This is a genomic window from Mesorhizobium prunaredense (genome assembly GCF_900156895.1).
Lineage (GTDB): Bacteria > Pseudomonadota > Alphaproteobacteria > Rhizobiales > Rhizobiaceae > Mesorhizobium > Mesorhizobium prunaredense.
This window is the reverse complement of record NZ_FTPD01000045.1, coordinates 256,997-483,431: the sequence shown is the minus strand read 5'-3', so window position 1 is coordinate 483,431 and position 226,435 is coordinate 256,997. Positions and strand designations below refer to the sequence as shown.

The 226,435-nt window shown below is 62.2% G+C and carries 215 protein-coding genes, 1 tRNA gene and 7 pseudogenes (1 of these 223 only partly in view); 126 read left to right on the top strand and 97 right to left on the bottom strand.

What is annotated here, in order from left to right:
• Together BQ8794_RS26125 and BQ8794_RS26120 are read left to right on the top strand one after the other, a co-directional pair.
• Positions 1-754, top strand: partial view of a PDR/VanB family oxidoreductase gene (locus BQ8794_RS26125; protein WP_077381453.1) — the 3' portion only. The gene continues 212 nt to the left of window position 1, outside the view; 754 of the gene's 966 nt are visible here — the last part of the coding sequence; its start codon lies beyond the left edge, outside the window; the stop codon is at positions 752-754.
• A gap of 9 nt (positions 755-763) precedes the next feature.
• Positions 764-1,804: a heme-dependent oxidative N-demethylase family protein gene (locus BQ8794_RS26120; RefSeq protein ID WP_077381452.1), complete on the top strand. Its 1,041-nt coding sequence runs from the start codon at positions 764-766 to the stop codon at positions 1,802-1,804.
• Positions 1,805-1,974: 170 nt separating this feature from the next.
• Here BQ8794_RS26120 and BQ8794_RS26115 read toward each other — a convergent pair whose 3' ends face one another.
• On the bottom strand, positions 1,975-2,682 hold the full coding sequence (locus BQ8794_RS26115) for a helix-turn-helix domain-containing protein (RefSeq protein WP_077381451.1): 708 nt from the start codon (positions 2,680-2,682) through the stop codon (positions 1,975-1,977).
• 250 nt (positions 2,683-2,932) lie between these two features.
• Here BQ8794_RS26115 and BQ8794_RS26110 point away from each other — a divergent pair, with 250 nt between their 5' ends.
• On the top strand, positions 2,933-4,291 hold the full coding sequence (locus BQ8794_RS26110; RefSeq protein WP_077381450.1) for an NAD(P)-binding domain-containing protein: 1,359 nt from the start codon (positions 2,933-2,935) through the stop codon (positions 4,289-4,291).
• Between the two features lie 517 nt (positions 4,292-4,808).
• Here the strand turns inward: BQ8794_RS26110 and BQ8794_RS26105 are convergent.
• From BQ8794_RS26105 to BQ8794_RS26095, 3 genes are all read right to left on the bottom strand, one after another.
• On the bottom strand, positions 4,809-6,260 hold the full coding sequence (locus BQ8794_RS26105; RefSeq protein WP_077381449.1) for an FAD-binding oxidoreductase: 1,452 nt from the start codon (positions 6,258-6,260) through the stop codon (positions 4,809-4,811).
• Entirely contained in the window at positions 6,257-7,198 is a 942-nt protein-coding gene (locus tag BQ8794_RS26100) for an alpha/beta fold hydrolase (protein WP_077381448.1), read from the bottom strand. The genes BQ8794_RS26105 and BQ8794_RS26100 overlap by 4 nt, the downstream gene beginning before the upstream one ends.
• 136 nt (positions 7,199-7,334) lie before the next feature.
• Positions 7,335-8,996 carry a helix-turn-helix transcriptional regulator gene (locus BQ8794_RS26095; RefSeq protein WP_077381447.1) on the bottom strand — a complete coding sequence of 554 codons (1,662 nt, stop codon included), beginning with the start codon at positions 8,994-8,996 and terminating at the stop codon, positions 7,335-7,337.
• 785 nt (positions 8,997-9,781) lie between these two features.
• Here BQ8794_RS26095 and BQ8794_RS26090 point away from each other — a divergent pair.
• Entirely contained in the window at positions 9,782-10,453 is a 672-nt protein-coding gene (locus BQ8794_RS26090) for a methyltransferase (RefSeq protein ID WP_077381446.1), read from the top strand.
• Positions 10,454-11,321: 868 nt separating this feature from the next.
• On the opposite strand, the gene BQ8794_RS26085 is transcribed toward BQ8794_RS26090, so the two are convergent.
• Complete coding sequence (locus BQ8794_RS26085) at positions 11,322-12,476, bottom strand: helix-turn-helix transcriptional regulator (RefSeq protein ID WP_210189864.1); 1,155 nt, start codon at positions 12,474-12,476, stop codon at positions 11,322-11,324.
• Positions 12,477-12,715: 239 nt separating this feature from the next.
• Between BQ8794_RS26085 and BQ8794_RS37470 the strand changes: the two genes are divergently transcribed.
• From BQ8794_RS37470 to BQ8794_RS26065, 4 genes are all read left to right on the top strand, one after another.
• On the top strand, positions 12,716-13,159 hold the full coding sequence (locus BQ8794_RS37470; RefSeq protein WP_077381444.1) for a CVNH domain-containing protein: 444 nt from the start codon (positions 12,716-12,718) through the stop codon (positions 13,157-13,159).
• Between the two features lie 79 nt (positions 13,160-13,238).
• Complete coding sequence (locus BQ8794_RS26075) at positions 13,239-13,778, top strand: hypothetical protein (RefSeq protein WP_143744685.1); 540 nt, start codon at positions 13,239-13,241, stop codon at positions 13,776-13,778.
• Between the two features lie 47 nt (positions 13,779-13,825).
• Positions 13,826-19,147, top strand: a complete 5,322-nt coding sequence (locus BQ8794_RS26070) for a VWA domain-containing protein (protein WP_077381442.1) — start codon at positions 13,826-13,828, stop codon at positions 19,145-19,147.
• A gap of 87 nt (positions 19,148-19,234) precedes the next feature.
• A complete protein-coding gene (locus BQ8794_RS26065; protein ID WP_143744684.1) occupies positions 19,235-22,906 on the top strand; it encodes a transglutaminase domain-containing protein in 3,672 nt (1,223 codons plus the stop codon).
• Between the two features lie 359 nt (positions 22,907-23,265).
• On the opposite strand, the gene BQ8794_RS26060 is transcribed toward BQ8794_RS26065, so the two are convergent.
• From BQ8794_RS26060 to BQ8794_RS26020, 8 genes are all read right to left on the bottom strand, one after another.
• Positions 23,266-25,248, bottom strand: coding sequence for an ABC transporter permease (locus BQ8794_RS26060; protein WP_077381440.1), 1,983 nt, complete (start codon positions 25,246-25,248; stop codon positions 23,266-23,268).
• Complete coding sequence (locus tag BQ8794_RS26055; RefSeq protein WP_077381439.1) at positions 25,245-26,330, bottom strand: quaternary amine ABC transporter ATP-binding protein; 1,086 nt, start codon at positions 26,328-26,330, stop codon at positions 25,245-25,247. Before BQ8794_RS26055 ends, BQ8794_RS26060 begins: the two co-directional genes overlap by 4 nt.
• Before the next feature lie 75 nt (positions 26,331-26,405).
• Complete coding sequence (locus BQ8794_RS26050; protein WP_077381438.1) at positions 26,406-27,380, bottom strand: ABC transporter substrate-binding protein; 975 nt, start codon at positions 27,378-27,380, stop codon at positions 26,406-26,408.
• A 440-nt stretch (positions 27,381-27,820) separates the two neighbouring features.
• Positions 27,821-28,606, bottom strand: coding sequence for an SDR family oxidoreductase (locus BQ8794_RS26040; protein ID WP_077381436.1), 786 nt, complete (start codon positions 28,604-28,606; stop codon positions 27,821-27,823).
• A gap of 7 nt (positions 28,607-28,613) precedes the next feature.
• The gene (locus tag BQ8794_RS26035) at positions 28,614-29,378 is read right to left on the bottom strand and encodes an SDR family oxidoreductase (RefSeq protein ID WP_077381435.1); all 765 of its coding nucleotides are present in this window, start codon (positions 29,376-29,378) and stop codon (positions 28,614-28,616) included.
• A 134-nt stretch (positions 29,379-29,512) separates the two neighbouring features.
• Positions 29,513-31,021, bottom strand: coding sequence for a sugar ABC transporter ATP-binding protein (locus tag BQ8794_RS26030; RefSeq protein WP_077381701.1), 1,509 nt, complete (start codon positions 31,019-31,021; stop codon positions 29,513-29,515).
• Between the two features lie 34 nt (positions 31,022-31,055).
• Positions 31,056-31,994: a sugar ABC transporter substrate-binding protein gene (locus BQ8794_RS26025; protein ID WP_077381434.1), complete on the bottom strand. Its 939-nt coding sequence runs from the start codon at positions 31,992-31,994 to the stop codon at positions 31,056-31,058.
• Positions 31,995-32,143: 149 nt separating this feature from the next.
• A complete protein-coding gene (locus BQ8794_RS26020; RefSeq protein WP_077381433.1) occupies positions 32,144-33,154 on the bottom strand; it encodes an ABC transporter permease in 1,011 nt (336 codons plus the stop codon).
• Between the two features lie 433 nt (positions 33,155-33,587).
• Between BQ8794_RS26020 and BQ8794_RS26015 the strand changes: the two genes are divergently transcribed.
• Entirely contained in the window at positions 33,588-34,550 is a 963-nt protein-coding gene (locus BQ8794_RS26015; RefSeq protein ID WP_077381432.1) for a sugar-binding transcriptional regulator, read from the top strand.
• Here BQ8794_RS26015 and BQ8794_RS26010 read toward each other — a convergent pair.
• The 6 genes from BQ8794_RS26010 to BQ8794_RS25985 form a co-directional block, all read right to left on the bottom strand.
• Positions 34,547-36,103: a xylulokinase gene (locus BQ8794_RS26010; protein ID WP_077381431.1), complete on the bottom strand. Its 1,557-nt coding sequence runs from the start codon at positions 36,101-36,103 to the stop codon at positions 34,547-34,549. The genes BQ8794_RS26015 and BQ8794_RS26010 overlap by 4 nt on opposite strands.
• 19 nt (positions 36,104-36,122) lie before the next feature.
• Entirely contained in the window at positions 36,123-37,445 is a 1,323-nt protein-coding gene (locus tag BQ8794_RS26005) for an NAD(P)H-dependent oxidoreductase (protein WP_077381430.1), read from the bottom strand.
• 351 nt (positions 37,446-37,796) lie between these two features.
• Positions 37,797-38,903, bottom strand: a complete 1,107-nt coding sequence (locus BQ8794_RS26000; RefSeq protein ID WP_077381700.1) for a mandelate racemase/muconate lactonizing enzyme family protein — start codon at positions 38,901-38,903, stop codon at positions 37,797-37,799.
• Between the two features lie 244 nt (positions 38,904-39,147).
• Complete coding sequence (locus BQ8794_RS25995; protein ID WP_077381699.1) at positions 39,148-40,317, bottom strand: efflux RND transporter periplasmic adaptor subunit; 1,170 nt, start codon at positions 40,315-40,317, stop codon at positions 39,148-39,150.
• A 16-nt stretch (positions 40,318-40,333) separates the two neighbouring features.
• On the bottom strand, positions 40,334-43,510 hold the full coding sequence (locus tag BQ8794_RS25990) for an efflux RND transporter permease subunit (RefSeq protein ID WP_077381429.1): 3,177 nt from the start codon (positions 43,508-43,510) through the stop codon (positions 40,334-40,336).
• Positions 43,504-43,761, bottom strand: a complete 258-nt coding sequence (locus BQ8794_RS25985; protein WP_077381428.1) for a hypothetical protein — start codon at positions 43,759-43,761, stop codon at positions 43,504-43,506. The genes BQ8794_RS25990 and BQ8794_RS25985 overlap by 7 nt, the downstream gene beginning before the upstream one ends.
• A gap of 259 nt (positions 43,762-44,020) precedes the next feature.
• Here BQ8794_RS25985 and BQ8794_RS25980 point away from each other — a divergent pair, with 259 nt between their 5' ends.
• The gene (locus BQ8794_RS25980) at positions 44,021-44,602 is read left to right on the top strand and encodes a TetR/AcrR family transcriptional regulator (RefSeq protein ID WP_023799451.1); all 582 of its coding nucleotides are present in this window, start codon (positions 44,021-44,023) and stop codon (positions 44,600-44,602) included.
• 507 nt (positions 44,603-45,109) lie between these two features.
• Here the strand turns inward: BQ8794_RS25980 and BQ8794_RS25970 are convergent.
• The 6 genes from BQ8794_RS25970 to BQ8794_RS35755 all read right to left on the bottom strand — a co-directional run bounded on the left by BQ8794_RS25970 (position 45,110) and on the right by BQ8794_RS35755 (position 50,693).
• Positions 45,110-46,132, bottom strand: a complete 1,023-nt coding sequence (locus BQ8794_RS25970) for a LacI family DNA-binding transcriptional regulator (RefSeq protein ID WP_077381698.1) — start codon at positions 46,130-46,132, stop codon at positions 45,110-45,112.
• 69 nt (positions 46,133-46,201) lie between these two features.
• Positions 46,202-46,996, bottom strand: coding sequence for an ATP-binding cassette domain-containing protein (locus BQ8794_RS25965; protein WP_077381427.1), 795 nt, complete (start codon positions 46,994-46,996; stop codon positions 46,202-46,204).
• Positions 46,997-46,999: 3 nt separating this feature from the next.
• Complete coding sequence (locus tag BQ8794_RS25960; RefSeq protein WP_077381426.1) at positions 47,000-47,986, bottom strand: ABC transporter permease; 987 nt, start codon at positions 47,984-47,986, stop codon at positions 47,000-47,002.
• Positions 47,987-48,104: 118 nt separating this feature from the next.
• The gene (locus tag BQ8794_RS25955) at positions 48,105-49,037 is read right to left on the bottom strand and encodes a substrate-binding domain-containing protein (protein ID WP_077381425.1); all 933 of its coding nucleotides are present in this window, start codon (positions 49,035-49,037) and stop codon (positions 48,105-48,107) included.
• 280 nt (positions 49,038-49,317) lie between these two features.
• On the bottom strand, positions 49,318-50,475 hold the full coding sequence (locus tag BQ8794_RS25950; RefSeq protein ID WP_077381424.1) for a fumarylacetoacetate hydrolase family protein: 1,158 nt from the start codon (positions 50,473-50,475) through the stop codon (positions 49,318-49,320).
• Positions 50,472-50,693 (bottom strand): hypothetical protein, encoded by a 222-nt coding sequence (locus BQ8794_RS35755; RefSeq protein ID WP_167378840.1) that lies wholly within the window; start codon positions 50,691-50,693, stop codon positions 50,472-50,474. Before BQ8794_RS35755 ends, BQ8794_RS25950 begins: the two co-directional genes overlap by 4 nt.
• A gap of 195 nt (positions 50,694-50,888) precedes the next feature.
• Between BQ8794_RS35755 and BQ8794_RS25940 the strand changes: the two genes are divergently transcribed.
• Entirely contained in the window at positions 50,889-52,316 is a 1,428-nt protein-coding gene (locus tag BQ8794_RS25940) for an aldehyde dehydrogenase family protein (RefSeq protein WP_077381423.1), read from the top strand.
• Between the two features lie 61 nt (positions 52,317-52,377).
• Here the strand turns inward: BQ8794_RS25940 and BQ8794_RS25935 are convergent, their stop codons facing one another.
• Entirely contained in the window at positions 52,378-53,070 is a 693-nt protein-coding gene (locus BQ8794_RS25935) for a FadR/GntR family transcriptional regulator (protein ID WP_023799437.1), read from the bottom strand.
• A gap of 178 nt (positions 53,071-53,248) precedes the next feature.
• Here BQ8794_RS25935 and BQ8794_RS25930 point away from each other — a divergent pair, with 178 nt between their 5' ends.
• From BQ8794_RS25930 to BQ8794_RS25900, 7 genes are read left to right on the top strand one after another with little or no spacing between them, the layout of a single operon-like run.
• The gene (locus tag BQ8794_RS25930; protein ID WP_077381422.1) at positions 53,249-54,244 is read left to right on the top strand and encodes an ABC transporter substrate-binding protein; all 996 of its coding nucleotides are present in this window, start codon (positions 53,249-53,251) and stop codon (positions 54,242-54,244) included.
• 12 nt (positions 54,245-54,256) lie between these two features.
• The gene (locus BQ8794_RS25925) at positions 54,257-55,084 is read left to right on the top strand and encodes an ABC transporter permease (RefSeq protein WP_077381421.1); all 828 of its coding nucleotides are present in this window, start codon (positions 54,257-54,259) and stop codon (positions 55,082-55,084) included.
• 1 nt (position 55,085) lies between these two features.
• Complete coding sequence (locus tag BQ8794_RS25920; RefSeq protein WP_023799434.1) at positions 55,086-55,889, top strand: ABC transporter ATP-binding protein; 804 nt, start codon at positions 55,086-55,088, stop codon at positions 55,887-55,889.
• Positions 55,890-55,895: 6 nt separating this feature from the next.
• Positions 55,896-56,651 carry an ABC transporter permease gene (locus BQ8794_RS25915; RefSeq protein WP_077381420.1) on the top strand — a complete coding sequence of 252 codons (756 nt, stop codon included), beginning with the start codon at positions 55,896-55,898 and terminating at the stop codon, positions 56,649-56,651.
• 2 nt (positions 56,652-56,653) lie between these two features.
• On the top strand, positions 56,654-57,352 hold the full coding sequence (locus BQ8794_RS25910) for a fumarylacetoacetate hydrolase family protein (RefSeq protein ID WP_077381419.1): 699 nt from the start codon (positions 56,654-56,656) through the stop codon (positions 57,350-57,352).
• On the top strand, positions 57,345-58,910 hold the full coding sequence (locus tag BQ8794_RS25905; protein ID WP_077381418.1) for an acyl--CoA ligase: 1,566 nt from the start codon (positions 57,345-57,347) through the stop codon (positions 58,908-58,910). The genes BQ8794_RS25910 and BQ8794_RS25905 overlap by 8 nt, the downstream gene beginning before the upstream one ends.
• A gap of 2 nt (positions 58,911-58,912) precedes the next feature.
• Complete coding sequence (locus tag BQ8794_RS25900) at positions 58,913-59,896, top strand: 2-dehydropantoate 2-reductase (RefSeq protein ID WP_077381697.1); 984 nt, start codon at positions 58,913-58,915, stop codon at positions 59,894-59,896.
• 10 nt (positions 59,897-59,906) lie between these two features.
• On the opposite strand, the gene BQ8794_RS25895 is transcribed toward BQ8794_RS25900, so the two are convergent.
• The 3 genes from BQ8794_RS25895 to BQ8794_RS25885 are packed head-to-tail and all read right to left on the bottom strand — an operon-like array spanning position 59,907 to position 60,774.
• The gene (locus BQ8794_RS25895; protein ID WP_077381417.1) at positions 59,907-60,314 is read right to left on the bottom strand and encodes a type II toxin-antitoxin system VapC family toxin; all 408 of its coding nucleotides are present in this window, start codon (positions 60,312-60,314) and stop codon (positions 59,907-59,909) included.
• A complete protein-coding gene (locus tag BQ8794_RS25890) occupies positions 60,311-60,577 on the bottom strand; it encodes an AbrB/MazE/SpoVT family DNA-binding domain-containing protein (protein ID WP_077381416.1) in 267 nt (88 codons plus the stop codon). Before BQ8794_RS25890 ends, BQ8794_RS25895 begins: the two co-directional genes overlap by 4 nt.
• Complete coding sequence (locus BQ8794_RS25885; RefSeq protein ID WP_077381415.1) at positions 60,574-60,774, bottom strand: hypothetical protein; 201 nt, start codon at positions 60,772-60,774, stop codon at positions 60,574-60,576. Before BQ8794_RS25885 ends, BQ8794_RS25890 begins: the two co-directional genes overlap by 4 nt.
• Between BQ8794_RS25885 and BQ8794_RS25880 the strand changes: the two genes are divergently transcribed.
• Complete coding sequence (locus tag BQ8794_RS25880; RefSeq protein WP_077381414.1) at positions 60,761-61,117, top strand: ArsC family reductase; 357 nt, start codon at positions 60,761-60,763, stop codon at positions 61,115-61,117. The two genes, BQ8794_RS25885 and BQ8794_RS25880, sit on opposite strands and share 14 nt — an antisense overlap.
• 15 nt (positions 61,118-61,132) lie before the next feature.
• Here BQ8794_RS25880 and BQ8794_RS25875 read toward each other — a convergent pair whose 3' ends face one another.
• Positions 61,133-62,635, bottom strand: a complete 1,503-nt coding sequence (locus tag BQ8794_RS25875) for a xylulokinase (RefSeq protein WP_077381413.1) — start codon at positions 62,633-62,635, stop codon at positions 61,133-61,135.
• 45 nt (positions 62,636-62,680) lie between these two features.
• The gene (locus tag BQ8794_RS25870) at positions 62,681-63,664 is read right to left on the bottom strand and encodes a sugar-binding transcriptional regulator (protein WP_244555099.1); all 984 of its coding nucleotides are present in this window, start codon (positions 63,662-63,664) and stop codon (positions 62,681-62,683) included.
• Between the two features lie 138 nt (positions 63,665-63,802).
• Here BQ8794_RS25870 and BQ8794_RS25865 point away from each other — a divergent pair, with 138 nt between their 5' ends.
• Positions 63,803-65,131, top strand: a complete 1,329-nt coding sequence (locus BQ8794_RS25865; protein WP_077381412.1) for a sn-glycerol-1-phosphate dehydrogenase — start codon at positions 63,803-63,805, stop codon at positions 65,129-65,131.
• Between the two features lie 4 nt (positions 65,132-65,135).
• Positions 65,136-65,945: an HAD-IIB family hydrolase gene (locus BQ8794_RS25860; RefSeq protein ID WP_077381411.1), complete on the top strand. Its 810-nt coding sequence runs from the start codon at positions 65,136-65,138 to the stop codon at positions 65,943-65,945.
• 145 nt (positions 65,946-66,090) lie between these two features.
• Here the strand turns inward: BQ8794_RS25860 and BQ8794_RS25855 are convergent, their stop codons facing one another.
• Entirely contained in the window at positions 66,091-67,011 is a 921-nt protein-coding gene (locus tag BQ8794_RS25855; RefSeq protein WP_167378839.1) for a sugar-binding transcriptional regulator, read from the bottom strand.
• A gap of 155 nt (positions 67,012-67,166) precedes the next feature.
• On the opposite strand from BQ8794_RS25855, the gene BQ8794_RS25850 reads away from it, so the two are divergent.
• The 5 genes from BQ8794_RS25850 to BQ8794_RS25830 all read left to right on the top strand — a co-directional run bounded on the left by BQ8794_RS25850 (position 67,167) and on the right by BQ8794_RS25830 (position 72,389).
• Entirely contained in the window at positions 67,167-68,054 is an 888-nt protein-coding gene (locus tag BQ8794_RS25850; protein ID WP_077381409.1) for a carbohydrate ABC transporter permease, read from the top strand.
• A gap of 1 nt (position 68,055) precedes the next feature.
• Positions 68,056-68,928 (top strand): carbohydrate ABC transporter permease, encoded by an 873-nt coding sequence (locus BQ8794_RS25845; protein WP_077381408.1) that lies wholly within the window; start codon positions 68,056-68,058, stop codon positions 68,926-68,928.
• Positions 68,929-68,987: 59 nt separating this feature from the next.
• Positions 68,988-70,493: an ABC transporter substrate-binding protein gene (locus BQ8794_RS25840; RefSeq protein ID WP_077381407.1), complete on the top strand. Its 1,506-nt coding sequence runs from the start codon at positions 68,988-68,990 to the stop codon at positions 70,491-70,493.
• Between the two features lie 71 nt (positions 70,494-70,564).
• Complete coding sequence (locus tag BQ8794_RS25835; RefSeq protein ID WP_077381406.1) at positions 70,565-71,290, top strand: SDR family oxidoreductase; 726 nt, start codon at positions 70,565-70,567, stop codon at positions 71,288-71,290.
• Between the two features lie 31 nt (positions 71,291-71,321).
• On the top strand, positions 71,322-72,389 hold the full coding sequence (locus BQ8794_RS25830; RefSeq protein WP_077381405.1) for an ABC transporter ATP-binding protein: 1,068 nt from the start codon (positions 71,322-71,324) through the stop codon (positions 72,387-72,389).
• A gap of 45 nt (positions 72,390-72,434) precedes the next feature.
• Here BQ8794_RS25830 and BQ8794_RS25825 read toward each other — a convergent pair whose 3' ends face one another.
• The 3 genes from BQ8794_RS25825 to BQ8794_RS25815 all read right to left on the bottom strand — a co-directional run bounded on the left by BQ8794_RS25825 (position 72,435) and on the right by BQ8794_RS25815 (position 75,140).
• Positions 72,435-72,791: a DUF488 domain-containing protein gene (locus tag BQ8794_RS25825; RefSeq protein ID WP_077381404.1), complete on the bottom strand. Its 357-nt coding sequence runs from the start codon at positions 72,789-72,791 to the stop codon at positions 72,435-72,437.
• Positions 72,792-72,885: 94 nt separating this feature from the next.
• Positions 72,886-74,142, bottom strand: a complete 1,257-nt coding sequence (locus BQ8794_RS25820) for an aminopeptidase (RefSeq protein WP_077381403.1) — start codon at positions 74,140-74,142, stop codon at positions 72,886-72,888.
• Positions 74,143-74,225: 83 nt separating this feature from the next.
• Positions 74,226-75,140 carry a LysR substrate-binding domain-containing protein gene (locus tag BQ8794_RS25815; RefSeq protein WP_077381402.1) on the bottom strand — a complete coding sequence of 305 codons (915 nt, stop codon included), beginning with the start codon at positions 75,138-75,140 and terminating at the stop codon, positions 74,226-74,228.
• Between the two features lie 97 nt (positions 75,141-75,237).
• Between BQ8794_RS25815 and BQ8794_RS25810 the strand changes: the two genes are divergently transcribed.
• From BQ8794_RS25810 to sbmA, 3 genes are all read left to right on the top strand, one after another.
• A complete protein-coding gene (locus BQ8794_RS25810; protein WP_077381401.1) occupies positions 75,238-75,450 on the top strand; it encodes a hypothetical protein in 213 nt (70 codons plus the stop codon).
• A 362-nt stretch (positions 75,451-75,812) separates the two neighbouring features.
• On the top strand, positions 75,813-76,973 hold the full coding sequence (locus tag BQ8794_RS25805) for a YbfB/YjiJ family MFS transporter (RefSeq protein ID WP_077381400.1): 1,161 nt from the start codon (positions 75,813-75,815) through the stop codon (positions 76,971-76,973).
• Positions 76,974-77,095: 122 nt separating this feature from the next.
• On the top strand, positions 77,096-78,373 hold the full coding sequence (gene sbmA / locus BQ8794_RS25800; protein WP_077381399.1) for a peptide antibiotic transporter SbmA: 1,278 nt from the start codon (positions 77,096-77,098) through the stop codon (positions 78,371-78,373).
• A gap of 27 nt (positions 78,374-78,400) precedes the next feature.
• On the opposite strand, the gene BQ8794_RS25795 is transcribed toward sbmA, so the two are convergent.
• On the bottom strand, positions 78,401-79,402 hold the full coding sequence (locus tag BQ8794_RS25795) for a polysaccharide deacetylase family protein (protein ID WP_077381398.1): 1,002 nt from the start codon (positions 79,400-79,402) through the stop codon (positions 78,401-78,403).
• Positions 79,403-79,593: 191 nt separating this feature from the next.
• Here BQ8794_RS25795 and BQ8794_RS25790 point away from each other — a divergent pair, with 191 nt between their 5' ends.
• Together BQ8794_RS25790 and der are read left to right on the top strand one after the other, a co-directional pair.
• The gene (locus BQ8794_RS25790) at positions 79,594-80,259 is read left to right on the top strand and encodes a tetratricopeptide repeat protein (protein ID WP_077381397.1); all 666 of its coding nucleotides are present in this window, start codon (positions 79,594-79,596) and stop codon (positions 80,257-80,259) included.
• Positions 80,260-80,377: 118 nt separating this feature from the next.
• Positions 80,378-81,811 carry a ribosome biogenesis GTPase Der gene (gene der, locus BQ8794_RS25785; RefSeq protein WP_077381396.1) on the top strand — a complete coding sequence of 478 codons (1,434 nt, stop codon included), beginning with the start codon at positions 80,378-80,380 and terminating at the stop codon, positions 81,809-81,811.
• 51 nt (positions 81,812-81,862) lie between these two features.
• On the opposite strand, the gene BQ8794_RS25780 is transcribed toward der, so the two are convergent.
• Positions 81,863-82,618 carry an SDR family NAD(P)-dependent oxidoreductase gene (locus tag BQ8794_RS25780; RefSeq protein ID WP_077381395.1) on the bottom strand — a complete coding sequence of 252 codons (756 nt, stop codon included), beginning with the start codon at positions 82,616-82,618 and terminating at the stop codon, positions 81,863-81,865.
• Between the two features lie 190 nt (positions 82,619-82,808).
• Between BQ8794_RS25780 and BQ8794_RS25775 the strand changes: the two genes are divergently transcribed.
• The 12 genes from BQ8794_RS25775 to BQ8794_RS25720 all read left to right on the top strand — a co-directional run bounded on the left by BQ8794_RS25775 (position 82,809) and on the right by BQ8794_RS25720 (position 91,321).
• Entirely contained in the window at positions 82,809-83,405 is a 597-nt protein-coding gene (locus BQ8794_RS25775; protein ID WP_077381394.1) for a L,D-transpeptidase, read from the top strand.
• A 198-nt stretch (positions 83,406-83,603) separates the two neighbouring features.
• Positions 83,604-83,744 carry an ABC transporter gene (locus BQ8794_RS25770; protein ID WP_077381393.1) on the top strand — a complete coding sequence of 47 codons (141 nt, stop codon included), beginning with the start codon at positions 83,604-83,606 and terminating at the stop codon, positions 83,742-83,744.
• A 142-nt stretch (positions 83,745-83,886) separates the two neighbouring features.
• Complete coding sequence (locus BQ8794_RS25765; protein WP_077381392.1) at positions 83,887-84,471, top strand: hypothetical protein; 585 nt, start codon at positions 83,887-83,889, stop codon at positions 84,469-84,471.
• A gap of 159 nt (positions 84,472-84,630) precedes the next feature.
• Complete coding sequence (locus BQ8794_RS25760; RefSeq protein WP_077381695.1) at positions 84,631-85,218, top strand: protein-S-isoprenylcysteine O-methyltransferase; 588 nt, start codon at positions 84,631-84,633, stop codon at positions 85,216-85,218.
• A 10-nt stretch (positions 85,219-85,228) separates the two neighbouring features.
• On the top strand, positions 85,229-86,008 hold the full coding sequence (locus tag BQ8794_RS25755; protein ID WP_077381391.1) for a hypothetical protein: 780 nt from the start codon (positions 85,229-85,231) through the stop codon (positions 86,006-86,008).
• Complete coding sequence (locus BQ8794_RS25750) at positions 86,008-86,895, top strand: SDR family NAD(P)-dependent oxidoreductase (protein ID WP_425293586.1); 888 nt, start codon at positions 86,008-86,010, stop codon at positions 86,893-86,895. Before BQ8794_RS25755 ends, BQ8794_RS25750 begins: the two co-directional genes overlap by 1 nt.
• Positions 86,896-87,179: 284 nt before the next feature.
• On the top strand, positions 87,180-88,364 hold the full coding sequence (locus BQ8794_RS25745) for a cell wall hydrolase (protein WP_077381389.1): 1,185 nt from the start codon (positions 87,180-87,182) through the stop codon (positions 88,362-88,364).
• A gap of 242 nt (positions 88,365-88,606) precedes the next feature.
• Entirely contained in the window at positions 88,607-89,005 is a 399-nt protein-coding gene (locus BQ8794_RS25740) for an AtpZ/AtpI family protein (RefSeq protein WP_077381388.1), read from the top strand.
• 70 nt (positions 89,006-89,075) lie between these two features.
• Positions 89,076-89,834, top strand: a complete 759-nt coding sequence (locus tag BQ8794_RS25735) for a F0F1 ATP synthase subunit A (protein WP_077381387.1) — start codon at positions 89,076-89,078, stop codon at positions 89,832-89,834.
• Between the two features lie 83 nt (positions 89,835-89,917).
• On the top strand, positions 89,918-90,142 hold the full coding sequence (locus BQ8794_RS25730; protein ID WP_023799397.1) for a F0F1 ATP synthase subunit C: 225 nt from the start codon (positions 89,918-89,920) through the stop codon (positions 90,140-90,142).
• A gap of 77 nt (positions 90,143-90,219) precedes the next feature.
• A complete protein-coding gene (locus BQ8794_RS25725; protein ID WP_077381386.1) occupies positions 90,220-90,819 on the top strand; it encodes a F0F1 ATP synthase subunit B in 600 nt (199 codons plus the stop codon).
• A gap of 10 nt (positions 90,820-90,829) precedes the next feature.
• The gene (locus BQ8794_RS25720) at positions 90,830-91,321 is read left to right on the top strand and encodes a F0F1 ATP synthase subunit B (protein WP_077381385.1); all 492 of its coding nucleotides are present in this window, start codon (positions 90,830-90,832) and stop codon (positions 91,319-91,321) included.
• Between the two features lie 198 nt (positions 91,322-91,519).
• On the opposite strand, the gene BQ8794_RS25715 is transcribed toward BQ8794_RS25720, so the two are convergent.
• Positions 91,520-92,251: a ribonuclease HII gene (locus BQ8794_RS25715; RefSeq protein WP_077381384.1), complete on the bottom strand. Its 732-nt coding sequence runs from the start codon at positions 92,249-92,251 to the stop codon at positions 91,520-91,522.
• 153 nt (positions 92,252-92,404) lie between these two features.
• Entirely contained in the window at positions 92,405-93,559 is a 1,155-nt protein-coding gene (locus BQ8794_RS25710; protein ID WP_027152303.1) for a PA0069 family radical SAM protein, read from the bottom strand.
• A gap of 151 nt (positions 93,560-93,710) precedes the next feature.
• Here BQ8794_RS25710 and BQ8794_RS25705 point away from each other — a divergent pair, with 151 nt between their 5' ends.
• Positions 93,711-94,217: a glycosyltransferase gene (locus BQ8794_RS25705; RefSeq protein WP_077381694.1), complete on the top strand. Its 507-nt coding sequence runs from the start codon at positions 93,711-93,713 to the stop codon at positions 94,215-94,217.
• A gap of 99 nt (positions 94,218-94,316) precedes the next feature.
• On the opposite strand, the gene BQ8794_RS25700 is transcribed toward BQ8794_RS25705, so the two are convergent.
• A complete protein-coding gene (locus BQ8794_RS25700; RefSeq protein ID WP_077381382.1) occupies positions 94,317-94,559 on the bottom strand; it encodes a type II toxin-antitoxin system Phd/YefM family antitoxin in 243 nt (80 codons plus the stop codon).
• Between the two features lie 301 nt (positions 94,560-94,860).
• On the opposite strand from BQ8794_RS25700, the gene BQ8794_RS25695 reads away from it, so the two are divergent.
• Together BQ8794_RS25695 and BQ8794_RS25690 are read left to right on the top strand one after the other, a co-directional pair.
• Positions 94,861-95,796 carry a cyclase family protein gene (locus BQ8794_RS25695; RefSeq protein WP_077381381.1) on the top strand — a complete coding sequence of 312 codons (936 nt, stop codon included), beginning with the start codon at positions 94,861-94,863 and terminating at the stop codon, positions 95,794-95,796.
• 198 nt (positions 95,797-95,994) lie between these two features.
• Positions 95,995-96,822: an MBL fold metallo-hydrolase gene (locus tag BQ8794_RS25690; RefSeq protein WP_077381380.1), complete on the top strand. Its 828-nt coding sequence runs from the start codon at positions 95,995-95,997 to the stop codon at positions 96,820-96,822.
• Between the two features lie 40 nt (positions 96,823-96,862).
• Here the strand turns inward: BQ8794_RS25690 and moaB are convergent, their stop codons facing one another.
• The 6 genes from moaB to BQ8794_RS25660 all read right to left on the bottom strand — a co-directional run bounded on the left by moaB (position 96,863) and on the right by BQ8794_RS25660 (position 100,579).
• Positions 96,863-97,420, bottom strand: a complete 558-nt coding sequence (moaB, locus tag BQ8794_RS25685) for a molybdenum cofactor biosynthesis protein B (RefSeq protein ID WP_077381379.1) — start codon at positions 97,418-97,420, stop codon at positions 96,863-96,865.
• A complete protein-coding gene (locus BQ8794_RS25680; protein WP_077381378.1) occupies positions 97,407-98,309 on the bottom strand; it encodes a 4-(cytidine 5'-diphospho)-2-C-methyl-D-erythritol kinase in 903 nt (300 codons plus the stop codon). Before BQ8794_RS25680 ends, moaB begins: the two co-directional genes overlap by 14 nt.
• 25 nt (positions 98,310-98,334) lie before the next feature.
• On the bottom strand, positions 98,335-98,520 hold the full coding sequence (locus BQ8794_RS25675; RefSeq protein ID WP_077381693.1) for a hypothetical protein: 186 nt from the start codon (positions 98,518-98,520) through the stop codon (positions 98,335-98,337).
• 81 nt (positions 98,521-98,601) lie between these two features.
• Positions 98,602-99,468, bottom strand: coding sequence for a S49 family peptidase (locus BQ8794_RS25670; RefSeq protein ID WP_077381377.1), 867 nt, complete (start codon positions 99,466-99,468; stop codon positions 98,602-98,604).
• A gap of 86 nt (positions 99,469-99,554) precedes the next feature.
• Complete coding sequence (locus BQ8794_RS25665) at positions 99,555-100,355, bottom strand: tRNA1(Val) (adenine(37)-N6)-methyltransferase (RefSeq protein WP_077381376.1); 801 nt, start codon at positions 100,353-100,355, stop codon at positions 99,555-99,557.
• Complete coding sequence (locus BQ8794_RS25660; protein ID WP_023799382.1) at positions 100,355-100,579, bottom strand: putative signal transducing protein; 225 nt, start codon at positions 100,577-100,579, stop codon at positions 100,355-100,357. The genes BQ8794_RS25665 and BQ8794_RS25660 overlap by 1 nt, the downstream gene beginning before the upstream one ends.
• A 162-nt stretch (positions 100,580-100,741) precedes the next feature.
• Between BQ8794_RS25660 and BQ8794_RS25655 the strand changes: the two genes are divergently transcribed.
• From BQ8794_RS25655 to glyS, 4 genes are all read left to right on the top strand, one after another.
• A complete protein-coding gene (locus tag BQ8794_RS25655) occupies positions 100,742-101,758 on the top strand; it encodes a polyprenyl synthetase family protein (protein WP_077381375.1) in 1,017 nt (338 codons plus the stop codon).
• A gap of 460 nt (positions 101,759-102,218) precedes the next feature.
• Positions 102,219-103,994: a tetratricopeptide repeat protein gene (locus tag BQ8794_RS25650; RefSeq protein WP_077381692.1), complete on the top strand. Its 1,776-nt coding sequence runs from the start codon at positions 102,219-102,221 to the stop codon at positions 103,992-103,994.
• A 126-nt stretch (positions 103,995-104,120) separates the two neighbouring features.
• Positions 104,121-105,173 (top strand): glycine--tRNA ligase subunit alpha, encoded by a 1,053-nt coding sequence (locus BQ8794_RS25645; protein ID WP_244555117.1) that lies wholly within the window; start codon positions 104,121-104,123, stop codon positions 105,171-105,173.
• 432 nt (positions 105,174-105,605) lie between these two features.
• Positions 105,606-108,053: a glycine--tRNA ligase subunit beta gene (gene glyS / locus BQ8794_RS25635; RefSeq protein ID WP_077381372.1), complete on the top strand. Its 2,448-nt coding sequence runs from the start codon at positions 105,606-105,608 to the stop codon at positions 108,051-108,053.
• A 41-nt stretch (positions 108,054-108,094) separates the two neighbouring features.
• Here glyS and BQ8794_RS25630 read toward each other — a convergent pair whose 3' ends face one another.
• On the bottom strand, positions 108,095-108,553 hold the full coding sequence (locus tag BQ8794_RS25630; RefSeq protein ID WP_077381371.1) for a hypothetical protein: 459 nt from the start codon (positions 108,551-108,553) through the stop codon (positions 108,095-108,097).
• 191 nt (positions 108,554-108,744) lie between these two features.
• Between BQ8794_RS25630 and BQ8794_RS25625 the strand changes: the two genes are divergently transcribed.
• The 3 genes from BQ8794_RS25625 (at position 108,745) to BQ8794_RS25615 (ending at position 111,911) form a co-directional block, all read left to right on the top strand.
• Positions 108,745-109,707 (top strand): L-threonylcarbamoyladenylate synthase, encoded by a 963-nt coding sequence (locus BQ8794_RS25625; RefSeq protein ID WP_077381370.1) that lies wholly within the window; start codon positions 108,745-108,747, stop codon positions 109,705-109,707.
• 19 nt (positions 109,708-109,726) lie between these two features.
• Complete coding sequence (locus tag BQ8794_RS25620; protein ID WP_077381369.1) at positions 109,727-111,157, top strand: FAD-binding oxidoreductase; 1,431 nt, start codon at positions 109,727-109,729, stop codon at positions 111,155-111,157.
• A 184-nt stretch (positions 111,158-111,341) separates the two neighbouring features.
• Positions 111,342-111,911 (top strand): DUF6101 family protein, encoded by a 570-nt coding sequence (locus BQ8794_RS25615; protein WP_077381691.1) that lies wholly within the window; start codon positions 111,342-111,344, stop codon positions 111,909-111,911.
• A gap of 59 nt (positions 111,912-111,970) precedes the next feature.
• Here BQ8794_RS25615 and ubiA read toward each other — a convergent pair whose 3' ends face one another.
• On the bottom strand, positions 111,971-112,954 hold the full coding sequence (gene ubiA / locus BQ8794_RS25610; protein WP_077381690.1) for a 4-hydroxybenzoate octaprenyltransferase: 984 nt from the start codon (positions 112,952-112,954) through the stop codon (positions 111,971-111,973).
• Between the two features lie 207 nt (positions 112,955-113,161).
• Between ubiA and purD the strand changes: the two genes are divergently transcribed.
• Positions 113,162-114,439, top strand: a complete 1,278-nt coding sequence (gene purD / locus BQ8794_RS25605) for a phosphoribosylamine--glycine ligase (protein WP_077381368.1) — start codon at positions 113,162-113,164, stop codon at positions 114,437-114,439.
• 24 nt (positions 114,440-114,463) lie between these two features.
• On the opposite strand, the gene BQ8794_RS25600 is transcribed toward purD, so the two are convergent.
• Positions 114,464-115,567: a glycoside hydrolase family 25 protein gene (locus tag BQ8794_RS25600; RefSeq protein WP_077381367.1), complete on the bottom strand. Its 1,104-nt coding sequence runs from the start codon at positions 115,565-115,567 to the stop codon at positions 114,464-114,466.
• A 166-nt stretch (positions 115,568-115,733) separates the two neighbouring features.
• A complete protein-coding gene (locus tag BQ8794_RS25595) occupies positions 115,734-115,964 on the bottom strand; it encodes a hypothetical protein (RefSeq protein WP_077381689.1) in 231 nt (76 codons plus the stop codon).
• A gap of 204 nt (positions 115,965-116,168) precedes the next feature.
• Here BQ8794_RS25595 and BQ8794_RS25590 point away from each other — a divergent pair, with 204 nt between their 5' ends.
• Positions 116,169-117,938: an acyl-CoA dehydrogenase family protein gene (locus BQ8794_RS25590; protein WP_077381366.1), complete on the top strand. Its 1,770-nt coding sequence runs from the start codon at positions 116,169-116,171 to the stop codon at positions 117,936-117,938.
• A 44-nt stretch (positions 117,939-117,982) separates the two neighbouring features.
• Positions 117,983-118,735, top strand: coding sequence for a crotonase/enoyl-CoA hydratase family protein (locus BQ8794_RS25585; protein ID WP_077381365.1), 753 nt, complete (start codon positions 117,983-117,985; stop codon positions 118,733-118,735).
• Between the two features lie 54 nt (positions 118,736-118,789).
• Here BQ8794_RS25585 and BQ8794_RS25580 read toward each other — a convergent pair whose 3' ends face one another.
• On the bottom strand, positions 118,790-119,029 hold the full coding sequence (locus tag BQ8794_RS25580; protein WP_077381364.1) for a CopG family ribbon-helix-helix protein: 240 nt from the start codon (positions 119,027-119,029) through the stop codon (positions 118,790-118,792).
• 103 nt (positions 119,030-119,132) lie between these two features.
• Entirely contained in the window at positions 119,133-119,750 is a 618-nt protein-coding gene (pdxH, locus tag BQ8794_RS25575) for a pyridoxamine 5'-phosphate oxidase (protein WP_077381363.1), read from the bottom strand.
• 41 nt (positions 119,751-119,791) lie between these two features.
• Between pdxH and BQ8794_RS25570 the strand changes: the two genes are divergently transcribed.
• From BQ8794_RS25570 to BQ8794_RS25540, 7 genes are all read left to right on the top strand, one after another.
• Positions 119,792-120,268, top strand: a complete 477-nt coding sequence (locus BQ8794_RS25570) for an RT0821/Lpp0805 family surface protein (RefSeq protein WP_077381362.1) — start codon at positions 119,792-119,794, stop codon at positions 120,266-120,268.
• A gap of 97 nt (positions 120,269-120,365) precedes the next feature.
• Positions 120,366-121,286, top strand: coding sequence for a DnaJ C-terminal domain-containing protein (locus BQ8794_RS25565; protein WP_077381361.1), 921 nt, complete (start codon positions 120,366-120,368; stop codon positions 121,284-121,286).
• Between the two features lie 559 nt (positions 121,287-121,845).
• The gene (locus tag BQ8794_RS25560; protein WP_143744682.1) at positions 121,846-122,301 is read left to right on the top strand and encodes a hypothetical protein; all 456 of its coding nucleotides are present in this window, start codon (positions 121,846-121,848) and stop codon (positions 122,299-122,301) included.
• Between the two features lie 255 nt (positions 122,302-122,556).
• Positions 122,557-123,030, top strand: coding sequence for a DUF1194 domain-containing protein (locus BQ8794_RS25555; protein ID WP_167378838.1), 474 nt, complete (start codon positions 122,557-122,559; stop codon positions 123,028-123,030).
• Positions 123,021-123,260 (top strand): DUF1194 domain-containing protein, encoded by a 240-nt coding sequence (locus tag BQ8794_RS25550; RefSeq protein WP_077381358.1) that lies wholly within the window; start codon positions 123,021-123,023, stop codon positions 123,258-123,260. Before BQ8794_RS25555 ends, BQ8794_RS25550 begins: the two co-directional genes overlap by 10 nt.
• A 224-nt stretch (positions 123,261-123,484) precedes the next feature.
• Positions 123,485-124,303, top strand: coding sequence for an enoyl-ACP reductase FabI (gene fabI / locus BQ8794_RS25545; protein WP_077381357.1), 819 nt, complete (start codon positions 123,485-123,487; stop codon positions 124,301-124,303).
• Positions 124,304-124,357: 54 nt separating this feature from the next.
• Positions 124,358-124,945 (top strand): histidine phosphatase family protein, encoded by a 588-nt coding sequence (locus BQ8794_RS25540; RefSeq protein ID WP_077381356.1) that lies wholly within the window; start codon positions 124,358-124,360, stop codon positions 124,943-124,945.
• Between the two features lie 810 nt (positions 124,946-125,755).
• On the opposite strand, the gene BQ8794_RS25535 is transcribed toward BQ8794_RS25540, so the two are convergent.
• Positions 125,756-126,019, bottom strand: a complete 264-nt coding sequence (locus tag BQ8794_RS25535) for a DUF1344 domain-containing protein (RefSeq protein WP_077381688.1) — start codon at positions 126,017-126,019, stop codon at positions 125,756-125,758.
• A 292-nt stretch (positions 126,020-126,311) separates the two neighbouring features.
• Here BQ8794_RS25535 and aroC point away from each other — a divergent pair, with 292 nt between their 5' ends.
• Positions 126,312-127,421 carry a chorismate synthase gene (gene aroC / locus BQ8794_RS25530; protein WP_077381687.1) on the top strand — a complete coding sequence of 370 codons (1,110 nt, stop codon included), beginning with the start codon at positions 126,312-126,314 and terminating at the stop codon, positions 127,419-127,421.
• A gap of 102 nt (positions 127,422-127,523) precedes the next feature.
• Positions 127,524-128,624 carry a 3,4-dihydroxy-2-butanone-4-phosphate synthase gene (ribB, locus tag BQ8794_RS25525; RefSeq protein ID WP_077381355.1) on the top strand — a complete coding sequence of 367 codons (1,101 nt, stop codon included), beginning with the start codon at positions 127,524-127,526 and terminating at the stop codon, positions 128,622-128,624.
• A gap of 60 nt (positions 128,625-128,684) precedes the next feature.
• Here the strand turns inward: ribB and BQ8794_RS25520 are convergent, their stop codons facing one another.
• A complete protein-coding gene (locus BQ8794_RS25520) occupies positions 128,685-129,908 on the bottom strand; it encodes an MFS transporter (RefSeq protein WP_077381354.1) in 1,224 nt (407 codons plus the stop codon).
• Between the two features lie 119 nt (positions 129,909-130,027).
• On the opposite strand from BQ8794_RS25520, the gene BQ8794_RS25515 reads away from it, so the two are divergent.
• The 6 genes from BQ8794_RS25515 (at position 130,028) to dxs (ending at position 135,421) form a co-directional block, all read left to right on the top strand.
• Complete coding sequence (locus tag BQ8794_RS25515; RefSeq protein WP_077381353.1) at positions 130,028-130,672, top strand: TetR/AcrR family transcriptional regulator; 645 nt, start codon at positions 130,028-130,030, stop codon at positions 130,670-130,672.
• Between the two features lie 213 nt (positions 130,673-130,885).
• Positions 130,886-131,812 carry a histone deacetylase family protein gene (locus BQ8794_RS25510; protein ID WP_077381686.1) on the top strand — a complete coding sequence of 309 codons (927 nt, stop codon included), beginning with the start codon at positions 130,886-130,888 and terminating at the stop codon, positions 131,810-131,812.
• Between the two features lie 3 nt (positions 131,813-131,815).
• Positions 131,816-132,067: an exodeoxyribonuclease VII small subunit gene (locus BQ8794_RS25505; RefSeq protein ID WP_023799340.1), complete on the top strand. Its 252-nt coding sequence runs from the start codon at positions 131,816-131,818 to the stop codon at positions 132,065-132,067.
• A gap of 110 nt (positions 132,068-132,177) precedes the next feature.
• Complete coding sequence (locus BQ8794_RS25500) at positions 132,178-132,444, top strand: DUF2277 domain-containing protein (RefSeq protein WP_077381352.1); 267 nt, start codon at positions 132,178-132,180, stop codon at positions 132,442-132,444.
• 10 nt (positions 132,445-132,454) lie between these two features.
• Positions 132,455-133,375: a pirin family protein gene (locus tag BQ8794_RS25495; RefSeq protein ID WP_077381351.1), complete on the top strand. Its 921-nt coding sequence runs from the start codon at positions 132,455-132,457 to the stop codon at positions 133,373-133,375.
• A gap of 105 nt (positions 133,376-133,480) precedes the next feature.
• Positions 133,481-135,421, top strand: coding sequence for a 1-deoxy-D-xylulose-5-phosphate synthase (gene dxs, locus BQ8794_RS25490; protein ID WP_174654527.1), 1,941 nt, complete (start codon positions 133,481-133,483; stop codon positions 135,419-135,421).
• A gap of 106 nt (positions 135,422-135,527) precedes the next feature.
• On the opposite strand, the gene BQ8794_RS25485 is transcribed toward dxs, so the two are convergent.
• Positions 135,528-136,391, bottom strand: a complete 864-nt coding sequence (locus BQ8794_RS25485) for a LysR family transcriptional regulator (protein WP_077381349.1) — start codon at positions 136,389-136,391, stop codon at positions 135,528-135,530.
• A gap of 98 nt (positions 136,392-136,489) precedes the next feature.
• Between BQ8794_RS25485 and BQ8794_RS25480 the strand changes: the two genes are divergently transcribed.
• The gene (locus tag BQ8794_RS25480; RefSeq protein WP_077381348.1) at positions 136,490-137,152 is read left to right on the top strand and encodes an FMN-dependent NADH-azoreductase; all 663 of its coding nucleotides are present in this window, start codon (positions 136,490-136,492) and stop codon (positions 137,150-137,152) included.
• A gap of 272 nt (positions 137,153-137,424) precedes the next feature.
• On the opposite strand, the gene BQ8794_RS25475 is transcribed toward BQ8794_RS25480, so the two are convergent.
• Positions 137,425-137,826 (bottom strand): GFA family protein, encoded by a 402-nt coding sequence (locus BQ8794_RS25475; RefSeq protein WP_077381347.1) that lies wholly within the window; start codon positions 137,824-137,826, stop codon positions 137,425-137,427.
• Between the two features lie 172 nt (positions 137,827-137,998).
• On the opposite strand from BQ8794_RS25475, the gene BQ8794_RS25470 reads away from it, so the two are divergent.
• From BQ8794_RS25470 to BQ8794_RS25455, 4 genes are all read left to right on the top strand, one after another.
• On the top strand, positions 137,999-138,793 hold the full coding sequence (locus BQ8794_RS25470) for a TlyA family RNA methyltransferase (protein WP_077381346.1): 795 nt from the start codon (positions 137,999-138,001) through the stop codon (positions 138,791-138,793).
• The gene (locus BQ8794_RS25465; protein ID WP_077381345.1) at positions 138,790-140,031 is read left to right on the top strand and encodes a class I SAM-dependent RNA methyltransferase; all 1,242 of its coding nucleotides are present in this window, start codon (positions 138,790-138,792) and stop codon (positions 140,029-140,031) included. The genes BQ8794_RS25470 and BQ8794_RS25465 overlap by 4 nt, the downstream gene beginning before the upstream one ends.
• A gap of 85 nt (positions 140,032-140,116) precedes the next feature.
• Entirely contained in the window at positions 140,117-140,488 is a 372-nt protein-coding gene (locus tag BQ8794_RS25460; RefSeq protein WP_077381344.1) for an antitoxin Xre/MbcA/ParS toxin-binding domain-containing protein, read from the top strand.
• Complete coding sequence (locus BQ8794_RS25455; RefSeq protein ID WP_077381343.1) at positions 140,481-140,987, top strand: RES family NAD+ phosphorylase; 507 nt, start codon at positions 140,481-140,483, stop codon at positions 140,985-140,987. Before BQ8794_RS25460 ends, BQ8794_RS25455 begins: the two co-directional genes overlap by 8 nt.
• Here BQ8794_RS25455 and BQ8794_RS25450 read toward each other — a convergent pair.
• The 3 genes from BQ8794_RS25450 to BQ8794_RS25435 form a co-directional block, all read right to left on the bottom strand.
• The gene (locus BQ8794_RS25450; protein ID WP_077381342.1) at positions 140,984-141,265 is read right to left on the bottom strand and encodes an AbrB/MazE/SpoVT family DNA-binding domain-containing protein; all 282 of its coding nucleotides are present in this window, start codon (positions 141,263-141,265) and stop codon (positions 140,984-140,986) included. The two genes, BQ8794_RS25455 and BQ8794_RS25450, sit on opposite strands and share 4 nt — an antisense overlap.
• 43 nt (positions 141,266-141,308) lie before the next feature.
• Positions 141,309-142,721: a metalloprotease TldD gene (tldD, locus tag BQ8794_RS25445; protein WP_077381341.1), complete on the bottom strand. Its 1,413-nt coding sequence runs from the start codon at positions 142,719-142,721 to the stop codon at positions 141,309-141,311.
• 240 nt (positions 142,722-142,961) lie between these two features.
• Positions 142,962-143,567, bottom strand: a complete 606-nt coding sequence (locus BQ8794_RS25435; RefSeq protein WP_077381339.1) for an invasion associated locus B family protein — start codon at positions 143,565-143,567, stop codon at positions 142,962-142,964.
• Positions 143,568-143,941: 374 nt separating this feature from the next.
• Between BQ8794_RS25435 and coxB the strand changes: the two genes are divergently transcribed.
• The 11 genes from coxB to rnhA all read left to right on the top strand — a co-directional run bounded on the left by coxB (position 143,942) and on the right by rnhA (position 153,264).
• Positions 143,942-144,820, top strand: coding sequence for a cytochrome c oxidase subunit II (gene coxB, locus BQ8794_RS25430; RefSeq protein WP_077381338.1), 879 nt, complete (start codon positions 143,942-143,944; stop codon positions 144,818-144,820).
• A 38-nt stretch (positions 144,821-144,858) separates the two neighbouring features.
• Positions 144,859-146,508 carry a cytochrome c oxidase subunit I gene (gene ctaD, locus BQ8794_RS25425; RefSeq protein ID WP_077381337.1) on the top strand — a complete coding sequence of 550 codons (1,650 nt, stop codon included), beginning with the start codon at positions 144,859-144,861 and terminating at the stop codon, positions 146,506-146,508.
• A 77-nt stretch (positions 146,509-146,585) separates the two neighbouring features.
• A complete protein-coding gene (locus BQ8794_RS25420; protein WP_077381336.1) occupies positions 146,586-147,530 on the top strand; it encodes a heme o synthase in 945 nt (314 codons plus the stop codon).
• A gap of 2 nt (positions 147,531-147,532) precedes the next feature.
• The gene (locus BQ8794_RS25415) at positions 147,533-147,694 is read left to right on the top strand and encodes a hypothetical protein (protein ID WP_077381685.1); all 162 of its coding nucleotides are present in this window, start codon (positions 147,533-147,535) and stop codon (positions 147,692-147,694) included.
• An 8-nt stretch (positions 147,695-147,702) separates the two neighbouring features.
• Complete coding sequence (locus tag BQ8794_RS25410) at positions 147,703-148,344, top strand: cytochrome c oxidase assembly protein (RefSeq protein ID WP_077381684.1); 642 nt, start codon at positions 147,703-147,705, stop codon at positions 148,342-148,344.
• Between the two features lies 1 nt (position 148,345).
• Entirely contained in the window at positions 148,346-149,227 is an 882-nt protein-coding gene (locus BQ8794_RS25405) for a cytochrome c oxidase subunit 3 (protein WP_077381335.1), read from the top strand.
• Between the two features lie 82 nt (positions 149,228-149,309).
• Positions 149,310-149,696: a DUF983 domain-containing protein gene (locus tag BQ8794_RS25400; RefSeq protein WP_077381334.1), complete on the top strand. Its 387-nt coding sequence runs from the start codon at positions 149,310-149,312 to the stop codon at positions 149,694-149,696.
• The gene (locus BQ8794_RS25395) at positions 149,693-150,490 is read left to right on the top strand and encodes an SURF1 family protein (protein WP_167378837.1); all 798 of its coding nucleotides are present in this window, start codon (positions 149,693-149,695) and stop codon (positions 150,488-150,490) included. Before BQ8794_RS25400 ends, BQ8794_RS25395 begins: the two co-directional genes overlap by 4 nt.
• 265 nt (positions 150,491-150,755) lie before the next feature.
• Entirely contained in the window at positions 150,756-151,766 is a 1,011-nt protein-coding gene (gene ispH, locus BQ8794_RS25390) for a 4-hydroxy-3-methylbut-2-enyl diphosphate reductase (protein WP_077381333.1), read from the top strand.
• A gap of 5 nt (positions 151,767-151,771) precedes the next feature.
• Positions 151,772-152,734, top strand: coding sequence for a homoserine kinase (locus BQ8794_RS25385; protein ID WP_077381332.1), 963 nt, complete (start codon positions 151,772-151,774; stop codon positions 152,732-152,734).
• Positions 152,731-153,264, top strand: a complete 534-nt coding sequence (gene rnhA / locus BQ8794_RS25380) for a ribonuclease HI (RefSeq protein ID WP_077381331.1) — start codon at positions 152,731-152,733, stop codon at positions 153,262-153,264. The genes BQ8794_RS25385 and rnhA overlap by 4 nt, the downstream gene beginning before the upstream one ends.
• 36 nt (positions 153,265-153,300) lie before the next feature.
• On the opposite strand, the gene BQ8794_RS25375 is transcribed toward rnhA, so the two are convergent.
• The 3 genes from BQ8794_RS25375 to BQ8794_RS25365 form a co-directional block, all read right to left on the bottom strand.
• Positions 153,301-153,780 (bottom strand): DUF2938 domain-containing protein, encoded by a 480-nt coding sequence (locus tag BQ8794_RS25375; RefSeq protein ID WP_077381682.1) that lies wholly within the window; start codon positions 153,778-153,780, stop codon positions 153,301-153,303.
• Between the two features lie 105 nt (positions 153,781-153,885).
• A complete protein-coding gene (locus BQ8794_RS25370) occupies positions 153,886-154,386 on the bottom strand; it encodes a peroxiredoxin (protein WP_077381330.1) in 501 nt (166 codons plus the stop codon).
• 118 nt (positions 154,387-154,504) lie between these two features.
• Positions 154,505-155,311 carry a protein-disulfide reductase DsbD domain-containing protein gene (locus BQ8794_RS25365; RefSeq protein ID WP_077381329.1) on the bottom strand — a complete coding sequence of 269 codons (807 nt, stop codon included), beginning with the start codon at positions 155,309-155,311 and terminating at the stop codon, positions 154,505-154,507.
• A gap of 190 nt (positions 155,312-155,501) precedes the next feature.
• On the opposite strand from BQ8794_RS25365, the gene BQ8794_RS25360 reads away from it, so the two are divergent.
• Complete coding sequence (locus BQ8794_RS25360) at positions 155,502-156,110, top strand: YqgE/AlgH family protein (protein ID WP_023799312.1); 609 nt, start codon at positions 155,502-155,504, stop codon at positions 156,108-156,110.
• Between the two features lie 128 nt (positions 156,111-156,238).
• On the opposite strand, the gene BQ8794_RS25355 is transcribed toward BQ8794_RS25360, so the two are convergent.
• The 3 genes from BQ8794_RS25355 to BQ8794_RS25345 all read right to left on the bottom strand — a co-directional run bounded on the left by BQ8794_RS25355 (position 156,239) and on the right by BQ8794_RS25345 (position 158,689).
• On the bottom strand, positions 156,239-157,264 hold the full coding sequence (locus BQ8794_RS25355) for a transglycosylase SLT domain-containing protein (protein ID WP_077381328.1): 1,026 nt from the start codon (positions 157,262-157,264) through the stop codon (positions 156,239-156,241).
• A 441-nt stretch (positions 157,265-157,705) separates the two neighbouring features.
• On the bottom strand, positions 157,706-158,203 hold the full coding sequence (locus BQ8794_RS25350) for a hypothetical protein (protein WP_077381327.1): 498 nt from the start codon (positions 158,201-158,203) through the stop codon (positions 157,706-157,708).
• A gap of 174 nt (positions 158,204-158,377) precedes the next feature.
• A complete protein-coding gene (locus BQ8794_RS25345; protein WP_244555098.1) occupies positions 158,378-158,689 on the bottom strand; it encodes a hypothetical protein in 312 nt (103 codons plus the stop codon).
• Between the two features lie 217 nt (positions 158,690-158,906).
• On the opposite strand from BQ8794_RS25345, the pseudogene BQ8794_RS36775 reads away from it, so the two are divergent.
• A pseudogene (locus BQ8794_RS36775) lies at positions 158,907-159,017 on the top strand (LysR family transcriptional regulator); the annotation flags it as partial.
• A gap of 40 nt (positions 159,018-159,057) precedes the next feature.
• Here BQ8794_RS36775 and BQ8794_RS25340 read toward each other — a convergent pair.
• On the bottom strand, positions 159,058-159,936 hold the full coding sequence (locus BQ8794_RS25340) for a LysR family transcriptional regulator (protein ID WP_167378836.1): 879 nt from the start codon (positions 159,934-159,936) through the stop codon (positions 159,058-159,060).
• A 149-nt stretch (positions 159,937-160,085) separates the two neighbouring features.
• Between BQ8794_RS25340 and BQ8794_RS25335 the strand changes: the two genes are divergently transcribed.
• Both BQ8794_RS25335 and BQ8794_RS25330 read left to right on the top strand, forming a co-directional pair.
• A complete protein-coding gene (locus BQ8794_RS25335) occupies positions 160,086-160,349 on the top strand; it encodes a DUF4242 domain-containing protein (RefSeq protein WP_077381681.1) in 264 nt (87 codons plus the stop codon).
• Between the two features lie 148 nt (positions 160,350-160,497).
• Positions 160,498-161,520, top strand: coding sequence for an oxygenase MpaB family protein (locus BQ8794_RS25330; RefSeq protein WP_077381325.1), 1,023 nt, complete (start codon positions 160,498-160,500; stop codon positions 161,518-161,520).
• A 154-nt stretch (positions 161,521-161,674) separates the two neighbouring features.
• On the opposite strand, the gene BQ8794_RS25325 is transcribed toward BQ8794_RS25330, so the two are convergent.
• From BQ8794_RS25325 to thrC, 5 genes are all read right to left on the bottom strand, one after another.
• Complete coding sequence (locus BQ8794_RS25325) at positions 161,675-162,082, bottom strand: DoxX family protein (protein WP_077381324.1); 408 nt, start codon at positions 162,080-162,082, stop codon at positions 161,675-161,677.
• Positions 162,083-162,357: 275 nt separating this feature from the next.
• Positions 162,358-165,246, bottom strand: coding sequence for an EAL domain-containing protein (locus BQ8794_RS25320; protein ID WP_077381323.1), 2,889 nt, complete (start codon positions 165,244-165,246; stop codon positions 162,358-162,360).
• Between the two features lie 2 nt (positions 165,247-165,248).
• Complete coding sequence (locus BQ8794_RS25315) at positions 165,249-165,845, bottom strand: GNAT family N-acetyltransferase (RefSeq protein ID WP_023799303.1); 597 nt, start codon at positions 165,843-165,845, stop codon at positions 165,249-165,251.
• 15 nt (positions 165,846-165,860) lie between these two features.
• Positions 165,861-167,153, bottom strand: a complete 1,293-nt coding sequence (locus tag BQ8794_RS25310; protein ID WP_077381322.1) for a M16 family metallopeptidase — start codon at positions 167,151-167,153, stop codon at positions 165,861-165,863.
• 14 nt (positions 167,154-167,167) lie between these two features.
• Positions 167,168-168,565 (bottom strand): threonine synthase, encoded by a 1,398-nt coding sequence (gene thrC, locus BQ8794_RS25305; protein WP_077381680.1) that lies wholly within the window; start codon positions 168,563-168,565, stop codon positions 167,168-167,170.
• Positions 168,566-168,692: 127 nt separating this feature from the next.
• Here thrC and BQ8794_RS25300 point away from each other — a divergent pair, with 127 nt between their 5' ends.
• Complete coding sequence (locus tag BQ8794_RS25300) at positions 168,693-169,367, top strand: hypothetical protein (protein WP_077381321.1); 675 nt, start codon at positions 168,693-168,695, stop codon at positions 169,365-169,367.
• 39 nt (positions 169,368-169,406) lie between these two features.
• Here the strand turns inward: BQ8794_RS25300 and BQ8794_RS25295 are convergent, their stop codons facing one another.
• Complete coding sequence (locus BQ8794_RS25295; protein ID WP_077381320.1) at positions 169,407-170,096, bottom strand: HAD family hydrolase; 690 nt, start codon at positions 170,094-170,096, stop codon at positions 169,407-169,409.
• A 175-nt stretch (positions 170,097-170,271) separates the two neighbouring features.
• On the opposite strand from BQ8794_RS25295, the gene BQ8794_RS25290 reads away from it, so the two are divergent.
• Positions 170,272-171,405 (top strand): site-specific DNA-methyltransferase, encoded by a 1,134-nt coding sequence (locus tag BQ8794_RS25290; RefSeq protein WP_077381319.1) that lies wholly within the window; start codon positions 170,272-170,274, stop codon positions 171,403-171,405.
• A gap of 6 nt (positions 171,406-171,411) precedes the next feature.
• On the opposite strand, the gene BQ8794_RS25285 is transcribed toward BQ8794_RS25290, so the two are convergent.
• The 3 genes from BQ8794_RS25285 to mutY are packed head-to-tail and all read right to left on the bottom strand — an operon-like array spanning position 171,412 to position 173,596.
• Entirely contained in the window at positions 171,412-171,792 is a 381-nt protein-coding gene (locus BQ8794_RS25285; protein WP_143744681.1) for a hypothetical protein, read from the bottom strand.
• Between the two features lie 10 nt (positions 171,793-171,802).
• Positions 171,803-172,414, bottom strand: a complete 612-nt coding sequence (locus BQ8794_RS25280; protein ID WP_077381317.1) for an HAD family hydrolase — start codon at positions 172,412-172,414, stop codon at positions 171,803-171,805.
• 45 nt (positions 172,415-172,459) lie between these two features.
• Positions 172,460-173,596: an A/G-specific adenine glycosylase gene (mutY, locus tag BQ8794_RS25275; protein ID WP_077381316.1), complete on the bottom strand. Its 1,137-nt coding sequence runs from the start codon at positions 173,594-173,596 to the stop codon at positions 172,460-172,462.
• Between the two features lie 55 nt (positions 173,597-173,651).
• Between mutY and BQ8794_RS25270 the strand changes: the two genes are divergently transcribed.
• The 4 genes from BQ8794_RS25270 (at position 173,652) to BQ8794_RS25255 (ending at position 179,748) form a co-directional block, all read left to right on the top strand.
• A complete protein-coding gene (locus BQ8794_RS25270; RefSeq protein WP_077381315.1) occupies positions 173,652-174,152 on the top strand; it encodes a DUF721 domain-containing protein in 501 nt (166 codons plus the stop codon).
• Between the two features lie 130 nt (positions 174,153-174,282).
• The gene (locus BQ8794_RS25265) at positions 174,283-175,011 is read left to right on the top strand and encodes a DsbA family protein (protein ID WP_143744680.1); all 729 of its coding nucleotides are present in this window, start codon (positions 174,283-174,285) and stop codon (positions 175,009-175,011) included.
• Between the two features lie 117 nt (positions 175,012-175,128).
• Positions 175,129-178,587 carry a chromosome segregation protein SMC gene (gene smc / locus BQ8794_RS25260; protein WP_077381313.1) on the top strand — a complete coding sequence of 1,153 codons (3,459 nt, stop codon included), beginning with the start codon at positions 175,129-175,131 and terminating at the stop codon, positions 178,585-178,587.
• Positions 178,588-178,761: 174 nt separating this feature from the next.
• Complete coding sequence (locus BQ8794_RS25255; RefSeq protein WP_174654525.1) at positions 178,762-179,748, top strand: NAD-dependent epimerase/dehydratase family protein; 987 nt, start codon at positions 178,762-178,764, stop codon at positions 179,746-179,748.
• Here BQ8794_RS25255 and BQ8794_RS25250 read toward each other — a convergent pair.
• The 10 genes from BQ8794_RS25250 to BQ8794_RS25205 all read right to left on the bottom strand — a co-directional run bounded on the left by BQ8794_RS25250 (position 179,734) and on the right by BQ8794_RS25205 (position 188,144).
• Positions 179,734-180,414: a PIN domain-containing protein gene (locus tag BQ8794_RS25250; RefSeq protein ID WP_077381311.1), complete on the bottom strand. Its 681-nt coding sequence runs from the start codon at positions 180,412-180,414 to the stop codon at positions 179,734-179,736. The two genes, BQ8794_RS25255 and BQ8794_RS25250, sit on opposite strands and share 15 nt — an antisense overlap.
• Positions 180,411-180,776 (bottom strand): hypothetical protein, encoded by a 366-nt coding sequence (locus tag BQ8794_RS25245; RefSeq protein WP_077381310.1) that lies wholly within the window; start codon positions 180,774-180,776, stop codon positions 180,411-180,413. The genes BQ8794_RS25250 and BQ8794_RS25245 overlap by 4 nt, the downstream gene beginning before the upstream one ends.
• Positions 180,777-180,952: 176 nt before the next feature.
• Positions 180,953-181,783, bottom strand: a complete 831-nt coding sequence (locus BQ8794_RS25240) for a BtpA/SgcQ family protein (RefSeq protein WP_077381309.1) — start codon at positions 181,781-181,783, stop codon at positions 180,953-180,955.
• On the bottom strand, positions 181,780-182,688 hold the full coding sequence (locus BQ8794_RS25235; protein ID WP_077381308.1) for a PfkB family carbohydrate kinase: 909 nt from the start codon (positions 182,686-182,688) through the stop codon (positions 181,780-181,782). The genes BQ8794_RS25240 and BQ8794_RS25235 overlap by 4 nt, the downstream gene beginning before the upstream one ends.
• Before the next feature lie 3 nt (positions 182,689-182,691).
• Complete coding sequence (locus BQ8794_RS25230) at positions 182,692-183,462, bottom strand: glutamine amidotransferase (RefSeq protein WP_077381307.1); 771 nt, start codon at positions 183,460-183,462, stop codon at positions 182,692-182,694.
• A gap of 37 nt (positions 183,463-183,499) precedes the next feature.
• Positions 183,500-184,591, bottom strand: coding sequence for a phosphotriesterase family protein (locus BQ8794_RS25225; RefSeq protein ID WP_077381306.1), 1,092 nt, complete (start codon positions 184,589-184,591; stop codon positions 183,500-183,502).
• A gap of 4 nt (positions 184,592-184,595) precedes the next feature.
• On the bottom strand, positions 184,596-185,606 hold the full coding sequence (locus BQ8794_RS25220; RefSeq protein ID WP_077381305.1) for an ABC transporter permease: 1,011 nt from the start codon (positions 185,604-185,606) through the stop codon (positions 184,596-184,598).
• On the bottom strand, positions 185,603-186,400 hold the full coding sequence (locus tag BQ8794_RS25215) for an ATP-binding cassette domain-containing protein (protein ID WP_077381304.1): 798 nt from the start codon (positions 186,398-186,400) through the stop codon (positions 185,603-185,605). The genes BQ8794_RS25220 and BQ8794_RS25215 overlap by 4 nt, the downstream gene beginning before the upstream one ends.
• A gap of 73 nt (positions 186,401-186,473) precedes the next feature.
• Positions 186,474-187,412: an ABC transporter substrate-binding protein gene (locus BQ8794_RS25210; RefSeq protein ID WP_077381303.1), complete on the bottom strand. Its 939-nt coding sequence runs from the start codon at positions 187,410-187,412 to the stop codon at positions 186,474-186,476.
• A gap of 120 nt (positions 187,413-187,532) precedes the next feature.
• Complete coding sequence (locus BQ8794_RS25205) at positions 187,533-188,144, bottom strand: cupin domain-containing protein (protein WP_077381679.1); 612 nt, start codon at positions 188,142-188,144, stop codon at positions 187,533-187,535.
• 325 nt (positions 188,145-188,469) lie between these two features.
• Here BQ8794_RS25205 and BQ8794_RS25200 point away from each other — a divergent pair, with 325 nt between their 5' ends.
• The 4 genes from BQ8794_RS25200 (at position 188,470) to BQ8794_RS25185 (ending at position 191,331) form a co-directional block, all read left to right on the top strand.
• The gene (locus BQ8794_RS25200) at positions 188,470-189,402 is read left to right on the top strand and encodes a complex I NDUFA9 subunit family protein (protein ID WP_244555097.1); all 933 of its coding nucleotides are present in this window, start codon (positions 188,470-188,472) and stop codon (positions 189,400-189,402) included.
• A 114-nt stretch (positions 189,403-189,516) separates the two neighbouring features.
• Positions 189,517-189,753, top strand: coding sequence for a hypothetical protein (locus BQ8794_RS25195; RefSeq protein ID WP_077381301.1), 237 nt, complete (start codon positions 189,517-189,519; stop codon positions 189,751-189,753).
• Positions 189,754-190,057: 304 nt separating this feature from the next.
• Complete coding sequence (locus tag BQ8794_RS25190; RefSeq protein ID WP_244555096.1) at positions 190,058-190,747, top strand: hypothetical protein; 690 nt, start codon at positions 190,058-190,060, stop codon at positions 190,745-190,747.
• Complete coding sequence (locus tag BQ8794_RS25185) at positions 190,744-191,331, top strand: RES family NAD+ phosphorylase (protein ID WP_077381300.1); 588 nt, start codon at positions 190,744-190,746, stop codon at positions 191,329-191,331. Before BQ8794_RS25190 ends, BQ8794_RS25185 begins: the two co-directional genes overlap by 4 nt.
• A 283-nt stretch (positions 191,332-191,614) precedes the next feature.
• Here the strand turns inward: BQ8794_RS25185 and BQ8794_RS25180 are convergent.
• Together BQ8794_RS25180 and BQ8794_RS25175 are read right to left on the bottom strand one after the other, a co-directional pair.
• Positions 191,615-191,967 (bottom strand): annotated as a pseudogene (locus BQ8794_RS25180) (rhodanese-like domain-containing protein); the annotation flags it as partial.
• A gap of 2 nt (positions 191,968-191,969) precedes the next feature.
• Positions 191,970-192,539 carry a peroxidase-related enzyme gene (locus BQ8794_RS25175; protein ID WP_077381299.1) on the bottom strand — a complete coding sequence of 190 codons (570 nt, stop codon included), beginning with the start codon at positions 192,537-192,539 and terminating at the stop codon, positions 191,970-191,972.
• A 70-nt stretch (positions 192,540-192,609) separates the two neighbouring features.
• On the opposite strand from BQ8794_RS25175, the gene BQ8794_RS25170 reads away from it, so the two are divergent.
• The gene (locus BQ8794_RS25170) at positions 192,610-193,086 is read left to right on the top strand and encodes an FAD-binding oxidoreductase (RefSeq protein WP_077381298.1); all 477 of its coding nucleotides are present in this window, start codon (positions 192,610-192,612) and stop codon (positions 193,084-193,086) included.
• Between the two features lie 275 nt (positions 193,087-193,361).
• Positions 193,362-195,134, top strand: coding sequence for an SLC13 family permease (locus BQ8794_RS25165; protein WP_077381677.1), 1,773 nt, complete (start codon positions 193,362-193,364; stop codon positions 195,132-195,134).
• A 496-nt stretch (positions 195,135-195,630) separates the two neighbouring features.
• On the opposite strand, the gene BQ8794_RS25160 is transcribed toward BQ8794_RS25165, so the two are convergent.
• Entirely contained in the window at positions 195,631-196,770 is a 1,140-nt protein-coding gene (locus BQ8794_RS25160) for a helix-turn-helix domain-containing protein (protein ID WP_244555095.1), read from the bottom strand.
• Positions 196,771-197,225: 455 nt separating this feature from the next.
• Here BQ8794_RS25160 and BQ8794_RS25155 point away from each other — a divergent pair, with 455 nt between their 5' ends.
• The 7 genes and pseudogenes from BQ8794_RS25155 to BQ8794_RS25125 all read left to right on the top strand — a co-directional run bounded on the left by BQ8794_RS25155 (position 197,226) and on the right by BQ8794_RS25125 (position 203,616).
• Positions 197,226-198,263 carry a UDP-glucuronic acid decarboxylase family protein gene (locus BQ8794_RS25155; RefSeq protein ID WP_077381296.1) on the top strand — a complete coding sequence of 346 codons (1,038 nt, stop codon included), beginning with the start codon at positions 197,226-197,228 and terminating at the stop codon, positions 198,261-198,263.
• Positions 198,263-199,249, top strand: a complete 987-nt coding sequence (galE, locus tag BQ8794_RS25150) for a UDP-glucose 4-epimerase GalE (RefSeq protein WP_077381295.1) — start codon at positions 198,263-198,265, stop codon at positions 199,247-199,249. The genes BQ8794_RS25155 and galE overlap by 1 nt, the downstream gene beginning before the upstream one ends.
• Complete coding sequence (locus tag BQ8794_RS25145) at positions 199,246-201,090, top strand: glycosyltransferase family 2 protein (RefSeq protein WP_077381294.1); 1,845 nt, start codon at positions 199,246-199,248, stop codon at positions 201,088-201,090. The genes galE and BQ8794_RS25145 overlap by 4 nt, the downstream gene beginning before the upstream one ends.
• 14 nt (positions 201,091-201,104) lie before the next feature.
• Positions 201,105-201,248: pseudogene (locus BQ8794_RS25140) on the top strand (UDP-glucose 6-dehydrogenase); the annotation flags it as partial.
• Positions 201,249-201,453: 205 nt separating this feature from the next.
• The gene (locus BQ8794_RS25135; RefSeq protein WP_077381293.1) at positions 201,454-201,960 is read left to right on the top strand and encodes a DUF995 domain-containing protein; all 507 of its coding nucleotides are present in this window, start codon (positions 201,454-201,456) and stop codon (positions 201,958-201,960) included.
• A 15-nt stretch (positions 201,961-201,975) separates the two neighbouring features.
• Positions 201,976-202,920, top strand: coding sequence for a glycoside hydrolase family 26 protein (locus BQ8794_RS25130; RefSeq protein ID WP_077381292.1), 945 nt, complete (start codon positions 201,976-201,978; stop codon positions 202,918-202,920).
• Between the two features lie 132 nt (positions 202,921-203,052).
• Positions 203,053-203,616: a DUF995 domain-containing protein gene (locus tag BQ8794_RS25125; RefSeq protein WP_077381291.1), complete on the top strand. Its 564-nt coding sequence runs from the start codon at positions 203,053-203,055 to the stop codon at positions 203,614-203,616.
• Positions 203,617-203,680: 64 nt separating this feature from the next.
• On the opposite strand, the gene BQ8794_RS37215 is transcribed toward BQ8794_RS25125, so the two are convergent.
• Positions 203,681-203,998, bottom strand: coding sequence for a hypothetical protein (locus tag BQ8794_RS37215; protein ID WP_077381290.1), 318 nt, complete (start codon positions 203,996-203,998; stop codon positions 203,681-203,683).
• A gap of 202 nt (positions 203,999-204,200) precedes the next feature.
• Here BQ8794_RS37215 and BQ8794_RS37465 point away from each other — a divergent pair.
• Positions 204,201-204,365, top strand: a pseudogene (locus tag BQ8794_RS37465) (SLC13 family permease); the annotation flags it as partial.
• 714 nt (positions 204,366-205,079) lie between these two features.
• On the opposite strand, the gene BQ8794_RS25110 reads toward BQ8794_RS37465, so the two are convergent.
• The 3 genes and pseudogenes from BQ8794_RS25110 to BQ8794_RS25100 all read right to left on the bottom strand — a co-directional run bounded on the left by BQ8794_RS25110 (position 205,080) and on the right by BQ8794_RS25100 (position 205,669).
• Positions 205,080-205,154, bottom strand: a tRNA-Gln gene (locus BQ8794_RS25110).
• Positions 205,155-205,308: 154 nt separating this feature from the next.
• A pseudogene (locus tag BQ8794_RS25105) lies at positions 205,309-205,431 on the bottom strand (VOC family protein); the annotation flags it as partial.
• A gap of 52 nt (positions 205,432-205,483) precedes the next feature.
• Positions 205,484-205,669: a hypothetical protein gene (locus BQ8794_RS25100; protein ID WP_143744679.1), complete on the bottom strand. Its 186-nt coding sequence runs from the start codon at positions 205,667-205,669 to the stop codon at positions 205,484-205,486.
• Here BQ8794_RS25100 and ppdK point away from each other — a divergent pair.
• A complete protein-coding gene (ppdK, locus tag BQ8794_RS25095; protein ID WP_077381287.1) occupies positions 205,662-208,340 on the top strand; it encodes a pyruvate, phosphate dikinase in 2,679 nt (892 codons plus the stop codon). The two genes, BQ8794_RS25100 and ppdK, sit on opposite strands and share 8 nt — an antisense overlap.
• A 94-nt stretch (positions 208,341-208,434) precedes the next feature.
• Here ppdK and BQ8794_RS25090 read toward each other — a convergent pair whose 3' ends face one another.
• Both BQ8794_RS25090 and BQ8794_RS25085 read right to left on the bottom strand, forming a co-directional pair.
• The gene (locus tag BQ8794_RS25090; RefSeq protein WP_077381286.1) at positions 208,435-208,824 is read right to left on the bottom strand and encodes a DUF427 domain-containing protein; all 390 of its coding nucleotides are present in this window, start codon (positions 208,822-208,824) and stop codon (positions 208,435-208,437) included.
• 125 nt (positions 208,825-208,949) lie between these two features.
• Positions 208,950-209,306 (bottom strand): hypothetical protein, encoded by a 357-nt coding sequence (locus tag BQ8794_RS25085; protein ID WP_077381676.1) that lies wholly within the window; start codon positions 209,304-209,306, stop codon positions 208,950-208,952.
• Between the two features lie 196 nt (positions 209,307-209,502).
• Between BQ8794_RS25085 and BQ8794_RS25080 the strand changes: the two genes are divergently transcribed.
• Both BQ8794_RS25080 and BQ8794_RS25075 read left to right on the top strand, forming a co-directional pair.
• Entirely contained in the window at positions 209,503-211,131 is a 1,629-nt protein-coding gene (locus BQ8794_RS25080; protein ID WP_077381285.1) for a fatty-acid--CoA ligase, read from the top strand.
• Positions 211,132-211,210: 79 nt separating this feature from the next.
• A complete protein-coding gene (locus BQ8794_RS25075) occupies positions 211,211-211,993 on the top strand; it encodes a DUF1499 domain-containing protein (RefSeq protein WP_077381284.1) in 783 nt (260 codons plus the stop codon).
• Between the two features lie 106 nt (positions 211,994-212,099).
• On the opposite strand, the gene BQ8794_RS25070 is transcribed toward BQ8794_RS25075, so the two are convergent.
• Together BQ8794_RS25070 and BQ8794_RS37095 are read right to left on the bottom strand one after the other, a co-directional pair.
• Positions 212,100-212,855, bottom strand: coding sequence for a substrate-binding domain-containing protein (locus tag BQ8794_RS25070; protein ID WP_244555115.1), 756 nt, complete (start codon positions 212,853-212,855; stop codon positions 212,100-212,102).
• A gap of 111 nt (positions 212,856-212,966) precedes the next feature.
• Positions 212,967-213,098: pseudogene (locus tag BQ8794_RS37095) on the bottom strand (LacI family DNA-binding transcriptional regulator); the annotation flags it as partial.
• 198 nt (positions 213,099-213,296) lie between these two features.
• Between BQ8794_RS37095 and BQ8794_RS25065 the strand changes: the two are divergent.
• From BQ8794_RS25065 to BQ8794_RS25015, 12 genes and pseudogenes are all read left to right on the top strand, one after another.
• Positions 213,297-214,337: an ABC transporter substrate-binding protein gene (locus tag BQ8794_RS25065; protein WP_077381282.1), complete on the top strand. Its 1,041-nt coding sequence runs from the start codon at positions 213,297-213,299 to the stop codon at positions 214,335-214,337.
• Between the two features lie 28 nt (positions 214,338-214,365).
• Complete coding sequence (locus tag BQ8794_RS25060) at positions 214,366-215,403, top strand: ABC transporter ATP-binding protein (RefSeq protein WP_077381675.1); 1,038 nt, start codon at positions 214,366-214,368, stop codon at positions 215,401-215,403.
• Positions 215,400-216,287, top strand: coding sequence for an ABC transporter permease (locus tag BQ8794_RS25055; protein WP_077381281.1), 888 nt, complete (start codon positions 215,400-215,402; stop codon positions 216,285-216,287). The genes BQ8794_RS25060 and BQ8794_RS25055 overlap by 4 nt, the downstream gene beginning before the upstream one ends.
• Positions 216,280-217,071 carry an ABC transporter permease gene (locus BQ8794_RS25050; protein WP_077381280.1) on the top strand — a complete coding sequence of 264 codons (792 nt, stop codon included), beginning with the start codon at positions 216,280-216,282 and terminating at the stop codon, positions 217,069-217,071. Before BQ8794_RS25055 ends, BQ8794_RS25050 begins: the two co-directional genes overlap by 8 nt.
• 32 nt (positions 217,072-217,103) lie before the next feature.
• Entirely contained in the window at positions 217,104-218,024 is a 921-nt protein-coding gene (locus BQ8794_RS25045) for a phosphorylase family protein (RefSeq protein WP_077381279.1), read from the top strand.
• A gap of 449 nt (positions 218,025-218,473) precedes the next feature.
• Positions 218,474-218,614 (top strand): annotated as a pseudogene (locus tag BQ8794_RS25040) (transposase); the annotation flags it as partial.
• 592 nt (positions 218,615-219,206) lie between these two features.
• Positions 219,207-220,487 (top strand): tyrosine-type recombinase/integrase, encoded by a 1,281-nt coding sequence (locus BQ8794_RS25035; protein WP_077381277.1) that lies wholly within the window; start codon positions 219,207-219,209, stop codon positions 220,485-220,487.
• A gap of 575 nt (positions 220,488-221,062) precedes the next feature.
• Positions 221,063-221,344 carry a PqqD family protein gene (locus BQ8794_RS25030; protein ID WP_077381276.1) on the top strand — a complete coding sequence of 94 codons (282 nt, stop codon included), beginning with the start codon at positions 221,063-221,065 and terminating at the stop codon, positions 221,342-221,344.
• Entirely contained in the window at positions 221,325-221,768 is a 444-nt protein-coding gene (locus BQ8794_RS37460; RefSeq protein ID WP_077381275.1) for a lasso peptide biosynthesis B2 protein, read from the top strand. The genes BQ8794_RS25030 and BQ8794_RS37460 overlap by 20 nt, the downstream gene beginning before the upstream one ends.
• Positions 221,769-221,833: 65 nt before the next feature.
• Positions 221,834-222,592 carry a hypothetical protein gene (locus tag BQ8794_RS35750; protein WP_167378835.1) on the top strand — a complete coding sequence of 253 codons (759 nt, stop codon included), beginning with the start codon at positions 221,834-221,836 and terminating at the stop codon, positions 222,590-222,592.
• A 2-nt stretch (positions 222,593-222,594) separates the two neighbouring features.
• Positions 222,595-224,505, top strand: a complete 1,911-nt coding sequence (locus tag BQ8794_RS25020) for an asparagine synthetase B family protein (protein WP_167378834.1) — start codon at positions 222,595-222,597, stop codon at positions 224,503-224,505.
• Positions 224,506-225,038: 533 nt separating this feature from the next.
• On the top strand, positions 225,039-225,737 hold the full coding sequence (locus tag BQ8794_RS25015) for a class I SAM-dependent methyltransferase (RefSeq protein WP_077381273.1): 699 nt from the start codon (positions 225,039-225,041) through the stop codon (positions 225,735-225,737).
• Here the strand turns inward: BQ8794_RS25015 and BQ8794_RS25010 are convergent.
• Positions 225,707-226,435: ABC transporter ATP-binding protein (locus BQ8794_RS25010; protein ID WP_210189863.1), on the bottom strand; the 729-nt coding region annotated here is incomplete at its 5' end. The genes BQ8794_RS25015 and BQ8794_RS25010 overlap by 31 nt on opposite strands.

Genomic DNA, 226,435 nt, shown 5'->3' with positions numbered 1-226,435 from the left:
CACGATTTCGGTGCGCCGCGACGATGTCGGCCGCGGCGGCTCGCTGTTCATGCACAGGCATGTCAGGCCCGGCATCGAGATGGTGATCAGCTATCCGGTCAATCTGTTCTCGCTCGACCTGCGCGCCAGGAAGCATCTGATGCTGGCCGGTGGCATCGGCATCACGCCGTTCATGGCGCAGACCGCGCAGCTGGCGGCGGATGGCGGCAATTTCGAGTTGCATTACACCTGCCGCACCGCCTCGCTCGGCACCTATGCCGATCTGCTCAGGGAGCGCTACGACCGCCGGGTCAGGCTATATCACGACGACCGCGACGAGCGCATCGAGCTCGACCGGCTGCTGTCGTCGCAGCCGCTCGGCACGCATCTCTACGTCTGCGGCCCGTCGGGCATGATCGGTTGGGTGCGCGATCGCGCCGCTGCGCTCGGCTGGCCGACGGAAACCGTGCATTTCGAGCATTTTGCCGCCCCGCAGCCCGGCGCGCCGTTCGACGTGACGTTGGCGGTCAGCGGCAAGACGATCCGCGTCGGCGAGCAGCAGAGCCTGCTCGAGGCGATCGAGGCGGCCGGCGTTGATCCGCCCTATCTCTGCCGCGGCGGCGTCTGCGGCCAGTGCGAAACCAATGTCATCGCGCATGACGGCAACTTCATCCACAACGACCACTGGCTGAGCGAGGAAGAGCACCGTTGCGGCAAGAAGATCATGCCCTGCGTCTCGCGCTTCGAGGGCAGATCGCTGGTTCTGGAAAGATAGGAGGCGAGCCTGGGCATCACCTTTCGTAACGAAACGTTCCGTAACGACTTCAGCTTCAGGAACAGCCCGGAGCACATCAGGCGGTTTCCGTTCCCGTTCCACGAAGACAGCTACATGTATGCGGTCAACATCGAGCCGCACGTCGTCGGGCCGAAGGGCAGCGTGCTCGAAAACCTGATCGACGTCGACGAGCACTATGTCGCCGAGATGCGGGACCGCGCGCTGGTGCTGGCGGAAGACCCGCTGCGCTGCCAGTCGCTGCCGCACATGACGCTGGCCGGCTGGGACCTGCTCGAACTTCTGATGGAACAGCAGGCGCTGGGCTATCCCGAGCATTTCACGCTGACGCGCGACGGCGACAAATGGCGCTGGATAAACCGGCCGCTCGGCATCGACGACAGCTTCACCTTCGGCGATGTCTCGACGCTGCCCTATGGGCCGATGGAATACATCACGCGGCAATCACAAGGCGATTTCTGCATCCTCGACCAGCGCGACGGCAATCTGTGGATGGATGCCGGCATGGTCACCACCCAGGCCGACTGGTCGCTCGATTTCGACATCGGCATGAACTTCTTCGAGTGGCACGCGCCGGTGCCTCTGGCGCATGAGAAGGGGATTTTCACCCGGGCGCTAAAATTCCTCACCAACATCCAGCAGGGCAAGCCGGCGCGGCGGCTGAACTGGACGATGACCATCAATCCGCGCCTCGACACCAGTCCGGAAAATTATCACAAATGGGGTCCGGACCGGGCAACGGTGACGCCCGAAAACGTCGGCGACAAGGTCCATCTGCGCGTTGAGCTGCAAAGCTTCTGGCGGCTGCCGCGCTCGAACGGCATCGTCTTCCCGATCCGCTGCTACCTGATCAAGATGGACGAACTGGTGACGCAGCCGAAATGGGCGCGCCGCCTGCACCGCGTCATCCGCGACCTTCCCGAAGAACTCGCCAATTACAAAGGCTTGACGCGCTATCGCGCGACGCTGGTCGAATGGCTGTCGAAGCTCGACAACGGCAGCCCGACATCGCCGGGCTTCGGGCCGGATTAAGCAAGTCCCCCTCATCCGGCCGCTTCGCGGCCACCTTCTCCCCGCTGGGGAGAAGAGGTAGGCACCGGCGCCGCCAATCTCCTCTCCCCTTGGGGAGAGGTCGGATTGCCCCGAATTGCCCTTCGCAATTCGGTTGGCAATCCGGGTGAGGGGGGCTGCTTGCGTCCCGCTCACCCCGCGCTGCTCTGCCGATAGCAGATGATCGAAAGATAGCGCATCGGCAGGACCGTCAGCACCTCCGGCCCGTGCGGCGCATCGGCGTCGAAGAACAGGCTGTCGCCGGGCTTCATCGGATAGAGATTGCTGCCGTGCCGGTAAACGACCTCGCCTTCGAGCATGTAGAGGAACTCCATGCCTTCGTGCTGGAAGGTCGGAAACACATCGGAATCCTCGGTCAGCGTGATCAGATAGGGCTCGACGACGACGCCGCTGGTGTTGGAGCCGATATGGCCGAGCAGATTGTACTGGTGGCCGGCGCGCGTGCCGCGGCGCTCGACGTCGAGGCCTTCGCCAGCCCTAACGAAGACGGCGCTGCGCTCTTCCTCGAAGCGGCGGAAGAAGGCGGTGACCGGAACGCCGAGCGCCCGCGACAGCGCCTGCAAAGTGGTCAGCGACGGCGAGGTGATGCCGTTTTCGATCTTCGACAGCATGCCAAGCGAAATGTCGGTGGCAGCGGCAAGATCGGCAACAGTGATGCCAAGTTTCTTGCGAAACGCCCGCACCTCGCGGCCGATTGCCACCTCAAGGACCTTTTCGCGGGTGTCGCGAACGGCGTGCGGGTCCTGGGTCAGTGGCGTCCGGATCGTTGCCACGCTCTTCGGCGATGGCTTGGCCTTGGCGGCGACACCATTCCTGAAACTGGAAGCTTTCTTCGCCATGTCGCCACCCCGGGGTCTGCGGATCTATTTCACTCACGGTGAACATATTCGCTGCGGGTACATGAGCGCAACTGCCACAGCAAGCCGCTTTTGACGACCGCGCGTTCTCCGGACTTTCCGCCGTGGCCGAAAATCAGATCGGGTGAAACGCGGTTTCGGCAGAACGCCTGTTGACAGCATCGAAGGGGCAATTACTGTCCTGTCAGTGAAATTTGTTTCGTTAGGGAAATGAGAGATCGGGAGGCTCGCAATGAAAAGTCGTGTTGCCGTCATCGGAGCCGGACCGTCCGGCATGGCCCAGCTTCGAGCCTTCAAGTCGGCAGCCGACAACGGCGCGGACATTCCGGAAATCGTCTGCTTCGAAAAGCAGTCCGACTGGGGCGGCCTGTGGAATTACACCTGGCGCACCGGCCTCGACGAGCATGGCGACCCGGTGCATGGCTCGATGTACCGCTACCTCTGGTCGAACGGACCGAAGGAATGCCTCGAATTCGCCGACTACACGTTTGAGGAGCACTTTGGCCGTCCGATCGGCTCCTACCCGCCGCGCGCGGTGCTGTGGGACTATATCAAGGGCCGCGTCGAAAAATCCGACGTGCGCAAATGGGTGCGCTTCAACAGCCCGGTGCGCATGGTGACCTTCTCCGACGCGACAAAAAAATTCACCGTCACCGCGCATGACCGCACCAACGACGTCACCTATTCCGAAGAGTTCGACAACGTCGTTGTTGCCTCGGGGCATTTTTCCGTACCCAACGTTCCCTATTTCGAGGGCTTTACGAGCTTCAATGGCCGCATCTTGCACAGCCATGATTTCCGCGACGCCATGGAATTCAAGGACAAGGACATCCTGATCATCGGCCGCTCCTATTCGGCCGAGGATATCGGCTCGCAATGCTACAAATACGGCGCCAAATCGATCACCTCCAGCTACCGCTCGAAGCCGATGGGCTTCAAATGGCCTGACAACTGGAAGGAAGTGCCGCTGCTGCAGAAGGTCGTCGGCAAGACCGCGCATTTCAAGGACGGCAGCACCAGGGATGTCGACGCCATCATCCTGTGCACCGGCTACCTCCATTCCTTCCCGTTCCTCACCGAGGATCTGAAGCTCAAGACCGCCAATCGCATGTGGCCGGACGGGCTCTATGAGGGCGTCGTCTGGGAGAAGAACCCACAGCTGTCCTATATCGGCATGCAGGACCAGTTCTACACCTTCAACATGTTCGACGCGCAGGCCTGGTTCGCGCGCGACGTCATCATGGGCCGCATCGAACTGCCCTGGGCAGAAGTGATGGCGGAACATGGCAGGAGATGGCGGGCGCGCGAGGAAACGCTGGAAGACGCCGAGCAGATGATCTGGTTCCAGGGCGACTACACCAAGGAGTTGATGGAGCAGACCGATTATCCGGGATTTGACGTCGAGGCGACAAATCAGACCTTCATGGAATGGGAGCACCACAAGGCGCAAGACATCATGAGCTTCCGCGACCACGCCTACCGCTCGCTGATGACCGGCACGATGGCGCCGCTGCACCATACGCCGTGGCTGCAGGCGATGGACGATTCGATGGAATCTTATCTCGAGGTGAAGGGGGTTGCGGCGGAGTAGACCATGATCCCGAACCGAAGGACCGCGTCAGCGAAAAGTAGGAATCGGTTTTTCGGAAAAGATCGTGGTCAAACAAGAAAAGGAAAATAGAGTCTGTGGCTGAGGGTCAGAACCCAATCATTCTGAACGACCGAGTTCAGACCTTCTCGGGCATTTGACGACGCAAGTTGACCCCTTGGCGGAAGTTCGTTCGCCACCGGCCGAATTCACGCCCATGACCCCTATCGGCCGTTCAGTCGCACCACATCGAAGGTTCGGATTGGTGGTGACGAGCCGTCATTCACTCCAGCCGCTTGAGGATACGTTGTATCGTTTTGCGTTGGGAGAGGACATTCGCACAGGACTTCTGCATCCTCAATCGCCGAAGATCTCAGGAAGCGTGCGCGAACGTGGAACCGGTTGCGGAAATCGTCCATCAGCCGTGCTCCGGACATGCTCGAATGAACGCGAGCGACCAGCGGGTCCGTGCCCGCCTCAATGAAATAGACCTCGATCTTTGTTCGACGCCGTGGTTCGCTCACGCATTCCCGGCTCGGGTTCGAGGCGCGATGTTCCGGTTTGAGCGGAACACGTTGTCCGGGTCGTACTTCTTCTTGACCTCGACAAGACGGTCGAAGTTGGCGCCGTACGTCGCCCAGATGCGCTCCTCGTCCTCGTCGGCGGTCTGGAAATTGATGTAGTTGCCGCCGGTTGAGAAGGGTCGGATCCGTTTCCATGCGTCGCGGACCCATTGCGGGAACGTGTCCGCCTCGGGTTCGTCCGGCTTCCAGATGCCGATCACGCCGCAGGCATAGCGGGCGTCCCGGTTCCCGACGGCCCCGTCGTCCCCGTCGTGCTCGTTGAGGGCTCCACCGAGGTGGAGGATTCCCAGCTGCGCTTCCGGGATGGGACACGCGGCGGCCAAGTCCCGCCAGGTCGACAGGAGGCGGTCGCTCAGCTCGGCGGCATACTCGGTCTTCCAGTAGTAGTGGTTGCCCTTCGGCTCTGCCGCGTCGAGGTAGGACTGCACTTGCGTATAGGGCTGCTCCTGAAGCAGATCCACGACGGGGTCGGACAACGCCCGCATGGGTGCGAGCACCTCGTCGACGTTGCCCAGGTCGCCACTGTAACAGACGACCAGCGCGCAGGTCCGCTCCCCGTGCCACTGCTCTGGCACAAAGGGCGCCGCCGGGGCACGGAGGAGGTTCAGCCACACGGCCAGTTCCCGGGGCGCTTCGGTGGTGATCCTTCTGTAGGCTCGGAGGATCTCTTCGGCCCGGTCGAAGGGCCAGGCGATGAGTCCGCCGTAGACGGTCGGGCCGACTTCGTGCAGGTGGAAGGTGAACCGGGTGACAACGCCGAGGTTGGCACCGGCGCCACGGATCGCCCAGAACAGGTCGGCATTCTCATGGCGGTTGGCGGTGCGGATCTCGCCGTCCGCAGTGACGATCTCGACCTCCTCGAGGTTGTCGACCGTCCAACCGAACCGACGCGTCAGGTATCCCAAGCCGCCGCCGAGGGTCAAGCCGCTGACGCCAACCTCGGATATGAAGCCGAGCACTGTTGCCAGCCCGTGCTTCTGTGTCGCGCGGTCGACGTCCTTGAGCAGACACCCGGGCCCGACGTGCGCGAGCTTGGCATTGGGTATGACTGTGACGTCGCGCATGCGGGTCATATCGAGCGCCAAGCCGCGCTCGGTGATAGAAGTTCCGCCGATGTTGTGGCCTCCGCCCTTCACGCTAAGGAGCAGCCGGTGGTCACGTGCGAATCCCACGGCCGCGGCGACGTCGTGGGCCGAAGTCGGTTGGAGCACGAGCGCCGGGACCTTGGCCACCATGCCGTTCCAGATCAGTACAGCATCATCCCAGCCCTCATCGCCGGGGCGCAGCAGCGGCCCCTCGAGGCGCGCCTCCAATTCGTCGAGCTGCTTTGAGGTCAGGTTGACGCGCCCGCCCTCGAGACCAGCGATGTCGATGGCGCTCATGTTCATGTGACGTTCCCCCGTCCGGTCGAAGTTTCGAGCGCCTCGCGCAACGCCCGCAGAAAAGCTTCGGGCTGCTCGATGGGAGGATCGTCGGCGGCGTTCTCGATCACATGTAGCGGCCATCCGTAGCGGGTGCTCGCTGACTCGGCGATCGCCAGCTGCGTCGCGAGGTCGTGCCTGCCCCAGATCAGAGTCGTGGGAACCGTGATCCGCATGAGGTCCGCTGGCGGGATCGCGGGCATCCCGAACTGCGTCATGAGGCTGTGCTGCGCCGCGTGCAAGTTCGTCGCGCGGGCACGATCGAGGTTGTATGCCTTCAACCACTCCCAGCTCTCACCCATCCGATCACGCATGCGGTCCAGATCGAAGGCGCATTGGCGCCAGAGCCTGTCGTGCGTCTCCTCGGTCGGTCCCGCCATGAAGTCGGTCAAGGCGAGCCCGAACTCCGGCGTCGGCTGGAATGACCCCAGGCCGAGCGTGTCGACAAGAACGAGCCGGCTGAGTCGGTCGCTCTGGCGGCTGGCGAAGCGGGCTGCTATGGCGCCGCCAAGAATTTGCCCCACCAGCGTCGGCGGCATCGAGCAGGTTCGCTCGATCAGTTCGCCGAGCCACGCGAGTACGCGATCGGTGCTCAGCGGGCCGTCAGGTAGATCAGTCGTTCCGTGACCCGGCAAGTCGGGGGCGACCACGCGATGTGTCGTCACCAGGTCCGGGATGACCCGCATCCACTTGGCCGCGTGCTCTCCCGGTCCATGCAGCAGGACGATTGGCTGGCCGTCTCCGCCTTCCAGCACGGCGGTCGGAATGCCAGCCAGTTCCAGCCGTCGCTCGGTGACAGGCATCTCCGCCAGCAGCCGTTCACGAGCCTGCTTGCCGACAAACCGGCGACCGCGATGCCCTTCTGCTGGCTCCTGAGCGGCCATCCGCGCTTGTATCTCGGACATGGCGTCCTCCTGCTCGTATCTACGGTGTTGATCCTCAAATCGACGTTAGGACGGATCGCCACAGCGCCGCTTCGGCAAAATCACCCAATTTGCGCCAACCGCCGCATGGGTAGTTTCGCCCAGTTGGCCGATCGATTCAGATCAGCTTGTGCTCGTATGCGTAGGCCGTCGCGGCCGCCCGCGAAGGAAGGGTGAGCTTGGTGAAGATGTTGCTTACGTGCCTGTCGACTGTCCGCTGGCTCAAGAACAGCTCGGCGGCGATAACCTTATTGGTCCTGCCGGTGGCAATCAGCCGAAGGACCTGCAACTCACGCGGCGTCAGTCCGTGGGGATGAGCGGACAGTGGATCCTTTGTAAGCGATTCAAGCCGGGCGAGATCCGGCACGGCTCCCAACTGTTCGAACACGGCGCAGGCCGCATCCAGTTCCAAACTTGCTCCTTCCTCGTCCGCCAGAGCGCGGCAGGCCAGCCCCACCAGCAAACGCGTGCGTGCGGTCATGTACGGCGCCTTGACCTGTTCCCACCCCTGCAAAGCTCGGCGCAGCGAGCCCAGCGCAGCCTGAGCGTCGCCTTCGGCCAGTTCCACAGCGCCTTGGGCGTGGGCAGCGATCGCACCAAGAAGGCCCGTGTCGAAGCGATCAGTTATTTCCTTTAGTGTCTGGCAGGCAGCGTGAGCATCCTCGATTTCGCCCGCATCCAACATGATGTCGACACAGGCGGGCAAGAGCCTTGCCAGCTGCAATGGGTCGGTAGTAGCACTGACGACGCGTCGGATCGCTCCCGCCGCAATCTCAACGCGTCCTTGCGCCATCCGTAACAAGGCCAAGCCTGGCTGCGGTTCCCAGCCCCAACGGCTCGCGCTCCGGTATGCCTCCTCGGCCGCTGTAAAGTCGCCCTGGAGTCGGTGTATCTCCGCTAATTGATAGAAGGCCGAGGCGGGGCGCTGAGGATCGATGCCCTTTTCGAAACGCTCGCAGCCGCGGCGCGCCTCCACGAGCGCTTCCGGCCAGGCGCCGTGCAGCTGCATGATTTCCGCGCGATGCACCAGGCACTTGCCGGTAAAGCTGACCATCTCGGGTTGTGCCTCGCACCACCGCGCAAGGGCGGTCGTCCATTCGCGGGCACGGTCCACCGCGTATACCTGCTGACAGCCGTCGATCACGCTGCAATAGATCAAACCCGTGACCAGCGGCGACAGCTCCCCAGCTGTGACCGCGAGCATGGTCTCGTCTAGCAGCCTGAGCCCCTGCTCGACCTGCCCCTGTTGCATCAGAACCAAGCCCTGCAGGTGGCGGGCGCAGGCGATCAGGTCTGCCTCTGCGAAGCGATCGCCGATCTCGGCGGCATTGCCCGCGGCGGCATACGCGGCCTCCCATTCCCCGGCGTCGATATGCTGCTGCACCACCGGCAACAGCAGGTAGCCCGCTTCAACGCAATCGCGCTCCTCGCATTCGATAAGCCGCTTGGCACGGGCGAGCCATCCGGTCGCGCGGCCCGTCTCTCCTCTAAAGAGCAGGCGCAAACCCAGCCAGAAGGCGCAGCGAACCGCGCGCACACTTTCGCCCGCATTCAGATAGACGTGGTAGGCACGGTCAAGCGCTCTCAGATAGTCGTCATCCCGAGCGATCATATACGCCGACATCGCCAGCAGCTCGAGATCCTCGACGGCCAGCGGAACCACTTTATCGGCGAGCGAGAGTGCTTGGTAGGCATCGGCCCAGGCATGCCGTTTGTAGGACTTGCGGCCTCGTTCGAGTTCCCTCGCCACGTCCGCGACAGACCACCTCTTTTGGCGCATATCAAAACCGCCAATCTGCTTCGCTCCATTTCTGCGGGGAGTTTAGCAGATCGGCGCCGGCGACCAACCGCGCTTCGAAACGACGACGAGTTCGGCACTGGAGCAGCCAAATCGATGCACAATTGAAAGTCGGCTAAGAGTCGGTTCGCCTGGTAGTGCGCCTGGCGGAGAACGAACGACCGCTTTGCATCATCGGCACCGGGCGTTCACAGATGTCGCCTCACACAGCCGCTGTTGGCGCACCTTCTTGTTCCACAACCGGGAGAATTGACCCTTCTCTGCCCTTCGTCTGAGAAAGTCCTACGGCGAGGCCTGGCCTCAAAGCGGAAGTTGATGGGGTCTTGAGCTGTGTCCATCAGGTCTATGCGTTCCTAGCCCGGTAGAGTTCTGTTAAAATGATGAGACGCTGCAGAGGGGGCCGAATATGCGCAATCAGGAAAAGTCCGCGCCGACCGCGTCCGCGACGCCGATGACTCTGATCGACATCGCGACCGGGTACTGGCTCTCCCAGGCCCTCTTTGTCGCCGCCAAGCTTGGCATAGCGGTCTGCTTGCGAACGGCCCGCGATCGGCCCCTCAGCTCGCTGAGATCGTGGAGGTGCATCCTGACGCTCTCTACCGCATCCTTCGAGCCCTTACGGGCGTAGGGGTGTTTGCGGAGGATGGGACGGCAACTTCGAACTGACACCGATTGCCGAATGCCTTCGAAGCGACACACCCTCCACCGTGCTGCCCTACATTCTGATGTTTGGCTCGGATTAGCACTGGCGCGCCTGGGGCGAGTTGATGCATAGCGTCCGGACCGGAGAGCCGGCGTTCGAACACGTGTTCGGCAAGCGGGTCTTCCAGTATTTCGCCGAACATGACGATGATGCTCGGACTTTCGATGCGGCGATGACAAGCCGGAGCCGGCTGGAGGAACCCGCTGTAGCCTCTGCCTACGACTGGCCTGATGGTACAATCGTCGACGTGGGGGGCGGCCGCGGTTCTCAACTCGCCGCGATCCTCGGGCTGGTCACCCCTTGTCGAGGCATTTTATTCGACCTCCCGCATGTCATCCGCACCGCGACCAAACTCTTCGACGAAGCAAAACTGACGGCCCGTTGCGATATAGTGGCTGGCGACTTTTTTGAGCAGGTTCCGGCAGGCGGCGAGCTCTACTTGCTCAAGAAGGTCGTCCACGACTGGGATGATCAGCGCGCCCGTGTGATCCTTAGAAACTGCCGCGCGGCGATGCGGGAGGGGGCTCGGCTGGTTTTGGTCGAGCACGTCCTCGCGGGTCGCAATGAGCCGTCGTGGAGTAAGCTGCTCGACCTTCAGATGTTGGCGCTTACGCCCGGGGGACGCGAGCGAAGCAAGGCTGAGTATGCGGCGCTCCTGGCATCGGCCGGGCTCTCCTTGAATCGGGTCATTCCGACTGCAGCCGGGGTCAGTCTCATTGAAGCGGTGACCGCTTAGCTCGGTTGTCCCGAAAAACAAGGTCTGTCGGAGCGCTGGCGCATTGCGGTAGACGCAACTCGCAGGATCGCGCGACGTTGTCGGCATTTGCCCAAACTCGAAGCCCGCGGCGGGACCAAGCCGTTCAGGCAACTGGGCCAAACGGGTGAAAGCCACGTGCGCCCTGAGAAGGCGTTGCCTCCACCCGTTAAATCGCTATGGCTGCGCCTTGACTGGCTTCTTTTTTCGGCGCGGGAGGTCATCGATCGGCTCGGCTTCCATCGGCTTTAGCAAGAGTGATAGATCCAGCACCACGGACATCAATTCTTCAGCTCGCCACTTCTCGATAGAGGGCGTGCCTGTCGCTTTGGGGTCATCGTCCTATTCTCAAGACCACTTTTCGCCCATCGGAAAGGGTTCCCGTTCCTGCGCCAGCTGGAGGTTGTCTGCTGGTCAGCGAGAACACGAATCGGGTTGAGAGTTGCCCGCAAACCATCGTTCCTTCTCCACGCGAAAAGGTAAGGTTGGTGGTAGTTGTCCCTCGGCATTCGACCCCGGTATCGGTCTGCCCGCGAATAGTTCCGCGCCGTGTGATACTGTTGACAGCAGCCGTCCCGGAAAAGGAGAGCGTCCCATCAATAGTCTGACCGGAGACTGGTGCCGTGATGATGAGCGGATTTTGCGCCTGCGCGTAGCCGGCAGCGTAGCCGACACCCCAGGCAATCAACATTGTCGCTAAGATTCGCAGGAAAGTACGGTGCATTTGGACGGTTCCTGTTGAGACCGCTGCAGTGCAGATTGCGAGACGGTCATGCTGGGCCTTGCCTGCCAGTCAGCTTTGGGGCGGCGTGAGGGGACCCGTTTGATATGGCTGTCGGAGTCCGACGGCCTATGAATCGGAACATCGCGAAGGCGGAACCGCCTGCATTGCAAGCCGCACTAGCTCGGCCTGTCGCGAGACGCCGGTCTTCTGGAAGATGTTGCTGAGATGTGTTCTCGCGGTGGTTCGCGCAATGCCGAGATCGGCTGCAGTCTCGAATAATGTGCGCCCTGCAAGCAGGTTTGAAATCACTCGTGCTTCTGCTTCTGTAAGCCCAAAAGCGGCGGCGGTGAAATCCGCTCCAGCCTGTGTCGCCGGTGCTGCGTCGATGAACACAGCCGCAACTGCCTCGGGCTGCAACTGTGTGCGTATGTCGCCTCGGGCCAGTGGAAGGACATGCGCGTAGACCGGTCGCACGCCGATCTCGGTAAGTCGAATGGCAATCCCAGCCTCCCCGATCTTTGACTCATCTTGAGCTGCCAAAAATATGGCCTTGGAGAGTTCATTGTTGGCCGCCCGGTATTTGGCGTGGAGAGTACCGCCGAGTATCCCGATCGGACTGCCATTTCGCAACATGCGCTCTGCTGAACGGTTCGCATGGAGGACTGCCCCGCGTCCGTTTGTCAGCATCACTCCGTACCGAAGTGCGTCGAACGTTTCAGCCATCCGGGTCCGCTCGATCGTACCGATGTCGAGGACGTTACTGATAGTCACTGCGCGTCGGAGATGCGGTAGCAGCAATGCTCCCAGTTCGACTTCGCCTTCCGTCATGGCGCCATGCGGATCTTGCCAGCCAAGCACCAATTCCGAGAAATGGGTGGGCGTGGAAATCAGGAAAAAATGCGCGATATCGACTATTCCCTGGGGGCTCAAGCACTCCCGCACATAGGGAGAAACCTCCATGTAACTTGCCGGGATATGCCTAGAGGCGATGAAGGGCTCCTCAAGAGAGGCCTTACGCAGCAACCATTCGGACACTGCACTGTGAATCTCGGGAAGATGTGTCTCCCTTAGTCCAAGCCAGTACGGCTCCCAGCCAAAGCTCTTCTTGATCAGGACACGATCGTGCCCGAGATCATTCAGCGAGAGAATTGCCTTTTCGCAGCCGAGCGCGAGCGCAATATCAGCGAGTGCCTGTTCCCACCGAGAAGGATCGAGCACGCAGTCGTAAACCGATCCTATCAGCGCCGACAATGCACGTTCCGATGGTGACGCCATCGTCATCATGCTCTCCAATGCAACGCCCTGTGCTCGGCGCGGTCAAGCCACCTGGCTTTACTCTTCTCCTGAACGCAGCGGGGCCAACGCGGGCAATACCATTGGTATCATACATTCATACGATAGTAAGCGCGCGGAAAAGCAGCGAGGGTGCCTCTGAGCGGAGGCCGTGCCAAGGAGTTGGCGTTTTCCGCCACTGATTGCAACGATCAAGGGAACTCCCTCAATTCGAAGGAAAGAACCTCATGCGTACCACAATCCATCGAAACGCGGTTTTGACGCTCTGCGTTCTTACATTCGCGTTCATCGATGCCTCTGCGGCAAGTGAGAAATTCCCGCGCGGAAGCTGGTCCCAGTCCTGCTCCAATCCAAGCATGCGCGGTTCGGTGCTGCGGGCCACGTGCGGCAAGATCAACGGGACGTTCGTCAAAACCTCTCTCAATCTGGCAGACTGCCGCAAGAGGAGCACCGTCTCCAATATTGATGGCCATCTCGCTTGCGACCGGAGCGATGCTGTCCAGATGCCGAATGGGAGCTGGGCAGCGAGTTGCCGGGAATGGAGCATGAAGGGGCCGCTCCTGCGGGCGACATGCGGAAAAATCAACGGCACATGGATCGCGAGCACCCTTGACATTGGCGATTGCTCCGGAACCGTCAGCAACAGGGACGGCAGCCTGACATGCGATTAGTGTGCCATCGCCGGTTGGCAGCTGGATTGAATGTCCAGGAACAAGTTCGAAACTTCAGGAGGTGTCTCGGATGCGCCCGGTGAGCGGGAAAGCCATCGGGGCCGCGGCTGGGATTGCAGGTCTCTTTCTCAGCGGCGCTCTTTCCGCCGCAGAGATCGCCATCGACTGCCCGGCGGATGCCGGCTTGCCCGAGCTTGTCTTCGGCTTTGCCGCTGACACGCTTTCGATCAAGGACGCCTCCGGCACGGCGACCCTGCAGGCATCGTTTCACGAGCTGTCCGCGGGCATGTTCGCTATCCAAGCTTGGGGGCCGACCGAAACGCCAATGCCCAATCTTGCGGACATGGACAGATGCCTCGGCGACGGGCTGAAGAAACAGGACATGCAGGCCACCGACGCCAGCGCCGTGACTTATCTCAGCAATCTGTGCCGGCTGAAGCTCATGCCTGAGGCGACCGCTCAGAGGATTGATGCGAAATATGAGATCACGGCCCTCGATCCGAAGTCGGCAACGGTGTTCATCAGCCGGAGCTATACCGTGGCCAGCAGCGTGACCGGCGAGCCGTTGCAACTTGACGAATGGCCGATACGCCAGTGCGCCGTGATTTCGGGGCCATGAGATGGCATGCCACCTGAAGGTTCGTCGGGACGGATCGGGATGAATTGATGCGCTTACCCCGGCTGGGTTTCAGGTGCGCGTTCGCGCTGGCCTTCCTGCTCCTTCTCGGCGGTCGCGCTGCTTCGCAGGAAGCATGCACGAGCGAGATCGAGCCCAACGACCAGATCGACCAAGCCGCGTCCATCGCAGGAGCAGCCTGTTTCGAGGGGGCGATCGAACCGGCAAGGCAGGATCGTTTCGTCTGGTCGATCCCGGAGCGTGAAGGGGCGCATGGCTGGGAACTGAGCTTCGAAGGCGGTTATCGGAATTCCAGGATCATCGTGCAGGCGATAAAGCCGGCCGCCGGCGGAGAGCCCCGGTCGGAGGGCCCAGAGCTGTTTCGCCTGGACACCGAGAACGGCGCCTACCGCGGGCGCAGTCCGGAATTTCTGGCCATTCCCGGCGACTATCTGATCAGCGTGCTCAGCGAAGGCGCAAGCCCCTACCGCGTCCGGTTGGCGGCGACCGTGGCGGCTGCGCGGGAAGCGGAACCCAACGATACAGCCGAGCAGGCGTCGCCGCTGCTGACGGAGACCATCGTCTCCGGCGATCTCGACGGCGAGCCTGATTTCTTCCGCTTCGCCATTCCGGAAGCCGGCGCGCGCCGCCACTGGAACGTCGAAATCAACGGAGCGCACGGCCACTGGATCTCGACTGAGCTGATGAGGGCCGACGGACAAAGCCTCCTCACCGCCGGCGCAACCATCTACCGTCCGCTCCAGATCACGGATCTCGGCTTTGCCGCCGGCGAATATCTTCTCAAGCTGTCGCCGACCTCTGATAGCGTGACGCCCTATACAGTCAAGCTGTCTCCCGGCGGGCCGCGCGTGCCGAGCCGCGAGTCCGAGCCGAACGACACACTGGCGACCGCCGCCGCCCTGGCGCTCGGCCGAGCCGCTGTCGGCCGGCTCGGCCGGGGTGGCGACGTCGACGTGTTTGTGCTGGATGTTGGGAAGCCGCTTGAGGACAAGCTCGTCTCGATCGCGATCAAGAGCCGTGTCGACCGGAACCTTTGCCTCGCCAACGCCACGGGCGGCGAGCTCCAGTGCCGCAGCGGTGGCGAGGTCGAACTCTCGAACATCGCACTGCCCGCCGGACGCTACGGAGTCTCGATCAGCGGCGGCGCTGATCCGGACCAACCTTATTCGCTGACGGCGCGCATCGCCGGCGCGCGGCGAAAGAACACCGAGGCCGAGCCGAATGAGCGACCGGAATTCGCCAATGCGCTCGAGCCCGGCAGCGCGCTTCAAGGTCAGCTCGCCGGAGCCGACATCGACATGTTCGTCCTCCATGTCGAGGGACCGCCCCAATTGTGGACGATAAAGGCCGAGGGCCGCGGGGTCGATTCCGTCATCGTGACGAATTTCGAGCAGACCGAGATCGGCTCGGGCGAAAGCATCGAGGGCATCGCAGGCGCGAGCGCCGGCGACGTCTTCCTGCTGCCTGGCGACTACTGGATCAGGATCAGCGGCAATGGCGGCGCCTATGCGCTGACCGCCATCGCGATGGGTCCTCCCGACCTCAGCTCCGAGCGCGAACCGAACGACATCGACGCGCAGGCGCAACGGCTTGATTTCGGCGTGGTCCGCACCGGCCGGCTTTCCGACAGCACCGACCGCGACGTCTATCGATTTTCGCTGTTTGCGCCGGACCATATAAGGCTGAAGGTGGAGCCTGCGGCGGGCGATGAGATCGGCGTCGAGCTCGAATGGGGATATCCTTCGCCGAAGCGTCCGCAGGGCAGCACGTCGAGCGAGCCGTATTTCTATGACGCACTTCTGGATCCGGGAGACTACATGGTGCGGCTGCGCTCCGAACGGCGCAGTTCGTCTCCCTACCGGATCGAGATGACTCGCGCCGACCCTTTTGTCCTGCCGGACGATCTGGAGCCCAACGACACGCCGTCGCAGGCCCGCGAACTGCCGCCCTCGCTCACCGTTGAAGGCAGGGTCGTTGCCTATCTGGATGCCGATTGGTTCGCATTGCCGCTTCTGGAACGGCCGACGAAGATGACCGTCCAAGTAACGGGCAGCGTCGAGCCCAGCCTCGTCGACGGCTTGGAGCCGCTTGCCGGCACATGGCAGGCGGACACGCATCTCTTCGAGGCGGAGCTTCCAGCCGAGCACCCGATTCGTCTGGGGATCAAGGGAGACGGTCCTTATTCGCTGGGCATTTCCTTCGCCGACGGGCCGCGTCCTGCCCCGGCGGCTCCGCCACTGCCGCTGGAACTGAAGCTGAAGCTCGACCAGCCCACCGTTGCCGCCTTCTGGATCCGCGGGCAGCGGGTCAAGGGCGCCATCGAGATATCCAATAACGGACAGGCGGCGCTGGATCTGACCGTGGACGTCGTCAGTAGCCACTTCGCCTATAGGCCCGAACTTGGCGTTCGAAGCATCGCGCTGGCGCCTGGCGCCCTGGAAAGCGTGCCGTTCGACGTGGTCGTCGCCCCGGATGCCTGGGCAAATCAACGGGTGGACCTGGTAGCAAGGGCAACCGCTGCCGGCGGCAGCAGCGTGACGGCGACCGCCGGCCTTACCGCTGACCCGACCGCTGACCCCGTCGCGCAGGAGATTTCGTTTCCGTTGCCGAAAAGCCTCCTCGGCGGCTTCAACGTCGCCAGTTCCGCTCTCGGTGGCGCCGCCAACCTGCCGGAGGGCGATGCAAGTAACGAGAACCCCGCCGTCCTGCAGGACGGCCTGGTAGGCGACGCCAGGATCGGCGCCCTTGCGATTGAGGCCACCCGATTGCCATACGTCGTGACGAACCGGTTCGGGACGGATCATCCGTGGACCATCGCCGGCATCACCATCCACCCGCAAGCGGAGGGTCGGCTCTATCCGGCCGAGCAACTCAGGGATTTCGATCTTCTGCTCTCGGAAGATGGAGTAACATTCCGGCCTGCGCTTTCGGGTCAGCTCAGCATGCTGCCGGTCGAGCAGGCTTTCCTGCTCGACGCACCGGTCGCGGCGCGCGCCGCGCAGCTGCGCCTCAAGACCAATCACGCCGACAACATCGGGCTTGTCGGTCTGAGCGAGTGGAAGGTGATCGCTGTGCCGGGGGAGCCGCAGGGCCTTTCCGCCGACATCGCTGACTGGCAGCGCGGCGGCCATGTGGTCTGGAACAACATGGTGGTCGGCACCTCGCCCGAAGACGAGCGCGCCATGCTCGGGGCGAGCCGGTCGGTGCCGGTGAAGATCCCCGCCGGCAGGAGGGCCGAATGGACCGTCGGCTTCCACGAGAATCGCGCCGCCCAGATACGCTCGCTCGAATGGGTCCAGGGCGACGTGCCTGCCGACCAGCAGGCCTTCACCAAGCTCATGGTTTCGACGAGCACCGACGGGGCGCTCGGACCTTGGCAGGATCTCGGTGTCTGGACGCTCGATGCCGATGCCAGCGGCGCCGCGCACTGGACCCTGCCTCAACCGGTGTGGGCCCGCTTCGTGCGGTTCACGGCCACGCAAGCGGTCGACCAGGAGAAGGTCTGGGTCTATCCGAAGGCGCTACGGATCTTCGAGCGGCCGACGGACCCGGACTACCTGTCGATCCTCGGCGAATGGGGCCAGTACAATCGCAACGCGATCTTCGAAGCCTCAAATCCCATTCCTCCGCTCCCTGCTCTTGCGACGGCTTCCAACAGGGGCACGCGGGACAAGGCGGAGATGCTGCCCGTAGGCAAGACCGTTTCCGGGGAGGTCCGCCTGAACGAAGTCGAGGATTGGTATGCCGTCGATGTTCCGGCGGGGATGAACCGCCTAACATTGACCGCAGCCGCGGAGCCGACGGTCGATGTCGACATGGCGATAGAGGATGCGGCCGGAGGAACGGTGCCGCTCCAATTCCTCCCCTCGGCCGCCGATCGCCTGAATTTCGAGGCCGAGGTCGAGGGCGGACATCGGTATCTGGTCCGCGTGCACGAACCCCAGCGTTCCGTGGCGATAGCCTACGACACCAGCCCCAGCATCTCCCACTTTGCGCCGATGATCCGCCACGCGCTGGCGGCCTTTGCCGCCGGTGTGGTGCCGGGGCGCGAATTTGTGAACTTCATGAATTTCGAATCGCCCTTCGTACTCAAGGAGTGGAGCGACCAGCCCTGGATGCTCGAAGGCGCGATGCTGGCCCGCCCCGGCCTCGACCAGAAGGATTCGAGCGATCTCGAAGCAACGCTTGCCTCCATCCTGGGGGCCTTCAAGGCGAGGCACGGCGTTCGGGCGGCAATTGTCGTCACCGATGCCGAAACGCCGGGCTTCGACAGGCAGCCCGACGTCTGGGCCGATCTCGCAGGCCTGCGCCCGCGCATCTTCGCGGCCCATATCGGTGCCGGCAACGATCCGCGCAGGGAAAAGCAGCTGATGCAGGATATGGCCTCGGTGAATGGCGGCCACTACGCCTCGGCGCGCACCCAGGCCGAGATGGACGTCGTATCGGAACGTGCCGCGGCGTGGCTCCGGCGGCCGACCCGTTACCGGCTTGTTGCGGCCATGCGCAACGAGGCACCGCCGTTGCCTGGAACGCTTCAGGTCGTTGCGGCTTCGCAGCCGGAAGTTGAGCCGATCGCCGCGAAGAACCCGGAGACACCCGCGATGCCCAGCGGCGCCGTCGAACTCATTCTGGACGCCTCGGGCAGCATGCTGCAGCGTCTGAACGGGGAGCGGCGGATCGAGATCGCACGCCGGGTGCTGTCCGATCTGGCCACCGAGACGCTGTCGCCCGGCCAATTCGTGGCAATGCGCGTGTTCGGCGACGACCGGCCCGAGTCCTGCGAAACGAGGCTGGCGACGCCGCTTGGGCCCCACGAACCTGGGACCCTGGTCAAGCAGATCAAAAAGATCACGCCCAAGAACCTGGCGCGAACCCCGATCGGGGCATCGCTCCGTGCCGTGGCGGACGATCTTGCCGACGCCAAGGGCCTCCGGACGGTGATCCTTATCACTGACGGCGAGGAAACCTGCGGCGGTGACCCGGAAGCCGAGATCGTCAGCCTTCGCGCGCAGGGTTTCGACGTGCGGGTCAACATCGTCGGCTTCGCCGTCGACGATACCGGCCTGAAGGAAACGTTTCAGAAATGGGCGAAGACCGGCGGCGGGGAGTATTTCGACGCCGCCAACGCTGAGGAACTGGGCGACTCGTTTCGTTCGGCGATAGCGGCGCCCTACCGCGTTTTGGATGGAGCCGGCTCGGTGGTGGCGAGCGGTATCATCGGCGGGGGGGCGGTCACGCTTATGCCGGCCACCTACCGCGTCGAGGTCGGCAGCACCACCGATCCGTTCGTCATCGACGGCGTAGTCGTGGCGGCTGGCCAGTCGACGAGTGTAAGCTATACCGGGCGCTAGAAGTTCGATGCCCGACCTAATGTCCCGCGTAATGCGGATTGCGATGTCTCTCTTACCAGGTCCCGGCTGGGACGGCGGAGCGCCAAGATGCCGATCGTGAACCCCCTCCTCAGAACGATGCGCACCGCGATGGCGGGCGCCATGATGTTTGTCTGGTATCTCGGCCCGGCGATGAACGCCTCCGCGGCGACCGAGGAGGAGCGTGCCGCCGCCTTTTCCGCGCAAATTCAGGCCAGCATGCTGGCGCTGGAGGACGGCGACCGCGATGCGCCCCGCGACCGCTGGGACCCGCAATATGTCGTGGACACCGTCGGGATCGACGTTGGTGACCTGTACAACTGGGTCCGGGGCTCGGTGGTCTGGATGCCGTATCGTGGGATCCTGCGCGGTCCGGAAGGTGTCCTGATGGACAGGGTCGGCAACTCGATCGACCAGTCGCTGCTGCTCGCCGCGCTGCTCAGGATGGCCGGACATGACGTCCGGCTTGCCCATGCGACGCTGCCGGACGCCACCATCGACAAATTCTGGTCGGAATGGCGCGCGGAAAGGGCCAAAGCGGACGAGATCGCACCATCCAGTCCCGCTTCAACGACCGACGCAGTCTCTCCGGATTCCCGGAAAGAAGAGGTGCTGACCACCGCCGACCTCTACGGCATCGACCGCACCAGTGTCGCGCAAATACTGGAGTCCACGAACACGGAGGCGGCAGAGCTTGCTGTCGACATGAATGCGCGTGTGCTGGATCAGACCTGGCGACTGTCCGGGATGCTCGGTCCGGTGGACGCCGCCGCCGTCGAAGGCGCCATCTTGGCCGAAGCGCGCCGGGCGCTCGCGGACCATTGGTGGGTGCAGCTTCAGGACGGCGGAAACTGGACCGATCTCGACCTATTGGCGCCTTCCGGCGCCCCGGGTGAGGCACTGGCTCCGGCGGTCGATACATTCGACGTCGATACGCTACCCGAAGCTATAGAGCAGCGTGTCGTCATTCGCATCGTTACCGAGCAATTGAAGAACGGCGCGCTCCAGGAGAGCACCATCCTCGAACAGTCGGTCCGGCCGCGCGATTTTGTCGGCAAGACGATCGGCTTCCGTCATTTTCCGATGGCCTGGCCGTCGGAATGGCCGCAGGTCACGCCCGACGGCATCCAGATCAAGCTGCGCGCCGCGCTTTACAGCCAGACCGAATGGATGCCCGTGCTGGTCGCCGGAGACGCCGTGGTGGGGACGGCCGGAATATACGACACCGGCGAAATCGATCCCAGTCCACAGCCGGCCAATCCGTTCATGACGATGACCGTGGGCATGATGGGAATGGTCAGCAAGGCGACCGACGTGCTGGCTACTGGTGGCGATCCGGAGGCGCTGCTGCCGGAGGATCCGAGCCTGAAGGATACGCGGCCCGCGCGCGCCGAGGGCGAGTTCGTTGCCGAATGGCTGGAATACGTCATTCAGGTTCCGGGATCCGAGCCGCGCACGGTGCGGCGGCAGGTCTTCGACCTGATCGGCCCGGCCGCGCGCGCCGGCGGCGATCTTTCCGGGTTTCAGATGAACACTGAAAAAGCGCTCGACCGCTCGATGGCCATGCTCGGAGAGAGTGAAATACAGATCCTTCCTGGCCGTCTCGCGCCTGAATTCCTGGGCCATCTGGGCGCGCTGAACGCGATCAGCAACCGGCCGGTGCTGGACGAGTTGGCGCGCGATCCCTTTGGGAAAGTGCCGGCGAACTACATGGAACTGTTCTCCAAATTGAACGGGATGCCGGCTGCGCTCCTCACGCTCGCCTCGCTGCGCTTCGACCTCAATCCGTTGAGCGACTGGGTCTATGTCCACCGTCCGTCCGTCGTTGCCCAGCATACGCGGCTGTCGCGCGCCGGCGGCGGCGATTTCGTCGGCCAGATCGGCCTCGACATTATCGAGAACGGCATCGGCATCGATCCGCTCGCGGCCGGCAACGCCGTTCTCCTGCGCATCAGCCAAGGCGTCACGGACACCAACGCGGAAGCCGTGGCGCTGCGCCGGTTGGGCAAGGTCTCCGCAAACGCTGCCGACGCTTTCGCTGCGGTACCGCTTGACGGGCAGGACTGGCGGACGCTGCGCAGCGGCGACGAAGCCGTCGTCTCTACGCTCGGTTACGGCGCCGACCTCACCGCCCGCATCACCAGCGAGCTCGCCAGCGGAAATCTTGTCGTCGTCCCCGCCAGCCTGGCGCCGGGCGAAGATTTTTCCGGCTGGTGGCGGATCGATCCGGCGACCGGCGCCACGCTTGGCGTCGGCCCTTCCGGGCACGGCCAGGCGATGGTCGAATACGCCCTCATCATCATCATCCAGACGATGATGGCCGCCGCTCAATGCGCGCTGCAGGCATCTATCATCCGAGCAGCGGAAAAGACCCTGGAGGAAAAGGCCAAGGGCGCCGATTCCGGACAGGCGACCGCGGCGGGCGCGAAGGCCGGCTATGAGCAGGCGAAAAGCGACTGGACCAAGAATCGCAATCTCTGCATCGCCGCCGGCATGGCCGCCGGGTTCAATGTGATGCTGGCCGGCTTTGCCATCAATGCGGTCAAGACGTCTGGCAACAAGGGCTATGACGGCTCGAAAAAAGGGCCAAACGCCAAGCCAAGGGCACCTGGAGCGACGACATCGTCCGCAGCGCCGCAGGCTCGCGCTCCCGACTTCCCATCGCGCACTCCTACCACGCCGGGAATAGGTCCTCGGGGGCAGCCACGCACGCCGACCATACCCGGAACAGGACCCAAGGGACCGCCGGTGCCCACCATACCCGGGACCGGGCCCAAGGGACCAACGCAGACGACACAGGGTCCTAAATCGCCGCCGAGCTCTCCGGACAAATCCACCCCGAACTCAAATCGCGCACGCGAAAACGCAGACACCGTGCCGGTGCCGCAGAATCCGCGCGACCGCTTCATGGACGCCCAGAAACGGGCGCAGGACGCGCAGGACAGGATGGCGCGGCACAAGCCGGTCGATACGCCTGAGGGGAGGGCAGAAACCGACAAGCTCTGGCGCGATCTCGACCAGGCCAACCGCGACCGGATTCTCGCCTATGACAGCATGCCGCGCAATCAGCGACCTTCGTCCATCCCGCCAGTGCCCCCGCCGGCCAGTCCCGGCATCGACCCGATGGCGAACACCCAGCGACCGCCGGTCGATCCCGCGGGCGGTACACAGCCTTCCAGCGTCGGGCCGTTCGGTGGTTACAAGACTGGCGACGGTCCGCCGTCGCAAATGCCGCCGACGCAGCCCGCGCCTGGCGAATTCGGCGGCTACAAGACCGGCGAGGGACCACCCTCGCAGATCCCGCCGACGCAGGCCGCGCCCGGTCAGGGTCCCGCGACCAAGACGGGCGAGGCTCCTCCTTCTTCAATTCCGGAAATTGCTCCGGGCAATGTACCTCCTGCGCCGACGACGACCGAACTTCTCGACGGTCTGGGGGGCCGCGGCCATCCCCAGCCCGGGCGCCCATCGAAGCCCGGTGACCCGACGCCGAGCGCGGACGACCTCCTGTCCGGTCTCGGCAATCCGGGTCCTTCGATGTCGCCCAAGGGGAATCCGGTGGTCTCAGGCGTCGATCCGTTCGCCATTACGCAGACGCCGTCGCTGCCTCCGCCCCCGGTGCCGAAGACGCCTAACGGCAACACCGGCTTTGCAGGGCCTTCCAGCGTATCCCGAGCGGATGCCGCGAAAACCTCGGGGCTAGCCGGGCTGGCAGGAGCGCTGGAAACAGTGACTGAGCAATGATTTGGCCGCGTGTCGCATGGCATTTAACTGGGGTTAAGTCATGATCAGGTACTGAATCACGTCCGGAGTGCCAAGTTTGTGTGTGCGCAACGAGCGGTCATCCAGCATGTATGTCGTTCTGAGTAACTGAAGCAGACATTCGTCCTTCGATCGCGAATTACCGCTTTTGGCGCGAAGCAGACGTTTAGGCCTAGCGCGGCGAATGTCGGATTTTGGGCCGGATTCCGACTTTGCGGGGTCATTCGGCCGCGCTCGGAAAATGACGCTCTCTGCTCGTTCGCGCCGACCAATTCAAACGGCAAGGTTTCATCCATCTCGGCCATTGGCGACAGCTCTAGGGCGCGACCTTCTACTTCCAGCTACCCCAGCCTTGCCCGTGCCTTGGCCGTCCAGGCGTTGAACAGCCGGTCGGCGACGATGCCGATGAAGGCGATGGCCAGTCCGGCGACGATGCCGCGGCCGGAATCGGCCTTGGAGAGCGCGATGAACACCTCCTGGCCAAGATCGCGCGTGCCGACCATGGCGCAGATGATGATCATCGCCAGCGCCATCAGGATCGTCTGGTTGACGCCGAGCATGATCTCAGGAAGCGCCAGCGGCAGCTGCACGCGCAGGAACGTCTGGCGCTTGGTGCAGCCCGACACCTTTGCCGCCTCGATCAGTGCCGGCGGCACCTGCCTGAGGCCGTGATTGGTGTAGCGGATGGCCGGCACCACGGCGAAGGCGACGGTCGCGATCATCGCCGTCACGTCGCCGACGCGAAACAGCATCACCACCGGAATGATGAAGCAGAACGACGGCAGCACCTGCAGCGTGTCGATGATCGGGGTGACGATCTTTTCGACACGATCACTGCGTGATGCCATCAGCCCGATCGGAATGCCGATCAGGCAAGCGATGAAGGCCGAGATGCCGCAGAGGTAGACCGTCGCCATGGTCTTTTCCCAGAGGCCGGTCACCGCGCAAAAGACGGTCAGCGCCGCGACCAGGGCGGCGAGGCGCAGGCCGCCGAGCTGGTAGCCGGCAAGGCCGAGCAGGAACACCGCGCCCAGCCACGGGAAGCCCTCGCAGAAGGCGCGCACCGGGTTCAGCACATTGAGGATCAGCGCCACGCGGAACGCTTCGATCGTGTCGAAGAAGTTGATCGTAATCCAGCTCACCGCTGTCTTCCACATCGGCGCGGTGGTGAAGGTGATCGCTTTCGGCACCGCCGCGAAGGCCGGCACGAACAGGCCAAGCAGCGTCGTGGCTGCAAGGATGGTGACGGCCAGCGTCAGATTGGGGTAGCGCCGCCAGAAGCTCGGGCTGACCTCCTGATAGACATGGCCCTTTGCGTGATTGCGCGCGATCGCCTGGCTCAGCCGGTCGAGCGCGATTGCCAGCGCCACGATGGCAAGGCCGGCTTCCATCGCCTCGCCGACCTTCAGCGCCCTGAGCGCCAAAAGCACGTCGTAGCCGAGGCCGCCGGCGCCGATCATCGAAGCGATGATCACCATATTGAGCGCCAGCATGATGACCTGGTTGACGCCGACCATCAGCGCTGGACGCGCCGACGGCAGCAGCACGCGCCACAGTTTCTGGCGCGCCGTGCAGCCGGCCATCTCGCTGAAATCGTCGATTTCGGACGGCACCCGCGACAGTCCCAGCATCGTCGCGCGCACCATCGGCGGCGTCGCGAAAATGGCCGTCGCGATCATCGCCGAAACCGGGCTGTTGCCAAACAGCAGAAGCATCGGGATCAGATAGGCGAAGGTCGGGATGGTCTGCATCAGGTCGAGGGCAGGGGAGATCAGCAGCCTCTCCGCCCATGGCTTGCGCCACGCCCAGATGCCGACGAACAATCCAGTGACGATGCAGAACGGCACGGCGATGGAGATCAATCCCAGCGTCAGCATGGCGCTGGCCCACTGGCCGAACAGCGCAATGTAGAGAAAACAGCCGCCGACCAGCGCGCCGAGCTTCCAGCCACCGGCGGCCCGTCCGGCCAGGAATGCGGCGATGCAGACGCCGACCCAGGACAGGCGCGGCAGGACGAGCATGTCGGCGCCATGGCCGATCTTGAAATTCTTGGCGAGCAGACCGAGCGCAAAATCGAGCGGCACGCCGAGCGCCGCGGTGATCGAGCGCGTCAGCCAGGAAAAGTTCGACTTTATCAGGCTCATCAGCGCGCTGACCCAGTCGGCGACCGGAATGATTGCGCTGGCCGGATAATTGACCGCCCAGGGCAGTCTGTCCTGCAGCAGGAACACGGCAAGCACGGCGGCAAGGGCGCAGGCCCAGGCCACCAGCCAGAGCTGAACCGGCCGCGATCTCGCCTCGCTGGCGCTTGCCGTCACCGTCATGCGTTGGCCCCGGAACGCGCGATGCCGGCCAGAAGATCGATCACGGCTTGCGGCGTGACTTCGCCGATCGGCTTGCCGGTGCCGTTGACGACGGCGAACGGCTTGCCGGCCGAGACGATATCAGCCGAAAAACTCGATATCTTGGCATCCGGCGCGACCACGCCGCCATGCTCGGCGCCGTCGCAGGCGCGCATCAGGCTTCGCGCCGAGATCACCTTGGCGCGGTCGACGTCGCGGGTGAACTCGGCGACATAGTCGGTCGCCGGGTTGACCACCAGCTGTTCCGGGGTGCCGATCTGGATGACCTCGCCGTCTTTCATGATGGCGACGCGGTCGGCCAGCCGGATGGCCTCGTCGAAATCATGGGTGATGAAGACGATGGTCTTGTGCAGCATGGTCTGCAACCGCATCAATTCGTCCTGCATCTCGCGGCGGATCAGCGGATCGAGCGCCGAAAACGGCTCGTCAAGAAACCAGATTTCCGGCTTGGTGGCGAGGCTGCGAGCGATGCCGACACGCTGCTGCTGGCCGCCGGAAAGCTCACGCGGATAGAAATGCTCGCGGCCGCGCAGGCCGACAAGCTCGATCACTTCGCGCGCGCGCTTCTCGCGCGTCGGCCGGTCCTGCCCTTGTATGCCCAGTGGAAAGGCGATGTTCTCCAGCACATTCAGATGCGGCAGCAGGGCGAAATTCTGGAACACCATGCCCATGCGGTGGCGCCGCAGTTCGATCAGCGCGGCATCGGAGATTTTGAGGAGATCCTTGCCCTCGAACTCGACCTTGCCATGCGTCGGCTCGACCAGCCGCGACATGCAGCGCACCAGCGTCGACTTGCCCGACCCCGAAAGCCCCATGATGATGAAGATCTCGCCCTGGCGGATTTCGAGGTCGACGGCGCGCACCGCGCCGACCAGCCCGGCCGCTGCGACCTCCGCCATGCTGGCCTTGCCGTCGCGCTGGCGGATGAAATTGGCCGCGTTCGCGCCGAACAGCTTCCAAACGTTGCGGCAGGCGAGCTTTATCGGGCGGGCATCCTTGGGCATGCCTGCCGCTTGCGGCACCTGTTCAGTCGTATCGGCCATGCAGTCGTCCTTCTGGAATATGGGACAGAGACCCGGCCATGAATGACCGGACCTCGCAGTTTCCAGTTGGAACGATCACTCGGCCCAAGCTTTCCAGTCGGCTTCGTGGGCGGCGATCCAGGCGGCGGCGACGTCTTCCGGCGTCTTGCCTTCAAGATCGATCTCGCCGCTCATCTTGTTGAGCTCGTCGGTGTCGATCGTGTAGTTCTTCGCGACCTTGTAGGCGACCGGCCATTTGTCCTTCATGCCGGCCCAGGAATATTTCCAGATCTCGCCATGCGGCTTGCCGCAGTCATACTTTGCCTCGGGGTTCACGCCCCATTTCGGGTCGGTGTAGCACTCCGACGTATGGTCGGGGAATTCGACCCATTCGCCCTTGTATTTGGCCGGCGCCCAATGTGGCGAATAGACCCACAGCATGATCGGCGCCTTGCGCTGATAGGCTGAATCCAGCTCGGCGAACATCGCCGCGTCGGTGCCGGCATGGATGACGGTGAAGGGCAGCTTCAGCGCCACGGCACGCTCGTCGTCAAAACCTTCCCATGTCACCGGGCCGCCGAGATAGCGGCCGTTCGGCGCTGTTTCGGCGGTCGAGAAGGCTTCGGCGCATTTCGGGTCGTTCAGCGCCTCCCAGTTCGGCAGGCCCGGGCATTTTTCCTTCATGTATTCGGGATACCACCATTCTTCCTTGGCCTTGGGCCCGAGCGCGCCGAGGCGTTCGGTCTGCCCGGTCGCATCCGAGGCCTTCATGGCTTCGCCGGCCGTCGTGTCCCAGAATTCCATCGCGACAACGAGATCGCCATTGGTGAGGCCGGTGGTCAGGCTGGAGAGATAGTCGGCGGTCGGGTACTCGACCGTGTAGCCGAGCTTTTCAAGAATGCCGCCGAGGATCTTTGCGTTCAGGTTGACGCTGGTCCAGTCGAACAGCGCGATCTTGATCGGGTCGTTGGATTCTGGCGCCGCCGCATGGGCCGAAGGCGTCAGCACACTTGCCGCGGCAAGTGTTAAGGCTCCCATTGATAATCTCGAAATCATAGTCCGCAGTGACATGCTTGTTCTCCTGTCAAGCTCTGGTGGAAGTTATCGTCCGTTCCCTTCTTGCGTCTCTTTTTGATTGTGTTGGAAAAGCCGATCGTTGCGCAAGACCATTGGCACCACATTGCTGCCGGCGCTAAAGCCGATGCAGACGCGATGATGCCAATTCGATGAAGATGTCGTGCGGGACAGGCCCGCGTCGTGGCTGCCGTGCTGCCGAAGCAGTGATCCGCGGATCGATCGCCGGTCTTGCGGCGCCCTCAAGCTTGCGAGCCATCGAGTTCCCATGATGTCGGCTGTCGGCAGTCACCGAAGCCATTTTCATGGGATGAAATTATATATACCAACGTTCATGTCGCGCAACGACTAACGCAGCGCGGATCGCGCAATTCGGCCGCAGTTTCGCCGCCTGCCGATTATACCAGCAGATTGATGCGTCAACCTGCTCCGTTTGCTCACGACATGATCAGGCCGCCATCGACATTGATGGTCTGGCCGGTGATGTAGGCGGCGTCGTTGCTGGCCAGAAAGCTGACCAGGCCGGAAACGTCCTCGCCGCTGCCGGCGCGGCCCATCGGGATGTTCTTCACCCATTCGGCCATCAGTTCGCCGGGCTTGTAGTCGCCCATCAGTCTGCCCCACGCCGCGTCGTTATAGGCCCACATGTCGGTGTCGATGATGCCGGGGCAGATCGCGTTGACGGTGATCTTCTCTTTCGCCACTTCCTTGGCGAGGCTCTGGGTGATCCCGACGACGCCGAATTTCGAGGCGGCATAGTGCGGCGTGTAGATGAAGCCCTGCCGCGCCTGGCCGGATGCGGTGTTGATCAGCCTGCCGCCGTCACCGTGCTTGCGGATGCGCGCGATCGCCTCCTGGCAGCACAGGAACACGCCTTTTGTGTTGACCGCCATCACCTTGTCCCATTCGGCCTCGGTCATCGCCTCGATCCTGGCGATGGTGATGACGCCGGCATTCTGCACGGAGATGTCGACACGGCCGAACTGTCGTTCGGCCAGATCGTAGAGGGCGGCGACCTCGTCCTTCTTCGTCACATCCATCTGCATCGATGCGACTTTGGCGCCCTCTGCCTTCAGGCCGGCGGCGACCTCTTCGACGCGCAGGTCGATAGCGCTGACGACGACGGCCGCGCCCTCAGCCGCAAAGCGCCTGGCCATCGCTGCACCGATGCCGCCGCTGGCACCCGTGATGACCGCCGTCTTACCCTGGAATCGGTTCTGCATTTTTCTCCTACCAGCAGACGAAGCCACCATCGACGATCAGGTCGATGCCGGTGACGAAACTCGAAGCGCGGCTGGCCAGGAACACGGTCGGGCCGACCATCTCTTCCGGCGCCGCCATGCGCCCCATCGGCGTATCGCGCTCGAAAATCCTGACCTGGTCGGCGACCTCCGGCCGCTTGTTCATCGGCGTCAGCGTGTAGCCGGGGCTGACGACATTGACGCGCAGGCCGCGATCGGCCCACTCCATGGCGAGGCTCTTCGACATGTGGATGACGGCGGCCTTCGACGAGTTGTAATGCGCTTGGGTCAGGCCGCGATTGACGATCGAGCCCGACATCGAGGCGATGTTGATGATCGAGCCCTTGCGCCGCGTCAGCATGGCGCGCGCTTCGGCCTGGCACGACAGGAACACGCCGCTGACATTGACGTCGTAGAGCTTCTGCCATTTCTCCAGCGACAGGGATTCGGCCGGTTCGGCGCCGGCGATGCCGGCATTGTTGACGGCGATGGTCAGCGCGCCGAGTTCGGTTTCCGTGCGCTCGATCGCCGTCGCGAGATCGGCCTCCGAAGTCACCGTGCCGGTCAGCGCCAGCGCCTTGCGGCCGAGCGCCGAGATCCTGTGCGCGGTCTCGTCCAGCCCGCCCTTCGAGGCATGGCCGAAACAGGCGATATCGGCGCCGGCTTCGGCCAGGCCGATGGCGATCGCTTGCCCGATGCCGCTGCCGGCGCCGGTGACGAGGGCAACATCGCCATGAAGATCGAATAGTTTCATCGAAATGTTTTCCTGTTGAGCCGCCGGTGCCGCCCTGGGAAGGAAGGGGCGCCAGTCCTGACTGGCGCCCCGCGCGGTCCGGTGCCTGGGAGAATATCACCTGCTGCGCTCTATTCCGATCCTTTATGCCGCCCTCAGCTTGTGGCGAGCTCCATGACGGCGACGTTGCTCGCTTCGCTGCGGTCGAGAATGCCACGCTGGCGGCCACGGCTCAGCACCAGCACGCGATGCGACAGGCCGAGCACTTCCTCGAGGTCGGAGCTCACCACCACCACCGCCATGCCGGAGCGGGCGAGTTCGGCGATGACATCGTAGATCGCGGCGCGGGCGCCGACATCGATGCCGCGTGTCGGCTCGTCCAGGATGAACACCTTGGGCGGCCGTGAAATCCATTTGGCGATGATCACCTTCTGCTGATTGCCGCCGGAAAGCTTGCTGATCGCCTGGTTAGGCCGGCCCTTGACGCCGAGCCGGCCGATGCCGGCCTCGGCGAATTTCTGCACCGCCTTCGGAAATACCCAGCCATTCGGCGCGACATGGTCGAAATTGCCGATCGCCAGATTCTCGCCGATGGTCTGGTCGAGCACCACGCCTTGCGCCTTGCGGTCTTCCGGCACCAGCACGACGCCGGCCTTGATCGCCGCCGCCGGGCCAGTGAGGTGCACCGGTTTGCCGGCAACGCGCACCGAACCCGATGAAATCGGATCGGCGCCGGCAATCGCCCGTACCAGTTCGGTGCGGCCGGCGCCGATCAGGCCGGCGATGCCAAGGATTTCGCCGGCCCTTACCGAAAAGCTGACATTCTGAAAACTGCGTTCCGGCGAGGACAGGTTCTCGACCTCGAGCAACGCCTCGCTGCCCGGCTCCGACAGCGGCGGGAACATCCGCTCGACGCTGCGGCCGACCATCTGCTCGACTATCGCGCGCACCGGAACGTCGGCGCGCTCGTGGCGGGCGACAATGCGCCCGTCGCGCATCACCACGACGCGGTCGGCGATCGCAGCGACCTCGTCCAGCCGGTGGCTGATATAGATGAAGGACATGCCTTCCGCCTTGAGCTTGCGAATCTGCTTGAACAACAGCTCCGTTTCCTCACTGCCAAGTGCCGCTGTCGGTTCGTCGAAGATCAGAAGCTCGGCATTGAGCGTCAGCGCCTTGGCGATCTCGACCTGCTGCTGGGCGGCGATGCGCAGCGTGCCCACCTTGCGTTCCGGCGAGACATCGAGGCCGAGCCGCTTCAGTTGGGCCGATGCCCGCGCGTTCATGGCCGCGCGGTCGATGCGGCCGCCGCGCATCAGCAGGCGCCCGACATAGACGTTCTCGGCGACCGACAGGTCGGGCAGCAGCTTCAGTTCCTGGTGGATCATGCCGACCCCGGCGTCGATGGCCGCGGCGGGAGAGGCGGGGGAATACGGCTTCCCCCGCCATATCATGCTGCCGGCATCGGGTTTGGTCGACCCGGCGATGATGTTGGAAACGGTGGACTTGCCGGCGCCATTTTCTCCAAGCAGCGCCACGACCTCGCCCGGCCTCACCTCGAAGCTCGCATCGGCCAGGACCTGCACCGGTCCGTAGCTCTTGCAGAGGCCGCTGACGAAGAGCCCCAGATGCGGGGACTGCGTATGGCTGGGGTCCAAGGACATCGTTCCGCTCATCAATAATCAGGGATGCTTGGAATCAGGGATGCTTGGCGATGAACTGATCGACATTGTCCTTGGTGGTCAGCGTCGCATCCTGCAACTGTTCTGCGGGAACGGTTTCGCCGGCCACCAGCTTGATCGCCGCATCGACGGCAAGCCGGCCCATGCCTTGTGTCTGTTGCGTCGCGGTCACGTCGAAGACGCCGCCCTTCAGTGCCTTGAGCGCCGCCACGTCGCCGTCGAAGCCGGCAACCCAGACCTTGTGGCCGGGATTGGCGACCTTGACCGCCTGCGCGGCACCGAGCGCCAGCGCGTCGGCCTGGCCGATGACGATCGACACCTCGGGGTGCGACTGCAGCAGGTCCTGCGTCAGCTTGAAGCCCTCGTCCTGGTGCCAGCCTTCGCTCCACAGCTCGCCGACCACCTTGATGTCGGGATAGGCGCTGAGCGCTTCGCCGCAGCCCTTCGACCGGTCGACCTCGGGCGTCGTGCCTTTCTGGCCATGGATGATGATCAGCTCGCCCTTGCCGCCGGCCTGCTTGGCGATGTAGTCGCAAACCGCCTTGGCCGATGCCACGCTGTTGGTGGCGATGAAGGTGTCGCCGGGTGCGCCCTCGGCGTTGCGGTCGACATTGATGACCGGGATGCCGGCCGCCTTGGCCGTCTTGGTCGGCACGGTGGCGGCGGTGGCGCCGGCCGGGATGTAGATCAGCGCATCGATGTTTTGCGTGATCAGGTCCTGCACCTGGCTGACCTGGGTCGCAGAATCGCCCTTGGCGTCGACGGTGACGATCTCGATGCCCTTTTCCTTGCCATAGGCCTCGACGGACTGCTTGATCTGGTTGAAGAAATCGGCCTGCAGGTTGGCGACGGCGAGACCAAGCTTCTTGGCCTCCTTGGCCGAGGCCATCTCGGAAAGTCCGAGCAGCGGAATGACGGCCGCGGCAGCAAGCAGCAATGAACGTTTGGTCAGCATGTGTTTCCTCCGTTGATGTTCAATCTGTCCCGCCGGCGCATCACGGCGCCCGTTGGCCGAACAACTCCCAGTTTCGGATCACCGATCCGTTTTCGCCCGGACATCCGGGTGAATCTCATTGCGCCCCACTTTTCATTGAGCCCCACTCTTCATTGCGCTCTGCGCCGCCATGTATCCGTGGCCACCGCCAGCGCGATCACCACGCCGATCACCACCTGCTGGATGAAGGGCGACACGCCGAGCAGGTTCAGCCCGTTGCGCAGCACGCCGATGATGAGCACGCCGATGGCGGTGCCGCCGATCGAGCCGACGCCGCCCGACAGGCTGGCGCCGCCGATCACCACCGCCGCGATCGTATCCAGTTCGTAGCCGAAGCCGGAACTCGGCTGGACGGAATCGAGCCGTGCCGCAAGCACGATGCCGGCGAGCCCGGCCAGAACGCCGCAGACTGCATAGACCCAGTTGGTCAGCGACTTGACCGGTATGCCGGACAGCCTGGCGACCTCGGCGCTGCCGCCGATCGCGTAGAGGCTGCGACCGGTCGCGCGATAGTTCAGGAAGATCGCGAAGATGATGGCCAGAACGATCATCAAGCCGACGGTGACCGACAGAAAGCCGAAATGGCGGATGATCGACAGGCTGGTGAACCAGTCGGGGAAGCCGATGATCTGCGAGCCGTCGGTGATCATGTTGGCGACACCGCGGGCCACCGACATCATGGCCAGCGTGGCGATGAAGGGCGGCAGTCTGGTGACGGTCACGAGCAGGCCTGAAACCAGCCCGCAAAGTCCAGCAACGACAAGCGCTGTGACGATGCCGGCAGGCATGCCGAGATTGAGGTGGTCGGGATGGGCGACGAAGCCCATCACCATGGCGGCGAGCGCCAGCACGGAGCCGACGGACAGGTCGATGCCGCCGATCAGGATGACCAGCGTCATGCCGATCGCCATGATGCCGAGCACGGTGACCTGGTCGAGCACGTTGAGGATGTTGCGGACGGTGAGGAAGGTGTCGGTGGTCAGCGACAGCGCAAGGCACAGCAGCACCAGCCCGATCAGCGGTCCCATGGTTCCGGCGAACAGGGCCGAAAGCTTCGCGCCCGCCGCCGCCTGCGCATTTGGGCCGGCCTTCAACTCGCTTGCACCGTTGCTCACAGCCATTTTGTCTCCTCCATCAGCGATCCGGCGATGCGTCGTCGGCTCACTCTTGCTCACCAGGCACCTCCCTGTGAACAATTTATCTTTGATATGCAATTTTGTTCAGCTAAACTGTTCGTCGGAAAATTGTCAAGGCCCGCCGCATCATTCCACGCCGGTTTGCGCCGCCAGCCGGTTTGCCTTACGAAAGGGCATGAAATGCCGCGTTTTCAGGTCCGGTCGCATCCTGCGGATTCATGTAGGCTGCTTGAGCAGGGCAGGACGGCCAAGACGAAGTAAATGTTGACCATTTTGGCTTTCATTCACGTTGTAGAGGTATCCTGTCGATGTCCTGAATCTCGAATCCTGGGCACGCAGACCGATTTCGCGTCGCTTGGTCGGATAACGCCATTTGAATGGCATTTAAGGATTTGGACGACCGCGGGAGGGCAAAAAGATGGCGATGACAGAGAATGACAAGGCCTCGCGCTTCCCGGATGCCGAGCTGAAGGCCCGTGCCGCGTGGCACTATTATGTCGAGGGTCTGACGCAGGAGCGGATTTCGGAGATCCTCGGCATCGGCCGCATCAAGGTGCATCGCATCCTGTCGGCCGCGCGTGAGGAGGGCGTCGTCCAGTTCCGTATCCGTGACAGCGTCGTCGAATGCTTGGTGCTGGAAGAGGCTCTGAAGCAGCGTTTTGGGCTCAGCCAGGCCGTTGTGGTGCCGTCGGCCGCCGACCGAAGCAACGCGCCGCTGATGATCGGCCATGCCGCGGGCGCCTATCTGGCCGACAATGTGAATGCTGGCGATGTCATCGCGCTGGGCTGGGGGCGCACGCTGAAATTCGCCATCAATGAATTGCCGCGGCGGCCGATCGCCAGGACGACGGTGGTTTCCATGCTGGGCGGCCTCACCCATGCCCAGCCGCTCAACCCGACCGAAAGCGCCTGGGAATTTGCCGAAAAGATCGGCGCCGAGTGCTTTCTGCTGCCGGTGCCGGTCTATGCCGACAGGCCGGAGCAGCGCGAAGCCTTCATGAGCCAGCGCAGCGTTCAGGACGTCGTCTTCCGTGCGCGCCGGGCAAACATCGCCGTGCTCAGCGTCGGATCGTTTTCCAATGACAGCCCGATCGCCAATTACGGCTTCATCAAGCCCAGCGAACTCGAAGAGCTTCAGGCGGCCGGCGCAGTTGGCGATATTTTATGCCATTTCATTGACGCCGACGGCCGGCTCGTCGACCATGAGGTCAACCGCCGGGTCTGCGCCTATCCGCTGCAGGACCTGTCGGACATCCCGGCCATCATGCTGGTCTCGGGAGGGCAGGAAAAAATCGCCATCATGCGGGCGGCGCTCGCCATCACCAGGATATCGGTTCTGATCACCGACGAGGATGCCGCCAAGGGCCTGCTCAACCGCTAAATTTGCCCAACTTCACCAAGCCGCACATGGGTCTCGCGCGTCGCCTGATAGAGGTCGCGGTAGATTGCCTTGCGCGCACGGTAACCGGAGACCAGCCCGTCGACGGGGTCGACATGCCTGGTCGGCGGCGCGGCCATCGCCTCAGCCGCCGTTTCGGGCGAGGCAAACCATCCGATGGCGGAAGCCGCCAGCATGGCGGCGCCGAGCGCTGCGGCTTCGTTGACTGGCGAGACGGAGAGCGGCCGCTCGAGCACGCTTGCCATGATCCGCATCAGCAGGGCGCAGTTGGTGCCGCCGCCGGCGGTTATCATCGCCGCCGGTTTGCCGCCGGCCTGAGTTTCCGCCGCCTGAGTTTCCGCCGCCTGAGTTTCCGCCGCTTGAGTTTCCGCCGCTTGGGTTTCCATTGCCTCGCTGGCGATGGCCTGCTCGAAGGCGATGCCTTCCAGAACCGCTCGAAAAAGGTGCTTCGGCTCATGGTCGAGCGACAGGCCGACAATGGCGCCGCGCGCCGCGCCGTCCCAATAGGGGCTCATGACACCGGCCCAATACGGCAAGACGAGCAGGCCCTCGCTGCCAGCGGCAACATCGACCGCTGCTTTCTCCAGCGCTGCAGCCGACGGCGAGCCGGTGGTGCGAACGATCCAGTCGACCAGTTGCATGCCCGAGCGCAGCACGGTCTCCAGCATGAAGCCCGAGCCGGTCGGCGAGACCAGCGTTCGAAACGCGTCCGACGTCGTGATCCCATGGGAGTAACAGCCGCTGACGATGCCCGAGCCGAGCGACAGATAGTTTTTGCCTTCGCCATAGACGCCCATGCCAAGGCCCATCGCCTGGCCGTCGCCGGCGCCGGCGACAACAGGGGTGCCGGCCTTCAACCCGATCAGCCGGGCCACGCTTTCGCCAAGCCCGCCGCAGATCGCGCCGGGCGCGACCAGTCGCGGCAACTGGTCCGGGCGCAGTCCTGCGGCCGCGACGAGTTCAGGACGCCAAGTGCCATTCTTGATGTCGAGCAGCCCCAGCGGATCCGCACTTGCCGTGCTGGTGACCAGACTTCCGGTCAGCCGGTGGACGAAGAAGCCGTGCACGTCGACGAGTGCGGCTGCGTCGTCGAGCGCTTGCGGCTGGTGTTCGGCAAGCCAGGCGATCGCATAGAGCGCGGGCGTCGGGTCCGGCGGCTTGCCGCTCCAGTCGCGGATCGCCTCGCGGCCAAGTTCGGCCGACAGCCTGGCAACTTGCGGACGGGCGCGCTCGTCCAGCCACAGGATCGCCGGAATGAGCGGCTCGCCGGCATGATCGATCAGCGTAAAGGTCTCGCGCTGGTGAGCGATGGCGATCGCCGCCACCCGGGCAGCGCCAACCGCCTCGGTGACTTGCGTCAAGGCGCCGAGCAGCGCGGTCCACCAATGTTCGGCATCCTGCTCGAAATGGCCGGGCCTGGGATTTGAAAGCGGATAGGCTTCGCGCGCCTGGAACAGCTCGTTGCCGTCGCGCGTGAAGGCAATCGCTTTCACGGCCGTGGTCGAAGCGTCGATCCCGATTACGACATCGTCCATCAGGCGGAAATCCAGCGGATTAGGCGGCGTTCGTAACGAACCGTCCGTCCGACTGGTCGAGACGACGGCGGATCTGGGTTATCACCATCGAATCGTCGGGTACACAATTTTCATAGGTGAGGAAATCGCCTGTCTTGACCGGCTTGACCACCTTGGCGCGCTCGGCGAGGCCGAGCGGCAGGGCGCCGCGGGCGCGTGCGTCTTCCCAGGTCATGGCGAAGCCGCGATAGTCGTTCTCGCCGATCATGCCGAGCGACTGGCCAGGGGCAAGGTCGCTCTTGGCAACCGCCACGGCTTCGGCGACCGGATGGTCGAGCGGCTCCATGTCGGCGCGCTTGTAGACCACGGCGCGCGCCGCCGACAGCGGCACTTCCAGGCTGGTCAGATGATAGGGGCGGAAGATCGTGAAATACGGGCCCTTGCCGACCTTGAGGTCGATCATGCGCTCCAGCACGCGCGGATGCCTGGTCTCGATGATGCAGAACACGCCTGGCGCCACGCCCTTGCCGATCGAGTAGTCGACGACGCCCTTGCGGTGCAGCACGCCGCCATCCTCGCGCGGGCAAAGCACGCTGGCGAGCTCCTCCAGCGTCGCGGTCGGGCCGTGCATGCCCGGCACGTCGGGCACCAGGCCGGTGGCGTTGGCGATCGCCACCATCTCGATCGCCGTCTTCGAGCCGTCGACGAACTCGACCAGCATGCGCGCATTCATGTTGCGCTCGGCCGCCTCCTTCTCGTAGTCGGCCGGCATGGCGTCGATCTTCAGCGGATTGTTCTTGCCCTTGCCGGCGGCGATGATGTTGAAGCCGAGGCTCCTGGCAAAGCCGATGATCTCCAGCGTGCAGGCCGGTTCGTCGCCGGCCGCACCGGTATAGACGACGCCGGCCTTGCGCGCCTCTTCCTTGAGGAAGCGGCCGATGGTGATGTCGGCCTCGACGTTGAGCATGACGATATGCTTGCCGTTCTTCATCACTTCGAGCGCGAACAGCGTGCCGATGTTGGGATTGCCTGTCGCGTCGATGATGACGTCGATGCGGCCGGCGGACGCCAGCGCATGCAAATCTTCGGTCACCGCGATCTTGCCGGCCTCGATGGCGCGGTCGATCGCCGCTGCATTGCCGGCCTGCACGATGTCCGAGCGGTCGTGGCCGGCGAGCAGCGCCGCATCGATCGCCGCCTGCGGCCTGACCTCGGAAATGGCGCCGATCCGCATGCCCGGCATCAGCGCGACCTGGACGACGATGTCGGTGCCCATCTGCCCGGCGCCGGCAAGCCCGATGGTGATCGGTCCCTGCTGTTCAGCGCGCTGCAAAAGTTCCGCTGCAAATTGCGGATGGGCCATGTCGCTTCCTCCAGTTCCTGACGCGCCGCAGCGTCGAAGTCATCATTTTGAACATTCCTATTTCCAAATGAAAAATATTTCAACCTGCAATTCGGCAGCCGTCCCAGCAAACATTCTGTGATTTAATTTGTGCAAGCCTGGGCTTGCGGCTTGGCAGCGCGGTTAGCTGGGGCGCAGAAGGCGGTGATCTCTTGGGATGCAGGCGGCGACAACCGTGACATCCCTTCTTGCAAGCAAGCGAGTGCGACGAAAAACTGATTCATGGCCGCTCGGCTGCCGCTGCGCCTATCGCCAGCGACGAAGCCGCGCAACAGAGAGCGCCAGCCGGCATGCTCGGCGCATGCCAGTCTATCAGCTGCCGACCTTGAAGAAGGGCGCGCCAAGCAGGTCGGGAACAACGTCGATGCCGAGGCCCGGCCCGTCCGGGATGCCCATGCGGCTTCCCGAAACCGGCGGCTTGTTCGATGCAGTGCGCACCGTCACCCATTCGTGGAAGGCAATGGCGTGCAGCCGGCGCTCCTCCGGCGTCGACAGCGACAGATGCGCCATGGCTGATGTGTCGATCTCGGCGCCGCCGGTGTCCTCGACGGTGATCATGAAGCCCAGGTCGACGGCAAGATCGCGGATCTGGCGCGTCTTGGTCACGCCGCCGAGCCGCGAGATTTTCAGCGTCAGCCCGTCGGCCGCCCCCTTGCGGTGGATGTCGAGCATGTCGTCCAGCGAAGCGACGGATTCGTCGAGCACCATCGGCTTGTCGAGCGAGCGGCGCACCGACATGCATTCGTCGATCGTGGTGCAGGGCTGCTCGAACGTGTAGTCGATGGCGCGCGTCGCGTCAGCGAACTGGCGCGCCTGATAGGGCGTCCAGCCGGCATTGGCGTCGCAAAAGATGACGGTGCCCTTCGGCACCGAAGCGGCGACCGCGGTGACGCGCTCGATGTCGTCATGGACGTTGCCGCCGACCTTGACCTGCAGCCGGTGAAACCCGTCCCTGACGATGCGCTTGGCCAGTGCGGCCATCGCGTCGACGGTGCCATGGGTGACGACCTTGTAGAGTTCCGCCGTCTCGCTCTCGCGCCCGCCGAGCAGCGTCACCAGCGGTATGTCGGCGGCGCGTGCCGCGAGATCCGAGCAGGCCATGTCGAGCGCCGACTTGATGTAGGGATGGCCCTTGAACACCGTGTCCATCAGCCTGCCGATACTGGCCAAGGCGCGAGGATCATGGCCGAGCAGATGCGGGGCAATTTCGATGACGCCGGCGCGAGTGCCGGCCGCGAATGCCGGCGAGTAGAAATTGCCGAGCGGCGCCATCTCGCCCCAGCCGGTCAGCCCGCTGTCGGAGGCGATGGCGACGATCACCGCGTCGAACACGTCGGCGACACGCCCCTTGGACATGCGGTAGGGCCCGTCCACAAAGGGCTGCACGACATGGTAGGCCTTGATGGTTTTGATCCGCAATTTTTCTGTCCGTCCGTTGCCGCCAACCTGCATCGTCCGGCCGGCTCAACTGCCGTCAGGCCGGTTGCGCGTCAGGCCGGCGCGATCGGCCTTGACACCTCTGGAAGCACACTGTTCGAGGCTGCGCGCATAGGCAAGCAATTCTTCGAAGCTGTGCCGATGTGGCCGGCCCGGCCGAACTGCTCAGCAAAACGGCGCCCTCCGCATAGCCGGGGGCGCCGCTGGACCGGGCCTGATGGGGGTATCAGGTGGCAGGTTTCTGTGGCAGCGGCGAGACAGGCATTCCCGGGCCGATCTTCTGCAGATTGCCTGTTATCACCTGGTCGCCTTCCGCTACGCCGCCCGAGATCGCCACCAGGTCGCCGTTGGTCGGCCCCAGCGAAACAATGCGCTGGTCGACAGTATTGTCCTTGCCGACGACGTAGAGATACTTGCCGAGCTGGCTCGATCCCAACGCCGTCTGCGGCACCATCAGTGCATCTGGCTGCTGCTTGATGTGCAGCCTGACGCGAACATATTGGCCCGGCAGCAGCGTGAACTTGGCGTTGCCGATCGTCGCCCGTGCGGTGATGGTGCCGGTCGAGCGATCGACCGTGTTGTCGATGAAGGTGAGCTGACCTTTGTGGCGCGGTTCCGTATCGCCGGGAAGCAGGACGTCGACATCGATGGGTCCCGCCGCGCGGGCTTCCTCGATCTGCGCCAGATCCGTTTCACTCGGGTTGAAGGTGACATAGATCGGGTCGAGCTGCACCAGCGTGTTGAGCACCGTGCCGGCAACGCTGACCAGCGTTCCGACCGAGGCCTGGTTGCGGCCGACGCGCCCGGCGAACGGCGCCTTGATTTCCGAATAGCTCAGATTGAGCTCGGCGGTCCGCACAGCCGCCTGGTTCACCGCGAGCGAGGCCTGGGCCTCGCGCAAGCTGCTGGTGCGCTGGTCGAAGACATCCTTGGCGAGGTATCCGCTCTTGGCAAGCTCGGTGCCGCGACCAAGGCTGGAACGCGCATAGTCGAGCGTTGCTTCGTCGCGCTGGACCTGAGCCTTCGCCTGCTCGAGGGCAGCCTGGAAATCCTCTGGAGCGATCTTGTAGAGAAGGTCGCCCTTCTTGACATCGCTGCCGTCGGGCGCGACCTGCTCCTGCAGATAACCCGGCACGCGCGATTGCAGCGTGATGCTGCGGATCGGCTCGGTGCGGGCGGCATAGTCGAGATAGATCGGGATCGTCTTCTTGACGACGCTCACCACCGGCACCGGCATGACGAACGCCGCGGGTTCGGGCGCCGCGGGCTCAGGCGTTGCCGCCCCTGCCGTGCCGGCGTTGAGGCCGAAATTGCCCATGTCGAGCAAGTGAACGCTGGCCACCGAGACCGCCCCAACGGCGACGGCCGCTCCCAACGCAATTTTCCATTTACGCATGATCAATTCTCCAATCCTATTCGGCCGCTTCGGCCAATCGCGCGAAAGCGGGTTCGGCAGTTGGTTCAGTCGGTTCGGCAACGGGCTCGCCCTTGCTGCCGCGCTCGCGCAGCTGCTCGATCACCGCATAGAAGACCGGCACGAACACCAGCGACAGGATCGTCGCTGCGACCATGCCGCCAAAGACGGTGGTGCCGATCGACTGGCGGCTCGCTGCACCGGCGCCTGTGGAGAACATCAGCGGCAGCACACCGAGGATGAACGCGAAGGCGGTCATCAGGATGGGCCGCAGCCGCAGGCGCGCCGCTTCCATTGCGGCGTCGACGATGCTGAGGCCTTCCTCGCGCCGGCGCCGGGCAAACTCCACGATCAAAATGGCGTTCTTCGCCGCCAGCCCGATCAGCATGACGAAGCCGATCTGCGAATAGACATCGATCTGCATGCCGCGCATCAGCAGGGCGACAAAGGCGCCGAACAGGGCAAGCGGCACCGCGAGCAGGACCATGAACGGCATGGCCCAGCTCTCATATTGGGCGGCAAGGATCAGGAAGACGAAGACCATGGCGAGACCGAAGACAATCGAGGCGATCGATCCGGCCTTGAGCTCCTGATAGGTGATGCCCGTCCATTCATAGCCGAAATCCTTCGGCAGCGCCGTGGCGGCGGCACGTTCCATCGCAGCGACCGCCTGGCCCGAGGAGAAGCCGGGTGCGGCACCGCCATTGATCAGGGCCGACGCATTGTTGTTGTAATGCGGGACGGTTTCCGGGCCGACGACGGGCACCAGCTTGCCGAGCGTGCTCAACGGCACCATGCCGCCGGAGGCATTGCGCACATAGAGCCGCGAAATGTCGGCCGCACCCGCACGCGCATCCTTGTCGGCCTGGATCGTCACCCGGAAGGTGCGACCGAACAGGTTGAAATCGTTCACATAGAGCGAGCCGAGATAGATCTGCAGCGTGTTGAACACGTCAGGCAGGCTGAGGCCGAGCAGCTTCGCCTTGTTGCGGTCGAGGTCGTAGTTGAACTGCGGCGTCGAGGTCGAGAATGACGAGAACAATTGCTGCGGGTTGAGTTCGGGCTGTTTGCGCGCTTCAGCGAGCACCGCTTGCGTCGCGTCGTTGAGCGCAGCGCTGCCGCGACCGGTCAGGTCCTCCACCTGGAATTCAAAACCGCCGGTCGTGCCGATGCCCGGGATCGAAGGCGGATCGAAGCTCAGCGCGAACGCTTCCGGAAGTTCCATGAGCTTCGAGCGCACGTCGGCAACGAGCTTCGAGGCGCTCTGGTCAGGGCCGCGTTCGTCCCATGGTTTGAGGATGGCGAATTCCACCGCCGAGTTCGACTGGGCGGCACTGGTGAGGAAGTTCAAGCCGCTGATCGAGCCGACGATATCGACGCCGGGCGTGTTCTGCAGGATGTCGCGCGCCTTTCGGGCCACCGCGTCGGTGCGTTCAAGCGACGCCCCATCCGGCAACTGGATGACCACGAAGAAATAGCCCTGGTCCTCGACCGGAAGGAAGGTCGAGGGCAGGCGCTGCCAGACGAAATAGGTGGCGACAAGCCCGGCCGCGAACAGCCCGAGCATGATCCAGCGCAGGCGGATGAGGAAGCGCACACCATGGGCATAGGCATGCGACAGCCGATCGAAACCCGTGTTGAACCAGCGGAACAGCACGAACTGCGTTGCCGGGCGGTGACGCAGGAAGGCGGCGCTAAGCGCCGGGGTGAGCGTCAGCGAGACGAAGGCGGAGATGCCGAAGGAGATCGCCACCGTCAGGGCAAACTGGTTGTAGAGCCGGCCGGAAACGCCAGGTATGAAGGCGACCGGCACGAACACGGCCATCAGCACGGCGGTCGTGGCGATGATCGGGCCGGTGACCTCGGCCATCGCCGCGCGTGTTGCAGCCAGCGGTTTGAGGCCGGCCTCCAACTGGCGTTCGACATTCTCGACGACGACGATCGCGTCATCGACGACGAGGCCGATCGCCAGCACCATGCCAAGCAGGCTGAGCATGTTCAGCGAGAAGCCGAACATGTACATGACGACGAGCGTGGCGACCAGCGACACGGGAATCGCAATCGTCGGGATGATCGTGGTGCGCCAGCTCTGCAGGAAGATGAACACCACCGCGACAACCAGGACCAGCGCCTCGCCGAGCGTGACCAGCACGTCGTGCATCGACGCCGAAACGAAACGTGTCGTATCGTAATGCATGGCGTAGCTGACGCCCTTGGGGAAGCGGGCCGACAGTTCCTGCATCTTGTCCTTGACGCGCTGCTGCAGATCGAGGGCGTTCGAGCCTGGCATCTGGTAGACCGCGAGCACCACGGTCGGGTCCTCGCCGAAGAACGCCGACGACGAGTATTGCAGGGCGCCGAGTTCGATGCGCGCGACGTCGCGCAACCGCACCAGCGATCCGTTCGCGGCATCGGCGCGCACGATGATATCGCCGAATTCCTTGGGATCGCTCAGTCGGCCGACGGCATTGACCTGCATTTCGAAAGCGGTGCCGGCCGGCGCCGGCGACTGCCCGATCTTGCCGGCCGCGACCTGGACATTCTGCTCGGCAATGGCGTTTTGGACATCGACGGCGGTGATGCCGAGATTGGCAATCTTGTCGGGATCGAGCCATACGCGCATCGAATAACGCCGCTCGCCGAAGATCTGCACGTCGCCGACGCCGGGCAGGCGCTTCAGCGGGTCGACCACTTGCAGGTAGGCGAGGTTGCTGAGCGCGACCGGATCGACAGAGCCGTTGGGCGAGGTGAGATTGACGATCAGGACGAAGTTCGGGTTCTGCTTCTTGATCGTCACGCCGCCCTGGTTGACGATGGCAGGCAGCGAGGACGCCGCCTGTGACACGCGGTTCTGGACATCGACAGCGGCGGTGCTCAGGGGATAGCCGACCTCGAAGGTAACGGTGATCGTCGACGAGCCGTCATTGGAGCTCGACGACGACATGTAGGTCATGCCTTGAACGCCGTTGATCTGCTGTTCGAGCGGCGTCGTGACGGTGTCGGCCACAACTTGCGCACTGGCGCCCGGATAGTTGGCGCTGACCACCACCTGAGGCGGCGTGATGTCGGGAAACTGCGAGACAGGCAGCAGGAAATAGCAGATCGTCCCGGCGAGCACCATGATGATGGCGATCGACGATGCGAAGATCGGACGGTGGATGAAGAAATTTACCATGACACGCACGCCTCGCCCGATGCTCTCGCCTGGCCAAAGGCCTTGGCCAGCCTGGACATCCGCCGGCTGCGGCTTTGCCCGGGATCTTCCAGGAAACGAGGCGGCGCCTTGCGGCTGCGGCCTTGCGCATCCGCAAGGCTGCGCAGCATCGTCTCGAAAGCGTGCGGGTCGACACGGTCGGCCTGCATCAGCATCCGGATCATCGGATCCTTCACAACTTCGTCGATCGTCAAATCTTTGCGCTGCGACATCGTAGCGGCTCCTGGCTTGGCGATCTGTGGCGTACGCCGCAGATCGGGTGGTCTTCCTGTTCGCGGCCAAAGTCGCCTGGGGCGCAGTTTCATGCCTGGGCCGATTTGGCGGAGGCTGTTCACAGGCGCCTGCGAGATTGACACGAGGCAATGGGGGTGTTACCAGTAAGTAACATCTAGAAGTTACAGACCGGTAACACCCTAGTCAAGAGGTGTACCGAGGGATTTTTCGGAAACCCCGGAAACCAAGGAGGTTTTGATGGAAGACGGCACTGCGGAACGCATCCGCCCCCGGGATCGCATCCTGGAGACGGCACGGGATATGTTCCACAAGCATGGCATCAAGGGCGTCGGCGTCGACGCGATCACTGAGGCCGCCGGTACCAACAAGATGACGCTCTACCGTCATTTCGAGTCCAAGGACGATCTGGTCATCGAGTGCCTGCGGGCGACCGCATGCAGCGCCAACGCGATGTGGCAAAAGTTCGAGGCGGAGCATCCGGGCGACAAGCTTGCGCAACTGCATGCCTGGGTCCGGATGGCAGCCGATTGCCTGATGATGGACGGCCGCGGTTGCGACATGGCCAATGCCGCCATCGAGTTGAGCGAGACCGACCATCCGGCCCGTCGGGTAATCAAGGAACTCAAGCAGGCTCAGCGCGACCGTCTCGTCGGCCTGTGTCGGGATGCCGGCATCGGCCAGGCAGAGCTTCTCGCCGATACATTGTCGCTGCTGCTTGAAGGCGCCCGTGTCAGCCTTCAAAGCGTCGGAGCCGAAGGCCCCAGCGCGCAGTTTGTCCGCATGGCGGAAGGCCTGATCACCTCGTTCAGGGCCAGATAGTCTCGCAAGCGGCGAAACGATCGTTGGCGTGTTCATTGCGAACCGCGCCGCGAGTGCTCTTTTGCCTTGGGATGTGCTGTCATCTCACGTCTCCGTTGCCGGTCTGTCGCCGCGCTCTTGCGCGCGGCGGTCGCTGCTGGTTGTGAGCAGGCTAGGCCCGATGGCGAATTGGTGAGAGTGACAAGTGTGGCGGGATTCCGATGGGGCTGCGGCGCTGCCCCGAACCAGCCGATGGCGATTGCCGCCGCCTTGCCCGACACCCCAGAACAAAAAAAGCCCGCTGCCGGGAGGAGGTGGCAGCGGGCTCGATTTCGAATACGGCACGGGAGGAGGTGCGCCGCACTCAGCGTCGGCATCGCATCTGGGAGGAGTAGATGGCCGACACCTGCGAAACTATCGATTGCCCAATGATTCGGCAATAGCAAAAGATGCATAGCAGATGTGCAGATTCGCGGTATCAACCGAATTTTAACCATCGGCGCAAGTGACCGTGGCCGTTGCGCGGCATCACTGGACGGGCACGTTTTCCTTGAAGATAAGGCGCGGTTCGATGAATTTCCGCGTCAGATAAGGCGCCGAGGAAGCGATCGAGCCGAGCAGGCGAATGACCGATTGCTCGGCGATCAGCCGTGCATTCTGGTCGATGACGACATCGAGCAGATCGTCGACGAGATAGCCGCGTGTCGCTCTTGTCAGGTCGTGACAGATGAACACCGGCTTCCTTTGCGGCTTGGCTTCCAGCAGTGCTTTCGCCACGCCCGAGCGTCCGGCGCCGACGCAATAGATGCCGAGCAGTTCCGGCTCGTTGTGCAGCGCTTTCATCGTCGCCGTGTAGCTGATACCAGGCTCGTCGTTGATCTCGACGGCGCTGGTCACGGTCAAATTGCGGAACTCCTCGCTGAGCACCGAGCGAAAGCCCATTTCGCGTTCTTCATGGCCGCGATAGGAGCGTGAGCCGACGATCATCGCCAGATGGCCCGTGCGACCGCCCAGGAAACGTCCCATCAAAAGGGCTGCGGTGCGCCCGGCGACACGGTTGTCGATGCCGACATAGGCCGATCGCGGCGCGCCCGGAACGTCCGACACCAGCGTGACCAGGCGGATGCCGGCTTCGACGATCTCGCGCAGGATGTTGCGCGTTCTCGGGTGATCGATGGCGATGACGCCGACGCCGTCTGCCTTGAGCGAAAGGTTTTCGACGGCCGCCTGCAACGCGTTCGGCGAGATGCCGGCGAGCTTGTGGATCCGGCAGGAGGCGACAAGCGGCAGGCGTGCGGCATAGTCCTCGATATGATTTGCCAGATCCGTCATGAAGGCATTCGAGCCGATCGGCAGGAAGAACTCGAGATGCGCCGGCCGCGAGGGCAGTGTGACCTGATCCACGACCGGCAAATAGCCGAGCTGCTTGGCCGCCTCCATCACCCGCTGCCGGTTGGCCGCACTGGCGCCTGGCCGGTTGTTCAGCACCCGGTCGACCGTCGCGGTCGACAGCCCGCAGCTTCTGGCGATGTCCGCAACGGTGGCTTTCATAGTCGCAGTCATAGGAGCCGATGTGATCCTGTACCAGAGATACGGCCAACCCGGCTTCCAACTGGCCACTCAGCCTTGTGGTTGCTTCCCCTGCACGATGGCGTCGTGGATCTCCTTGTCGGACATGCCGGTGATGATCCGTTCGACTTCCGCGACGTTGGTGTTCTTCGGATCGATATCGTCGGCAACCACCTTGCCGCGGCGCATGACGACGATGCGGTCGACCACCTGGAAGACGTGATGGATGTTGTGGGCGATGAAGATGCAGGAATGGCCCGAATCGCGGGCGCTGCGCACGAAGCTCAGCACACCTTGCGTCTCGGCGACGCCGAGATTGTTGGTCGGCTCGTCGAGGATGATGAGGTCGCTGTCGAAATGCATGGCGCGCGCGATCGCCACTGCCTGCCGCTCGCCGCCGGAGAGCGAGCCGATTGGTGTGGTCGGCGGGATGTTCTTCGAGATGCCGACCTGCTTGAGCAGATCGCGGGCGACCACGTTCATCGCCTCCTGGTCCATACGGTTGAGGAAACGCGGCGGCTTGATCGGCTCGCGCCCGAGGAACAGGTTGCGCGCGATCGACAATTGCGTGACCAGTGCGGAGTCCTGGTAGATCGTCTCGATGCCGTGGGCGATGGCGTCGCTGGTGCTGCGCAAGTCCACCTTCTTGCCGCGGATGAAGATGTCGCCGCTGGTCAGCGGGACCGCACCCGACAAGACCTTGATCAGCGTCGACTTGCCGGCGCCATTGTCGCCGAGCAGACCGACGATCTCCCTTTCATTGACATGGAAATTGGCGTCCACCAGCGCCTGCACGCGCCCGTAGTGCTTGCGGATGTTTTCCATGCGGACAAGCGGCTCAGTCATGGTTCAAGTTCCCGCCTGATGCCGGCGTTCCAGCCATGAGTGGAGCGCCATCATGCCGAGGATGATCGCGCCGATGAAGATGTTGTAGGCAAGCCCAGGCACCCCGATCAGCACGATGCCGTTGCGCATCACGCGCAGGATCAGGATGCCGAGCACGGTACCGATGATGGTGCCACGTCCGCCGGTCAGCGCCGTGCCGCCGATCACCACCATGGCGATGACTTCGAGCTCGTAGCCGGTGCCGCTGTTCGGGTTGGCCGCCGAAGTGCGCAGCGAGCTGATGACGCCGGCAAGCGAAGCCATGATCGACGACAGGATGAACAGGCCGATCTTGACGCCGCTGACATTGACGCCGCGCGCCCTTGCCGCATTGGGGTTGCCGCCGGCCGCCTGGATCCAGTTGCCGGTCCGGCTCTGCGTCAGCACGTAGCCGAGTGCAATCGCGGCTGCGATGAACCAGAACAGCGACATGTAGATACGGAACGGTCCGATGAAGAAATCGCCGACCAGCGCCTCGGCGAGCCAGCTGCCTTCCGCGCTCCAGGTGCGTTGCGGAAATCCGCTGGTGACGAACAGAGCGGTGCCGCGCACGACCAGCAGCATGCCGAGCGTCACCAGGAAGGACGGTATCTTGAGTTGCGTCACGAACCAGCCATTGACCAGGCCGATGAAGGCGGCAACCAGCAAGGCCACGATAAAGCCGGCTTCCAGCGAGGTGAGGCCGCTGTTGAAGAGCGTCCACATCAAGACGGGCGAGAAACCGAACAGCGATCCGACCGAGAGGTCGAATTCGCCTGAAGTCATCAACAGCGTCATCGCCAGCGCGATCAGGCCGAGCTCAACCGTGAAGGCCAGTATGTTGCTGATGTTCTGCGGCGACAGGAAGTCGTGGTTGAACCCCCAGAACACGACGAGCTCGACGACGAGCAGCACGAAGGGCCCGAATTCCGGCCTGGCGATCGAGCGTTGGATGATGGAACCGTTTTCCACGTTGGACCCGCGACATGGTTGGGACTGGCCAAGCCCGAAACCGCATGAGGCGGTTCGAGGCTCAGCGGGATGATGGGGATGATCGTAGCAGCGTGCCGCGACCGTCCCGATCGCGGTTTTATTTGCCGGACAGGATGTCGTCGTAGACCTGCGCGGTGTCCTTCTCATAGAGCGCGCCGGTGATCACGTTGAAGCCGGGCGGAATGCCGCTGGCGGCCATGTTGGCGAGCGAAAGCGCCACATAGCTGGTCGCCTGCGGATCCTGCCACTGCCCGGCATTGACGTAGCCGTTCAGCACTTCCTGGGTGGTGTCGAGCGAATTGCCCCAGCCGACCACCGGGATTTCGCCCGGCTTGACGCCGACCTGGTCGAACACCCGCTTGATCGAGCCGGTCACCAGGTCGCCGAGGCCGATGATCGCCTTGACCTTGGCCTTGTTGGCGGTGAGGTAGTCGACCATGCGGTTGATCACTTCGGCCTGATCGAGCGTGGCTTCGGTGATCTCGTAGGTGATGCCGAGCGGCTCGAAGACGCTCTTGATGCCTTCTTCTTCCTGGACGCCATAGGTGGCGCCCGGGATTTCGACCGGCATCCAGACGAAATCACCCTTCTTCACCAGTCCCTTGTCGACCAGATACTGCGCCCAGTTCTTGCCGAAGGTGACGTTGTCGCCGCCGACATAGGCGTTGAAGTCCGCCTTCGGATCGGGCGTGTTGAAGTTGATGATCGGGATGTTTGCCGCGCGAGCCTCCTTGACGATCTCGACAAGGCTGCCCGGATCGGGACTGGTAGTGACGATGGCGTCGGCCTTGGCGGATATCGCTGCGCGGACGGCTTCCTGCTGGGAGGCCACGTCGTTATTGTGGAACGAGGTGTTGACGGTGTTGCCGGTGTCCGTCGCCCATTGCTTGGCGCCGGCGAGGAAATAGGTCCAGACCGGGTCGGCCGGGCCGCCATGCGAAATCCAGTAAAAAGTCTTGGCTTGTGCCGCGGCCGGAATGGCCAGCGCCACAATCAAGCCAAGTACAAGTAATCGTAGCCTCGTCAGCATTTGATTTCCTCCCATTTTGAAAATGACTACCTCCACGTCCGGCGACGATCACGGCAAAACCCTGATCGTATTTCTTGCCAGCGCCGATCCGGATGCCTCAGAGCATTCCCTTTTTCGGCCAATGGCAAGCCTCCATCGTCAATGGATGTTGGCGCAACGCGCGGCGCCATCAGCAATCCCATCAGATTGCATCAGTTTGGCTGATATTTTCCAGGCAGGCAGATCCTTAAACGTTGAATGCGAAAGACGAGGCACCTGCTGTCGCAGGCGAGGCTGGAACCTAGATGAAGTCGGCCTTGGCGAGGTCGCGCATCAGATGGCTGGCGCCGTAGGTCCAGTGCGGGCAGTCGGGCGACAGCCGCACCCGGTTGACCAGCGCGCCGAACTTCTCCGACGAGATGGTGACGATGTCGCCGACCTTGTGCGTAAACCCCTTGCCCTTCTCGCCACGGTCTTTCGACGGCACGAACATGGTGCCGAGATAGAGCGCCAGCCCGTCCGGGTACTGGTGATGCGGCCCCATCGCGGCCGCGACCAGCTCTTCCGGCGAGCGGCTGATCTCCGCCATCGAGCTGGCGCCTTCCAGCGAAAAGCCGTCCTCGCCCTCGACCTTCAGCCGCACGGTGGCCTGCTTCACGTCATCGATGGAAAAGACATCGTCGAACAGCCGGATGAACGGGCCGAGCGCGGCCGAGGCGTTGTTGTCCTTGGCCTTGCCGAGCAACAGCGCCGAGCGCCCTTCGACGTCGCGCAGATTGACGTCGTTGCCGAGCGTCGCGCCGACGATCATGCCGCTGCTGGCAGCGATCATGGCGATTTCCGGCTCCGGATTGTTCCAGGTGGAAACCGGATGCAGGCCGACATCGGCGCCGAAGCCGACCGATGCCATCGGCTGGCATTTGGTGAAGATCTCGGCATCGGGGCCGATGCCCACTTCCAGATATTGCGACCAGGCGCCGCGCTGGATGAGCTTGGCCTTGATCTCCATCGCTTCCGGCGAGCCTGGCTTGAGCTTCGACAGATCGTGGCCGATCAGCCCGGCAATGTCGGCGCGAATGGCATCCGCCTTCTCGGCCGAGCCGCGCGCCTGCTCCTCGATGACTCGTTCGAGCAGGCTGACGACGAAGGTGACGCCCGACGCCTTGACCGCCTGCAGGTCGACCGGAGAAAGCAGGTACGGTTTTTGCGGATCGCGCGCGGCCTGGAAACTGTTGGCGGCGATCGCATCGAGCGATCCGATCGGTTCGCCCGCGGCGGCGTGGACGTAGCCTGCTGGCTCCGGCATCTCGCAGACGTCGCGCACGGTTGGTGCCATGCTCGAGGTGATGTCGAAGACCGTACCGCCGCGTACCGTGACCACCAGCGGATGCGATGCTTCGCTTGTCCGGGCGCGGCCGATGAAGAGGCCCTCGTCGGGCAGGAGGGTGGCGTTCGTCATGGCTTGCGGTCCTCTGCTATCTTGTTCTGCGTCGTCGCTGCGGACCAATGGTTCAACAAAAGCCTGGCCGCGGCGGCGGCACTTTCAACAAATTCCCGCCAAAGGTCTATCCCGTTCCTCGCGGTCGCACTCACTGCTGCTTTTCGCATCGCCGGACGTCCATCTTTGGCGGCGACCGAAGCAGCAACCGGCACCGCGCCGGTGCGGGTCAGCAGCACCGTCTTTCACGGCCGCACCTTGCGCCTGCACGCCGAATTGCGGCAGGGGATACCAGTGGTGATCGATGCGCCAGGCAGGCGGAAGGTTTTCAATTCAGCGTCGGCGATGTGGCGCATATCGGCCTGCGCCGCGGCGCCAACTGCCCTATGCTGCCCATCTGAACCTATCCTTCCAGGAAACCGGAGGCACCACCCATGAGCAATCACCTGAACTTCTTCATCGACGGCAAATGGGTCGCGCCCGTGGTGCCGGCGACGCTGGATGTGATCGATCCGTCCGCCGAAGAAGCCTACACGAAAATCTCCGTCGGCTCGAAGGCCGATGTGGATCGCGCCGTGGCGGCGGCGAAGGCGGCCTTTCCGGCCTTTTCGCAGACCAGCAAGGCTGAGCGCCTGAAGCTGCTGAAGCGCATCCTCGAAGTCTACAACGAGCGCTACGAGGATATCGCCCAGGCCGTCAGCCAGGAGATGGGCGCGCCGATCACCTGGGCGCGCCAGGCGCAGGCCTGGGCTGGCAGGGCGCATATGGAAGCTGCCATCAAGGCGCTGGAGGATTACGAATTCAGCGAGAAGCGCGGCACCACCATGGTGGTCAAGGAGCCGATCGGCGTCTGCGCGCTGATCACGCCGTGGAACTGGCCGCTCAACCAGATCGTCTGCAAGGTGGCGCCGGCGATCGCCGCCGGCTGCACCGTCGTGCTGAAGCCTTCCGAGATCGCGCCGATCAGCGGCATCGTCTTTTCGGAAGTGATGGCAGCGGCCGGCACGCCGAACGGGGTCTACAACATGGTCAACGGCACCGGTCCGGATGTCGGACAGGTCATGGCCGGCCATCCGGATGTCGACATGGTTTCCTTCACCGGCTCGACCCGGGCCGGCATCATCGTCGCCAAGACGGCGGCCGAGACGGTCAAGCGCGTGGCGCAGGAACTTGGCGGCAAATCGCCCAACATCGTGCTTGCCGATGCCGACTTCGAGAAGGCCGTGCGCAAGGGCGTCAACGCCTGTTTCGGCAATAGCGGCCAGTCCTGCGATGCGCCGACGCGCATGCTGGTGCCGGCCGCCCGCCACGATGAGGCGCTGGTGATCGCCAAGAAGGCGGCCGAGGCGCACAAGGTCGGCGATCCGCGCTCGGAGGACACCAGGCTCGGCCCAGTGGTCAGCAAAATCCAGTTCGACAAGATCCAGCGGCTGATCGAGGCCGGCATCGCCGAGGGTGCTACGCTGGTCACCGGCGGTCCCGGTCGGCCGGAGCATCTTAATCGCGGTTATTACGTGCGGCCGACCGTCTTCGGCCACGTCACGCCGGGCATGACCATCGAGAAGGAGGAGATTTTTGGGCCGGTGCTTTCGGTCATCTCCTATGATGACGACGATGACGCGGTGAAGATCGCCAACGACACCGTCTATGGCCTCGCCGCCTACGTGCAATCAGGGGATATCGACCACGCGCGAAAAGTCGCCGGCCGCCTGCGCGCCGGACAGGTCTCGATCAACTATCCGGAGTGGGACACCTTCGCGCCGTTCGGCGGTTACAAGCAATCGGGCAACGGCCGCGAATATGCCGACTGGGCAATCCACGATTTCCTCGAGATCAAGGGCATCGTCGGCTACGGCGCTTAGGGCTTAACTCGCGCCTCGCATCCAAGAAGGATGCGCGGCGCTGTAGCGTGGCCAAGCCAGACTATTCGGCGGCTTCGCGGACAGGGATCAGGCGCCGCTCGACCTGCTGTAGATGCAGGCGCATCGCTGCCGCCGCGCCGCCGAGGTCACGCTCGGCGATCGCCTCGACGATCCGTTCATGGTCGGCAAAGCTGTGATGGTCTGCCGGAGGGCGGGCGCCTTCTGAACGAAGACGTCCCCAGACCACGGTGCGGCGCACCGCGTTCAGCACGTCGAACAGGCCGAGCAGCACATTGTTGCGGCTCGCCTGCGCAATCTGCCGGTGGAGCAGATTGTCGACATTCTCATATTGCCGCCATGTGACGGCTTCCCGCGTCTGCACCAGCGATTGCCGCATCGCGGCAATATCGGAAAGCGTGGCGTGCAGCGCCGCTTCGCGCGCAATCTCCGGCTCGAGGATGAGGCGCGCGCGCATCACGTCGGCCGGATTGGTGCGCCCGGCGATTTCCGAAATGCCGATTGTCTCCTCGACCGGCCCGCTGCCGACGAAGGTGCCCCTGCCGACGTGACGCCAGATGCGGCCGTCCTTCTCGAGCACCGCCAGCGCCTTGCGCAGATCGCCGCGCGATACGCCGAGGCTCTCCGACAGTTCCCGCTCGGCAGGCAGCCGGGTTTCGCCGGCATGGTCCATTTGGGCAAGATAGGCCTGCAGCTGAACCAGGGCGGCGTGGCCGCCATTACCGGGGTCGTCCATCAATTTAACCAATCCGCATATGATTTCCCTCTGCTGGTGTTAAAACGATTAGCGGAAACCGTCAACTGCCGAGTTTTCTCGGTCGTTGTGACCGATATGGCGTAGTTTTCTTCTTGACCAATCTGCTCCATAGCCTTAACCAATCAAGGAAATGGTTACAAAAACGGGAGGAATGACAATGGCCGGCGTGTCCAGACGTACCATCCTTGCCACCGCTTTCGCCGCGGTCCTGGCATGTGCAGCGCCCTTGTCGGCCGCAAATGCGGGCGACATGCGCATCGCATTCGGCGACCTTCCCGGGATCGAATCCATCCAGACGCTCGCCGCGATAGAGCGCGCCAAGGAGCGCGGCGTGAATGTCGAGCTCATTGTTCTCAATGACGAGGATCTGGCTGCCCAGGCCATTGTCGGCGGCCAGGCCGATGTCGGCATTGGCGCGCCCTATACTTTGATCCAGAAGGTGGGCGTGCCGATCCGCATTTTCGCGCAGATATCGACGCTGCGCTTCTTTCCCGTCGTCAACAGCGAATTCTACAAGGAATGGAAGGATCTCGACGGGCAGGAGGTCGCCGTCCAGGCGCGCGGCTCCGGAACCGAGGCGGTCATGCTGCTGATGGCGAAAAACCACGGCATCAAGCTCGGCAACATCAGCTATGTCCCGGGTTCCGAGGTTCGCCGCAATGCGCTGCTCCAGGGGACCATCAAGGCGTCGATCGTCGATGCCGCCAACAGGCGCGCGCTCGAGGCCGAAGCCCCCGGCAAGTTCATCGTCTTGCCAGTCGAGGATCTCGGCGCCTCTGACGAAGCGCTTTTCGCGACCGCGGACTATCTGAAGAACAGCGCCGCCGACGTCGACATCCTGGTCGAGGAACTGATGAAGACCGCGCGCGAGATCACCGCGAACCCGGCGGTCGCCGTCGAGCTGCGCAACAAGTACAAACTGCTGCCGGATCTCGGCGCTGAAGCCGACAGCGAAATCACCGAATACTACAAGGAAACCGCGGAAGCCGGCAGTCTTGCGCTGAACGGCGGCGGAGCCGATGCGGCCAAGGACGACTTTGCCTTCTTCAGCCTTGCCGGCCAGATCGAAGGCGATCCAGCCAGCCTCAGGGTCGACGACTTTTGGGATGTCTCCGCAATCGACCGCGCCGTCGCCAAGCTCGGCAAGAAATAGGCGGCCTGCCGGATGGCCGTAAGCATCAGAACCGACGGCGAGGCTGCCGGCCTCGCTCCTCTTTCCAATCGCAGCGCAACGGGGGCATCGTGGGACCAGCCGGTCCTGCTCAGGCTGGTGTCGATCGCCCTGTTCGCAGGAATTTGGGAGGTGGCTGGGCGCATTCCGGTCAGCTTCGCCTTCCCGACCTTTTCCGACACGGTCGTCGCGTTCTTCGGACTGCTCGCCGACGGCAGCCTGGCAACCGCCTACCTTTCGACGCTGCAGCCGCTGGTGCTTGGCGTTATCCTGTCGGCGTTCCTGGGTGTCGGCCTCGGCACGATCTGTGGCCTGTGGCGCACCGGCGAATGGCTGGTGATCCCCGTTTTCATCGTGCTTCAGGCAGCACCCGTCGCCGCCTTCATTCCGATGGTCACCTTCGTCTACGGAATAGGCATGACCGCCAAGACGCTCGCCGTCATGATCCTGGCGCTGCCGGTCATCGTGCTCAACACCTACAAGGCGGTGCGTAACGTCAACGAGTCGCTGCTGGTCATGTGCCGATCGTTCCTGGGCACCCGTTGGCAGACCGTCACGAAGATCATCCTTCCGGACGCCAGCCCGGTGATTTTTGCCGGCTTGCGCCTCGGAGTCGCTGCCGGCTTCGTCGGCGTGGTGCTCGCCGAACTGCTGATTACCCCGACCGGCATCGGCGACCTCATCACCTTCCACCGCTCGCGCGCAGACTACGCCGAGATGTACGCAACAATTGCCTCGATCATTGCGCTTTCCACCCTGACGCTCGTCTTTCTGCAGTGGGTGGAAGTCCGCGTTTTCAGGCCCGAGAGCAGAGGTGCTTAAGATGGGCGCGACCGCACTGCGAAATGGACCGTCGCCGGTTCCCGCACCGATCGATTCAATCGTGGAAGTGAGAGGAATTTCCAAGACCTACGGCAATGTCGAGGCGCTGCGCGGCATCGATCTCGACTTTCCCAGGGGCAAGCTGACCAGCCTTCTCGGACCCAGCGGTTGCGGAAAGACGACGCTGCTGAAGATCATAGCGGGGCTGATACGGGCCGATGGCGGCACCGTCGCGATCAACGGCAAGCACGTCACCGCACCCGGCCCCGAACGCGCTTTCGTGTTCCAGGATTTTGCGCTGATGCCGTGGGCGACCGTGATGCGCAACGTGGCCTTCGGACTTGAATTGCGCGGCACCAACAAGGCCGAGCGCGAGGCGATCGCCCGCCGCTACATCGCCGAGGTGGGGCTCGCCGGCTTCGAGGACAAATATCCGCATCAGCTCTCGGGCGGCATGCGCCAGCGTGTCGGCCTGGCGCGGGCGTTGTCGGTCGATGCCGACGTCCTGCTGCTTGATGAACCGTTTTCGGCGGTCGACGAGCAGAACCGGCGGAAGTTCCAGGAAGACCTGATCCGGCTGCGCACCAACCAGAACAAGACCTTCATCTTCGTGACGCACTCGATCGAGGAAGCGGTCTACATCTCCGACCGCATCGTCTTGCTGTCGCCGAGACCCGGCCGGGTGTCGCAGATCATCGAACCGGAAATCGATCGCTCCGGCGACCCCGAGCGCATCCATCGCGACAGGCACTATCTCGATACTGTCGAGGAGATCTGGCAGGGGCTGAAGCAGTATGTGGAGTAAGCGGCCGTGACCTTGTTTGGCTACCGTGTGCCAATGATGGCGTCCCTGCTGGTCTGGTGCGTCGTATGGGAAATCGTCGGCCGGCTCGACCTTGTCTTTCTGCTGCCGCCGTTTAGCGACGTGCTGGTTGCAGCGGTCAGTCTCGTGCAGACGCCGTCCTGGCAGAGCGCGACAGTCACGACCCTTCGCGCCTTCGCCACGGGCATGGCCCTGTCGATCGTTATCGGCGTGCCATTGGGCATCCTGATGGGACGCGTCAAGATCGCCGACGACCTGCTCGGCATGTGGGTCAACATCTTTTCAAGCGCACCGCTCTCGGCGATCGTCCCGGTGCTGATGATCCTGTTCGGCTTCGGCGAGAAGACGATCGTTGCGGCGGTGTTCCTGTTTGCGATCTGGATCATCGTTCTCGACACCCGCGCCGGGGTCCGCCATATCTCGCCGTCGCTGATCGAGATGGCGCGTTCCTATGGCGCCTCGCGCCCGGCGCTCTATAGCAAGATCATACTTTGGGCGGCACTTCCGGAAATCCTTGCCGGCATCCGTCTCGGCCTCATCCGCGGCGTCAAGGGCGTCGTCATCGGCCAGTTACTCGTCGCCATCGTCGGCTACGGTGCGCTGTTCGAAACCTTCTCGCGAAATTTCCGCATGGCCGAATTCTGGGCCTTGACCATCATCCTTTTTGCCTTCGCCCTGCTGATCGCCGAACTGATCGAACGGGCCGAAGCCAAGGTCGAATACTACGCAGGAGCAAGACAGTGAACATGCACGGCACGACTTCAAGCTACGTCATCGAACCAACCGCAATCCCGAGCATCCCGGTGGCGGGAACCGACAAGATGTTTCCGGTGCACCGGGTCTATTGCGTCGGGCGGAACTATGCCGCGCATGCCGTCGAGATGGGACATGACCCTGACAAGGAGCCGCCATTCTTCTTCCAGAAGAACCCCGACAACCTCGATACGACAGGAGAATTTCCGTACCCTCCGGCCTCCAACGATGTTCATCACGAGATCGAAATGGTCGTGGCGCTGAAGAGCGGCGGTACCGACATCCCGGTCGAAAAGGCTCTGGACTGCGTGTTCGGTTATGGCGTAGGTCTCGATATGACGCGGCGCGACCTGCAAGGGAAGGCGAAGGACATGGGCCGTCCATGGGAGGTCGGCAAGGCCTTCGAGGCATCGGCGCCATGCACGCCATTGGTTCCGGCAAGCTCGACCGGCCATCCCAGCCAGGGCGCGATCTGGCTGGACGTCAATGGCCAGCGAAAGCAGACCGGCGATCTCAACCAGATGATTTGGAAGGTTCCGGAAATGATCAGCTATCTCTCAGGTCTGTTCACGCTGATGCCGGGGGACATCATTCTTTCCGGCACGCCGGCGGGCGTCGGCGCGGTCGTTCGCGGTGACGTTCTTCGCGGTCATATCGATGGCGTCGGCGACCTAGAGATTCGCGTTGTCTGAAGCGGTGTCGATCATTGAACGGCTTGCCGCCGGAGCCGACGATGCGCCGGCGATTTCGGCACCCGACAGGATCACGCTCAGCCATGGCGGACTGCGCCAGCTGATCTCCGAGACGGCAGCGCAATTGCATGCGCTGGGGCTCGGCCGTGGCGACCGGGTGGCCATCGTGCTGCCGAACGGGCCGGAAATGGCCACCGTCTTCGTCGCGGTGGCGGCGGCGGCATCGACGGCGCCGCTCAACCCGGCCTACCGGGCCGACGAGCTCGATTTTTATCTCTCCGACATCGGCGCCAAGGCGATCCTCGTCGCCGAAGACGAAAGCGGCCCGGCGGTGACCGTGGCCGAGCGCCTCGACATAGCGGTGCTCAGGCTCACAGCACTGCGTGACGCGCCAGCCGGCAGTTTTAAGATCGAGGGCAAACCGGTTGGTCCGTCTGTTTCGCCCGGCCTGGCTGAGGACGGCGACATCGCGCTGTTGCTGCACACGTCCGGCACCACGTCACGACCCAAACTGGTGCCGCTCAGCCATGCCAATCTCGCCGCCTCGGCCGCCCATATCGGCGCGACGCTCGGTCTGACGGCCGGCGATCGCTGCCTCAACATCATGCCGCTGTTCCACATCCATGGGCTGATCGCTGCGGTGCTGTCGTCGCTCGCCGCCGGCGGCAGCGTCTTCTGCACGCCGGGCTTCAACGCGCTGCGCTTCTTCCATTGGCTGAGCGAGGCGCGGCCGAGCTGGTACACGGCCGTGCCGACCATGCATCAGGCGATACTGCCGCGCGCAACGCGCAATGCCGAGGCGCTGGCCGCAGCGTCGCTTCGCTTCATCCGCTCGTCCTCGGCATCGCTGCCGCCGCAGGTGATGGCCGAGCTCGAAGCGACCTTCGGCTGCCCGGTGATCGAATCCTACGGCATGACCGAGGCCGCGCACCAGATGGCTTCGAACCGGCTGCCGCCAGGCCTGCGCAAGCCGGGCAGCGTCGGCGCCGCCGCCGGACCGGAGGTGGCGGTGATGGCGCCGGACGGGCGATTGCTGCAGCCCGGTGACACCGGCGAGATCGTCATTCGCGGGCCAAATGTCACCGCGGGCTACGAGAACAATCCGGACGCCAATGCCACGGCTTTTGCGCATGGCTGGTTTCATACCGGCGACCAGGGCGTGCTCGACGACGACTTCTATCTGCGCGTCACCGGCCGGCTCAAGGAGATCATCAACCGCGGCGGCGAGAAGATCTCGCCGCTCGAGGTCGACGACGTGCTGATGGACCATCCGGCGGTGGCGCAGGTCGTCACCTTCGCCACGCCGCACGACAAGCTCGGTGAAGAAGTCGCGGCCGCGATCGTGCTGCGCGAGGGCATGGCCGTGACAGAAGCCGAAATCCGCAGCTTTGCCGCGACGCGGCTTGCCGACTTCAAGGTGCCGCGCATTGTCCTGATCCTGGACGAAATCCCGAAGGGAGCGACCGGCAAGCTGCAGCGCATCGGCCTCGCGACCAAACTCGGTCTTGTCAAACCCGAGCTTGCCAAACCTGGGCTGGCCAAACCCGGGCTGGGATAATGATGCGGATCAGCATTTTTGGCGCTGGCGCGATCGGCGGCTATCTCGCGGCCAAACTTGCCATGGCCGGCCGGGTCGATCTGTCGATCGTGGCGCGCGGCGCTCATCTCGACGCGATCAGGGCGAACGGGCTTCGCCTGATCGAAGACGGTCATGAATCCGTCGCCTCGGTCAGGGCCGCCGCGCAGGCGCAGGAGCTAGGCGTCCAGGACTATGTCGTGCTGGCGCTCAAGGCCCATTCGGTTGCGCCAGCGCTCGACCAGATCGCGCCGCTGCTGGGCGAGGGGACGGCCGTCGTCACCATGCAGAATGGCGTGCCGTGGTGGTATTTCCACAGGATCGGCGGGCCGCTCGAAGGCACGCGGTTGCAAGCGGTGGACCCCGGCGGGGTGATCTGGGACCGGCTTGGGCCGGATCGCGTCATCGGCTCGGTCGTCTATCCCGCGGCAGAGGTGGATGCGCCCGGCCTCATCCGCCATATCGAGGGAAAGCGCTTCTCGCTTGGCGAGCCCTCGGGCGAGAAGAGCGAGCGTGTCACGCGGCTTGCCGAGGAGATGGTTGCGGCCGGGCTGCAGGCGCCGGTTCGCGACGATATCCGCAGCGAGATCTGGGTGAAGCTCTGGGGCAATCTCTCCTTCAATCCGATTTCCGCGCTGACCGGCAGCACGCTTGCGGCAATTACTGCCGACGAGGCGACCCGCACCCTTGCTCGCACCATGATGCTGGAGGCGCAGGCGATCGGCGAAAGCCTCGGCATCCGTTTCCCGATATCGGTCGACCGCCGCATCAAGGGTGCCGGCGACGTCGGCGAGCACAAGACCTCGATGCTGCAGGATCTTGAGCGTGGCCGACCGATGGAGATCGACGCGCTGATGACGGCGGTCCAGGAACTCGGCCGGCTGACTGGCCAGCCGACGCCGACCATCGACAGCGTGCTGGCGCTGGTGCGCCGCCTCGCCATCGAGCGCGGCTGCTATCTGGTATGAGACACGTTTATCAGGCGCTCGCCTTAAGGAGGTGGGCGGAACGCCCTTGTGAAGAAAGAAGCTTCACGACCTTTTTGTCAAAGGAAACGAAGACTTCCCCGCCTAGCCAGCGACCATCATAGGCAATCACACCATCAGCAAAATCACCACCAGCATCAAGGACCGATAGGCCGGCTTCAACTGCGGGCCGATTGACCACGACATTTTCCGTGTTCAGCAGGGCACGGATCGCGGCGGAAATGTCTTCGCAGGCAGTCTTGTATTGGCGCGCCAAGACCCACGTGAATTCACAAAGGGATTGTAAGCTTACAGCCACGATTTCAGCATTTGCCAGCAACTCGACAGCGGCACTCGCCTGCTTGGCATCGTCAGCCACATAGGCGCGGAGCAGAACATTCGTATCAGCCGTGATCTTCATTCCTTGCCGGCCCCGGCGGCCGCACCAGCCTCGGCGATTGCCTCATTGATTTCCTCAATAGTGAGGACTTGGCCATTCGTCTTCCCTTTCAGGAAGCCATGAAGGTCCCGAAACGATCCCTTCGGCTGCGATGCCTTTAGCTCTGCCCGGCCATCCGGTAGCAAATCCAGTTCAATTTTTTCTCCCGGCTTGATGCCGAGGTGTTGAAGCACTTCTTTCCGAAAAGTGACCTGCCCCCGTGCCGTTACGGTCAGTGTCGTCATGGCAGAATCTCCTGATTGATAAAAACAAACGTAATGCAAAATTGCATTACGTTCAAGCGCCGGGCTTCCCCGGCCATCAGGCACCCAAGAATTGTGAGGATGCCTGCGGGGTCGCTGGCAATGTTTGAACGGTGGTTTAGGGTGCGGCAGATTCGATGAGCGACCAGCCCGAGGGCCAAAATATTGACGATCACCATGTACGGCATCACCAATTGCGACACGATCAAGAAGGCGCGTGCCTGGCTGGAAAGCCACGATGTCGCCTATCGGTTTCACGACTACAGGGTCGAGGGGCTGGAGGCGGACCGGCTGGACGGCTGGTCCAGCAAGGTCGGCTGGGAAATCCTGCTCAACAAGTCGAGCACGACGTTTCGCGGACTGTCGGACACGGACAGGCTGAGCCTCGACGAGACGAAGGCCAAGGCGCTGATGCTGGCCAAACCGACGATGATCAAGCGGCCGGTCCTCGATCTCGGCGATCGTATCCTCGTCGGCTTCAAGCCTGATGTCTATCAGCAGGCGGTGGGTGGGTTGAAGTAGCGAAACGGCCGCTTTTCACGCTTCAGTTCGCCAGGCGAATTGGGTCGCGGAAAAGACCTTGGCCTGCCTGGCCGAGAGCGCGTCCCACGCTGCGCGGCAGCTGGGGTCCGGCTCGACTGTCTCGGCGATGCTCGTCATCGCATCCGCAGCATCAGCAAAACCCTCGAACCATCCGACGCCGACCGCCGCGCTGATCGCTGCGCCAAGCGAGGAGGCTTCGGCATTGTGACCCTTATGGATCGCGATCCCGGTTGCGTCCGCGATCATCTTTGTCCAAAGCTTGCTGTTGGCGCCGCCGCCGATCGCCACCATTTGCGCCGGCGAAAGACCATGGCTGCGCATTTCTTCGAGAGCCCGGGCGGTTTGCAGCGTCATTGCCTCTAGCCCTGCACGATAAAAGTGACCGAGCGTGTGCGAGGGGTGCATGCCGATGAAGCTCGCGCGTGCGCTCGGATCCCAATGCGGGTCCATGCAACCGACCAGGGTGGTGCCGGCGAGAAGTCCATCCGAGCCGATCGGAACGGCCGCCGCTTCCCTTTCCAGGCGGTCGAAGATCGCCGGATCGGAGCGTCCGCCGGCAAAATTGTCGACGAACCAGTTGACGAAATAGACACCCGCCCGCTGCACTGCCTCGAGGAAATAGCCATCGCCTGTTGGCGAGGTCATGGTGCGCCAGAAGGCGCCGACCACCGCTTCCCTAGACCAGATTCCCGCGATGATCGCGGTTCCGAGATTGAGATAGACGACGCCGTCGCGCATGGCATTGACGCCGAGCCCGGCGCATTGCCCGTCGCCGCCGGCGGCAATCACCGGCGTTCCCTCGGCGAGGCCGGTTGCGGCGGCGGCGGCGGCATGAACGGTCCCGACCCGCGTGCCAGACCGCACCGCATTGGGAAGTTGCGACGGCTTGATGCCGAGATGATCGAGGATCGGCTGCGACCATGCCTTGCGCGAGATGTCGAAGAGACCGAACGGATCGGCGCTGGTCCAGCTCGCGCTCGGCGTTCCCGTCAGTTTCAGCGTCAGATAGCCGTGCACGTCGAGGATTTTGTTCGCCTGGTCCAACCGTTCCGGCTCGTTCTCGCGCAGCCATTTCAGGCGGTAGACGACCGGCGTCACGTCGATCGGCTTGCCGGTGATCTGGTGCAGCCGCTCACGGCCGATCTCCGCCGCGAAACGGTCGATCAGCCCGGCGGCACGTTCATCGAGCCAAAGGCTGGCGGGTCCGATCGGCTCGCCGGCGCCGTCGATGAGGGCTACGGTCTCGCGCTGGTTGGAAATCGCGATCCCGGCGATGCGTGTCGCATCGACCGCGCCGACAAGCTGTCGCAGCGCCACTGTTGCGGCCCGCCACCAGTCGGTGACCTCCTGCTCGACATAGTCCGGCCTCGGCTTCATCAGCTCGAGCGGCGCGCGGCCTTCCGCCACGGCTCGTCCGTCGCGGCTCCAGGCAATCGCCTTGCAGGATTGCGTGGAACTGTCGAGGCCGACGACAAGAGGTCCGTCGCTGCTGCCCATGATTGTCCTCCCGAGACGATGAGTTCCACCGGTGCTGGTTACCGGTTATTCCAAGAGACTGTTCGCGGTGGCCATGTCGGTGACAAAATGTGTCGCATATCCGCCGCCGAGCCCGGCCCTGATCGCCGCCATCTTGCGGGCGCCGCCGGCGGCGCAGATGCGGACCGGCACCGCTTTCAGTTCGTCGAGCGTGATGCCGACGGTGCGTCCGTCGAGCGGCGTTGCGAAAGCAGCTCCATGAGCGTCGATGAACCGCCCGATGATGACCCCGAGCGCGCCCTGCTCGATCATGGCGGCAAGTGCCTCGGCATCCGATATCCCGGCTCGGGCATAGGTGCTCTCCGGCCCGATATCGCCGATCCCGAAGATGACCTTGCCGGCGGCACGGATCATGCGGAACTGGTTGACGAGCATCGGCTCCTGCATGAGTTCGTCGTGCAGTTCATCGGTGGAGACGATCGCCGGGGCAAGCAGGTTGATGCAGCGGGCGCCGAGCCGGTTGGCCATCAGCGACGTGCAGAATTCCGGCGAGAAATCGCTCGTGCCGATAGAGCTTCCCGAGAGCTGGACCACGGTGAGGTTCCGGTCATGCCGTAGTCGTGGGATCGAGCGGGCGGCAGCGAGCACCGTTTTTCCCCAGGCAACGCCGATCGTGTCACCCGGATCGACCATCGACGCAAGCAACCGTCCTGCCGCTTCGCCGATGCGGCGGTCGGCATCGTTGGGATCGAGGTCGGGGATGACCGCCGCGCCGCGAAGCGCGTATTTTTCCATGAGACGCCGCGAGGTCAAGGTGCGGGCAAAAGCGTCGTGGTCGACCTGCACGGCGACAAGTCCGCTTTCGCGCGCCTCCTGCAGATAGTGCACCACGCTCGCCCTGGAGACGTTCATGACCTTGGCCACATCGCTCTGGTTGAGCTGGTCGACATAGTAGAGCCAGGCAGCCCACGCCACCGCGCTGTCGAATTCGGGCGGCAGTGCCGAGAGCCCAGATGGTCGCACCATTTCGATGTCGGCGTTGGCATTCATGTCCCTTTTTCCGCAGGTTTGCAGAACGAAGTCAAGCGTCGCGGGCAAATGCTTGACAAAAGACAGTGATAGGTGACTATTGTTTATAACGCCAACGCTCCTGCGTCTCGATTACAGGGTCGCCAGCATGAGGACGTCATGACGAATCCGGCAGCCGGATCCTGGACGGCATTGATCGACGACATTTTGGACGGGCGCTGGACCAACCCGGAGACCGGCAAAAAGGCCGTGGTGCCGTATGACCGGATTGTCATCGAGGAAAGCCTCCACGGGCGGGCCGCCGATCTCGTTTCGGAGCTCGATCTGGGTGAGCGGTTCACGGTCGTTGCGGATGCCGCCACCTATGAGGTGCTTGGCGAACGCGTCGCGCGCGAACTGAAGACGCTCGGCCCCGTTGATGTGGTGATCCTGGAACACCCGCATGCCGACATGGCCAATGTCGAAAGCCTGGCCATCAAACTCGCCGATGCGGATGCCGTGGTCGCGGTCGGCTCCGGCACCATCAACGATCTCTGCAAGTTCGTCACCGGAAGGAATGAGCGGCGCTATTGCGTGTTCGGGACAGCCGGTTCGATGAACGGCTACACATCGACGACTGCGTCCATCACACTGGAAAGCGGCCTGAAGGTATCGCTCCCTTCCCACGCCCCTTCAGGCTTTTTCGTCGATCTTGGCGTCTCCGCTGCCGCCCCGACCTACCTGTCGGCGGCGGGGTTCGGTGACTGCCTTTGCCGCTCGGTCGCCCAGATCGACTGGTGGATGTCGCACCGCCTGCTTGGCACGGCCTACCATCAGGTCCCTTTTCTCATCCAGGAAAAGGATGAGGCGGCGCTCAACGAGCGTGCCGGAAATCTTGCCGAACACGACATCGATGCCAATGGCTACCTCTATCGCGTGCTGACGCTCTGCGGTCTCGGCATTTCCTTCACCGGCGTCTCCAATCACGGTTCCATGGGCGAGCATCAGATATCGCACTACATCGACTGTTTCGCCGCCGAGCGTCACCCCGGCACGCTGCACGGCACCCAGGTCGGCGTTGCTTCGCTCACCATGGCGCGATTGCAGCAAGCCATGCTTGCAAGCGACACGCCGCCGGTGGTGAAGGCGACGAAGATCGATCCTGGCGACATGGTCCGCCGCATGGGCCCGGCTGTCGCCGCACAATGTCTCCACGAACTGAAGAAGAAGGCCTTCGACGAGACTGCCGCCGCGGCATTCAACGAGCGGCTGCAGGAGCTCTGGCCGACACTCAGGCAGGAGCTCAAGCAATTCATGGTGCCTGTCGACGAGATGCAGCGCCTGCTGAAATCTACCGGCGGGCCGATTTCAGCGGCCGAATTGGGCACGCCGGCCGATTTCTATCGCGAAGCCGTCGTTCATTGCCGGGAGATGCGCAATCGTTTCTCGTTCCTCGACATTGCTGCCGATGCAGGAATGCTGGAGGATTTTGCGCGCGGGGAAGCCTGACCGGATGCGCGACCTCGCCGAATTCGGACCCGAAACTGCATCGCGCATTCGCGGCGTCTTCTGCGATATCGACGACACCTTGACGACCGAGGGTCGTCTTCCGGCCGATGCCTACCGTGCGCTCGAACGCCTGCACGAGGCGGGCCTTGTCGTTGCTCCCATTACCGGGAGACCGGCAGGCTGGTGCGACATGATTGCCCGGTTCTGGCCGGTCACCGGCGTGGTCGGCGAAAATGGCGCTTTTTACTTCGCCTATGATCAGGCAACGCGAAAGATGATCCGGGTTTTCGCGGCGAGCGCTGACGAACGCCGGGAAAACAGGCGCAGACTCACCGAACTGGAAAAGCGCATTGTCGAGGAAGTGCCGGGTTCGGCGGTCTCCGCCGACCAGCAATATCGCGAAGCCGACCTGGCCATCGACTTTTGCGAGGATGTTCCGGCGCTGCCGCTGTCCGATGCCAGGCGCATCAAGCAGATTTTCGAGGAGGCCGGCGCTGTCGCCAAGATTTCGTCGATCCATGTGAATGGCTGGTTTGGCCGATACGACAAGCTGTCGATGACGCGCCGCTTTGCAAGCGAGAGGCTGGGGACCGATCTCGATGTTGAAAGGCAGGTCTATGCTTTCGTCGGCGACAGCCCCAACGACGCCCCGATGTTCGGGTTCTTTCCAAATTCGTTCGGGGTCGCGAATGTGGTGGATTTCCAGGGACAGATCGACGCCGAACCCGCTTACGTCGCCAGGTCACGGGGCGGCCGCGGCTTCGTCGAGATTGCCGATATCATCCTGGCGAACCGGAGGTCGGCGGTGGTCTAATCGGCGCGAAATGTGCCGGCTGCAAAAAGACGCAAAGGATGTTCTGCAGGCGATGGAACCGAACCAGGGACGGCTTAGGGAAGCGGGCGCGATGCACCAGGCAAAACCGCACGGCTGCTTCGGCTGCCGCCGCAATTCCGGCCGGTCACAGCGAACTGCCCGTCTCCTGGTCGGTGATGAGGCCGGTGAAGAACCCCTTTTCCAGGAGCTTGGCCATGATGCCGACCTTGTTCTTTCCGCCGGAAACGAGGATGCGTTTGGGAATGTTCAGCGTGTCGCGAGGATAGACCCCGACAATGCGCTCGTTGACGGGATGGTCGATGAGTTCGGCGTCCCGGTCGAAGAAATAGCCGAGAAAGTTCCCGATCGGCTTCATTCTCAGGATATCGTCGAATTCCTCGTCGGTCATGTAGCCGACGCTCCGCAGCGTCGAACTGGTTGTGCCGCCGACGCTCATCAGCGCAAGGTCGGCGTTCAGCGCCTTCTGGATAACCTCGCGCGCGCTCGGTTGCTGCAGGATCGTTTCACGGCTTTCACGGCTGTCGCAGATGATCGGTCCGGGGAGATAGTAGGATTCGGCCTGGGTGCGCTGGGCAAAGACGGCGGCGGCGTCGTATTTGTCGATCGACGACCGACGCGACAGCGAGCCGAGAAGCGGTACGACGGTAACGTTCCTGAGCGCCACCGGCTCGATGTTGGAAGCGAGCCATCGCATGGTTCGGCCCCACGCCATGGCGACCGTCATGTCGTCCCTGAGCAGCGTCTCGACCGTCTGCGCGGCATAGATGCCGATCACTTCGGAAAGCCCGAGCTCCGACCCGGTGTCATCAGGTGTGACGCTGCATATGTCGAGCCGGTACTTCCGTCTGAGCTGTTCTTCCATTTCGAGCGCCTGGGACGTCCCGGCGTTGATGCGGATCGAGACGATGCCGCGCTCCTTCGCCTCGGCCAGCAGCCTGTGGATCTTGGTTCGGTTGATCTGCAGCCGCTCGGCGATGGCCTGCTGCGTTTCGCCCAGCACGAAATACTGATGGGCAACCCGTGCCAGCAGACCGATCGACGTCATGAGGGTCCTCCGATGCTTGTGGCGCACCCATCCGAATGCCGCTGTAGCCGGCCAACAAGTGCTTGCCACAGACAGGGCGACGATATAGCATTTGAACAAATGCACAAGATATGAACATTTGTGCATCGCAAAACGAAGCGGTTCGGGAGGAACGCGTGCGGGTTGCCCAAGCCAGACGTTTCGTCATTTCGGATCACCCGCTGCCCTGGCTGCTGCCGCTGGTGGCGATCCTGCTTGTCTTCACCGTGTATCCTCTCATCTACAACATCTGGCTGAGCTTCCATGAGTTCGTACCGCGCCGGCGGGCGATCGAATTCGTCGGAACGGAAAACTGGGTGCAGCTGTGGAACGACACACGGTTCTGGCAGTCGCTCGTCATCACCTTCACCTATTTCGCCATCGCGCTGATCTTCGAGCTGGTGCTCGGCATGGCGATCGCGCTGCTCCTGGACAGCGACGGCTTCGGTTTCGGCTTCCTGCGCGGCGTGTTGACGATGACGCTCGTCATCCCGCCGGCCATCGTCGGCATGATGTATCTGCTTATGGAGGATCCGCAGTTCGGCGTGATCAGCTATCTCCTGCAATCGATCGGACTGCTCAATTCGAACAACCCCATCCTCGCCACCGCGTCGACCGCGCTTGCCGGCGTTCTCGTCGCGGAAATCTGGCAGTGGACGCCGTTCATGGTGCTCATCTTCCTTGCCGGTCTCAGGGCGCTGCCGCCGGAGCCTTACGAGGCCGCGATGATCGACGGCGCCTCGGCGTTCCAGATTTTCCGGCGCATCACCCTGCCGATGATGTCGAAGGTGATCGCCATCGCCGTGCTGGTCCGCGGCATCGATCTGTTCCGCGTCTTCGACTACGTCTTCGTCATGACCTCCGGCGGGCCGGGAGCCTCGACTTATTCGCTTTCCCTCTATGCATGGCAGCAGACGTTCAGCTTCGTAAAATGGGGCTATGGAGCCACGCTCAGCCTCGTCACCCTGGTGATCATCCTCGTCATTGCCAACCTTTTCATCCGTATCGCCAAGGTGAGGTGGTAGAATGAACGGCTCCTTCTCGACCCGCATGCTTCGCACCATCGCCGCCTGGGTTGTGGTCGCAATCTTCTTCTTTCCGATCTACTACTGGACGTCGGTGGCGTTCAAACACGGCAACGACATCTTCAACCGGCCGCCGAAACTGTTCGCCTTCACGCCGACCTTCGACAATTTCCAGAAGGTGTTCGGGATTTCGCTGGGCAGCGGCGGCATCACCGTGACGCCGGGCGGCGGCAATTTCTACATGGCGCCCCGCGTCTGGGATTCGATCGTGATCGCGACGCTGTCGACCGTGCTCGCTGTCGCCATCGCCACGCTTGCCGCCTATGCCCTGTCGCGCATGAACTTCCGCGGCCGGCACAGTTTCGTCGGCTGGGTGTTGTCGACGCGCATGATGCCGCCCGTCGCGGTCGCGGTGCCGATGTTCTTCATCTACAAGAATTTCGGTCTCATCGACACCTATACCGGCATGGTCCTGATCCACGCGCTGATGAACCTGCCGCTCGCCGTCCTCCTGATGAAGAGCTTCTTCGACGACATTCCTTCCGAGATCGACGAGAGCGCCATCGTCGATGGCGCCAGCCGCTTCATGATCTTCCGGCGGATCGTGCTGCCGATGGCCAAGGGCGGCATCGCCGCCACGGCGGTGCTCTGCTTCATCTTCAGCTGGACCGAATTCCTGTTTGCGCTGACCCTGACCACCACGTCGGTCAAAACCGTGCCTGTCGTCTCGTCGACCTTCGTCACCTCGATCGGCACCGCCTGGGGCAACATGGCCGCGCTTGGCGCCGCATCCATCATTCCCGCTTTCATCTTCATTCTGTTGGTTCAAAAGCACCTCGTGCGCGGTCTCACGATGGGATCGTTGAAACAATAGATGGGAGGCTCGAATTCGCAGCCTTGTGAAAATCGCGAATTAAACCGGAGGAGTAGACAATGAAAGACAGCATCAGAAAGGCGCATCTTGCCTCTGTCACTGACCGCTTCGTTCGCGGACAGATGGACCGGCGCTCGTTTCTTCGCGCAGCAAGCATTCTCGGCCTCGGCGCCGGCGCGCTCGGCATGGGCCTGGGACGACGTCCGTTCTACGGCATCAGCCAGGCATCGGCTCAGGAACAGGAACTAAAGCCCAGCGCCGAAATCACCAAGTGGCTCTCGGATGTCGGCAAGCCCTTTGCCGGAACGACGCTTCGTCTCGCCACCGAATCAACGCCGCCGTCGAATGCCATCGCTACGCAGCTCAAGCAATATTTCGAGGAGGCTACCGGCATCAAGGTCGAGATCGAAGTGCTGCCGCTCGAGCAGGTGCTGCAGAAGCTGACGCTCGACGTGGCGTCGAGCCTCGGCACTTACGATCTCTACTATATCGACCAGAGCTGGGCGGCAAGCTTCAGCCAGGACGTTTTCGATCCGCGCGAGCAGCTCAAGAACGCCGATTTGGCGATGCCAAACTACAACATCGACGACTTCCTGAAGCCGCTCGTCGACGGCATCGCCATGTACGAGGATCGCATGGTCGGCGTGCCCTACGACATCCCGATCTTCATCACGCAATACCGCAAGGACGTCTGGGACGAGCTCAAGCTGCCGCCTCCGGCCACGCTGGACGATTTGCTGCAGGCGTCTGCGGCGATCACCGACGCCAAGGGCCCGAACATGTACGGCACCAGCGGCCAGATGAAATCGGGCCATTACAGCCTCGAATGCGATTGGACGGCGTGGCTTTGGGGCCATGGCGGTTCGATTTTCGGCCCCGACGGCAAATTCACCGGCAATGACGACGCTGGCTTGGCCGCCATGGCCTACTGGGACAAGCTCAAGGCGACGATGCCGCCCGGCGTCGACGGCTGGACATGGGATGGCGAGGGCCAGTCGGTCGGCCAGGGCGTCGCGGCCTCGATGCTGTCTTGGGGCGAATTCTTCCCGTTCTTCGACGATCCCAAGGCTTCCAAGGTCTCCGGTCTGATGGAAGCGATGGTTCCGCCGAAACCTGCCGCCACGCTGCGCACGGTCGAACAGACCGGATTCGGCGAAATACCAGGCGTTGGTCACCAGGGTGGTTCTTCGCTCGCGGTGTCGAAATACTCGAAGAGCCCTGACGCTGCCTGGATCTTCATGCAATGGGCGACCTCAGCCGATACCCAGGCGCTGATAACCGTTCTGGGCGGCGGTACGGGGCCAACGCGCACCAGCGTCTATGACGATCCGCGCGTGCTGGCCAACGCCCGTGTCGGCGCCGGCACGACCCGCCATTTGCCGGTCGTGCGCGACACCATCGCCAACTACATGGGATCCGAGCCCGACCTGCCCGCCTGGGCAGAACTCTCCAGCGATATGATCCCGGTTGCGTTGGGCAAATACTTCGCCGGCCAGTCGGGCTCGGCCAAGGAGTCGCTCGACGCCCTGAAGACCCAGGTCGACGATCTCGTCGCCAAGGGCTGAATGTTCCCCCGGGCTGGCGGCCCTAAGGCCGCCAGCCCGGGGTATCGACAATTTTCGATTGAGGAAAAACAATGGCTGGAAAACAGCTCGTAGCAGTGACAGGAGCCAGTTCTGGTATCGGCGAAGCGGTCGCTAAGGTGTTTTCGCGCTCCGGCCATCCTGTTCTCATGATGGCCCGCCGTCTGGAGCGCATGGAGGCGCTGAACCTGCCTGACAGTATGGCCCGGCAGGTTGATGTCCGGGACCGCGCCGCAATTGCGGCCGCCGTGAAGGAGGCGGAAGCCGAATACGGACCGGTCGACATGCTCTTTGCCAATGCCGGCATCGCGCGCCTTGCCGACATAGGCCGCCAGCCGCCCGAGGAATGGGACGAGATGATCGACATCAACACGAAAGGCGTGCTGAACTCGGTCCACGCCGTGATGGCGGGCATGATGGAGCGCCGTCATGGGACGCTGTTCATGATGAGTTCGATCGCTGGCCGGAAGGTCTATCCGGATCATACGGTTTACTGCGGGACAAAATTCTTCGTTCACGCCGTGTCGGAATCGCTGCGCGACTATCTTTCCGATTATGACGTCCGCGTGGTCGTGCTTTCGCCCGGGGTGATCGAAACCGAAGTTCTGAGCGGCGTCCTCGATCCGCAGACGCTCGCCAACTACAAGGCTAACAAGCTCAAGATCGGCGGCGGGATTGGGCCCGAGCACGTCGCTGACCTCATGCTGCACACCTACCAGATGCCGCAGAACGCCCTCGTGCAGGAAATCGTCATCACGCCGACAAGGCAGAAATACTGACGACCCGAATCCGGGCTTCTGGAGAGAGCGAATGGCTACCGTAGAATATAGGAACATCGCCAAGAATTTCGGGCATGTCGAGGTGATGAAGGATATCTCCTTCGGCATCGCCGACCGCGAATTCGTCGTCCTTCTTGGGCCGTCGGGCTGCGGAAAGACCACGCTCCTGCGCATGACAGCAGGGCTCGAAAGCGTGACCAACGGCGATCTGTTGATCGCCGACAGGCGGGTCAATGACGTTCACCCGCGCGATCGCGACATCGCTATGGTGTTCCAGAACTACGCGCTCTATCCGACAATGAAGGTGTTCGACAATATCGGCTTCAGTCTCGAAGTGGCGAAAGTGCCAAAGGCGGAGATCAGGAAGAAGGTCGAATGGGCGGCGCAAATCCTGAATCTCACGCCCTACCTCGGGCGCTATCCCAAGGAACTGTCGGGTGGCCAGCGCCAGCGCGTCGCCATGGGCCGCGCCATGGTGCGCAATGCCGCCGTCTTCCTTTTCGACGAACCGCTCTCCAATCTCGACGCCAAGCTGCGCACGCATATGCGCGTGGAAATCCGCCAACTCCACAATCGTCTCGGCACGACCACGATCTACGTCACCCATGACCAGATCGAGGCGATGACGATGGCTGACAAGATCGTGCTGATGCACGCCGGCAGGATCATGCAGATCGGCACGCCCGACGAGGTCTATGAGCGCCCGAACTCGAAATATGTCGCTGATTTCATCGGCTCGCCGTCGATGAACTTCATCGCTGGCGCTGTCGAGACGGCGGGCGGCAGTCCTCGCTTCGTCGCCGAAGGCGTGTCGATCGGTCTCTCGCCGGAGATCAAGGCGAAGCCAGGCCAAAAGGTCATCATGGGCGTCCGGCCGCACGATCTCGGCATTTCGGATACGGGTGAGATCAAGGGCGAGGTCGTGCTGTCCGAAACAACCGGCGCGGATGTCCAGATTCATTTGCGCGTGGCGGGATACGACGCCGTCGCCGTGGTGCCGCGTGACGAGCGCCGCAACCCCGGCGCCGCGATCAATCTTTCGGTTCTGCCGGGCAAGGTGCACCTCTTCGATGCGGCCACGGAACTGCGTGTCGCCTGAGATTAGCGACGAAGGCGTCGATGTGATCCGGCAGCACGCGCTGCCTCAGCCCTTTAGGCTGAGATAATCAGCCAAAGCCACCGCGTTGTTGTGCATGTCGTCCTGGGCGCCGTAGAGCAGCGTCACCCGGCCGTTGTCGAGCAGGGCGCGCAACTGGCCGACCGCCTCGCTGTTCCTGTCGAGCTCGCCGCGATAGCGCTGCTGGAATTCCATCCAGCGCGTCGGCTCGTGGCCGAACCATTTGCGCAATTCATCGCTTGGCGCGATGGTCTTCAGCCATAGCGTCAGGGCGGCGTCTTCCTTGCGGACGCCGCGCGGCCATACGCGGTCTATGAGCACCCGCTGCCCATCGCCGGGCGAGGGCGGCTCGTAGATGCGTTTGACCCTGATATCGAGTTTCATTGCCAACTCCGGGGTTGGCCGCCATGACGGCTTGCTGGCGGCTGCTTACGCCCACTCGCCCTTACGCCCACTCGCCCTTACGCCCACTCGCCCCCTACGCCCACTCGCCCTTGCGCATGACCGGCACGCGGCCGCCGTCCTTGCCTACGCCGTCGATGTCGACCTTGTCCGAACCGATCATCCAGTCGATATGGATGAAGCTCTTGTTGCCGCCGCGCGCCGCGATCTCGTCCTGAGTGAGCGAGGCGCCGTCGACAAAGCACTTCGAATAGCACTGGCCGAGCGCGATGTGGCAGGCGGCATTCTCGTCGAACAGCGTGTTGAAGAACAGCAGGCCGCTCGCCGCGATCGGCGAGGAATGCGGCACCAGGGCGACCTCGCCGAGCCGGCGCGCGCCTTCATCGGTGTCGAGCACTTTCTTCAGCACATCCTCGCCGCGGCTGGCCTTGGCCTCGACGATGCGACCCTGCTCGAAACGCACCGCAATCTCGTCGATAAGCGTACCTTGGTACGACAGCGGCTTGGTGCTCGTAACATGGCCTTCGACGCGCCTTGCATGCGGCGTGGTGAAAACCTCCTCGGTCGGGATGTTCGGGTTGCAGGTGATGCCGTTCCTGGCGGTCGAGGCGCCGCCCATCCATTCATGGCCGCCGGCCAGACCGACGGTCAGATCGGTGCCGGGTCCGGTGAAATGCAGCGCATGGAAATTGTGGCCGTTCAGCCATTCGGTGCGGCTGCGAAGAGCCGCATTGTGTGCCTTCCAGTTGCCGATCGGGTCGTCGACATCGACCCGTGAGGCGGCAAAGATCGCGTCGGCGAGCTTCGCCACCGCGACGTCGTCGGTATCGCCCGGAAACACCGACCTGGCCCAGGCCAGGTCGGGGTAGGCGACGATGTTCCAGTTGATGTCGAAGCCGGTGATCTTTTCCAGTGCCGGCTGGTAGGCGATCGAGTTCGCCTTGTTGGCGCGCGCCACTTTCGCCGGATCCTGCGCCGACAGCAGCGACGGATCCTCGCCGCGCACGGCCAGCCGCGCCGCATTGTTGGCGAAGGCCTTGGCCATGCCCTCGTAAAGCCAGCCGGCGGCGTGGTCGAAGCTGGCATCGGCGCCATAGCGGAAGCGTGCCAGCGTCATCTCGTCGTCGTTGAAGATCGGCGTCACCAGGCCGGCGCCTGCCTTGTAGGCATGCTCGACGATCCGTCGCGTCAAAGGCAGCGCTGCGATCGACGACGTCAGCACCAGGTCCTGCCCCGGTTGCAATTGCAGCCCGACCTTGATGGCGACTTCTGCCAGCCTGTCGAGCTTCACCGGGTCGATCGTTGCGGAAACGCCGCGCGAATGTGTGGTCATTATCCTGCCTGTCGCGATGTGGGAGTCTGGTTCTTACATAGACCGGTGCCGTCGGTCTTTCCACCGTGATCGACCGGGCCTGCTCAGGCCGCGCTGCCGAGCGCGCCGAACTGCGCCATCGTTGCCTCGATCTCCTCGCGGATCCAGATCTTGAAATCGCGCAGCTTGCGGCTCTCGCTCTTGCTGGCCGATGTCACCAGCCAGTAGCCCAGCCCGCTCTCGGCGCGGACGCCGAACGGCGCGACCAGCCGGCCGTCGGCGAGAGCGTCAGCCGTCAGCAATTGCCAGCCGAGCATCACGCCGTGGCCGGCGATCGCCGATTCCAGGCAAAGCATCGGATCGGTGAAGCGCGCGCCCTTGAGGAAGGTGACCGGCTTCACCCCGGCCGCCTCGAACCAGCTTTCCCAGCTGATCATCGCTTTTTCGTCGGTGATCGCGCAGGTCAGGGCGAGATCTTCGATCGATTTCAGTTTGTCGGCGATCGCCGGGGCGCAGACCGGGAAGACTTCCTGCGCCAGCAGCAGTTGCGCGCGCACGCCCGGCCATTTGCCGTCGCCAAGCCGGATGGCGATGTCGATGTCCGAGCGATCGAGATCGGCAATCCGCACCGAGGCGTCGATGCGCAAAAGCACATTGGGATGCCGGGCGAAGTGACGTGACAGTCGAGGCAGCAGCCACTTCGAGGCAAAGGCCGGCGCCACCGAAACCACCAGCGTGCATTCGGAGGCCTCGTCGGCGAGCGCCACGGCTTGGGCGAGCTCGCGGAAACCTGCCCCGAGCCGCGCGGTGAAGACGGTGCCGAATTCGGTCGGCACCAGACCGCTTGCCGTTCGTTCGAACAGCGCCTGGCCAAGTTGCGCTTCCGTCCGCTTGACCTGCTGGCTGACGGCGCTGGCGGACACGTTGAGTTCGCTCGCCGCAGCCGAAAGCGATCCCAGGCGGGCGACGGTTTCCACGGCGCGCAGGCCGTTGAGGTGGACGCGGTTCAGCATAGCCATACAGTTTTTCTAAACTGGCACGGTTGAAATCTCAATTGAAATACAGGGTGGAACGGCAAATCTTAAGGAACGAGCAGACGTGTGGAGGAAAAATACGATGAAGATTTTGTCACTGCTCAGGGTCTTTTCCGCTGCCGGCGCGCGGCAAAGCCGGTCGCATGAAGGCGAGGCCACCCGATGGGCCACCGATCCGCTGTCGCATCCTGTGCTCGACACCATGTCGGAGCGTGAACTCGGCGACGTGCCGTTCAGGCTGACGGCCCGGCGCACTGCCTATGAGACCGGCACCGGGCAGGTCGGCTGCGGCTGAAATCCTCCGCACAGAGGATTTGACTCTTAATAAGACCCGAAAAGGACTGCGGACGGTCGCTGCCGAAACGTTGGCGGGACAGCGCCCCCCTCTGTCCTGCCGGACATCTCCCCCACGAGGGGGGAGATCGGCAGCTTCAGCGCCGGCTCTCATTCTTCAACTTCTGGAGATTGGCGCAAGCGGAGATGACGGCCAATCTCCTCCCTCGTGGGGGAGATGCCCGGCAGGGCAGAGGGGGGCGCGAAGGATCGCCGACGTTCGTTCTGTACCGCCGCGGCGCTCGGATACGGTCTTTTGCAACCCGTTCTGGCCCAACAACAAGCGGATTGTTTAACCGGCTCGTGCACCTATTGTGCACCGCAATGAAAGCCGCTTCGCCGTCCCCTTTGCGCCTCGCCTTCGCCGGCATGATTGCCCTGGCCGTCGCCATGGGCATAGGCCGCTTCGTCTACACGCCGATCCTGCCCGGCATGATGGAGGAACTTGGCCTGACGCCGGCCGATGCCGGCTGGATCGCATCCGCCAACTATCTCGGCTATCTCGTTGGCGCGCTCGCAGCCGTCGGCGGCTGGGCGCACGGACGCGAGCGCCTGCTGATGCTGACCGGTCTTGCCGCCACCGCAGTCCTAACCGGGCTGATGGGCCTGGCCGACACGATGGCGGCTTTTCTCGTCATCCGCTTTCTTGCCGGCGTGGCCAGCGCCTTCGTGCTGGTGTTCATGTCCAGCATCGTTTTCGGCCATTTGGCCGCGGTCGGCCGAAACGACCTGCAGGCGCTGCATTTCGGCGGCGTCGGCCTTGGCATAGCAGCGTCCTCGGCGCTGATGGCAATACTCGTCACCGGGCAGGCTGGCTGGCCGGCGGGCTGGTTCTGGTCCGCCGCGATCTCGGCCTGCGCCATTGCCGTCGTGATGCTGCTGCTCGGCAGCACTGCGACCGCCAACGGCGCCGATGGTCGCGGGCCAGCGCTGCCAAAGGACCGGTCACTGGTGAAGGTCATCGTCGCCTACGGGCTGTTCGGCTTCGGCTATATCGTGACGGCGACGTTCCTGGTCGCCATCGTCCGGCAGGGCGGCGGCGGCCGCGTCTTCGAGGCCGTGGTGTGGATGGTCACCGGCCTTGCCGGAATTCCCTCGGTCTGGCTTTGGCAGAAGATCGCGGCAAAGATCGGGCTCTACCGGGCTTATGCCTGGGGGTGCCTCGTCGAGGTGGTCGGGGTCAGCGCGAGCGTCACTATGGGCGGACACGTTGGGCCGCTGCTCGGCGGGTTTCTGCTTGGCGGCACCTTCATCGCCATCACCGCGCTCGGCTTGCAGAGCGGAAGGCAGCTTGCCCCGCAAGCGCCACGCCGGACCCTGGCGTTGATGACGGCGTCCTTCGGCCTCGGCCAGATCATCGGTCCGATCGTCGCCGGGCTGCTTGCGCAAGCCTCGGGCGACTTCTTCCTCGCATCGATCGTGGCCGCCGCGGTGCTGCTGGTCTCCGGCGCGGTCATCTGGTCGGCTGCGCCAAAATCGCCATGATTGTGGTCTTGCTCGGTGCCGGGCATCACGCACCGGCCATTTTCATTGCTTTCGATGTGTGACCTTATGCCCGCTGAACAGCAACGCCGCTGATTTGCGCATCGACCGAGGATTTCCCCAACGTGTTCGTATCCTTCTTCCCGCAGCCGAAGCTGTTCTTCATTTCGGCCGTCGCCTGGAGCCTTCTGCTCGTCCTCCTGTGGTTTTTCGGCGGCGAGCACCTTGGCACGATGCTCGGCATGCCGCCGGTCGACCCGCAGGCAGCACCAGTTATCAGCCCGATAAGATTCCTGACGCCGGCATTCCTCTGGTTTTACGGATATTTCTTCGCCGGTATGGGCGTATTCTACCTTTTCTGGGCGCTGTATTCCCCGCATCGCTGGCAGAACTGGTCGATCCTCGGCTCTGGTTTGATCATTTTCGTCACCAATTTCATCGTCCAGATCAGCGTGGCGCTCAATGACTGGCGCGGCATGTTTTACGACATGGTGCAGAAGGCGCTGACCACGCCGGGCTCCGTTACCCCTGCCGAGTTGTACTACGGAGTATGGCAGTTTCTGTCCTTGGCCCTGGTCTATATGAGCATTGCCGTCCTGAACGTGTTTTTCGTCAGGCACTATGTGTTTCGCTGGCGCACCGCGATGAACGATTATTTTACCGCTTACTGGCCGCGGCTGCGCCATATCGAAGGGGCATCGCAGCGCGTTCAGGACGACACGATGCGCTTCTCCGGCACAATGCAGGGGCTCGGAGTGAACTTCATCGACTCCATCATGACACTGATTGCATTCCTGCCCTTGCTGGCCTCCCTTTCTCTCCATGTCTCAACGCTCCCGATCGTCGGAGCAATCCCTTATCCTCTGGTCATTGCGGCGATCGCCTGGTCGCTGTTTGGCACCGGCTTGTTGGCAGTCGTCGGCGTCAGGCTGCCCGGGCTGGAATTTCGCAATCAGCGGGTTGAAGCCGCGCTGCGCAAGGAACTTGTCCTCGGCGAGGACGATACGGCACGAGCGCAGCCACCAACTCTGGCCGAGCTTTTCAGAAATGTTCGCAAGAACTATTTCACTCTCTATGCACACTATGTCTATTTCGACATGGTCCGCTATCTATACCTTCAAGTCGACAACGTCTTCGCCACGCTTATTCTCGTTCCAACCTTGGCAATCGGCAAGATAACATTTGGCGTTTTCCAGCAAATTGTTACCGCCTTTTCACAAGTCGCCACTTCGTTCCAATATCTCGTGAATTCCTGGCCGACCATCGTCGAGCTGATATCCATCTACAAGCGCCTGCGTGCCTTCGAGGCGACGCTTGAAGGGGCGCCGCTACCCGAAATCGACCAGGCCTATCTGGAGCGAGAGCGAGCCGGCTTGCGGCCTGAGGATCAGCCGGTAAGTTGAGAATCGCGGGGGGCGAGCGCTTTCGGCTCAGCCGTCCACCGATGCCCACTTTTGCCGGCGTTGGCGTGAAACATAGTCGCGATAGCTGATGCACTCGACATCGGGCCTGGTGCAGACCTCGCCGGCAAAGCGCTCCAGCGCCTTCCAGTAGGCGCCGTCATTCATCAGTGTGAAATGGAAGCCGAGTTCCAGCGGAATGCGTTTGCCACGAAATTGAGCGTCGAAGGCGGCGCGAAAGGCGTCATAGGTCCGGTTGGCGAATTCGTCCGCCTGGCTCGGCCGCTCGAAGCCGCCGGAATGCCTGACATAGAGATTGTAGTCCATCGCGATCACCGGCCTTGTGTCAGGACCTTCCGGAATCTGCGGCAGTGAGAAGCGTGTGATGCCGTCGCTGGTCGGTGGCCGGGCAGGGCCGCGCGACACGCCGCTCGCGTCGAACCAATAGCCCGCCTTTGGCAGCGCCTCGTAGAGCGCCTTGCTTGCCGACAGATAGGGTGCGCGAAAGCCGACCGCCTTACGTGCAATTTCGCGCCAGCCTGCGGGTTCGGGCGCAATGCCGTTGATCGAATAGGCGTTTTCCAAAATGTGCGAGAAAGAGCCGAACTCGCTCAGCCAGTCGGCCTTGCTCCAGTCCTTGCCGTCGAAATGGCCGCAAGCGTGGCTGCCGATATCGTGGCCCTCCGAGGCGGCAAGGTTTATCTGCGCGAGCCGGTCAGCGACTTCCCGTTTCGAGGCGGCAAAGCCGATATTGGACTTGCCTGATGTCTTGCCCGGCGCCGTGTATTCCTTGCGCGTCTCCGGCGAGAGCAGGAAGACGCAGGACACGAAATAGGTGAAACGGGCGCCGGTGCGCTGGGCCAGCGCCCGGCTACGCCTCCACTGCGAAATATCGCGAGCGCTGTCGAACGAGATGATGACGGCCTGCTTCGGCTTTGCCGGCGTTGGGGCCGTGGGCGGATCGGCGGCGGCAGCGCCCGCCGCAGCAAGCGACGCGATCGAAAACGCAACAACGCGGGACAAACGAGGCATCGCATCTGATCTGGATTTGAGGAGGGCTAAAGCACCGGCTATCGGCGAAATGTGGCGTGGGTGCGGTCGGCTCTTGCGGTCACGTTCCCGGCGATCAGCCGATTTTCCTGTCGAACCCCTTCCATGCCGACGAAATTTCGCTAAAACGCGGGCTCATGTACGCCCCGACGGGGCAGGAATGGTTTTGATCCATGTCGGACGACAGTTTTATCCGCGAAGTCAACGAAGAGATGCGTCGCGATCAGGCGCATGCGCTATGGGACCGTTTCGGTCCTGCCTTGCTTGCGCTCGCGGTGCTGGTGGTGGTCGGCACCGCCGCCTTCGTCGGCTATCGCTATTGGGACGAGACTCGCGCCAATCGCTCAGGCGACGCCTTCTCGCAGGCGCTGAAGCTCGCCAATGAAGGCAAGAGCGACGAAGCGCTGGCGGCCCTCGATGCGCTGGAGAAGGATGGCTATGGCGCTTATCCGCTGCTCGCCCGCATGCGGGCGGCAACCGTCAAGGCGGATAAGGGCGATGTCGCCGCCGCCGTCAAGGACTTCGACGAGGTCGCCGCCGATACGGACATTCCATCAGGCCTTCGCGATATGGCACGCCTCAGGGCAGCGCTGCTGCTCGTCGACCACGGTTCGTTCGCCGATGTCTCGAGCCGCGTCGAGACGCTCACCGCCGACACCAATCCGCTGCGCCATACGGCGCGCGAGGCGCTCGGCCTTGCCGCCTGGAAGGAAGGCAAGGCGGCGGACGCACTGAAACTGTTCGACCAGATCGCCTCGGATGACAGCGCCCCGCGCAACGCGCGCGAGCGGGCGACCTTGATGTCCGAGCTGATCCGTGGGTCGGGTGGCGTGTCGTAATGCATGTCGCCCAAAAGTGTGGTGCGGTTTTGGGACAACGACATGCATGGCAGATGCATGTCGCCCAAAAGTGTGGTGCGGTTTTGGGACAACGACATGCTGGCAGATGTAGGGCCGCATGACGTTCAAAGTCGCCATAATCGGCCGGCCTAACGTCGGCAAATCGACTCTTTTCAATCGTCTGGTGGGAAGGAAGCTGGCGCTTGTCGACGACACGCCGGGCGTCACCCGCGACCGTCGCGTCCATGCCGCCAAGCTCTATGATCTGCATTTCGATGTCATCGACACCGCCGGCTTCGAGGATGCTGCTGCTTCGACGCTGCCGGGCCGCATGCGCGCCCAGACCGAGATCGCCATCCGCGAAGCCGACCTGATCTTTTTCACCATCGATGCCAAGTCCGGGCTGATGCCTGACGACAAGACCTTCGCTGAGATCGTGCGCAAGTCCGGCAAACCGGTTGTCGTCGTCGCCAACAAGGCCGAGGCGCGCGGCGCCCAGGGCGGCATGCTGGAGGCCTGGGAACTCGGCCTTGGCGAGCCGATCCCGGTCTCGGCCGAACACGGCCAGGGCCTGCCCGATTTGCGCGATTCGGTGATATCAGCACTGGGCGAGGCGCGCGCCTTCGGCGAAGAAGAAGAGGATGCCGACGAGGAGGCCGCCGCCAGCGAGGTGCTGATCGGCGAGGACATCACCGACCCGGATGTCGAGCCGGGCTATGACGATACCAAACCGATGCGCATCGCCGTCGTCGGCCGTCCGAACGCCGGCAAGTCGACGCTGATCAACGCGCTGATCGGCGAGGAGCGGCTCTTGACCGGACCGGAAGCCGGCATCACCCGCGATTCCATCTCCGTCGACTGGGACTGGCATGGCCGCCGTCTGAAACTGTTCGACACCGCCGGCATGCGCCGCAAGGCCCGGATTCACGAAAAGCTGGAAGTCATGTCGGTGCAGGACGGCTTGCGCGCCATCCGCTTTGCCGAGATCGTCATTATCGTGCTCGACGCCACCATTCCCTTCGAGAAGCAGGATCTCCAGATCGCCGACCTGATCATCCGCGAGGGCCGCGCGCCGGTGATCGCCTTCAACAAATGGGATATGATCGACCATCCCCAGGAACTCCTGGCGGAACTGCGCGAGAAGACCGAGCGGCTGTTGCCGCAGGCGCGCGGCATGCAGGCGGTGCCGGTCTCGGCCGAGACCGGGCGCGGCCTCGACAAGCTGATGGATGCCGTCATCAAGACGCACAGAGTGTGGAACAGCCGCGTCTCGACCGGCAAGCTCAACCGCTGGCTGGAAGGCATCCTGGCGCATCATCCGCCGCCTGCCGTCGCCGGTCGCCGGCTGAAGATCAAATATGTCACCCAGGCCAAGACGCGCCCGCCGGGCTTCGTCGTGTCCTGCTCCCGGCCGGACGCGATGCCGCAATCCTATGTTCGCTATCTCTCCAACAGCCTGCGCGAAGCCTTCGACATGCCAGGCGTGCCGATCCGCATCGCCTTGCGCACCTCGGAAAATCCGTTCGCCGGCAAGGCGAAGAAGCGCCGCTGAGCTGTGCGTCTTCTGGGCGCCAGCATCAGCTACGCTCCGTGCAGCGGCGCTTTAATGGGCGGTGTAGGCTCCGTCCACCAGATGGTAGCTCCCGGTGATAAAGCTGGCCTGATCGGACAACAGGAAGCACACAAGAGCCGCTACCTCTTCCGGTTTGCCGCGTCTGCCCATCGGTTGAAGGGCTGCCATGCGCCGCGTGGCTAATGCCTCCACTTGCTCCGATAGAAGAGGCGTTTCGATCCAGCCGGGGCCGACGACATTGATGCGGATGCCCACCCTCGCATATTCAATCGCCGCAACCTTGGTGAGTCCAACAACCCCGTGTTTCGCTGCCGTGTATGCGGACGCAGTCGGCAAGCCGACGGAACCGAGAATCGAGGACATGTTCACGATGGCGCCTCCGCCTCGATCCAGCATGGCGGCGATTTCGTACTTCATGCTGTAGAAAACGCCATTTAGATTGACGTTTATCAGCTGGTGCCAGTTGTCGAGCGGATAGTCTGCCGTCGCTTTTCGAACGCCGTCGATACCTGCATTGTTTACCGCCAGATCCAGTCCGCCGCATTTCTGGACAGTGAACTCGATCAGCTTTTCGACGGCTGCCGCATCCGTGACATCGACCGCAAAGTCGTGGGCCCTGCCTCCTTGCGCGCTTATTTCGGCGGCTCTGCAGCGCGCGGCCTCGGCATCAAGGTCGGCGACAACAACCTCGGCTCCTTCTTGCGCGAGTTGCCGTGAAACAGCCGCTCCTATTCCGGAGCCTGCGCCGGTCACAATCGCGACTTTACCATGGAAGTCAGGCTTCATCGTCTCTGTCCTATGCCCATTGTGGACATAACCGAACAGAGGCGGACGGTTATCGCAAGAAGTTTCGCTCCAATTCGCTTGCCAATCCTGTGAATTCATTTTGCCACCGCACAGCGAGACTTGGCCCGCAGGCCGTGGAATGGTAGAGACGAGGGGGGCGGTAGATCGACCAGTTTCCTAGCAGGTAGAAATGAAAGAACACCACATTGCGCGCCGGGGGCTCGTGCTGGGTACTCTGGCTCTGATGGTCTCCGGATGTACGTCGACGTTTCGACAGGTGACGGAGCCGATTTCATCCGCGTTCGGACCAAGAAGTGGCCTCAGTCCTCGATTCCGACGGCAGCATGTGCGGTACGACGGAAACGAGCCGCCTGGAACGATCGTCGTCGATACTTCGCAACGTTTTCTCTATGCCGTCGAGACCGACGGGTGGGCGACGCGCTACGGCGTCGGCGTCGGCGAGCAGGGACTTTCGTTCAAGGGTACAGCGACCGTCGCCCGCAAGGCGGACTGGCCGTCGTGGACACCCACCGCCAGCATGATGAGGCGCAAGCCGCGCTTGGTGAAGTATGCAGGGGGGGTCCCTGGCGGACCAAATAACCCGCTTGGTGCGCGTGCCCTTTATCTCTATCGCAACGGGAGCGACACCCACTTCCGGATACATGGTACAAACGAGCCATGGACGATAGGCACAGCGGTATCGAACGGGTGCATCCGTTTGCTCAATGACGACATCATTGACCTCTACGACCGTACTCCTTTGGGCACGACGGTGGTGGTTGTTTGATGGTGGGCAGGTCTGATCTCCGTTGGATGGTCAACCCTGCCAGCACGTCATCGCAAGGTGCCGCCTGCAACCGGGTGCCAACTGTGTCATTTCTGCACTAGGCGTTGGTGTAGATCGCAGCTAACTTGGTGGGGCTGCATATCGTTTTATTTGTGGCGATTCTGTAGGCTATTCCGCCCCCGGGGAAAGGATTGCTTGATGAGCAAGATGTTGATTGTAATGGTTGCCACCCTCGCCGTTGCCAGCCTGAGCGGCTGCGCGAACGGCTGGATCGGTAAAGGAAAGGGGAAGGCTCCTCCGCCGGAACCCGTTGCCGTAGAAGAGCCCGTGATTAAATAAGCACTGGCTTTCGGAGATTTGGGGAAGGGCCGCCAGGCCCTTCCCCATCAATATGCAGGGGCCAAGGCCGGATTCGCAGCCTACGTGCGGTTGGCGGGCATAGGCTGGCACCAGGTCTGCGGTCCTCGGAGTTCTGGATGAGATGACGCTTGTAAGTGGCCGTTCAACCATTGTGGCCCTGCTCGCGCTTGTCGCGGCGTCATGTCAGTCGCAGGACAACAAGCCCCAGCCGACTTTTGTGTCCAATGATCGGGCACTGAGAACCGCGGCGATGCCGGCGCGCGCGGCCCAACGGCATTTCATCGAGTTCCGCTCCCGGTACGCCCTTACCTACGGCCATTCCTACGTGATTTTTGGACGATTGAACCAGGCGGGACGGATGGTCAACCCCGATGTCGCGGGGCTCGCTCCGAAGTCCGAAGATCCCAACGTCTATGTTCTCGGCCATTTGGCGCCCGTGCCAGCCTCGACCGGGTGGACGGACGGCGACCTGGAAGATGCCTACCGGTCGGCAAGCTGGCGCGTTTTACTCACCGAAGCCGAATATAGGAAAGTCGTCGCGAGCATACGAAAGCTGCAGGCCAGCTCTCCGCTTTGGCACGCCTCGCTCTACAACTGCAACGCATTCGTAGCGGACATCGCCAGATCGATGGGGTATAAGACCCCCGGTACCTGGCTCCGGCCGCAACAATTCATAACCAAGCTTCGGGAGATGAACGGGGGTTGAAATGCGATTGGCAAAACCCGCTTTCGCGTCATTCGCCCGGTCAAGTCCGAAAGGAGCGCGCTCTGAATGTCTATCGGTCGACAATTCGGACGCTGACATCGTTGCGACGGTTTATCGTGGTCCCAGATCGAGAAAAGGCTCCGGTGACCTGAAGTGACCATTTCTGTAGCTTCACTTGGCGAGATCATATGGGTGATCGGCCTCGTTGCCTGGTATGTGATCCGGTATCCCTTCGAGCGCCGGGCAAGGCGCGTGCGAATTGTAGCTGGTGGCCGCTCAACTTCCGACACCGTCGGGCTTGCATCGGCTCTCCTTGGCCTGGCGATCCTGCCTGGCTTCTATGTCGCCACCGGCGTCCCCGCAGCGGCTGACCATCCGGCCAGCGTGTGGTCGGTGGCGCTCGGAACCATCATCTTCTGCTCCGCGCTGTGGATTTTTCGCATGTCCCACAAGGAACTTGGCCGTAACTGGTCGATCACGCTCGAGATTCGCGAACGGCATGAACTGGTCAGCGCCGGGCCATACGCCTTGGTCCGTCACCCGATGTACACCTCGTTCCTGCTTATGGGGCTCGGGCAGCTCTTTCTGCTGCCGAACTGGGTTGCGGGCATATCCGGTTTGATTGGTTTCGCCGTCCTTTTCCTGCTGAGAGTGGATAAGGAAGAGCGTATGATGCTGGAGAATTTAGGCTCGCAATACCGTGCCTATATGGAAAGGACCAAGCGAATATTCCCTTATCTTTATTAGAGGTCGTTTGATGCGAGGCCGAGCCATCAAGCTTTCGGCGCCCCGGCGCCTTGTTGGCGATCTGATGCGGTTTTCGATCGGCGTGCCACGGGTCGCGGTGCAGCGTCAGATGAACCTCGGCCCGCTCGTGAGGGCTAGAATGGCGCAGCAGACCAGGCCCTCGTGGACCGCGATCTTCCTGAAAGGATATGCGCTTCTCGCCTTGGAGATGCCGGAGTTGCGGCGCGCCTATGTCAAGTTGCCTTGGCCGCAGCTTTACGAGTATCCGGCAAGCGTAGCCTCGATTGCCCACGAGCGCGAATATGATGGCGAGCCGGCCGTTCTGCTGAGCTGCATCAAGTGCCCGGAGCGCTACTCCATCACGGAACTTGAGGGGTCCATCCACGCGGCTCGATCACGGCCGATCCTCGAGGTTCCGGAGTTCCGGCGTGCCTTGCGGATGGCGGGTGCGCCCGCACCAGTCAGGTGGCTGCTTATGTGGCTAGGGTTGAACATCGCCCGGCAAAGGGCAAATTACTTCGGTACCTTCCAACTGTCCGTCTATTCTGGTCTCGGTGCGGAATCACTCAACCCGCTGACACCATTGACCACGCTTCTGAACTACGGTCCGATCGGCAACGACGGATCGGTGAATGTCCGCATCCACTACGATCACCGGGTGATGGATGGAGCGAACGTCGCACGAGCACTGGACCGATTCGAAAAGATTCTGAACGGCACTGTCGCCAATGAAGTGGTGCTGCTCGGTCAAGGTGTTGCCGCTCCTGCAAGACGGAGGAACGCGACGTGATTTCGCACGATGAATTCCGGCCAGCCGTCGTCGTGATTGGCGGCTCGGGTGGAATTGGCCGGGCAATTGCGGGCGTCGCTGCACGGGAGCGCGGTGCGGTTGTGCTGGTTGCCCGCTCGCCCGAGGGTTTGGCCGCCGCGGCGTCCGAAGTTCGGGAGGCGGGTGGCGAGGCATTCACGCTCGAGTTGGATCTCGTGGCAGGCGATGCGCCAACGCGCCTGGAGGGCTTTCTGTCCGCACACGGCCTGGTCTGTGATGTCCTGGTCAACAGCGCCGGCTATGGCCTGCGGGGCGCGACGACGGCGCTGCCTGTTGATGGTCAACTCGGCATCATCGATCTCAACATACATTCCCTCACAGAACTGACCCTTCATTTTCTGCCCGGGATGGTGGCGCGCCGACGGGGCGGGGTGCTCAATCTCAGTTCCGTGGCCGGCTTCCTTCCCGGACCTTATATGGCTCTGTACTTCGCTAGCAAAGGTTTCGTGCGCTTCTTCTCAGAGGCGCTTCACCAGGAATTGCGCCGAACCGGTGTGACGGTCACATGCGTGGCACCAGGCCCGGTGTCGACGGAGTTTCTCGCAAGGTCAGGCGCCAATCAGACGGTGCTCTTCAACGTCTTGCCCAAGGTGGATGCGGAGTATGTGGCCGAACGGGCGTGGCGTGGGTTCAAATCCGGTCGTCGCCTCGTCGTGCCGGGAATCTCGGCCAAGTTGGCTGCCCTTGCGGCATCGCTCCTGCCTTCCGCAGCGCTGCTGCCCCTGGTCGGCCGGCTGCAACGCGGCGGCAATGATCAATGTCCTTGCGGTTCAGGTATGAAGTTCAAGAAATGCTGCGGTACCCGCCAGATCCAGCTACGCCGGGGCCCTCGGGGAATTATCCCCTGACCGGACCAGCACGCCACCGAAAAACCTCATTGAAGCAAGAGACCGCTCGCCGATGGCGGGCCGTTAAGCATGTTCGTGGCATCGCCGTTAAGCATGTTCGTGGCATAGAGGAGGCTCCTTCATCTCTGAACAACGCTCTGCGGAGTGGTTAACGGGACCGTTGGAGCCGTTTCCAACAAAAGCCTTTGAAATGATTGGCGCTGTCGAGCTCCGTTAACGCCCCATCAAGGTTAATGCATCATCGTGCCTCTCCAGTGGGGTCCGTTGCGTTTCTGGAGAGTTCCGTGCATCGACGTGTTTTGAAGCGGCTTGTCGCTTTCGCCGGTGAGAAAAGACGTTCCTTTCTGTCTCCTCTGGTCATTGGACTTGGCATCTGGGTCGGCTTTCCCAATGTCATCGCCTACCAGGACATGACGAGCCTGGTTTCGGGCCTCAAGGCGCCGAACGCCCGCTGGAACGCCTATGTCGAGAAATCCGTCGCCGGCTCGGTCCATGCCGCCGAAATGCCTTTCCTCGATTCCGACACCACCGGCTCGATCTCGGGTTCCGGCGTCCGGTTGCCCGGCATCGGCGCCGTGTCGTTTCGCGGCAAGGGCAGCGTGGCCAGCACGACGCCCGACGAGGACCGCATCATGCGCGCCGACAAGAAGGGCCGCATTATCATCGTCTCGCCGGTCGCGCCGCCGAAGAACTTCAATGCCGGCTCGGTGTTTGAGCGCACCTCCTCGCTGCTTCGCCCGAGCATGGACAGTGGCCTGAAAATGGCTTTCGCCAAGCCCGAGATCAAAGGCAAGGAGATCCAGATTGCCGCCGCGTTTCATAGGCGCGTCGACAAGAAGCCGGATCCCGGCGTGCCGGCCATGCTGGCCGCGCTGGTCAACAACGACCGCCCCGACGTCCTGGCGACGGCCTACGCAGCGGCCGCGCCTGACTATGCCCAGGCTTCGCCCTTCGAGGCCTTGCTTCAGGACGAGCAGCCGAACGATGGCCGCTTCATTCCGCCGGTGGCCAAGGGCGATCATTCGTGGATGCAAACTCCGCTGCCGGCGAGCGTCTTCTCCAAAGCGGAACAGACTTGCCTCGCCAACGGCATCTATTTCGAGGCGCGCGGGGAATCGGTGCGCGGCCAGGCCGCCGTCGCCCAGGTCATCCTCAATCGCGTTCGCAATCCGGCCTATCCGAATTCGATCTGCGGCGTCGTCTATCAGAACGACAAATGGTTCAACCGTTGCCAGTTTTCCTTCGCTTGCGACGGCAGGAAGAAGCGCATCCAGAGCCCCGCCCACTACAAGACCGCGCAGGACATCGCCATGGCGGTCACTGCCGGCAAGATCTTCATCCCGGAAGTCGGATCGTCGACCCATTACTACGCCAACTACGTCAACCCGGGTTGGGCACGGACGATGAAAAAAATGACCAGGATCGGCCTGCACATCTTCTATCGCACCTATGGCGGCGGCTGGAGCTAAGCGCTCCGGCAAGGCCCCGGGCGCGGCCGATCGAAGACCCGTCGCCGCAGGGATTCGGCCGCGGCACACCAGCGGCGTTAGCGGGCACGATGTCGCACCCTGGCAAGCTCTTGATTTCCATGGGAAAAATACTTAACGCTGAAGTCCTGCCCGTGGCTTGACGGGCGGGGACCCTCTAACTATGTTGCCGGCGACTTAAGAGCGGACGGACGGTGACGATCTGACCGGGCAAGGGGGTTGCGATGGCCGACAAGAATGGGCCAGACGGAACCGGAGAAACCGGCCGCGGCAAACAGCGTCAAGCCGACATCCGCGACGACGATCTTGAGCGCCGCCGGCGCGACCTTGAAGCATCGCTTGCGACAAGACGGCCGGACCGGCTCGAGGTGAAAGACGACGCGAAAGCGGGCAGTGCGGCCGGATATGGCCAGGCGCTCAAGCTATCCAGCGAGTTCATCGCCGGGATAGTGGTTGGTGCCGGTCTTGGCTGGATCATCGACCGTGTGGCGGGGACATCGCCATGGGGTCTGATCGTTTTTTTGCTGCTCGGTTTTGGCGCCGGCGTGCTCAATGTCTTGCGCTCCGCGGGACTTATGGCGGAATTCGGACAGGGCGACAAAGCCCGCGATCCGAAAGAATGACTTGAGGCGCCGCTTGCCGGCGCAGTGAACAGGACACTAAAGCCGCGCGCGGCTTTGATGGGGAATTAAAGTGGCTGCTGACAAGGTCGATCCGATCCACCAGTTCCATATCAACAAGCTGATTCCGATCGAGATCGGCGGCTACGACCTGTCGTTCACCAATTCGGCGCTCTTCATGGTCGCGACCGTCGCCGTTGCCTCGGCGTTCCTCTATCTCAGCACCTCGAGCCGCAGCCTCGTTCCCAGCCGTCTCCAGTCGGTCTCGGAAATGGCCTACGAATTCGTCGGCAACATGCTGAGGGACGCAGCCGGAACCCAAGGCATGAAGTTCTTTCCCTTGGTATTTTCGCTGTTCATGTTTGTGCTCGTTGCCAATCTGCTCGGTCTTTTTCCATATTTCTTCACCGTCACCAGCCACATCATCGTCACCTTCGGCCTTGCCGCGCTGGTGATCGGAACCGTCGTCGTCTACGGCTTCATGAAGCATGGCCTTGGTTTCCTGAAACTGTTCGTGCCGCATGGCGTGCCGGTTTACCTGCTGCCGCTGGTGGTGCTGATCGAGGTGATTTCCTTCGTTTCGCGCCCGGTCAGCCTCTCGGTTCGTCTGTTCGCCAACATGCTGGCCGGCCACATCACGCTGAAAGTGTTCTCGGGCTTCGTGGTGAGCTTGAGCGCGCTTGGCACGCTCGGCATTGCCGGATCGGTCCTGCCGCTGGCGATGGCCGTGGCGCTGACGGCGCTGGAACTGCTGGTCGCCTTCCTGCAGGCCTACGTCTTTGCCGTGCTGACCTGCATGTATCTGAACGACGCCCTGCATCCCGGGCACTGACCCAGGTTGACCCAAGAGTTTCCGGCCCTGCTGCCGGGATAGAAATCGCAACGGAATTTTTTAGATCCAAAGGAGTTGAACACATGGAAGCAGAAGCAGCAAAGTTCATCGGCGCCGGCATCGCATGCCTCGGCATGGGTGGCGCCGGTATTGGCCTTGGCAACATCTTCGGCAGCTATCTGGCGGGCGCATTGCGTAACCCGTCGGCCGCGGATGGCCAGTTCGGCCGCCTGATCTTCGGCTTCGCCGTGACTGAAGCGCTGGGCATCTTCTCGCTGCTCATCGCGCTTTTGGCCCTGTTCGGCTGAGCCCCTGTTCGGCTAACATTGGGAATTGGAAGGGCCGGCCGCAAATCGGCGGCAGGCCTGACATCAGGGGATAGTCCATGTTCGTGACATCTGCCTTTGCGCAAGAGTCCGCGCCCACGGTCGAAGGCGGCCATACCGGCACGGAAGGCGATACGCATTCCGGCACCGGTGTGCCTGCCGAGACGCACGGCGTGTTCCCGCCATTCGATCCGGCGACATTCCCGTCGCAGCTTCTGTGGCTGGCGATCACCTTCGGGCTGTTCTACCTGTTCCTGAAGAAGGTGGTGATGCCGCGCGTTGGCGGCATCATCGATGTCCGCAACGACCGCATCACCCAGGATCTCGACCATGCCGCCAGGCTGAAGGGCGAGGCCGATGCCGCCGTTGCCGCCTATGAGCAGGAACTGGCGGAGGCCAAGACCAAAGCCAATGCGATCGGCCAGCAGGCCAACGATGCCGCCAAGGCGGAAGCCGAAGCCGCCCGCAAGAAGGTCGAGGCAGCGCTTGACCAGAAGCTTGGCGAAGCCGAGGCTCGCATTTCGACCATCAAGGCCAATGCCATGAAGGAAGTCGGCACGATCGCCGAGGACACGGCTTCGGCAATCGTCGAGGCGCTTGTCGGCGGCAAGGCCAGCAAGGCCGAGATCGCGGCAGCCGTCAAATCCGTGGCCCGGTGAGGAGCGCATCATGGACGCCACATCACTCGCGACGCTTTGGGCCACCGTTGCCCTCGTCATTTTTCTGGCCATTGCCGTCTACGTCAAGGTGCCTAAGCTGATCGCCAAGGCGCTCGACGCCCGCGCCGAAAAGATCAGCAACGAGCTTGAAGAAGCGCGCCGGCTGCGCGAGGAGGCCCAGCAACTGCTCGGCCAATACCAGCGCAAGCGCAAGGAAGCCGAGCAGGAGGCCGCGGACATCGTCGCCGCCGCCAAGCGCGAGGCCGACATGCTGGCTGCCGAGGCGCACAAGAAGACCGAGGACTATGTCGCCCGGCGCACCGCGCTTGCCGAACAGAAGATCGGTCAGGCGGAGCGCGAGGCGATCGGCGAAGTGCGCGCCAGTGCCGTCGATATCGCCGTCGAAGCCGCCCGCACGCTACTCGCCGCCAAGATTGACGCCAAGGCGGGCGCCGACCTGTTCCAGGCATCGCTTCAGGACGTCAAGTCCAGGCTGAATTAAGCGGGTAATCTCCCCCCTTGAGGGGGAGATGTCGCCGAAGGCGACAGAGGGGGTCGCCTCGGCGTCGCGACGCCCTATCGGACATTGTCGAATGGAATAGGGGCGCGGCGCTTCACGCGCGGCTACCCCCTCTGGCCTGTCGGCCATCTCCCCCTCAAGGGGGGAGATTACCCTCATCGCCGCTTTCGCCAATCTCCACTATTCAGCACGAAGCCGCGACGGTGGTTCGTCGCCCCAATCCAAACTCGAAAAACTCTCTTCGTCCGGCACCTCGGTTCCGCCGAGCCGGAACGGCGCGAAGGACGCGCGGTGCAGTCGCGCCACCGGTCCATGCACCTCGATCGCCGTGCGGTGGCGGACCGTGGCGTAGCCCATATGGAGTTCGAAACCGTAATGCGCGTGATGGCTGCCGCAGCCGCACATCATGCGATCGCGCATCACTTTGGCGACGATCGAGGCGGCGGCGATCGACTGCGAGCGCTGGTCGCCCTTGATCAGCGCTCTGCCTTCGCATGGCAGTCCGGGCGGCACGTCGCGGCCGTCGGCCAGGGCCAGCTTTGGCTGCACCGAGAGCCCGACCAAGGCGCGGCGCATCGCCTCGAGGCTGGCCTTGAGAATATTGCTGCCATCGATGCCTTCCGCGCTGACCGAGGCCATCGACACGGCAAGAGCGGAGCCGAGGATTTTCTGGAACAGCGCCTCGCGCTGCAGGTGGCTGAGGCGCTTGGAATCGTCGAGGCCGTCTGGAATGTTGGCGGGATCGAGCACTACCGCTGCCGCGACGACCGGCCCGGCAAGCGGGCCGCGCCCGGCCTCGTCCATTCCCGCCACCGGCCACAGGCCTTCGGCCATCGCCTTCGTCTCGAAGGAGAAATCGGGTCTCTCAACGATTTCGAAGAGAAGCGGAGAATCAGAACGCGCGCGAGCCATGTTGCGGCGAGGTTCGCATCGGCTCCGATTCTCCGCAAGCCCCTCCGGGTCGGGTGAGGCACCGGACCCGGAAGGCACCGTCTGCAAGCCCGGGGACAGGACAGGCCGGACGGGATTTTCATCTGCCGCCGGTAGCGGCGGCAGACGATGTCTTCAAAGCAGCATCAGTTGCTCGGTTGCCTTGGCTGCGGCGACGAACTGGTCGGTCCTGAGCGACCGCCGCTCGGCGTTGAGGCCAAGCCGTTTGGCGGCGATCTCGAAGCGCCGGCCGATCTGCCAGGCATAGGGGCCGGAGCCTTTCATGCGCTTGCCCCATTCCGAATCGTAATCCTTGCCGTCGCGCATCGAGCGGATCAGCGACATGACGTGACGGTAGCGGTCCGGATAATGACGCAGCAGCCAATCCTTGAAGATCGGCGCGACCTCCAGCGGCAGGCGCAGCAGGACGTAGCCGGCCTCGCGCGCTCCTGCCGCACGTGCCGAATCGAGGATGCGTTCCATCTCCTGATCGGTCAGGCCGGGGATGATAGGAGCGACCATGACCGAGGCCGGAATGCCGGCATCCGAAAGCTGCCTGATCGCCTCCAGCCGCTTGGTCGGCGTCGACGCGCGCGGCTCCATCGTTCTGGCCAGCATACGGTCGAGCGTCGTCACCGACAGCGCCACCTTGGCCAGCCCGCGTTCGGCCATGCGCGACAGAATGTCGATGTCGCGCGTCACCAGCGCGGATTTGGTGACGATGCCGACCGGGTGGCCGCGCGCCTCCAGCACTTCGAGGATCTCGCGCATGATCCGGTACTGCTTCTCGATCGGCTGATACGGATCGGTGTTGGTGCCGATGGCAATGGTGCGCGGCTGGTAGCCGTCCTTCGACAATTCCTTGTCGAGCAGCCGCGCCGCATCCGGCTTGGCGAACAGCTTCGATTCGAAATCCAGTCCCGGCGACAGGCCCATGAAGCTATGCGTCGGCCGCGCGAAGCAATAGACGCAGCCATGTTCGCAGCCGCGATACGGGTTGATCGAGCGGTCGAAGGAAATGTCGGGCGATTCGTTGCGGGTGACGATGGTGCGCGGCTTCTCGACCTGCACCTCGGTCTTGAACGGCGGCAGTTCCTCAAGCGAATTCCAGCCATCGTCGAACACATGCCGGCTGACCGGTTCGAACCGGCCGGACGGGTTGATGCCGGCGGACCGGCCGCGATTGCGCTCCGGACGGATACGGACGCCACTCTGCTCGATCATTGCATTGGCCATCTCGGCTCTTCCGGCCCCGAAGGCAGCAATGTCGGCACGTACGATCTGTTCCATTTTCGCCCTCTCCCAGGGACTGTCGGCTGGCTGTCGAATTGCTCTGTTCATGAAAATAATCCTATTTGGTTTGTGGGAACAAATCAAGAACATTTTTATGGAGCGACGCAAAAACTGGCGCTGCGCCCGGCTTTCCGCTATTCGGCTAACGATGCTCAGCGTTCTCATCCAGACCCTGAATGACGAGGAAAGACTTGCCCGCACGCTCGCTTCGCTGATCGGCGGCGCGGTCGAGGGCGTGGTGCGCGATGTCATCGTCTGCGACACCGGCTCGACCGACCAGACGCACCGCGTTGCCGAACATGCCGGCTGCCTTTATGTGGCGAGCGGCGGCATTGCTGCCGGCATCAGGCAGGCCAAGGGCGACTGGCTGCTGCTGCTGGAGCCGGGCGCGCGGTTGGGCGAGGGCTGGATCGACGAGGTCGTCGCCCACACCGCCAGGCAAACCATGCCGGCGCGATTCTCGCGGGCGCGCGGTAGCCGCGTGCCGTTCCTGTCGCGGGTGCTTTCGGGAAACCGCGCACTGGCCGAAGGGCTGGTGATCAGCAAGCGTCAGGCCGCGGCCTTATCGAAAAACGCCCGCAGCGCCGAAGCCATCGCCCGCGGCCTTGCGACCAAGAGGCTCGACGCCGAGATCTGGGTCGCGCCGGTCAAGTGACTGTCGTCTCTTTCCCGGTAAGCGGGCAAGGGAAGGTCGCGTCCTTTGCCCTCCGAAGGAGCCATGCGGTCGCAACGGATGCATCAAGGACGAAGATAATCAGTAGCGATGGCTGTCATGCTTCCAGGCCACAATCTCCTCGGTCGTGACGGGCTTGGCCCTGGCCCGCGCGGCACGGACTTCTTCGATCAGGGCGTCCAGGTCGTTGGTTTTGGGGATTCGGCTCAGTTTCGCGATCGGATTGTTGCCACGCGAAATGATGACTTCTTCGCCGGCTTCGACCTTGGCCAACAGATTTGACAGGTGCGTCTTGGCCTCTCCGACCTTGACGGTGATGGTCATGGTTCTCTCCTGGCGTCGCGCGACAGCGCCGTCTTCGAGCGGCGTGTGGACAGAACGGCAATCGGGAATTTTAGACGACGGTAGCGCGATTTTTCCGTGTTGGTCCGTGTTGGTCAAGGCTTGATCTTACGACAATTATCCGGAGCGATTGAAGCAAATTGAATCAGCCGACGAACTCCTGCATGCGGTGATGGCCGGACAGGATGGAATCCGCATTGGCGCGATACTCCTAGGCAGAAGCATATGCTTGTCGTCCTGCGGGAAACTCGCGATACTCGGCGAGATTTCGGGGAGATTGCAGATGAATGTATCTGAATTCGTTCGTATCGCCTTGCTGGCAGCCGCTTGCTCAGTGCCGGCGATCGCGGAGGCGCAGGAGTCGTCGCTTTGGTCGGTTTATGAGAACACGCTCAAATCGGCCAAGTACATCGATCTGACCCATGCCTTCGAGCCGGTGCAGCCGGTATGGCCGGGCTTCGCCAACGCCAAGTTCAAGCCGGCTGTCGCCGGGAAGGACATCGAGGGCTACGTTAAGGCCGGCGAAGAGTTCACTTACGACAAGCATGGGTTTGTTGCGAGCGCCTACGAGTTGGCGACGGACCAATATGGCACGCAGCTCGATCCGCCCTCCCACTGGAACCCGCTCGGCGCAACGATCAGCGACCTGCCGGCCACCTATGCCGTGCGGCCGCTCGTCGTCATCGACATCAGCGAGAAGGTGCAGACTGACGAAGGCTATCACCTCCAGGTCGCCGACATCGAGGAGTGGGAAAAGCAGCACGACCGCATACCGGAAGGTTCAGTCGTCTTCGTGCGATCGGATTGGTACAAGAAATGGTCCGATGCCGCCCGCTTCAACCAAAAACCGTTTCCAGGCGTCAGTTTGGACGCACTGAAATTCCTGCACCTGGAGCGGAAGATTCTATTTCATGGTCATGAGCCGCTCGACACCGACACCACGCCCAATCTCGAAGGCGAACACTGGCTGCTTCACAACGATTTCACGCAGGCAGAAGGCGTTGCAAATCTCGACAAGGTGCCAGAGGCCGGTGCGTTGGTCACAATCGGCTTCGCCAAGCCGCTCGGCGGGTCAGGCGGATATGCGCGTTACATCGCGATTGCACCCGCCGACTGGACCGAGGGCGTCTCGGTCACCGAAGCGCCTGGTGCGCCGCTTTCCCGGCAAACCGCGCCGCTCAAGCGCGACGAGAACGGCGTCTTCCGTCCGACGCCCTGATCTGATCACTGGCGATGTCAGTCGGAAGGCCGGGCCATGGCGCGTCCCATTCCACGCGATTTATGGCGCAGGTCGGGACAAAAGGTTCAGACGACCAGCCCCTCCGGCGCTCGCGAAAATGTGACTGTCCCGATGATAGCCATCACAATTGCTGGCGCTATCGTGGCATGAGCGCCAATCCTGCCACGGGAGACAGCCTTGCTCCGCCCGTCCGCCGCTGTTTTGCTGACCCTGGCTTTCTGGCCGTTCGCCGCTTCGGCCCAGGAAGAGCCGCCGCCGTCGAGATGCGTTGCGATCGCTGAAGCGCTGCCGTCGGCCACCTATGCCAGCTTCACAGTGCCAAAGGCGCAGACGTCTCAGCTGGCCCAGGCTTTCGTCGACGGCGACGTTACGATCACCTATGCCGGTCATTCGACCTACGTCATCGAGACACCCGCCGGCGTCAGGATCGCCACTGACTTTTCTGGCGTCTATGGCGCTGACCCGCTGCCGCGCGTCGTGACTATGAACAAGGCCCACCGCACCCACTATTCGGACCATGTCGACCCCGGCATCGAATATGTGCTGCGCGGCTGGAATCCGGACGGCGGTCCGGCGCGCCACGCGCTTGTCGTCGACGATGTCTATATCCGCAACGTGCCGACGGATATCCGCAATGGCGGCGATCTCGGCAAGGACGGCAATTCCATCTTCATTTTCGAAGTGGCTGGACTCTGCATCGGCCATCTCGGCCATCTGCACCACCGGCTGGAGGATGCGCATTACGGCGCCATCGGCCGGCTCGATATCCTTATGGTGCCGATCGACGGCGGCATGACGCTGTCGCTCGACCGGATGACTGAAATCACCGCGCGGCTCTATTCATCAATGATCCTGCCGATGCATCGCCATTCGACCCCGATCAGTGAGTTCACCGGCAGGATGGGCGACGATTTCGCGGTGGAATTCCTCTCCGGCCGATCGCTGACGGTCTCACTGAAGACGCTGCCCGACCGGCCGACGATCATCATCCTCGAAGGTGTCTGATCGCTTCGGCTTGATCCAATCCGCAATGCGTGGCCTCTTGCTAACTTGTCTTGGTGCCGCCGCGCCGCAGATGCTCGTCCAGGCGCGGCATGATCTCGACGAAGTTGCAGGGCATATGCCGGTAGTCGAACTGCGGCTTCAAGATGCCGTCCCAGGCGTCCTTGCAGGCGCCGGGCGAACCCGGCAGAACGAAGACGAAGGTCGCGTTGACGACGCCGCCAGTCGCCCGGCTCTGGATCGTCGACGTGCCGATCTTGTCGTAGGAAATGCGGTGGAACACTTCGGAAAAGCCGTCCATGCGCTTTTCGAAGATCGGCTCCAGCGCCTCCGGCGTTACGTCGCGGCCGGTAAAGCCGGTGCCGCCGGTGGTGATGACGACATCGATTGCTTCGTCCTTCGACCAGCCCAGAACCTTGTCGCGGATTTTCTCGCGGTCGTCGGTGACGATGTCGCGGCCAGCGAGAATATGGCCGGCCTCAACGATGCGGTCGGCCAGCGTCTGGCCGGATTTGTCGTCGGCAGGGCTGCGCGTATCGGAAACGGTCAGCACTGCGATGCGCACGGGAATGAAGGAACGGCTTTCGTCAATCCTGGCCATATGCGTCAGGCTCCGATGTCATGCTTCGCGTCGCGGCGACGAACCAGTCGGGATGGCGGCTGCGGATATCGACGGCGGCGCGCTTGGCGACATTGCCGGTCTCGAACAGCCCAAAACAGGTCGCACCGGAACCGGACATTCGCGCGAACCCCGCTCCGGCCTTGTTGAGCACCGAAAGCGCTTTGCTGATAACCGGTTGGATCGCGCGCGCAACGGGCTCGAGATCGTTGCGGGTGATCTCCAGCCAATTGCGGATGCTGTGGAAGTCGAGGTCGCGCGGCAGCGGCGGCAGACCCTCATTGACGCGATCGGAAAGCGCATTGAACACATCGGCCGTGGAGATGGCAGTGCCAGGATTGACGAGAACCAGCCCGAGCGCGGGAAAGCCCGGCACGGCCGACAATTCGTCACCGACGCCGCTCGCGATCAGCGGCCTTGCCATAAGGCACATCGGAACGTCGGCGCCCAGCGAGAGGCCGACCCGCGCCAGGTCGGCATCGTCGAGGTCCAGTCTCCATATCTCAACCAGCCCGCGTAGCGCCGTTGCGGCGTCGCTCGACCCGCTGCCGACGCCGGATGCGACCGGCAGGTTCTTTTCGAGCCTGATTGCGACCGGCGGCGTATGCCGCGGGCCGGCCTGCTTTCGCAGCGCATCGCGCGCTTTCACGACCAGATTGCTGTCGTCGAGCGGGACTGCGGAGGCATATCGGCCTGACACGAAAAACCCGTCGCTGTCGGCGAGCTCGATGTCAACCCGGTCGCCGAAGCGCGTGAACACCGCCAGGCTCTCGATCGTGTGATAGCCGTCGGCGCGTCTGCCGGTGACGTGCAGCGCGAGATTTATCTTGGCATGCGCATGCAATGCCCGGACCCTATTGCTGGGAGCCACTGTGTCAGTCACGAGAGGGATGATGTCAGTCCTTGGCCAGGCGGTATTCGCCGGTCTTCGGGTCCCTGACCAGCGTGCCCATTGTGCCGTTGGTAGCCTGCTTTTCGGTGCGCCGTATCTTGGCCGTCACGCGCTCGGCTTCCCTGACGAAGGAGCGATAGCCGAAATAGGCGAGCAGGCCGACTGCGATAAAGAAAATGATCTGTGGCATGTCAAACTCCTCCCGCGCAAGGCCGACTGCGGCGCCGGTCGGGCCGGTCAAGCTTTTAAGTTAAACGCTTTCGCCGGTTTTTCAAAGCCCGAAGCGCGCCCATAGCGCGCGCTCTTCCGCCGCATCGATCACGCCGCTTGCGGCAGCAGCGGCGATCTCGGGCGCCGAAAAGCCGCCCCTGCTTGAGCCGAACCAGCCGAAGCGGCCGAACAGGCCGCGCGGCGCCGTGATCAGCTTGAGCTGGGTTTTTGGCCCGAAACGGGCCCTCAGCACGCTGCGCATATCGCCGAGCGCATCGACAAGGCCGAGCTCCAGTCCCTTCTTGCCTGTCCAGAACAGGCCGGTGAACAGGTCCGCGTCGTCCTTGAGCTTGGCCCCGCGCCGGTCCTTGACGAGGTCGATGAAGGTCTCGTGGACCTCGAGCTGCAGCGCCTTCAGCCGCTCGATATCTTCCTTCTTCTCTGGCTTGAACGGATCGAGCACCGCCTTGTTCTGGCCGGCCGTGTGGACGCGGCGCTCGACGCCGATCTTCTTCAACAACTCGGGAAAGCCGAACGAGGCCGACACCACGCCGATCGAACCGACGATAGACGACGGATCGGCAAAGATCTCGTCGCCCGCGACCGCGATCATGTAGCCGCCCGACGCCGCCACGTCCTCGACGAAGACCAGAACCTTTTTGTTCTTCTCGGTCGCCAGGTCGCGGATGCGTCTGAAGATAAGCCGCGACTGCACCGGCGAGCCGCCCGGCGAATTGATGGAAATGGCGACCGCGGGCGCGTCGAAGGAAAACGCCTTCTCGATGGGGCCGGCGGTGGATGCCAGTGACAGGCTCGGCCGGAACGGGCCGCCGCCGGGCATGATGGTGCCGTGCAGCCGGATGACGGGAATGGTGACGATGTCGGAGCGCCAGGATTTCGGCAGCAGGCGGTTCAGGAAGCGTTTCACGGGGTCTCCGGTCAAAATTGGCTTGAAGGCATGTAGGGATTCGCCGGCCAACGGCAATGCCGCGACGCCGGGCCGGCCAAAAAGGGTCAGTCGCCGAACAGCGAAGCCATCCCGTTGTTGATCATCTCGGTCCGCTCCGTGGGGCCGTCACCGGATTGCGCGTGCAGCATCAGCGGCGGGCGGATCGACAGTTTTCCGCGTGCGCCGAGGATTGCCCTGACGACGATGCGGATCGCCGCTGCCTCGGGGCGGGGGTGGACGGCCAGCATCTCGGCGTCGCCGAAGCGGCCTGATAGCGCATCGAGGATAGTGCCGAGCTGATCGGGCCTGGCAATCACGGCAAGACCGCCGCGCGGCCTGACCACGGCAGCTGCGCTTCGGATCCAACTGTCGAACAGCCCGTCCTCCATCACATGCGCCGCCTTCCTGAGCGGGTCGGGCGTGGCGCGATCCTCGGCGGCGTTGAAGGGCGGGTTCATGATGACGAAATCGAAGGAATTGTCGGCAAGCCCAGTGGCGGTTCGCGCCTGGCCCGACAGCGCGACGTCGGCGGCGAGCACCGAGGCGCGGTCGTTAAGATGCGCATTACCGGGGTGGGCAAGCGTCGTTGCGGCGAAGGCCGCCATTTCCGGAGACCGTTCGATGAGCGTGGCCTCGGCATCAGGGCAGCGCGACAGCACGGCCAGGCCTGCGGCACCAGCACCCGCGCCGAAATCGGCAAGGCGCCCGGCGAAGGAGGACGGCACGGCAGCCGCCAGCATCATGGCGTCCATGCCAGCGCGATGGCCTGCCTGTTTCGGCTGCACCAGCCAGAACCGCCCGCGATGGAAAGCATCAACCGTATGGGCCGGCGTGTCCTGGACAAGGGTGGCGCGCGCCGCGGACATTACTTCTGGCGCATCTCGTTGGCGATGCCGGCATCCGTCAGGATGCGCCGCGCCGCATCGGCCTGGTCGGCTTCGACCATGATGCGCCTGGGCAGGATGCCGATCGAACCGTCGAGCACGCTCATGTTCTGGTCGGCGACGAAACAGCCGATGCCGGCATCGCGCATCAGCGATTCGACAAAGGAGATGATCACGGCGTCGTTGGTGCGGATAAGCTCTATCATAGGAAGAAACTCGCAGGTTGCAGCGTCTATGTAAACGTGGGTGGCTTCCGTCGCCACCTCGACCGCGCCAAATCGCCTCTTGCCGTGCCCGTGGGTAGCGCCCTAGAGTCTGCGGCGGTATCGGGGTGCCGTCGTGCGCGTGACATAAGACGGGAGTTTGTCGTGGGTGTCGTTCTCAACATCGAAAACGGAAAGCGGGAAGCCGCCTCCATTAAGGATCTCATCGACCTGACTTCGGCCGATATGGGGCGCGTCAACAAATTGATCCTGTCGAAGGCCGGTTCCGACGTCGAGATGATCCCGGAGATTGCCAACCACCTGATCTCTTCGGGTGGCAAGCGGCTGAGGCCGATGCTGACGCTCGCCTCAGCGCAGATGTTCGGCTATTCCGGCGAGGGCCATGTCAAGCTCGCCACATCAGTCGAGTTCATGCACACCGCCACGCTCCTCCACGACGATGTCGTCGACGAGAGCGGCATGCGGCGCGGCAAGAAGACCGCCCGCATGATCTGGGGCAACCAGGCGAGTGTGCTGGTCGGCGATTTCCTGCTCGGCCAGGCTTTCCGCATGATGGTCGATGTCGGTTCGCTGGAAGCGCTCGACATCCTGTCCAGCGCTGCCTCGATCATTGCCGAGGGCGAGGTGATGCAGCTCGCGGCCGCCAAGAACCTCGAAACCACGGAGGATGAGCATTTCGCGGTGATCAAGGCCAAGACCGCTGCCCTGTTCTCGGCCGCCGCCGAGGTCGGTCCGGTCATCGCCCAGGCGACGCGAAACGATCGCGCGGCGCTGCGCTCCTATGGCATGAATCTCGGCCTTGCCTTCCAGCTGATCGACGATGCGCTGGATTATGGCGGCACCAGCAAGGATCTGGGCAAGAATGTCGGCGACGACTTTCGCGAAGGCAAGGTGACGCTGCCGGTGATCCTCGCCTACCGGCGCGGCACCAAGGCCGAACGCAGCTTCTGGAAGCGCGCCATCGAGGACAATGTCACCGATGACGCCGGGCTGGAAAAGGCGATCGGGTTGATGACCCGCCACGGCGCTATCGCCGACACCATCGGGCGCGCCGGCCATTTCGGCGAGATCGCCCGCGACGCGCTGGCGCCGCTCGAAGCGACGCCGCAGAAATCGGCGCTGCTCGACGTCATCGATTTCTGCATCAGCCGGGTGAACTGAGGCACCCCGCCGGCGGCCGGCACGGCGCCCGCCCGTCATTTTGGTCTTCCCCGATGAACCATTGCGGCGGTGAAATCGTGCACGTTCCGCAGCAGCATGGTGAGGATGTAGGGCAGGGCTCCGTGACCGTCAGTGCGCCCGGCAAACTGTCGAGATCATGAAAATGACCACGCGCTCTTCAGCAGCGCCGCGGAAACTTTCGCCGGCCGCCGCTTACGGATAGCTTACGGCATCGCGGCGCCGGTGCTGCTGCAGGACAGGCCGGCGCGCGTCAGCCCGGCAAAAGCGCGGTCGACGGTCGCAGTTGGGCGCCTTTCCGCGTGGTTTTTAATCGCATTACCCGATTGTGAATTCGGGCCGGGTTGAAGCCTCACCGCAAAAAGGCCATGCTTTGCTTGGAAAAGATCGAGTCTACGGCGATCCCGCTGACGTGGGCATGGCTTTGACTGAAAGGGATACGATGCGGCAAGGATGTGCGCGCTGGCTGACAGGGCTGGTAATTGTGACGGGCATGGCGGTCTCCGGTCTGCCCGCCTACGCCAAAGAGACCACCGCGCCAGTCAATATCACGTCGTTCTCGGGGGCCTATCTTGCCGCGCGGGTCGCCGAAGGCGACAATGATCTCGACAGCGCCATCGCCTACTACAAGCAGGCGCTCGCCTTCGCTCCCGGTGACACCTCGTTGCAGCAAAGCCTGATGCTGTCGCTGATCGCGCAGGGACGCTTCGAAGAATCCCTGGTCTACGCCGACAAGCTCAAGACGGTTCCCGACGTCGAGCGGTTCTCGCGCCTGGCGCTGGCCGTCGGTTCCTTTCACAAGAAGGACTTTTCCAAGGCCGAGTACTGGCTCAAGCTTTCGCTCGAATCCGACCTCGACCGGCTGATCTCCGGCGTCATGACCGGCTGGGCCAAGCAGGGCGCCGGCGACCCCGGCGAGGCCATGGCCTCCATCGACAAGCTGCAGGGCCCGGACTGGTTCGGCCTCTTCAAATCCTTCCATCGCGCGCTGATCGCCGATGCGTCGGGCCTGCCCGAAAATGCGGATGCGATCTACGCCGCCACCTTGCAGGACACCGCAACCGGTAGCGCCGCGCCCGAAACCTGGATGCGCAACGCCCAGGCCTATGCCTCCTTCCTTGCCCGCAAGGGCGACAAGGACAAGGCGCTGTCCGTGCTCGATCAGGCCGAGGCATTTGCACCCGGCAAGGTCGAGATATCAGCGCTTCGCGACAGGATCACCAAGGGCGAGAAGGTCGAACCCTTCGTTGCCGGCCCGTCCGACGGCGCCTCGGAAATTCTGCTCGATCTCGCCACCGCGCTCAATCGCGGCGGCGGCGAGCCGTTCGTCCGCCTGTATCTGCAATATGCCTTGGCACTGAGGCCCGACAGCGACGCGGCCCTCGTCCAACTCGCCGCCGTTTCCGAGCAGTTGAAGGACGGCGAGGGCGCCATCGCCTTCTATCGCCGCATCCCGGCCAGTTCGCCGCTGAAGGCGCTTTCGGAACTGCAGCTCGGCCTCAACCTTGCCGATCTCGACCGCTATGACGAGGCCATCGCCCATCTGAAGGCCCTAGTCGAAGCGCATCCCGGCGACATGCGCGCCTATCAGGCGCTCGGTGGCGTCTATGCCTCGAAGGAGGATTTCCGCTCCGCAGCCGATCTCTATGACAAGGCGGTGGCGGTGCTGAAGACCCCGACCCGCGCCGACTGGAACATTTTCTACCAGCGCGGCATCGCCTATGAGCGGCTGAAGGAGTGGCCGAAGGCCGAGCCGAATTTCCGCAAGGCGCTGGAATTGTTCCCCGACCAGCCGCAGGTTCTGAACTATCTCGGCTATTCCTGGGTGGACATGAACATCAACCTCGAGGAGGGCCTTCAGATGATCCAGAAGGCCGTCGAGCTCAGGCCGAGCGACGGCTACATCGTCGATTCGCTGGGCTGGGCCTATTTCCGCATGGGCAGGTTTGAAGACGCTGTGCGCGAAATGGAGCGTGCCGTGTCGCTGAAGCCGGAGGATCCGGTGCTCAACGATCACCTCGGCGATGCCTATTGGCGCGTCGGCCGCAGGCTGGAAGCCACCTTCCAGTGGAACCAGGCCCGCGACCTGAAGCCGGATCCCGGCGTGCTCGCCGCCTTGCAGCAGAAACTGCTGAAGGGCCTGCCGCCGATCGTATCCAACACGGCGCAGGAAACCCCGAAGGTCAAGCCCGAACCGGCGCCCGCGCCGAAGGGCTGACCCTTTGCCTTGACGCTTGGCGGGCGGCGCTCTAGAGCCTGATCCCGAAAAGTTGCAGACTTTTCGGACAAGATCATGCGGCCTCATCCAGCAGGTGCCGCATTCCGCCGCTCCGTCGAGGCCGCCGTGACAGTTGATATCCCAGCCCATATGCATCCCAGCCGCTCGTTCCAGGGGCTGATCCTGACCTTGCATAACTACTGGGCGGACTATGGCTGCGTCGTTCTCCAACCCTATGACATGGAAGTCGGCGCCGGCACGTTCCACCCGGCGACGACCTTGCGCGCGCTGGGGCCAAAGCGCTGGAACGCGGCCTATGTGCAGCCTTCGCGCCGGCCCAAGGACGGGCGCTACGGCGAGAATCCGAACCGGCTGCAGCACTATTACCAGTACCAGGTGATCCTGAAGCCGAACCCGCCTAATCTGCAGGAACTTTATCTCGGCTCGCTGGCGGCCATCGGCGTCGATCCGCTTCTGCATGACATCCGCTTCGTCGAGGACGACTGGGAAAGCCCGACGCTCGGCGCCTGGGGGCTGGGCTGGGAGTGCTGGTGCGACGGCATGGAAGTGTCGCAGTTCACCTATTTCCAGCAGGTCTGCGGCATCGAATGCGCGCCGGTGGCGGGCGAGCTCACCTACGGGCTGGAGCGGCTGGCCATGTATGTGCAGGGCGTCGACAATGTCTACGACCTCAACTTCAACGGCCGCGACGGCGCCGACAAGGTGACCTATGGCGAGGTCTTCCTGCAGGCCGAGCAGGAATATTCGCGGCACAATTTCGAATTCGCCAACACCGCGATGCTGCTTCGGCACTTCGAGGACGCCGAAGCCGAGTGCAAGGCGCTGCTCGCTGCCGGCGCGCCTTTCTCCCCCCTCGAGGGGGAGATGCCCGCGGAGCGGGCAGAGGGGGTTGCCACAGAAGGCACCGCAAGTAAGGTCCCAGCGACCGCTCCCGGCCAGACTTCGTCCGGCCACCCCCTCAAGGGGGATGCGAACCACCGCCTGGTATTTCCCGCCTACGACCAATGCATCAAGGCCAGCCACGTCTTCAACCTGCTCGACGCGCGCGGCGTGATTTCGGTCACCGAGCGGCAGAGCTACATCTTGCGGGTGCGCAATCTGGCGAAAGCCTGCGGCGAGGCGTTTTTGCTGACGCAGGCGGGTGGTCTGGCGGCTTAGCTCCAGAGGTTGTTTGCGATTTCGACTGAAGCGCTGATTGGCAATACGCCTTGGCCGCTGGAGCCAGCCATTGTCCGCAGCGCTTGTCTAACGCCAGGCATCGTGAACGTGCCATGAGCCTGCGCCGCAAAACAGGCGCTGAGCGCGAGGATCTGCAGGAATGTCGATGCCGTCTTCATAGTCGTTCAGCCAATAGTTCTCTGCCTGAGCGTTGGTCGCTTCAGCGCTGCGTTCGGTTCATGGAGATCTTTGACCCAAGGACGGATGACCCCGCTTCGACCCGACAGGCAGCGGAATATTTTGGCAATCGTCGGCAGATGCGCCGATTGCATGGGGGCCGATTGCATGGGGGCCGATTGGATGGGGGAAGGGTGACAGCGGCCAGCCGAGTTGCTATGCCGCCTGGACCATTTTGCCGCGTGAGCACAATTGATGCCCGACCTGCTTTTAGAACTCCGTTCGGAAGAGATTCCCGCGCGCATGCAGCGCAAGGCGGCGGGCGACCTGAAGAAGATGATGACGGACGGTTTGGTCGAGGCCGGGCTGACCTATGAGGCGGCGCGCGAATATTGGACGCCGCGCCGGCTGGCGCTCGACATTCGCGGCGTGACCGCGCGCTCGAAGGACATAAGCGAGGAGATCAAGGGACCCTCGACCAAGGCGCCCGAACAGGCGGTCCAGGGTTTTCTGCGCAAGGCCGGTCTTTCCTCGATCGCCGAGGCGCATGTCCACGCCGATCCGAAGAAGGGCGACTTCTATGTCGCCCATATTGCGAAGCCGGGCCGGGCGGCGGAAGAAATCATCGCCGAACTGGTGCCGGGCATCATCCGCGACTTTCCTTGGCCGAAATCGATGCGCTGGGGGCCGGCCTCGGCGAAACCGGGATCGTTGCGCTGGGTGCGGCCGCTGCAGTCCATCCTCTGCACCTTCGGCCCGGAGACCGAGGAGCCGGTGGTCGTCGCTTTCGAGATCGACGGCATCCGCTCGGGCAACATCACCTACGGCCATCGTTTTCACGCGCCGGGTGCAATCAGCGTGCGCCGTTTCGACGACTATGCCGCCAAGCTGGAGGCGGCGAAGGTCGTGCTCGACGCCGACCGGCGCAAGCAGATCATCCTTTCCGACGCCAGGAATCTTGCTTTCGCCAACGGGCTCGCCCTTGTCGAGGACGAGGGGCTGCTTGAGGAAGTGTCAGGCCTGGTCGAATGGCCGGTCGTGCTGATGGGCGAGTTCGAGCAGGACTTTCTCGCCATTCCGGCCGAGGTGATCCGGCTGACCATCCGCGCCAACCAGAAGTGTTTTGTGACGCGGCCGCAGGGCGCCGGTGAGGAGCTTTCCAATCGCTTCGTCCTGACCGCCAACATCGAAGCAAGCGACGGCGGCAGGGAGATCGCCCACGGCAATGGCAAGGTGGTGCGCGCCCGCCTCTCCGACGCGCTCTATTTCTGGAAGACCGACCAGAATGACCTGCCTGATCTCGACCAGTTGCAGGCATCGGCAGAAAAGTTCGGGCTCGATCTCAAAAAGCCGCTCGACCAGCGCATGGCCCGCCTCGACCATCTCGGCGTCACCTTCCACGCCAAGCTCGGCACGCAAGGTGAGCGGGTAGAGCGGATCAAGAGGCTGGCCGAAGAACTGGCGCCGCTCGTAGCGAGCGCAATCTCCCCCCTTGAGGGGGAGATGGCCGGCATGCCAGAGGGGGTCGTTGCGCGTGAAACGCCGGCATCCTCTGTCCATAATAGGGCGTCGCGCCAGGACGTGCCGACCCCCTCTGTCGCCTTCGGCGACATCTCCCCCTCAAGGGGGGAGATTACCGCGCTGGCGCGCCGTGCCGCAGTCCTGGCCAAGGCCGATCTCACCACCGAGGTGGTCGGCGAGTTCCCGGAATTGCAGGGCGCCATGGGCCACAAATATGCGCTGCTGCAGGGAGAGCATCCCTCGGTCGCCGCAGCCCTCGAGGACCACTACAAACCGCAGGGCCCGTCCGACCGCGTGCCGACCGATACGGTATCGGTGGCCGTAGCGCTCGCCGACAAGCTCGACATGCTGGTCGGCTTTTGGGCGATCGACGAAAAGCCGACGGGGTCGAAAGACCCCTATGCGCTGAGAAGAGCGGCGCTGGGAGTGATCAGGATTTTGGTCGAGAATCGCGTCCGGCTTGCGCTGACATCTCTCTTCGACCGCGCTTGCCAGATGGCGAACTATCTCGCGTCCGGACGGCCCTTTGGCGCCGATCTCCTCGCCTTCTTCCACGACCGCCTGAAGGTCTATCTCCGCGACCAGGGCGCCCGGCACGATCTGATTGACGCGGTGTTGTCAGCGGGCTCGCGCCTGATCTCCCCCCTTGAGGGGGAGATGTCGCCGAAGGCGACAGAGGGGGTCGCCGACCCACGCGAGACGACCCCCTCTGCCCTGCCGGGCATCTCCCCCTCAAGGGGGGAGATTGGCCAATCGTCCAACGACGATCTCCTGCAAATCGTTCGTCGCGTCCTAGCCCTTGGCACCTTCCTCGACACCGAGGACGGCAGGAACCTGCTTGCCGGCACCAAGCGCGCGGCCAACATTCTGGCCGCCGAGGAGAAGAAGAAAACGACGATCGCCGAACGTGTTGAGCCGGCTCTGTTCCGGGAAGAGGCCGAGAAATCGCTGTTTGCCGCAGTGAATCAGGCCGAGAAGGAAGCCGGCCAAGCGATTCACAACGAAGACTTTTCCGCCGCCATGCTGGCGCTTAGCGCGTTGCGTGAACCGGTTGATTCATTCTTCGAACGCGTTCTTGTGAATGATGAGGACCAGGCCGTGCGCGCCAACCGCCTGGCGTTGCTGGCGCGCATCCGGGCAGCGACCGACCAGGTCGCGGATTTCTCGAAAATCGCCGGCTGAGGCTTGGCAATTTAGGCGAGCGTCGTCCTGGCCGCGAACGGCTATCTGGCCTGGTCGATCTCGGGGATGGGCATTGGTTGCGGTGTTGCGGGCTCAGGCGGGCTGTTCGTTGCGGTAATTTTTTTGTCGGATTTGGTGGCCGCCTCGGGCGCTGCGGCAGCAGTTGCCGCGGCAGGTGCGGTGCTGGGAGCCGGCTTTGCGAAGGGGTCACCGACGATGCCGCCGCGAATGATCATCGGGCTTTGCATGAAATCATGCTTGGGCTTGGGCTGGCTCGGGATCGCAGAAACTTTTTCATAGGTGACATCGGGCACTGGTTCGCCGAGCGCCACGATCGATGGCGTCGAGGAACTCCCAGCGCCCTTCACCGGTTCAGGCGCGCCGAGCCTGATGACGGACGGCGTCGAGGATGGTGCACCGGGAACAACGAAGGATGAAGCCTGTGCTGTGCCCGCCGCCAGAGTGAGGCCAAGCGCCCCCGAGATACGCACCCAGACCATGATAGTTCCCCTTGCCCAACAAGCCGGCACCATAGCGTCCGGAAATTGATGCGGGCTTGCCAGGAAAGCCAGCATTTTAGCGATTGGCAATTCGCTTCCGCCCGGACTTGCCCCGTGAACGTCACCGTACTACGCACCCACATCCGTGAGGTCCCGCATCTGTCAGGTCCCGCTTCTATAAGGTGATGAGAATGGCTGAGATACTTGCCGCCGGCGAGGCGATGGAGCGGGCGCTGGCGCTGCTCGAAGGCGGCGATGTCGTCGCCATTCCGACCGAAACCGTCTACGGGCTGGCCGCCGATGCCACCAATGGCGTTGGCGTGGCGCGCATCTTCGAGGTCAAGGGCCGGCCGCGCTTCAATCCGCTGATCGCCCATGTCGCCGATCTGGCGATGGCTGAGCGCATCGCGCTGTTCGATCCCGTGTCGAAAAGGCTGGCGCAGACATTCTGGCCGGGACCGCTGACGCTGGTGCTGCCGCAGCGGCCCGGCAACGGCATTCATCCGCTGGTCACCGCCGGGCTCGATACGATCGCGCTGCGCATGCCGAAAGGCTTTGGCGGCCAACTGATCGCCAGGCTCGGACGCCCGCTTGCAGCGCCCAGCGCCAATTCCTCAGGCAGGATCAGCGCAACGACGGCCGAGGCAGTGGCCGCCGATCTCGGTCCAAGAATCAAGCTGGTGGTCGATGGCGGCGCGACGTCGGTCGGGCTCGAATCGACAATCGTCAAGATCGAGGGCGGAAAGCTGCGGCTGCTGCGGCCAGGCGGCATTGCCGCCGAGGAGATCGAAGCGGCCGCCGGCGTGACGCTTCTGCGCGGTGCGGCGGGCATCGAGGCGCCGGGCATGCTCGCCTCGCATTACGCGCCTGGTGCTTCGGTGCGGGTCAACGCCGCAAAAGTCGCAAAGGGCGAAGCCTTGCTGGCATTCGGCCCCCGCCGCGCCGAAGGCTGGCAGGGCGCTGCCGCCTTGCGCAACCTGTCAGAGACCGGCGACCTGCGCGAGGCCGCGGCCAACCTCTTTGCTCACATGCAGGATCTCGATCGCAGCGGCGCCAAGACAATCGCCGTCGAGCCGATCCCCTACGACGGGCTGGGCGAGGCGATCAATGACCGGCTTTCGCGCGCCGCCGCCCCTCGTGACAAGATCGATTGAGCACCATAGTTTCCCATCCATGAACGACATCTCAAGGCATATCGACCCCGGCCTCATCGACCGCTTTGCGGCAATCGTCGGCGACAAATATGCGCTTCGCGACCAGCAGGATATCGCGCCTTACCTCACGGAGAGACGCGGCCTGTGGCATGGCCGGACGGCGCTGGTGCTGAGGCCCGGCAGCGTCGACGAGGTGAGCCGCATCATGCAGCTGGCGACCGAGACGGGAACGCCGGTCGTGCCGCAAAGCGGCAACACCGGGCTGGTCGGCGCGCAGGTGCCGGACACGTCCGGCCGCCAGATCGTGCTGTCGCTGTCGCGGCTGAACCGCATCCGCGAGGTCGACGTCCTGTCCAATACGGCCACCGTCGAGGCCGGGGTCATCCTGCAGACGCTGCAGGAAGCGGCCGATGCCGCCGACCGGCTGTTTCCGCTGTCGCTTGCCGCGCAAGGCTCCTGCCAGATCGGCGGCAATCTCTCTTCCAATGCCGGCGGCACCGGCGTTCTCGCTTATGGCAATGCGCGTGAGCTGTGCCTCGGCGTCGAAGTGGTGCTGCCGACCGGCGAGGTGTTCGACGATCTGCGCAAGCTGAAGAAGGACAACACCGGTTACGATCTGAAGAACCTGTTCATCGGCGCGGAAGGCACGCTCGGCGTCATCACCGCCGCCGTGCTCAAGCTTTTCCCAAAGCCCAAGGGGCGCGAGGTGGCCTTTGCCGGCCTGTCGTCACCTGAGGCGGCACTGTCCCTGCTCAGCCTGGCAATGGATCACGCCGGTGCTGCGCTCACTGCTTTCGAGCTGATCGGCCAGAGGCCCTACGATTTTACGCTTCTGCACGCGCCAGGCGTCGTGCGGCCGCTGTCCGGGGATTGGCCATGGTATGTGCTGATGCAGATCTCTTCGGGCCGCTCGGCGCAGGATGCCAGGACCCTCATCGAGGAGGTGCTCTCAGCCGGCCTCGAGCAGGAGATCGTCGGCGATGCAGTGATTGCGGCGAGCATCGCGCAGGGCGATGCCTTCTGGAATTTCCGCGAGCTGCTGCCCGAGGCGCAGAAGCCCGAAGGCGCATCGATCAAGCACGACATCTCTGTGCCGGTGGCGGCCATCCCGCGATTCATCGAAAAGGCGGCCGGCGCCGTTCAATCGGTCAGCCCCGGTGCGCGCGAGGTGTGTTTCGGCCACATGGGCGACGGCAATCTCCACTACAACATCTCGCGGCCGATCGGCGGCGATGACGAAGCGTTTCTCGGGCTCTATCACGCCATGAACAAGGCCGTGCACGATGTCGTGCGCAGCCTTCACGGCTCGATCTCGGCCGAGCACGGCATCGGCCAGTTGAAGCGGGACGAATTGATCGCGACGGCACCGCCGATGGCGATCGAACTGATGCGCAGGGTGAAGACGGCCTTCGACCCGGCCGGCATCATGAATCCCGGTAAGGTTATCTGATCCTTTCGCCGCCTTGTGAATGGTCGCATTCCGATAACCATCCCCTCGAGATCAGCAAAATTTAACCGACTTTCTTAAGCGCCGCGATAAGAAGCACGCGCTAATGTTTCCCCACAACGAGGCTGGAAAAACCGGCCCGGAGAACCGGAAGACCGGCTCTCAGGAGAGACAGGAAAGGCACGATATGAACACTGGACTGAAGCCAGTCTGGGCCGGGCGCAATATGCGCCTCGACCCATTCCGCCTGCCGCAGGTGGTGAGCTACGCGACGCGCGACGACTATGGCGACGTTACCTTCACCATCGACCACCGTGGCGCCGTCATTCGCCGCGTGCTGGAGATGAGCGGCGTGCGTGCGTTCATCGCTCTGCCCGCCAACGCGTTTCGTGGCGTGGCAGCCCGCGCAATGGAGGATCCGGACGGCAATGTCACGGTGACGCTGGAGCTTCTGCACAATGATCCGATGCTGTCGGTGCCACTGCTGGTGGCCGACGATCTCGAGGATGTCGCCGCCGACTGGCGCGCCTGGGCCGATGCCTACCGTCTGCCGATGCTTCTGATCGAATCCGACGGCATCGCCCGCACGCTGGAGGAATCGCTTGGCGCCGCCATCAAGACATTGCCCGCGCAGGACCGCCGCAAGGGTCGACTTTCGACCACGCGTCGTCCGCGCTTCCTCGCTCGCCGCAGGGCCGGCGCCCTCGGCCTCAGGCTGGTGATCGGCGGCCAGGAAATTATTTCGCGCGACGAATAGAGTGAGCGCTTTCCCTTCTCCCACAAGGGGCCCACAAGGGGAGAAGGGAAAAAGGGCGCCTACATCAGCGGCTTCAGCGCCACCCACAACGCGCCGCCGATCAGGCCGAGGAAGATCAGCCAGCCGACCTGGTTGTTCGACCTGAACAAAAGCATGCACTGGTCGGGATCGTCGATATCGAGCACTGCGATTTGCCGCGCCATATGGGCGCCGGCGGCGACCAGCCCGGCCAGCGCCGGTACCGGCGCCTGCGCCGCCGCGAAGGCGACGGCGAAGCAGACCAGCGCTCCGCCATAAAACCCGACGAGCCAGGTCTTGGTGTTGTCGCCGAACAGGCGTGCGGTCGAGCGCACGCCGACGATGGCGTCGTCTTCCTTGTCCTGATGCGCATAGATCGTGTCGTAGCCGATCACCCACAGGATCGAGCCGATACAGAGCATGACGGGCGGGCCATCGAGATCGCCGAACTCGACCGCCCATCCCATCAACGCACCCCAGGAAAAGGCAAGCCCGAGAACCAGTTGCGGCCAATTGGTGAATCGCTTCATGAACGGGTAGATGGCGACGACGGCGAGCGAGCCGATGCCGAGCAGGACGGCAAAGCTGTTGAACTGCAGAAGCACAGCGAATCCAACCAGTGCCTGGATCACGAGAAACGCCCAGGCCTGCCGGCGCGTGACCTTTCCCGCCGGCAGCGGCCGCGAGCGCGTGCGTTCCACCTGGTTGTCGATGTCCTGGTCGACCAGGTCGTTGTAGGTGCAGCCGGCGCCGCGCATGGCGACGGCGCCGATCAGGAACAGCACGAGATACCATGGCGCCGGCAGCAGCGTGAGCAGTGGATCAGCAGGGCGTGGATAGGCACTCGCGGCAAGAGCTGCCGACCACCAGCACGGCCACAGCAGCAACTGCCAGCCGATCGGCCGGTCCCACCGGGCAAGCTGCGCATAGGGCCATGTCAGGCGTGGCAGAATGCGGTAGACCCAGTGGCCGCTCGGCGCATCGGCGACGCGGCCCTGGGCTGCTTTCGACTGGATGGGTTCCATCGTGCTGAAGTGGCAGCAGCGGCGAACGCCGTCAAGCGTCAAGCCAAATGGTCAGGGTGCAAAAATATCGCAGGTGGCGAGCCGGCCTTTCCCCGTTGATGCCCGGCGTTCCCGTGCGCAATTTGTCCCAAACCATCCAAATGTCTTGACCCATCGCCCAGGGCGCAATAGCGCAGTCCTGATCGTGGAATGGCAAGGGACTTGGGCATGCGCGTATTGTTGATCGGCTCCGGCGGCCGCGAACATGCCTTGGCCTGGAAGATCGCGGCCTCGCCGCTGCTGACGAAGCTTTACGCGGCGCCCGGCAACCCGGGCATCGGCGGCGAAGCCGAACTGGTGACGCTCGACATTGCCGATCATGCGGCGGTGGCCCGGTTCTGCACGGAGAAAAAGATCGACCTCGTCGTGGTCGGGCCGGAAGGGCCGCTGGTCGCCGGCATTGCCGACGACCTTCGCGCTGAAAACATTCGCGTCTTCGGCCCGTCCAGGGCGGCGGCGCGGCTGGAAGGCTCCAAGGGTTTCACCAAGGATCTCTGCGCGAAATACGCCATCCCGACCGCCGCCTATGGCCGTTTCGGCGATCTGGCGTCGGCCAGGGCCTATGTCGAAAGGATGGGCGCGCCGATCGTCATCAAGGCCGACGGCCTCGCCGCCGGCAAGGGCGTTACCGTCGCCATTAATTTGGCCGAGGCGCTGGCAGCGCTCGATGCCTGTTTCGACGGGTCCTTCGGACAGGCCGGCGCGGAGGTGGTGGTCGAGGAATTTCTCACCGGCGAGGAGGCGAGCTTCTTTTGCCTGTGCGACGGCGTCACCGCGCTGCCATTCGGCACCGCGCAAGACCACAAGCGCCTCAGTGACGGCGACGTCGGCCCGAACACCGGCGGCATGGGCGCCTATTCGCCGGCCCCGGTGATGACGCCGGAGATGATCGACCGCACCATGCGCGAGATCGTCGAGCCGACCATGCGCGGCATGGCCGAGCTTGGCGCGCCGTTTTCGGGCGTGCTGTTTGCCGGGCTGATGATATCAGACAACGGGCCGAAGCTGATCGAATACAACACCCGTTTCGGCGACCCGGAATGCCAGGTGCTGATGATGCGGCTGAAGGACGATCTCCTGGTCCTGCTCAACGCTGCCGCCGACGGCCAGCTTGCACATACCTCAGTGCGCTGGCGCAACGAGGCGGCGCTCACCGTGGTGATGGCGGCCAAGGGTTACCCCGGCACGCCGGAAAAGGGCTCGGTCATCCGCGGCGTCGAACAGGCCGCGGGCGATGGCGTCGAGATCTTTCATGCCGGCACCGCCATCGACAGCGGCGCGCTGGTCGCCAATGGCGGCCGTGTGCTCGGTGTCACGGCGACCGGCGGCACGGTCGGCGAGGCGCAGCGACAAGCCTACGCCGCGCTCGACCGGATCGATTGGCCGCAAGGTTTTTGCCGCCGCGACATCGGCTGGCAGGCCGTGGCCCGCGAGCAGGCGCGCTGACGTACAAGATTATCCGGGGCAAGATTAGCGGGGGGTACGATCCAACTCGGTCGACGCAGTGCTGACCGGATCGGTGGGCACGGCTTCAACGGCCGATGCGGAGGGCTTTTCCTTTCGCAGCCACCCCAGATAATCGGCGATCCGGCGCGGAAGACGCAGCGCTGTCCCCACGGCAGGCATTTGCAAGCTGCCGCGGAACTTGGCCCAGCCCGCGCTGAACATGGCGACCATTTCGGTGAAGCTCGGCGGCGGCGCCACGGTCGCATAGGTAAGGGTGACATTGCCCGCAAGGCCGGCCGCCCGCGAGAGAGGCAGCGGTATCGAGGCGAGGTAATCCGGCTGCGCGTCGATCAGGCCGCCGAACGGCCATTGCGCGCGCAAGGCGGCGGCATCCATCGGTGCGACATTGACATCGATGTCGTTCGGCGTGCCTGCCACCCGATAGGGGCAGCGGAACCGGCCGCAATTGGCCTTTGCCGAAAACTGCCAGAGTGCGTAGCCTTGCCAGTTGCCCATCGGAAAATGCACGCCGATGTCGGGCTTGTAGCGCGCATACCAGAGCGGCAGCCGCGACAGCAGCCGGTATTTGTACTTGTTGTCGGCGATGTGCTTGGCGGTCTTGCCGTTGGTATAGAGCACCGGAAAACGGCCAATCCGCCGATGCACATGGCGCACGAATTCCTCTGCATCCTCGAGCGACATCCATTTCGTCGGGTCGTCTTCCTCGATGTCGAGGGCAAGCAGGTCGTCCGGACCAGGTTTCGCGAAATTGATGAAATTATTGGCCTGTCCCACCGGGTTGCCGGGTCGGGCGAGGTGATAAGCGCCCCATTTCAGGCCGAGCGCCTTGGCCACCACCTTGCGCGTCTGAAACAGTTCCTGTGCCACCGCATGGCGCTTCCACAGCGCCTTGCAGAGCCGCGTCGCGGTCTCGTCGCCGAAACAGAAATACGCTGGCGGCATCCCGTCGGACGCCTTGTTGATGAAGCCGACGATGCGCTTGTCGGTGGAAAGCTCGGTCCAATCGATGGGATTGTATTCGTAGGCGTCGATCACCAGCGCCCGGTCGGTATTCTTCCAGGGCTCGGAGAAGTCCGAGGCTTGTGCCGGCGCCAACGCCATTGTCATCGCGGTCGCGACGAGGAGTCCTGGGCGGCGAAGAGGGTGCGCCGGCGGCTTCAAACAGCAGATCCTTGCTGGCCAAAGCCTGATCCTGAACCGCCATGGTTAAGGAAATGCTTTCGGCGGCCCGCGGCGACCGCCGCAATCGTGCCGGGGATGGCTTTGCTGGTCATCAACGCAGGGCGAGAGGGTGGAACGGGTCGGGCGCCGGCGCTTGCGGCAGCGTTCCCTCAGCCTTGCGCTTGCGGTGATGGGCCAGCGAGCATTGCGGCGAACACAGAATGCCGCGATCCGACCAATAGGCGGCGCCGTCGTCGATCTTGCCCCGATGGTGCCAAAAACCTGCCGCTCGATAGGGCAGGCCGCACTCGATGCAGCGATAAGCGTCAGGTCTGGCGAGCACGGGCGGTCCAATCCAGTTGATCCGTCGCCGGTCGATCTGCCCGGCTTTTGCCGAATTTAACCTGTGCTGCAGCAATTGCAAAATCTGCGTGACAAAATTTGACGTTTACGTAAAAAGAAGGCGGGGGAGGCGACCCAAAAGCGGATGGTCTTGTGCCGGCACGGATCTTAAGTTGACATGCCGGACGGAGGAGGAGCGAGCGCCATGTACCGGGCACCAGTCGAGGACATCGCCTTCACGCTGAAGCATGTGGCCGGCTTGAAGCCGGCGCTTGACGCCGGCACCTTTGGCGACCTAGGCGAAGACCTCGTCGACGCCATTCTGGCGGAAGCCGGCCGCTTTGCCAGCGAAGAGGTCGCGCCGCTCTACAAGATCGGCGATGAACAAGGCGCGGTGCTGAGCGGCGCTGCCGTCACCATGCCGCCCGGCTGGAAGGAACTTTATCGCCGCTGGATCGACGGCGGCTGGAACGCGCTGTCAGCGCCGGAGGAGTTCGGCGGCCAGGCGCTGCCGACGATGCTGGGCGTCGCCGCGCTCGAAATGTGGAACTCCGCCGCCATGGCCTTCGGTATCGGCCCGACGCTGACAATGGGCGCGGTCGAAGCGCTCGACAAGCATGCCTCACCGGCGCTGAAAGTCAAATTCCTGGAAAAACTCGTCTCAGGCGAATGGATGGGCACGATGAACCTGACCGAACCGCAGGCGGGCTCGGATCTGAATGCCTTGCGCGCCCGCGCCGAGCCGGCCGGCGACGGCACCTACCGCATCTTCGGCCAGAAGATTTTCATCACCTATGGCGAGCACGATTTCACCGACAACATCATCCATCTGGTGCTGGCGCGGCTGCCGGACGCGCCGGCCGGCACGCGCGGCCTCTCGCTGTTTCTGGTGCCGAAATTCCTGGTCGGCGACGATGGCGCGCTTGGCGCACGCAACGACGTCTTCTGCTCCGGGCTGGAGCACAAATTGGGCATCCACGCCTCGCCGACCTGCACCATGATCTATGGCGACGGTTTCGAAGGGATCACCCCCGGCGCGAACGGCTGGCTCATCGGCGAGGAAAACAAGGGCCTCGCCTGCATGTTCACCATGATGAACAATGCCCGGCTCGCCGTCGGCATGCAGGGCGTTGCGGTCGCCGAAACGGCCACGCAGAAGGCGCTCGCCTACGCCAATGACCGCCGGCAAGGCAAGGCCGCGAGCTATAACGGCAACGGCATGGCGCCGATCGTCCATCACCCCGACGTGCAGCGCAATCTCCTGACCATGAAGGCGCTGACCCAGATTGCGCGCGCCATCAGCTATTCTTGCGCGCACGCCATTGACCACGCGCGCGTATCCGTCGGCGATGAAGCCATCCATTGGCAGGAGCGCGCCAATCTGCTGACACCGCTGGCCAAGGCCTTTTCCACCGATGTCGGCGTCGAGGTCGCCTCGCTCGGGCTGCAGGTGCATGGCGGCATGGGATACATCGAGGAGACGGGTGCGGCAGCACTTTATCGCGACGCGCGCATCGCGCCGATCTACGAAGGCACCAATGGCATCCAGGCGATAGACCTGGTGGCGCGCAAGCTGCCGCTTGGCGGCGGCGAGCATGTGCATAATTACATCGCCGAACTGAAGGCCGTCGCCAATCAAGCGCGGACCTCGAACCTTCAAGGTTTTGGCCGCACCGCCGATGGCCTCGACCAGGCGCTCGACGATCTCAGCCAGGCGACGCGATTCCTGCAAGGGCTGCTCGCCGACGGCCGCTCGGACGCGGCGCTGGCCGGCGCGACGCCTTATCTGAGGCTGATCTCGTTGGCGGCGGGCGGCGCCTATCTGGCGCGCGGCGCGCTTGCCGACCAAAGCCGCATCGCCGTTTGCCGCTTCTTCGCCGAAAACCTGCTTGGCGAGGCGGGCGCGCTGAAGGAGCGTGTCATCGGCGGCGCCGACAGCCTTGCCGCTGCCGGCCAGACACTGATTTCTGCCTGACAGCCACCAGGTCGACGTTTCACGACGTTCACAAAGGATCACCCGTGACAGACCACATCCTCGTCGAGCGCCAGGGCGCCATCCAGATCATCCGCATGAACCGACCGGACAAGAAGAACGCCTTGACGCGGGCCATGTATGCGAAAATGTCCAAAGCCCTTGCCGAGGGCGATGCCGATCCGGCGATCCGCGTCCATGTCTTCCTCGGTGTTCCAGGCGCCTTCTCGTCCGGCAACGACCTTGCCGATTTCATGGTCGTCGCCACCGGCGGCGAGGGCGGCACCGAAGTCTGGGATTTCCTGATGGCGCTGGCGAGGACGGAAAAGCCGATGATCTCCGGCGTCGACGGCATCGCGGTCGGCATCGGCACCACGCTCAACCTGCACTGCGACCTGACCTTCGCCACGCCGCGCACACTATTCCGCACGCCCTTCGTCGATCTCGGACTGGTCCCCGAGGCCGGGTCGAGCCTGCTTGCGCCGCAGATTCTCGGCCGGCAAGGCGCCTTCGCGCTGCTTGGTTTGGGCGAAGGTTTTTCGGCCGAGCGGGCGAAAGCGGCCGGACTGATCTACGCGGTGGTCGAGGAGAACGAACTCGAATCCGCCGTGCTTGCCGCCGCAAGCCAGATCGCGGCCAAGCCACCGCAGGCGCTGAAGATCGCGCGTGACCTGATGCGCGGCTCGCGTGAAGACCTCGTTGACCGCATCAGCCAGGAAAGCGAGCATTTCCGCGCGCGGCTCAAGTCCGAGGAGGCCCGCGCCGCCTTGATGGCCTTCATGACCAGGAAGAAGGGATAGCTGGGCTATTAGCTCGCGTGAAGATCTTGTCGCCCGCATCGACCAGGAAAGCGATCATTTCCGCGACTTGACGTATTTTCCGACAACAGCGGCTATATCACGGCCATTGGCAAAATCGCCGCGCTTGGCTTCGGCCAACCCGGCCTCTATCTCGGCGAGTTGCCATTCCTCACGGGCTACGAAGTCCTCAATGGCCTGCGCGGCCATATAGGAGCGCGAGCGGTCGACCTTTTCGGCAAGCTGGTCATGCCTGGTTGCAGTTTCGTCCGGGACGCGCACGGTAAAAGCCGCCATGAAAATAACCCTCATTTGCGGCTCACCATAATTATTGGTGAACCAGGGTGGTTCGGCAGGGATTGCCCAGGCTCCTTTGGTGAAGCCGCTAACGGACCACCCATCAGGGATAAAGCCTTGTTTTGTCCCAGCCGCCCTCAGCGTTGCGCGAGAAAACAATGCGGTCGTGCAGCCGGAATGGCCGGTCGTGCCAGAACTCGATGGTCTGCGGCACGATGCGGAAACCCGACCAGTGTTTGGGTCGTGGGATCTCGCCGATCGCATGGCGCGCCGTGTATTCGGCAACGGCTTTTTCCAGTGCGAAACGGCTCTCCAGCGGCCGCGACTGTTTCGACGCCCATGCCCCGATGCGGCTGCCGCGCGGACGCGTCGCGTAGTACGCGTCCGCCTCCACATCGGTTACGATCTCCACCGGGCCCCGTGCACGCACCTGCCGGCGCAGCGATTTCCAGTGAAAGCACATCGCCGCCTTCATGCTGCCAAGAATCTCGCGGCCTTTGGCGCTCTCGAAATTCGTATAGAACACAAATCCGCTTTCATCGAACCCCTTGAGCAGCACCATCCGCACATTCGGCATGCCCTCGGCATCGACGGTCGCCAGCGCCACGCTGTTGGGATCGTTGATCTCGCTCTTCGTCGCGTCGTCGAGCCATGCGGCAAACAGGCGGAATGGCTCGGCAGCCTCGGCAAAGTCACCGCTTGTTAACTCAGTTTCGCTCATAGTTTTTCCAAATTCTATTGCCGGCCGGGGGAGATTGCCGATTGTCGCGCATCGCGCAACTTTTTGACAGCAGGCAATGGAGCCTTATTGCTTCGGCCAACGCGCAGGTTGCGGTCAAGGCCGCCGCGATTGTGCTGGTCGCCTTGCTGCTTGCCGCCTGCGGTGCCGGCGGCTTCAGTTTGGAGCAGGCGGAGGTCGACCGTACGATCCTGACCAGCAGCACGCCTGCCTCTGCCTTGCCGATCGACCAGGATCGCGCCTCGGACCAGGCGACGATCCGCAACGCGGTGTCTTCAGCCGATATCCAGGAACTTGGCGGGCAGGCCGTTCCCTGGGCGAATTCCGATACCGGTTCGCGCGGCTCGATCACCGAACTGGCGGAGTCCAGGGACAACGGCCAGCTTTGCCGCCGCTTCACCGCCTCCCGCGAAAGCTTCGACGGCGTAGCCCTGTTCAAGGGCGAGGCGTGCCTGGCCGGCGCCGGCGCCTGGCGGATGCAGGACTTCAAAGCGCTCTGATTTTCCGCCATCATATGACCGCGCTACTGGAATTTCTTCCTATGCGAGCGCATATAGATGGCAATCGTGGACTCACTCCTTCTCCAGGACAGGAAGCATGCGCGACCCCTATGAGGTGCTGGGCGTTGCCAAGAACGCATCGGCCAAGGATATAAAATCGGCATACCGCAAACTCGCCAAGGAGTATCATCCGGACCAGAATCCGGATCCCAAGGCGAAGGAGCGGTTTGCCGCGGCCAACCAGGCTTACGAGATTGTCGGCGACGAGAAGAACCGTGCGGCTTTCGATCGCGGCGAGATCGATGCCGAGGGAAAGCCGCGCTTTCAAGGCTTCGAGGGCGCCGCCGGCGGCGCCGATCCGTTCGCCGGTTTTCGCCGGCAGCAAGGGCCGGGCGGCTCGCGTTTCGAGTTTCGCTCAGGCCGTCCGAGCGGCGATCCGTTCGACGGCAGCAGCGACATCTTCAGCCAGATTTTCGGCGAGACCTTCTCTCGCGGCGCCGGCATGGGCGCCGGCCGGCAGGCGCCGTCCGGAGCCGACCTGAACGTGACACTCGACATCACCATCGAAGAAGCGGCGACTGCGGAGAAGGTAACGGCGATGTTCCCCGACGGGCGCAAGGTCGCCGTCAAGCTGCCAGCCTATGTCGAGGATGGCCAGACCATCCGGCTGAAAGGCCAAGGCGAGCAAGGGCCGGGGCAACCGGGCGACGCGCTGGTCAAGATCCGCTTCCGGCGGCATCCGCGCTACCGTGTCGAAGGTCGCGACCTCCACGCCGACCTGCCGGTTGCGCTGCCGGATGCCGTGCTGGGTGCCAAGGTGGCGGTCGAAACGCCGACCGGCAAGGTTGCAGTCAATATTCCCGCCTGGTCGAGCTCGGACAAGGTTCTGCGGCTGAAGGGCAGGGGCCTGCCGGAAAAAGTCGGGGGTCATGGCGATCTCTATGCGCATGTGCGGCTGATGCTGCCTGAGGGTGGCGACAGCGATCTCGAAGCGTTGATGCGCAACCGCAAACGCTAGCTTGGCGCGTCAAAGGCGCGCTGCGCCGCAAGCGCTCCTGTCTCTCACCTGTCCGTTTTGATCGATTGCAGGGCTCAGCCGCATTCCGCGACATCGCTCGATGGCCGCCCGGAACATGGCCGGCTCGCGCCAGGCGGGCCAGTCGCTCGTCGCCGAGAACGTTTTCTTTTCTGCGGGCGGAATAAACCCGCGGCCGCACCGTTTCCAGATTGGTTGACTAACGAAATTGTCGGTCAAACGAATAGCAACGAAGGAGCGCGTCGGATTGCTGGGTCATGCGTTATCGAGTTTTGAAAGTGCGTTCGGAGAAATCCGAGCGATGTATCGAAACGACAGGCTCAGCAGGGTTTTCGCGCTGATCGTGATATGCCTGAATATCTTCGTCATCACCGTTCCATTCGCGATCGAGGCGATTCGATCTGTCGGAATTTCACGCTACGACCTGCCTGCGCGTCTCAACATCAGCAGGGATGGATCGCTGCCCGAGATGTTCAACTACGGGCAGGCCGCGCTTTGCGCCCTGTTTCTGTTCGGCGTCTGGCTTCGAACCAGGGAGCATATGTTTCTTGCCTGGTCGCTGATTTTCAGTTTTGTGACGCTCGACGACGCCGCCCGTTTCCATGAGCGCGGCGGCCTGCTGCTGGCAGCGACATTCGACTTGGTTTCGCTGCCGGGCATGCGGGCTCGCGACACCGGCGAAATCATCACCTGGTCGATGGTCGCGCTCGGCCTGCTGGCGCCGCTGTTGTGGTCATCCCACCAAAGCAGGCCGAGGCAACAAGGCCTCGGATCGGTGTTTTTGCTGCTGTTCGCGTGTCTTGTGGGCTTTGCCGTAGTGGTGGACATGCTGCATTTCCTGACGGGCTCGAAGCTCGTTGGCTACGCGGAAGACGGCGGCGAGATGCTGTCGATTGCCGTCGCCTGTTGCTGTGCGTTCATCCTCTATCGCGGGCTGGGACGTGATGCGGATCTTCAGGCATTGGATCCGAGCCTGCCGTTCTCGAAGCGGACATAACATAACCGAATTGCTGAAACGGCCGCGCGAACAGGAGGAATAAGTTTGGCTCCGAGCCGTTATCCCCCCGGGGAACAATCCTGGAGGAGCCAATGCTGTCGCTTCCGTCCGTTCCAACACGTAGGTTCTGGCGTCGTTCAGAACACCAGGCGGTGAAGCCGAAGCCTGCTATGCCGGCGAAACCTTGCCGCTGGCGCACTCGCCCCGCCACTGATGGTCTTCCTGTGCGGCGCTTCGCCAGCGGCCAACGCGGTCGTGCCGGGCACCGACGCCAATGTCGTCACAGCAATCGACGTATCGGACTCGATCGGCCGATATGAGGAATGGCTCCAGCAAACCGGGCTCGTGCGGGCGCTCGTCCACCCCGCCTTCCTGCGCGCCGCCACCGCCGGCCCGCGGCGTCGGATCGGGTTCGCCGTATTCATATGGTCAAGCGAAGGCAAGTTCGACCTGTTGGTGCCCTGGACCGTCATCGGCTCGGCCGAGGACGCCGCGCGCGTGTCTCAGGCGCTCGCTTCGGTGACGCTCATCGACCGAACCCATTACGGAGGCGGCGATATGGAGCAAGACGCCGACGCTGATCCCGCGGCGATGCACGATCGTCTGACAGACATGTCGGAGGCGATCGCCTTTGCTTCGCTCCTGTTGACCCTTGCGCCAGCGCCGCGTCTCGCGAGGATTCTGTTCCGCCCGCGAAATTGTCGGTTCCGTTGGCGCAGATGTTCATGACCGCGCGCTCTGCCGCGTGCGGCGACGACGGCTTCACGATCAACGGATTGGTCCTGGGGCAGGATGCGGAACTTGCGCAATACTTCCGCTCCAGCGTCATCGGCGGTCCCGGAGCGTTCGCCATGGACATCTCGGATGCGAAAGATGCCGGTGAATTCATGACGAGGAAACTTGTTCGCGACCTGTTGGCCTCCGCGCCGGCAGATGCGCCTCGTTTTAGGATCGAGTGACCGCTTCGATGCACAACTACGCTTGCAGAACTGCTGCATGGCATGGCGTGCCGTCTTTTCGTCAATTCTCGCTTGAGCACGCCACAAGCGCTTCGCCCAGGCAATCGATACTCCAGGTCGGAAGGTCAGCCGGGCGGGCACTGTTCGTTTTGAGCGCTTGAAGGGGCTCTGTGCCTGTGCGATAGCCACTTCACGAAGCAGCAAATCTTGCGGAGAGCGCTCACATGGCGGGTGGACAAGGCATTATGGCCGGCAAGCGCGGGCTTGTCCTGGGCGTCGCGAACAATCGGTCGATCGCCTATGGCATCGCCAAGGCCTGCGTCGACCATGGCGCCGAGATCGCGCTGACCTATCAGGGCGAGGCGTTCAAGAAGCGCGTCGAGCCGCTGGCGGCGGAACTCAACGCCCATGTCGCCGGCCATTGCGATGTGACCGATCCGACAACGCTCGATGCGGTCTTCGACGACATCGCCAAGCATTGGGGCAAGCTCGATTTCCTCGTCCACGCCATCGCCTTTTCCGACAAGGACGAGCTGACAGGCCGCTATGTCGAGACGACGCGCGACAATTTCCTGCGCACCATGGACATTTCGGTGTTTTCCTTCACCACCATCGCCAAGCGCGCCGAGGCGCTGATGACCGATGGCGGCTCGCTGCTGACGTTGACTTATTACGGTGCGGAAAAAGTGATGCCGCACTACAATGTCATGGGTGTTGCCAAGGCAGCGCTCGAAGCCAGCGTGCGCTATCTGGCCGTCGACCTCGGCGCCAAGAAAATCCGCGTCAACGCCATCTCCGCCGGTCCGATCAAGACCCTGGCAGCCTCCGGCATCGGCGATTTTCGCTACATATTGAAGTGGAACGAATACAATTCGCCGCTAAAGCAGACGGTGACGCAAGAGGAGGTCGGCGATTCAGCGGTCTATTTCCTTTCAAACCTTTCACGCGGCGTCACCGGCGAGATCCACCATGTCGATTCCGGCTACCATGTCGTCGGCATGAAGGCGGTCGACGCGCCTGATATTTCGACCGTCAAGGAATAGACCCGCCTCGAATATACCCTCCCGCCTGCTCTCGACCGCTCTCCGGATGACCTAATGTATCCGCTCGTCTACATCGCGCGCCATGGCCAGACGGTGTGGAACGCCGAGGCCCGGCTGCAAGGACAGGCCGATACCGATCTCAACCCGCTCGGCCGCGAGCAGGCGACCGGCAATGGCCGTCGACTGGCCGAATTCGTTCATAACCCCGAAGATTTCGATTTTGTCGCCAGCCCGATGCGGCGAACGCGTGAGACCATGGAACGCATTCGCATGGCGATGGGGCTCGATCCCCAAGCTTACCGCACCGATCCCCGCCTTGTCGAAATGAGTTTCGGCGACTGGCAGGGTTTCACCTTTCCCGAACTCGAGGCCCGGCAGATCGGCTCGGCCAGGGAGAGGCGCCTCGACAAGTGGAATTTCCTGCCGCCAGGCGAGGGCGCCGAAAGCTATCAAATGCTGCTCGAACGGGTAAAGCCGTGGTTCGACGCGCTGGACCGCCAGACGGTCTGCGTGACCCATGGCGGCGTCGTGCGCGCCCTGTTCCGCATGGTGCTGGGAATGCCCGAGAAAGAAGCCGCAAGGCTGCATGTGCCGCACGATCGCTTGCTCAGGCTGGAGGGCCGACGCCTGGAGTGGCTCTGAGGCGAGCGGGCTGACCCCTGCCGAGGCGAGACTGGCTTGCCGGGTTTCATCGGACACAGAGTTGAATGCCGTCGCGGATGAGTTGGGTTCACTAACGAAACTGCCAGGAATCAGCTGAAAGCCGTCTTCGCCAAATCCGAGACCCATCGCCAGCCGGAGCTGGTCGCGTTAAATAGCCAGCACCGCCCAAAATGAATGACCGCACGTCGCACTGCTAAAGCTTTGGCGTGGTGAGCACACGGGCCTGTGCAAGGCCGACGCTATGTTGAACCGCTGCGATTCCGACGTCAAACCACTTGCCGGGCAGTGCGAAAATTCAACGGCGCTCGGTTGCGCCGTCGCGTCAAGCTTTGCGCGCCCGCGGCGTCTGGCCGCCATTTCGCTAAACAGCCAATCGCGGAATCACGCCCAAGGCATTGCTGCAAATGCTGGGCGATCCCGACAAGGAGAAGGCCAAGCGGGTTCTTCAGGCAATGTACAAGATGAGGAAGATCATCATCGCGGACCTCAAGCGCGGCTACCGGGGCTGACAACCCACGCCACCTCGGCCGTCACCTGCGAGGGAGTGACCGGCATCCTGGTTCGCGAGCTCGCGCCGCGCGACGAGATCGTGCTGGCGAATGCCATCCTGATCTCAATGAACAATTCGCTGCGCCGGCTCAGCACCGATCATGTCGATCTTATCAGATTCATTGCAGGGACCGGATACGCCCGTCGAGAAGACCCTACGCGGCGAAGGCTGGCTACGCTCGCTATCTCGGCGCTTCTTCGATGTCCGCATGGCACTTTGCCAAGTCAGCCGAAGAGGCTCTATTCGGCTGAATCGCTATCCGGCAATTGCATGTCGGTGATGATGTTCTCGCCGTTTGTCTCGTCGTAGGCGATCACGATGTCCATGCCGGGTTTCAGCGCTTCGAGATCGGTTTCGGCGTTCAACTTGTAGGATTTGCCGTCGTCGAGTGTCAGCGTCAACGTCTCCTTGTCGATCTCTTTGATCAGGCCTTCGGTTTGGCCGGCAAAGGCTGCGGTGGAAATCAGCAACATGGCGGCAACGGCGCCGATCGGGATACGCATCATCGTCCTCTTATCATTGCGCCGGCTCGGTGGCGGCGGGTGTTCAACAGACGGTGTTCAACAGACGGGTCGAGGGAAGCAGAAACCAACCGAATGTGTCAAAACTAAATCCCGCCAGATCACAGTTTGACCACTGCGGAAAACGCCAATAGAACGCAGCTACAGCGCCGCGCGTCCTGACGCAGAAACGACGCTGTGGCACTTTTGATTTTGCGCATGATCCTTCCCGAAAATCGCTCCGGTTTTCGGGGTCATACGCTAACCCGGCTTTATGTCGGCAGGGCTGGTTTTCATGTCTCACAATACGTTTGGCCATCTTTTCCGCGTCACCACCTGGGGCGAAAGCCATGGCCCAGCGCTCGGCTGCGTGGTCGACGGCTGTCCGCCCGGCATCCGCTTCACGCGCGCCGAGGTCCAAGCCGAACTCGACAAGCGCCGCCCGGGTCAATCGCGTTTTGTGACGCAGCGTCGCGAACCCGACGAGGTCAAGATCCTGTCCGGCTTCATCCTGGATGACGACGGCGAGACCATGATCACCACCGGCACGCCGGTGTCGATGGTGATCGAGAACGTCGACCAGCGCTCCAAGGACTATGGCGAGATCGCCCGCCAATACCGGCCGGGTCATGCCGATTATACCTACGACACCAAATACGGCCTGCGCGATTATCGCGGTGGCGGCCGTTCTTCGGCCCGCGAGACGGCGGCGCGGGTGGCGGCCGGAGCCTTGGCCCGCAAGGTCGTGCCCGGCATGACCGTGCGCGGCGCACTGGTGTCGATGGGGGCAAAATCGATCGACCGCGCCAACTGGAACTGGAATTTCGTTGGCGACGCCGAAAATCCATTCTTTACGCCTGATCCGGCATCGGTCGCCGTCTTCACCGCGTATCTTGACGGCATCCGCAAGGCGGGTTCCTCGGTCGGCGCGGTAATTGAGATCGTCGCCGACGGCGTTCCGGCAGGCCTGGGCGCGCCGATCTACGCCAAGCTCGACCAGGACATTGCCTCGGGCTTGATGTCGATCAATGCCGTCAAGGGTGTCGAGATCGGCAACGGCTTCGAGGCCGCCCGCATCACCGGCGAAGAAAATGCCGACGAGATGCGTATCGGCAATGACGGCAAGCCGGTCTTCCTGTCCAACAATGCCGGCGGCATCCTCGGCGGCATCTCGACCGGCCAGGCGATCGTCGCGCGCTTCGCCGTCAAGCCGACCTCCTCGATCCTGACCCCGCGAAAGTCGATCGACAAGGACGGCAACGACGTCGAGATCATGACCAAGGGCCGGCACGATCCGTGCGTCGGCATCCGCGCCGTGCCGATCGGCGAGGCTATGGTTGCCTGCGCGATCGCCGATCACTATCTGCGTCATCGGGGACAGACGGGGAGGGGAGTAGGGGAGTAAGGCAGTAGGGGAGTATGTTATGCAGCTCCCGCGACCGCATTTTCCTTTTCCCTACTCCCTTACTCCCCTATTCTCCTACTCCCGCGAGCAAAGCGAGCACTTATGCCTTACGACCAGAAGAAGATCGTCGAAGCCCTGCGCGCCTTCGAACGCGGCGAGATTGTCGTCGTCATGGACGATGACGGGCGCGAGAACGAGGGCGACCTGATCGTCGCCGCCGTCCATTGCACGCCGGAAAAGATGGCGTTCATCGTCCGCAACACCTCTGGTATCGTGTGCACGCCGATGCCGCGCGACGAGGCCAAGCGCCTCAACCTGTCGCCGATGGTCGCCGACAACGACTCGGCCCACACCACCGCCTTCACCGTCAGCGTCGATTTCAAGCACGGCACCACGACCGGCATTTCGGCTGACGACCGCACATTGACCGTGCGCAATCTTGCCAACGGCAATGTCGGCGCCTCCGATTTCGTCCGCCCCGGCCACATCTTTCCGCTGATTGCGCGCGAAGGCGGTGTGCTGATGCGTTCGGGCCATACCGAAGCCGCAGTCGATTTGTGCAAGCTTGCCGGCCTGCCGCCGGTCGGTGTCATTTCCGAGCTGGTCAATGATGACGGCACCGTGATGCGCGGCCCGCAGGTGCAGGCCTTCGCCGAAAAGAACGGTTTGAAGCAGGTTTCGGTCGCCGACCTCATCGCCTATCGCCAGCGTAAGGAAACGCTGGTCGAGCGTGTCGCCTGTTCGGAGATCGACACGCCCGGCGGCAAGGCGCAGGTCTTCACCTACACGCTGCCCTGGGACTCGATGCACCATGTGGCGATCGTCTTCGGCGACATCCGCGACGGCGAGGAGGTGCCGGTGCGACTGCATTCCGAGGATGTCGTGACTGACGTCTTCGGCACCAGCCACAGGCTGGACGGCATCATGAAATCGATGGGCGAGCGCCGGCGTGGCGTCATCGTTTATCTGCGCGAAGGTTCCGTCGGCGTCGCCCATCAGGAGCGCAACCGGCCGGCCGCCGGCGACCGCGAGGACCATGAAGAGGCGCGCCGCCGCGAAAACGAATGGCGCGAGATCGGCCTGGGCGCGCAAATCTTGAAGGATCTGGGCATTTCCTCGATCAACCTGATCGCCTCGCGCGAACGCCACTATGTCGGCCTCGAAGGTTTCGGCATCCACATCGCCAACACCGAGATTCTCTAGGGCTGGCTTAGCGGATCGCCGGCACGCGTCCGGTCCGGCTTGGGACCGGACGCATGGAGACTATTCGGCAGGAACCGCGACCGCGTCGCACGTGGCGGTGCCGCAATCCGCCGTGGCGAGGCTGCGCTGGCCGGCGAGCACGGTGACCAGCGCGATTGCGCCCGCCGCCACCGACACCAGGAACCCGCTCTGGGCACCGAAGGCGTCCACCACCCATCCGGCGGCGAAGGAGCCGAGCGCCATGCCGATGCCGATGCCGGTCATGACCCAGGTGACGCCCTCGGTCAGCATCGCCTCCGGCACGCGCCGCTCGATCAGGCCGAATGCCGTGATGAAGGTCGGCGAGATCGCCACACCGCTAACCAAGACAGCCAGCGCCAGAAGCGGCACCGTGTCTGCGACAAGCACCGGCAGCGTGGTGAGCGCGAGGATGGCGACCGCGATGGCAAGCTGAATTTGCAGCGGTGTTTTCAGGTTCAGTGCGCCGAGGACGATGCCGACGACGAACGATCCGAGGGCGTAGACGCCGATAACGAGGCTGGCAGCGCCCGGCTGGCCGAGTTCCTTGGTGATCGCCACGGTGCTAACCTCCGTGGTCGCGAAGGTCGCGCCAATGAAGATCAGGGCGAAGGTGATGATTTGGACCGGCCGCAGGCGGATTGCCGATCCGCGGGAACCCTGGTCGACCGGTCGCACGCGCGGCTCGGTCGAGCGCTGCAGGATGAGGGCTGTCGAGCCGAAGGCGAGGAACAATGTGCTCGCCAACATTCCCGCTTCCGGGAAAAGCGCGACGCTCAGGCCCACCGATAGCGAAGCCCCGGCGATGTAGACCAGCTCGTCCGCCGCCGACTCGAAGGCGAACGCTGTGTTCATCTCGGGGCGATCCCGGAAGAGCTCTGTCCAGCGCGCGCGCACCATCGCTGGGATGCTGGGCATCGCGGCGGCCAGCAGCGCTGATACGAACAGTGTCCATATCGGCAAGTCCTGATTGGCCGCCGCAATCAGCACCACGAAAGCGAGCACGGAAATAACAGTGGTGGGCGCCACAATCCGCGCCTGGCCGAGGCGGTCCACCAGTCGCGATATCTGCGGCGCGACAAAAGCATTGGCCAGCGCATATGTCGCGGAGACGGCGCCGGCCAGCCAGTACTCGCCGTGCGTCTGCGACAGCATCGCGACGATTCCGATCGGAGCCATGGCCATCGGCATCCGGGCGACGAAGCCGGCTGCGGCGAAGCCTTTGGCTCCCCGTGCCTTGAAGATTTCGCGATAGGGATTGGGCATGAGAACACTCCTGGATTTTTGAGGCCGAGCGACTTATATACGTGGCGTATGCAAATCAGATAATGACATACGGCGCGTATGTCAATTAATATACGAGACGTATGTGAAGGAACGGGCGAATGGGGCACAAACCACGCAAGGAGATGATCGCCGAAACCCGCGCCAAACTGGTCGCGGCGGCGCGCCATGCCTTTGGCAGTGTTGGCTATGCCGAGGCCTCGATGGACGACTTCACCGCATCGGCCGGGCTGACGCGTGGCGCGCTTTATCATCACTTCGGCGACAAGAAGGGCCTTCTCCAGGCGGTCATCGCCGAGATCGACGCGGAAATGTTGGCCCGGTTGAAGATCGTTTCGGCCAGGGCGGACACTCTCTGGCAGGGCTTTGTCGACGAATGCACTGCCTATATCGAGATGGCGCTGGAGCCGGAGATCCAGCGTATTGTCCTTCGCGACGGACCGGCGGTGCTCGGCGATCCTTCGCAATGGCCGAGCCAGAACGAATGCATCCGCTCGATGAGCGAGAACCTTCAAAAGCTGAGGGACGAGGGGACCATCGTTGCCGTTGATCCCGAAGCCGCAGCAAGGTTGGTCAGCGGCGCCTCGCTACATGCCGCGCAGTGGATCGCAAATTCGGAAAATCCAGAAGCGACGTCGAAAAAGGCGGTGAAGGCGTTCAACATGCTTTTGGAGGGACTGCTCAGGCAAGGCCGCAGGATCGGCCGTCCACAAGCCACGGCTGAGGCGGACAAATCGCCGGCCTGAGCCTGTATCAAAAAGCACCAAAGGCAAGGCGCGACCTCGAATGGGACGGCCGAAGCGCCCTTAAAATTCGGGCAGCTCAAGGAGAAGGCGCTGGTCTCGGTCGCTGGCTGGCGCCGGATCCAATCAGCACCCAACGCCTAAACCCTGTTGAACGTCTGCCTTTGGCGGTTCCAAAACATGGTCAAAGCCGCCGCGCGCGCCTATATCGGGGGCATGGTCACAAGGCTTTATACCCACCCGATCTTTCTCGAGCATATAACGCCGCCCGGTCATCCGGAGCGGCCGGACCGCCTGCGCGCCATCGAGCGCGTGCTCGACGACGAGGCCTTTGCGGCCCTTGATCGTGCCGAGGCGCCGGAAGGCGACGAGGGCACCATCCTCTATGCACACCCGCAGGAATTCATCGAACGGATCCGCGCTATGGTACCGGACACCGGTATCGCTCGTGTCGACGCCGACACCACCGCCAGCCCGAAAAGTTGGCAGGCGGCCGTCACGGCGATCGGCGCTGCCAACGCCGCCGTCGACGATGTCTTTCGGGGCAGCGCCGCCAATGTCTTTGTCGCCGCCCGGCCGCCCGGCCACCACGCCGAAAAGACCACGTCCATGGGCTTTTGCCTGTTCAACACCGCGGCGATCGCGGCGCGCTACGCGCAAAGGCAGCACCAGGCCGAACGCGTTGCCATCGTCGACTGGGACGTCCACCACGGCAATGGCACGCAGGATATTTTCTGGGACGATCCGTCGGTGCTCTATTGCTCGACGCACCAGATGCCGCTTTACCCAGGGACCGGGGCGGTGAGCGAAACCGGCGCCGGCAACATCGTCAACGCGCCGCTGGCGCCGCAGACCGGCAGCGAGGTTTTCCGCGACGCTTTCCTGTCGCGGATCTTGCCGGCGCTCGACAATTTCGCGCCCGACCTCATCATCATTTCTGCCGGCTTCGACGCGCACCACCGCGATCCGCTGGCCGAGATCAATTTGACCGAGGACGATTTCGACTGGGCAACCGGCCAGTTGATGCAGCGCGCCGGTCGCCACAGCGAGAACCGGCTCGTCAGCCTGCTCGAGGGCGGCTACGATCTGCAGGGATTGGCATTTTCAGTCGCCGCCCATGTCGGGCGACTGATGAAAGGATAGACGATGGCTGGTGAGAGCAACGAAGACGTCAAGGCGATGAGCTTCGAGCAGGCGCTCGACGCGCTGGAGAAAATCGTAGATGATCTGGAGCGCGGCGACGTGCCGCTCGACCAGTCGATCCGCATCTATGAGCGCGGCGAGGCGCTGAAGCTCCATTGCGACCGGCTGCTCAAGGCGGCCGAGGACAAGGTCGAGAAGATCAGGCTTTCGCGCGACGGCAAGCCGGTGGGGACAGAGCCTCTGGACGCGGAGTAAGGCAGGGTCTCGAACGACAATTTCGCCGGGCGGCTTTTGGACATGATCATGATTGAAGGTAAAACTCATCCCGCTTGAAACGGCTCCAGGACGAGAGGAGATTGCGAACGATGTGCAGAAACATCAAGACACTGTTCAATTTCGATCCGCCGGCAACCGAAGACGAGGTCCGCGATGCCGCACTTCAGTTTGTCCGCAAGCTGAGCGGAACCACGCGGCCGTCGAAACAGAACCAGCATGCGTTCGACCACGCCGTCGAGGCCATAGCCGCGTCTGCGCGCGAATTGCTGGACAGCCTCGAGACGACACAGCATCCGCGCAATCGCGAAGAGGTGGCGGCCAAGGCGAAAGCCAGGTCTGCACTCCGCTTCGCCTGAGGAAGACCGCATGAGCTTCTTCCCAGGAAACGACCCTTTGCCCGGTGACGCCTTCGCCAGCGACCAGATCGAACTAATGGTTATTCCGAACGCCAAGGACATTGGCGGCTTTCAGGTGCGCCGTGCCTTGCCGACTGCCAAGCGTCGGCTGATCGGTCCCTTCATCTTCTTCGATCGCATGGGACCGGCGATTTTGCGGGCCGGCCAGGCCCTCGATGTCCGCCCGCATCCGCATATCGGCCTGTCGACGGTCACTTATCTGTTCGACGGCAAGATCAGGCATCGCGATTCGCTCGGCACCGAAATGGTCATCCAGCCCGGCGACGTGAATTTGATGACCGCCGGTCGCGGCATCGTCCATTCCGAGCGTACGCCGCAGGAGCTGCGCGGTGCGCCGATGTCGGTTTCCGGCCTGCAGACATGGCTGGCGCTGCCGGACGATAAAGAGGAGGTCGACCCGATCTTCGAGAATACGGCGGCCATGCGTCTGCCCGAAATCGACGCTGAAGGCATCAGCGGACGCGTTGTCATTGGCGCGTTTTCCGGGCTGCGGTCACCGGTCTTGACCGCTTCGGACACGCTTTATGCAGATCTCAGCCTGGCGCCCGGCGCCAGCGTGAAAATCCCTGCCGATGCCGAGGAGCGCGCCATCTATACGTTGGAAGGCGAGGTTTCGATCTCCGGTGACCGCTTTCCGGCAGAGCGGCTGCTGGTGTTCCGGCCCGGCGACGAGATCGTCGTGTCGTCGGAGCGTGGAGCGCATTTCATGCTGTTCGGCGGCGCCTCGCTCGGCTCCAAGCGCTACATCTGGTGGAATTTCGTGTCTTCGTCGAAGGAACGCATCGAACAGGCGAAAGAAGAGTGGAAGACAGGCCGTTTCGATATCGTTCCGGGGGATGAAGAAGAGTTCATTCCGCTGCCGGACAATTAGAGCGCCGCGCTCCCTTAGGACACGTAAAAGAAACCCTAACAGTTTGAATCTACGCCGCGTCACTCGCACGCATTTACATTCGCCGGCCAGCAGCCTATTTCGCAGATGAATAAAAAGCAGGCCCTAGCACCAGTGAACGCAAAGCTCCATACGCCACTTCTCGACAAGGTCCGCATCCCGGCCGACCTCAGGACGCTTGACGAACGCCATCTGCCGCAATTGGCATCGGAGCTTCGCACCGAGTTGATCGACGCTGTGTCCCACACCGGCGGACATCTTGGTGCCGGCCTTGGCGTGGTCGAACTGACGGTGGCGTTGCACTATGTCTTCAACACGCCAGACGACCGGCTGATCTGGGATGTCGGTCACCAGGCCTATCCGCACAAGATCCTGACCGGCCGCCGCGACCGTATCCGCACGCTGCGGCAAGAGGGCGGCCTGTCCGGTTTCACCCAGCGCGCCGAGAGCGAATACGATCCGTTCGGCGCCGCCCACTCCTCGACCTCTATTTCCGCCGGCCTCGGCATGGCAATGGCACGCGATCTCTCCGGGGGCCGCAACAATGTCATCGCCGTTATCGGCGACGGCGCCATGTCGGCCGGCATGGCCTATGAGGCGATGAACAATGCCGGCGCGCTCGACGCCCGGCTGATCGTCATCCTTAACGACAACGACATGTCGATCGCTCCGCCGACCGGCGCAATGAGCGCCTATCTGGCCCGCCTGGCGTCGGGCAAGACCTATCTGGGACTGCGCGATTTCGGCAAGAAGCTGACCTCCTATCTCGGCGAGCGCGCCGATCGCGCCATCAAGCGGGCGGTCGAGCATGCGCGCGGCTATGTCACCGGCGGCACGCTGTTCGAGGAAATGGGTTTTTATCACATCGGCCCGATCGACGGTCACAATCTCGAGCACCTGATCCCGGTGCTGAAGAACGTCCGCGACAATGCCGACGGTCCGGTGCTGATCCACGTCGTGACCCAGAAGGGCAAGGGCTATGGACCGGCCGAGGCGGCTGCCGACAAATATCACGGCGTCAACAAATTCGACGTCATCACCGGCGCGCAGGCCAAGGCGCCGGCCAACGCGCCGAGCTACACGAAAGTCTTTGCCGAAAGCCTGGTCCAGGAAGGCCGCGAAGATGATCGCATCGTCGCCATCACCGCCGCCATGCCGAACGGCACCGGCCTCGACCTCTTCGGCGAGGCGTTCCCGTCGAGGACCTTCGATGTCGGTATCGCCGAGCAACACGCGGTGACTTTTGCCGCCGGCCTTGCCACCGAAGGCTTCAAGCCTTTCGCGGCGATCTATTCGACATTCCTGCAGCGTGCCTACGACCAGGTCGTCCACGACGTGGCGATCCAGAAACTGCCGGTGCGCTTCCCGATCGATCGCGCCGGCTTCGTCGGGGCCGACGGGGCGACCCATTGCGGCGCTTTCGACACGACTTTTTTGGCGACGCTGCCCGGTTTTGTCGTCATGGCCGCGGCAGATGAGGCGGAACTGCGCAACATGGTGCGCACGGCGGCAAGCTACGATGAAGGCCCCATCGCCTTCCGCTACCCGCGCGGCAACGGCGTCGGCGTCGATCTGCCGGAGCGTGGCTCGGTTCTCGAAATCGGCAAGGGCCGCATCGTCAGGGAGGGCACCAAGGTTGCGCTGCTTTCTTTCGGCACGCGGCTGCAGGATTGTCTGGCTGCGGCCGAGGAGCTCGGCGCGGCCGGGCTTTCCACCACGGTCGCCGATGCTCGTTTCGCCAAGCCGCTCGACGAGGACCTGATCCGGCGGCTGGCGCGCTCGCACGAAGTGCTGGTAACAGTGGAAGAGGGCGCGGTCGGTGGCTTCGCCAGCCATGTGCTGCAATTCCTGGCCCATGAAGGGCTGCTGGAAAACGGACTGAAGGTACGCCCGCTTGTGTTGCCCGATACTTTTGTCGATCACGCCAAGCCCGAAAAGATGTATGCCGACGCCGGGCTTGATGCCGCCGGTATCGTGCGCACCGTCTTCGTGGCGCTGGGACACACCGCCAGCGCGCAAAGCGCCTGAATCAAAATCTCAACGGCTTGCATCAGTTTGCCGACCGGCGGTCGTAACTGACTGTTTGCGTTGTCATTTTGCATTCGCCTACGCAAGCGCTGGTGCGAGTTCAGGATCACTCCTCGCCAGCGTGCCTTCGAGGAACGGCGTTCATGATGGCGTCCGCCAGATCTTCGAGGACGGAAGTATCGCCTTTCGATGCGGCAAATAGCCTGAACTGCGCTTCTGGCAACTCTGGCAGGCCGTAGCTTTCGGGTACCCTGACCAGGCCGTTTCTCAGCTGACTGACGATCAACGGCGCTACAGCGAAGCCTGAGATGGCAGCCGCCCTCAGGCTGGCGTTGCTGGCGCAGATCATCACCGTGCGCTGGCTGATCCCGGCCTTGGCAAGCCGTTCAAGAGCAACTTCCCTGTAGGGGCAAGGTTCCGGCAAGACGGCCAATGGCAGCGGGTCCGGAAGATCCACGCCGGTATGATCCGCCCATGCCCAGACAAGAGGCTCGCGCCACAGGAGGCGCCCCATCTCCTCACCCTCACACTGTGATCCGAGCACCAGTTCGATATTGCCCTCCTTCATCTTCGAGAGCAGCGCACCCGGAATCCCGACTTGCACCTCAACCTGCAATCCGGGGCGATCAGCGCCGAATGCCTGCAAGGCGCGAAGAATGGGGACCTGTGCGAAGTCTTCCGAGAGGCCGACGCGAACTCTGCCGTGAAAGGGCGCCTGCGCCAGGTCGGCCAAAGCATCCCGGTTAAGGGCAAGCATCGCCCGGGCATAGGCGAGCAGGCGCTCGCCATCTTGTGTCATCTCGAACGAGCGCGTCGTCCTTTTGAGTAACGGCTTTCCGACCTGCTCTTCGAGACGGCGCAGGTGCCCACTGACTGCCGACTGCGTAAGGTTCAGTCGCGCTGCGGCCCGACTGAAGCCGCCTTCATCGAACACGGCGACGAACGTCCTGAGCAGGACCAATTCCAGCATATATTCTGATCCATGATGAATATTGCCGATAATCTCAATTTTTATATTGAATTAAAATATGACGCAATACGGTTCGTCACAATGAGCAAGGATGATCCATGACCAAGCTGCTGCATATCGTTTCTTCGCCCCGCAAAGAGCGTTCCGCCTCGCGTGAGGTCGCCGAGGCGTTTGTTCAAAGCTATCGTGCTCGGCGACCCAACCTGGAGATTTCAACGCTCGACCTATGGGATGTCGACCTCCCCGAATTCGGTGAGGACGCGATGTTGGCCAAATATGCGGGGCTCAGCGGCACGCCGCTTGCCCCTTCTCAACAGCAGGCATGGGCCACATTGCAAGAATTGGCGCAACAACTGCACTGGGCGGATATTGTCCTGCTGTCGACGCCCCTGTGGAATTTCAGCATTCCCTACAAGCTCAAGCACTTCATCGACCTGGTATCGCAGAAGGACATCCTTTTCTCGTTCGCCCCTGAACACGGGTTCGCAGGACTGCTCCGGGATAAGATCGCGGTTGTCGTCCATGCGCGAGGTCTCGACTATGCGGCGCAATCCATCACTCCGGCGCAGCGCTTCGACTTTCAAAAACCCTATGTAGAAGCGTGGTTGCGCTTCATCGGTATCGAAGATGTCCGCAGTCTAATCATCCAGAAGACCCTCTTTGGACCCGATATTGACCATGCGGCTCGCCAGGATGCACGGGAGGCCGCGTTACGGCTGGCGGAAGACATGCTGTCGCGGACAACAGAAGCGATTGCATGAATATGAAGCGCTTGCTGCGGACAAGAAGGGCGGCTCTGGAGACTCGCCGGGAGGTCGCCTTATGGTGCGACGGAGCCGGTCGGCGCAAGGGGTCGTCTTCCGTCCTTCCGCACCGCCACTGAGTGTCAGATTTTTCCGCTAAAGCGCGTCACATTTGAACGGATTCATGCGACGCGCTTTAAGTTCTTGTTTTTACGCATGTCGTTGTCGCCAAACCGCTGCGCACCCTCGGTTCAAGCCCGAGGGCATGTTTTTGCGCGACGTGCATTGCATTAGAACCACATGTCGCGCACGCAGCGACCATCGCCCGGCAGGTCCTCGAACGTGTGGAGACCATCGAAATGGTCGATTGGCAAGTCGGCGACGGTGTCAGGCGGCGCAAGCCTCACATTGACGGCGATCCGAGTGCGACCGGCGGCACTGGCGCGCAAACCACGCCAGGCCAGCACACAGGCGCATGTCGGACAGAACAGAATCTCGAGCGACGGGGCATCCTTTCCGGAGCGCGTATAAGCACTTGTCGGTCCCGCAAGACGGATGCGTTCGTCGACATAATCGTAAGCCCACAGCGCGCCATAGCGGCGGCAAAGCGTGCAGTTGCAGGCGGTGATCGAGCCGGGATCGCCTTCCAAAGTCCAGTGGGCCGCACCACAATGGCAGGTTCCGGTCAGCATTCGTCCTCCTCACGTTCTGGCAGCAAATGGCATATCGTCCCCAACATTGTGCCGGACCCGGTGCGATATTCAACAGACTGTGGGCGGCCTGATGCGCTCGCCGCTTTCGCAAGATGTTCGTTGTCTTCCCCAATATCCTTGCCTTCGTGACAGGCTTTCGCCATGAAGGCAGATGAGCACCCCTTTGCCAGCCAGCACACGCCAGCGGCTCGACGAACTCCTCGTCGCGCGGGGCCTGTTCCCCAGCCGCTCTCGCGCCCGCGACGCGATCGAGCGCGGCACCGTGACGGTCGACGGCGTCATCGCCCGCAAGCCCGGCCAGACCGTCCGGGCGGATTGCCTCATAGAAGTCGACGATCCGGCGCAGGGCTATGTGTCGCGTGCTGCGCTGAAGCTGATCGCCGGGCTCGACTATTTCGGCCTCGATCCAGCCGGCAGCGAAGCGCTCGACGTCGGCGCCTCGACCGGAGGCTTCACTCAAGTGCTGCTCGGACGCGGCGCGGCGCATGTCACGGCGATCGATGTTGGGCATGGCCAGATACATCCCGATATCGCCAGCGATCCGCGTGTGACGGTCATCGAAGGATTGAACGCCCGTGATCTCTCCGTCGCCGATGTTGCCGATCGCATTCCAGATTTTATCGTCTCCGACGTCAGCTTCATCTCGTTGAAACTGGCGCTGCCGCCGGCGCTCGCCATTGCCAGGAGCGGCGCCAAAGCAATATTTCTGGTCAAGCCGCAATTCGAGGCCGGCCGCGAGGCGATTGGCAAGGGCGGCTTGCTGAAAGACCCATACGATGCCGCGCGAATTGCCGGCCTGCTGCAGGATTGGCTGGACCGCGTCCCCGGCTGGCGCTCGGTCGGACTGCATCTGTCGCCGATCGAAGGCGGCGACGGCAACCGCGAGTTCCTGCTCGCCGGGATCAAGGACGCCGGGGTCGAGAACAGGGGGGTCGGAGGCCGATGACCGCGCGCTTCACGATCACACGGCTGGGCTCCCAGGGCGACGGCGTCGCCGAGACCGAAACCGGCGAGCTTTTCATTCCGTTCACGCTGCCCGGTGAAACCGTCACCGCTGTGCGCGAAAAGGACCGTGCTACGCTGATGTCGGTGCTGGAGGCTTCGCCGCTTCGCATCGACCCTGCCTGTCGGCATTTCACCGAATGCGGCGGCTGCGCCATCCAGCATCTCGAGGCCGAAGCCTATCATCGGTGGAAGCGCGACAAGGTTGCGCATGCGCTCAACAGCAAGGGCATCACTTGCGACATTGACGCGCTGGTGCCGTGCGCGCCGCAGACGCGTCGGCGCGTCGTGTTCACCGCCCGGCGCAGCGAGGCCGGCATGCTGCTCGGCTTCGTTCGGGCGCTGTCGTCCGAGATCATTTCCATCGAGGAATGCCCGATCTCGCTAACCGAGATCGTCGCAAAGCTCGACGCTCTGAGAGCACTTGCCGAATTGGTTTGCGCAACGACGAAATCGTTCCGCATGACGGTCACGGTGACCGGTTCCGGCCTCGATGTCGCGGTTCACGAGTCCGGCAAGCTTGGCGAGAACCAGCGCCGCGTCGCCTCCAATTTCGTCATCGCACAGGGGTTGGCCAGGCTTTCGATCGATGGCGAGATCATCATCGAGCCCAAAAAGCCGGCGGTGCTGTTCGGCAGCGTCGCCGTCGCGGTGCCGCCGGGCGCCTTCCTGCAGGCGACCGAGGCCGCCGAGCAGGCGATGGCCGACATCGTCGGCCGGCACCTCGCGCGTGCCAGGAAGATCGCCGATCTCTTCGCCGGCTGCGGCAGCTTTACGCTGCGCCTCGCCGCCAAGTCGGAGGTCCATGCGGTGGAGGGGGATGCGGCAGCGCTTTCGGCGCTCGACCGGGCATTCCGTTTCGCCAGCGGACTCAAGCGGGTGACCAGCGAACGCCGCGATCTGTTCCGGCGTCCGCTCACTTTCAAGGAACTGAATGGCTTCGACGGCATCGTCTTCGATCCTCCCCGGGCCGGCGCCGAAGACCAGTCGAAGCAGATTGCCCGTTCCGACGTGCCGCTTGTCGCCGCGGTTTCCTGCAATCCGGTGACGCTGGCGCGCGACTTGCGCATCCTCGTCGACGGCGGCTACGCCCTGAAAAGCCTGACGCCGATCGACCAGTTCCTGTGGTCGCCGCATGTCGAGGCCGTCGCGCTTCTGGAGAAGCCGAGGCGAAGGCGGTAACGGGTCCGCATTTGTTGAGCTTGAATTTCGCGTAAAATGGACATATTTTGAGCGTGTTCTGTTCAAAATGTGCTAGGAAACTGTTATGAATACCGCAGCTCTCGATATCAGAGCATCGCGCTTTGGCGACGAGCGGACGCCATTTCTTTCGGCAAGACGGGTGGCTGAACTGCTGGGCGTCAATCTGACCGAACTGGCGAGCCTGATCGGCGTCGCGCGCAACACGCTTGCCGCCAAGACCGGCGCGCGCAAGGTCGACGCCGCCTTGAGTCCGATTGTCCGTATCCTTGCGATGGCAGGCGAGATGGCCGGCGATGAACAGCGTGCGGCGATCTGGTTCAAGCATCAGCCGATCCCCGGCTGGGCGGGAAAGACCGCCTACGATCTCGTTCGAGAGGGCAAGACGGACAAGGTGCTTGCCTATCTGGAGGCAGTCCGCTCCGGCATCTATGCTTGAAAGCAGACTGAGCCTATGGCGCGCCTTCGTGCCGCGTTGGGCGCATCTGCCGCTTTCCGGCGAAGGAGCGGCCCGCTTTGGCGGTCGCTGGAATCCAGTGGGTGCCCCGACGATCTATGCCGCGGGCGAATTGTCCACTGCTTGGGCGGAGTACAGTCAGGGCTTTGTCCAGCATCCGGCGCTGATTGCGCAACTCGCACTTTCGGGCGCGCGCCTGGCAGACGTTACGGACGCTGATGAGTTGACCAAGCTCGGCGTGACGGCAGACATTAACCGATGTGAATGGCGCGATGTCATGGATCAAGGCCTGGTGCCTGAGACGCACACGCTGAGAGATCGCCTGATTGCCGATGGACAGCATGGCGTGATCTACCCCTCCTTCATGTCGCCCGGCGGCACATGCGTCGCGCTGTGGCGATGGAACGAGAGCAATGCACCCCGCCTGAAGGTTAGCGATCCCGACCATCGCTTGCCGAAAACGGCGGCTTCATGGCTTTAGGGTAGTTCGAACCGGCCGCGCCGCCGCGCTTCGGCCAGCACACCCGCGTCCATTTCTTCCAACGTCTTCGGCCTGTCTCTATGGGGCAGGGATCCAAACACGTCTTGTGGCCGTGTCTCGGCGAAGACTGGCGCAGGCTTTAGTAGCACGCCCTCCGGAGTATCTTCGACCAGAAGACGTGTGCCGGCGTCCCATTCCCTCCGCTTGCGGATCGCGCTGGGCAGGGTGACCTGCCCCTTGGTCGAGACAGTGGTTACGAGTCTTTCCGGGTTGGCCATCGCGGCGCATCCTCTGAATGTAAGACAAAAACCGCAGCTTCTATCAAACCCGCGTTCCGCCAACCGTCATCTGGTTCATCCTGAGGTGCGGCTGGCCGACGCCGACCGGCACGCCCTGGCCGGCCTTGCCGCACATGCCGATGCCGGTGTCGAGCTTCATGTCGTTGCCGATCATCGAAACCCGATGCATGGCATCCGGCCCATTGCCGATCAGCATGGCGCCCTTGATCGGCTGCGTCACCTTGCCGTCCTCGATCATGTAGGCCTCGGTGCAGCCGAACACGAATTTCCCCGAGGTGATGTCAACCTGGCCGCCGCCGAAGGAGACGGCATAGATGCCGTTCTTGACCGAGGCGATGATTTCGTCCGGCTCCATGTCGCCTGACGTCATATAGGTGTTGGTCATGCGCGGCATCGGCTGGTGCGCGTAGCCTTCGCGCCGTCCGTTGCCGGTGGAGTTCATGCCCATCAGCCGGGCGTTCTGGCGGTCCTGCATATAGCCGACAAGCTTGCCGTCGTCGATCAGCACATTGCGGGCCGACGGAGTGCCTTCGTCGTCGACGGTCAGCGAGCCGCGCCGCTCGGCCATGGTGCCGTCGTCGACGACGGTGACGCCCTTAGCGGCCACTTGCTGGCCCATCAGCCCGGCGAAGGCCGATGTCTTCTTGCGGTTGAAGTCGCCTTCCAGCCCGTGGCCGACGGCCTCGTGCAGCATGACGCCCGGCCAGCCGCTGGACAGCACGATGTCGAACGTGCCGGCCGGCGCCGGGATGGCCTCGAGGTTGACCAGCGCTTGCCGCAGCGCTTCCTTGGCGGCGTGCTTCCAGCTCTCCTCGACCAGGAATTCGCCAAACCCTTTGCGTCCGCCCATGCCGTAGGAGCCGCTCTCCTGGCGATCGCCGTCGCCGACCACCACCGACACATTGATCCTGACCAGCGGGCGGATGTCGCGCACCATCTGGCCGTCGGCACGCACGATCTCGACATGCTGCCAGGAGGCGGCGAGCGACGCCGTCACCTGTCGCACGCGCGGATCCTCGGCTCGCAGCCACGCATCGATTTCCTGAAGGAGCTTGGCCTTGGCCTCGAAGGAGGGCGAGGGGATCGGGTTGTCGTCGCCATAGAGATGGCGGTTGGTACGGGCGGGAGCCGCAGCAAGCGTGCCGGAATAGCCGCTCTTGACGGTTGACACGGCGTCGGCCGCGCGCAGCAGCGACGCTTCCGAAAGATCGCTGGAATGCGCGTAGCCACTCGCTTCGCCGGCGACCGCGCGCAGGCCAAAGCCCTGGTCTGTGTTGAAATTGGCGGTCTTCAGCCGGCCATTGTCGAACATCAGCGCTTCGCTCTCGCTGTATTCGAGGAACAACTCGCCGTCGTCGGCGCCGTTGATGGTCTCGGCGACGATCTGCTTGATGCGATCGTCGGAAATGTCGAATTGGCCGATCAGGCTGTTCATGGCAGGTCCGTCCGTGGAAAGAGATTGTCCTCACGATGTAGGCGCGAAGGTGCGTCCAGACAATCGGCAATGACCATTGTCTGTGCATGACCCCGAAAATGGGAATCGATTTTCGGAAAGGATCATGCGCAAAATCAAAGCGCTACAGCGTCCTTTGCGCGTCCTTGGACGCGCGGCGCTGTAGCCAAAGGCGGTCACAATCTCATTTTCGTCAGCAGGGTTTGGGCCTCTCGCCCCGTCTCAAGGCAGGGCGGCGAAACCGTCGGCGAAACCCTTGAGCTCAACCGGGATGCCAATGCCTTCCTCCGGCGTCTGGAAGACGATGAAGGTGGCTGACGTTCCGGTCTTCAGCGTATCGAGCAGTGGCTTTTCGAGAATGACCTCGGCGTAGCAGCCGTCCTGGAAGCAGCGCACGAAATAGGCCCGGCCGATGTCCTTGCCGTCGACATTGAGGCCGAGCCCGTTGGGCAACAGCACGCCGAGCGGCGCCAGCACGCGCAGGATTTCGGCCTTGTTGTCGGCAGTGCGCAGCACGACGACGGAAAGCCCCATCTCGGGACGGTCTTCGGCGACGACGTTTTGCATCATCACGCATTGTTCCGATGTGGCGCCAGCCGGCGTGTCGCAGATGATCGACCATGCGCCATGCGTCGTCCGCACCTTGCCGCTTGGCTGCGCGGCATTGGCCTGGCTAACGCCAAACGAGCCAACATAGGACAGGCCGATCCCAGCCAGACCAACGCTAGACACGGCAGCGAGAAGGATGACGTTCGACAAGCTTCTCGAAAGCGCAAGTTTCGAATGCCCAAGTCTCGAATGCCCAAGTCTCGAAAGCCAAGAGTTCATGACGGCTCCATTGCGAATCACGGCACTTTAAGCCGCGCCAAGGGCAAGTAAAGGATGAGACCATGCCGGCCTGCCTCGACCAAGGCAATTGTGCGCTTTTCCGTGCCAAATTCGCCCGAATTGCGACGGCCCGGCGCATTTTGCCGGGACACTCCGCCGCTCGGGCATTCGCGGGTCCGCCACCGCCGCGGCCGCCGCCACAAGGAGCAGCCGCGCTTGCGCGCAAAAATGCCGCACGGTTTCCTCCGCTCCTTTCTTGCAGAGGCAAATAGAGTATGGTTTGAACCAGCCTCGGGACTATCCGGGATTCCCGTCCCGGCGTTGTTCGATATTCTTGCGGTCCGATCGCGAGGAACTGGGAGATAATGACGGCAATGAGAAAATTCCTAGCAGGCGCCAAACTCCTGGCAAGCGCTGCCGCCACACTGTTCACCGGCGCATCCGCCCATGCGGCCCAGCCTGCGCCGTGGGAGATGAGCTTCCAGCCCGCCGCCACCGACATGATGCGGCAGATCGCCTGGTTCGAGCACTATACGCTGTGGTTCATCGTGCCGATCACCCTCTTCGTGCTCTTTCTCATCGCCTATTGCATCCTGAAGTTTCGCGCGAGCGTCAACCCGACCCCGTCGCGTACCAGCCACAACACGCTGATCGAGGTGATCTGGACGGTTGGGCCGGTCGTCGTCCTGCTCTTGCTCGCCATTCCATCGTTCCAGCTCTTGACTGCGCAATACACGCCTCCGGAGGAAGCCAAGCTGACCGTCAAGGCGACGGGAAACCAGTGGAACTGGGACTACGAATACCAGACCGAAAACACGCTTTCCTTCAACTCGGCGATCCTGGCGGATTCTGACCGCGCGGCGGCCGGCAAGGAGGACCGCGGCGCTTATCCGCGCCTGCTCGCCGTCGACAACGAGATGGTGGTGCCGGTCAACACCATGACCCGTGTGCTGGTGACGGCGGCTGACGTGATCCACGCCTTTGCCATGCCGTCCTTCGGCATCAAGACCGACGCGGTTCCGGGTCGCATCAACGAGGTCTGGTTCAAAGCGGACAAGGAAGGCCTCTATTACGGCCAGTGCTCGGAGCTCTGCGGCAAGGACCACGCCTACATGCCGATCGCGATCCGCGTCGTCTCCGACGCCCAGTACAAGACCTGGCTGGCGGCGGCCGGCACCGACCTTCCCGGCGCCAACAAGGCGCTGATGGCCGAGGTCGACGGCAAAGACAAGGTAGCGGCCGCCGGCAACTGATGCCGCGACCAGAAAAGATCAGGGAACGGAGCCGAACAATGGCAGACGCTGCAGCTCACGACCACGACCACAAGCCGTATCATGGCTGGGTCCGGTGGGTGTATTCGACCAACCACAAGGATATTGGCACGCTCTACCTGATCTTCGCGATCATGGCGGGCTGCGTCGGCGGTGCCCTTTCGGTCGTCATGCGCATGGAACTGCAGGAGCCGGAGATCCAGATTTTCACCGGCCTGGCGCAGATGGTCTACGGCTTGAACGCCGACGCCGCGCTCGACGGCGGCAAGAGCATGTACAATGCCTTCACCACCGCCCATGCGCTGATCATGATCTTCTTCATGGTCATGCCGGCGCTGATCGGCGGCTTCGCCAACTGGATGGTGCCGATCATGATCGGCGCGCCCGACATGGCGTTCCCGCGCATGAACAACGTCTCGTTCTGGCTGCTGCCACCGGCTTTCATCCTGCTGATCATCTCGGCCTTCGTGCCGAGCGCGCCTGGCGCCTACGGCGTCGGCGGCGGCTGGACGATCTATCCGCCGTTATCGACCTCGGGCCAGCCCGGACCGGCGATGGATCTTGCGATCCTGTCGCTGCACATCGCCGGCGCCTCATCGATCCTCGGCGCCATCAATTTCATCACCACCATCTTCAACATGCGCGCGCCTGGCATGACGCTGCACAAGATGCCGCTGTTCGCCTGGTCGGTGCTGATCACCGCTTTCCTGCTGCTGTTGTCGCTTCCGGTTCTCGCCGGCGGCATCACCATGCTTTTGACCGATCGCAATTTTGGCACCACCTTCTTCGCGCCCGATGGCGGCGGCGACCCGATCCTGTTCCAGCACCTGTTCTGGTTTTTCGGCCATCCGGAAGTCTACATCCTGATCCTGCCGGGCTTCGGCATCGTCAGCCACATCGTCTCGACCTTCTCCAAGAAGCCTATCTTCGGCTATCTCGGCATGGCCTATGCCATGGTCGCGATCGGTGCGGTCGGCTTCATCGTCTGGGCGCACCACATGTACACGACCGGCCTGTCGCTCGACACGCAGCGCTATTTCGTCTTCGCCACCATGGTTATCGCGGTGCCGACGGGCGTGAAGATATTCTCGTGGATCGCCACCATGTGGGGCGGGTCGATTTCGCTCAAGACCCCGATGCTGTGGGCGATTGGCTTCATCTTCCTGTTCACCGTCGGCGGCGTCACCGGCGTCCAGCTTGCCAATGCCGGTCTCGACCGCCCGCTGCACGACACCTACTACGTGGTCGCGCATTTCCACTATGTGCTGTCGCTGGGCGCGGTCTTTGCCATCTTCGCCGGCTGGTACTACTGGTTCCCGAAGATGACCGGCTACATGTACTCGCCTGTCATCGCCAACACCCACTTCTGGGTCACTTTCGTCGGCGTCAACCTTGTCTTCTTCCCGCAGCATTTCCTCGGCCTCTCCGGCATGCCGCGCCGCTACATCGATTATCCGGATGCGTTTGCCGGCTGGAACATGGTGTCGTCCTACGGCTCGTATATTTCGGCCGTCGGCGTGGTCATCTTCCTCTACGGCGTGTTCGAGGCCTTCCAGAAGAAGCGGGTTGCCGGCGCCAACCCATGGGGCGAGGGTGCAACGACGCTCGAATGGCAGCTGCCTTCGCCGCCGCCCTTCCACCAGTGGGAACAGCTGCCGAAGATCAAATAGGCTTCTGCCTGGGCGAATACTGAACCGCCGGTTCGCCCGGCGGTTTTGGCCAACGGAATGATGGACTTTAAGTACGCATGGCCCTTGTCGACGACACATTGACTGACGAACCGGGCTTTCGCATGTCGGAAGCGACGGCGGGCGATTTCTTCGCCCTGTTGAAGCCGCGCGTCATGTCGCTGGTGGTGTTCACCGCCTTTGTCGGCCTGGTCGCGGCACCTGTGACCATCAATCCGCTTCTGGCGGTGATCGCTATCCTGGCTATTGCCATTGGTGCAGGGGCCTCCGGCGCGCTCAACATGTGGTATGACGCCGATATCGATGCGGTGATGACCAGGACCGCCGGCCGTCCGGTGCCGGCCGGCCGCATCCGGCCCGGCGAGGCGCTGAGTTTCGGCCTGGTGCTGTCGGTGCTGTCGGTGATGACGCTCGGCGTGCTGGTCAACTGGCTGTCGGCGACGCTGCTGGCCTTCACCATCTTCTTTTATGCCGTCGTCTACACGATGTGGCTGAAGCGCTGGACGCCACAGAACATTGTCATCGGCGGTGCTGCAGGCGCCATTCCGCCGGTGATCGGCTGGGCCGCAGTGACCGGAACAGTTAGCCTGGAAAGTATCGTCCTGTTCCTGATCATCTTCCTGTGGACGCCGCCGCATTTCTGGGCGCTCGCTCTCTTCAAGTCCGAGGACTATGCCAGGGCCGGCATCCCGATGATGCCGAATGTCGCCGGCCAGGCTTCGACCCGACGCCAGATCTTCGCCTATGCGCTGATCCTTGCGCCGGTTGGCGTGCTGCCATGGGCGCTCGGTTTCACCACGCCCGCCTATGGCGTTTTTGCGGTGCTGCTTGGCGCCGGCTTCGTCTGGTACGCGTGGAAGGTGCTGCAGATGGCGGACGACGACCATGTGATGAAGCCGGCCAAGGCATTGTTCGGCTACTCGCTGCTCTACCTCTTTGCCATCTTCGCCGTCTACCTTGCCGACTGCGTTGTCGGGCGCGTGCTGGCCATGGGTGGAGCATGACCATGGCCGACAAGAAGCTTGAACTCGTCACGCTGACGGAGCGCCAGCAGAAGGCCCGGCGCAACCGCTCGGTAGCCATCGGCCTGGCGCTGGCGGTGCTTGTCGTCATCTTCTATATCGCGACCGTAGTGAAGTTCGGTCACAACCTCACCGGAACGATGTGAGGCTCAAGATGAACCGCCAAACGGTGACCGATCCTCAAAAGAAGAACACCAACCGCATCGTCGCCGGCGTCTGCATCGCCTTTTTCGGCGGCATGATCGGCATGGCCTATGCCGCGGTGCCGCTCTACGCGATGTTCTGCGAGGCGACCGGTTACGGCGGCACCGTGAAACGCGCAACGCAGCAATATGCCGACCGCGTGCTCGACCGCGATATCACCATCCGTTTCGACGCCAACACATCCGGCGTGCCCTGGCAGTTTGAGCCGGTCGCCCGGTCGGTCACCATCAAGATAGGCGAGACGGCCCAGGCGCATTATAGCGCCACCAACAAGTTCGTCCGCGCCACCACCGGCCGCGCGACCTTCAACGTGCAGCCGGAACTTGCGGGATCCTACTTCAACAAGGTCGAGTGTTTCTGCTTCACCGACACGACGCTGAAGCCTGGCGAGACGCTGGACATGCCGGTCGTGTTCTATGTAGATCCCGACATCGTCAACGCGCCGGAGCTGAAGGACCTGAAGACCATTACCCTGTCCTACACGATGTTCCCGGTCGAGAAGAACGAGAAGACCAAGCCGGTGGCGTCGACAGTGCCGGCCGAAGGCACAAGCAACAAAGTTTCACATACCGAAGGAAGCCTCGGGGGTTGATATGGCAGACGCGCACGCAAAACCACAACATGACTACCACCTCGTCGACCCGAGCCCGTGGCCATTCCTCGGATCGGTCGGCGCGTTGGTCACCGCGATCGGCGGCGTCTGTTACATGCAGTATCTCAAGGGCGGCGATTTCCCGATCTTCGGCTTCAACATCGCCAATCCGTGGCTGTTCTTCATCGGCCTCTTGATCGTCATCTACACCATGTACGCCTGGTGGTCGGATACCATCAAGGAAGCGCATGAAGGCCACCACACGCGTGTTGTGTCACTGCATCTGCGCTACGGCATGATCATGTTCATCGCTTCCGAGGTGATGTTCTTCGTCGCCTGGTTCTGGGCTTTCTTCGACGCCAGCCTGTTTCCCGGCGAGGCACAGCAATATGCCCGCGCCGCCTTCACCGGCGGTGTCTGGCCGCCGAAGGGCGTTGAGGTCCTCGACCCCTTCCACCTGCCGCTCTACAACACCGTCATCCTGCTTCTATCGGGCACTACGGTGACCTGGGCGCACCACGCGCTGCTTCATGGCGATCGCAAGGGGCTGATCAACGGCCTGGTGCTGACCGTCGGTCTCGGCATCCTGTTCACCATGGTGCAGGCTCACGAATACATGCACGCGCCGTTCGGCTTCAGGGATTCGATCTACGGCGCCACTTTCTTCATGGCGACCGGCTTCCACGGCTTCCACGTCATCATCGGCACCATCTTCCTGCTGGTCTGCCTGGTTCGCGCGATGAAGGGCGACTTCACGCCGAAGCACCATTTCGGCTTCGAGGCCGCCGCCTGGTACTGGCACTTCGTCGACGTGGTCTGGCTGTTCCTGTTCGCGTCGATCTATGTCTGGGCCTCGAGCGGCGCGGTCATCGAAGGCCACTGAAATCTTCCTGAGGAAATTGATGAGGCGGCTGCGGCGACGTGGCCGCCTTACCTTTTGGGGTGAAGGGCACTAAAGTATCGGAATGAGCGACGACAAGGCGATCTGGCCAGCAATCGATCCGATTTCGGCTGGCCTGCACGGCCGCTGCCCGCGCTGCGGCGAGGGACAGCTGTTTTCTGGCTTCCTCACCGTCGGCAAACGCTGCGCCAATTGCGGCCTCGACTATTCCTACGCCGATGCCGGCGACGGTCCGGCGGTGTTCGTCATCCTGATCATCGGCTTCATCGTCGTCGGGCTGGCGCTGTGGATGGAGGTGACGCTCAGCCCGCCGCTCTGGCTGCATTTCCTGCTGTGGATACCGCTGACGCTGGTGCTTTGCCTTGGCGCGCTCAGGCTGATCAAGGGTGTGCTCCTGACGCTGCAATACCGCAACAAGGCGGCAGAGGGCAGGCTGGACCTCGGCGAATGAGCACGACATCCGCTTCGATTGCAGGCCGTTCGCGGCCGAAGACGGCATTGCTGCTTGGGCTTGGCCTCATGCTGTTCTTCATCCTGCTGGCGCTCGGCACCTGGCAGGTCCAGCGCCTGTACTGGAAAGAGGGCCTTCTCCAGACCATCGACCGGCGCACGCACTCAGCGCCCGTGCCGTTCGCCGAGGTCGAAAAGCGGTTTGCCGCCAGCGGCGATGTGGATTACACGCCGGTGACGGCATCAGGCACGTTCCTGCATCAAGGCGAGCGACATTTCTTCGCGACCTGGGAAGGCCAGTCCGGTTTCGATATCTTCACGCCCTTGCATCTGGAGGACGGCTGCTTCGTTCTGATCAATCGCGGCTTCGTGCCGTACGATCTCAAGGACGCGGCCAAGCGTCCGCAAAGCCAGGGTGCGGGCCAGGTGACGGTGACGGGGCTCGCCCGCAATCCGCTGCCGGCAAAGCCCTCGATGATGCTTCCCGACAATGATCCGCAGAAAAACATCTTCTACTGGAAGGATCGCGACGCCATGGCGGCCAGCGCCGGTCTGCCGGCCGGCGCGGGGCTGATGCCATTCTTTATCGACGCGGACGCCACGCCGAACCCGGGTGGGCTGCCGGTCGGCGGCGTTACAATCATCGACCTGCCGAACAGCCATTTGCAATATGCCGTAACCTGGTACGGCCTTGCCGCTGCCCTTGCCGGCGTCCTCATCTTCAGGCTTCGCCGCCCGGCGAAAGACGCATCGGCCCGAAAATCGGAATCGATTTTCGGAAAGCACGATGCCTAGATTGAAAGTGTCAGAGCAATTCCAGGAAAAGTGTGAAACGGTTTTCCCGGGAAAAGCGCGTAGCGCTTTCCCTTGCGGAATTGCGTTGAAACAAAGAGGGAGAGCCGTTCTACGAACGGCTCTACAGCGTACTTTGTGCGTCCAAATGGACGAACGTCGCTCTAATGATCGCAACCGGTGCCCTTGACAGGGCAGGGGTGCGCACCTCATTTCGCGCCTTGAGTTCAAGACTTGAGTTCACGCTACGACCAACCGTCCGGGAATCATGCTTCACACGACCACAAAGCCACCGCTGACGATAAGGCTCTGCCAGCCGCGCGGCTTCTGCGCCGGCGTCGACCGCGCCATCCAGATCGTCGTTCTGGCGCTGAAGAAATATGGCGCGCCGGTCTATGTTCGCCACGAGATCGTGCATAATCGCTACGTCGTCGAGGGGCTGCAAAGCCTCGGTGCGGTGTTCATCGAGGAGCTCTCCGAGATACCGGCTGAGCATCGTCAGAGCCCGGTCGTCTTTTCGGCGCATGGCGTGCCGAAGTCGGTGCCGGCGGACGCCCAGGCGCGCGACCTCTTCTATCTCGACGCCACCTGCCCGCTGGTGTCGAAGGTCCACAAGCAGGCAATGCGCCATCAGCGGCTCGGCCGCCATGTGCTTCTGATCGGCCATGCCGGCCACCCGGAAGTGATCGGCACGATGGGGCAGTTGCCGGACGGCGCCGTCACCTTGATCGAGACCGAAGCCGACGCCGCGAATTTGGTGCCCGCCGACCCGCAGGCGCTCGGGTTCGTCACCCAGACGACGCTGTCGGTCGAGGACACCGCCGGCATCATTCGGGTGCTTAAGGATCGTTTTCCCGATTTGCATGCAGCGGCAGCGGAATCGATCTGCTACGCCACCACCAATCGCCAGGAAGCGGTAAAGGAGACCGCCGCGGGTGCCGATCTCTTCCTGATCGTCGGCGCTCCCAATTCCTCAAATTCGCGGCGTCTCGTCGAAGTGGCCGAACGCGCCGGCGCCTCGATGTCGCTTCTGGTGCAGCGCGCCTCCGAGATTCCATGGACCGAGATCGCCGGCATCTCGACGCTCGGTCTGTCGGCAGGTGCATCGGCGCCGGAAATCATCGTCGACGAGATCATCGACGCGTTTCGGCAGCGCTTCGACGTAACCATCGAGCTGGCGGTGACGGCGACGGAAACCGAGGATTTTCCGGTGATGCGGGTGCTGCGCGACGTCGAACTGACGGCGGCCGACATGGCTTTCGTCAACGGGGCCGCGTAAGGTTCATGGCGGTCTACACCGACGTCAACGAAGGCGAGCTCGGCGCGTTCCTCAAGGCCTATCCTGTCGGCGATCTCCTGTCCTACAAGGGCATAGCCGAAGGCACCGAGAACTCGAATTTCCTGCTGCACACGACCAGCGGCTCCTACATCCTGACGCTCTACGAAAAGCGCGTCGACAAGGCCGACCTGCCGTTCTTCCTCGGCCTCATGAGCCACCTCGCCAGGAAGGGCATTTCCTGCCCGCTTCCGGTGACCGCGCATGATGGCGACGTCATCGGAACGCTTGCCGGCCGGCCGGCGGTCATCATCACCTTCCTCGAAGGCGTTTCGCTGCGGCGGCCGACATCAGCGCATTGCGGCGAGGTCGGCAAGGCGTTGGCGGCGCTGCATCTCGCCGGCGCCGACTTTCCGATGACCCGACCGAATGCCCTTGCCATCGATGGCTGGCGCAAGCTGTGGAGCGCCTCTCGCCTTCGCGCCGACGAGGTCGAGCCGGGACTGGCGGCCGAGGTCGACGCCGACTTCGCCGATTTCGAGCGGAACCGGCCGAACGGCCTGCCGGAAGGCATCATCCATGCCGATCTTTTCCCCGACAATGTCTTCTTCCTCGGCGAGAAACTGTCGGGGCTGATCGACTTCTATTTCGCCTGCAATGATCTCTACGCCTATGATGTCGCGACCTGCCTCAATGCCTGGTGCTTCGAGAAGGACTTTTCCTTCAACCTGACCAAGGGCACGGCGCTGCTTGCCGGCTACCAAAGCGTGCGGCCCTTGAGCGGCGAAGAGAAAGCTGCGCTGCCGATGCTGGCGCGCGGCTCGGCATTGCGCTTCATGCTGACCCGGCTTTACGACTGGCTGACCATTGCCAACGGCGGGCTAGTCGTGAAACGCGACCCGACCGAATATATCAGGCGCATGCGTTTCCACCGGGCGATCAAATCTCCTTCCGAATACGGGCTGACATGACCAAGCGCGTTGAAATCTTCACCGATGGTGCCTGTTCGGGCAATCCGGGGCCTGGCGGCTGGGGGGCTGTCCTGCGCTTCAACGGCGTCACGAAGGAACTGTCGGGCGGCGAGGCTGCTACCACCAACAACCGCATGGAACTTTTGGCCGCCATCTCGGCGCTCAATGCGCTGAAAGAACCCTGTGCGGTCGATCTTTATACCGACAGCAACTATGTCAAGGACGGCATTTTCAGCTGGATCGACGGCTGGAAGCGCAACGGCTGGAAGACCGCTGCCAGGCAACCGGTGAAGAATGCCGAACTGTGGCAGGCGCTCGACGAGGCGCGCAACCGTCATCAGGTGATCTGGCACTGGGTCAAGGGCCATGCCGGCCATCCGGAGAACGAGCGTGCCGACGAGTTGGCGCGGCTCGGCATGGCGCCGTTCAAGAACAAGACGGCCAGGCCCGCGCCCGTTTCGGCTGGGGAAAGCACCCAAGCCAAGCCGCCGGTAGCCAAGAAAGTGCGCCGCTCGACCCAAAGCTACTGACCAGTCTGGGCTACTGACCAGTCTGGTTCGCGATATTCAACGGATCAGCAGCGCCGTGCCGAAAAGTCCGAGCGCGAACACACTATGCGATACGAGGTTGAGGGCGCGGATCTGCATCGGGTTGGGGCGCTTTGACGCGGCCCAGCCGGCGCCCATGCCGGGCGCCAGCAGGAACCAGCCGGCGCCTACGGTGACGATGCCGAGGACGAAGGCCGGCAGGAAGGTCGGCGCGGCCAGCCACGCCGCTCCCGCCAAAACGGCCAGAATGATGCCGTAGACGATGCCGACAAAGTAGTGGAAGGCCCAGCCTAGCGCCGATTCATGCGCATAGGGTGCTGCCTCGCCGATATCGTCATGGAAGACCTTGCCGTCCCTCAGGTGCCAGACCCACCGACCAACCAGTCCCCAGTTCGGCCGTGGCTGAGCAAACACCGTGTTCAGGAAAATCGCCCAGAGGTCCATGAGCGCCGTGGCGCCGATGCCGATCGCCACAGCGCGCCAGAACTGGTCAAACATCATTGAGGTCCCCTAAAGCAGGCAGCGTTCTTTGCACGCCCAATTGGACGCGCGGCTGTCGAAACAAGCGTGATCGTCAGGCCAAAGGACCGCGTCAACCTCGGCCTATGCTGTCGCCAAAACGGAAAGCTGTCCGAGAATGTGGGCAGCACCGGATTCATCAACGCCAGGTTTTGTCTCGACATTGAGCGCGGTGACCTTGCCGTCGTCGACGATCATCGAAAACCGCTTCGAGCGCAGCCCCATGCCACCGCCGGAAAGGTCGGCGTCGAGACCGATCGCCTTGACGAAATCGCCATTGCCGTCGGCAAGATAGAGGATCTTGCCTTCACCGCCGCTGAAGCGGGCCCAGGCGCCCATCACGTGAACATCGTTGACGGCGACGACGGCGATGGTGTCGACGCCGCGCGCCAGGATGGCGTCGTAATTGTCCAGATAGCCGGGCAGATGGTTGTTGGAGCAGGTCGGCGTGAAAGCGCCGGGAACAGCGAACAGCACCACCTTCTTTCCCGAGAAAATCTCCGCCGTCGTGATCGCTTTTGCGCCGTCGGCAGTCATCGTCTTGAAGGTCGCTTGGGGCAGCTTGTCGCCAACGGCAATCATCATCGTGGTCCTCGTTTGACACATGGAAGGGAGTGTCCTTGCGATAGCGAATTCAGCCGTTCCCCGCAACTGTCGGGAGGCTGGAGCAAAGAATGTTCGACCGAACATCCTTTGCTGGGGATCAAGGGAACGGCAGCAGGCCTTCGACGGCGCCGGCCGCAGTTGTCAGCGTGTAGTAAAGTCCGCCATCTGTCGGCGTCGTCGTCGGCCTGTCGAGGATCGGCACGGTAAACACCAGCTTGCCGTCCTTTTCGCTGCGGGCCGGCACGCCGAACATGTAGTCCCGCTCGCCGGCGACGAAGAAATCCGCTGCTTCGGGATTGCCCGGAAAGCTCGCCTCGACAATCAGTGTCTCGCGGTCGCCCGGCAGGATATTGACGCCGAAATCGGGTCCTGCGGGAGCAGGCAGCGCTGCAAGGGCCGCCTTCACCAAAGCGGCGTCTTCGACATTGTCGGGATCGGAGCCCGGGTCGATGGTCAGCCTTGTTTGCACCGGGATGCAGATCGTCTCACAAATTCCGAGAAAGATATCGGCATCGATGACGGCCGGCTCGTTCGGCGCCGACAGCGTGAACGTCACCGGCAGCGAAACCGGATGGTCGTAGCCGGCCCATTTGCCGGAGCCATCGTCGTGGCGCTGGGGTGGTGGAAACGAAAACGTCGCGCTGGCAATGTTGGTGCTGGCCGAGATATCGATTTGCGGCGGCACGCCCGCGTCGCCCGGATCGCGCCAGTAGGTTTTCCAGCCAGGCTTGAGCGAAATATCGAGGACGCCATGGATGCGTCCGGCCGTGTCGGGCTTGCCGCTGGTCACAAGGCGCACTTTGCCGCCTTCGCTATTGTACCAGGTCGACGAGGAGGCTGCGGCGGGATGGCCGGTTCCACATCCAACAGCGGCGCTGAGCAGCAGGACTTTCAAGCTTTGCATGACGGTGATTTGAACGTCCGTTCATGTCTGCGCAATGACTTCATGGCGTCGCTGTTATCATATTTGCGTGACCTCGGGCACAGCTTGCGTGACCTCGGGCACGGCTTTGCGTGCCTTAGCTGCACATCTGCGACCAAATCGCGCCCGGCGCATCTTTTCGGCGCTCCAGAAACGCGTTACGCTCTCCCTCATGGACTTGTTGCGCCACAAGAAGATGGCTGCTGGACGCGGCTTTCTCGACGACCAGTTCCTGATTGCCATGCCCGGCATGAAGGACGACCGCTTTACGCGCTCCGTCATCTATATTTGCGCGCACAGCGACGAAGGCGCGATGGGCCTGGTCATCAACCAGACACAGCAGATGCTGTTTCCGGATCTGCTCGTGCAACTCGGCATCATGAATGAACAGGAGGCGATCCGCTTGCCCGCGCAGGCCCGCGACTTCGTCGTCCGCAACGGCGGACCGGTGGACCGCAGCCGCGGCTTCGTCCTGCATTCGGGCGACTACCGCGTGGAATCGTCGCTGGCCGTCTCCGACGACATTTGCCTGACCGCGACCGTCGACATATTGCGCGCCATTTCGTCGGGCCGTGGGCCCCGGCACGCGCTGATGGCGCTCGGCTATTCGGGCTGGGGCGCAGGTCAGCTGGAAAGCGAAATCGCCGAGAACGGTTGGCTGACCTGCCCGGCAAATGCGGAGCTTCTGTTCGATACCGACATCGAGCGCAAATACGACCGGATTCTCGCTTCGATCGGTATCGACCTCGCGCATCTCAGCCTGGCCGCCGGTCACGCCTAATGCAAGTCGCGCAAAAGTGTGCAGCGGTTTTGCGATAGCGACATGCATAAAACAACAACCTAAAGCGCGTCGCGTGAGGCCGATCAAACGCGACGCGCTTTAGAGGTGAAAACCCGATACCTGGCTGATTACCGCCGCATTGCCATCGCCAGCCGTTTGCCCAGATCGTAGACGAGATTCTCGAAACCCGACGTCCAGGTCAGGTCAGCCTGTTTCACGCGCGTTTCGACATCGCTGTATTTGCCGATGCGGGCTTGCAGGAAGGAGCGCATGCGCTGGTGTAACTGGCCGACGGTGAGCTGTTTTCCCTCGGCCTTGAAGATCGCAGTATTGAAGCGTGCCGCCTTGGGGAAGATTTTGCTGGCCGTGGCATTGGGCTTCTCATCGGCATTCGACAGGAGCGCTGCTGCCCCGTTGGTGCCAAGGAAATGGGGGAGGTAGAGATCCCTTTCATCCATGGCCTTCTCAAGACGAGCTTCGATGCGTTGCTTGGCCGCGAGAAGGTTCTTGGCCGCAAGTGCCGCCGACAGATAGGGATCGCGCCTGAATTCAAGGATGCGCTGTTCTTCGGCCCTGTCCTCGACGAAATGGTATTCGCGTTTGCCCTCGGGGCGGGTCCGGATCAGTTCCGCTTCGTCGCCCAGGCCGAATTCTGGACCATACTTCTTCACCGCCTCGAGCCATGTCTGGTCGAGGAATTGCATAAGGCCAAGCGCCGACCCTTTAGACGGGCGATTGTTGATGTCGAAGGAGGATTCCTTCTCGGCGATCGCAAAAAGCGTATCGGCAGGAAATTGGGTGTCCTTGGCTGCACGAAGGATTTCGCTGGCGATGTGCTGCGACACCTTGTACTCGCCGAACTCGTGCATCGACATGCCGATGACGATCTGTTCTGCGCCTTCGGAAAGGATGGAGACGGTGCCCTTCAATGCCTGGGCCAGCGTGCGTTCTCCCTCGCGTCCCGAGGTCGATATGGTGTCTGGATCGATGATGTCGAACTCGGGCGCGGCCGAGGGGAAACTCAGAGCCGAGAACGGAACGGCAGTGGCAACCGCGGCTTCGGTCACGCCGTTGACCAGGACTCCCGAATAGACCGGCCATGGCATGGCTGCCACTGTCGCCGCCAGGCCAAGCCCCGCGATCCTTTTCGACAAAGGCCGGCCGCCCGAAAGGATTACAGCTCCGCAAGCAAAGAATTCAAATGTTCTTTGGAGTGACGCCAGGTCCCCCTCCGTTCCTTGTCTAGCCGCCCAGATACTTTGGGGCAGGTCTATTTCCAACGTTGAGCCGTCAACGTCGAAAAAGACAAGAAGAACGGTCAGTGCTTCATTTGACTAGTCATGGATAATGGCGGCACAATGGCCACAGTGCGGCAAAATAATACGAAATGTAAAACAAGCTGGTTTTAATCGAGGGCTGCGTAGCCGATGCGTTGCTTGTGAAGCCTCTCGATTGCGAGCAGAAATTTCCCTGAGGTGGTCTGCCCTCGACCGCAGCGGGGCAATCCTTTCGGTTCTCGAACGGCAGATTGTGCATGAGCAGCCATTCTCGGCATAATACTCGATCGAACGAGTTCTCCGTTGGTGAGAGATCATTTAGCCTTTGGCTGTCGCCAGATTGGTGCCGAGCTCGAAGGCCAGTCCCGACCCGATGGTGTATGGCTGCAGCACGGGCGCACTCTCGCTCACGATCGCCTCCACGACGCGCTTGCTTTCCTGATCACTCAATTCCTTGGCTAAGGAACTCATCCCGACCAGCGCCATCGTATTCAAATGCGGGAAAGGTACGCCTTCCCCGAAATGGATGGTGCGCAAAACAATCCTCGATCGGACCTCGTGGAAGCCGGCGTCTCGCAGCAGCGCCTCAAGTGGAGCCGCTTCCCCGAAGCTGTACCGTTGATCGGCGATGGCGCCCAGATGGCGCTCCGTGACGCGGCGCAGTTCGCGAAAGAACGGGATTTCGTCGTCCGGGCGCCACGTGGCGATCGCCAGCTCGGCTTTCGGGCAGTCAGGCTCGCATAGGCGAAGCGGCCGAAGAATGAGGGTCAGCGCCTCGCGTTTCGAGGATCCGCAAGGCGCGATCAGGCTCGGCAACGTGGCCCTGACTTCAGGGGTTGCTTTCAGCCGTTTTCAGCATCACGCGGCTTCGCCGCGTGCAAGGGCCGCCGCCTGCTCCAGACTCACGCCCTTGACCAGGGGGTCAGCGTGCCGATGTACCAAGCGCCATTCCGCCTCTTCGCGGCGATAGACCAAGGTAACCCGCAGCGGTCAATCCTGGGCCGGCAGACCGCCGACCTCGACGTGCGGGCGTTCAATGATCGCGAGGACCACCATGTCGGCGGAACCATAGGCTTGAAGAAGTTCGTGCTCGAAGGTGCCGTTCTTGAAAAAGCGGCCCATCGCCTCGATCCGCTCTGCAGTCAGTTCAGAAGCCCGCGTGGGCTTTCCTCCGAATGAAGACATCAGCAGGAAGTCCTCGGTATGTGGGATCATCTCGTAGTATTTCGTTATCTCCCCGCGCATCAGTGCCGAATTTGCTTCCGCAGACCGCTCGACGAGATCGGCAACCGTCTGGTCCATAGCATGCTCCTCAAGAGCCTGTGCCGAGGCTTTCGTTAATCTTGCAGTTTGTGACAATGCCACGCCAGCGCTTGCTGCGGCGAGAAGGGAACGTCGTGATACTGGCATGCGGGTGCTCCTGCATCTGTTTCCGATGCGAAGCGCGCCTTGCGCTGCTCCGCTTGCTCAGGAGATCGCACTTCAATGATGCTGAATCCAGTGATATGATTTCATCGATATGCTGAACAGAATTGACCTATCCCGCGCAGACCTCAACCTCCTCGTCCTGTTTGAGATCGTGCACGACGAGTGCCACGTGGGCCGAGCGGCCGAAAAGTTGAATCTGACGCATCTCAAATCAGCATAGCTCAAGCCTCAGCGATAAACGCCTAGCCTGGCCAATCGAACGTCTGGGCAGCTCGGACCATTGCCGCCGTCGCCGGGCTATAGGGCCGGCCCGGAACGCTAGCCAGGGACACCGTGCGTGCCACCGCGGGTTCGATCAGCGGACGCTGCAAAAGTTCAGGCGATGTCACCGAATATTCAGGCATGAAGGCGAAGCCGATCCGCGCCAGCACCATTGATTGGATCCAATCCTCGCGCTCGGAACGAAAGCGGGCATAAAGGCTGACGTTTCTTTCCCGGCACGCACCCATCACCAGGTCCCGCATTTCACAGGACAGACGATCGACGTAGGGTTCTTGAGAGAGATCGACCAACTTGATTGCATTGAGGCTCGCAAGCCGGTGATCCGGCGCGAATACGACGACGTAACGCTCACAGTAGAGATCATGGACGCGGAACGCCGCTCCCAATCCCTCCAGCGGATTGAGAACGGCAAGATCGAGATCGCCTTGCTCAAGCCTGTTTTTCAGTTCCTGAACGCTCGCCTCGCTAACTTCAAGTTCGACGCCATGATAGTCGCGCTGGAACTTTGCGAGGAACCGGGCGAGTTTCACATGGCCGATGGTCGACATGACGCCGAGGCGGATCGGCACCTGGTTGAGTAGCCTGAAATTGTCGGCAAGCGTTCTGGTTGCGTGGGCCTCCTGCATGATCTGCTGAAGATGCGGCAGAATGGAGCGCCCGAACTCACTCAGGAGGACGCGCTTTCCCTCGCGGTGGAACAAGGGCGCGCCAAGCTCATCCTCGAGCGTCTTGACCGCTTTGGTGAGCGCCGGTTGAGACACATTGCAATCGGTGGCGGCCTTGGTGAAGTTCAGCATCTTCGCGGCGGCAAGCACGTAGCGGACCTGAAACATCTCCATGGCGAGCCCTCCCGAGGCGGTTCCGAAACGACATTGTAATCGTTTCATCGATAACTGTCGGCTATCGATCGATAGAAAAAATGTCGTTCTCTTTCGCCCGCCGCTGCATTCAACTCCTGTGGTCACTGTTCACAGGAGGAGATCTGGAAATGACTGTCTACATGGTGGAACGCGATCTCAAGGGCATCAGCATGGAAGCTCTGGGAGATGCGCAGAAGGCGGCGATCAGCAAAGCCGCCGAGATGACCTCCAACGGCACCGACATCAGCTACCTGCGCTCGACCTTCGCACCGGAGGACGGGCGCTGCATGTGCCTGTTTGACGCTGCCTCCGATGTCGACGTGAAGCGACTAAACGACGATGCGGGGCTGCCCTATCACAGAATCGTGCCGGCGCTCGATCTTGCCCCATAGGGCCGGCGCGACCGGGTTCGTGACGACTATCCGGGCGGTGTTCTTGCGGAGTTATGCAGCGCGCCAGTTTGAATCTTTGGAACGACGGAAGGGCCAAGACGTTCGTGCTGCATCCGCCAGCCACACGCGTTGCCAGGAGAGTCGGAGCATGTTTGGCAATTCGGGCACCCTTCCTCTGCCTCGCCCGCTTGGGCGTCGTGTGGATACTCTTGCGCAGTCGTTCATGCGCCAGCGGCTCGGATCTCAGATGGACTTCTCGACCCCGCAGGGGGAGCCGGCGCTGTTGCCGCCCAACTCGGTGTCGTGGCGTATTTTCAAGAACCCGGTTGCGCTGTTCATCGGCGGGGTTGCGGCGGTGCTGCTCGAATTGGCAGAGCCGCGGGTTCGCGACGCCATTTGGCAGCACAGCACATTCAGCTCCGACGCTCTCCGACGATTACAGCGTACCGGCCTCGCCGCCTTGGTCACGGTCTACGGTCCCCGGACCAAGGCCAAGGCCATGATTGAAGGCGTGGTCAGGATGCATGGGCGCGTTTCAGGCCGAACCAGCGAAGGTGAGCCATACCACGCCACCGACCCGGAGTTGCTGGACTGGGTGCAAGCGACGGCCGGTTTTGGTTTCATGGAGGCCTATCAGGTCTATGTGCATCGACTGCATTTTTTCGAACGGGATGCTATGTTCGCCGAGGCTCGCCCGGTCGCGCTTCTCTATGGTGCGGTTGGCGCGCCCACGTCGCAGGCCGAGCTTTACGCGCTGTTCGACGTGATGAGGCAACGACTCGCCGCATCGCCGATCGTCCTGGAATTCCTGCAGATCATGGAAGACGTTCCCGTCTTGCCGGGAGTGGCTCAACCGCTTCAGCGGCCATTTCTGAAGGCGGCTGTCGAGATCCTACCGCGCTGGGTCCGCAAGCGGTTGGCACTCGGCGACCACTGGACGTTGAAGCCGTGGGAGCGTGCTTTTGTGAAGACGACGGCTGCAATCTGCGAGCGCATCGTGCTCCCTTCATCTCCGGCCGTCCAGTCGTGCCGTCGCCTCGGTCTTCCCGAGAACTATCTCCATCGCCGACATAAGGCACCCAGACACGAGCAGTACGGTCGCGATCATGCGGGATTTGATGCCCGCATAAGGGAAAGCGACGGGTTGAAAGTGCGGCAATGGCCGCCCTAAGAGAAGCCTGGGCGCGTATCTCGTGTTGGGGAATGTCCAGCGAAGGGCCCGAAAGCGACGATCAGCGGAGCCGAAACTTCTTATCATTTCGACCTGGCAGGCTGTCGGACATGCTCCGCTGGAAGCCGCCCAGGAAGTTCCCTCGCGATCCTATTCAGGGCGTCGCGAGGCCGCTCCCGCGACGGGCCGCATCGACGCTCCACGCGCCGCCTCCCGCGAAAAAGAAGTACAGGAAAATGAAGCAGTAGAGGATCGCCGAGTCGCCCTGGTTGACTACCGGAAAGAAGTTTTGCGGCGCATGCGCCATGAAATAGGCGACCGCCATGTTGCCGGACAGAATGAACGCGACGGGCCGGGTGAAGAGTCCGAGGGCAAGCAGCGCGCCTCCGATCAGCTCGATCAATCCCTGAATCACAAGAGGCCCCGACAGTTGCATCGGCTCGGGAGCGGGCGGAAAATTGAAGAACTTTTGAGTTCCGTGCTCCAGAAACAGCAGCGCCGACATGATCCTCACGACGCTTAACCACACCGGAGCCCAGGCAGAAATCTTGTCGAAATTCATCAGTTGGCCTCCATCGTGACCCGGTGACTCCAGCCAGCAGGCTGAATTGTCAGCGAGTCTGCTCTTCGCACCGATTTCGCGGAGAGGGTATGATGCACAGCGCGAGCCGTAAACCAATACTCCCAGTTCACAGTCGCGTGACCTCCGGTCGTACTATTGATGGAGTGCCGAGCCGCGGGAGCTGAGACCTTGCCGATGCGCTCCAGCGGGTGCCAATCGCCAGGCTCATGCCGCCCAAAATGGGCAGCGGTTTTGGGACAACGACATGAACAAGATCAAGCCCGGGTCAGCGGATACTGTTCCTTCAGCGTCCTCAGAACCTGATCACCGGGCATCGGCGCGCCGAACATGAAGCTCTGCACATATTCGCATCCCATCTGGCGCAGTTCGAGCGCATCGCTTTCGTCCGAAATGCCCTCGGCCACGACCGAAAGGCCGAGTTCATGCGCCATGTTGACCATCGATTTGAGCAGCACCGCGCGCTTCGGTGTCGTGTCGTCGACAAAACTCTTGTCGATCTTGATCGTGTCGAAGGGAAAGCGCGTCAGATAGGCCAGCGATGAATAGCCGGTGCCGAAATCGTCCAGCGACAGGCCGATGCCAAGCTTCTTCAGCTTGTTCAGCACATGGGCCGTCTGCTCGGGATTGTCCATCACCAGCGATTCGGTGAGCTCGAGCCGGAAACAGCGCGGCTTCAGATTGGCCCGCGCGATCACCGAGCGAACGTCACTGACCAGATCGCGGCGGATGAGCTGTCGGCTGGACAGGTTGACCGAAACCGACAGCGGCGCGTCGCCGATCTGCTTTTGCCATCCCGCCAGATCTTCGGCGGCCTGTTGCATGGCGAACAAGCCAAGCTGCACGATCAGGCCGCAGCTCTCGGCGACCGGGATGAAATCGCCTGGCGGGATCATGCCGCGACGCGGATGATCCCAGCGCAAAAGCGCCTCGAAGCCGGCAACACTGCCGTCTTCCAGCCGCACGATGGGCTGGTAGGCGAGTGTGAACTCGCGCCGTTCGATGGCGCGGCGCAGGTCGGACTCGAACTGCAGCCGGTCGGTGCCGACGGTGCGGAAGGCGGGTCGGAACGGCTCGATCCTGTCGCCGCCAAAACGCTTGGCCTGGTGCATGGCAAGCTCGGCGTCCTTGACCATGTCGTCGGCCGAACTCTGCGCCGAGGTCCAGGTGACCAGACCGATCGAGGCGGTCAGCACGATCTCGCGCTTGGCAAAGGTAATCGGATTGTTGATCGCATGCTTGATGGCATCGGCAACGGCTGCGATGCGGGCCGGGTCCTGCTCGGAAAGCAGCATCAGCGCGAACTGGTCGCCGGCAAAGCGCGACAGCGAATCCTTCGGCTTGAGCAGCCGGTGCAGCCGACGCGCAACAGTGAGCAGAATGGTATCGCCGGCCGAGATGCCGAGCCCGTCATTGACCTGCTTGAACCGGTCGATGTCGATGACGAAGACGGTGGGACGGACCTTCTCTTCCGTGCGCGCGATCGAGATGATCGCCTCCAGCCGGTTCATAAGCAATTCCCGGTTCGGCAGGCCGGTCAGATTGTCGTGCACGGCATCGTGCAACAGCCTCTCCTCGGACTTCTTCTGCTCCGTCACGTCGACCATGGTGCCGACGCAGCGGATGACCTCGCCGTCCGATCCGATCACCGGCCGGGCGCGCAGCGAAAACCAGTGATAGTGCCCGTCGGCGCCGCGCAGGCGGAAATTCTGCGACACCCGGCCGCGCCGGTGTTCGAGCACCACGTCGAGCGTCGTACGGAACGTGTCGCGGTCGTCGGCATGGAGTACCGGCAGCCAGTTGCGGGCAGCGCCGCCCAGGCTGTCGGGCGCAAGGCCAAGCTGGATGCTGACATCCGGCCTGGTGACGACGCGGTCGCGCATCACGTCCCAGTCCCACACCGTGTCGCCCGATCCGGCCACGGCCAGCGCCTGCCGTTCGAGATCGGAGAACAGGCCCTGATGCAGCGCACCGCCGGCAAAGGCGTGCTGCATGACGGTGAAGCCAATGAGCAGGATGATGAGGATCAGCCCGCCGCCCAGTGCCGGCTGGGCGATGTCGTTGTCGAGCATGCCGGTGATCGCCATCCACGACCCGCATAGCCACAACAGGACCATGACCCAACTGGGCACCAGCATGATGGCACGGTCGTAGCCGCGTATGCCGAGGAAGATGATCAGGCCGAGGCCGGTCAGCGCGGTGGCGGCGAAGGACAGCCTGGCGATGCCCGCGGCGACCGCCGGGTCGACGATTGCAACGCCGGCGATCAGCAGCAGTCCCAGAATCCAGACCAGCGCGCCGTAGCTGAAATGGCCGTGCCATCGGTTGAGGTTGAGATAGGCGAACAGGAACACCACGAAGGTCGCTGCAAGCGCCACCTCCGTTCCGGCCCGCCACATCTGCTCGTTGCCGGGCGATATTTCCAGGACCTTGTTGAGAAAGCCGAAATCGATGCAGATATAGGCGAGCACCGCCCAGGCGAGCGCTGCGGTTGCCGGGAACATCGAGGTCCCCTTGACGACGAAAAGGATGGTCAGGAACAGCGCCAGGAGGCCGGCGATGCCGATGACGATGCCGCGAAACAACGTGTAGGAATTGACCGAATCCTTGTAGGATTCCGGCTCCCAAAGATAGACCTGCGGCAGTTTGGGCGACGCCAGTTCGGCAATGAAGGTGATCACCGTTCCGGGGTTCAGCGTCACCCGGAACACATCAGCATCGGGGCTGCTCTGGCGGTCGAGCGCGAAGCCCTCGCTGGGCGTGATCGCGGCAATGCGGGTCGAGCCGAGATCCGGCCAGAAGATACCGGAATTCACCAGCCGGAAATGCGGTGCGACGATCAGCCTGTCGAGCTGCTGGTCGGTGGTGTTGGCAAGTGCGAACACCGCCCAGTCGCCGGTCGAACGCGCATCATTGGCCTCGACCTCGATGCGCCGCACGATGCCGTCCGGTCCCGGAGCAGTCGACACCTGAAAATTCTCGCCCTGGTTGCGGTAGATTTCGACGGCGCCCGAAAGGTCGAGCGCCACATCGTCGCGGGCAATCTTGATCGGTTCGACGGCGAGGGCCGAGGACGCCGCGCAGAGCACGACGATTGCCGTCAGCACAAAGGCGAACAACGACCCGATTCGCAGGAAATTCGTCAAAATCAGTCCTTCGTTTCCGCGCCCGGGGGATCGTCCTCGATCCGGGCGTAGAGGTAGTGGTCCTGCCAGATGCCGTTGATCCTGAGATAGGATCGGAGAAGTCCTTCGCGCCGGAATCCGGCTTTTTCAAGCACGCGGATCGACCGGGCGTTGTCGGGAATACAGGCAGCTTCGATCCGGTGCAACCTCAGCGTATCGAAGGCGAAGCGCGTCACCACCTTGACCGCGTCGGTCATCAGGCCACGGCCGCTGTAGCGCTCGCCGATCCAGTAGCCGATATGGCCGCTTTGCGCGACGCCGTGGCGGATATTGCCGAGGGTGATTCCACCGACAAGCTTGCCGTTGCTTTTGTCGAAGATGAAGAAGGCTATGGCCGTTCCCTGCGCATAGTCTTCGCGATAGCGGCTGAGGCGATGCCGCCAGGCCGTGCGGTCGAGCTCGTCGGGGTTCCAGCGCGGCTCCCAGGGTTCCAGGAAGGCGCGGCTTTCCCCGCGCAGCACCGACCATTCACGATAGTCGTTGGTCAGCGGCACGCGCAGCGTGACCCGGTCACCCTTCAGTGCCGGCAGGTCACGGCGAAAGAAAGGGAGCGCGAACATGACGCTTTGATGGACTTAGCCGGCGAGCTTTCGGGCCGTGGTCTGCGTGCCCGAAAGCGACTCGAGGACCGCCTCATAGGGAGCGAGCGTGCCCACCGGTCCGACGGCAGTCAGCGTCGGCTTGGTCGAAAACAGCCGTGACGACAGGTCCGTCAACCGCTCGACCGTCAGCGCCGACAGCCGTTCCATCAGTTCTTCCTTGGCGATCGGCCGGCCGAACAGAAGCATTTGCCGGGCGATCTGCGAGGCGCGGCTGGCTGGGCTTTCGGCAGACATGATCAGGCCTGCACGGTACTGGGCGCGTGCCCGGTCGAGTTCCTCCTGCAGGATGTTCTCGCCGACCTTCTGCAACTCGCCGATGACCACCGGCACCAATTCGGCGATGTCGCTCTGCCCGGTCGCGGCATGGACGCCGAATATGCCGGTATCGGAAAAACCCCAGTGGAAGGCATAGACCGAATAGCACAGCCCGCGCTTTTCGCGGACCTCCTGGAAAAGACGCGACGACATGCCGCCGCCAAGGATCATCGACAGGACCTGCGAGGCGTAGAAGTCGCGTACATGATAGGCGCGGCCCTCGAACCCCAGCACGATCTGCGCGTCCATCAGGTCGCGGTCCTCGCGGAAATCGCCGCCGACATATTGCGCATATTGCGGCATGGTGTTGTCGGACTTGCTGCGGAAACCGCCGAGATGCTTCTCGACCTCGCGCACGAAGTTGTCGTGCTTGATGTCGCCAGCGGCAACGATGACCATGCGCTCGGCGCCATATTGCCGTTCGATGAATTTGTGCAATTGCTTCGAGGTGAAGGATTTGACGGTTTCCGGCGTGCCGAGGATGGAGCGGCCGATCGTCTGGTGGCGGAAGGCCGTCTCGGTGAAGTGGTCGAAGACGACGTCATCGGGTGTATCGTGTGCGGCGCCGATCTCCTGCAGGATCACATGCTGCTCGCGCTCCAACTCCTGCGGGTCGAACTCGGATTCCTGCAGGATGTCGGACAGGATATCGACGGCCAGGGGCACGTCGTCGCTCAGCACCCTGGCATAATAGGAGGTGGTCTCGACACTGGTGGCGGCATTGATCTCGCCGCCGACATCCTCGATTTCGGAGGCGATCTCGAAGGCGCTGCGCCTTCTGGTTCCCTTGAACGCCATGTGTTCAAGCAGGTGGGCCATTCCGTGCTCTTCGCTACGCTCATTGCGGGCGCCTGATTTGATCCAGGCGCCAAGAGCGACGGATTCGAGGCTTGGAAGGGTTTCGGTGGCGACTGTCAGGCCGTTCGACAGACGGCTTACCTCAACACCCATATAGCTGATACTCCCTAACTTGCCGCCCGCGTGTGGCGGCTAACATAATCTTCCACCATTTTCAGGTCGGATGGAAGTACCGTGTATTTTTCCTCTGACGTCATCAACCCGCCTAGCCATGCGGGCAGGGCAGGCGACACGCCGCTGGACGCTTCGACGGCGGCCGGGAACTTTGCCGGATGGGCGGTGCCCAGCACCACCATCGGCACGGCATTGGTGGCCATTGCAACCGCAACGTGCATGGCCGCGGCCGTGTGCGGGTCGAGCAGATAGTTGCTGGCTGCGAGCGTCGAGCGGATCGTGGCGGCGACTTCGTCCATGGTCGAGCGGCCGGCGTCGAATTCGGAGCGGATCCTGGCGATCTCGCCCGCTTCGATGGTGAAGGCACCGGACTGCTTGAGGCCACTCATGTAGCGCCGCACGGTCGAGGCGTCACGGCCGGCCGCCTCGAACAGCAAACGCTCGAAATTCGAAGAGACCTGGATGTCCATCGACGGCGACGTGGTCGAAAAGACGCCTTTCGTGCGGTACTCGCCGCTCGACAGCGTGCGCGCCAGAATGTCGTTGTCGTTGGTAGCGATGATCAGCCGCTCGATCGGCAGTCCCATGTTCTTGGCGGCGTAGCCGGCGAAGATGTCGCCGAAATTGCCGGTCGGCACCGTGAACGAAATCGACCGGTCGGGCGCGCCGAGCGACAGCGCCGATGAGAAGTAGTAGACGATCTGGGCCATGATGCGGGCCCAGTTGATCGAATTGACGCCGGACAGCGATACTCGGTCGCGAAAACCGTGATCGTTGAACATGTCCTTCACCAGGCCCTGACAATCGTCGAAATTGCCTTCGACCGCCAGCGCATGGACATTTGCGGCGATGGACGTCGTCATCTGCCGCTGCTGTACCGGCGAGACCCGGCCGTACGGGAAAAGAACGAAGATGTCGGTGCGGTTGCGCCCGGCGAAGGCATCGATGGCGGCCCCGCCGGTATCGCCGGACGTGGCGCCGACAATGCTGGCGCGCTGGCCGCGTTCGGCAAGCACATGGTCCATCAGCCGGGCGAGAAGCTGCATGGCCACATCCTTGAAGGCAAGCGTCGGGCCATGGAAGAGTTCCAGAACGAACATGTTCGAGCCGGTCTGCACCAGCGGGCAGACCGCCTCGTGACGGAACGTCACATAAGCTTCGCGCACCAGGCGCTCGAACACCGGCATCGCGATCTCGCCGCCGAGAAACGGCGACAGCACGCGGATGGCTAGCTCGGGATAGGCAAGGCCGCGCATGGCGCGGATCTCAGCTGCCGAAAACTGCGGCCAGGTTTCAGGGACATAAAGTCCACCATCGCGCGCCAAACCCGCCAGCACCGCGTCGGAAAATCCAAGCACGGGCGCTTCCCCGCGGGTACTCACATATCGCATCGTCATGTTCCATTGCTGCCGGGCGGTTTTGTCCGCGGCAAAGTGGTTAATTTCCGTACATGCTCAGTCGCATTTTTGCCGCGCGGTTGATATACGTCACCCGCTTTGCGAGAGGGAAGTGCAGTTCATGGCGTTTCATACATTTAACCGTCGTTTTGTCGCGGGTCTGGCGCTCACCGGCTTTGTGCTTACTGCCGCCGGCTGCCAATCAGGCGGCAGTAGCATGCTGGGCTTCGGAAAGAAGGACACGGCACCGCCACCACCGCCGGACCCCAAGGTTCTCGCCAGCCAATTGCTGGCCTATTGTCCGAAAGTGACGCTGCGCGACGGCACCGCCTTCTTCAACACCTATGCCAAGGGCAGCCAAAAGCCCAAGAAAAAAGCCGCCGCCGAGGATGCAGAAGCTGCCGCGCTTGACGCGAGCAGCGACCAGCAGGACGATTCCGCCAAGATCGTCTATCAGGCCTCGATCACCGATGTGACCCGCGACTGCAACCGCGCCAACGGCTCGCTGACGATGAAGATCGCCGTCGCCGGCAAGGTCGTTCCGGGACCGATGTTCAGCCCTGGCACCATCACCATGCCGATCCGTATCGCTGTGATGCATGGCAAGGAGGTCCTTTACTCGCAGCTTCACCAACATCAGGTCCAGGTTACCAATCCCTCGAGTGCCACCCAGTTCGTCTTCACCGATTCGAACGTTGTCGTTCCCGAGCCCACCGCGCGGGACTATCAGGTGTTCGCCGGCTATGACGAGGGCCCGCCGAAGAAGACCGACAAGAAGGTTGCCGCGGCCGAATAGCCGCGGCTTTGGAGCTGCGCGTCCATTTGGACGCCTGCTTCACGCGTCCGCGGACCATTCCGACAGGGCGGCGATCACGCTTTTCAGCTCCGTCCAGCGGCGGATGACCGTTTCGGCGCCGGCCTCGGTCAGCGCGTCGGCATGCCCGGGATAGCTGTGCGCCGCTCCGGTGAAGCCGATCACACGCATGCCGGCTGTCCTGGCGCCGGTCACGCCATGCACGGAATCCTCGATGACGAAGGTGTTCGCCGGATCGGCCTGGAGCTTTGCCGCGGCAAAGAGAAACACGTCGGGCGCCGGCTTGGATTTCCCGCTTGGTGTTTCCAGCGAGGAAAAAATCCGGCCGCTGAAAAACGGCAGCAGATGCACCTTCTCCAGCATGAATTCGATCCGCTCGGTGCGCGAATTCGAGCAGATGCAGCGCCGCTCCGTCACTGCGGCGACCGCCTCGTGCACCCCGTCGATGGCGCGCACGTCGCTGCGCAGGCGGCGGTCGACCAGGTCTTCGGCGCGATCGATCAGCGAGGCCTGGAATGGGACGCGGGATTTTTCCTCGACCCGCATCATGATGTCCTTGAAGGTCAGCCCGGCATAGGTTTCGGAAATCTCTTCAGCCGATATCTCGTAACCGGCCGATGTCAAAAGCTCGGCTTCGATGCGAGCGGCAATGATTTCGGAATCGACGAGCACGCCGTCGCAATCGAAGATGACAAGGTCTGGCTGGGGCATTGGCGATCCGGAAAGCGGGAGGGAGGGGCTGAGACGGTTCAGGCGGCGCGGCATACACCAACACGCCGGCCTTCGCAAATTACCGGGGGTCCAGACCCTCGGCCTTCACCGAATATTTACGCTGATCGGTAACCATAACAGGGAGTAAACAGTAACGCGTGCTTTGGGTGTCACAATGTCTGCCGTGCGTCTTCTCGACGAGCTTTCCCATGCTCCCCAGCAATCCGAATGGCTGGATACGATCCTGAAGGGCGATTGCGTCGCCGCACTCGACCGGCTGCCCGAAAAATCCATCGATGTGATCTTTGCCGACCCGCCCTACAATCTGCAGCTCGACGGCGATCTGCATCGTCCAGATCAGTCCAAGGTCGATGCCGTCGACGACGACTGGGACCAGTTCGCAAGTTTTGAGGTCTACGACGCCTTCACCCGGGCCTGGCTGCTGGCGGCGCGCCGCGTGCTGAAGCCCAACGGCACCATCTGGGTCATCGGCTCCTACCACAACATTTTCAGGGTCGGCGCCAAGATGCAGGATCTGGGGTACTGGATCCTCAACGATGTCGTCTGGCGCAAGACCAATCCGATGCCGAATTTCCGTGGCCGCCGCTTCCAGAACGCCCATGAGACGATGATCTGGGCCTCACGCGATCAGAAGGGCAAGGGTTACACCTTCAACTACGAAGCGCTGAAGGCGTCGAACGACGACATCCAGATGCGGTCCGACTGGCTGTTTCCAATCTGCACCGGCGCTGAGCGCCTCAAGAACGAAAATGGCGACAAGCTGCATCCGACGCAGAAGCCCGAAGCGCTGCTCGCCCGCATCATGATGGCCTCGACGAAGCCCGGCGATATCGTGCTCGATCCCTTCTTTGGCTCCGGCACCACCGGCGCCGTGGCCAAGCGCCTCGGCCGCCATTTCGTCGGCATCGAGCGCGAGCAGGCCTATATCGACGCCGCCAACGAGCGCATCGATGCAGTCCGGCCGCTGGACGGCGCTGCTCTTACCGTGCTTACCGGCAAGCGCGCCGAGCCGCGCGTTGCTTTCGTCAGCCTCATCGACACCGGGCTGATGCTGCCGGGCGCCACGCTCTACGACGCCAGGAAGCGCTGGGCGGCCAGGGTGCGCGCCGACGGCACTGTGGCGGTCGGCGACAGCGCCGGATCGATCCACAAGATCGGCGCGCAAGTGCAGGGGCTGGACGCCTGCAACGGCTGGACCTTCTGGCACTATGAGCGCAGCGGCGGCCTGACCCCGATCGACGAACTTCGCCGCATCGCCCGCCTCGGCATGGAGCGGGCAGGGGCCTGATAGCCGTCAGCCCTTTTCTTCCAGAACAATTTCGTTCAAATCGCCTTCGGCCATCAAGGTGAGCTGATTGTGAAAACGGGACAGTCCCGAATAGTCGGTGCGAAGCTGAATACGCGCAAATTCGACTGCATCGGCTTCTTCAGCGACCTCGATTCGAAATGCCAGATGCCCAACGCTATCCGTTGGGAAAACAGAGATGTTTAACAAGCCTGGTGACTTCAGCGAAAGCATCGCTCGCTCAAGGGGGTATGCTTTCAGCGACGTCATGAATTCGCTTATTTCGTTGATTGTGAAATACACGACGCCGTGGCCACGAAAGTTACCCTGCACGATATCAACATCGAGCATTGGCCAGTACGGGTCGTAGGTTAAGACAATCCTGCCCATAACGTAGCGGTCAGAACGCGACGTCGTAACGCTTGAGGTCCGCCTCGAGCGTCTTTGCGTCGGTGAACAGCACCGACTGCCAGCCGGCCGCCTTGGCGCCGTCGACATTCTTCTGGCTGTCGTCGATGAACAGCGTGGCCGCGGGCTCGAGGCCGAACACGGCGACGTGATGGTCGTAAATGCCGCGCTCCGGCTTGATCATGCCGATCTCGCCCGAAATGGTCACACCGCGCGGGCGGTTGAGAAAGTCGAAACGCTGCCGGGCTTCGGCAAGCGTGTCGGTGGCGAAATTGGTCAGCATGGTGACGTCGTGGCCGCTCTCGATCAGCTTGTCCATGATCTGGACGCTGTCGTCGTAAGCGTGCGGCACCATCTCGTGCCAGAGGCGGCGGAAGTTGCGGATGTTTTCGGCGTGGTCCGGGTGTTCGGTGATCAGCAACGCTTCGGCCTCTTCCCAGGTGCGGCCGCGGTCCTGCTCGATGTTCCAGTCATGCGTGCAGACATTGTCGAAAAACCATTTCCGTTGTTCCGCGTCGGGGATCAAGCGGCTGAAGGGCAAATTCGGATCGTAATGGATCAGCACTCTGCCGATGTCGAAAACGATGTGGCGGATTTCGGTCATTCTTGTCCTCTTTCAACGCAATTCAATGCGGGCGATGTGGGCGATTCAATGTACGCGCTGGTTCTTCGTCGCGCCCGGTATCGCTGCTTCGATTACCTTTTTCATGACGGTGGGCAGTGCTTCGCCGGGAATTTCGTCGGCCAGCGACCAGAAATGACCCGCTGGGGCGGCGACATCGGTCATCGCTTTGAAGACGTCGAGTTCGAGCGCGAAATGGGTGAAGACATGGCCAATTTTCCCGGCTGGCCGCCAGTTGCCGGGGAAGGGCGCTGCCGCCGCTGTGGTGCCGCCGTCGATCCGCGCGGTCCAGCCGGTCGTCGGCACTTCGGTCATGCCGCCGAGCAGGCCCTTATCCCCACGTTTGCGCAACAGGATGGCGCCATCGCCACGTACGGCAACGAAGGCAGCCCCGCGCCGCAATGGTTTCTCGCCCTTCGGCAGGCGGACAGGGAAGCGTTCGGCATCGCCGGAAATAATGGCGCTGCAATCCTCGCGCAGCGGGCACAGCATGCAGCGCGGCTGCCGCGGCGTGCAGATCGTCGCGCCGAGATCCATCATCGCCTGGGCGAAATCGCCCGGTCTGGTCGCTGGAACCATGCGCTCGACATAGGTGCGTATGTCGCTCTTGGCCTCGCTCAGCGGCGTGACGATCGAAAACAGCCGGGAAACCACCCGCTCGACATTGCCGTCGACGACCGCGGCGGGCTGGTCGAAGGCGATCGCGGCGATCGCCGCCGCCGTGTAGGCGCCGATGCCGGGCAGCTCTCTCAAGCCAGCTTGCGTATCCGGAAACCTGCCGCCTTGCCGCGCAACGAGATCGGCGCAGGCCTTGAGATTGCGCGCGCGGGAATAATAGCCGAGTCCAGCCCAGGCCTTCATGACATCTTCTGTCGGTGAAGCGGCCAACGCATCGATATCAGGCCATTTCTCGACAAAGGCCCGGAAATAGGATTTTACCGCTTCGACCGTGGTCTGCTGCAGCATGACTTCGGAAAGCCAGACCCGGTAGGGATCGGGCCGTATGCCGCGTGCCAACTCGCGCGGCGCAATGCGCCACGGCAAGTCGCGGTGATGCGCGTCGTACCAGGCGAGCAGGCGGGACGCGATCTCGCCGCTTTCTCCGGATGCGGTCTTGCCGCTGTCGCCGGATGCGGTCTTGCGGGTCTGGACGTGCAGTGCCATTGATCGAGGACCGGCCTAACCGATGCATGGTGAAGGTCGTGACTGGAGAACGCACATGGCAGGGAAAAGGCCCTTCGGCAATCCCGTTCCGGTGAGTGATCTCGCAACCCAGATCCTCGATCCGGTGCTGCGCAAGCGAGCCGGCATGTCGATCGGGCTCGTCCAGTCATGGGAGGAGATTGCCGGGCCGCGGCTTGCCAGCCGTTCGCGCCCTGAAAAGATCCAGTGGCCGCGCCGCATGCATGAAGATGATCCGTTCGAGCCGGCGGTGCTGGTCATTGCCTGCGAAGGCATGGCGGCGCTTCATCTGCAGCACGAGACCGGCGAGATCATCAACCGGGTCAACGCCTTCCTCGGCTTCAACGCTATCGGCCGGATCAGAATCGTGCAAAAGCCGGTCACGGTTGACAAAGGGCGGCTTAAACCAAGCCTCCGGCCGCTGACGGCGGCCGAGAAGGTGAAGCTGTCAGGCACTGTCGGAATGATCGAGGATGATGGGCTGCGCGCCTCGCTGGAGCGGCTCGGCGCCACCATTCTCGGTCAAAAGAAAATATAATCTCGCGCTTTCGTGATCGCGTAGCCAAGATTTGGCGATTGGAATGGGGACGGCGATGCCTTAATTCGCGCCAACTCTCGCCTTTTCTAGCCTTTGCATTGCAAAATCCAACCATTGTCAGGTGATTCGTATGCCCCGTCTTTTGTCCCGCCGAAACCTCCTGTCGTCGCTGGCCGCCATTCCGGCGGTGGTTCTGCTCGCCGCCTGCAGCGACTCGGGCGAGAAAGCCGTGGCGGAGGATGTGAAGCCTGCGGCCCCCGCCGATGTGATGAAGCCGGCCGCTCCGGCCGCGGCCAAGGCGCCTGAGGCCCAGGGCACGGTGGACATGGCTGCCTTGCTGAAGCCCGGCGCACTGCCCGACATGCAACTCGGCAAGGACGACGCGAAGGTCACCATCGTCGAATATGCCTCGATGACCTGCCCGCACTGCGCGCATTTCCATGAAACCACCCTCCCGGCGCTGAAGACGAAATACATCGATACCGGCAAGGCCCGCCTTATCCTGCGCGAATTCCCCTTCGACCCCAGCGCCGAGGCCGGTTTCATGCTGGCGCGCTGCTCCAAGGACAATTATTTCCCAATGGTGGACGTTCTGTTCAAGCAGCAGGCGAACTGGGCAGGGGTCGCCAATACCAAGGATGCCCTGCTGCAAATCTCCAAGATGGCCGGTTTTACACAGGAGTCGTTCGAGGCCTGCTTGACGGACCAGAAACTTCTGGACGATGTGAGGTCGGTCCAGAAGCGCGGCGCCGATGAATTCAAGGTCGACTCGACGCCGACCTTCTTTATCAACGGGAAGACCTACAAGGGGGCGCTGTCGATTGAGGAAATCTCGGCCATTATCGACCCTCTGCTTTGACGTTTCGGCAGCGCCGAAGCGGCTGCGCTTCGGCGTGCGCGACTTTTTGTTGCGCCGTGAGTTCTTGTCGCCAAACCGCGGAACACTTTTGCAGAACCCGCTTTTGGGGCGGCGCGAATGAAGTTCTCGCGCCTTCGCCTGCTCGGTTTCAAGTCCTTCGTCGAACCCGGCGAGTTCGTCATCGAACGCGGCCTGACCGGCATCGTCGGGCCGAACGGCTGCGGCAAGTCGAACCTTGTCGAGGCGCTGCGCTGGGTGATGGGCGAAAGCTCGTACAAGAACATGCGAGCGTCCGGCATGGACGACGTCATTTTTTCCGGTTCGGGAACCCGTCCTGCCCGCAACACCGCCGAAGTCACGCTTTTCCTCGACAACAGCGACCGTAGCGCGCCCTCGGCCTTCAACGACGCGGACGAGTTGCAGGTTTCGCGTCGCATCGAGCGCGAGGCGGGTTCGCTCTACCGCATCAACGGCAAGGAAGCCCGCGCCAAGGACGTGCAGCTGCTTTTCGCCGACCAATCGACCGGCGCCCGTTCGCCCTCGATGGTCGGGCAGGGCCGCATCGGCGAGCTGATCCAGGCCAAGCCGCAGGCGCGCCGCGCTTTGTTGGAAGAGGCGGCCGGAATTTCGGGCCTGCACACACGCCGCCACGAGGCCGAACTGCGTCTGAAGGCGGCCGAACAAAATCTGGAACGGCTGGACGATGTCGTCGGCGAGCTGGAAAGCCAGATCGAAAGCCTGAAGCGCCAGGCCCGCCAGGCCTCGCGCTTCAAGAACCTGTCGGCCGACATCCGCAAGGCTGAAGCGACGCTGCTGCATCTGCGCTGGACGCTGGCCAAGACGCAGGAAGGCGAGGCGCGCTCGGCGCTGGCGATCGCCACGGCACTGGTGGGCGACCGCGCCGCCGCCCAGATGGCTGCCGCCAGGGAGCAGGGGATCGGCGCCCATCGGTTGCCGGACCTGCGCGACGCGGAAGCCGCCGCCGCTGCCGCCTTCCAGCGCCTGTCGATCGCCAAGACGCAGATCGAGGAAGAAGCGGGCCGCATCCGCGCCCGCCAACTGGAACTCGACCGCCGGCTCCAGCAGCTCGACGGCGACATCGTCCGCGAGGAGCGGATGGTCCGCGACAATGCGGATATTCTTGAACGCCTCGCCGCCGAAGAAGCCGCGCTCAACACCGAGAACGCCGGCGCCGCCGACCGCGAGGCCAGCACCCGCGCGGCGGTCGAACAGGCGGCGTCGACGCTTGCCGCCAGTGAAGCCAAACTCGCCGGGCTGACCGCCGAACGGGCAGAGGCCGCCGCCTCCCGCAACCAGATCGAACGAACGCTGCGCGACACCGCGGAGCGTCGCGACCGTTTCGCCCGCCAACTCGCCGATGTCGACCGGGAATTGTCCGATATCGCCTCCAGGGTCGCCGGCCTGGCCGATCCCGCCGAGAAGCAACTTCTGGTTGAACAGGCGCTGGCGCTGCTCGAGGAAACCGAAGCCGCGGCGATCGCCGCCGAACAGGCTGTCGCCGAGGCGCGCGCGGCGGAGAGTGCCGCGCGCCCGCCGGTTCAGGATGCAAAGGCCGAGCTGGCGCGAATCGAAACCGAGGCCCGCACGCTGGCCAAGATCCTGAATGCCGCAAGCGGCGACCTCTTCCCGTCCGTGCTGGAGCAGATCAGCGTCGAGCGCGGCTACGAGACGGCGCTGGGCGCCGCCCTTGGCGAAGATCTCGACGTGCCGCTCGACCGCAGCGCGCCGGTGCATTGGGGCCAAAGCGAGGTCCAGCCCGGCGACGCCGCTCTGCCCGAAGGCATCAAGAGCCTTGCCAGCGTCGTCCGCGCGCCGGCGCAACTCGCCCGCCGATTGGCGCAGATCGGCATCGTCGAGGCCGGCGACGGAAAGCGGTTGCAGGCGCAGCTTGCTCCCGGGCAGCGGCTGGTCAGCCGCGAAGGGGCGCTCTGGCGTTGGGATGGTTTCACCGCCAGCGCCGACGCGCCGACCGCCGCCGCGCAGCGGCTGGCCCAAAAAAACCGGCTGTCCGAGCTCGACGCCGAGGCGGTCCACGCGAACCGCATCCTGCGCCAGGCCGAAGAGGCCCTTGCCCATGCCGAGCAGGCGCTTGCCCAGGCGAGCGAGGCCGAGCGCAACGCCCGTCAGGCCGGGCGTGATGCCCAGCATGGGCTGGACGCCGCCCGCAACGTGCTGGCCGAGGCCGAGAAGGCCGGCGGCGAGCTGTCGAGCCGGCGCGCCGCGCTTGACGAGGCGCGCGCGCGCATCGTCGACAGCCATGAAGAGACGGCCGCGGCTTTCGTCGAGGCCGAGATGCTGCTGCAAAGCGCTCCCGATCTCGGTGATCTGCAGTTGCAGCTCGATCAGTCGGCCGCCAACGTCGCTCGCGACCGCGCCACCCTTGCCGATGCCCGCGCCGTCCATGAAGGCTTGAGGCGGGAAGCCGAAGCGCGCACGCGCCGCCTCGACGCCATCGGCGCGGAACGCCGCAACTGGCTGGAGCGCGCCGAAAACGCCTCGACGCAGATCGCCGCACTCGGCGAACGCAAGGCCGAGGCCGAAGCCGAACGCGAAAGGCTGGCCGACGCACCCGACGAGATCGACGCCAAGCGGCGCGCCTTGCTGTCGCAGCTTGCCGAAGCCGAAAGCCTGCGCCAGGCCGCCGGAGACCGGTTGCAGGAAGCGGAAAACAAGCAGTCCGAACTGGACAAGGCCGCGACGTCAGCGATCCAGTCGCTGGCCGAGGCGCGCGAAACCCGCGTCCGCGCCGAAGAGCGGCTGACCGCTGCCGACGAAAGACGGCTTGAGGTCGAGGCGCGCATCCAGGAAACACTGAACACGCCGCCGCATCTGGTCATCCGTCACACCGGCCTGGAGGCCGACAGCCCGATGCCGGAGATGACTGAGATCGAGCGTCAGCTCGACCGGCTGAGGATCGAGCGCGAGCGGCTAGGCGCCGTCAATCTACGCGCCGAGGAAGAGCAGAAGGAACTGTCGGATCGGCTGGAGACCATCGTTTCCGAACGCGAGGACATCATCGAGGCCATCCGCAAACTGCGGCAGGCGATCCAGAGCCTGAACCGCGAAGGCCGCGAACGGCTGCTGGCTGCCTTCGACGTGGTCAATGGCCATTTCCAGCGGCTGTTTTCGCATCTGTTCGGCGGCGGCACGGCGGAACTGCAACTGATCGAGTCCGACGATCCGCTCGAGGCCGGTCTCGAAATCCTTGCGCGGCCACCCGGCAAGAAGCCGCAGACGATGACGCTGCTTTCCGGCGGCGAGCAGGCGTTGACGGCGATGTCGCTGATTTTTGCCGTGTTCCTGACCAATCCCGCGCCGATCTGCGTGCTCGACGAAGTCGACGCACCGCTCGACGATCACAATGTCGAGCGTTTCTGCAATCTGATGGACGAAATGGCGGCCACCACCGAGACGCGCTTCGTCATCATCACGCACAACCCGATCACCATGGCCCGCATGAACCGGCTGTTCGGGGTGACCATGGCCGAGCAGGGCGTCAGCCAGCTCGTGTCGGTCGACCTGCAGGCGGCCGAGGCCCTGCGCGAGGCGAGTTGACGCGTCGACCGCACAGCTTGTCGGTGGCGCCTATTGGGGCTTTCGGCTAAAGCACGAATTGGACTAGGTCGGTTCCGTTTCATTCGGATGTAGCGTTTTGATGTTGCGCTTGATCCTTTCCGAAATCGATCTCGGTTTCGCGATCATGTGCCAGCATATGCACGGAGAACCTTGTTGCCTATACTTGTCACCGGAGCCGCGGGATTCATCGGCAGCCATGTTTGCCATCATCTCCTGAACAGGGGGGAAGCGGTCGTCGGCGTCGACAATATGAACGACTATTACGACCTGGCGCTCAAAAAGGGGCGCCTCGCCCGCTTGCAGCCTCACAAGGATTTTTCATTTCACCAGATCGACATCGCCGAACAGGGCGCTCTTGCCGACGCATTGGCCGGGCAAGGAATAGTCAGGATCGTCCATCTCGCCGCTCAGGCCGGTGTGCGCCATTCACTCGACAATCCGAGGCTCTATGTCCGTTCCAATGTCGCCGGCCATCTCGAAATGCTCGAATTCTGTCGCGCGCAGCCCGAATTCGAGCATCTGGTCTATGCCTCGTCGAGCTCGGTTTATGGCGGTAACCGCAAGGTGCCGTTCAGCGAGACCGATCAGGTCGACAAGCCCGTCTCGCTCTACGCCGCCACCAAGAAGTCCGATGAATTGATGAGCCATACCTACGCCCATCTCTTCGGGGTGCCGCAGACCGGCTTGCGATTTTTCACCGTCTACGGTCCCTGGGGCCGGCCCGACATGGCCTATTGGATTTTCACCAAGGCGATGCTCGAAGGCAAGCCGATCCGGGTATTCAACAATGGCGAGATGTGGCGGGATTTCACTTATGTCGACGATGTGGTGAGAGCTGTCGTTGCCGTGCTCGACAAGCCGCCATCGGCTGAAGTTCCGCCGAGCAGGCTCTACAATGTCGGCAACAACCGGCCGGTGCGGCTGGGCGATTTCATCGACACTCTGGAAAAACTGCTCGGTGTAAAAGCGATCCGCCACAGCGAGCCGATGCAAAGCAGCGATGTCGAGCGGACCTGTGCCGACATGACAGCGCTGGAGCGCGATTTCGGTTTCAGGCCGAGCGTTTCGACAGAAGACGGGCTGAAAAAATTTGTCGACTGGTACCGGTCGGAATGGGCTGCAGGATCAACGACAAGGTGACTGCGGCCTGCGGGTCGTCGTTCCGGCACCTTCATCATCTACGGCCCCCACGGCCGCGCTTGCCAATGCGAATTTCGCGATCTGGTTCCAGAGAGTTTCAGGCTCAAAACTCAGACGCTGCTCCAGCCAAGCCATGACATCCAGTGGATGAGCAACGATCACATCAACGTCGGATCGTTGATGTCTCAAGGCGTGCAATTGCCTCGATCTCGAGGATGCTGTCACGATGCGAGTGTCGACCCGGAGCGAGTCGTTCGTCTGGAAATCCTTCAGGTTGTCCGTCACGAGAAGGGAAGTCTTCGAGGCGAACGCGGTCGCCAGCACTCCGGCATCTTCGACGTCGGCCATCGCGAACTGCTCGCGTCCACCGAGCAACAAGTATGGATCGAGTTCGTCTGGTCCATACTTCATGATGCTCTTAATGGCTTCTGTGTAGGCTTCTGCGCTATCGGATGATGCTCCTTGGCGCTTCAGGACATGCTCAAGGGTCTCTAGCATTTCAAGGGAGACAACGAGCTGCGTTTCACGCTCTTCGTCTCCCCATCTTCCGCTCGTAACCATGGAGACGATCCTTTGGGCCGCGGTGCCTTGTCGGCCTTTGGCAGTCGCCATCAGGTTCGCCACCCAAACATTCACATCCAGCAGGATGCGCAGGGGCAAACTCATGGGTTCGGCTTCGGATGCTTTTCGGCTTCAGTCAGCCGTGTGGCCTCTTCCATAAGATCGATCTCATCTGTGCTGCTGTCCGGGCCTCCGAAAATTTTTTCGGCGGCCAAGCTTTCTGTGGCTGCTTCTAAGCGAATTCGGGAAACGGTTGCCATCATCTCGCGTGCGAGACGCTTGATACCGCTCACATCCTGGTGCGAGTGCAGTTCAAGCAGCGTGTCGCGCACGTCCTTGGGAAGGCCGGTAAACACCGTAAGGGCGCTGGAGACGACGTTCGATATGGATCGATGTTCCTTCTCAGCGACGATCCGAACCTTGCGAGCCATCTGATCGTCGACATTGGCGGAAAGCGTCACGGCCATCACTGTCATCCTATATAGAAATAATTCGTTCCTATATAATCGACCCTGCTGGAGCAATCAATGATAGCCTGAAGGGGATCAGCGACGAGTGTCATTCACCTCGTTTCAGATTCCTGCAAGAGAAAACCCCATAAGCGCGAAGCGGCAATTCGAAGCTCGCTTGTCTCAACAGCTTGTCATCGCCTCAGCCCACTCATGAAGGTCTTTACTCGGGCTGGGTCGACCTGGTTCCACCAGACGCCGTCATGCTTCAGCGCGCTGGCGATGATGACGCCGTCGACGATGCCAAGGATATCGTTGGCATTGTCGGGCGTTACGCCGCTGCCGACCAGAGTCGGCAGGCCGGCGGCCTCTTTGATCATGCTGATATAGCTCAGATCCGCAGCGTGCCCCGTGCGTTGACCGGTCGCAATGATGGCGTCGGCGTCGAAGAAGACCAGATCCTTGACCAGTTCCTCCACCGGGCGGTCGGCAACGATCGCGTGCGCGCCGTGCTTGACATGAGCATCGGCGAAAACGCGGATGCCGTTGGCGCGAAGCTTGGCGCGGTAGCGTGCTGCGCGGCCCGACTCCCCCTCGACAAAACCCTCATTGGCGACATAGGCATTCGCCCATTGATTGACGCGGATAAAGCCCGCGCCGGAGGCGCTGGCGATCGCAAGGGCAGGGATCGCGGCGTTAGCGAGCACATTGATTCCGACCGGCTTGCCGAGCTCGCGGCGAATACGGTCGGAGATAACAGCCATATAGGCCGCTGTCTCGGGTCCGATATCGTCAGGTTTGGCGAAGGGAATGTCGCCATGATTCTCGACGATCACGCCGTCGCATCCGCCATCGAGATAGGATCTCGCATCGTCCAGACCGCGCTGATAGATCGCCTCGACCGCCTCGCCGTCATAGCGCGGCGCGCCGGGAAGCGGCGACAGGTGAACGACGCCGATCACCACCTTGGTGCGGCCGAAAAGTTCTACGAGCGCGTCGCCGCCTGATTGACCGAGTTGGGTCATGAGAGCTCCGTTTGATCGATGAGCGCCGCCATTTCAGACGCGGAAGGACAGGATATCAATGTGCCCGGGCGAGTCACCGCAATTGCGGCAGCCGCGAGCGCGAACGTCAGCGCCGGGGCAACCGACATTCCCTTGGCAAACCCGCCGGCCAGACACCCGCAAAACACATCGCCGGCGCCGCTGGTGTCGAGCGCCTCGACGCGTGGCGCCGGCAAACGAAGCGATCCCCTCCGGTCAGGGTCAAGGACGAGACAACCTTCCGCGCCAAGGGTGATCACGACTGTCCCGGCGCCTTTGGCAGCCAGCGCGTCGGCAGCGGCTGACATGTCATCCTGGCCGGTCAGCGCTTTCGCCTCGGATTGATTCACCACCAACACCTCTGCCAGGCCGAAGTCAGGCAGAGCCGCCGCATCGATCGGGCTGGCATTCAGGACGGTGCGCGCGCCATTTTCCTGTGCTGCCCGCAGGCAGGCATCTATCGCGGCGCCTTGCAGGTTTCCTTGGCAGACAACGATGTCGCCAAACGCGATCCGGCGCGCAAGTGCGGTCTGCGCGATCGGATCGAACACTTCGCTGCAGGCGACGCCGCTGACGATGAAGTTCTCGCCTTCGGCCTCAATGACGATGGTCGAGCGGTCGCTTGGCAGGTCGAATTCAATCGCCTCGAGGTCAGACAACTCCCTGTCGAGGTGGCTCCTGATCCATGCGCCTGCGCGGTCCTTGCCGAGCGCCGTCCAAAACGTTACCGCAGCACCCGTGCGCGCGGCAGCAACCGCCTGGTTTGCTCCCTTCCCGCCGAGGCCATCGGCGTAGTTGCTGGCGTTCAAAGTCTCGCCGGCGGCAGGGAAGCGGCTGACGCGAAATGTCGTGTCGACGCAGGCATTGCCGACGACATGGACATGCATCGCTCAGCTCTCACCGGTCGCCCAACTCAGCATCTGCTCGAACAGGGTTTTGTAGCCTTTCCAGGCGATGAACTCCGGTGGCAGCCAATGCGGTCCGACATCGGATGTCCAGGCCACAGTGCGGCCCTTGCCGTAGCGGCCGGTGACGAGCAGCGGCAGCGAGCCATAATCCGACGACACGGTTGCCAGTACGTCCGCCCCGTCTTTCGGCGTCACCTCGTTGAAGCCGAGCAGGACTGGCCAATCCGAACCGAGCCCCTTCAGGATCGGATGGTCCGAGGAGCCTTTCAGGACAGGCGAAAACCCTTCCGGCACCTCGACGCGGTCGTCGAAGGCGAGGCAGTTCACCGGCAGCACCTCCTCGACCGGCGTCTTGCGATAGCGCGCGCCGCCATTGATGCCCTGGAAGCTATAGTAGCCGCCGAACATCAAAAGCCCGCCGCCGGCGCGCACATAATCGCGCAACAGCCGCAGGCGGTTCGGCGTCGGCTTCGAGTGGACCCAAGTGTCTGGATGCAGAAGCAGCGTGTTGGCGCCGATGTCGGAGAGCACCACCGCGTCATAGGCCGAAAGCGTATCCATAGTTTGCGGAAAGCTGCGTTGCGCCTCATGCGCCGGCATGAAGGTCACGTCGAAGTCGGTCGCCTTTAGCGCTGTCAGCAATTCGTCGGCGCCGGTGTGGTAGGTGACTGTAGGAAACTGGTCGAAGCCCTTGATATGGGTCGCGGTCGACACCCAGGATTCACCGGCAAGCAGGATTTTTTTCTTGGACATTTGAACTCCGTCGTAAGTCTCACCCGTAAGTCCGGGCTTAATTCTGCCGCGAGAACACGGCTTTCGGATTGGCGATCAGCATGCGGTCGATGGCTGGCTGCTCGACGCCATGCCGTTTCAGGCGCGGTATGAAATGCTTGAGGATGTAGCCGTAGCCGAAACCGCCGAAGCGGGTCAGCATGATCTTGAGGAACACATCCTGCGACAAGAGCAGGCGATCGCCGAAGCCGGCCTCGATAAGTGCCGCAATTGCCCGCGCATTCTCTTCATCGGAGGGCGATTGCGCGTCCTGATCGGCATAATAATAGTCCATGCCTATCATGTCGTATTCCAGGAAAGCGCCGCGCCGGGCGAGGTTTGTCTGATAGTCGAAATCATTGTGGCTGGGGTTCATGTGGCAGAGCACAGTGTGGCGAAGATCGGCGCCCTCGGCCTCCACGACATCGAGCACCTCGTGCGCCAGCCGCTCCCAGCCGGGCAGGTGGATCGACAGCGGCACGCCGGTGATGCGCGAGGCTCTTGCCGAAGCTCGCAGCGACTTTCGTTCCTCTGAAGTAAAATGCTTGCTGACGCCGATCTCGCCGATCAGGCCGGCCAGGATCGGCGGCTGCGTCTCGCCGCCGCCGACGTCGTTGACGATGAACTCGGTCACCGCGTCGACATCCATCGCCTTCAGCCATTCGGGATGGGTGTGCTCCAGATAAAAGCCGGTGCCCATGACGATCTTCAGGCCGGACATGCGGCTGATGCGGGCGAGCTTTTCCGGCTCGCGGCCGATGCCGATATTGGTCGCGTCGACGACGGTATGGCCGCCGAGTGCGCGATAGCGTTGCAGTTCAGACAGCGCCAGGTCACTGTCATCGAGCGAAACATTGTCGCGGTTGACGTAAGGGTTCATGCGCAATTCGCCGATGATCTCGATGTTCACCGGCTGCTCGGCGAGCGCCATGTCGTCGGGATGACAGGGACACTTCCAACTGCGCGCACCGTCGAGCAAAATGTGCTCGTGCATCAGCGTGACGCCCATTTCTTCGACCGGAACGGGGCCGAGCACGGTCATCACATGACCGGTTTCGACTCCGATCGCCAGCCGCTGCCTGGGAGCCGCGTCATGGAAGAGATCACTCATGGGCTCAACCGCTCCGCACGGCGCCGCGGAACAGGCGGAAGTTGAGCCAGATGGCGATCAGGATGATCGTTCCGGTCACGATCGGCGTCAGGAATGGCGACAGATGCGCCAGAATCAGGCCGTTGCCGATGACGGCCACGGTAAGCGCGCCGAGAACCGTGCCGACGATCGTTCCGCGGCCGCCGAACAGGCTCGTGCCGCCAAGCACGACGGCAGCGATGACTTCGAGCTCAAATCCTTGCCCGGCATTCGACGATCCAGATCCGAGCCGGGCCGCAATGATGATCCCCGCAAGCGCTGCCGCGGCGGCGGAAATCACGTAGACGAAAAGCGTCGTCAGCCGGGTGTTGACGCCGGCGCGCCTGACCGCTTCGGCGTTGGCGCCGATGCCGGTCACGTAGCGGCCGAACGGCGTCTCGTTGAAGGCGATATAGGCGATCGCCAGGATCGCCAGCGCGATCAGCGCCGGCGCCGGCACGCCAAACAGCCAGGCGCGGCCCAGCACCGTGAAAGGGCTTCCCGGCTCGATGGGGATCGAGTAGCCGCCGGTGATCAGCAGCGCCACGCCGCGGATCACCGAAAGCCCGGCAAGCGTGACGATGAAGGCCGGGATGCCCTCATAGGCGACGAAATAGCCCTGCACCGCGCCAAGCAAGGCGCCCAGCGCAAGCATGGCGAGGATGACCACCGGCCATGGCAAACCCAGTTGCAGCAGCGTCGCCGACAGTGTTGCCACCAGTGCCAGCACGGAGCCGACCGAAAGGTCGATGCCGCCGGTGGTGATGACGAAGGTCATCGCCGCGGCGACGATCAGCAGCGGTGCCGACTGCCGCAGGATGTTCAGCAGGTTGGGCGACGTCAGAAAGGCGTCCGTCGCCACCGAGAAGATGACGCAAACGGCCAGAAAGAACAGCGCGATCGACACGACGCTGCCGTTGGCGAGCACCGCATCTCGCCATGTGGATTCGCGGCCCCTTCGAGACCGCGCGGAGCGGGTCGAAGTCACGTCGCTCATGCTGGCGCTCCATCGCGATAGGCGTTGGCGGCCGAACGAGCGTTGAACTTGCGGCCCACGATCAGATTGACGACATCCTCGATATTGGTTTCGCCGATCAGCCGCTCGGCGACGTTGCGTCCTTCGTACATGACCTGAATGCGGTCGCATACGAGGAACAGATCCTGAAGCCGGTGGGTGATCAGGATGACACTGACGCCGCGGGCGCTGACGGTGCGGATCAGGTCCAGCACCGCCTCGACCTCGGCGACGGCAAGCGCTGCCGTCGGCTCATCCATGATCAGCACGGACGGCTCGAAGGAAGCGGCGCGGCCGATCGCGATCGACTGTCGCTGTCCGCCGGACAGGTTTTCGACCTTGAGCCGCGTGTCGGCGATAACGATGCCGAGACGGTCGAGCATCTGGCGCGTTTGCTCATGCATGCGCTTCTTGTCGAGAAAGGAAATGCCGGCGATGCGGCGGCGCGGCTCGCGGCCGAGAAAGAGATTGCCGGCGACATCGACCGTGTCGCAGAGCGACAGATCCTGATAGACCATCTCGACGCGCGCTGCACGCGCGTCCGCCGGCGAGTTGAAGGTCACCAGCGTTCCATCGATCTCGATCGTGCCGGCATCGGGAACCACGGCTCCCGACAGCACCTTGCTCAATGTCGACTTCCCCGCGCCATTGTCGCCGACCAACCCGAGGACCTCGCCCGGCCTCAGCACCAGCGACACGTCATCGAGCGTCTGAATGGCGTTGTAGCGCTTTGAGATGCCGCTCATCCGCACCCGATAGGTCTCGCCACTGCTCATCTTGGATCCCACGGGATTGCAAAGCGTCCGCGGCGTAGCCCTTCGCGGCGCCGCGGACCGTCATCGATGCAGTCTACTGGAACATCGCGCGGTATTGTTCGACATTGTCCTTGGTCACGATCGTCACCGGAATATTGATGATCGGCTCGACCGTTTCGCCCTTCTTGAGCTTGACCAATGCTTCGACAGCGGCCTTGCCTTCGCCGGCCGGGTCCTGCTGGACGACCGCCACCACCCAACCGTCGTCAATGCCCTGAATGACCTGCTTGGTCAGGTCCCAGCCGAACACCTTTACGTCGCCGGTGCGGCCTTGGCTGGTCACGGCCGAAACAGCGCCGAGCAACGCCGGCTCGCCCGTCGCATATAGCGTCGTCATGTCCGGATTGGCGGTCATCAAATTCTCCGAAGCGCTCATTGCGGTCTCCTGGACATTCTGGCCGTCGACCGTGTCGAGGAAGGTGATCGCCAGGCCGCTGTCGGTGACCGCCTTCTTGAAGCCGTCGAGCCGCTGGTTCTGGATGAACGAATTGAGCGCGCCGACAATGCCGATCTTGGCAGTGCCGCCCATCTCCGACTTGACATAATCGGCATAGAATTTGCCGATATCCTCGCCGGCCTTGGCGTTGTCGACGCCAATGAACGCAACGTCGTCGCCGTCGGGGATCTGCGCGTCGATGGCGATCACGGGGATGCCGGCCGCCTTCGCGGCGGTGATTGCAGGCTTGACCCCATTGACGTCGATGGCGACCAGAATGATGCCGTCGACTTTTTGTGTGATGTAGTTCTCGATCGCGTCATTTTGCGCGCTCGGCACGTTGTTGGCATTGAAGATGACCAGCTTGGCGCCGGCGGCGTCGGCCGCCTTCTGCGCGCCCTCGTTGATCTGGTTGAAGAACAGGGCCTGCTGGTTGATGTTTACGAGAGCGAACGTATCGGCGAACGCCGATCCCATCGCTGTCGAGCAGATGGCCAAGACGGCGGCGCAACGGAAGAGAAGTTTGAACGGACGCATTTACGGTTCCCCTTGCTTGCGGGCCAAACCTGTTCGGCTGGACCCATTGGTGCTACAGGCGCAAGGCAAGCATTCAAGAGACTTGAATACTTGTCAACGAATTTGATCTCACAGCAGCCGTCAGAAGGTCGCTGGTGTGTTGACCCAAAAAATGCTGGCTCTCTCCTTGCCGATGTTGCGGTAATGGTGCGGCAGCTCCGACCTGAATACGAACGCATCGCCGGTGGCGAGATCATGGCTCTTGCCATCGACGATCAGCTTGATCCGGCCGGCAAGCACGTAGCCGACTTCCTCGCCGACATGCTGGATGGGACCTTCGCTCTCGCCGTCTGCCTCGATATGATGGATGTTGCACTGCAACAGGTGTCCGGGCGAATATGGAATGATGCGTTCGAGCGAGATGCCCTCGCCGCGCCTCAGCGCGTCGAGCGAGATCAGTGGCCGCGCGCCTGCGCGGAACACGATCGCCTCGTCGTCGTCGACCTGTTCGAACATCCAGCCGATATTGGTCTCCAGAACTTCGACCAGGCGGTGAAGCATAGGCAGGGATGGCGAAGCCTTGCCGTTCTCGATCTTGGACAGAAGGCTTTCAGAGCAGTGCGCAGCTGTCGCCAGCGTCTTCAGCGTCATGCCCCGCGTCTGGCGGGCGAGGCGCAACCGCGTTCCAAGCCGCGCGGCATTTACGGTGGCGTCCGCTTCGGACTCCGGCCGTCGCCGATCGATTTTGTTCATCCGTTCGCCAACCATTCAACAGTCATGGACAACTGTCGCGCGAGCAAAAGACAGCCGCGACCGATTTGCAAGTGGTGATTTGTCAATTTCGACCCAGCCGGGCGTCGACCGGTTTCTGATAGCACGGATAAAGCAACCCAGCGTCAAACACTCCTTCTACAGCGACACCGGCTGTCCCTCGATCGAACCCGGCGCCGACTGGAACAAAAAGCGTTCCTGCGTTGTTCCATCCCGATGTTCGAAGGGGCTGGTTTATACGCCGGCCAGAGGCAATCCTCGCGGCAGGCGCTCGGCGGGCACGCGAAGACAAGGGATGGCGAGGCAAATGGATCCTGACGATCTCAACACAGAACGGATCGTCACCGTGTTCGGCGGGACAGGCTTTCTCGGGCGCCGGATCGTGAAGCGGCTCCTGGAAAGGGGTTTCACAGTCCGCGCCGCATCCCGCCACCCGGCTCGTGTGGGCCAGGTTTTTTCCTCGACGGCAAAGCTGCCCGAAGCGGTCGAGGCGGACATATTGGATGCGTCCTCGATCGGCTCGGCCATTGCCGGATCACAGGCGATCGTGAATGCCGTCAGTCTCTACGTCGAGCAGGGCGCCCAGACGTTTGAACGCGTGCATGTGGAAGCCGCAGCTGAACTTGCCGCCGCGTCGCGCGCTGGCGAGGTCGACCGGTTCGTCCAGATTTCGGGGATCGGCTCCGATCCTCAATCGGATTCGAATTATATTAGGGCACGTGGGCGCGGAGAAGAGGCGGTGGCGAGTGCATTTCCCGGCGCCATCATTGTGCGTCCCGCCGTCATGACGGGACCTGACGACGTTTTCCTCACGACGGTTGTGAGGCTGATACGTCTCCTGCCGGTTTATCCGCTGTTCGGCGATGGCGGCACACGGCTTCAGCCGGTCTATGTGGAAGACGTCGCAGACGCAGTCAGCCGGCTGATCGACAGGCGAAACCACAAGGGTTCATCGATATTCGAATTCGGCGGCCCGCGCATCTACACCTATAAGGAACTGCTGCGGGAGATCGCCCGACAGCTCGATACCCACATCAGGCTGATGCCGGTGCCGTTTGCGGCGTGGGACGCCTTGGCCGGCGTCGCGGAACTCCTTCCGGGAGCGCCGATAACGCGCAACCAGGTCGATCTTATGCGGCACGACAATGTGGCCGCAATCGGCGCGCCGGGCCTGAAGGAACTCGACATCGCGCCGCGGGACATCGAGGAGGTGATCCGCTTGATCGAACGGCGCGCGTGAGGCTGCTCGGGCCCGCTCCTGCTTAGCAGGACTCTACCATTCTGATGGGGAACCTATCGCCATGCGGCGGGTTGGTCGAGCTTGAACCAATAATGAAGAAGAAGGAAAAGAACTATGGCCAGATGCGATCAATGCGGGAATGACTACGACAAGGCTTTCGAAGTGAAGCTAGCTGAGGAAACCTATACGTTCGACAGCTTCGAATGCGCGATCCAGAAACTTGCGCCGCTCTGCCCGCATTGCGGGTGCCGGATCATCGGACATGGTGTCGAACAAGATGACATCATCTACTGCTGCGCACATTGCGCCGCTGAGGAAGGTGCAAGCGCGCTGACCGATCGCGCGCCTTGATGCTCTTGGCCCCGCTTCGTCAAGTTCGCTCCACCATTTGCTGCGTCCAAGCGAGATAGCCGGGGGCGATCGCGTTGATGGTGATGCGGTGACGCGCTCAGCGGCAGTGGAGCACGTCAGCCTGTGCAGGACCACATGCGGCTCGAGATGGTGCAATTTTCCCGGCAGCGAAGCGGCCATTCTAGACAGATACAACCTCGTCCTGGCGGAACAGAAGGTGCAAAGCTTGGCAAGGTTGTCCAGGTTGGCAAGGTTGACAAAGTTGCTCGCAGCGCCATATTTGTCTCATCAGGAGGCAAAACGCGTGGCAGACAAAACGCGAGTTGAGGCACCGGCCGTCACCGCGAAGACACGGGGCACGGGCGTGCTGACAATGTTCACGATGAAGGGTGACCCGATCAAGGCGCTGTCCGGGTTCAAGCTGCCGGCCGGCGCACATGTGGCGATCGTGTCCGGAAAACCGGAGTCCGTCAGTGCGATCAGGAAGTCGGTGCGCGGTCGTGTGGTTCGCATCACCGAGGTTGTCGAGCGAGCCCCGCAGCATACTCAGGTCGAGCGCAAGCCGTTAGTGGACCGGTCCGCATTCGAGCCTGACGCGCGCAGCCGCGCGATGCTTGAAGGTGTCCGTATTGCACAGCAGGATCTGCGCGACGCAGGCGGTGCCTATGACCTCGATCAGGTCCGCACCCTGTTGCACGGCGTCTCCCGGCAGGCGATCGACAAGCGAGTGCAGGACGGCTCCTTGCTTGCCGTTCCCGGCCCCAGCAACCGTCGCAGCTATCCGACGCTGCAGTTCAACCGCGAAGGCACAGTTGTACCCGGGCTTAAAGCCGTTCGTGAGGCTTTGCAGACCAGCAATTCCTGGGCGGTGCTCAACTTCCTTTCCCACCCGGATGCAAGGCTGGGCAATCGCAAGCCCATCGAGCTTCTCAAATCCGGCCAGATCGAGCTCGTGCTTGAAGCCGCGAGGCGGCACGGTGAGCAGGGGGCGTGAGCGGGCCACTCCCTCCCGCAGACCTGGACAGGCGCCTGCCCGAGCTGGTGAAGCTACCGGCAGGGCAGGAGGTTCACTGCTTCTACACGGCCAAGTGGGAGCCGATCTTCTTCGACAGGTCGACTGAAGGGCGGTTCAATGCTCCCGACGCCTCCTATGGGGTTCTCTACGCCGCAAAGGAGATCAGCGGCGCGTTCGCCGAGACGTTTCTGCGAACTCCTGGGCACACGCTCATCGACACGGATCTGCTGCAGCGGAAGGCGTACGTTCGCCTCGTCGTCCAAAGAGACCTGAAATTGATCCGGCTTGCCGGGCCCGGTCTCGCCCGCCTTGGGGCGACCGCAGAAGTCGCACATGGCGGACTGCCCTACGACGTGCCGCAGGCTTGGTCGACCGTATTGGCGGGTCATCCAACTGGCGCTGATGGCATTGCCTACCATGCCAGGCATGACGACGCCGAAGTCTGCTACGCGCTGTTCGAGCGATCGGCAGATGCAATCGCGGAGGGGGCACGCGAGATCGATCTCAACCAGGATTGGTTCTGGCGAGTCGCCGAACGCTACCGTGTCGGCCTGGCTCCATAGGGAGAGCCGATCTTGCGGTGCCGGGCAGCAGCCATCAACCTCGCAAGACAGTATCAGGCGAGCGTGATTGTCCCCTTGGATGTCAAAGAGAACGGGCAATTGGCTGCGTTCAAGGAATTTCGATGAGCACCCGGAGGCGAATGTGCTCTGGGCCGGCCGAACCGGTCAAGCGTTCCATGGCGCACCTACCGCTTCCCTCCGCAGGAAACGAAGTTACGGAGCGGCAAAAGCGATGGTGCCGGTCGTCGAGCCTAGCTGTCCTCGGTCTCTCGGCGACGATATTGCCGCGCTTCTTCCACTCCGAGAAGCCGCCGCGCAGGCTGCGCGCGTCAAGTCCCATCTCCTGCGCGATCTTGGCGGCGAGCAGCGAGCGCCAGCCGGACGCGCGTAAAAGACAAAGGTCCTGGGCTCGGCGAATTTCGGCTTGTGGTAGGGGCTTTCGGGGTCGATCCAGAATTCGAGCATGCCGCGCGGCGCATGGAACGCGCCGGGGATCATGCCCTCGCGCTCCAGTTCCCGCGGATCCCGGATATCGACCATGACAACGCCGTCGGGAATGGCCGCCATGTCCGCTGCCTCGACCGAGCGGACGACCGCATCGGCGTCGGCCAGCAGGTCCTTGTATCCCTTCGGCATGGTCAGCGCCCCATCGCGTAGAACTCGTCGTTCGGCCTCATGCTGGTGACGTTGGCCAGCCGGTTTGACATGGCGAAGAAGGCGGCGATGGCCGCGATGTCCCAGGCGTCCTCGTCGGTGAAGCCATGGATCTTGAGGTCGGCGATGTCCGCGTCGCCGACCTCGTAGGCGCGCGCGGAAACCTTCATGGCGAAATCGAGCATCGCCATCTGGCGCGGGGTGATGTCGGCCTTGCGGTAGTTGGTGGCCACCTGATCGGCGATCAGCGGGTTCTTTGCGCGAATGCGCAGGATCGCGCCATGGGCCACCACGCAGTACTGGCACTGATTGGCATTGCTCGTGGCCACGACGATCATCTCCCGCTCGGCCTTGGTGATCGGGCCGGGTTTGTCCATCAGCGCGTCGTGATAGGCGAAGAAGGCGCGGAACTCGTCCGGCCGATGCGCAAGCACGAGGAAGACGTTGGGCACGAAGCCCGACTTCTCCTGCACGGCGAGTATCCGTTCGCGGACGTCGTCGGGAAGGCCGGCGATCTCGGGAACGGGGAAGCGGCTGATGGCGGGCGCAGTCATCTGTGTCTCTCCCTTGCACGGCCGTCAATGCGACCAGCTTTAGGCCATCGAACGCTTTTCGGCGAGCCTCATGGAAGGGCTGGAAGAGGGCGTTGCCGAGGATGCGGTGGTCTCGCAGTCGCCGCGCGAGTTCCAATCGCTGTGGACGATGCGGGACTCTTGCGCCGACTATGTGCGCACGCGCGATCACATCATCGGCGGGGACGTCAGCGTACCGCTCCACCGCATCGAAGCCTTCCTGGGCGCCAGTCAGGTGGCCGTCCGGCGCATCGATCCTGAGACAGAGTTCCTCGTCTTCGGCCATCTGGGCGACGGCAATCTGCACTATGTGATCGCGACGCCGAAAGCTCGCGACGCCATGGAGACGGTATATCGCATGGTTGCGGAGGGCGGCGGGTCGATCGCGGCCGAACATGGCATCGGGATCGACAAGCCTTGGCTGCATCTGTCGCGAAGTGCGGCCGAGATCGGGACGATGCGCCGGCTGAAGGCCGCGCTCGATCCAAAGGGCATCCTGAACCGCGGCCGGATCTTCGATGGCTCATGAGGAAATTGACAACCTGAGAAGCACTCGGCGGCGCCGGAACGCGCAGCGCGCACTAGCGAGATTGACGGCTATCGATATAAAGTCGGAACGGCCAGGCGCCGGCCAGGTTGAAAGGCGCCGCCCCAGGACCATGGCTGCGAAAGTCGGGAACATTGCTCGACACGGGCTTATTGGCAAGCGCGGAACCGTGCTAGCAAACCCGTGACCAGCGAAAGCAACAAAAGGGCGGCTTGGCCGTTCTGATCAGCCGCATCAGCGGCGGGGCATCCGAAGACATGACTACGCCGCAAATTCTGTCGTTCGCCGTTATCTTCATAATGATGGCGGCGCTCGTATGGGGTCGTTATCGATATGATCTGGTTGCAGCCGCGGCACTGTTGTTCGCACTCGCGATCGGCATCGTGCCTTTTGACGAAGCCTTCAGCGGGTTCAGCGACGATATCGTGGTCATTGTCGGCAGTGCCCTGCTGGTGAGCGCAGGCATCGCCCGCTCGGGCATCATGGAAGTCGCCATCAGGCGTTTCGCTCCGAACCTGTCGGGCGTTCGCTCGCAACTGGCGCTGCTGGTCATCGTGGTGACGATCCTGTCTGCCTTTGTAAAGAATATCGGCGCGCTCGCGATCATGATCCCGATAGCCTTCCAGTTCGCGCGCCGGTCGAGCGTTTCACCGTCGATATTCCTGATGCCTATGGCGTTCGGGTCACTGCTCGGTGGACTCATGACGCAGGTGGGGACATCTCCCAATGTCGTTGTGTCGCGTGTGCGGGAGGAACTGACCGGCACCGCCTTCACAATGTTCGACTTCACACCCGTTGGAGCCGCCCTGGCCGCCGCCGGAACGATCTTCCTGGTGCTTTTCTATTGGCTGCTGCCGGTGCGCGAAAAGCTGGGCGGGTCGGTGAATGAAGCCATCGACATCAAGAATTACCTGACAGAGGCCCGAATTGTCCGCGATTCCACTGTGCTCGGCAAAACCGTCGCAGACCTCATGAAGCTCTCCGGCGGCGATGCTGTCGTGACGTCGATCCTGCGCAACCGGACCATGCGGATGACGCCACTGCCCGACGTCGTCCTCAAACTGAACGACATTCTGCTGATCGAGGGCGACCCGGCGGCGCTGGATCGCCTTGTCTCCCAGGGCAAACTCAGCGTTACGGGCAACAGGGCCAGCGGGGATGACACGACCGGCGAACTGGTCGCTATCGAAGCCGTCATCGGTGAAAACTCCCCGTTGATCGGCTGGACAGCCCAGCGCCTTGCCCTTTATCACCGCTTCAATGTCAACCTGCTGGCTGTCAGCCGGCACGGCGAGCGCCCCGACCGCAGGCTGGCCGAAATCCAGCTAAGGCTGGGCGATGTCATCGTGTTGCAGGGCAATGCAGCGACGATACCCGAGATACTGCGTGAACTCGGCTGCCTGCCGCTGGCAGAAAGGGCTATCCTGCTCGGTAGCGTCCGTAAAGGTGTTGTGCCGGTAACGATCCTTGCTCTCGCCATGGTGGCGACTGCGTTCGGGCTGCTCCCGGTCTCCGTCGCTTTCTTTACGGCCGCGGTCGGGATGGTGCTTTTCAAGGTCATCCCGGTCCGGGACGTCTACCAATCGCTGGATGGTCCAATCCTCGTCATGCTCGCCGTTCTCATTCCAGTCAGCGATACGCTACGCAGTACAGGGGCGACAGGCGTAATTGCCGGCGAGCTTGCCAGACTGGGGACCATTCTTCCGGCGTCCGGCGCTTTGATGCTCATCCTTGTCGCCGCGATGGCCGTTACGCCATTCCTCAACAATGCCGCCACCGTTCTGGTCATGGCGCCCATCGCCGCCGAGTTTGCCGGCGATCTCGGCTACAGGCCGGAAGCATTTCTGATGGCAGTCGCCATTGGCGCCGGCTGCGATTTTCTCACCCCGATAGGCCACCAGTGCAACACGCTCGTCATGGGACCGGGCGGCTACCGTTTCAGCGATTATCCACGTCTGGGACTGCCGCTATCGTTCCTCGTCGTCATTGTTGCTGTGCCGATGCTAATGATCGTATGGCCGATGAACTAACATCGATGGACGAATCAATCCGGCTCGAAGCCGGCCGGCGAAAACTGTCGCATCACTAACGTGCTCAACTGTCGCATTATTAAACGGCTGCTACACATGCGTCCGGAACGGACCCTGTGAGCGAGGGCTGGGGTTCCTGGATGCTTTTCGAACTTCTTGTCTCGCACCTCCAGCCGAGTTGCGATGAAAGAGATCAGGATACCTGAACACGCTATGGGACAAGCTTGATTGACGCATTAGCTCTCTAGATCCCCTCAGCGGTTCACGACAGAGAGGTCCACTTGGGCTGTCGCGTTTGCCAGCTCTCGGGGTTCGAGCCGGAAGACCGCTACATCGCGAGGCTTACTATGGAAGAGGCTTTCTTCTACTATCGGCGACGTGCGGCTTATTCGAGAATTTTCCAATTATAGGGATAGAAGGTTGGTCGATTGCTTAGATGTCCGAAGTCGTCATCGAACATCCTTAGTGTGCATCGTATATATGCTCCTCGCCATCCTCAAAAGAGGCCGAGCGTTTGCAGCAGGCTTTCGAATGTGACCTTTGGTTTCTTACCTGTTTGCCTATCCGGGTACATGTAGTCTTCGGACGACTGCTTGCGTATGTTGCTCGGGCTATACCCGAACTGCTGCGTGAAAGCTCGACTGAAATTCGCCGCTGAATCAAAGCCGATTGCTAGACCAACTTCGGCGACCTTTCGGGTGTCGGAAGGATCCGCTAACATTGCATGAGCTGCGGATAGACGTCGTCGACGAATGTAATTCGCAACGCCGCCGGACGTTTCGAAAAGCTCATAGAGCCGTGTCCTCGAGGTCGCCAGTTCCCGGGCGAGAGCATCCGGTGTCAGGTCGGGCGAGGCAAGATTGCTCGAAATGAAGCGTCTCGCCCGCGTCATCAATCCGATTTGTGAGATCTGATCGTTGCCGTCATCACGATCCACCAAGGGTGTAACCGCGTCGAATACCATTTTCCGCAAACGGTCCTTGATTCTAGGAAGGTCGTCTTGCGTGAAGCGATCGAGATTGGCTTCAACGCTTGACATAAGATCGATCAGCAGTTTGGCCCGGTGTCCACCCAAAACGACGTTGTTGCTCGCCGCCGGCAAGCTACCTCTATCGGCAAACAGATCGACGGGAACGATCAGGCTGATCGACTCCGTTGCCAGGGCCCGCCCGCTAAACGGATGCCCGAGCGAGCGGATTTCAATCATGCCCGGTTCATTTTGCGCGACACGTCCGTTAACTCCGGTCCAGGTGCGACCGGCGCGGAGAACGGTGATCTGCCAATGGTCAATTGGACTGAACCGCACCGCGTCTGGCGAGCGTTCGTAACTGAAGGCCGGAACGGTTTGTTGCAACAAAAGCATGCCGCCCAGATTCCACACCGCCTGCTGGACGACAAATCCATCCTCGGGATTCACATTGTTCGGCAGACGCGAATCCATCAATATCGCCATATGCTCCCGCCAGGCAGCAAACTGCTGGATTGGTGGAAGGATTTCCGTCCCAAAGCGCAACGACGTCAGGACGGCCTTCTCCACCTCGTCCTCACCGAGTGGATCCTGCGACATCCGCGGCCAGCGGCGACGTTCGACAGATGTCGGCTCCCTGTCGTTAGGTGGGACCGTCTTATCCGACATCACTGCCTCCAGCCACGACCCATCTGCAGCATGCCAACCTCACGTCACCTCCGAAGTGTATTGTTTATAAGATAAACAAAATCATTAGATATATTTAAGGATCACTGTTTGAAGAGTAGTTAATTATATCGCACCAAGTCAACAAAGCTTAGCCCTTGGCGGCTCGATCCTGAACCGACCATGAATGGGTTTCTTGGCTCGCTTCGAGATAAAGGCCTTTGGCAGCACCGATCTCGGCACAGGCAATCGAATCGCTTGAAGCCCACCGTCTCCATCAAAAAACAAATGTCTGCGGCGGGTCAGCTGCAAAAATGGACGCTGTGAAAAGTTTCCGGATTCCCTGATATCGCAACGTAGGAACCGGGGAGGTATAGGACATCATCAAATTCACTTCAGAAAGAAAACCTGAAGTCTCAGTGCATAATAGACACCTGCATGTCTTCATTTTGGTACTGATGGCTAATGAATGGGGTGTTCCAGTGAGTATAGCATTTCAGTCTGCAAAGTTGAAATCTGATCTTTCCTCGCAACGGAGGGTGCTTGTCGCAGGCGGGGCCGGCTTTCTCGGATCACATCTGTGCGAACGTCTTTTGCAAGACGGCCATTCTGTTATCTGCGTAGACAATTTTTCCACGGGGCGGCTAGAGAATTTGCGCCACCTCCTGAACTACGACACGTTCAGCTTTGTGCGCCACGATATCGTGGAACGGCTCGATCTGCCGGTCAACGAGATCTACAATCTCGCCTGCCCGGCTTCACCGCCGCACTATCAGGCCGACCCGGTCCATACGATGAAGACGAACGTGATCGGGTCGCTCAATCTTCTGGAACTGGCAGCACATTACCAGGCGCGGATTTTCCAGGCTTCCACCTCGGAAGTCTACGGCGATCCCCATGTGCATCCGCAGCCCGAAAGCTATTGGGGCAATGTCAATTCCTTCGGTCCGCGCTCTTGTTATGACGAAGGAAAGCGCTCTGCCGAGACTCTGTTCTACGATTTTCATCAGCAATACGGCGTCGACATCCGTATCGTGCGCATCTTCAACACCTATGGTCCGCGCATGCGCCCGGATGACGGCCGGGTCGTTTCAAACTTCATCGTGCAGGCGCTCAAGGGCGAGGACATCACCATTTACGGCGACGGGTCGCAGACCCGTTCCTTCTGTTACGTGGACGATCTGATCGAAGGCTTCTACCGGCTCATGTACAGCCCTCAGGCGATCCACACGCCTGTCAACATCGGCAATCCCGGCGAATTTACAGTCGGTGAGTTGGCTGAGCAGATCGTGGGAATGACCGGCTCGAGCTCCAAAGTCGTCTATCACCCGTTGCCCGTGGACGATCCGCGCCAGCGTCGGCCCGACATCACAGTGGCCCAGAGAGAACTTGGATGGGAGCCGACCGTGGCGTTGGCCGATGGGCTGAAGTCGACGATCGCTTATTTCGAACGGCAGTTGAGGAAGCCCTCCGGAAAGCTGGCGGAGGCCGCCTGATGTCCGGCAAGAACGTACTTGTCGTTGGTGGCGCCGGCTTTATCGGCAGCCATACAGCCAAGCTTTTGGCCAGGCAGAGTTATGATCCGATTGTCTACGACAATCTATCCACGGGTCACCGGTCAGCCGTCCAATGGGGCGCCTTCGTTGAAGGCAACATCCTTGACTCGGAGCGGTTGACCCACGTCATGGATGAGTATCGCCCTATCGGGGTGATCCATTTTGCTGCATCGGCCTATGTCGGCGAATCCGTAGAGCAACCGGCAAAATATTATCAGAACAACGTCAACGGGACCCAATCGCTGCTGGACGCCTGCCAGAGAAGCGGAACGCGCAATATCATCTTCTCGTCAAGCTGCGCCACTTATGGCATTCCGGATCGCTTGCCGATCCGCGAAGGCGAGAGCCAGCGCCCGATCAATCCTTATGGACGCACGAAGCTCATCGCGGAGCAAATGCTTGCCGATTATTCGGCTGCCTATGCGCTGCGCTACGTGGCGCTGCGTTATTTCAATGCGTCCGGCGCGGATATCGACGGGGAAATCGGCGAAACCCACGATCCAGAAACACATCTCATTCCGCGAGCCATGATGGCCGCTGCAGGCAGGATCGATTTTCTCGAAGTCTATGGCCAGGATTACGATACGCCCGACGGCACCTGCATTCGCGACTATATCCATGTCGCGGATCTCGCGCGCGCGCATGTTCTGGCGCTCGAACATCTGATCAACTGCGGTGGCAATCTGGCCGTCAATCTTGGCAGCGGGCGTGGTACATCCATCAAGGAAATTCTCGAAGCGATCAGCCGGCTGACAGGTCGTAACGTGCCGGTCGAGATGCGCGCTCGTCGTGCCGGCGATCCTCCGGTGCTTTATGCCGATCCGGCGCTCGCTGCCGAAAAACTTGGCTTTCAGGCGCTCTATTCCGATCTCGATACGATAATTCGCACAGCGGCTCCCTTCTTCGGGCTCGAGGTGCGCTCATGAGCACGCCGCGCATCGCGCTGTCTGTTAGCAGGGAAGAACCCCTGATGATGCCGGTCTTCACCGGCCGAAAGCGCGTCGAGTACATTTTGGGTGCGGTTTTGTGGGCGATGGCCGTCGCATTCTTCTGGCAATGGTGGGTTTTCGGAGCCACCCACACCAACATGGTCGGCTCAATTCTGGTGACGGCGCTTCTGGCGTGGATAACGCTTTTGCCAGTCTACTTCATCACCATTTTCTTCAATGCACGCCGGCCGCACGGACGGCTGCGTATTTCCGCAGGAAGTCGCGTTGCCATGGTGGTCACCAAGGCTCCATCAGAACCTTTTGAGGTGGTGGCCGAAACCTTGCGGGCCATGTTAGCCCAGAACGTGCCTCACGACACGTGGCTGGCCGATGAGGATCCATCGCCCGCAACGCTCGCATGGTGTCGCGAACATGGCGTATTCGTTTCCACCCGCAAAAGTCGCGCCGATTACCATCGCCAGTCCTGGCCTCGCCGCACACGCTGCAAGGAAGGCAACCTGGCTTTCTTCTACGATCATTATGGCTACGACCAATATGATTTTGTGTCGCAGCTCGATGCCGATCATGTTCCCGAACCGGACTACCTATATAACGTGTTGCGGCCTTTTGCCGACCCGACAATCGGTTATGTTTCCGCGCCCAGCATTTGCGATCGCAATGCACATGAAAGCTGGTCCGCGCGTGGCCGCCTCTACATCGAAGCGAGCATGCATGGTTCACTGCAAGCCGGATACAATAATGGCTTCGCGCCCGTATGCATCGGATCGCACTATGCGGTGCGCACTGCGGCATTGAAGGAAATCGGTGGGCTGGGGCCAGAACTCGCCGAGGATCATTCCACAACGCTCTTCATGAATGCCTATGGCTGGCGAGGGGCTCACGCGCTTGATGCCATCGCCCATGGCGACGGCCCACGGACGTTTGCCGATCTTGTAACGCAGGAGTTCCAGTGGTCGCGGAGCCTGGTGACGATCCTGTTGCAATACTCACCAAAACTGATCGGACACTTGCCGCTGCGTTTGAAGGTTCAATTCCTATTTTCGCAGTTCTGGTACCCGCTTTACGCCTTCTTTCTTGCTCTGACATTCCTATTGCCCGTGATCGTGCTGGTCCAGGGCGATAATTTCATCAACGTCACTTACCCAGAGTTTCTGCTCCATTTCATGCCGCAGTCGCTTGTGATCCTGCTTTTGGCATTCTGGTGGCGGTCGAGTGGCACATTTCGGCCTATCGACGGCAAGATTTTTAGTTGGGAAGCGATGCTGTTTTTGCTGGCGCGCTGGCCGTGGGTTCTGGCTGGAACCTTTGCCGCGTTCCGTGACTGGATGACCGGATCCTTTGTTGATTTTCGCGTCACGCCAAAAGGCACGTCCGAAGTGGATCCGCTACCGTTTCGCGTGCTGGCGCCGTATGCCTTCGTCGTCCTGATCTCCGTTCTGCCGGTCGTGTTCGTGCAGGATGCGTATCAAACGCGCGGATTTTTCGTCTTCGCCATCATCAATGCTTGCTTTTACTTGCTGCTGATTTTCATGATCTTGCTGCAGCATGGCAGGGAGAATGACGTGCGGATGAAAAGCCGCGCCTATCGCCCCGCGCTGGCAAGCAGTTTCATGACCCTTTTGATGGTTACCAGCTTCGCCACGGTCGAGCGTGGACGCGACGGCATCGAGGCGCTCGCCTGGGGAACCAAAAGCTTTTCCCTGTTCGACGACAGCTTCTCAATTGCCGGGGCAGGCGTCGGTGGTCGCGCTGTTCACAAAACCATCTTCAATCCACGTTGGCGCACCAATGCTCCCAGCAATTCAAATCAGCGATAGAAGGCAATCAACACATGAAGATCGCAATCATTGGAACAGGCTATGTCGGTTTGGTCAGCGGCACATGCTTCGCGGCCTGGGGCCACCAAGTTGCATGCGTGGACAAGAACGCTCAGAAAATAGATGGCCTCGTACGCGGCATCGTACCGATTTACGAGGCGTTGCGGAAAAGATTGGCTTCCGTGTTTCGGCCATCGGTCGCTCCAGCTACGACCCAGCATGACAATATCCCGGCCGCGCGGCCTCATGCGACCGGATACGCCCATCGAGGACAAACGGCGGGCGCCGCTCATCTTGAGATGGCAGGAGGTTCCGGTGGCACTTTCTAAATCTGAAAGGGCTCTATTGCTGTCAGGTTTCCGGATGCTGACAGCAGTCGCTTGGGCAGTGTCCTGCATTGCTGCACCGGCCTTTGCCTCTTCCTCACAGGTTTCCGTTCTGCCGGAAGGGGCACGTCGCATGACAGCAGGCGAAATCTACGATCTCTATAGAGACAAGAGCTGGCAGTGGGACAGCGGAGCCGGACGAATGGTGGGCGCGGACCGGCAATTTTCGGCATGGACCGACGGTGAGACGGGCAAATCCTGGGCGGAAGGCCGCTGGATCATCACCGAGACAGGTTGGATGTGTCTCAACGCGACATGGCATTCCGAACAGGGTGTATTTCCCGCCAAGACCTGCTTTTCGCATCGCATCGATAATGGAACGATCTATCAGAAGCGCGAGCCCGGTGGTGAGTGGTATGCGTTCCGTAATGCCGAGGTCCACCAAGACGACGAGGCCAGCAAGCTAGTGTCCACCGATCTGGTTTCCCGTCAACTCGATGCCATCAAAGCCGCGCTTGGTGCGGCACAGCAATCTGAACAGTAAGAAAGGGAGGGGGCCTTGAAAAGTCTCTTTAAACTATCAGCAGCCTTGTTTTGCAGCGCATGCATTTCCGGTGGTGTCTATGCAGCCAGCGGCGTGTCGGGAGCGAGTGTCGACAGCCGCAATCAGTTTCGGGACAAGCGTCCCATCATCACGGCTGACTCCGTAACCCCCGGCGCCTACGATCCGCACGCGGATTATACCAACGATTCCAACTCAAAAATCGAACACCTTTTTCTTCCCTGGGAAGATGTGGATCTGGCAACGCTCAGCGCCGCAGACGCCTATGCGCGTGAGCGTGGACGTTCCCTGTTGATCACGGTCGAGCCGTGGTCCTGGGCGCGGGACTGGCGTGTAGGTCCTGAGGATTTGCTCGCCGGGATTCTGGGCGGGCGCTACGATGCCAATATGTCAGCGGTCTGCTCTGCGGCAGCGCAGCTGAAAAGCCCCATCACTATCCGCTGGGCGCAGGAAATGGAAGATAATGACGGGCAATTCACCTGGGCTTTCTGGAATGCTGAAGGTTATGTGAACGCCTACAGGCATGTCATCGACGTATGCCGCAAGCATCTTCCGTCGGCCCAATACATGTGGTCACCGAAAGGAGAAGAAGGACTGGAAGCCTTCTATCCTGGCGACAAGTATGTCGACATTATCGGTCTGTCCGTCTTTGGCTATCAGCCCTATGATAAGTTGGAGGTCGGTCGTGATACGACTTTTGTGGAGCGCACAAAGCCGGGTTATGACCGTGTGACGGGCTTCGGCAAACCAATCGCCATTGCGGAGCTTGGCTACGAAGGTAACGACGAATATGCTCGTGACTGGGCCGCGGAAGCAAACAAGCCGCATGCCGAGTTCCCGGACATGACAGCCGTTGTCTACTTCAACGATCGTGAAGTCTATCCATGGCCGAGAAATGTCGGCCGGCCCGATTGGCGCGTGGCCGACCATCCGCTGGACTGATCCAAGTCGTTCGACGGAGTGGTTCGGCTTTCACCAGATGGCCGAACCGCTCCATCCCTTTATTTCTATGCGGTTCCAACGCAGGACTCTTACGCAGTCTTACTGGAATTGCCTTGGTGGAGAGGAAGTAAAATGTTTTCGATCCGTTCGATTATCTCAAGTGCGGTGCTGTTTGTGTTCTTGCTTGCAGGCAATGCCTACGCCGCTCCCAAACAACCGGCGGGCGACGCTATAGAAAAACGCGCCGCTGCCGCGACGCCGATGAAGGCCTCAGCGGTTGAAAAGCTCTATGCCGGCCGCACCTGGAAATGGCAAAACGGCGGTGGGTTCTATTCTGCCGAGACAACTGCTCGCGGGCTGTTCTCTGCAAATAGGAAGCCCTTCGCCGCTTGGTCGCGCAAACGGGCAGCATGGTCCTATGCGGAGGGAAACTGGTATGCGACCAATGGGGGCAAGCTCTGCATGCGCGCTCTCTGGACCAGCAAAGTAGCGAAAGGGAGTCTGGCAAGAAGCGGTGCAATCACATGTTTCCTGCACCGTGAAAAACATGGCGTCGTTTATCAGAAGCCTTTCATCGGTGGGAAATGGTATGTCTTTCGTCACAATCCCGCTCGCCGGGACGATGAGGCGCGCAAACTGGTCAAAGGTAATCGGGTAAGCAAAGAAGTTTCGCATCTTGAGGCGAATTCTCGATAACCGCGCAAAAACGGAGCCGCCGCGGCTTCAGGCGCGGCGGCTTCTGTCAAAACCAGGTCCAACATTAAACGCCTGGCTGATTCGAGACCCTCCGAGTGTAGCAACGCGCTTTCTGACCAAAGCCGCTCGGAGTGCAGACATAGGGGTTGCTGTTCAAGTACCGGGATGCTGATATTTTAACGAGCTTGCCGACGGGTTTCTTGTTGTAGCGAACATCGTTGTTAACCCGATATTTGACAAGGTAGACGGACCGTGTCTCTCCCTCTGGCTTACGCATTTCGCCTGCTTGCGCGTTTGCGCCGAGAGCCACGGAAACAGCAAGCCCGATCGCTGCAATCGCCACTCTTCTAATACGGTTCCGATGCGCAGTAGAAAACGTCATGTGCTAGCCTCCAATGTTATTGTTCTGGAGTGCGTTGTACCCACAGGACTTTAGGTTCTGGTTTGAATTATCCTGATAAATTTAGACAAAATGTTGCATTCCTCATGCCTCAAGTGGGGATTTGACCAAAATGAGGCCGGCGGCGCGTCCGCCGATGGATGCGAAATTCCACTTCGTCTTCTCGTTGCATCGCGGCGCGGGAGGCGCGGGCTGCGATTTTCTCACCCCGATCGGCCACCAGTGCAATACGCTCGTTAAGGGACCGGGCGGCTACCGTTTCGGCGACTATCCACGCCTGGGCCTGCCGCTATCGTTCCTCGTCGTCATTGTTGCCGTGCCGATGCTTATGACCGTTTGGCCAATGAACTTGATATGCGGCGGACGGATCAATCCTCGCGAAACTCGGAGCCCGATGGCAGTACGTAGGCCGCTCCCGGTCAAGCAATATGCATCGCTCGTGATAAAGGCTTTGTACCTATCGAGGCCAAGGATTTTGGCAAAGCGAGACGCCGGAGGGGTCTGACGAAGTATCAAGCAGCAGTCGATGAAGAGCTGGCCACAATGGGCGCCTGAAGATTGGACTCCGCTCCCGAATTTCTTGAAAGCCGGGCCGTCAACCACCGGCCCGCTTCGCTGCCCTGCGGCCATAGTAATTCCCGCGATATGGATTGGCTCAAGGCGGGCATCTACTGGTAACTATCCGGGTCCTTGGCCTTCCCGGCCTGGCAACTAACCTTACTCAGAACAGCCTTACGGTAAGCGCCATCAAACACGCGGACAGCCCGCTTGAATTTAGCGGGCGACTGCACGCATTCTGATCCCCCTTTGATCAACGGTAGCTTTAAACTATTAGGCGGAGCAGCACCGTTCTCTACCGTGTCGCGGACTGGAAAAGCGGCAAGGTTTGGGCGACATCACTTCGCGAATTCCATAAGCAGTTCCAGCCTCTCAATGGCGATTTTATCGAGGGCGTTCCCGCTGATCCCGGCGCGGTCGAATGACACCTAGCGGGTGACCTAGAATGCCCAACATCAGGAAATTGAAATCCATATAAGTACTTGATTTTACTATATAAAATAATTGGCTGGGGCGCCAGGATTCGAACCTGGGATTGTCGGTACCAAAAACCGATGCCTTACCGCTTGGCTACGCCCCAACAGTCGCAACATGCCCGCTGCGCGCGGCCTTATAGGACGAGCCGACGGAAAGCTCAATGCCGAGAATGGCCGAGAATGGCCAGTGCGCGGAACTGATCCACCGGTTCCCGCAGATTGGCTCGCATATCATCGTCTTCTGTCGGGCGATGGCGTCTATTCACCCCAAACGGCGATTTCATTGCCGGCCGGATTGACGAAATGGAACCGCCTGCCGGGGAATGAGAAGATCGGCTTGACGATCGTGCCGCCGGCATTTTCGACGGCGCCCAGGGCTTCGAGTTCTCCGGTCAGTCTTATGGCGTTACCCATAGTTCCTGTTTTGTTTCATTCAACTGGCCGCCGAGCCGCAAGTCTTTTTGTCATCGCTTTTTCTTAATCGATTGTAGAAGCCGGCTGGCTTGCCGACGCCTTGCCTTTCGCACTGCAGCATCATATCGCTCGTGCAGGGACGCGGCGGAACTTCGGCTTCGCCAATTTTTTCAATCTCCTGCAACCGGAGAGCAAGCATGACCAAATGGGTCTACACCTTTGGCGACGGCGCTGCGGAAGGCCGTGCCGGCGACAGGAACCTGCTAGGCGGCAAGGGCGCCAATCTGGCCGAAATGTGCAGCCTGGGCCTGCCGGTGCCGCCGGGGTTCACCATCACCACCGAGGTCTGCAACGCCTATTACGCCAACGGCCGCACCTACCCGGCCTCGCTGGAGGCGGATGTCGCGGTCGCGCTGGATCATATCGGCCGGCTGACCGGGCGCCGTTTCGGCGATCCCTCAAAACTGCTTTTGGTGTCGGTGCGTTCCGGTGCCCGCGCTTCGATGCCCGGCATGATGGACACCGTGCTCAATCTCGGCCTGAACGACGAGACGGTCGAGGCGCTGGCCGCCGATTCAGGCGACGCCCGCTTTGCCTACGACAGCTACCGGCGTTTCATCCAGATGTATTCCGATGTCGTCATGGGCCTCGACCATGAGGTGTTCGAGGAAATCCTCGAAGACCAGAAGGGCGGGCTCGGCCATGAACTCGATACCGAACTGACCGCCATCGAATGGCAGGGCGTGATCGCGCTCTACAAGGCCAAGGTCGAGGAGGAACTCGGCAAGCCGTTTCCGCAAGATCCGCACGAGCAGCTCTGGGGCGCGATCGGCGCCGTGTTTTCGAGCTGGATGAACAACCGCGCCATCACCTACCGGCGCCTGCACGACATTCCCGAAAGCTGGGGCACCGCGGTCAATGTCCAGGCCATGGTCTTCGGCAATATGGGCGAGACCTCGGCCACCGGCGTCGCCTTCACCCGCAATCCGTCGACCGGCGAAAAGATGCTCTATGGCGAGTTCCTGGTGAATGCGCAGGGCGAGGATGTCGTCGCCGGCATCCGCACGCCGCAAAACATCACCGAGGCGGCGCGCATTGCCGCCGGCTCCGACAAGCCGTCGCTGCAGAAGCTGATGCCGGAAGCCTTCCAGTCTTTCGTCACCATCTCCGACCGTCTGGAAAAGCACTACCGCGACATGCAGGATCTCGAATTCACCATCGAGCGCGGCAAATTGTGGATGCTGCAGACGAGGTCCGGCAAGCGCACCGCCAAGGCGGCGCTCAAAATCGCCGTCGAGATGGCGCGCGACAAGCTCATTTCAAAGGAGGAAGCCGTCGCCCGCATCGATCCGGCTTCGCTCGACCAGTTGCTGCATCCGACCATCGATCCGAAGGCGGCACGCGATGTCGTCGGCATCGGTCTGCCCGCATCTCCGGGGGCAGCCACCGGCGAGATCGTGTTTTCCTCCAACGATGCCGAGGAGCTCAAGACGCAAGGCCGCAAGGCGATTCTGGTGCGCATCGAGACCAGTCCCGAGGACATCCACGGCATGCATGCGGCGGAAGGCATCCTGACCACGCGTGGCGGCATGACCAGCCACGCTGCGGTGGTGGCGCGCGGCATGGGCAAGCCTTGTGTGTCGGGCGCCGGCTCGCTGCGCGTCGACTACAGGGCCGGCACGCTGATGGCGATGGGATCGACGTTCCGCAAGGGCGATATCATCACCATCGACGGCGGTAACGGCCAGGTGCTGAAAGGCGCTGTACCAATGTTGCAGCCGGAGCTCTCGGGCGATTTCGCCGCCATCATGGAATGGGCCGATGCCGTGCGCCGCATGAAGGTGCGCACCAACGCCGAAACGCCGCTCGACGCGCGCATGGCGCGTTCCTTCGGCGCCGAAGGCATCGGGCTTTGCCGTACCGAGCACATGTTCTTCGAGGGCGACCGCATCGTTGCCATGCGCGAGATGATCCTGGCCGACACGGAGAAGGGCCGGCGAACGGCGCTCGCAAAACTCTTGCCCATGCAGCGCTCGGATTTCCTCGAATTGTTCGAGATCATGGCCGGCCTGCCGGTGACGATCCGCTTGCTCGATCCGCCGCTGCACGAATTCCTGCCCAAGACCGAGGAAGAGGTGGCCGAAGTCGCAGCCGCCATGAACGTGTCGCCCGACAAGCTCAGGCAGCGCACCGAGGCCCTGCACGAATTCAACCCGATGCTTGGCCATCGCGGCTGCCGGCTTGCGGTTTCCTATCCCGAAATTGCCGAGATGCAGGCGCGCGCCATTTTCGAGGCGGCCGTCGAAGCCGGCAGGAAGGCTGGCGCGCTGGTGGTCCCGGAAATCATGGTGCCGCTGGTCGGTCTGGTGAAGGAACTCGACTACGTCAAGGTGCGGATCGATGCCGTCGCCAAGAGCGTGATGGAGGAAACCGGCGTCAAGATCACCTATCTTACCGGCACGATGATCGAACTGCCGCGCGCCGCGATCCGCGCCCACGTCATCGCCGAGGCCGCCGAATTCTTCTCTTTCGGCACCAACGATCTGACCCAGACCACCTTCGGCATCTCACGCGACGATGCGGCCTCGTTCCTGGAGACCTATCGCCAGAAGGGCATCATCGAGCAGGATCCGTTCGTGTCGCTCGACGTCGAAGGCGTCGGCGAACTGGTGCGGATGGCGGCCGAAAAAGGCAGGGCAACGCGGCCGGAGATCAAGCTCGGCATTTGCGGCGAACATGGCGGCGATCCGGCGTCGATCCATTTCTGCGAGGAGATCGGCCTCGACTACGTGTCTTGCTCGCCCTATCGCGTGCCGATCGCCAGGCTGGCTGCCGCGCAGGCGGCGGTGCAGGCTGCTAAGAACGGTCGCGGGTAAGGGGCCGACGTCGGCCTGGCCGTACACCGACTGGTCGGCAGGACAGGTCACGAGCCGTTCCTGCTCAGGCTGGCCCTGCTCAGGCTGGCCCTTCTCAGTCTGGTTTGGCTTCGACCGTCACCTTGTTGGGATAGAACGCGCCGTGATCGCGGATTTCGATCGTCTCGTCGAAAGGCCGCTCATAGGCCCACATCGCATCCTTGCCTGCTTCCGCGGCAGGCAGCACGCTCCAATAGCTCGCATCGCCCTTGTATGGGCAATGAGTCGAAAATTCCGTCTTGCGAAGCTGGTTGAAATCGATGTCTTCGAACGGAATGTAGAGAACCCCCGGGTAGGGCGGTTCGGTCAACAGCTTGGCCCTCGTGGACGAGGCAATGACAGCGTCGCCGGCGCGTACGGTCACAGTTCCGCTGTAGGGCTCAATTGTAATCACTTTATCCGGGTTGCGCTGAAAGCCGGGTGACGGATTGGCGATCTGGTCCATGCTGGTTCTCCTTGCATCGACCTAAGGTGTGTCGGGCGCGCGCGCTGTGCAAGGCCGCAGTGCTCAAGAACCATCGCCTTTGGCGTTGCCGGATCTGTCGTCAAACCGGCCTTGCAAACGACCGATCAGGCGGCAGCCTGAAAAGCGTCCATCAGCCCGGCATAGGCGGCGGCGATACCGGCGACCGGGTTGGTGCTTCGCGACGCGGTTTCGACCTTGAGCGCACCACCGCCGGTCGGCAAGGTAAGGAGCAGGAACTGGCGGTTGCCGCCATCGCCGACGCAAGCCGCGGCGACGTGCTGGCTTTCGCCTTCGTTCTGAACGCACATCTTGAACAGCAGCGTGCCGCCGACCGCCTCAAGCGCGCCGCCGACAAGATCGACGAATTCGTCCTCGGAAACGGTGTTGGCGTCCGGCGCCAGATCGGCCAGGCTTTCGGCAAGCGAATCTTCGAGAGCTTTGTCGTCGAGCTGCGCGTTCATGCGAACCTCATTCATTCGCCAATCACACCCCTACCATTAATCAAAGTTAATGTCGACAATGGCCGGATTATGGCGGTTTTTCCTGCCTTTTCGAACAATGCGCTGCTTCCGCCCGGTCATGGCTGGACAATCCGCTTGTTCGTCCCACAATGCAGCGAAAACCAGTGGGGGAACGAAAACCCATGGGAGGAGAAGAATGCTCGGACTGATGCAGGAATGGCCGCTGCTTTGCCACAAGCTCATCGACAACGCAGCCAGGCAGCACGGTGAACGCGAGATCGTGTCGCGCTCGATCGAGGGCCCGATCGTCCGGACCACTTACGCCGAAATTCATCGCCGGGCCCTGCGGGTCGCCGAGCGGCTCGAGCGTGATGGCTTTGGGCTAGGCGACCGCATCGCCACATTGGCCTGGAATACGGCGCGCCACCTCGAAGCCTGGTACGGCATCATGGGTGTCGGCGCGATCTATCACACGCTCAATCCGCGCCTGTTTCCCGAGCAGATCGCCTGGATCATGAACAATGCCGAGGACAAGGCGATCTTCGTCGATCTGACATTCATGCCGGTGCTTGAAAAGATCGCCGGCTCGGTCAAATCGCTCAGAAAGGTGATCGTGCTGACCGACAAGGCGCACATGCCGCAGACGGCGCTGCCGAATGCTGTTGCCTATGAGGAATGGCTTGACGAAGCCGACGGCGCCTTCACCTGGAAGACGTTCGATGAAAACACCGCCGCCGGCATGTGCTACACCTCGGGCACGACAGGCGATCCGAAAGGCGTCCTCTACAGCCATCGCTCGAACGTGCTGCACGCCATGATTGCAGCGATGCCCGATGCGATGGGCCTCTCCTCGCGCGACACCATACTGCCGGTTGTGCCGATGTTCCACGCCAACGCCTGGGGCCTTGGCCAGAGCGGCCCGATGATCGGCGCCAAGCTGGTCATGCCTGGCTGCAAGATGGACGGCGCCTCGATCTATGAATTGCTCGACACCGAAAAGGTGACGTTCAGCGCCGCCGTGCCGACAGTGTGGTTGATGCTGCTGCAGTACCTGGAGGAGACTGGCAAGAAACTTCCCTATCTGAACAAGGTCGTTATCGGCGGCTCATCCTGCCCGCGTGCGATCACGGCAAAGTTCCAGGGCAATTACGATGTTGAGGTCATCCATGCATGGGGCATGACCGAAATGTCGCCGCTCGGCACGCTGTGTACCATGAAGCCGGACTATGCCGGGCTTGAGGGCGAAGCCCGGCTCGACGTCCAGAGCAAGCAGGGTTATCCGCCCTTCGGCGTCGAAATGAAGGTCACCGACGACGACAACAAGGAGATGCCATGGGACGGCGAGACATTCGGGCGCTTGAAGGTCCGCGGACCGGCCGTCGCGCGTGCCTATTATGGCGGCATCGGATCCGAACAGTTCGATGAAGAAGGCTGGTTCGATACCGGTGATGTCGCCCATATCGACCCGGGCGGCTATATGCAGATCACCGATCGCGCCAAGGACGTCATCAAGTCGGGCGGCGAATGGATCTCGACGATCGAGCTCGAGAATCTCGCGGTCGGTCATCCGGATGTGGCGGAGGCGGCCGCCATCGGCATCCAACATTCGAAATGGGGCGAACGGCCGTTGCTTGTCGTCGTCCGCAAGCCGGGCCGGGAGCCGACCAAGACGGATATCCTGGCTTTCATGGACGGCAAGGTGGCGAAGTGGTGGATGCCGGATGACGTCGCCTTCGTCGGCGAAATTCCCCACACCGCTACCGGCAAGATCCAGAAGACAACCTTGCGCCGGCAGTTCAGGGACTATCGTCTGCCGACGGACTGACTGACATGACGTCGTTTGACCTCAAGCCGCCGCTAAACGGCTTCAAGCGCCGGTTCGGGGTGAAGCAGTGCTGAAAACAATGGAAATTTCCGCGCGACGGATGTCGAAGGCGGCCGGCTGGTCGCGGCGGACAGGGGCTTTTTCGGCGGTCCTGCTGCTGACCGTTCTCGTCGGCAACCGCTATCAGCTTGTTGAAACGCCGGCTTTCCTTTGGGTGCTCGGCATTGTCGCGCTGCTTGCCGCCTTTGCGCTGTTGTTCGCCGGCCTTGCCTTTTCGAGACTGTGGAATTTCGGCGACCGTGGCGGTCGCGATCTCAGCGTCGGCGCGGTGCTGGCACTGCTGGTGCTTGCTCCTTTTGGCATTGCCGCCTACTGGGCAGCGACCTCTCCGCCGCTCAGGGACATCTCGACGGATTTCGACGATCCGCCGGTGCTCGACACCAGCACCCGGACCGTGGATATGAACGCGCTTTCGCCGCCGACCCCAGGCGAGCGGCGCCTGCAGACCGAGACCTATCCGCTTGTCACCGGGCGCAGCTACAATCTGCCTTTCGACCGCGTCCTCGAAGCAGTCGAAACCTTGCTCGATCGGCGGGACTGGCAGCTTGCGGCGCCGTTTCCGCGGGCGATCGGGCAAAGCGAGGTGACGATCAACGCCCTGGCCAGGAGCTTCGTCCTCAGCCTTCCCGCCGATGTCGCCATCCGTGTCGCCGACGATGGCGATGCGGTCATCGTCGACATGCGCTCGGCCTCCCGCTACGGCCGCTACGACCTTGGCGACAACGCGGCCCGCATCGTGGATTTCCTCGCCGAGCTCGATCAGGAAGTCGCCGGCCAGGTCGGCACGGCCCCGGCCGAGTGATGTCCATAGCATTTTTACAACCAAGCGGAATCGCTTTGACGCCACGGAAATGCGGCTGATACAATCAGGGGTTGCCGGAGTCCCTGGGTCGATTGAGTCTGGGCAGCTATTCGGCCGGCTCGAATTCACCCTTGAGCAGGATTGTCTCCACCGGCCCAAGCGGATTGATGATCCGGCTCTCCAGGATTTCGACAAGCTTGCGTCCGACAGCCGCCATGTCGACGGAATGAACTTCGATCTTCGCCGGCAGGAAGCGTGCCAGCCGCGTGCTGTCACGTGTTACGATGTGGACGTCGCTCCCCGGCGCAAGACCTCTTTTGCCAAGAGCGTGTAGCGCCCCGAGAAGGCCCAGTTCGTTGGCGCATGCCAAGCCTGTCGGCGGATCTGAACAAGCCAGCAAGCGATCGAACCAGGCTGCGCTCGATTCCATGGTGAACATGCCATGACCGATCAGCGATTGGTCGATCGGAATACCGGCCTCGGCCATTGCCCTTGCATAGCCGGAAAGACGCATGGCACTCGCCTGATCCTCCGGAACCAGAAGTTGCAGTGCGATGCGTCGACAGCCCTTGTCCATGAGCCGTCGGGTTGCCTCGTAGGCAATCTGTTCATTGTCGACATCGACATAAGGATACGCGGTATCCAGGTCGGTTCTTCCAAACGCGACGAATGGCATGCGTTGATCCAGCAGCAGCTTGACGCGCGGATCACCCGACACCAAGCGCGTGATGATCAGTCCATCTGTGCTGCGCGCCTGAAGCTGCCGCCGCACACTCTCGACGGGATCGTCGTCGGGCGTGGTGGAATAAATGGACAGACTATAACCGGCTTGCCGCGCCGCCAGCGTCATGCCTTCGATCAAAGGCAGCTTCAACAGATCGGACAGATGATCTCTGGTCTCCATCGGGAGTACGGCCGTCAGCGTCAGCGTTCGACCGGTCTTGAGCGCACGACCATGATGATTTGGCAGATAGCCGACCCGCTTGGCCGCCTCCTTGACGCGGGCTATGGTCGAGGGCTGCACTTCCGGGCCATCCTTCAGAGCGCGGGACACCGTGGTCACCGAGAGGGAAAGTTCCGCCGCGATCTGCTTTAGATTGGCCATTGTTCGCCCCGACTTCATTTGCGAAAGCGCCGGCTGACTTGCTGACCGCCATAACGTTACCGGATTCGACATCCCGGTCAATCCAAATGCCCGTAGCAAGCAGCTTGACTCCTGCGTATTCAGATGCAATCGTAACGTTACGATTACAAATAAATGGCCATTTCAGGCAATATTTGATGAAGTTGGGGAGGAGAACCTATGTCCTGGCTGCGCATTTCCTTAACAGCATTCGCCATCTCGGCTGCCTTGCCCGTCCATGCGCAAACACTCACCATCACGACCGCAGGCGGCGATTATGGCAACGCCATGAAAGAGGCCATGTGGGGCCCTGCTGCAAAAGAGCTTGGCTATGATGTCCGCGAGGAGACGCAGAGCGACGGCCTGGCCTCCTTGAAGATGCAGGTCACCTCGGGGGCAATTGCCACCGACATTATCCACCTCGGCTCGCCGGAAGGCGCCCAGGCCGCCGCTCAATCGCTGCTGGAGCCGCTCGACTACAAGATCATCGATCCCAAATCCGTGCCGGAGGGTGCCGCGTCCGACTACTGCTATCCGTTCGATTCCTATGGCACCGTCCTGTCGTGGAACACCAAGACCTATGGTGAGAACCCGCCGAAGACCTGGGCTGAGTTCTGGGACGTAGCCAAATTCCCGGGCCGCCGCGCGTTGCGCGCCAATGCGCAGGACTCGATCGAGATCGCGCTTCTCTCCGATGGCGTGGCGCCGGCGGACGTCTATTCCGTGCTCAGCACGCCGGAAGGGCTGGAGCGCGCCATCAACCGGCTTGAAGCGATCAAACCAGATGTCGCCGTGTGGTGGACCTCGGGAGCCCAGTCCGCGCAGCTGCTGAAGGATGGTGAGGCGGATCTGGTCGTTACCTGGAACGGACGGGCAGAGACCGTGAAAAAAGATGGCGGCGCGGCTGACTACACGTTCAAGGGTTCGGTCATCGGCACGGACTGCCTTGGGGTGCCGAAGGGAGCGCCGAACAAGGAAGCCGCGATGAAGCTCATCGCAGCAATGACGCAACCAGCGCGTGTAGCGAAGCTGACCGATTTCATCGCCTATGGCCCGGTCAATCCTGCGGCATATGAGGGTGGCCTCATTCCCGAGGACCGTCTGAAGACGCTTGCGACCGCGCCTGAAAATGCCGGCACTTCGGTGTTTTCGAATTCAGAATGGTGGGTCAAGAACGGCGAGGCTGCCCAACAGGCTTTCGATGAGATGATGGCCCGCTGAGTCTCAGCTGTTAAGGCTGGAGCAGATGATGAAGTCGCTCCCGATCACCATCGACAGCGTCAGCAAGGCTTACGGGTCCTACGTCGCACTGGATGATGTCTCGCTCGACATTCAAGCTGGCGAGTTCCTCACGCTGCTGGGGCCCTCGGGATCGGGCAAGACCACGCTGCTCATGGCTCTGGCCGGCTTTGTCCGGCCGGATTCCGGCAAGCTCTTGTTGGGCGATCGCGACATTACTCGCCTGGCGCCGAACAAACGCGACATCGGCATCGTATTCCAGAATTACGCCTTGTTTCCCCACATGAATGTCCTGGCGAATGTCGCGTATCCGCTGGCGCTGCGCAAGACGCCGAGAGCGGAGGCGCGTCAGCGGGCGCTTGCCACCCTGGCCCGCGTGAAGCTGGATGGCCTGGCGGAGCGCAATGTTGCCGCACTGTCCGGCGGCCAGCGTCAACGGGTGGCGTTGGCGCGGGCTATCGTCTTCGAACCGCGCGTGATGCTGATGGACGAGCCGCTGTCGGCGCTCGACAAAAATCTGCGCGAAACCATGCAGTACGAGATCCGGCGCCTGCACGACGATCTGGGGATCACCACAATCTACGTGACCCATGATCAGCGCGAGGCGCTGATCATGTCTGACCGGATTGCGGTGATGAACTCCGGCCGCATCCAGCAGATCGATACGCCGCAGCGGATCTATGATCGTCCATCGACCCGCTTCGTCGCCGAGTTCATGGGCGAGGCCAACATTGTGGCGCCTGGCTCGGTGCGCAGGATCGACGGCGCCGAAGCGTCAGGCGAAACCCTGATGATTCGCGCCGAAAGCTTCCATCTTGATGCCAAGCTCGCCGGGGCAGACGCAGTGGCTCTCGAAGGCACACTGCGCGCCAAGGCGTTTCGCGGCGAGAACTGGCTTTTGACGCTGGCGCTTGACGGTGGCCAGGAGGTCCTTGTCTGCATTCCGGCAGCGCTGGCCGGCGGCTGCGCCGAGCTTGCCGCCGGTCAGCGGATGACCGCATATGCACCAGCAGCGAAGGTTCACGCGATACCGGGAGCGACGGCGTGACCGTCACCGTGGATCCAGCGCTCCTGGCGGATGCGCGCCGCGAGCGGCGGTTTTTTCTTTCGCTTTCGCTGCCGGCGCTGTTCATCGTTGGACTGGCGGCGATATTGCCCATCCTTTGGATCATCCGGCAATCTTTTTTGACCACAGGGGGTGAGTACACCATTGGCAACTACGCGAAAGTGCTTTCGAGCGGACTGACATGGTCGGCGCTCGCAACAACCCTCGAACTGTCTCTCGGCACGCTGGCGATCTGCATTCTTCTGGGCACCCCGCTGGCACTCGCCTTGGCCAGCGCCAGACCAAGGGTGGCCAATTTGCTGATGGCCTTCGTCATGCTGCCGTTGTGGACCGCCATCCTGGTGCGCACCTATGGCTGGCTCGTGCTCCTGCGGCGTGATGGCCTGATCAACGCGGCTTTGACCGGTTCGGGCCTGACGGCGGAGCATTTGCCGCTGGTCTATAACTTCACCGGAACGCTGATCGGCATGGTTCACTACATGCTGCCGCTGTTTTTGCTGCCGGTTTATGCCGCGATGCGCGATATCGACCCAAACCTCGTTCGCGCCTCAGCGAGCATGGGAGCCACGCTCGGGCAGGTCATCCGCACCGTCATCATGCCGCTTTCGGCCGGCGGCATTTTTTCGGGTTCGGTCATCGTCCTCATCTATTCCATCGGGTTTTTCATCACGCCGGCGGTGCTTGGCGGCGGCAAGGTAAATCCTCTCTCCACCCGGATCGAGCGTGCGCTATCGACCTTTCAGGATTGGGGGTCGGCAAGCGTCCTGGGCATTCTGCTCCTCGTTCTGATGGCGCTGATCGGTGTGATGCTGCTGGCGGCACGCCGCCTGCTGGCCCAGAACGCAGTGGCAGCCTCCCATGCTTGAAGCCTATCCGCAAAACAGGCTCGCCCGCATCGTCCTCTGGAGCTTTGCTGCTCTTGTCATGGCATTTCTGATGTTGCCGACGCTCGTGGTGGTGCCGCTTTCGTTTTCCGCGTCTAATCTCCTTGAGTTTCCGCCGCACGCCTACTCGTTGCGCTGGTACGAGAACTTCTTCGGCTCGGCGACGTGGATGGCAGCGCTCAGGACGAGCCTGATCCTTGGGACATTGACGGCGCTGATCGCGGTGCCTTTTGCGCTGCTCGCCTGCATTTCAATGAATCGGCTGGGCGGGAAGACCGCAGCTTCCATCCAGAGCATCCTGCTCACCCCCTCGGTCACCCCCGGAATCCTGCTTGCGATCGGCCTCTTCTTTGTGCTGGCGGCGCAACGTCTGGTCGGGACGCTGTTCGGTGTGCTGGTCGGACATGTGGTGCTGGCCGTTCCGGTGGCATGCATCGTGTTGTTGCCCGCCCTGGCTCGCTTCGACTGGAACCAGGTTCAGGCGGCGCGCAGCCTCGGCGCGGACTGGGCCAGGGCTATTGGCGGAATAATCGTTCCGCAACTTCGGCTCAGCCTGTTGTCGGCGACATTGATGGCGTTCCTGACGTCGCTCGACGAGTCGGTGATTTCGATCTTCGTCGCAAGTGGTCGCAACAGCACGATGCCGAAGCTCATGTTCGTGTCGCTGCGCGATCAGATCGATCCGACCATTGCGGCGATCTCGACATTGTGGACCGCTATTGTTGTGGTCGTCGTCGTGATCGTGGCCTTGCGCCAAAAATCCTGACCGAGCCAAAAAACCTGACCGAGACTGGAAGCATGCCCAAAAATCATCACGCGGCCGGTGCTCCGGCGGATCAATCGACTGAGATACCTCAGGTAGGCTTGGCCATCATCACCGGGTCGGCAAACTGGGGGCTTGCCTTCCCGGAAGATGTCGGATTCGAGGGCGTGCGCACGCTGCGGCGCGACATGAGTTTTGAAACGCCTTTCGGTCGTACCGACAACTGGAAGTTGCTCGAGTTCGATGCCTCGATTTCAGCCGAAGGCAGAGCAAAGCGGGCGTTGTGCATGTATTCGCACGGCAATCCCCGCGACCATATCGACCATTCCTGCCATCGCCGCGCGTTCTGGGTGTTGATGCAAGCGGGTGTGCGGCAAGTCCTCGCCTGCTCGACCGTTGGCGCCGTCAACAAGGCGATCCAGCCCGGCGACTTGGTGGTGAACGCCGATATCATCGAATTGACGCAGACCCCGTTTTCACTGCTTCCGGATCGCCAGAGTTTTGACTGTTCGGGCAAGCAGATCGTATGTCCAAGATGCGCGGCGGTTCTGGTCGAGACGGCCCGGCGCCATTGGCCAGCCGAATGCCGCGTTCATGGCATCGAACAGCAGCTGGTGGCTGCCCATTGCTATGGGCCGCGGCTGACAACCCCAGCCGAAGCCCTGGCGTATCGCGGCATGGGGGCGGATGTGCTCAACCATTCCATCGCCCCTGAGGCCACCTTGGCGCGCGAGATCGGCGCCTGCTTCGTGCCTTGTGCGTTCGTCACGGCGGGTTTTAACGACTACATGGATCGCAACCGCCAGAAATTGCTGCAGGACGACGTGCTGCCCAATCTCTCCATGACAGCCTCGCGAGTAGCGCTGGAGACCGCCGCGCGACTTCCGGCCAATCCGCAATGCTCTTGCCAGGGTCTGAAGTCGCCTCAACCGGAAGACCGTTCCAGCCGGTTCTGAGCTTTCAGGAGCGTAGTGCGCGTTCTGGCGGGATCTCAGCCAGGCAGGCTGAAAATGCCGTCTATCGCCGGGTCGCCGTCGAAGGGCTAAGCGAACCAGTCTCCGCTGTTTACAGGGAATTTACAGCGAATCTACGTGTTCTAGAGTATGACGAACGGTCGAAAAAGGTCAGTTTGATTATAAAATTCAGCTAGTTAGAGTTTCCGATGCCGGTTTTTCATAGCAGGGAATTGCAACAAGCAATTAATCGGCGAAACCCGCCGGGTTTCCCGCAAAACTGAAATTCTATCGGGAGACGAGAGTTTCAAACCTCTCTCAGCACGAGACTATCCCGTTGATTGGGAACAATATCTGATTTTCTTGGTCTTTTTGCCGCCCTGTCTGGTGCACAGGGCTGGTACACATGAGCTTAAGAATGCCCGGACCTTGGTGCATAAGAAGACTGGCGTCTGCGCGAGCATGAGGCGGGGGTGAAAGCTGGCGATCTGGCCCGCAAGCACGGGATCTCAGAGGCGACGCTGTATAACTGGAAGGCGAAGTATGGCGGCATGGACGTCTCCGACGCCAAGCGCCTGAAGGCTCTGGAAGAACGAGAACGCTTAAGAGACCGGCCGTCGCAATGATGAACTGCGCGCAGAGAGCCGGGGAGGCGCCGCATTAGCCCAAGTGCGGATTGGCACCTGGCGCGAAAATCGTCGCATCGCTCTTTTTGGTCGGCAAATCGACGGCGGGAATTTGCGAGTGTTTTTGCTGTGAAAAACAGGGTTGGAGTTCTTTACGAAACTGTCGATCACCATTTTGATAGAAAATGAAATAGCCTCCGAGTCGGGCTCCTTAATCAGGTGACCGAGAATAGTTCTTAATTACCCCATTTCCGGGAACCGAAAACAGCGGGTTAGAAAGAAAGATCGAGGTCTAGTTTTCGTGCTGGAGCAGGTTGGTCGTTGAGGCATAGTACGAGGAAAATATGAGCCGGTTCAGAGAGTTGGAGCCAAAGAGCTTTTCCGATTACCACGTTGAAGCGCCCATCCGGCTCCACCTTGCGGCCAAGATCGCGTTTCCCGATGGGTCGATCGGTGCGTCAAGTCTTCGAAAGGAGCGCGACGCAGGTCGCCTTACCACAGAGATAATCGCCAACAAGGAATATACCACCTTGGCCGCGATCGAGCGCATGAGAGAGCTATGCCGCGTCAAAGCAAAGGAGCCCGCCTTGTCTGGCGGAAGGAAAGCCGCAAACCCGACGGGAAGCTCCGGAGCAACGCAAGCTGGTACATCGAAGATAACGGAAGGCGAATTAGCACAGGATGCGGCCGAAATGACCTTGGCGAGGCTGAGAATCGCCTGCAAAGCTACCTCGCGGAAAAACACACCCCGTCGCGGCAACGGAACCGTGATCCCGATCAAGTAAAAGTCGCCGACGTTATCATCGTCTACGCGAACGAAGTCGCGCCAACTCATGCCGCGCCGGGCGAAACGCTCGCGCGGCTCTCCGCCATCAACAAGTTTTTTGGCCGCTTGATGGTGGCCGATATCAATGGTCAACTCTGCCGCGATTACGTCAAGCAATCGCCTACGGCTCCGGCGGCGCGTCGAAAGCTAGAAGACCTCCGCGCCGCCCTAAAGCACCATTATGCCGAAGGCTATGTGACTTCGATCCCGGCAATCGTCATGCCGGAGAAGTCCGTGGGGCGCCAGCGCTGGCTCACGCGGGGCGAAGCCGCGCGATTGATCCTCGCGGCATGGCGAATGCGGCAGACATGGAAAGGCAAAGCCAGCGATCGCCGGACAGGCCAACACGTCGCCCGGTTCATTCTTGTGGCGCTGTATACCGGAACGCGCTCCGGTGCGGTCTGTAACGCCGCTATTCGACCGACGGAGGGTCGGGGCTACGTCGACCTCGATCGCGGCGTGTTCTATCGTCGCGCCGACGGCGAGCGTGAGACCAAGAAGCGACAGCCGCCGGTGCGGCTCCCCGATCGCCTGCTTGCGCATTTGCGCCGGTGGGCGCGGACGCCGGTCTTCTTGAAATATGAGAGCCGCTACAAGAGCCGCAACGTCGGCCGCATGGTCGCGCACGACTTCGTCGTCGAGTGGGAGGGCGAGGCCATCGGCTCGATACGAAAAGCATTCGCCTCCGTCGTCGAGGCGGCCGGGCTTGGCTGGTACAACGAAGACGGCAAGTTCGAAACCGACGTGACGCCTCACGTTCTTCGTCACACCGCCGCGACGTGGTTGATGCAGAACGGCGCAAGCCTTTCGACGGCCGCCGACTTTCTTGGCATGACGGAGGCGGTTCTCCGCTCGACCTATTATCATCATCACCCCGACTTCCAAGCCGAGGCGGCTGAGCGGATCACGGCGAAGGCTCCGGCCCTGAAGGTGAAAAGACCCTGCGTGGGTTGCCGAGGACGTTGGTCGCTCAACGGTATTGGCACATCTATGCACGAGATGAAGACCGACTAGATTTGCACTTCCCCGATCTTCGCCACACAGCGGCGACGAAGTTCCACCTTGGCGGCTCAAAGGTGCGCGTCAAGGCCAACGCTAGGTGTCCGTTTTCGCCGCCACCGCGCGGCTGATCTCTGTCGCTTGCCCAGCGCAGCCCCAATCATAAGCCACACTAAGCCGTCATCGATTGTCTTTCCGGTGGAACGCGTCCCGAAATACCTCGGCGACTTGGATTGATCGCTCAGGAACGCGATTGCAAAGCCCATCGCCACGCGCAATGCTTCCGCCACCACCAGAAATCAGGCAATGACCCGCCTTGACCATGCCTTGATATCCCGATCGCCGGCGACGGATTGTTAACCACACCGGAAGCACAACACTGCCAGAGGTGATGCGTCTTCCAAGGTGATATTTCATGCGTCGATGGCTGGAAAAAGGAACGGCAGCAAGCTACCATTTGGTTATCGCGAGTTGTGGCTGCAGGGAAGCTGTTAGCGTTAGAAATCCGGTGCGAAATCGGAGCCATCAACGTACATCGGCCAACTGGAACTGGTGCTCAAACGTCTTCACGAAGATTTCATTGGACCGTGATGTATTATAAAATCCGTGAGCCTGTCCTATATACGGGATTGGAAAAGCAATCGGTATTGCTCAACTTGGATTCGGGCGGATATTTCTCTGCCAATTCTGTAGGAGATAGCATTTTGTCTATCTTGATGAAACGACCCAGTACGGTAGAAGAATTGACGCATGAGATCACGCTAGAATACGCGATCTCGAGAGAAATCGCTGAGCGAGATATTCAAGGATTTGTCAAGGATCTGGTCGAACAGGGACTATTGGAAACAGTAGATGGTCGAGACGGCTCGTGAGCACATTGTGCAGAAGCTAGCCCGTCTATCATGGCCTGAAAGGTTTATTGCGGCCGATGCATGGCTGAGGATGCTATGGATTGCGGGAATCCTCAGAACGCCTTATCGCAACCGTCTCTTCGTCACCAACCGCTCGACGGGAGAATCCCGGCTGTCGCAGGTCCAGGTCGAACGCCTGGCTTGGTTGGTGAATGCGATGGCAAACAGGCATGTCAAACGGATGACCTGTTTGGAGCGCGCTTTAACCTTGCAATCCCTCCTTGCGAAGCAGGGTTGCCACGCCAGCCTTCGATTCGGGGTTCGGAAAGGTGATGCAACTGTCGAGGCGCACGCTTGGCTCGAAGGTGTTCCCGGTCTGAGTGACCCATTGAGTTCTGATTTCATTCCACTCAAGAATTTCAGTGAACGGCATTGCCAAAATTGACAGCGGGCGCTCCGCCGAAATCAAAAAATTCTTGCGCATTCGTCGGCCTCCTGGCCGGCGCCCGAGTGTTCAGCAATCAGCCTGTTCCTGGTCTGGCGCAATGTGGCTACTACGACCTGGATGTGGAGATCCTTTTTTACCGCCAGGGACGCACCAACTTCGCCCCGTCAGCGGGAAAAGCAATCGGGGTTCCATTCCATCCCGCTACGGGCCTGAGGGGGAGTATTGCAGAGGATGGCCGATGGGCTGCAATCGAAGAAGGCTCGGAGCAATGGCCGGACCGCGCCGCGTGCATGCGTCGTGTTCTCCCATTTTTGGCTGCACTTCAGGGGAAAGTTACACTTCACGCTTCAGCGGTGGCGACCCCAGCGGGGGTCTATGCATTTGTCGGAGCGAGCGGCGCCGGCAAGTCCACCCTTTCCTCCTGTCTCGAGAGATTTGACCTGCGCGCGGTGGCTGATGATCTGCTGCCTTGCCGAATGCAGAGTGACATCGTGACCGTACCGCTCGGCCAAGATGACATGCTACCGCTGCGGGGATTGTATTTCCTCTCCAGGCAAGACAGTTTGGAAAGCGCCTGCCGCACACCATTAAACGGCGCGGACTGCCTGAAGCGACTGCTTGTTCACGGTTTCGGTGAGATCAGCATAAAGACAGCATGGGCGACGCAGTTCGCGGCATATACCAGCATCGCGCGTGCTGTTCCCTCTTACGATCTGGTGGTGCCAGACGCTCTGCCCCGTCTCAATGCCAGTGTAGCCGCAGTCAGGGAAATGATTGCCGAGCAAGCATTCCAAGCCGTTTCACAGCCAGCGGAAACCTGAAGATGGCCGGCATAGCAGGCATCGCCCACTGGGGTTCGAGGCCGGCACCCCGCGACTTGGTTGAAGGTATGCTGGAGGTGATCCGACACCGCGGCCCCGACGGACTCTTTGCTGGGGCACGGAAGAATATTGCTTTCGGGCATGCCCAGCTCATTCTGAGCGAACGCGAGCGCAACAAGACGCAGCCGATTTGGCTGCCGGACGGCTCCTGCGGCCTGGTGGCCGATGCGCGTTTGTACAATCATGCCGAACTTTGGCGGGCTCTCGGTTCCGTCTCCTGGTTCAGGGACACCCCGTCCGACGCCGAATTATTGCTTGCCGCCTACCAGCGCTGGGGCGAGCAGGCGGTGCTCAAGCTCCGTGGTGACTTTGCTTTCGCTGTCTGGGACGAACGAAAAGGACGGCTGTTCGCGGCGCGTGACCCTTTCGGAGTAAAGCCATTCTTCTACCACACGGATTCTGACGGAATTCGCTTTGGTTCGGAGCCTAAGCAACTGCTGCGGCTTCCTGGAGTGACCGCCGAGCCGCATGATGGGGTAATAGCGGATTATCTTTATCGCGGCGTACACCGCGCCTTCGAAGAAACATTTTTCCTTGGAGTGAATCGCTTACGAGCGGGACATTTCCTCATCGCCGCCAACGATCGCTTGTATCAGGAGCGTTTTTGGCCGGCATCTGCACCGCCTGAGGATTTTCGCGGTTCGGCTGGTGAGTGCGCCGAACAATTCTACTTCCTGTTTCGTGAGAGCGTGCGGCGACGGCTGGACATGGATGCTTTGGCGGCCATGGAACTGAGCGGCGGCTACGACTCGTCCGCGGTCGTGCTGGCTGCGGCCGACATTTTCAAGTCGCGGGCGCCGTCTTCACCACGGCCCGTCACCATCTCCCAAACCTATCCCGAATTCGCCTGCGATGAAAGCGTTTACAGTGATGCGGTTGCCGCACAGACCGGTTTCGAGCATCTCCGTGCCGTCGCGCCATGCGAAAATTTCGCGCCTGGGCTATTGAGGGAACTGCAGAAGATTGACGCTCCCACCCCAGAAATCTATTGGCAACGACGCTCGGAACTCACAGCTTTATTGCGGAATCGCAACTGCAAGGTTGTCCTAACCGGACAAGGGGGGGACGATCTCGTTTGGGATCCGGACTACGAACTGGATCTCTGGCGCTCGCGTCGCTACCTGAGCGCCATCCGATATTGCCTGTATGATCCCAGGGTGATTCGCGAAAAAGCCACGCGGTCCGGCCTCAAGCGGCTCGTCCGCCAGTCCATAAGTCCAAGCGTCATACGGATTTTGCAGCGCGGGCGCGAAAAGCCCGTCAGGGAAATCTTTGACTGGATCAACGTCGGCCTGTTGGAAAAGCATCAATCCTATCTGGACCGAACTGCGTTCGCCGGGGAGAAGCCCGTCTACGCTGATCTTGCCCGCGACTCGATCAGCAATTGGCTCGCCGAGCCGGGGTTTTTGCGCGGGATCGAGCAGGAGGAATGTCTATCAGCACACGCAGGCGTTGAATTGCGCCACCCCTTCCTCGACCAGAACCTTGCCGAATTCGTTCTGTCTGTTCCTTTCGAGACACGGCTACAACTGCCTCCTTCACTCAAGGCCATTCTTGTTGCCGCGCTTGGACATCGTTTGCCTGAAGAAGTGCGGCGTCGAGCCTCAAAAGCCGCTTTCGATGACTATTTCATAACCTTGCTGACCAAGGGCCAGCCTGCTCTGCTGAATATGGTGTCAGATACGACTTGGCTGGCTTCGGAGCGCTACGTGAAGTTGCAATGCGCAGCTAAACAATGGGATAGACCACTGGCCGCCAATTCGCGCTGGTTTGCCAACGCGCGGGGCGTGTGGCAGCCGGTTTTTCTGGAAATCTGGTTGCAAAACCTGGGCAATGCCACTAGGACATTCTGAGGGCGGGTGCACATCTTTGGAGAAGCACCTCATGAAATGCAGCGAGAAGAATGCCGATTCTATGGCTACACGCCGCAGGTGACCCAGAAATCCGAACCTACTGTGGACACATCACCGACCAATCCAAGCAGGCCTTAGATAGAACTAATCTACTCCGATTCGCGCTCAATGTGGAGTGGGTAATCGTAAATTAATGCCACTAGGACATTTTGATGGTGGTGCACATCTTTGGAGAAGCACCTTATGAAATGCAACGAAAAGGAAGCCGATTCTATGCGTACTGTTCCAGTTAAGCGCGTTTACGAGAAACCTACACTGACACCCCTGGGCCATATGGCGCAGGTGACTCAGAAATCCGGACCTACTACAGACAATTCAGCGATAAATCCAAGCAGATCTTAGTAAGCAAGCTGCTCTGATTCGCGCTCATTGTCCATCCAATGTGGTCTACTCCGATTCGCGCTCATTGTTATTCTACGTGGGACACTTGGTTTAGACGCCTGGGAGTCGGTTTCGAAGTCCTCCAACAAGGATTGTGGCTGGGTTTATTAGACAATCAGCACCTGGATGAGGTTGGGCGTGTTCAGTACGCCCGCTGGAGCAAATACGGCGACGAAGCCTACAATCTATCGGGCTTACTGCCATGGGAGGAGCGGGTAATAGCAGATTATTACCCGAGCAGTTGTTCCATTCTCGTCGGCGCAGCAGGTGGCGGGCGCGAGCCGGTCGCCTTGGCGCGCATGGGTTATCATGTGGACGCTTTTGACAGTACACCGGTCTTGGCCGAATGCTGTCGGCAACTTATGGAGCGCGAACAGCTTCCGGGCAAAGTCTTCGTTGCCGGCGCAGGTCGTGTGCCCGACGACGTAGATGGTCAGTATGACGGCGTTGTTATTGGCTGGGGCGGCTATATGCACATCCCCGGCCGTGGAAACCGGGTCGCCTTCTTGACTGCCCTGCGCAGGCGCGTTGCCGCCGGAGCCCCTCTGCTGCTATCCTTTTTCTGCCGACGCGAACGCTCGCGACGCCACGATTGGATCCACGCCTTCGCTCGTCAAGTACGCTATCTGCGGCGCAGCCGTGATCCTGTGGAGTACGGTGATACGCTCGCCAGTACGTTCGATCATTTTTTCACCGAAGCTGAAATCCGCACCGAACTGGCGGAAGCTGGGTTCGAACTCTTCGATTACCGTGAGTCTCCTTACGGGCACGCCGTCGGCCGCGCCGTCTGAGCGATCGTCTCCGAAGCACCGGGTCCAGTGACCCAGTCTGGGGACGGTGAGGCTGGAACTACCCGGCGCTTGTCATAATGCCGTCCGTCCAGCTTGAACACCCGATCAGCCAGCGCCAGGCTCGCCGGCCGGTGGGTTATCAAAAGCACCGTCCTCTGTCGCAGCACATCCACGCAAGCCTGCAGGAACTCGCGCTCCCCCTCTGGGTCGAACATAGCGGTCGCTTCATCGAGTATTAGAATCGGCGGATCTTTCAATAATGCCCGAGCCAATGCCAACCGCTGCTGTTGCCCTCCGGACAGCCGCACGCCGCGATCGCCGATCGGCGTCTGGTAACCAAGCGGCAATTGGATAATGAAATCATGCGCGCGGGCCGACCGTGCTGCCGCCTCAACGTCATCCTGTGTGGGCTCAGGCCGCCCATATGCGATGTTGTCGCGGACGCTGGCGTTGAACAGCAGCACGTGCTGAGGCACAACCCCTATCTGGCTACGCAGGCTATGCAAGGAAACCGTGGCAATATCCACGCCGTCGATGAAGATGCTTCCCTTGGCAGGCTCATGCAATCGCATAAGCAAATGCGCCACCGTGCTCTTTCCTGCGCCGTTGGGACCTATGATGGCTATTGTCTCTCCCGCGGCGATGGACAGATCGAGGCACTTCAATGCAGGCTCACGCCCCGGGTAAGCGAACGTGAC

Bases quoted from the DNA above. Each gene is read 5' to 3' on its own strand.
- mutY (WP_077381316.1), bottom strand. From the start codon at position 173,596: ATGGCACTGCACGTCCAGACCCGCAAGACCGCATCCGGCGACAGCGGC.
- BQ8794_RS25965 (WP_077381427.1), bottom strand. From the start codon at position 46,996: ATGACTGAGCCGCTTGTCCGCATGGAAAACATCCGCAAGCACTACGGG.
- BQ8794_RS37470 (WP_077381444.1), top strand. From the start codon at position 12,716: ATGCGTACCACAATCCATCGAAACGCGGTTTTGACGCTCTGCGTTCTT.
- BQ8794_RS26015 (WP_077381432.1), top strand. From the start codon at position 33,588: ATGGCGATGACAGAGAATGACAAGGCCTCGCGCTTCCCGGATGCCGAG.
- BQ8794_RS25770 (WP_077381393.1), top strand. From the start codon at position 83,604: ATGAGCAAGATGTTGATTGTAATGGTTGCCACCCTCGCCGTTGCCAGC.
- BQ8794_RS25985 (WP_077381428.1), bottom strand. From the start codon at position 43,761: ATGTCGCAGCGCAAAGATTTGACGATCGACGAAGTTGTGAAGGATCCG.
- BQ8794_RS25225 (WP_077381306.1), bottom strand. From the start codon at position 184,591: ATGAGTGATCTCTTCCATGACGCGGCTCCCAGGCAGCGGCTGGCGATC.
- der (WP_077381396.1), top strand. From the start codon at position 80,378: ATGACGTTCAAAGTCGCCATAATCGGCCGGCCTAACGTCGGCAAATCG.
- BQ8794_RS25890 (WP_077381416.1), bottom strand. From the start codon at position 60,577: ATGACGACACTGACCGTAACGGCACGGGGGCAGGTCACTTTTCGGAAA.
- BQ8794_RS25035 (WP_077381277.1), top strand. From the start codon at position 219,207: ATGCCGCGTCAAAGCAAAGGAGCCCGCCTTGTCTGGCGGAAGGAAAGC.
- BQ8794_RS26115 (WP_077381451.1), bottom strand. From the start codon at position 2,682: ATGGCGAAGAAAGCTTCCAGTTTCAGGAATGGTGTCGCCGCCAAGGCC.
- BQ8794_RS25325 (WP_077381324.1), bottom strand. From the start codon at position 162,082: ATGAATTTCGACAAGATTTCTGCCTGGGCTCCGGTGTGGTTAAGCGTC.
- BQ8794_RS25065 (WP_077381282.1), top strand. From the start codon at position 213,297: ATGTCCTGGCTGCGCATTTCCTTAACAGCATTCGCCATCTCGGCTGCC.
- BQ8794_RS25510 (WP_077381686.1), top strand. From the start codon at position 130,886: ATGGTCACAAGGCTTTATACCCACCCGATCTTTCTCGAGCATATAACG.
- BQ8794_RS25840 (WP_077381407.1), top strand. From the start codon at position 68,988: ATGAAAGACAGCATCAGAAAGGCGCATCTTGCCTCTGTCACTGACCGC.
- BQ8794_RS25550 (WP_077381358.1), top strand. From the start codon at position 123,021: ATGTTCATGACCGCGCGCTCTGCCGCGTGCGGCGACGACGGCTTCACG.
- BQ8794_RS25500 (WP_077381352.1), top strand. From the start codon at position 132,178: ATGTGCAGAAACATCAAGACACTGTTCAATTTCGATCCGCCGGCAACC.
- BQ8794_RS25295 (WP_077381320.1), bottom strand. From the start codon at position 170,096: ATGCCCCAGCCAGACCTTGTCATCTTCGATTGCGACGGCGTGCTCGTC.
- thrC (WP_077381680.1), bottom strand. From the start codon at position 168,565: ATGCGATATGTGAGTACCCGCGGGGAAGCGCCCGTGCTTGGATTTTCC.
- BQ8794_RS25580 (WP_077381364.1), bottom strand. From the start codon at position 119,029: ATGGCGGCTTTTACCGTGCGCGTCCCGGACGAAACTGCAACCAGGCAT.
- pdxH (WP_077381363.1), bottom strand. From the start codon at position 119,750: ATGAGCGAAACTGAGTTAACAAGCGGTGACTTTGCCGAGGCTGCCGAG.
- BQ8794_RS25090 (WP_077381286.1), bottom strand. From the start codon at position 208,824: ATGGACCAGATCGCCAATCCGTCACCCGGCTTTCAGCGCAACCCGGAT.
- BQ8794_RS25740 (WP_077381388.1), top strand. From the start codon at position 88,607: ATGGCCGACAAGAATGGGCCAGACGGAACCGGAGAAACCGGCCGCGGC.
- BQ8794_RS25805 (WP_077381400.1), top strand. From the start codon at position 75,813: ATGAAAGCCGCTTCGCCGTCCCCTTTGCGCCTCGCCTTCGCCGGCATG.
- BQ8794_RS25125 (WP_077381291.1), top strand. From the start codon at position 203,053: ATGTTTTCGATCCGTTCGATTATCTCAAGTGCGGTGCTGTTTGTGTTC.
- BQ8794_RS25480 (WP_077381348.1), top strand. From the start codon at position 136,490: ATGACCAAGCTGCTGCATATCGTTTCTTCGCCCCGCAAAGAGCGTTCC.
- BQ8794_RS25200 (WP_244555097.1), top strand. From the start codon at position 188,470: ATGGATCCTGACGATCTCAACACAGAACGGATCGTCACCGTGTTCGGC.
- ubiA (WP_077381690.1), bottom strand. From the start codon at position 112,954: ATGGAACCCATCCAGTCGAAAGCAGCCCAGGGCCGCGTCGCCGATGCG.
- BQ8794_RS25360 (WP_023799312.1), top strand. From the start codon at position 155,502: ATGGACTTGTTGCGCCACAAGAAGATGGCTGCTGGACGCGGCTTTCTC.
- BQ8794_RS25405 (WP_077381335.1), top strand. From the start codon at position 148,346: ATGGCAGACGCGCACGCAAAACCACAACATGACTACCACCTCGTCGAC.
- BQ8794_RS26060 (WP_077381440.1), bottom strand. From the start codon at position 25,248: ATGACGGTGACGGCAAGCGCCAGCGAGGCGAGATCGCGGCCGGTTCAG.
- BQ8794_RS25045 (WP_077381279.1), top strand. From the start codon at position 217,104: ATGCCCAAAAATCATCACGCGGCCGGTGCTCCGGCGGATCAATCGACT.
- BQ8794_RS26020 (WP_077381433.1), bottom strand. From the start codon at position 33,154: ATGGCTGTGAGCAACGGTGCAAGCGAGTTGAAGGCCGGCCCAAATGCG.
- BQ8794_RS25620 (WP_077381369.1), top strand. From the start codon at position 109,727: ATGAACGACATCTCAAGGCATATCGACCCCGGCCTCATCGACCGCTTT.
- BQ8794_RS26090 (WP_077381446.1), top strand. From the start codon at position 9,782: ATGCATAGCGTCCGGACCGGAGAGCCGGCGTTCGAACACGTGTTCGGC.
- BQ8794_RS26005 (WP_077381430.1), bottom strand. From the start codon at position 37,445: ATGGCCCATCCGCAATTTGCAGCGGAACTTTTGCAGCGCGCTGAACAG.
- BQ8794_RS25030 (WP_077381276.1), top strand. From the start codon at position 221,063: ATGTATTATAAAATCCGTGAGCCTGTCCTATATACGGGATTGGAAAAG.
- fabI (WP_077381357.1), top strand. From the start codon at position 123,485: ATGGCGGGTGGACAAGGCATTATGGCCGGCAAGCGCGGGCTTGTCCTG.
- BQ8794_RS25815 (WP_077381402.1), bottom strand. From the start codon at position 75,140: ATGGCTATGCTGAACCGCGTCCACCTCAACGGCCTGCGCGCCGTGGAA.
- BQ8794_RS25710 (WP_027152303.1), bottom strand. From the start codon at position 93,559: ATGGAACAGATCGTACGTGCCGACATTGCTGCCTTCGGGGCCGGAAGA.
- BQ8794_RS25830 (WP_077381405.1), top strand. From the start codon at position 71,322: ATGGCTACCGTAGAATATAGGAACATCGCCAAGAATTTCGGGCATGTC.
- BQ8794_RS25705 (WP_077381694.1), top strand. From the start codon at position 93,711: ATGCTCAGCGTTCTCATCCAGACCCTGAATGACGAGGAAAGACTTGCC.
- moaB (WP_077381379.1), bottom strand. From the start codon at position 97,420: ATGGCCAGGATTGACGAAAGCCGTTCCTTCATTCCCGTGCGCATCGCA.
- BQ8794_RS25310 (WP_077381322.1), bottom strand. From the start codon at position 167,153: ATGGGTGTTGAGGTAAGCCGTCTGTCGAACGGCCTGACAGTCGCCACC.
- BQ8794_RS25560 (WP_143744682.1), top strand. From the start codon at position 121,846: ATGTTTCTTGCCTGGTCGCTGATTTTCAGTTTTGTGACGCTCGACGAC.
- BQ8794_RS25135 (WP_077381293.1), top strand. From the start codon at position 201,454: ATGCTGACAGCAGTCGCTTGGGCAGTGTCCTGCATTGCTGCACCGGCC.
- BQ8794_RS25920 (WP_023799434.1), top strand. From the start codon at position 55,086: ATGGGCGCGACCGCACTGCGAAATGGACCGTCGCCGGTTCCCGCACCG.
- BQ8794_RS25865 (WP_077381412.1), top strand. From the start codon at position 63,803: ATGACGAATCCGGCAGCCGGATCCTGGACGGCATTGATCGACGACATT.
- BQ8794_RS25495 (WP_077381351.1), top strand. From the start codon at position 132,455: ATGAGCTTCTTCCCAGGAAACGACCCTTTGCCCGGTGACGCCTTCGCC.
- BQ8794_RS25730 (WP_023799397.1), top strand. From the start codon at position 89,918: ATGGAAGCAGAAGCAGCAAAGTTCATCGGCGCCGGCATCGCATGCCTC.
- BQ8794_RS25665 (WP_077381376.1), bottom strand. From the start codon at position 100,355: ATGTCCGCGGCGCGCGCCACCCTTGTCCAGGACACGCCGGCCCATACG.
- BQ8794_RS25930 (WP_077381422.1), top strand. From the start codon at position 53,249: ATGGCCGGCGTGTCCAGACGTACCATCCTTGCCACCGCTTTCGCCGCG.
- BQ8794_RS26110 (WP_077381450.1), top strand. From the start codon at position 2,933: ATGAAAAGTCGTGTTGCCGTCATCGGAGCCGGACCGTCCGGCATGGCC.
- BQ8794_RS25940 (WP_077381423.1), top strand. From the start codon at position 50,889: ATGAGCAATCACCTGAACTTCTTCATCGACGGCAAATGGGTCGCGCCC.
- BQ8794_RS25980 (WP_023799451.1), top strand. From the start codon at position 44,021: ATGGAAGACGGCACTGCGGAACGCATCCGCCCCCGGGATCGCATCCTG.
- BQ8794_RS25400 (WP_077381334.1), top strand. From the start codon at position 149,310: ATGAGCGACGACAAGGCGATCTGGCCAGCAATCGATCCGATTTCGGCT.
- BQ8794_RS26025 (WP_077381434.1), bottom strand. From the start codon at position 31,994: ATGCTGACCAAACGTTCATTGCTGCTTGCTGCCGCGGCCGTCATTCCG.
- BQ8794_RS25810 (WP_077381401.1), top strand. From the start codon at position 75,238: ATGAAGATTTTGTCACTGCTCAGGGTCTTTTCCGCTGCCGGCGCGCGG.
- BQ8794_RS26070 (WP_077381442.1), top strand. From the start codon at position 13,826: ATGCGCTTACCCCGGCTGGGTTTCAGGTGCGCGTTCGCGCTGGCCTTC.
- BQ8794_RS25825 (WP_077381404.1), bottom strand. From the start codon at position 72,791: ATGAAACTCGATATCAGGGTCAAACGCATCTACGAGCCGCCCTCGCCC.
- BQ8794_RS25520 (WP_077381354.1), bottom strand. From the start codon at position 129,908: ATGCCCAATCCCTATCGCGAAATCTTCAAGGCACGGGGAGCCAAAGGC.
- BQ8794_RS25205 (WP_077381679.1), bottom strand. From the start codon at position 188,144: ATGAACAAAATCGATCGGCGACGGCCGGAGTCCGAAGCGGACGCCACC.
- aroC (WP_077381687.1), top strand. From the start codon at position 126,312: ATGTCTCACAATACGTTTGGCCATCTTTTCCGCGTCACCACCTGGGGC.
- BQ8794_RS25270 (WP_077381315.1), top strand. From the start codon at position 173,652: ATGGCAGGGAAAAGGCCCTTCGGCAATCCCGTTCCGGTGAGTGATCTC.
- ispH (WP_077381333.1), top strand. From the start codon at position 150,756: ATGCTTCACACGACCACAAAGCCACCGCTGACGATAAGGCTCTGCCAG.
- BQ8794_RS25715 (WP_077381384.1), bottom strand. From the start codon at position 92,251: ATGGCTCGCGCGCGTTCTGATTCTCCGCTTCTCTTCGAAATCGTTGAG.
- BQ8794_RS25615 (WP_077381691.1), top strand. From the start codon at position 111,342: ATGAACACTGGACTGAAGCCAGTCTGGGCCGGGCGCAATATGCGCCTC.
- BQ8794_RS26055 (WP_077381439.1), bottom strand. From the start codon at position 26,330: ATGGCCGATACGACTGAACAGGTGCCGCAAGCGGCAGGCATGCCCAAG.
- BQ8794_RS26030 (WP_077381701.1), bottom strand. From the start codon at position 31,021: ATGTCCTTGGACCCCAGCCATACGCAGTCCCCGCATCTGGGGCTCTTC.
- BQ8794_RS25265 (WP_143744680.1), top strand. From the start codon at position 174,283: ATGCCCCGTCTTTTGTCCCGCCGAAACCTCCTGTCGTCGCTGGCCGCC.
- ppdK (WP_077381287.1), top strand. From the start codon at position 205,662: ATGACCAAATGGGTCTACACCTTTGGCGACGGCGCTGCGGAAGGCCGT.
- BQ8794_RS25875 (WP_077381413.1), bottom strand. From the start codon at position 62,635: ATGGGCAGCAGCGACGGACCTCTTGTCGTCGGCCTCGACAGTTCCACG.
- BQ8794_RS25835 (WP_077381406.1), top strand. From the start codon at position 70,565: ATGGCTGGAAAACAGCTCGTAGCAGTGACAGGAGCCAGTTCTGGTATC.
- BQ8794_RS25535 (WP_077381688.1), bottom strand. From the start codon at position 126,019: ATGCGTATCCCGATCGGCGCCGTTGCCGCCATGTTGCTGATTTCCACC.
- BQ8794_RS25455 (WP_077381343.1), top strand. From the start codon at position 140,481: ATGCTTGAAAGCAGACTGAGCCTATGGCGCGCCTTCGTGCCGCGTTGG.
- BQ8794_RS25155 (WP_077381296.1), top strand. From the start codon at position 197,226: ATGGCTAATGAATGGGGTGTTCCAGTGAGTATAGCATTTCAGTCTGCA.
- BQ8794_RS25335 (WP_077381681.1), top strand. From the start codon at position 160,086: ATGACTGTCTACATGGTGGAACGCGATCTCAAGGGCATCAGCATGGAA.
- BQ8794_RS25540 (WP_077381356.1), top strand. From the start codon at position 124,358: ATGTATCCGCTCGTCTACATCGCGCGCCATGGCCAGACGGTGTGGAAC.
- BQ8794_RS25470 (WP_077381346.1), top strand. From the start codon at position 137,999: ATGAGCACCCCTTTGCCAGCCAGCACACGCCAGCGGCTCGACGAACTC.
- coxB (WP_077381338.1), top strand. From the start codon at position 143,942: ATGAGAAAATTCCTAGCAGGCGCCAAACTCCTGGCAAGCGCTGCCGCC.
- BQ8794_RS25250 (WP_077381311.1), bottom strand. From the start codon at position 180,414: ATGAGTTTGCCCCTGCGCATCCTGCTGGATGTGAATGTTTGGGTGGCG.
- BQ8794_RS25660 (WP_023799382.1), bottom strand. From the start codon at position 100,579: ATGATAGAGCTTATCCGCACCAACGACGCCGTGATCATCTCCTTTGTC.
- BQ8794_RS25765 (WP_077381392.1), top strand. From the start codon at position 83,887: ATGACGCTTGTAAGTGGCCGTTCAACCATTGTGGCCCTGCTCGCGCTT.
- BQ8794_RS25725 (WP_077381386.1), top strand. From the start codon at position 90,220: ATGTTCGTGACATCTGCCTTTGCGCAAGAGTCCGCGCCCACGGTCGAA.
- BQ8794_RS26010 (WP_077381431.1), bottom strand. From the start codon at position 36,103: ATGGACGATGTCGTAATCGGGATCGACGCTTCGACCACGGCCGTGAAA.
- BQ8794_RS25755 (WP_077381391.1), top strand. From the start codon at position 85,229: ATGCGAGGCCGAGCCATCAAGCTTTCGGCGCCCCGGCGCCTTGTTGGC.
- BQ8794_RS25050 (WP_077381280.1), top strand. From the start codon at position 216,280: ATGCTTGAAGCCTATCCGCAAAACAGGCTCGCCCGCATCGTCCTCTGG.
- BQ8794_RS25165 (WP_077381677.1), top strand. From the start codon at position 193,362: ATGACTACGCCGCAAATTCTGTCGTTCGCCGTTATCTTCATAATGATG.
- tldD (WP_077381341.1), bottom strand. From the start codon at position 142,721: ATGAACAGCCTGATCGGCCAATTCGACATTTCCGACGATCGCATCAAG.
- BQ8794_RS25970 (WP_077381698.1), bottom strand. From the start codon at position 46,132: ATGAAAGCCACCGTTGCGGACATCGCCAGAAGCTGCGGGCTGTCGACC.
- BQ8794_RS25330 (WP_077381325.1), top strand. From the start codon at position 160,498: ATGTTTGGCAATTCGGGCACCCTTCCTCTGCCTCGCCCGCTTGGGCGT.
- BQ8794_RS25075 (WP_077381284.1), top strand. From the start codon at position 211,211: ATGGAAATTTCCGCGCGACGGATGTCGAAGGCGGCCGGCTGGTCGCGG.
- BQ8794_RS26050 (WP_077381438.1), bottom strand. From the start codon at position 27,380: ATGTCACTGCGGACTATGATTTCGAGATTATCAATGGGAGCCTTAACA.
- BQ8794_RS25855 (WP_167378839.1), bottom strand. From the start codon at position 67,011: ATGACGTCGATCGGTCTGCTGGCACGGGTTGCCCATCAGTATTTCGTG.
- BQ8794_RS25385 (WP_077381332.1), top strand. From the start codon at position 151,772: ATGGCGGTCTACACCGACGTCAACGAAGGCGAGCTCGGCGCGTTCCTC.
- BQ8794_RS25700 (WP_077381382.1), bottom strand. From the start codon at position 94,559: ATGACCATCACCGTCAAGGTCGGAGAGGCCAAGACGCACCTGTCAAAT.
- BQ8794_RS25845 (WP_077381408.1), top strand. From the start codon at position 68,056: ATGAACGGCTCCTTCTCGACCCGCATGCTTCGCACCATCGCCGCCTGG.
- BQ8794_RS25345 (WP_244555098.1), bottom strand. From the start codon at position 158,689: ATGGACCAGACGGTTGCCGATCTCGTCGAGCGGTCTGCGGAAGCAAAT.
- BQ8794_RS26035 (WP_077381435.1), bottom strand. From the start codon at position 29,378: ATGAAACTATTCGATCTTCATGGCGATGTTGCCCTCGTCACCGGCGCC.
- BQ8794_RS25720 (WP_077381385.1), top strand. From the start codon at position 90,830: ATGGACGCCACATCACTCGCGACGCTTTGGGCCACCGTTGCCCTCGTC.
- BQ8794_RS25450 (WP_077381342.1), bottom strand. From the start codon at position 141,265: ATGGCCAACCCGGAAAGACTCGTAACCACTGTCTCGACCAAGGGGCAG.
- BQ8794_RS25910 (WP_077381419.1), top strand. From the start codon at position 56,654: ATGCACGGCACGACTTCAAGCTACGTCATCGAACCAACCGCAATCCCG.
- BQ8794_RS25375 (WP_077381682.1), bottom strand. From the start codon at position 153,780: ATGTTTGACCAGTTCTGGCGCGCTGTGGCGATCGGCATCGGCGCCACG.
- BQ8794_RS25460 (WP_077381344.1), top strand. From the start codon at position 140,117: ATGAATACCGCAGCTCTCGATATCAGAGCATCGCGCTTTGGCGACGAG.
- BQ8794_RS25465 (WP_077381345.1), top strand. From the start codon at position 138,790: ATGACCGCGCGCTTCACGATCACACGGCTGGGCTCCCAGGGCGACGGC.
- BQ8794_RS25145 (WP_077381294.1), top strand. From the start codon at position 199,246: ATGAGCACGCCGCGCATCGCGCTGTCTGTTAGCAGGGAAGAACCCCTG.
- BQ8794_RS25300 (WP_077381321.1), top strand. From the start codon at position 168,693: ATGGCGTTTCATACATTTAACCGTCGTTTTGTCGCGGGTCTGGCGCTC.
- BQ8794_RS25925 (WP_077381421.1), top strand. From the start codon at position 54,257: ATGGCCGTAAGCATCAGAACCGACGGCGAGGCTGCCGGCCTCGCTCCT.
- BQ8794_RS25195 (WP_077381301.1), top strand. From the start codon at position 189,517: ATGGCCAGATGCGATCAATGCGGGAATGACTACGACAAGGCTTTCGAA.
- BQ8794_RS25860 (WP_077381411.1), top strand. From the start codon at position 65,136: ATGCGCGACCTCGCCGAATTCGGACCCGAAACTGCATCGCGCATTCGC.
- BQ8794_RS25230 (WP_077381307.1), bottom strand. From the start codon at position 183,462: ATGTCCAAGAAAAAAATCCTGCTTGCCGGTGAATCCTGGGTGTCGACC.
- BQ8794_RS25870 (WP_244555099.1), bottom strand. From the start codon at position 63,664: ATGAATGCCAACGCCGACATCGAAATGGTGCGACCATCTGGGCTCTCG.
- BQ8794_RS25175 (WP_077381299.1), bottom strand. From the start codon at position 192,539: ATGACTGCGCCCGCCATCAGCCGCTTCCCCGTTCCCGAGATCGCCGGC.
- BQ8794_RS25630 (WP_077381371.1), bottom strand. From the start codon at position 108,553: ATGGTCTGGGTGCGTATCTCGGGGGCGCTTGGCCTCACTCTGGCGGCG.
- BQ8794_RS25340 (WP_167378836.1), bottom strand. From the start codon at position 159,936: ATGGAGATGTTTCAGGTCCGCTACGTGCTTGCCGCCGCGAAGATGCTG.
- BQ8794_RS25370 (WP_077381330.1), bottom strand. From the start codon at position 154,386: ATGATGATTGCCGTTGGCGACAAGCTGCCCCAAGCGACCTTCAAGACG.
- BQ8794_RS25950 (WP_077381424.1), bottom strand. From the start codon at position 50,475: ATGACGAACGCCACCCTCCTGCCCGACGAGGGCCTCTTCATCGGCCGC.
- BQ8794_RS25020 (WP_167378834.1), top strand. From the start codon at position 222,595: ATGGCCGGCATAGCAGGCATCGCCCACTGGGGTTCGAGGCCGGCACCC.
- BQ8794_RS26100 (WP_077381448.1), bottom strand. From the start codon at position 7,198: ATGTCCGAGATACAAGCGCGGATGGCCGCTCAGGAGCCAGCAGAAGGG.
- BQ8794_RS25600 (WP_077381367.1), bottom strand. From the start codon at position 115,567: ATGACAATGGCGTTGGCGCCGGCACAAGCCTCGGACTTCTCCGAGCCC.
- BQ8794_RS25475 (WP_077381347.1), bottom strand. From the start codon at position 137,826: ATGCTGACCGGAACCTGCCATTGTGGTGCGGCCCACTGGACTTTGGAA.
- BQ8794_RS25415 (WP_077381685.1), top strand. From the start codon at position 147,533: ATGGCCGACAAGAAGCTTGAACTCGTCACGCTGACGGAGCGCCAGCAG.
- BQ8794_RS25280 (WP_077381317.1), bottom strand. From the start codon at position 172,414: ATGACCGAAATCCGCCACATCGTTTTCGACATCGGCAGAGTGCTGATC.
- BQ8794_RS25435 (WP_077381339.1), bottom strand. From the start codon at position 143,567: ATGAACTCTTGGCTTTCGAGACTTGGGCATTCGAGACTTGGGCATTCG.
- BQ8794_RS25650 (WP_077381692.1), top strand. From the start codon at position 102,219: ATGCGGCAAGGATGTGCGCGCTGGCTGACAGGGCTGGTAATTGTGACG.
- BQ8794_RS25315 (WP_023799303.1), bottom strand. From the start codon at position 165,845: ATGTTCGCGCTCCCTTTCTTTCGCCGTGACCTGCCGGCACTGAAGGGT.
- BQ8794_RS25210 (WP_077381303.1), bottom strand. From the start codon at position 187,412: ATGCGTCCGTTCAAACTTCTCTTCCGTTGCGCCGCCGTCTTGGCCATC.
- BQ8794_RS25395 (WP_167378837.1), top strand. From the start codon at position 149,693: ATGAGCACGACATCCGCTTCGATTGCAGGCCGTTCGCGGCCGAAGACG.
- BQ8794_RS25990 (WP_077381429.1), bottom strand. From the start codon at position 43,510: ATGGTAAATTTCTTCATCCACCGTCCGATCTTCGCATCGTCGATCGCC.
- BQ8794_RS25675 (WP_077381693.1), bottom strand. From the start codon at position 98,520: ATGCCACAGATCATTTTCTTTATCGCAGTCGGCCTGCTCGCCTATTTC.
- BQ8794_RS25955 (WP_077381425.1), bottom strand. From the start codon at position 49,037: ATGCTGACGAGGCTACGATTACTTGTACTTGGCTTGATTGTGGCGCTG.
- glyS (WP_077381372.1), top strand. From the start codon at position 105,606: ATGCCCGACCTGCTTTTAGAACTCCGTTCGGAAGAGATTCCCGCGCGC.
- BQ8794_RS25820 (WP_077381403.1), bottom strand. From the start codon at position 74,142: ATGACCACACATTCGCGCGGCGTTTCCGCAACGATCGACCCGGTGAAG.
- BQ8794_RS25245 (WP_077381310.1), bottom strand. From the start codon at position 180,776: ATGGCCGTGACGCTTTCCGCCAATGTCGACGATCAGATGGCTCGCAAG.
- BQ8794_RS25285 (WP_143744681.1), bottom strand. From the start codon at position 171,792: ATGGGCAGGATTGTCTTAACCTACGACCCGTACTGGCCAATGCTCGAT.
- dxs (WP_174654527.1), top strand. From the start codon at position 133,481: ATGAATAAAAAGCAGGCCCTAGCACCAGTGAACGCAAAGCTCCATACG.
- BQ8794_RS25515 (WP_077381353.1), top strand. From the start codon at position 130,028: ATGGGGCACAAACCACGCAAGGAGATGATCGCCGAAACCCGCGCCAAA.
- BQ8794_RS25565 (WP_077381361.1), top strand. From the start codon at position 120,366: ATGCGCGACCCCTATGAGGTGCTGGGCGTTGCCAAGAACGCATCGGCC.
- rnhA (WP_077381331.1), top strand. From the start codon at position 152,731: ATGACCAAGCGCGTTGAAATCTTCACCGATGGTGCCTGTTCGGGCAAT.
- BQ8794_RS25170 (WP_077381298.1), top strand. From the start codon at position 192,610: ATGGAAGGGCTGGAAGAGGGCGTTGCCGAGGATGCGGTGGTCTCGCAG.
- BQ8794_RS25290 (WP_077381319.1), top strand. From the start codon at position 170,272: ATGTCTGCCGTGCGTCTTCTCGACGAGCTTTCCCATGCTCCCCAGCAA.
- BQ8794_RS26040 (WP_077381436.1), bottom strand. From the start codon at position 28,606: ATGCAGAACCGATTCCAGGGTAAGACGGCGGTCATCACGGGTGCCAGC.
- BQ8794_RS25085 (WP_077381676.1), bottom strand. From the start codon at position 209,306: ATGAACGCGCAGCTCGACGACAAAGCTCTCGAAGATTCGCTTGCCGAA.
- BQ8794_RS26095 (WP_077381447.1), bottom strand. From the start codon at position 8,996: ATGCGCCAAAAGAGGTGGTCTGTCGCGGACGTGGCGAGGGAACTCGAA.
- ctaD (WP_077381337.1), top strand. From the start codon at position 144,859: ATGGCAGACGCTGCAGCTCACGACCACGACCACAAGCCGTATCATGGC.
- BQ8794_RS25215 (WP_077381304.1), bottom strand. From the start codon at position 186,400: ATGAGCAGTGGCGAGACCTATCGGGTGCGGATGAGCGGCATCTCAAAG.
- BQ8794_RS37460 (WP_077381275.1), top strand. From the start codon at position 221,325: ATGGTCGAGACGGCTCGTGAGCACATTGTGCAGAAGCTAGCCCGTCTA.
- BQ8794_RS37215 (WP_077381290.1), bottom strand. From the start codon at position 203,998: ATGACGTTTTCTACTGCGCATCGGAACCGTATTAGAAGAGTGGCGATT.
- BQ8794_RS25995 (WP_077381699.1), bottom strand. From the start codon at position 40,317: ATGCGTAAATGGAAAATTGCGTTGGGAGCGGCCGTCGCCGTTGGGGCG.
- BQ8794_RS25885 (WP_077381415.1), bottom strand. From the start codon at position 60,774: ATGGTGATCGTCAATATTTTGGCCCTCGGGCTGGTCGCTCATCGAATC.
- BQ8794_RS25060 (WP_077381675.1), top strand. From the start codon at position 214,366: ATGAAGTCGCTCCCGATCACCATCGACAGCGTCAGCAAGGCTTACGGG.
- BQ8794_RS25790 (WP_077381397.1), top strand. From the start codon at position 79,594: ATGTCGGACGACAGTTTTATCCGCGAAGTCAACGAAGAGATGCGTCGC.
- BQ8794_RS25485 (WP_077381349.1), bottom strand. From the start codon at position 136,391: ATGCTGGAATTGGTCCTGCTCAGGACGTTCGTCGCCGTGTTCGATGAA.
- BQ8794_RS25625 (WP_077381370.1), top strand. From the start codon at position 108,745: ATGGCTGAGATACTTGCCGCCGGCGAGGCGATGGAGCGGGCGCTGGCG.
- BQ8794_RS25220 (WP_077381305.1), bottom strand. From the start codon at position 185,606: ATGAGCGACGTGACTTCGACCCGCTCCGCGCGGTCTCGAAGGGGCCGC.
- BQ8794_RS25590 (WP_077381366.1), top strand. From the start codon at position 116,169: ATGTACCGGGCACCAGTCGAGGACATCGCCTTCACGCTGAAGCATGTG.
- BQ8794_RS25420 (WP_077381336.1), top strand. From the start codon at position 146,586: ATGGCCCTTGTCGACGACACATTGACTGACGAACCGGGCTTTCGCATG.
- BQ8794_RS25365 (WP_077381329.1), bottom strand. From the start codon at position 155,311: ATGCAAAGCTTGAAAGTCCTGCTGCTCAGCGCCGCTGTTGGATGTGGA.
- BQ8794_RS26085 (WP_210189864.1), bottom strand. From the start codon at position 12,476: ATGACGATGGCGTCACCATCGGAACGTGCATTGTCGGCGCTGATAGGA.
- galE (WP_077381295.1), top strand. From the start codon at position 198,263: ATGTCCGGCAAGAACGTACTTGTCGTTGGTGGCGCCGGCTTTATCGGC.
- BQ8794_RS25080 (WP_077381285.1), top strand. From the start codon at position 209,503: ATGCTCGGACTGATGCAGGAATGGCCGCTGCTTTGCCACAAGCTCATC.
- BQ8794_RS25780 (WP_077381395.1), bottom strand. From the start codon at position 82,618: ATGAAGCCTGACTTCCATGGTAAAGTCGCGATTGTGACCGGCGCAGGC.
- BQ8794_RS25160 (WP_244555095.1), bottom strand. From the start codon at position 196,770: ATGTCGGATAAGACGGTCCCACCTAACGACAGGGAGCCGACATCTGTC.
- BQ8794_RS25410 (WP_077381684.1), top strand. From the start codon at position 147,703: ATGAACCGCCAAACGGTGACCGATCCTCAAAAGAAGAACACCAACCGC.
- ribB (WP_077381355.1), top strand. From the start codon at position 127,524: ATGCCTTACGACCAGAAGAAGATCGTCGAAGCCCTGCGCGCCTTCGAA.
- BQ8794_RS25795 (WP_077381398.1), bottom strand. From the start codon at position 79,402: ATGCCTCGTTTGTCCCGCGTTGTTGCGTTTTCGATCGCGTCGCTTGCT.
- BQ8794_RS25935 (WP_023799437.1), bottom strand. From the start codon at position 53,070: ATGGACGACCCCGGTAATGGCGGCCACGCCGCCCTGGTTCAGCTGCAG.
- BQ8794_RS25235 (WP_077381308.1), bottom strand. From the start codon at position 182,688: ATGCATGTCCATGTCGTCGGCAATGCCTGCGTCGACACGACATTTCGC.
- BQ8794_RS25775 (WP_077381394.1), top strand. From the start codon at position 82,809: ATGAAAGAACACCACATTGCGCGCCGGGGGCTCGTGCTGGGTACTCTG.
- purD (WP_077381368.1), top strand. From the start codon at position 113,162: ATGCGCGTATTGTTGATCGGCTCCGGCGGCCGCGAACATGCCTTGGCC.
- BQ8794_RS25505 (WP_023799340.1), top strand. From the start codon at position 131,816: ATGGCTGGTGAGAGCAACGAAGACGTCAAGGCGATGAGCTTCGAGCAG.
- BQ8794_RS25240 (WP_077381309.1), bottom strand. From the start codon at position 181,783: ATGACCCAACTCGGTCAATCAGGCGGCGACGCGCTCGTAGAACTTTTC.
- BQ8794_RS25900 (WP_077381697.1), top strand. From the start codon at position 58,913: ATGCGGATCAGCATTTTTGGCGCTGGCGCGATCGGCGGCTATCTCGCG.
- smc (WP_077381313.1), top strand. From the start codon at position 175,129: ATGAAGTTCTCGCGCCTTCGCCTGCTCGGTTTCAAGTCCTTCGTCGAA.
- BQ8794_RS26065 (WP_143744684.1), top strand. From the start codon at position 19,235: ATGCCGATCGTGAACCCCCTCCTCAGAACGATGCGCACCGCGATGGCG.
- BQ8794_RS25695 (WP_077381381.1), top strand. From the start codon at position 94,861: ATGAATGTATCTGAATTCGTTCGTATCGCCTTGCTGGCAGCCGCTTGC.
- BQ8794_RS26105 (WP_077381449.1), bottom strand. From the start codon at position 6,260: ATGAACATGAGCGCCATCGACATCGCTGGTCTCGAGGGCGGGCGCGTC.
- BQ8794_RS25895 (WP_077381417.1), bottom strand. From the start codon at position 60,314: ATGAAGATCACGGCTGATACGAATGTTCTGCTCCGCGCCTATGTGGCT.